The sequence below is a fragment of the Pseudomonas sp. L5B5 genome (assembly GCF_020520285.1).
Lineage (GTDB): Bacteria > Pseudomonadota > Gammaproteobacteria > Pseudomonadales > Pseudomonadaceae > Aquipseudomonas.
Genome location: NZ_CP084742.1, coordinates 2,936,445 through 3,163,079, shown reverse-complemented (window position 1 = coordinate 3,163,079; position 226,635 = coordinate 2,936,445). Strand labels below are relative to the sequence as shown.

Sequence of the window (226,635 nt, the reverse complement as noted above, 5' to 3'; positions counted from 1 at the left end):
TTCGAGTAATGGCTGGATCGTCTGGCTGACGTTCCTGGTGGGCATGCTGCTCAGCGTGTCGCCGATGCCTCAGTTCATGGAAATCCTGCGGCCCCTGTGGTTGGCCTTGCTGCTGGCATTCTGGAGCCTGGCCCTGCCGCACAAGGTGGGGATGGTCACCGCCTGGTGCCTGGGATTGGCCATGGATGTGCTGTACGGCACGTTGCTGGGGCAGAACGCCTTGATCCTGACGCTGATCACCTTCCTGGTGCTGTCCTTGCAGCAACGCCTGCGGATTTTTCCGATTTGGCAGCAGAGCCTGGTGATCCTGGTGATCCTCGGCCTGGCGCAGCTCATGCAGCTGTGGCTCAGCGCCCTGACCGGCAATCGCCAGCCGACCCTGGCAGTGGTCCTTCCTGCCCTGGTCAGCGCCTTGTTGTGGCCCTGGGTCAGCTTCGGCCTGCGCGGCTTGCGCCGACGGTTCAAGATCAATTAAGCCGGTCAGGCATTGGCCCGCACCTGGACAGGGAGATGTCTTGATGAATCCGCTCTACCTCGCTTCCGGTTCGCCGCGTCGGCGTGAGTTGCTCACGCAGATCGGCGTGCCGTTCACCGTCATTGCCGCGGACATCGACGAGACCCCCCTGGCGGGTGAATCCCCTGCTGCTTATGTCGAGCGCCTGGCCCGTGGCAAGGCCGCGGCCGGTCGTGCGACGCTGGGCGGGATCGCAGGCTGCGTGCTGGGCGCCGATACCGCGGTGGTGCTCGATGGCCGGATTCTTGGCAAACCGCAGGATCAGGCCGATGCCCTGGCGATGCTCATGGCCCTGTCCGGCCGCGAGCATGAGGTGCTGACGGCCGTGGCCCTGCTCGACGGCCAGCGCAGTCAGGCTCGGGTGGTGCGCAGCCTGGTGCGGTTCCGAGCGATCGCCGAACAGGAGGCGACACGCTACTGGGCCAGCGGCGAACCTCGGGACAAAGCGGGCAGTTATGCGATCCAGGGGCTTGCAGCGGTGTTTGTGGCAGGGCTCAATGGCAGTTATTCCGCCGTGGTCGGCTTGCCGGTGTGCGAAACCGCAGAGCTGCTCGGTGATTTCGGTATTTCCTGCTGGCAAGACATCCCAGCGCATTAAGGCATCCCATTCGACCCATGCGGCCCTCCATGAACACCTCCGAACGAGACACTGCCATGAGTGAAGAGATTCTGATCAACATCACGCCGATGGAATCACGGGTGGCTGTGGTCGAAAACGGAGTGCTGCAAGAGGTTCATGTCGAGCGCACCCAGCGTCGCGGCATCGTCGGCAATATCTACAAGGGCAAGGTTGTGCGCGTGCTGCCCGGCATGCAGGCGGCCTTCGTCGACATCGGCCTGGATCGTGCCGCCTTCATCCATGCCTCGGAGATTTCCGCTCGCGAAGGCTCGGCGGTGGAGAGCATCAGCGCATTGGTGCATGAAGGGCAGAGCCTGGTGGTGCAGGTCACCAAGGACCCCATCGGTACCAAGGGCGCACGCCTGACCACTCAGCTGTCGATCCCGTCGCGCTACCTGGTGTACATGCCGCGCACCGCCCACGTCGGTATCTCGCTGAAGATCGAGGACGAGGGCGAGCGCGAGCGCCTCAAGCAGGTGGTCAGCGACTGCGTGGCCCAGGAGGGGATCCAGGAGGCCGGTGGTTTCATCCTGCGCACGGCGGCCGAAGGCGCCGGGGCCGATGAGATCATGATGGACATCCGTTACCTGCGCAGGCTCTGGGACCAGATTGGCGCGCAGATCAAGACCATTGGCGCACCCAGTGTGATCTACGAGGACCTGGGGCTGGCCTTGCGTACCCTGCGAGACCTGGTGAGCCCGAAGATCGAGAAGATTCGCATCGACTCCCGGGAAACCTTCCAGAAGACCACTCAGTTCGTTGCTGAACTGATGCCGGAAATCGCCGATCGCCTCGAGCATTATCCAGGCGAGCGACCGATCTTCGACCTGTACGGGGTCGAGGACGAAGTCCAGAAGGCCCTGGAGCGCAAGGTGCCGTTGAAGTCCGGTGGTTACCTGGTGGTCGATCCGGCCGAGGCCATGACCACCATCGACGTCAACACCGGCGCCTTCGTCGGCCACCGCAATCTCGAAGAGACCATCTTCAAGACCAATCTGGAGGCGGCCACCGCCATTGCCCGGCAACTGCGCCTGCGCAACCTGGGCGGGATCATCATCATCGACTTCATCGACATGGAGGACGAAGAGCATCAGCGCCAGGTGCTGCGGACCCTGGAGAAGCAGCTGGAGCGTGATCACGCCAAGACCAACATCATCGGCATCACCGAGCTGGGGTTGGTGCAGATGACTCGCAAGCGCACCCGGGAAAGTCTGGAACAGGTGCTCTGCGAGCCCTGCAGCAGTTGCCAGGGGCGGGGTAAGTTGAAGACCCCGGAAACCGTCTGTTACGAGATATTCCGCGAAATCCTCCGTGAAGCCCGGGCTTACCAGGCAGAGGGGTATCGGGTACTGGCCAATCAGAAGGTCGTCGATCGTTTGCTGGATGAAGAGTCGGGCAACGTCGCGGAGCTGGAGGGTTTCATCGGTCGCACCATCAGGTTCCAGGTCGAAACCATGTATTCCCAGGAACAATACGACGTGGTGCTGCTCTGATTCCGCGTGTTCTACATGATTGGAAACGGCTGGCTTCAGCTTTTTGCATGACATTTGCCATGGGAGCCAACTGAAATGGAGCGGCTGATCCGCCTGTTCACCACACTGATCCGCTGGGGGCTGGGCCTCTGCACGCTGGCATTGGTGGTGACTGCCCTGTACGTCAGTCTGGGGCGCGAGCTGACCCCGCTGGTGGCCGAATACCAGGCCGAGGTCGAGGCCAAGGTCCAGGAGGCCGTCGGCCTGCCGGTGCATATCGGTAGCCTGGAGGGACGCTGGAGCGGCTTGTCGCCAATTCTGCTGGCCCATGACGTGAGCGTGGGCGAGGGGACCAATGCCCTGCGCCTGGACCGCGTGAGCGTGGCCCCGGACATGCTTGGCAGCTTGCTCGCCCGTGACTTGCGGATCGGCCACCTGGAACTCAGCGGCCTGAGCCTGAGCGTCAAGGAGGGCGCGGACGGTCAGTGGAAGTTGGAAGGACTGCCCGTGCAGCAGGACCAGCCCATGGACCCCGAGCAACTGTTGTCGCGCTTGCAACAGCTGGCGGAGCTGTCGGTACTGGACAGCCAGGTCACCTTGCTTCCCCGCGATCACCCGCCCATCGCCCTGGCCTATGTGGGCCTGAACTTGCGCACCGGGCCCAGCCGCCAGCGCCTTGACCTGCGCCTGAACCTGCCGGACGGCCAACCCCTGGCCCTGAACCTGCGGACTCGGATCCGTGCCGATGCCTGGCGCGACGCCCAGGCCGATCTGTACCTGAGCCTGCCGCAAAGCGACTGGTCGCGCTGGCTGCCGGCCCGCCTGACCCAGCAGTGGAAGCTCGCGGAACTCAAGGCCGGTGGCGAGCTGTGGCTCAACTGGGGCCAGCGAACCGTACAGAGCGCAGCGCTGCGCTTGAACGCCCCGCAATTGACCGGCGCCTATGCCGAGCGAACCCCGGTAACCCTGAAGAACCTGGCCCTCGATGCTTATCTTCAGCGCGATGCCCGGGGCCTGCGGGTACAGCTGGACTCCCTGGCACTGAACCTTGGCCAGACCCGCTGGGAGTCGCGCCTGCAAGTGCAGCAACGCAACGCCAGTGGCCAGGATGAGGAGCTCTGGCATCTGCAGGCCGATCGCCTGGACCTGACCCCCATTACCCCGATCCTCGATGCGCTGGCGCCATTGCCCGAAGGTGTGGCCACCGCCATCGATCACCTGAAGGTCACCGGTGGGCTGCGCAATGTGCTGCTGGATTATCGGCCCCAGGCCACCGGCGATGAGCGCCTGAGCTTTGCCGCCAATCTCGACCGGGTCGGTTTCGATGCCTATCACGGTGCTCCTGCTGCACGTAATGTCAGCGGCAGCATCAGTGGCAACCTGGGCAAGGGCGAGTTGCGCATGGACAGCAAGGACTTTTCCCTGCATCTGTATCCGATCTTCGCCAAGCCCTGGCAGTACATCCAGGCCAACGCCACCCTGACCTGGAAGCTCGACCAAGAGGGCTTCACCCTGATCGCCCCGTACCTGAAGGTGCTGGGCGAGGAAGGCAAGATCGCCGGCGATTTCCTGATCCGCCTGCACTTCGATCATACCCAGGAAGACTACATGGACCTGCGGGTCGGCCTGGTGGACGGCGATGGACGCTATACCGCCAAGTACCTGCCCCAGTTGCTCAATCCGGCAGTGGACGAATGGCTGCGTACGGCGATCCTCAAGGGCGCGGTAGACCAGGGTTTCTTCCAGTACCAGGGGTCGTTGAACCACGACGCGATCGAGGCGGCCCGCAACATCAGCCTGTTCTTCAAGGTGCACGACGCCGAACTGGCCTTCCAGCCGGGCTGGCCGCACCTGACCAAGGTCAATGGCGATGTATTCATCGAGGGCAGCCGGGTACGCATCGTCGCCAGCAAGGGCCAACTGCTCGACACCCGGCTGCGTGACGTCTTCGTCAATATCCCCCATGTACCCAGCGGCCAGAGCTCGCACATGTACATCGATGGCGCCTTTGCCGGCGGCCTGGGCGATGGCCTGAAGATTCTCCAGGAGGCGCCGATCGGCACCGGCTCGACCTTTACCGGCTGGCAGGGCGAGGGCGACCTGCAGGGCAAGGTGGACCTGGATATCCCCCTGGCCAAGGGCGATGAGCCCAAGATCGTGGTGGACTTCAAGACCGACAAGGCACGCCTCAAGCTCAGTGAGCCGGAACTGGAACTGACCCAGCTCAAGGGCGACTTCCGTTTTGACAGCACCAAGGGCCTGAGCGGCGACGGTATCAGCGCCCAGGCTTTCGATCGGCCAGTGACAGCGCAGATCTTTGCCGATGGCCGCCCCGGGAAACCCAACACCCGGGTCGTGGCCAAGGGGCAGGTGGCGGTCAAGAAACTCACCGACTGGCTGAAGGTCGGCCAGCCGCTGCCGGTCTCCGGTGAGCTGCCGTATCAGTTGCAGTTGAATCTCGATGGTGCCGACAGCCAGCTGATGGTCAGCTCCAGCCTCAAGGGCCTGGCGGTGGATCTGCCGGCGCCGTTCGGCCTGTCCGCCAATACCGGGCGCAACAGTGTGCTGCGCATGACCCTGCAAGGGGCCGAGCGCCGCTACTGGTTCAGCTATGGCGACCTGGCCGGCTTCACCTTCGCGGCCCCCGGCGGCAAATTCGCCGAAGGGCGGGGCGAGCTGTTCCTTGGTGGCGGCGAGGCCCAGCTGCCGACCATCAAGGGCTTGCGGGTGCGGGGCGTGTTGTCCGAGCTCGATGTCGAGCCCTGGAAGGCCCTGGCCGACCGCTATGCCGGGCAGGACCCGGGCGGGAGTGCCGAGCAACTGCTCAGCAGCGCGGACTTCAAGGTCGGCAAGCTCACTGCCTTCGGCACCACCCTGGACCAGGTCGACCTGCTGCTGACTCGCAAGCCCAGCGCCTGGGAACTGCAGATTGCCAGCCAGCAGGCCAAGGGCAGTGTCGGCATTCCCGATGCCAAGGCGGCGCCCATGGTCATCGACATGCAGTACGTGCGCCTGCCGGCTGTCGACCCGACGGTCCAGGCCGATGAAAACGCCCCTGATCCCCTGGCGTCGGTCGATCCGAAGAACGTGCCGGCGCTGGACATCTCCATCGTCCAGCTGTTCCAGGGCCCGGACCTGATCGGTCGGTGGGCGCTCAAGGTACGACCTACGCCCAAGGGCATGTCGTTCAATGGCCTGAACCTCGGGCTCAAGGGCATGCTGCTCGAGGGCGAGGGGGGCTGGGAGGGCCAGGCGGGTGCCAGCACCAGTTGGTACCGTGGCCGCATTGGCGGCAAGAACCTGGCTGACGTGCTCAAGGGCTGGGGTTTTGCGCCCACCGTGACCAGCGAGAACTTTCACCTGGACGTCGATGGCCGTTGGCCCGGGTCGCCGGCCTGGGTGGGGCTCAAGCGCTTCTCCGGCAGCCTGGACGCGACCTTGAACAAGGGCCAGTTCGTCGAGGTCGAGGGCGGTGCCCAGGCGCTGCGAGTGTTCGGCCTGCTCAACTTCAACTCCATCGGTCGGCGCCTGCGCCTGGACTTTTCCGACCTGTTCGGCAAGGGCTTGAGCTACGACCGAGTGCGCGGTGTGCTGGCGGCGAGCAATGGCATCTATGTGACCCGTGAACCCATCGCCCTCACCGGACCCTCGAGCAACCTGGAGCTCAACGGCACCCTGGACATGGTGGCCGATCGAGTGGACGCCAAGCTGCTGGTGACCCTGCCTGTGACCAACAACCTGCCGATCGCTGCGCTGATCGTCGGAGCGCCGGCGGTAGGCGGGGCGCTGTTCCTGATCGACAAGCTGATCGGTGACCGCGTGGCCCGTTTTGCCAGCGTCAAGTACAACGTCAAGGGCCCGTGGAAAGAACCGAAAATCACCTTCGACAAGCCGTTTTGAGCGTTCCCGGCCTGTGCCCATGGAGTAGCATGACGCTCTACCCGATTTGGAGTGCGCCATGTCTCTTGCGGTGATTCAAATGGTCAGCCAGAGCGATGTTTCAGCCAATCTGGCGCAGGCCCGCAGCCTGCTGGAACAAGCCGCCAGCGGCGGTGCGAAGCTTGCGGTACTGCCGGAAAACTTCGCCGCCATGGGCCGTCGGGACATGGCGGCCATCGGTCGTGCCGAAGCCCTGGGCGAAGGTCCGATCCTGCCCTGGTTGAAACAGGCCGCCCGCGACCTCAGGTTATGGATAGTCGCCGGCACATTGCCGCTGCCTCCCCAGGACCAGCCCGAGGCCAAATCCAATGCCTGCTCGCTTTTGGTCGATGACCAGGGGCATGTGGTGGCGCGCTACGACAAATTGCATCTGTTCGATGTCGATGTGGCGGACAATCGCGGGCGCTACCGGGAATCCGATGACTATGCTCATGGGAATCGGGTAGTGGTGGCGGATACGCCGATGGGGCGCCTGGGGCTGACAGTCTGCTACGACTTGCGTTTTCCCGAGCTCTATAGCGAGTTGCGCGCCGCCGGTGCCGAGTTGATCACCGCGCCCTCGGCCTTTACCGCCGTGACCGGGGCCGCCCACTGGGAGGTGCTGATTCGCGCCCGGGCCATCGAGACCCAGTGCTACTTGCTGGCGGCAGCCCAGGGCGGTGTCCATCCAGGCCCCCGCGAGACCTACGGGCATGCGGCGATCGTCGATCCCTGGGGGCGTGTGCTGGCCGAACGGGAACAGGGTGAAGGCGTGCTGCTGGCCGAGCGCGACAGCAGCGAACAGGCGTCCATCCGGGCGCGGATGCCGGTGTTCAGTCACCGGCGCATTTTCTCGCAAGGCGTTCAACGGCTTGCATAAGTACGACGAATTTAAGGCCAAAACATATGAGCGGGTTGTTGTCCTCAGTCAGTGAACATCTTCTAGCCCCTGGTGGCGTGACCATCGAAAGCCTGCAGGGCGTGCTGGGCGATCTGGCCGGTCCGGGCATCGATGCCGCCGACCTGTATTTCCAGGGGCAGATCTCCGAGTCCTGGTCCCTTGAGGACGGGATCGTCAAGGAAGGCAGCTTCAATCTCGACCAGGGGGTTGGAGTGCGTGCGCAGTCCGGTGAGAAGACCGGTTTCGCCTACAGCAACGCCATCACCCTGGAAGCCCTCGGGCAGGCGGCGCGTGCCGCTCGGTCGATTTCCCGTGCCGGACAGAATGGCAAGGTACAGGCCTTCAGCACTCAGGACGTTGCGCAGCTGTATGCCCCGGACAACCCGCTGGAGGTCATCAGCCGTGCCGAGAAGGTCGAGCTGCTCAAGCGTGTGGACGTTGCGACCCGGGCCCTGGACCCGCGCATCCAGCAGGTCAGCGTGAGCATGGCCGGTGTCTGGGAGCGGATCCTGGTGGCTTCCACCGATGGCGGCCTGGCGGCGGACGTACGGCCGCTGGTGCGCTTCAACGTCAGTGTCATCGTTGAACACAACGGGCGGCGCGAGCGTGGTGGCCATGGCGGTGGCGGACGCACCGACTACCGCTATTTCCTCAGTGAAGATCGTGCCATGGGCTACGCCCGTGAAGCCCTGCGCCAGGCATTGGTGAACCTGGAAGCGATTCCGGCGCCAGCGGGGACCTTGCCGGTGGTGCTGGGCTCGGGCTGGTCCGGGGTATTGCTGCACGAAGCCGTGGGCCATGGCCTGGAAGGCGACTTCAACCGCAAGGGCAGTTCGGCCTACAGCGGGCGGATGGGGGAAATGGTCGCCTCCAAGCTCTGTACCATCGTCGACGACGGCACCCTGGCCGGGCGTCGCGGGTCCTTGAGCGTGGACGACGAAGGCACCCCGACCGAATGCACCACGCTGATCGAGAACGGCGTGCTCAAGGGCTACATGCAGGACAAGCTCAATGCCCGCCTGATGGGCGTGGCGCGCACCGGCAACGGGCGCCGCGAATCCTATGCGCACCTGCCGATGCCGCGCATGACCAATACCTACATGCTCGGGGGCGAAAGTGATCCGGCGGAAATCATCGCTTCGGTGAAGAAGGGCATCTATTGCGCCAATCTCGGAGGTGGCCAGGTGGACATCACCAGTGGCAAGTTCGTGTTCTCCACCAGCGAGGCTTACCTGATCGAAGACGGCAAGATCACTGCACCCGTCAAGGGGGCAACCCTGATCGGCAATGGTCCCGAGGCCATGAGCCGGGTATCGATGGTGGGCAATGACCTGTCCCTGGACAGTGGCGTGGGCACCTGTGGCAAGGACGGTCAGTCCGTACCGGTGGGCGTCGGCCAGCCGACCCTGAAGATCGATGCGATCACGGTGGGTGGCACGGGGGCATGACAGGGGAGGGGCGTCGGATGGGCTGCGAAGGCAACCCATCCGGAGCAAGGTTCAGCGCAGTCCGCGTTGAGCCTCGTCGACGTCGCGGATGTACTTGAAGATCTTGCGGCTGGTGGCGGGTGGCTTGTTATGGGCCACTTCGTGCTGGGCCTGGCGAATCAGGGAGCGCAATTGCTGACGATCGGCCTCGGGGTATTCGCTGACAAACTTCTCCAGCACTCCATCGTCGCCGGCGATCAGGCGGTCGCGCCAACGTTCCAGGTTATGGAAACGTTCGTTGTATTGCCGGGTGGAAGCATCGAGTTGATCAAGCAGTTGCAGGATGGCGTCGGTGTCCTGGTCCCGCATCAACTTGCCAATGAATTGCAGGTGGCGTTTACGGGCGATATGGGCGACATGCTTCGGCGCCTCCGCCAGGGCCCGGCGCAAGCCGTCGGTCAAGGGCAGTTTGGCCTGCAAGTCGGGTTTGAGAGTGGTAAGGCGCTCACCGAGATCAACCAGAGCATGCAGCTCGCGTTTGACCTGGGTTTTGCTTTTCTCCCCATCGAGGGAGTCGTCGTAAGAATCAACCATGGTGGCAGTCCGCAAAGAAACGCCGCCATGATAACCAGTCGAGGGCCGCTTGTCCGGCCCGGTCGCTCGCCGGCCTTAATCGAAAGCAGAATTTAAGTGGAGAACACCATGAGTGCAGCACAAAGCGTCGGCCCACAAGCCTTGCCGGCCCTGCAGGAGCAGGTCGAGCAGATCATTGCCGAAGCGCGGCGCCAGGGGGCCAGTGCCTGCGAGGTGGCGGTGTCGCTGGAGCAGGGTCTGTCGACCTCGGTGCGCCAGCGGGAAGTGGAGACCGTGGAGTTCAATCGCGACCAGGGCTTTGGCATCACCCTTTATGTAGGTCAGCGCAAGGGTTCGGCCAGCACCTCGGCCAGCGGTCCGGACGCCATTCGCGAAACCGTGGCGGCGGCGCTGGCGATTGCCAAGCACACTTCCGAGGATGAAGCCTCGGGCCTGGCCGATGCGTCGCTGATGGCCCGTGAGTTGATGGACTTCGATTTGTTCCACGCCTGGGACATCACCCCCGAGCAGGCCATCGAACAGGCCCTGGCCTGTGAAGCGGCGGCCTTCGGCGCGGATGCGCGGATCAAGAATGCCGACGGTACTACCCTGAACACCCATCAGGGCTGCCGGGTATATGGCAACAGCCATGGTTTCATCGGCGGTTATGCCTCCACTCGTCATAGCCTGAGTTGCGTGATGATCGCTGAGGCCGACGGCCAGATGCAGCGTGACTACTGGTATGACGTCAATCGCCAGGGCCAGTTGCTGGCGGACCCGGTGAGCATTGGCCAACGTGCTGCCCAGCGTGCCGCCAGCCGCCTGGGGGCACGTCCAGTGCCCACCTGCGAAGTACCGGTGCTGTTTTCCGCCGAGCTGGCCGGTGGCCTGTTTGGCAGTTTCCTGGGCGCCATTTCCGGCGGCAACCTGTACCGGAAATCCTCGTTCCTGGAAGGCGCCCTCGGCCAACAGCTGTTTCCCCAGTGGCTGACCCTCGATGAGCGTCCGCACCTGTTGCGCGCCATGGGCAGCTCGGCCTTCGATGGCGACGGCCTGGCCACCTACGCCAAGCCTTTCGTCAAGGATGGCGAGTTGGTCTCCTACGTGCTGGGCACCTATTCGGGGCGCAAGCTGGGCATGCCGAGCACCGCCAACGCCGGGGGCGTGCACAACCTGTTCGTCACCCATGGTGATGAAGACCAGGCGGCCCTGCTGCGGCGCATGGGGCGGGGGCTGCTGGTGACCGAATTGATGGGCCATGGCTTGAACATGGTCACCGGCGATTATTCCCGGGGTGCTGCCGGCTTCTGGGTAGAGAATGGGGAAATCCAGTTCCCGGTGCAGGAGGTGACCATCGCCGGCAACCTGCGCGACATGTTCAAGCAGATTGTCGCGGTGGGTAATGACCTGGAACTGCGCAGCAACATCCGCACCGGCTCTGTGCTGATCGAACGCATGACCGTCGCTGGCAGCTGATCGCTGCTTGTGTCTGCAGAACGCGCCTCCCTTTGGGGGGCGCGTTTTTTATGTCTGGTGTTTCTATGGCGGTGCAGGTGCTGGACAAAACCTGCACGAGCCAGATTGATTTGATTCTCAATATCATTTAATAATGAAAATCATTATTCAATGAGCCCAGGTCATGAGTTCTGCCTTGCACGAGCAGCCTTACCTTGAAAGCTGGCGCTGGATGAGCCGCCAGATCCGTTGCGCACTGGACCCGGACGAACCCCGTCTGATCGAGCATTACCTTGCCGAAGGGCGATATCTGGCTTGCTGTACGGCCATATCGACCTGGACCGTTGCCGAAACCTCCTTCCGTTTGCTGATCGATACCGCGACCGATACCGCGCTGCCCTGGCACTGGCGCAGCCTGTGCCTGGACCAGGCCTGGCGACCGTTGCGCGACATGGAGCGGTTGTCGTTGTGCAAGTGCAGGCTCAAACGCTGGCAAAGCCATGCCTGGCGACTGGCGACCTGCTCGCTGTTGCCTTCCATTCCCCTGATTGAACTGGTGCAAGGATTTCCCGATGAGTAATACCCGTATCGAACGCGACAGCATGGGTGAGTTGCAGGTCCCGGAACAGGCGCTGTATGGCGCGCAGACCCAGCGCGCGGTGGATAACTTTCCCATCAGCGGGCAGCGGATGCCGCGGGCTTTCATTCGGGCGCTGATCCTGGCCAAGGCGGCCGCGGCCAGGGCCAACGTCGAACTCGGCCAGCTCAGCGAGTCCCAGGGCAAGGCTATCGTCGATGCCGCCCAGGGGTTGCTGGAGGGCGACTTCATGCAGCATTTCCCGGTGGATATCTTCCAGACCGGTTCCGGCACCAGCTCCAACATGAATGCCAACGAAGTGCTGGCGACCTTGTCCAGCCGGTTGCTGGGCGAGGCGATCAACCCCAATGACCATGTCAACTGTGGTCAGAGCAGCAACGACATCATCCCGACCACCATCCATGTCAGTGCCGCCCTGACCTTGCATGAGCAGCTATTGCCGGCGCTGGTGCACCTGGTGGAGGTCATCGAGCACAAGGCCCTGCAGGTGCATTCGTTCGTCAAGACGGGTCGTACCCACCTGATGGATGCCATGCCGGTACGCATGAGTCAGGTCCTGGAGGGATGGGCACAGCAGCTCAAGGCCAACATCGCGCATTTGCAGGACCTGCTGCCAAGCCTGCAATCCCTGGCACAGGGAGGGACAGCGGTGGGGACCGGGATCAACGCGCATCCGGAGTTCGCCGCGCGATTCAGCCAGCAACTGAGCGAGCTGACCCAGGTGCAGTTCACCCCGGGCAAGAACCTGTTTGCCCTGATCGGCTCCCAGGATACGGCAGTGAGCGTCTCCGGCCAGCTCAAGGCTACAGCGGTGTCGCTGATGAAGATCGCCAACGACCTGCGCTGGATGAACTCCGGGCCCCTGGCCGGGCTGGGAGAGATTGAGCTGGAGGGCTTGCAGCCAGGGTCTTCGATCATGCCCGGCAAGGTCAATCCGGTGATCCCGGAAGCTACGGCGATGGTAGCGGCCCAGGTGATCGGCAACGACAGCGCCATCACCGTGGCCGGACAGTCGGGCAACTTCGAGCTCAACGTGATGCTGCCGATCATCGCCCAGAACCTGTTGAGCAGTATTGAATTGCTGGCCAACTCCAGCCGTCTGCTGGCGGACAAGGCCATCGCCAGCTTCAAGGTCAATGAAACAAAGCTCAAGGAAGCGCTCGCACGCAACCCGATCCTGGTCACCGCCCTGAACCCGATCATCGGTTACCAGAAGGCCGCGGAAATCGCCAAGACCGCCTACAAGCAAGGACGCCCGGTGATCGACGTGGCCCTTGAGCACACCGACCTGTCGCGCAGCCAACTGGAGATCTTGCTGGATCCGGAGAAGCTCACCGCAGGTGGCGTGTAATCCCCGTTACCGCTTTGGAGGCTCACCATGGAGCATTGGAAACGCACGATCGAGAGGGCCAATCGCCTGTTCATGCAGGACGAACTGGTAGATGCCCGCGAGTTCTACCTGCAGGCGCTGGCACTGGCCCAGGTGTTGTTCGAGCGCTGGCCTGATGCCGACGAAGCGGTGGCGGCCTGTGTCATTTCCCATCACAACCTGGCAGACCTGCACCTGCGCCTGAATCAGCCTGAGGAGAGCGCGGAGTATCTCTGTGCCATTCATCAGCGGTTGCTGCAGACCATGCAGAACAGCCGGTTGCCCCTGGCGCTGCGTGAAGCCGCCCTGCGCCAGAGCAGTAAGACCTACGTCGAGCTGCTCAATTTCATCGGAGAGCACGGTGAATACCCCCGTTCTCGCCGTTTGCTGGACAACAACGTCACGCGCCTGTCCCCGGACGGTCCGCTACCCGGTAACCCTTCTTACGGAGTGCACTGATATGTCCTTTACCTTGCCTGCCCTGCCTTATGCCTACGATGCCCTGGAACCGCATATCGATGCGCAGACCATGGAAATCCATTACACCAAGCACCACCAGACCTACATCAATAACCTCAATGCTGCGGTAGAAGGCACCGAGTGGGCCGGATGGGAAGTGGAAAAGCTGGTGTCCAGTGTCCAGCAGCTGCCGGAAAAGCTGCGGGCAGCGGTGATCAACCAGGGAGGCGGTCACGCCAACCACTCGTTGTTCTGGGCAGTGATGACGCCTGCCGGTGGAGGAAACCCCGATGGAGCCCTGGCTCAGGCCATTGATCGAGACCTGGGTGGTTTCGATAGTTTCAAGGAGGCGTTCACCAAGGCGGCATTGACCCGGTTCGGCAGCGGCTGGGCCTGGCTCAGCGTGACACCGGAGAAGAAACTGGTGGTGGAAAGCAGCGGTAACCAGGACAGCCCGCTGATGAACGGCAATACGCCGATCCTCGGCCTGGACGTGTGGGAGCACGCCTATTACCTGCGCTACCAGAACCGCCGGCCGGAATACATCAACGCCTTCTACAACGTCATCAACTGGCCAGAAGTCGCCCAGCGTTACCAGGCCGCGATGGCTTGATACCTCCCCATCAAAACAAGATCTAAGGCCAACTATGGGCACTGAAACACTGGCGATCAGCAGCGGACGATTGTTTCGTTATGCCTTCGGTTCGCTGTTGCTGTTGGCGGGCACGGCGTTGCTGGTGGCTCAAGGGTTGAGCTGGCTGAACCTGGAGCCGCGCCTGCTGCGCGCCTTGCAGGGTGGCTCGATCTGCGCACTGGGCACGGCACTGGGGGCGGTCCCGGTGCTGGTGATCCGGAGGATGCCGGTGGCGGTGAGCGACACCCTGCTGGGCTTTGGTGCCGGAGTGATGCTGGCGGCGACTGCGTTTTCGCTGATCGTCCCAGGCATCGCCGCAGCCCAGGACCTCGGCTTGTCTGCCTGGGGCTCCAGCAGTCTGATCTGCGCCGGCATCATGCTTGGGGCCTTTGGCCTGTTCCTGGTGGACCTCAAGGTGTCGAGGGGCAGCCCGGAGGTGCTGGTGGGCACGCCAGAGCATCCGGTAATTGCCCCGCGTATCTGGCTGTTCGTTTTCGCCATCATTGCCCATAACATTCCTGAAGGGATGGCAGTTGGGGTGTCGGCCGGAGGTGGCATGCCGGATGCGGACAGCCTGGCCATGGGCATTGCCCTGCAGGATGTGCCGGAAGGTCTGGTGATTGCTCTGGTGCTGGCGGGGGCGGGGATGTCGCGGGTCAAGGCATTCTTGATTGGTGCGGCGTCAGGCCTGGTGGAGCCGGTCTTTGCCTTGCTCTGTGCCTGGCTGGTGAGCCTGGCGCAGGTGCTGCTGCCCTTGGGCCTGGCCCTGGCGGCGGGGGCGATGCTGCTGGTAGTCACTCATGAAGTGATTCCGGAGTCGCGTCGCAATGGCCATGACAAGCTTGCCAGCCTCGGCCTGTGTATCGGCTTCTGCCTGATGATGGTGATGGACACGGCGCTCTCCTGAGTGCCGTATGGGCCTGGCCCTGGTGGGTTTACTCGCCTTCGTCGAAGTAGTTGTTGATCAGCGCTGCCAGTGCGTCCAGCGCTTCCTGCTCCTGTTCGCCTTCAGTCTTGAGATGGATCTTGGTGCCCTTGCCGGCGGCGAGCATCATCATGGCCATGATGCTCTTGCCGTCGACCATGGACTCCGGGGTTCTGCCGGCGCGGATCTGGCAGGGAAACTTGCCGGCTACGCCGACGAACTTGGCCGAGGCACGGGCGTGCAGGCCCAGTTTGTTGATGATCTCGATTTCCAGAGCTGGCATCGCGGGGTAGATCCTTTCAGCTAAGGTCGCGGTGGCGAACCTGGACGTTCTTCAGGGATTTTTGCAGGACCTGGCCCAGGCGCTCGGTCAGGTATACGGAGCGATGATGCCCGCCAGTGCAGCCGATGGCGATGGTCACGTAGGCGCGATTGCTGGCGGCAAAGCGTGGCAACCACTTGAGCAGGTAGCTGGAGATGTCTTGGAACATCTCTTCCACATCCGGTTGCGCAGCCAGGTATTCGGCCACGGGGGCGTCCAGCCCGGATTGGGCACGCAGTTCGGGCTTCCAGTACGGGTTTGGCAGGCAGCGCACGTCGAACACCAGGTCGGCGTCTACCGGCATGCCACGCTTGAAACCGAAGGACTCGACCAGGAAGGCGGTGCCCGGCTCTGGCTGGTTCAGCAGCCGCAGCTTGATGGTGTCCCGCAACTGGTACAGGTTGAGATTGGTGGTGTTGACCTTGAGGTCGGCCAAGTCGACGATCGGTCCCAGCAGTTGGGTCTCGTCGTGGATGGCCTCGGCCAGTGAACGGTTGGCGCTGCTCAGTGGATGGCGCCGCCGGGTTTCAGAGAAGCGCTTGAGCAGGGTTTCTTCATCGGCGTCCAGATACAGCACGTCACACTGGATGTGCCGGCTGCGAACTTCTTCCAGCAGCTCCGGAAAGCGCGAGAGGTGGCTGGGCAGGTTACGAGCGTCGATGGAAACCGCCACCAGTGGCTGTGCCAGCTCGGTGTGGATCAACGCGCGTTCAGCCAGTTCGGGCAGCAGCCCTGCAGGCAGGTTGTCGATGCAGTAGTAGCCGTGATCCTCGAGAACATCGAGGGCAGTGCTTTTGCCTGAGCCGGAGCGGCCGCTGACGATGATCAAGCGCATGGTTACTGACCGTTCTGTTCGTCCAGCACGACCTGGTACAAGGCTTCGTTGCTGGTGGCGCTGCGCAGCCGGTCACGCACTTCCTTGCGATCGAGCATGCTGGCAATCTGCCGGAGCAGTTCCAGGTGCGCATCGGTGGCGGCTTCCGGGACCAGCAGGACAAACAGCAGGTCCACCGGAGCGCCGTCGATGGCGTCGAAATCGATCGGAGCGTCCAGATGCATCAGCGCGCTGATGGGGGACTCGCAGCCCTTGAGGCGGCAGTGGGGAATGGCGATACCGTTGCCGAAACCGGTGGAGCCGAGTTTCTCGCGGGCGATAAGGCTCTCGAAGACATCCTGCATCTCCAGATCAGGCACTTCACGGCTGATCAGGTTGGCAATTTGTTCGAGGGCGCGTTTTTTACTGCCGCCCGGCACGTTCACCAGGGAACGGCCGGGGGTCAGGATGCTTTCAAGTCGGATCATGGGAGGGGAGTATCAGCGACCCGTGCCTTGGAGAAGGTGGAGTTGCTTTTCCTTATGCTTTTTCAGTTGGCGGTCAAGCTTGTCCGTGAGCAGGTCGATTGCGGCATACATATCGTCATGTTCTGCATTGGCTACGACCTCCCCACCGTGGATGTGCAGGGTCGCCTCGATTTTCTGCTTCAGCTTCTCGACGGCCATGGTGACCTGCACATTGGTAATCTTGTCGAAATGGCGCTCCAACCGGTCGAGTTTTTCGCCGATGTAGACGCGCAGAGGTTCAGTCACTTCAAGTTGGTGTCCACTGATGTTGACTTGCATACAGCTTCTCCTTCGTTGCCAGTGCATAACGCGGCAGGCCGTTTTGCCTGCCACCTAGACTGTGCCTGAAACCTGCTGTACATCGATCCGGCTACCGTGCCGGATCATCGCTTGGCAGATTTCAAACACACTCCGAAACGCTTTGGCCTGCCCGGCGGCTACATCAACCGCTTGCGTTCGCTGGAAGGCGCGATCCCAAGGGATTCGCGGTACTTGGCGACGGTCCGGCGGGCTACCTGAATGCCTTGTGCCTCCAGTAAACCAGCGATCTTGCTGTCACTCAACGGCTTTTTCTGATTTTCCGCAGCCACCAGTTTTTTGATGATTGCGCGGATCGCCGTGGACGAGCATTCACCGCCTTCGGAGGTGCTGACGTGGCTCGAGAAAAAGTATTTCAGTTCATATATGCCCCGTGGGGTATGCATGAATTTTTGCGTGGTCACCCGGGAAATCGTCGATTCATGCATGCCTACTGCCTCGGCAATGTCATGCAGGACCAAGGGCTTCATCGCTTCGTCGCCGTACTCGAGGAAACCGCGTTGATGCTCGACGATCTGGGTGGCGACCTTCATCAGGGTTTCATTGCGGCTCTGCAGGCTCTTGATGAACCAGCGGGCCTCCTGCAACTGGTTTCGCATGAAGGTGTTGTCGGCGCTGGTATCGGCGCGACGCACGAACCCGGCGTACTGGGCGTTGACCCGCAGGCGTGGCACGGATTCCTGGTTCAGCTCCACCAGCCAGCGTTCATTGTCCTTGCGCACGATGACGTCCGGGACTACGTATTCGGCTTCGCTGGACTCGATCTGTGAGCCTGGGCGTGGGTTGAGGCTCTGCACCAGTTCGATGACCTGGCGCAGTTCATCTTCCTTGAGCTTCATGCGACGCATCAGCTGGCTGTAGTCGCGGCCGCCCAGCAGGTCGATGTAGTCGTTGACCAGGCGCTGGGCCTCTGCCAGCCATGGTGTGCTCGGCGGCAACTGGCGCAGTTGCAGCAGCAGGCACTCGCCCAGGTTGCGGGCGCCGATGCCGGCCGGCTCGAATTGCTGGATGCGGTGCAGCACGGCTTCGACTTCGTCCAGTTCAATGTCCAGATCGGGGTCGAAGGCTTCGAGAACCTCTTCCAGGGTCTCGTCCAGGTAACCCTGGTTGTTGATGCAGTCGATCAGGGTCACTGCGATCAGGCGGTCGGTATCCGACATGGGAGCCAGGTTCAGTTGCCAGAGCAGGTGGCTCTGCAGGCTCTCGCCAGCCGAGGTGCGAGTGGTGAAGTCCCACTCGTCGTCATCGCTGCTGGGCAGGCTACTGGCGCTGGTCTGGTAAACGTCTTCCCAGGCTGTATCCACCGGCAGTTCGTTGGGAATGCGTTCGCTCCACTCGCCTTCCTCGAGGTTATCCACCGTCGGGGCGGTTTCCTGGTAGGAGGGTTCCTGGATCTCGGTGTTGGGTTTGGACTCGGTGTTGTCGGCCAGGGGGTCGCTGTTGTCGAAGTCGTCGCCTTCTTCCTGGCGTTCGAGCATCGGATTGGACTCCAGAGCCTCCTGGATTTCCTGTTGCAGGTCCAGGGTCGACAGTTGGAGCAGGCGGATGGCCTGTTGCAGCTGAGGTGTCATCGTCAGCTGCTGGCCCATTCTCAGGACTAGCGATGGTTTCATGGCAGGGGCTTAACACCTTAATTGCCGGCGCACATGCGCCATCCACTACAGGGCGCCGAAGCGCCAAACATAAGCAAATTATATGCCTGAAACTGAAGTGTTTGCCTAGAGCGCTGTAACAATAAAATTTGTAGGGTTTAACGTTCCCGACGCCCTGGCAATGGGCCCAACACCTCAGCCCTTACAGGCGGAACTCATGGCCCAGGTAGACTTCCTTGACCAGTTCGTTGGCCAGGATGGTCGCGGAATCGCCTTCGGCGATCAGTTGTCCGTCGTTGACGATGTAAGCGGTCTCGCAGATGTCCAGGGTCTCGCGGACGTTGTGGTCGGTGATCAGGACGCCGATCCCCTTGGCCTTGAGGTGGTGGATGATCTGCTTGATGTCGCCGACCGAGATCGGGTCCACGCCGGCGAAAGGTTCATCCAGCAGGATGAACTTGGGGGCAGTGGCCAGGGCGCGGGCGATTTCCACGCGGCGGCGCTCGCCACCGGACAGGCTCATGCCGAGGTTGTCGCGGATGTGGTTGATGTGGAACTCCTGCAACAGGCTTTCCAGCTCCTGGCGACGGCCGGCCTTGTCGAGTTCCTTGCGGGTCTCGAGGATGGCCATGATGTTGTCGGCCACCGACAGCTTGCGGAAGATCGAGGCTTCCTGGGGCAGGTAGCCGATGCCGGCGCGAGCACGGCCGTGCATGGGCTGGTGGCTGACATCGAGGTCGTCGATCAGGACCCGGCCCTGGTCGGCCTGGACCAGGCCGACGATCATGTAGAAGCAGGTGGTCTTGCCGGCACCGTTGGGGCCGAGCAGGCCGACGATCTGGCCGCTGTCGATGGACAGGCTGACATCACGCACGACCTGGCGGCTCTTGTAGCTCTTGGCCAGGTGCTGGGCTTTGAGAGTTGCCATTACTGCGCCTTTTGCTCGTCGGTTTTCTTTTTCGGCTGGATGACCATGTCGATCCGCGGACGTGGCGCGGTTACCGCGCTGCCGTTGGCGCGGCCGGCGTTGGCCACTTGCTTGACGGTGTCGTAGACGATCTTCTCGCCTTCGGTGGTGTTGCCGTCGTTGATCACCTTGGCCTTGTCGATCAGCACGATGCGATTTTGCTGGGCATGGTACTGGATGGTCACGGCATAGGCCTGGACCGGCTTCGGATCGGTCTGCTTCTGCAGTTGTTCGAAGTAGGCCAGGTTGCCCACCGAGGTCACCACGTCGATTTCACCGGTCTTGGCCCGGGTGATCGTCACGGTGTTGCCAGTGATCTTCATCGAACCCTGGGTGATGATCACGTCGCCCTTGTAGGTGGCCACGCCGTTCTTGTCATCAAGCTGGGCGTCATCGGCCTGGATGCGGATCGGCTGTTGGCTATCGTTCGGCAGAGCCCAGGCGCTCACGCTTCCCAGTGCTGCGCCCAGACTGAGCAAAATAGGGAGGGTTTTAACGAGCCTCATACTGTCCTCTTACGTTCGATAGCAGGTTCATCCTGCCGTCTTTCAAATACGCTTTCATTCCCTTGGCCGTGGTCACGCCATTGGCGCCGTCGATTCTAACGGCTTGCTCGGTCTGCGCATATTGCTTCTGCGGGAATACTGTCATGCGGCTGGTGGTGACCAGCAGGTTGCGATTTCTTTCGTCGGTGCGGGAAACCCGTACCGAGTCGATCAGTTCGACTTCGGTGCCATCCGGGTTGACCTCGCCGCGCTCGCTCTGGACGTGCCAGGGATAGGTAGTGCCGCGGTACATCTGCAGGTCCGGCTTGGTCAGCAGGGTCACTTCGCTGGCCTTGACATGCTCGACCTTGTCCGAAGTCATCTCGTATTGCTGCTTGCCGTCGGGCAGGTATTGCACGCTGCGTGCGTTGATCACGAAATAGTCGATGGCGCTTTCGTCAACCTGCACGACAGGCTTGTCGAGAAAACGCTCGGGGCTGATGTTCCAGTAGCCGACCGCCGCGAACAGCAGGGCGATGGTCCCGAAGATCAGGATGTTGCGAATCTTTTTGCTCAACATTGGCGGGACCCTATAGATAAGCAGCGTTGGCTGCTTCGAGGCGGTCCTGGGCTTGCAGGATCAGTTCGCAGAACTCGCGGGCGGCGCCTTCACCACCTCGCGTCGTGGTAATGCCATGGGCATGCTCGCGGACGAAGGGGGCTGCGTTGGCGACCGCCATGCCCAGTCCGACACGGCGGATCACCGGCAAGTCGGGCAGGTCGTCGCCCAGATAGGCGACCTGTTCATAGCTTAGGCCCAGTTGGGCAAGAAGCTCGTCCAGCACCACTAGTTTGTCCTCGCGGCCCTGGTACAGGTGGGGTATCCCCAGGTTCTTGGCCCGGCGCTCTACCACGGGGGTCTTGCGTCCGCTGATGATCGCCGTCTGTACTCCGGCGGCCATGAGCATCTTGATGCCCTGGCCATCCAGGGTGTTGAAGGTCTTGAACTCGCTGCCGTCCTCGAGGAAATACAGGCGCCCATCGGTCAGTACGCCGTCGACGTCGAAGACCGCCAGCTTGATGTGCTTGCCGCGTTGCAACAGATCGTCGTTCATTTACATCACTCCCGCACGCAGCAGGTCGGACAGGTTGAAGGCGCCGACCGGGCGGTCCTCGTCGTCCACCACGACCAAGGCGTTGATCCGGCTGTCTTCCATGATCTTCAAGGCTTCGGCCGCCAGCATCTCGGCACGTGCGGTCTTGCCGCGAAGGGTCATGACGTCATCGATGGTGGTGTGATGGATGTCGATGCTGCGATCCAGGGTGCGGCGCAGGTCGCCGTCGGTGAAGACTCCGGCCAGGCGCCCGTCGGCCTCGACAATGACCGTCATGCCCAGGCCCTTGCGGCTCATCTCCACCAGGGCGTCCTTGAGCAGGGTGCCGCGCTGGACTTGCGGCAGCTGTTCGCCGGCGTGCATGACGTTCTCGACTTTCAGCAGCAGGCGACGACCCAGCGCTCCCCCGGGATGGGAAAAGGCAAAGTCTTCCGCCGTGAAACCGCGGGCTTCCAGCAGGGCCACAGCCAGGGCATCGCCCATGACCAGGGCGGCGGTGGTCGAGGAGGTCGGCGCCAGGTTCAGTGGGCAGGCCTCCTGCTCGACATGCACGTTGAGATTGACGTCGGCGGCCTTGGCCAGTGGCGAGTCGGGGTTGCCGGTAATGCTGATCAGTTGGATGCCCAGGCGCTTGATCAGTGGCAGCAGGGTCACGATTTCATTGGTAGAGCCGGAGTTGGAGAGCGCCACGATCACGTCGTCACGGGTGATCATGCCCATGTCGCCATGACTGGCCTCCGCCGGATGGACGAAGAATGCCGTGGTTCCGGTACTGGCCAGGGTGGCGGCAATCTTGTTGCCGATGTGTCCGGACTTGCCCATGCCGACCACGACCACTCGGCCTTTGCTGGCCAGAATCATCTCGCAAGCGCGTACGAAATCTGCATCGATATGGGGCAGCAAGCTCTCTACTGCCTGGAGTTCGAGGCGGATGGTGCGTTGTGCTGATTGAATCAGGTCGCTGGATTGGCTCATGTCTGAAATCGTATAGCCCGATGAAAAGTCGGCGATTATAGCGGTAATGATCAAATCCCTCACGCAAGTTCGTCAGCCTTTGTCTACTTGTACAAGGAATCCGCCGATTTTGCCTGTCCTGGACCTGAACGGTCATGGCTTCGGCCTTGGGGGCTCTGCATCAGCAGTGATATAGTTCGCCGCCAGTTCGGCCTGCCCAGGGGGCACGTGCTCTCGGGAGAGAGCCCAGCGTCCGAGTGTTAGGCTGCATCGCAAGGAGTTTAGATGAGTGCTGACAACGCTTACGCGGTCGAGCTGAAGGGCGTCTCCTTCAAGCGCGGTACGCGCAGCATATTCAATAACGTGGATATCCGTATTCCGCGGGGCAAGGTCACCGGCATCATGGGGCCTTCAGGTTGTGGCAAAACCACCCTGTTGCGCTTGATGGGCATGCAGTTGCGGCCCAGCAGCGGCGAGGTGTGGGTCAATGGCCAGAACCTGCCGACCCTCTCGCGCAGCGACCTGTTCGATGCTCGCAAGCAAATGGGCGTGCTGTTCCAGAGTGGTGCACTGTTCACCGACCTGGACGTCTTCGAGAACGTCGCTTTTCCGCTGCGGGTGCACACCCAGCTGCCTGACGAAATGATTCGTGACATTGTCTTGCTCAAGCTGCAGGCCGTGGGGTTGCGAGGCGCCGTCGACCTGATGCCAGACGAGCTGTCCGGCGGCATGAAGCGCCGGGTTGCCCTGGCCCGGGCGATCGCCCTGGATCCGCAGATCCTCATGTATGACGAGCCGTTCGTGGGCCAGGACCCCATCGCCATGGGTGTGCTGGTGCGCCTGATCCGCCTGCTCAACGATGCCCTGGGCATCACCAGCATCGTGGTGTCCCATGACCTGGCGGAAACCGCGAGCATCGCCGACTACCTCTATGTCGTAGGGGATGGTCAGGTACTGGGCCAGGGAACTCCTGCCGAGTTGATGGACTCCGATAATCCGCGTATCCGGCAATTCATGAAGGGCGATCCCGACGGCCCGGTACCGTTTCACTTTCCAGCGTCGGACTACCGCGCAGATCTTCTGGGGAAGCGCTGATGCGCAAGATATCGCTAATCGAGAGAGTTCGTCTCTTCGGTCGCTCAGGCATCGATGTCCTGGCGGTACTGGGGCGTTCCACCCTGTTCCTGTTTCATGCGTTGCTCGGTCGCAGCAGCATTGGCGGCGGTTTCGGCCTGCTGGTCAAGCAGTTGCACTCGGTAGGCGTGATGTCCCTGGTGATCATTGTCGTCTCCGGGATCTTCATCGGCATGGTCCTGGCGCTGCAGGGCTTCAACATTCTTTCCAGTTACGGTTCGGAGCAGGCGGTGGGCCAGATGGTCGCCCTGACCCTGCTGCGTGAACTGGGGCCGGTGGTCACTGCATTGTTGTTCGCCGGACGTGCCGGTTCGGCCCTGACCGCCGAGATCGGCAACATGAAATCCACCGAGCAACTCTCCAGCCTGGAGATGATCGGTGTGGACCCGCTCAAGTACATCATTGCCCCGCGCCTGTGGGCTGGCTTCATTTCCCTGCCACTGCTGGCGATAATCTTCTGCGTGGTGGGCATCTGGGGCGGTTCGTGGGTGGCCGTAGACTGGCTGGGGGTCTACGAAGGCTCCTACTGGTCGAACATGCAGAACAGCGTGACCTTCAGCAGCGACGTGCTCAATGGCGTGATCAAGAGCATCGTTTTTGCATTTGTAGTGACCTGGATCGCCGTATTCCAAGGCTACGACTGTGAGCCCACCTCAGAGGGGATCAGCCGTGCCACTACCAAGACCGTGGTGTACGCCTCGCTGGCTGTACTCGGCCTGGACTTTATTCTGACCGCCTTGATGTTTGGAGATTTCTGATGCAAAACCGCACCCTGGAAATCGGTGTCGGCCTTTTCCTGCTGGCCGGCATCCTGGCTTTGCTGTTGCTTGCCCTGCGAGTCAGTGGCTTGTCTCCGACCGCGAGCACCGATACCTATAAACTTTATGCCTATTTCGACAATATCGCCGGTTTGACGGTCAGAGCCAAGGTGACCATGGCTGGTGTAGCCATCGGCAAGGTCACGGCGATCGATCTGGACCGCGACAGCTTCACCGGCCGGGTGACGATGCAACTGGAAAAGCGCGTGGATAACCTGCCGACTGACTCCACTGCATCTATCCTGACAGCTGGCCTGTTGGGTGAGAAATACATCGGTATCAGCGTGGGTGGGGAAGAAGCCCTGCTCAAGGATGGCGGGACCATCCACGACACCCAGTCGTCGCTGGTGCTGGAAGACCTGATCGGTAAATTCCTGCTCAATACCGTTAGCAAAGACGCCAAATGAGGAGTTTTTCGATGATTTCTATCTTGCGACGTGGCCTGCTGGTGCTGCTCGCTGCCCTGCCGTTGCTGGCCAATGCGGCGAACCCGACCTCTGCCCATGACCTGGTGCAGGACACCACCAATCGGCTGCTGGCCGATCTGGCCGCCAACAAAGAGAAGTACAAGCAGAGCCCATCCGAGTTCTACAACGCCTTGAACGGCATTGTCGGCCCGGCTGTGGATGCCGATGGCATTTCCCGCAGCATCATGACCGTGAAGTATTCGCGCAAGGCCACGCCTCAGCAGATGGCGCGCTTTCAGGAAAACTTCAAGCGCAGCCTGATCCAGTTCTATGGCAACGCGCTGCTGGAGTACAACAACCAGGGCATCACCATTTCCCCGCCCAAGGATGAAAGCGGCACCCGTACCAGTGTCGACATGCAGGTCAAGGGCAACAACGGCGCTATCTATCCGGTCTCCTATACCCTGGAGAAGATCAGCGACGAGTGGAAGATCCGTAACGTGATCATCAACGGCATCAATATCGGCAAGCTGTTCCGTGACCAGTTCGCCGATGCGATGCAGCGTAACGGCAACAACCTGGACAAGACCATCGACGGCTGGGCCGGCGAAGTGGCCAAGGCCAAGGAAACCACGGACAGCGCTGCGCCAAAGGCCGAGCAATGAGCGAGGCTGGAGTGCGCCTTGGTGCAGCCGGGGATTTGCTGATCAGCGGCGTGCTGGACTATCGCAGCGGCCCGGGCCTGCGCAAGCAGGGCCAGGCATTGATCAAGTCCAGCCAGGCTTCGACGCTGGTGCTGGATTGCTCGGCTGTCGAACGTTCCAGCAGCGTCGGCCTGGCATTGCTGCTGGCCTTCATGCGTGACGCCCAGGGGCTGGGCAAGACGGTGAGCGTTCGCGCATTGCCCGACGGCATGAAGGAAATCGCCGAGGTGTCCGGGGTGACCGAGATCCTCGCGCAGCCGTAGTCATTCCAGGGTCAGGCAAAGCCCCCCGTCAGAGTCCTGCAATGCGGGGTTCGCAGGCGCGGGGCTTTTTTGTATGATGTCCGACCCGCGCGCACAGGGCGCCGATTGAGGTTGAGCATGCAGGCCAACGAAGTGAAGAGCTTTCTTGAGGGAAAGCTGCCCGGAGCTCAGGTAGAAGTTGAGGGCGAAGGCTGCAACTTTCAGCTGAACGTGATTAGCGACGAACTGTCGGCCTTGAGCCCGGTGAAGCGTCAGCAGAGCATCTATGCCCATTTGAATCCATGGATTGCCGATGGCAGCATCCACGCGATCACCATGAAATTTTTCAGCCGCGCGGCCTGGGCCGAGCGCACCTGAGCCCAAGGGCGTCGAGACTGTTATGGATAAATTGATTATTACCGGCGGCGCTCGCCTTGATGGCGAGATCCGCATTTCCGGGGCCAAGAACTCCGCGCTGCCTATTCTGGCTGCAACCCTGCTGTGCGATGGCCCGGTCACCGTGGCCAACCTCCCGCACCTGCACGACATCACCACCATGATCGAGCTGTTCGGTCGCATGGGTATCGAGCCTGTGATCGACGAGAAACTGAGCGTCGAAATCGATCCGCGCACCATCAAGACCCTGGTGGCGCCGTACGAGCTGGTGAAGACCATGCGCGCCTCGATCCTGGTTCTGGGGCCGATGGTTGCCCGTTTCGGCGAAGCCGAAGTGGCCCTGCCTGGTGGCTGCGCCATCGGTTCGCGTCCGGTGGACCTGCACATCCGCGGTCTGGAAGCCATGGGCGCGGAGATCGATGTCGAAGGCGGCTACATCAAGGCCAAGGCGCCTGAAGGCGGCCTGCGCGGTGCAAACTTCTTCTTCGATACCGTGAGCGTGACCGGTACCGAGAACATCATGATGGCTGCTGCTCTGGCCAAGGGCCGCAGCGTGCTGCAGAACGCCGCCCGCGAACCTGAAGTCGTGGACCTGGCGAACTTCCTGATCGCCATGGGTGCGAAGATCTCCGGCGCTGGCACCGACACCATCACCATTGATGGCGTCGAGCGCCTGCACTCGGCGATCTACAAGGTCATGCCCGATCGCATCGAGACCGGCACCTACCTGGTGGCCGCGGCCGTTACCGGTGGTCGGGTCAAGGTCAAGGACACCGATCCGACCATCCTTGAAGCCGTACTGGAAAAACTCAAGGAAGCGGGTGCCGAAGTCACCACCGGCAGCGACTGGATCGAGCTCAACATGCACGGCAAGCGCCCCAAGGCGGTCAACGTGCGTACCGCTCCTTACCCGGCGTTCCCGACCGACATGCAGGCGCAGTTCATCTCCCTCAACGCGATTGCCGAAGGCACTGGCGCGGTGATCGAGACCATCTTCGAAAACCGCTTCATGCACGTGTACGAATTGCACCGCATGGGTGCCAAGATCCAGGTCGAAGGCAACACCGCGATCGTTACCGGCGCTGAAATCCTCAAGGGCGCGCCAGTGATGGCCACCGACTTGCGGGCATCGGCCAGCCTGGTGATTTCGGCCCTGATGGCCGAAGGCGATACCCTGATCGACCGCATCTACCACATTGACCGTGGCTACGAGTGCATCGAAGAGAAGCTGCAGATGCTGGGCGCGAAGATCCGCCGCGTACCGGGCTAGTAGCCCTGGGGCACAAGGAGGTGCCCATAGCCGAATCTGTTTCACGTCGAGCCTGTCTTCAGGCTCGACGCATGTCTGGCGCCATTTGCGTCCGGGCATCAGTCGCCGCATAAGGACTTACGTTACTCATGTTGACCATCGCACTGTCCAAGGGCCGTATCCTCGACGACACGCTGCCGCTTCTGGCTGAAGCGGGCATCGTGCCAACCGAGAATCCGGACAAGAGCCGCAAACTGATCATCCCCACGACCCAGGACGATGTACGCCTGCTGATCGTGCGAGCCACCGACGTGCCTACCTATGTCGAGCATGGTGCCGCCGACCTCGGGGTAGCCGGCAAGGACGTCCTGATGGAATACGGCAGCCAGGGCCTGTACGAGCCACTGGACCTGCAGATCGCCAAGTGCAAGTTGATGACCGCCGGTGCCATCGGTGCCCAGGAGCCCAAGGGGCGCCTGCGGGTTGCCACCAAGTTCGTCAACGTGGCCAAGCGTTACTACGCTGAGCAGGGCCGCCAGGTGGACATCATCAAGCTCTACGGTTCGATGGAGCTGGCGCCGCTGATCGGCCTGGCGGACAAGATCATCGATGTGGTCGATACCGGCAATACCCTGCGGGCCAATGGCCTGGAACCTCAGGAGATGATCGCCACCATCAGCTCCCGCCTGGTGGTCAACAAGGCCTCCATGAAGATGCAGCACGCCCGTATCCAGATGCTGATCGATACCCTGCGCAAGGCAGTGGAATCGCGACACCGCGGCTGACTCACATGCGTGGCCCCCGAGCCGCGCCCATCTATCCGCGTCATAACCAGAATGCTCAGGTGCCCACGCGGATGGCCTGGTAGTCTTGCGGCGCCTGAGTCATGCAAAACCAAGCTTGTCCTTTTGTGCATTCGCCAATCAATGAGGCCTTCGCTATGACCGCTCCCACTGCAATTCGCCGACTCAACGCTGCCGATCCGGATTTCGCCCAGCATCTGGATCATTTGCTGAGCTGGGAGAGCGTTTCCGATGACTCGGTCAATCAGCGGGTGCTGGACATCATCAAGGCGGTACGCGAGCGTGGCGACGCGGCGCTGGTGGAGTTCACCCAGCGTTTCGACGGTATGCAAGTGGCGTCCATGGCGGACCTGATCCTGCCGCGCGAGCGCCTGGAGCTGGCTTTGACCCGCATCACCCCGCAACAGCGCGAAGCCCTGGAAAAGGCGGCCAACCGCGTGCGCAGCTACCACGAGCGGCAGAAGCAGGATTCCTGGCAGTACACCGAGGCCGATGGCACCGTGCTCGGCCAGAAGGTCACGCCGCTGGACCGTGCCGGCCTCTATGTGCCGGGCGGCAAGGCCTCGTACCCATCATCGGTGCTGATGAACGCGATTCCGGCCAAGGTGGCGGGCGTCACCGAGGTGGTGATGGTGGTGCCAACGCCTCGTGGCGAAGTCAATGAACTGGTGCTGGCCGCTGCCTGCATCGCCGGGGTCGACCGGGTGTTCACCATCGGCGGGGCGCAAGCCGTTGCTGCGCTGGCTTATGGCACCGAAAGCGTGCCCCAGGTGGACAAGGTCGTCGGCCCGGGCAACATCTATGTGGCCACCGCCAAGCGTCACGTGTTCGGCCAGGTCGGCATCGACATGATCGCCGGCCCGTCGGAGATCCTCGTGGTCTGCGACGGCCAGACCGATCCTGACTGGATCGCCATGGACCTGTTCTCCCAGGCTGAGCACGACGAAGACGCCCAGGCGATCCTGGTCAGCCCGGATGCCCAGTTCCTGGATGAAGTGGCGGCGAGCATCGCCAAGCTGCTGCCGACCATGGAGCGTGCGCAAATCATCAACACCTCGATCAATGGCCGTGGCGCCCTGATCAAGGTTCGCGACATGCAGCAGGCCATCGAAGTGGCCAACCGCATCGCCCCCGAACACTTGGAGTTGTCCGTGGCCGACCCGCAGGCCTGGTTGCCGCAGATCCGTCACGCGGGGGCGATCTTCATGGGCCGCCACACCAGCGAAGCGCTGGGGGACTATTGCGCCGGGCCGAACCACGTACTGCCGACTTCCGGCACTGCGCGTTTCTCGTCACCGCTGGGGGTGTATGACTTCCAGAAACGCTCGTCGATCATCTTCTGTTCCGAGCAGGGCGCGTCGGAGTTGGGCCGCACCGCCTCGGTGCTGGCTCGTGGCGAGTCGCTGACCGCCCACGCCCGCAGCGCCGAATACCGCATCGTCGACGACCAAGATCAGGGGCAATGAGCATGAGCAAATTCTGGAGTCCGTTGGTCAAGAACCTGGTGCCCTACGTGCCGGGTGAACAACCCAAGCTGACCAGGCTGGTCAAGCTCAACACCAATGAAAACCCCTACGGCCCTTCACCCAAGGCCCTGGCGGCGATGCAGGCCGAGCTCAATGACAACCTGCGCCTGTACCCCGATCCCAACAGCGACCTGCTCAAGCAGGCGGTGGCCAGCTATTACGGGGTAGAGACCAACCAGGTGTTCCTCGGCAACGGTTCCGACGAAGTCCTGGCGCACATCTTTCATGGCCTGCTGCAACAGGACCTGCCGCTGCTGTTCCCGGACATCAGCTACAGCTTCTACCCGGTCTACTGCGGCCTGTATGGCATCGACTTCGAGGCGGTGCCGCTGGACGAGCAGTTCCAGATCCGCGTGGCCGACTATGCCAGGCCCAACGGCGGGATCATCTTCCCCAACCCGAACGCGCCTACCGGCTGCCTGCTGGCCCTGGACGCGGTGGAGCAGATTCTCAAGGCCAGTCCGGATTCGGTGGTGGTCGTGGACGAGGCCTACATCGACTTCGGTGGCCAGACCGCCATCAGCCTGGTGGACCGTTACCCGAACCTGCTGGTGACCCAGACCCTGTCCAAGTCCCGGTCCCTGGCGGGCCTGCGGGTGGGCCTGGCGGTGGGTCATCCGGACCTGATCGAGGCCCTGGAACGGGTCAAGAACAGCTTCAACTCCTACCCTCTGGATCGCCTGGCGATTGTCGGTGCGGCCGCGGCCTTCGAGGACCGCGAGTACTTCCAGAAGACGTGCCAGCAGGTAATTGAAAGTCGCGAATGGCTGGTGGCGCAGTTGCAGGCCAAGGGCTTCGAAGTGCTGCCGTCGGCGGCCAACTTCATCTTCGCTCGCCACCCGCAACACGATGCCGCAGGCTTGGCGACCAAGCTGCGTGAGGAGGGCGTGATCGTGCGTCACTTCAAGCAGCAGCGGATTGCCCAGTTCCTGCGGATCAGCATCGGCACGCCGGAGCAGAACCAGGCCCTGATCGACGGATTGGGGCAGCTCTAGGCGGCAAGCTTCAAGCGGCAAGCTAGAAGTCCAGAGCATGTGCATGGAACTTCTCGCTTGCCGCTGAAAACTTGCCGCTTGCTACTGCCGCCTGCGGCTGGGCCTACTCGTGGTGCGGCTCGCCCAGGAAGGTCAGTGAAGTGAACAGGCCACGCGAAGCGGCGTCAGGGTTGTCCTTGAGCGGCACTTCGACTTGCGCGGCAATCACGTTCAGGCCTTCGTTGCGCACCACTACCTGGGCCCGGCCCTGGGCATCGGTTTCGGTGCTCAGGGTATTGGGGGCATTGCGGTAGTCGCCCACCAGCTTCACTCCCGGCGCTGGCTGGCCGTCGAGCAGGACTCGTACGGGCAGGCTCTTGCCCGGTCCTACCAACAGCGGGTCGGTCTCGGGCAGGATCACCAGCTTGAGCTGCTCCAGGCTGGGCAACTTCGCCCCGGGCTGGTAGATCGCCAGGCTGTACTTGAAGGCATGGGTCGAGGCAATGGCCCCGGGTACCTGGCTGTGGCCTTTGTTGATCCATTGCTTGTCGGCGGTTTGCGACCAGGGCCCGTTGTCCAGCGCTACCGCCAGTACAGCGGGGGGTTTGAGAGGTTGCAGCCGGGCGTGGTCGGCAAGGCGCTGCACCGTCACCGGGATCATCCGCCCATGGTTGTCGTAGGCCCAGGCGCCGCTGATCTTGTGTGGCTTGAAGGCATCGTCCTCGGCGCCATGGCCGTACACCACTTCGATATTGCCGCGTCGCTGTTCGGTCCACAGGCCATGAGCCGAGGCCTGGGTCGCGCCCAGGGTGCCGAGCAGGCCGAGCAGGGCAAGGGTTTGCTTAGGTTGCATGGCGGTTCTCTTCTACAGGTTGAGTGTCAGGCTGACGGTGAAGTTGCGCGGCTCGCCGGGATTGACCCAGTAATTGCTGTAGGAGCGCTCGTAGTACTTCTCGTCGAACAGGTTGTTCAGGTTCAGGCCCAGGGTCAGGTTGTCGCTGGCCTTGTAATGGGCCAGCAGATCCAGGGTGCGGTAGGCGGGGAGCTCGAAGCGGCCGCCGGCTTCGCCCGAGCGATCGCCGACGTAGGTCAGGGCCGCGCCGATATCCGAGCCCTTGAGGCGACCGTCCTGGAATTCATAGACCCCCAGCAGGCTGCCACTGTGCTTGGCCACGCCGAGAATGCGGCTGCCGGCGGGAATCGTCGGGTCACCCTTGGTGACTTCGGCATCGATCAGCGCATAGGCGCCGATCACCCGTACCGCGTCGCTCAGTTGGCCGCTGAACTGCAGGTCCAGGCCCTGGCTACGGGCCTTGCCCATGGCGCGGCTGGAATCGGTGCCGGGATCCAGGGCCAGGACGTTTTCCTTGTCGATGTGGAAGGCGGCAAGGGTGGCGCTCAGGCGTTCGTCGAACAGCTCGCTCTTGATCCCCACTTCATAACCGACACCTTCCTCGGGTTTGAAGGTCTTGCCGGCAGCATCCAGCCCATTGTTGGGCTTGAACGAGGTGGAAGCGTTGGCGAACAGGCCGACTTGTGGCGTCAGTTGGTAGAGCAGGCCGGCACGCTGGGTCAGGGCGTCGTGGTTCTGGCGGTTGCGCTTGCCGGTCGTGCGGTCGTCGATGCGTTGCTCGAAATGTTCGAAGCGCGCGCCAAGCATGCCCCGCAGGTGGTCATTGAAGACGATCTGGTCCTGCAGGTTCAGCGCCCGGCTTTCGACGTGCTCGAAAAAGTCAGTGCCGGAGCGCTTGCCGTCGGGCTTGGCCTGGCCATAGACCGGGTTGTAGATATCGATGGCATAGGGGCTGCCAGCAATGGCGGTGACCCGCTCGTTCTTGCGGTAGTTCTCGTATTCGCTGCCGATCAGCAGCTCGTGCTGCCAACTGCCGAGGTCGAACAGGCCGCGCAGTTCCAACTGGGTGATGCTGTCATGCCAGTTGTTGTCCCGTTCGCGGTAGCGTCGGTTGACCGTGTGCCCGTCGGCATTCAGCGGGCGGGTTTCCGAGGCGAAGCCCCACAGCTTGCCTTCCTTGTAGTGGCTGGCCAGGCGCAGCTTCCAGCTGTCATTGAGGTGATGCTCCAGGGAGGCCTGAAGCAGGTTGTTGTGGTTGTCGATGTTGCCGTCGCTGGGTTCGCCGAGAAAGGTCGAGCGGGATACGCCGCTCCAGCGATTGTTTGGGGCGACGATGCCCCGGTCGAAGGTCGAGCTGTGCCGCACGAACTCGCTTTCCACCAGCAGGCTGGTGTCCGGGTTCAACTGCCAACTGAAGGAGGGGGCGACGAACACCCGCCGACTGTCCACGTGGTCACGGAAGCTGTGGTTGTCCTCCACTGCCAGGTTGACCCGCGACAGCAGGTTGCCCTGGGCATCCAGCGGGGTGTTGAGGTCCAGGGCGGTGCGATAGCGATCCCAACTGCCGGCGCTGGTATGCAGGGTGGCGAAAGGTTCGGGCTGGGGTTTCTTGGTGACGATGTTCACCGTTCCCCCGGGATCGCCGCGGCCGTAGAGGCTGGCAGCCGGGCCCTTGAGTACTTCGATGCGCTCGATGCTGGCGGTGTCCGGGGTGCTGGGATAACCCCGATTGGCGCTGAAGCCGTCCTTGTAGAACTCCGATGTGGTGAAGCCGCGGACACTGTACTCATACAGGGTCAGGCCGCCGAAGTTGTTCTGTTTCGAAACCCCGCCGGCAAAGTCCAGGGCGCGTTCGACACTGCTGCTGCCCAGGTCCTGGAGCACGCTGGCAGGGATCACGCTGATGGACTGGGGGATGTCGCGAATCGCGGTGTCGGTCCTGGTGGCACTCGAGGAGCGGGTGGCCCGATAACCCCTGACCGGACCGGTAGCGGATTCGGACTCACCGCTGATGCGAATGGTCTCCAGCTCCACCGGGCGAGGTTCTGCGGCGAACAGGGGGTCGGCCAGCAAGCTCAAGGCCAGGCTTGCCAGGGGGAGGGTTTTGCGGGACGTCATGAGGCTGTTCCAATAGCGATATTGAAACAATATAACATGACCAATGAGAATGTATATTGTTAGCCCGGCATGGCCGGGCTTAACTCACTGTTCTTCTTTGACAGGCGCGGGCGGGGGGCGCAGGCCGATTTCCGCCGTCAGCTTGAGTTCCTTGCCATTGCGCATGACCTGGATCGAGACTTTGTCCGTCGGTTTGATCCGCGCCACCTGGTTCATCGAGCGGCGGCCGTCACCGGCGGGCTCGCCATCGATGCTGAGGATCACGTCGCCCAGTTGCATTCCGGCCTTCTGCGCCGGGCCGTCGCGGAAGATTCCCGCCACCACGATGCCCGGGCGCCCGGCCAAGCCGAACGATTCGGCCAGTTCCTGGGTCAAGGGCTGCACTTCGATCCCCAGCCAGCCACGAATCACCTGGCCATGCTCGATGATCGACTTCATCACCTCCATGGCGAGCTTGATCGGGATGGCGAAGCCGATGCCCTGGGAGCCACCGGACTTGGAGAAGATCGCCGTGTTGATGCCGGTCAGGTTGCCGTTGGCATCGACCAGCGCGCCGCCGGAGTTGCCCGGGTTGATCGCTGCGTCGGTCTGGATGAAGTCTTCGTAGTTGTTCAGGCCCAGCTGGTTGCGCCCGGTGGCGCTGATGATGCCCATGGTCACGGTCTGGCCCACCCCGAACGGGTTGCCAATGGCCAGCGCGACGTCGCCGACGCGGACGTTTTCCGACCGCCCCACGGTGATCGAGGGCAGTTTCTTCAGGTCGATCTTGAGCACTGCCAGGTCGGTTTCCGGGTCGCTGCCGATGACCCGGGCCAGGGTTTCCCGGCCATCCTTGAGGGCCACCACGATCTGCTCGGCGCCGGACGTCACGTGGTTGTTGGTCAGCAGATAGCCCTCGGGGCTCATGATCACCCCGGAACCCAGGCTCGACTCCATGCGCTGCTGCTTGGGCAGGTTGTCACCGAAGAAACGCCGGAACTGCGGATCCTCGAACAGGGGGTGGGCCGGCCGATTGATCACCTTGGTGGTATACAGGTTGACCACGGCAGGTGCGGCTATCACCACTGCATCGGCATAGGACACCGGGCCCTGCTGGGTGCTGGTGGTTTGCGGCGCTTGCTGCAGGTTGACGTCCAGGCTGGGCAGGCCGACCCATTGCGGATAACGCTGAATAATCAACAACGCGATAAGCACGCCGGCCAGTAATGGCCAGCCAAAAAAACGCAGAGCCTTGAGCATCGAGCACGTCCTGGGTGGTTACGAAGGGCTGCGCACGGCCCCATAATGTCGCGCATTATACGAGGCCGCACGCGCCTCTGAACGGGATATTTAGGAGTCTTTCATGGCCGTTGCCCTGAGCACACTGGTAGAAGAAGCGGATCGCTACCTGGGCAGTTCACGAATCGCCGACTACTGCCCCAATGGCCTGCAGGTCGAAGGGCGCCCGCAGGTAATGCGCATCGTCAGCGGCGTGACCGCCAGCCAGGCGCTGCTGGACGCAGCAGTGGAGGCCAAGGCCGATCTGGTGCTGGTGCATCATGGCTATTTCTGGAAGGGCGAGAACCCCTGCATCACTGGCATGAAGCAGCGTAGGCTGAAAACCCTGCTCAAGCACGACATCAGCCTGCTGGCCTACCACCTGCCCCTGGACCTGCATCCGGAGGTAGGCAACAACGTGCAGCTGGCCCGGCAACTGGAGATCACGGTGGAAGGTCCGCTGGACCCGGAAAACCCCAAGGTCGTCGGCCTGGTGGGTTCTCTCGCGGAGCCCATGACCCCACGGGACTTCGCCCGCCGAGTGCAGGAAGTGATGGGGCGTGAACCGCTGCTGATCGAAGGCAGCGAGATGATTCGCCGGGTCGGCTGGTGCACCGGGGGTGGCCAGGGCTACATCGACCAGGCGGTACAGGCCGGTGTCGACCTGTACCTGAGTGGCGAGGCGTCGGAGCAGACCTTCCACAGCGCCCGGGAAAACGACGTCAGCTTCATTGCCGCCGGCCACCACGCCACGGAGCGCTATGGGGTTCAGGCGCTGGGCGATTACCTGGCCCGGCGCTTCGCCCTGGAGCATCTGTTCATCGATTGCCCGAACCCGATCTGACCCGATTTTCTCGTCGTTGCACCAGGCCTTGAAGGCGTGTGCTCCTTGCGGCTGATCGCCGCCTGGAGCCGCGTTTACAGGGCCTGGGGGCAGCAAACGGGCGGGTATATTCATATATCGTTTCGTTCTAGTTGGCGCCCTGATTAGAAGCTGGTCGCTGTGCTAGCATGCCCCGCTCGAACACGGCCCGCAGGCCGTCCATAAGAAAGCTTTCGTGAGTAGCCATGGTCGACAAACTGACGCATCTGAAACAGCTGGAGGCGGAAAGCATCCACATCATCCGCGAGGTGGCCGCCGAGTTCGACAACCCGGTGATGCTGTACTCCATCGGTAAAGACTCCGCGGTGATGTTGCATCTGGCCCGCAAGGCGTTCTTCCCCGGCAAGCTGCCGTTCCCGGTGATGCACGTCGACACCCGGTGGAAGTTCCAGGAGATGTACAAGTTCCGCGATCGCATGGTCGAGGAAATGGGCCTGGACCTGATCACCCACGTCAACCCCGATGGCGTGGCCCAGGGCATCAACCCCTTCACCCACGGCAGTGCCAAGCACACCGATATCATGAAGACCGAGGGCCTCAAGCAGGCCCTGGACAAGTATGGCTTCGACGCCGCGTTCGGTGGCGCTCGCCGCGATGAAGAGAAGTCCCGCGCCAAGGAGCGTGTCTACTCGTTCCGCGACAGCAAGCACCGCTGGGACCCGAAGAACCAGCGCCCCGAGCTGTGGAACGTGTACAACGGCAAGGTCAACAAGGGCGAATCGATTCGCGTGTTCCCGCTGTCCAACTGGACCGAGCTGGACATCTGGCAATACATCTATCTGGAAGGCATCCCGATCGTCCCGTTGTACTTCGCCGCCGAGCGTGAAGTGATCGAGAAGAACGGCACCCTGATCATGATCGATGACGAGCGCATCCTCGAGCATCTGTCCGAGGAAGAGAAAGCCCGCATCGTCAAGAAGAAAGTGCGTTTCCGTACCCTTGGCTGCTACCCGTTGACGGGCGCGGTGGAGTCCGAGGCCGAAAGCCTGACGGACATCATCCAGGAAATGCTCCTGACGCGAACTTCCGAGCGCCAGGGCCGGGTCATCGACCACGATGGCGCAGGCTCGATGGAAGACAAAAAACGTCAAGGGTACTTTTAAGCTTCAAGTTACAAGCGGCAAGCGGCAAGTTAGCGGCGTGATGCGTAGCTTGCAGCTTGATGCTTGCAGCGGGTTGCTGTGAGCCTGTATCGAGTGACTCGTCATGGACTTCGAGAAACTGGTTGTTTGGCAGAGAAGCAAAGCTCTGGCGGTAGATATCTATAGAGAGTTTGCACGATGCGAGGACTTTGGTTTCAAGAGTCAAATCACTCGCTCGGCACTCTCGGTGCCCTCCAATATCGCGGAAGGTATGGAGCGACGTAGTCCCAGGGAGAAAGTCTGGTTTCTCTGGATTGCAAAAGCTTCCAACGGGGGAGCTGCGCACACAGATCATCATCGGCAGTGAGATTGCCTACATCGCAGAACCGCTGGCTGAAAGTTGGATTAAAGAAACTCGCGAGCTTTCCAAAATGCTCAGCGGCTTGATCAAAAAAATTTCTGACTAGCTGTACGCCGACAAGCTTGCCGCTTGAAGCTTACAGCTTGGAGCTTGAACGCTATGAGCCACCAATCCGATCTGATCAGCGAGGACATCCTCGCCTACCTGGGCCAGCACGAACGCAAGGAACTGCTGCGCTTCCTCACCTGCGGCAACGTCGACGACGGCAAGAGCACCCTGATCGGGCGTCTGCTGCACGACTCGAAGATGATCTACGAAGACCATCTGGAAGCCATCACCCGGGACTCGAAGAAGGTCGGCACCACCGGTGACGACATCGACCTGGCGTTGCTTGTCGATGGTCTCCAGGCCGAGCGCGAGCAGGGCATCACCATCGATGTCGCCTATCGCTATTTCTCCACCGCCAAGCGCAAGTTCATCATCGCCGACACCCCCGGCCATGAGCAGTACACCCGCAACATGGCCACCGGTGCGTCCACCTGCGACCTGGCGATCATCCTGGTGGACGCCCGCTACGGCGTGCAGACCCAGACCCGTCGCCACAGCTTCATCGCCTCCCTGCTGGGCATCAAGCACATCGTCGTGGCCATCAACAAGATGGACCTCAAGGGTTTCGATGAAGGCGTGTTCGAGTCGATCAAGGCCGACTACCTGAAGTTCGCCCAGGGCCTGAAGCTGCAGCCCACCAGCCTGCACTTCGTGCCGATGTCGGCGCTCAAGGGCGACAACGTGGTCAATCGCAGCGAGCGGTCGCCCTGGTACACCGGCCAGTCGCTGATGGAGATCCTCGAGACGGTGGAAGTCTCCGGCGATCGCAATTTCACCGACCTGCGGTTCCCGGTGCAGTACGTCAACCGCCCGAACCTGAACTTCCGCGGTTTTGCCGGCACCCTGGCCAGCGGCGTCGTGCACAAGGGCGACGAGATCGTCGTGCTGCCGTCGGGCAAGAGCAGCCGGGTCAAGTCCATCGTCACCTTCGAAGGTGAACTGGAGCAAGCCGGCCCGGGCCAGGCCGTGACCCTGACCATGGAAGATGAAATCGACATCTCCCGTGGCGACCTGCTGGTGCATGCCGACAACGTGCCACCGGTCACCGACAGCTTCGAAGCCATGCTGGTGTGGATGGCCGAAGAGCCGATGCTGCCCGGCAAGAAATACGACATCAAGCGCGCCACCAGCTATGTACCGGGTTCGATTGCCAGCATTGTCCACAAGGTCGATGTGAACACCCTGGAAGAGGGCGCGGCCAGTGCGCTGCAGTTGAACGAGATCGGCAAGGTCAAGATCAGCCTCGACGCGCCGATTGCCCTGGATGGCTACGAAAGCAACCGCACCACCGGTGCCTTTATCGTTATCGACCGCCTGACCAACGGCACTGTCGGCGCCGGCATGATCATCGCCCAGCCGGTGGCCCATGGCAGCGCCACTCATCATGGCAAGCTGGCCCATGTTGCCACCGAAGAACGTGCCCAGCGTTTCGGCCAGCAGCCGGCCACCGTGCTGTTCAGTGGCCTGTCGGGCGCGGGCAAGAGCACCCTGGCCTACGCGGTGGAGCGCAAGCTGTTCGACATGGGGCGTGCAGTGTTCGTGCTCGACGGCCAGAACCTGCGGCATGACCTGAACAAGGGGCTGCCTCAGGATCGTGCCGGGCGCACCGAGAACTGGCGGCGTGCGGCCCACGTGGCCCGTCAGTTCAACGAAGCCGGCCTGTTGACCCTGGCGGCGTTCGTCGCGCCGAGTGCCGAAGGGCGCGAGCAGGCCAAGGACCTGATCGGCAAGGAGCGTCTGCTGACGGTGTACGTCCAGGCATCGCCTGCGGTGTGCGCCGAGCGTGATCCCCAGGGCCTGTATGCGGCCGGTGGGGACAACATCCCGGGCGAATCCTTCCCCTATGACGTGCCGCTGAATGCCGATCTGGTGATCGACACCCAGTCGTTGTCACTGGAAGACAGTGTCAAGCAGGTGCTGGACCTGTTGCGCGGCCGCGGCGCGATCTAAGGTAAGGGCAACGGCGAGCCTCTAGCTTCAAGCTGCAAGAAAAAGCCCGCGGACAGGTGACTGTCTGCGGGCTTTTTTGTGTCGGTTCGAACGCGTTCGCGGGCAAGCCTAGCTCCTGCAGTTGCCTGCCTCACAGGAGCGAGGCTTGCCCGCGATGAGGCCCTTGCAGGCGCTTCATTACTTCCCCGGATACTCCCGGTGCATCTGTTCCAGCAGCGCATCCTTGTCCAGCCACTGCTGGTTGATCCAGCCCTGGAATTCCTGGCGATAGGCCGTGTCCTGCTCGTAGTTCTTGCCAATGAACTGTGCCGGGATCCGCACTTCTTCAAGACGCACCACCACATCCTTGACCCTGCCGCACAGCAGGTCCCAGAAACCCGGACGCCCGGCGGGGTAGTGGATGGTCACGTTGACGATCGATTGCAGTTGCTCGCCCATGGCATCCAGCACAAAGGCGATGCCACCGGCTTTGGGCTTGAGCAGGTACTTGAATGGCGATTGCTGCTGGGCGTGCTTGGCTTCGGTAAAGCGCGTGCCTTCGACGAAGTTGAAGATGCCCACGGGGTTGTTGCGAAACTTCGCGCAGGTTCTGCGGGTGGTTTCCAGGTCCTTGCCTTTCTTTTCCGGGTGCTTCTCCAGGTAGGCCTTGGAGTAACGTTTCATGAACGGGAAGCCCAGGGCCCACCAGGCCAGGCCGATCACCGGCACCCAGATCAGCTCCTGCTTGAGGAAGAACTTCAGGGGACGGATACGCCGGTTGAGCACGTACTGCAGGACCAGGATGTCCACCCAGCTCTGGTGATTGCTGGTAACCAGGTAGGAGTGCTGGTAGTCCAGGCTCTCTAGGCCCTGCACATGCCAGCGCGTGCGACACACCAGTTGCATCCAGGCCTTGTTGTTGCTGATCCAGGCCTCGTGGGTATGGTTCATCAGCCAGTGGCTGAAACGCTGCGTGAGGGCGAACGGCAGGGCCTTGACCAGCGCCACGCAGAACAGGAACGAGCACAGCAGGATAGTGTTGAGCGCCAGTAGCAGCGAGGCGATGGCCCCGCGCACGGCAGCAGGTAGAAATTCCAGCATTCAGGCATCCATGGGTCGGTTGGCGGCTTGGATCGCAGTCAGGGCGATGGTGTACACGATATCGTCCACCTGGGCCCCGCGCGGCAGGTCGTTCACGGGTTTGCGCAGGCCTTGCAGCATCGGGCCCAGGCTGACGCAATCAGCACTGCGCTGCACGGCCTTGTGAGTGGTGTTGCCGGTGTTCAGGTCCGGGAACACGAAGACCGTGGCCTTGCCCGCGACCTGGCTGTTGGGGGCCAGTTGCCGGGCGACGTTCTCGTTGGCGGCGGCATCGTATTGCAGTGGGCCATCGATCAGCAGTGAACGTTGGGCCTCGTGGGCCAGCAAGGTGGCCTCGCGGACTTTCTCCACTTCTTCGCCGCTGGCCGAGTCGCCACTGGAGTAGCTGATCATCGCCACCCGTGGCGAGATACCGAAGGCCGCCGCCGAGTCGGCGCTCTGCAGGGCGATTTCCGCCAGTTCGCTGGCGCTGGGGTGCGGGTTCATCACGCAGTCGCCGTAGACCAGCACCTGCTCGGGGAACAGCATGAAGAATACCGAGGAGACCAGGGTGCAGCCCGGCGCGGTCTTGATCAGTTGCAGGGCTGGGCGGATGGTGTTGGCGGTGGAGTGGACGAGCCCGGAAACCAGGCCGTCGACCTCATCCAGGGCCAGCATCACGGTACCGATCACCACCGGGTCTTCCAGTTGCTGCTCGGCCATCGGCGCGTTGAGGCTCTTGCTCTTGCGCAGGGCCACCATGGGCTCGACATAACGCTCACGGATCAGGTCCGGATCGAGGATCTCCAGGCCTTCGGGCAGCTCGATGCCCTGGGCCCGGGCCACGGCGTGGACATCGTCCGGCTTGGCCAGCAGCACGCAACGGGCGATGCCTCGGGCCTGGCAGATGGCGGCGGCCTGCACGGTCAGGGGCTCGCTGCCTTCGGGCAGGACGATACGCTTGTCGGCTTGCTGGGCACGCTGGATCAACTGGTAGCGGAATACGGCCGGCGACAGGCGCATCTCCCGTGGGGTGCCACAGCGCTGGTGCAGCCAGTCGGCGTCGAGGTGGCTGGCGACGAAGTCGGTGATGATTTCCGCGCGTTCGCGGTCATCGATGGGGATTTCCTTGTTCAAGCCATTGAGCTGGTTGGCGGTGTCATAGGAGCCGGTGCTCACCGACAGCACGGGCAGGCCGGCATTCAGGGCGCCGCGGCACAGGTCCATGATCTTCGGGTCGGGCAGGGTGCCGCTGGTCAGCAGCAGGCCGGCCAGGGGCACGCCGTTGATCGCCGCCAGGCTCACCGCGAGGATGATGTCGTCGCGGTCGCCCGGCGTCACCACCAGCACGCCGGGCTTGAGCAGCTCCACGGTGTTGCGCATGGTGCGGGCGCAAATGATGATCTTGGTCATGCGCCGGGTCTCGTAGTCCCCGGCGTTGAGTACCTGGGCGCCCATCAGCTCCGCCACGTCGCGGGTGCGTGGGGCATTGAGCTCCGGCTGGAAGGGAATGCAGCCCAGCAGGCGGAAGTCGCCGCTGCGCAACAGCGGCGAATGCTCCTTCAGGCGGGCGCTGAAGGCCTCGATGCTTTCGTCGGTACGGACCTTGTTGAGGATCACCCCCAGTACCTTGGGATCCCGCGGGCCGCCGAACAGCTGTGCCTGCAACTCGACTCGCCCGGAGAGTTCGGTGAGCACTTCGTTTTCCGGGGCCGATACCAGGATCACCTCGGCATCCAGGCTCTTGGCCAGGTGCAGGTTGACCCGCGCGGCATAGCTGGCGTTGCGGGTCGGCACCATGCCCTCGACAACCAGCACGTCCTTGCCGATGGCCGCCTGCTGGTAGAGGGTGATGATTTCTTCCAGCAGTTCATCCAGCTGGCCGTCGCCCAGCATCCGTTCCACATGGGCCAGGCCCAGTGGTTGTGGCGGTTTCAGGCCATGGGTGCGGGCCACCAGCTCGGTGGAGCGTTCAGGGCCGGTGTCGCCGGGATGTGGCTGGGCAATGGGCTTGAAGAAACCGACCTTGAGGCCGGCGCGTTCCAGGGTGCGTACCAGCCCCAGGCTGATGGAGGTCAGGCCCACACCAAAATCGGTGGGTGCGATAAAAAAAGTTTGCATGCGAATTCTCGAAGGGTGCATGGCAAGGGCGACGGTCTGTGGCCGTCTGCCAGGTGGTCAGCGGCTAAGGTTATCGTTTCCGGCGTCCTGCGCACACCAGCCACAGGCAAAGGGCTGGCCTATTTTTTCTGCCCGCCGTGCCGGGTCCAGCACCCAGGCGCGCGATTGCCACGGCGGCTGGTGGCGCAGGTGCTGGGTATGGCCGCAGGACAGTTCGGCGACCCAATGGTCATCTTCGTCCAGGTGGAAGCCGCAGATTGTCGGGGGTTGCCGCGCATTCCGTTTGTCCGGGTTCCGTTCGCTTTCGAGCGATTGCTTCGCTAAACTTGGACGTTCTTCATTCTTATGCAAAAGGTCCCGCCCCATGCTGATCGCCGCCAATAAGGCTGTCTCCATCGACTATACCCTCACCAACGACGCTGGTGAGGTCATCGACAGCTCCGCCGGCGGCGCCCCGCTGGTTTACCTGCACGGCGCAGGGAACATCATCCCGGGCCTGGAAAAGGCCCTGGAAGGCAAGCAGGTCGGTGACGAGCTGAACGTTGCCGTGGAACCCGAGGACGCCTACGGCGAATACGCTGCCGAACTGGTCAGCACCTTGAGCCGCAGCATGTTCGAAGGCGTCGACGAGCTGGAAGTGGGCATGCAGTTCCATGCTTCCGCTCCGGATGGCCAGATGCAGATCGTCACCATTCGTGACCTGGACGGCGACGACGTGACCGTCGACGGCAACCACCCACTGGCTGGCCAGCGCCTGAACTTCCAGGTCAAGATCGTTGCCATCCGTGACGCCAGCCAGGAAGAAGTCGCCCATGGTCACGTCCATGGCGAAGGTGGTCATCACCACTGAGTTTCTGCGCTAAGCTCAAGATTGCTGGAAAGGCGCCCGAGGGCGCCTTTTTAGTCTGCGGCGTTTGGTTGTACTGTCGAGAGACTGTCTTCTGCAAGAACACGGGAATTTGGAGTTCGTCATGAGTGCTTTTCACGACCTTAAACTGAAAGCCCTGGATGGTCAGGAACTGCCGCTCGCGCCCTTCAAGGGGCAAGTCGTGCTGGTGGTCAACGTCGCTTCCAAATGTGGCCTGACACCACAGTATGCGGCGCTGGAGAATCTCCACCAGCAATACAAGGGCCAGGGATTCACGGTGCTGGGCTTGCCCTGCAACCAGTTCGCCGGGCAGGAACCGGGAACCGAACAGCAGATCCAGGAGTTTTGCAGCCTCAACTATGGGGTGACCTTCCCCCTGAGCAGCAAGCTCGAGGTCAATGGCCCGGAGCGCCATCAGCTGTATCGCCTGCTGGCGGGCGAGGGCGCCGAGTTTCCCGGGGACATCTCCTGGAACTTCGAAAAATTCCTGCTGGGCAAGGACGGCCGCGTCCTGGCGCGCTTCTCGCCACGTACCGCCCCTGATGATCCCGCCGTGGTCCAGGCGATTGAAAAAGCCTTGAGCTGAAGCCCTGCACCGGGCGCTTGCCCGGCTGGCCATCGCCGCTAGTTCGACGTCGCCGCATGGCGGCGTTTTTGCTTCCCGATCACTCAAATCAATAGTGCTGTGCAGTGCCCAGGGGGATGAATATTATCTTCATCATAAGTGCGCCGGGAGCAATGCCCGGCGTTGCCTTGTGCGTCGATCCTCGACTCCAGTCCTTTTCTGTCGGAGTGCAGCATGCCTGTCCAAGCCTTGTTCAAACCCTTCCAGCTGGGCGCGCTGGAATTGCCGACCCGCGTCGTGATGGCCCCGATGACCCGGTCGTTCTCGCCGGGCGGCGTACCCAACGCCAAGGTCATCGAGTACTACCGTCGGCGGGCTGCGGCCGGTGTGGGCCTGATCATCACCGAAGGCACCACCATCGGGCACCGGGCATCCAACGGTTATCCCCATGTGCCGCAGTTTCACGGCGAGGCCGCGTTGGCCGGCTGGAAGAAGGTGGTGGACGCAGTCCACGCCGAGGGCGGCAAGATCGTCCCGCAGCTCTGGCATGTGGGTAATGTGCGGCGCCTGGGAACCGAGCCGGACGCCAGCGTGCCGGGTTATGGCCCGACCGAGAAGCTCAAGGACGGCAAGCTGGTGGTGCACGGCATGACCCACCAGGACATCCAGGAGGTGATCGCGGCATTCGCCCAGGCTGCCAGGGATGCCCGGGACATTGGCATGGACGGTGTAGAGATCCATGGTGCCCACGGCTATCTGGTGGATCAGTTCTTCTGGGAAGGCACCAACCAGCGTACCGATGAATACGGCGGTGACCTGGCCCAGCGCTCGCGCTTTGCCATCGAGCTGATCCAGGCCGTGCGCGCCGCCGTCGGCCCGGACTTCCCGATCATCCTGCGTTTCTCCCAGTGGAAGCAGCAGGACTACAACGCCCGCCTGGTGCAGACCCCGCAGGCCCTGGAGGCGTTCCTCAAGCCGCTGGCCGAAGCTGGGGTGGACATCTTCCACTGCTCCACCCGCCGCTTCTGGGAGCCGGAGTTCGAAGGCTCCGAGCTGAACCTGGCTGGCTGGACGCGCAAGCTCACCGGCAAGCCCACCATTACCGTGGGCAGCGTCGGCCTGGACGGTGAGTTCCTGCAGTTCATGGTCAACACCGACAAGGTGGCGCAACCGGCCAGCCTCGAGAACCTGCTGCAGCGCCTGGGCAATGAAGAGTTCGACCTGGTGGCCGTGGGCCGGGCGCTGCTGGTGGACCCGGACTGGGCGCAGAAGGTCCGCGAAGGCCGTGAGCAGGAGATCCTGCCGTTCAGCCGTGAGGCGCTGACCACCCTGGTCTAGCCACCGGTGCCGGGCGGCGAGGGGGGCAACCCCCTTGCCGTGCCGAGTGTCTCGATCCCGCCCTGGAGAGTGTTCGGCGCAACGACAACGCTTTTGTCGCTCGCTGCCGGTGCCTGCTGGCAGGCGCCACGCAATTGATCCTCGAACTGCTCGATGATCGCGGCCCAGCCCTGGCGGCTGGCGTGCTGCCGGGCGTTGAGGCGTACCCGGCGCAGGGTCTCGGCCTCCTCCAGCAACCAGCTGGCGGCATCGCAGAAGGCAATCTCGTCTCCCGGCATCGCCAGCACGCCGTTATAGCCATGGCGGATATGCTGGGCCGCCGCAGCCTGGTCGTAGGCCACGACCGCCAGCCCCGAAGCCAGGGCTTCCAGTACCACGTTGCCGAAGGTCTCGGTCAGGCTGGGAAACAGGAACACATCACCACAGGCATAGTGGGCCGCCAAGGCTTCGCCTCTCTGGCTGCCGCAGAACAGCGCTTCGGGCAGGCTCTTCTCCAGTGCCATCCGCTGCGGGCCGTCACCCACCACGATCAGTCTCATCCTGCGTTGCGGATAGGTCGCTTGCAGTTGCGCGAAGCAGCGCTTGAGCAAGCCCAGGTTCTTTTCCGGCGCCAGGCGCCCGACATGGATCACCGCCAGGTCGTCGGGCCCCAGGCCCCAGCTGGCGCGCAGTTCATTGACTCGCCTGGCCGGGTGGAACAACTGGCTGTCGACCCCCCGGGACAGCAGCGCCAGGCGTTCGAAGTGGCGGCGCTCCAGCTCCAGGCGCTGGCTGGCGCTGGGTACCAGGGTCAGCTTGGAGCGGTTGTGGAACCAGCGCAGGTAGTGGGTCAGCAAGCGAGTCAGCAGGCCCAGGCCATACTGGCTGGAGTACTGCTGGAAGTTGGTATGGAAGCCACTGACCACCGAGATTCCCAGGCGCTTGGCGGCCCGCAGCGCGGACAACCCCAAAGGCCCTTCGGTGGCGATGTACAGCACATCCGGGCGCTGGCGTTTCCAGCGGCGCAGCAGTTTGTGCATCGACGACTGGCCCCACTGCAATCCCGGATAGCCGGGCAACGGCCAGCCTCGGCACAGCAGCAAGGCTTCATCGCTGCCACGGCTCTGGTCGCAACCCTGGCGCGGGCGCACCAGTTCCACCTGGTGGCCACGGGCCCGCAGGCCATCGCACAGGCGGCCAAGCGTGTTGGCCACGCCGTTGATTTCCGGCGGGAAGGTCTCGGTGATGAGGGTGATGTGCAGGGCTGTCGTCATGACCCCAGTGTCGACCGGGGCCGTGTCGTCATTGTGACTTCGTGGTGATGGATTTATGACCGCTCAGCAAGGCGCTGCATGGGCGTTGCGATAGTGCTCGAGTGCCGCCTCGGTACTCTGGCGAAAAAAGTCGGCGTACAGCGCCTGGGTCTGGGCGGTGAGTTCGGGGCCGGCCAGCTCGGCGGTGCCGACATTGAACGGCGGTCGTGGGTGGTACTCGATGGTCAGCTCCATCAGCTTGGCGATCGGTTCACCGCGCAGCAGGGCCAGTACCTTCAGTGCTGCTTCGAATGAGCCGGTGGCGGGGCCGGCACTGTACAGCGGCCCGTCGATCACCACCTCGCCACCGCCGACCGCTTCGGCCCCGAACGCCTCCAGGGCGTCGATCAGATGGAGGTTGGTAGTGGCCCGGCGACCTTGCAGGAAACCGGCCGCCCCCAGCAGCAGGGCGCCAGCACAGATGGAAATGACGAAACGCGTACGAGGGCACTGCTTGCGCAGGAAGTCGATCAATTGCGGATCCTCGATGGCCGCCACGCCCACGGCGCCCACCACCAGCACATCGAGGTCGGGCGGGCATTCGTCGAATGGCGTGGTGGCACAGGTGATGAAGTCCGGCATGGCATGGATGGGCGCGCGGTCCTTCCAGAGCACATGCAGTTCGGTGTGGGGCGCCATGCCGAAGACCGAATGGGCGCCGGCGATGTCCATCAGGGCGAACCCCGGGGCAATGAGAATACCGACTTTCAATGGTGTATCTGGGTTGAGCAGCATCTGTGGGTCCTTGGATGGGGCCGGAATGGCAAGGGCGGCAAAAGGGCTGTCCTTGTGGGTCATCCTGACGATGGGCCGCGGCCTGGTGCCAGGGTGGGTCTACCTTAATCAGCCAGGATTTGGCGTTTTTGCCAAAAATGCGACAATTCCCGCCAACTACTCCCAGGTACTCCAGGCCATGGTGTCGCAAGCCAAGATCATCCAGTTCCTGATACTTCCCCAGGTGAACATGCTCGATCTCTCGGGCCCGTTGCGAGTGTTCGCCACCGGCAACGAATTGCTGGCCGCCACTGGCCAGGCTCCGGCCTATGAGGTCGGGGTGATCGCCGCCCAGGCGCCGCTGCAGTCCTCCGAGGGCCTGGCATTGCACCCCTTGCCACTGCCCGAGGTTCGCTCTCCCTGCGACACCTTGTTGGTGATTGGCGGCCATGGTGTGGAAAACGCGTGCCGCGAAGGTTCCCTGCCGCGCTGGATCGGGCAGAAGGCTGCGACCACTCGACGGATGGTATCGATCTGCAACGGGGCGTTCCTGCTGGCGGCTGCCGGATTGCTCGACGGGCGGCGGGCGGTGACCCACTGGAGTCGCTGCGAGGCCCTGGCCCGGTGCTTTCCCCAGGTGCGGGTGGAGCCCGATTCGATCTTCATCAATGACGGGTCGATCTGGACCTCGGCCGGAGTCACGGCCGGCATCGATCTCGCGCTGGCGCTGGTGGAAGAGGACCTGGGGCACGACCTGGCGTTGGAGATCGCCCGCTACCTGGTGGTATTTCTCAAGCGCCCCGGTGGCCAGGCCCAGTTCAGCGTGCCGTTGTTCCTGCAGCATCGCGCGGGTGGTTTTGCCCAGCTGCATGCCTGGATCACCGAAAATGTCGCCCAGGATCTGTCAGTGGCGGTGCTGGCGCAGCAGGTGGGAATGAGCGAGCGCAGTTTCCTGCGGCACTATCGGGACCAGACCGGCGTCACGCCGGCCAAGGCGGTGGAGCGGATCCGAGTGGAGGCGGCGCGGCAGTTGCTGGATGAAACACCGTGGCCGCTCAAACGGATCGCCCTGCGATGCGGCCTGGGCTGCGAGGCGACGTTTCGCCGCGCATTCCAGCGTGCCTTCGGGGTCACCGCCCAGGAATACCGCCAGCGCTTCAGCCCTCGCGCCGAGGCCCAAGCGTCCCCTCTGTGAGGTTGGGCAGGACGGCAGGTTCAGTCTTGCTGGGCCGGCAGCTTGTCCACGCCACGCTCACGCACCCAGAACAGCGTCGCCCCAGCCACGGCGGCGGGCATCATCAGAATGTTGACGAAGGGAATCATCAGCGCCAGGTAGACGATGCCGCCGAACCCCAGGCTCTGCCAGCGCTTCTCGCGCAGCCAGGCAAGCATGTCCTGCCAGCTCATCTTGTGGTTGTCCGCCGGGTAGTCGATGTACTGGATGGCCATCATCCAGATACCGAACAGCAGCCACAGCGGTGCGGCCACCAGGTTGACCACCGGGATCAGCGAGAGGATGAACAGGCCGATGGCCCGGGGCAGGAAATAGCCCAGCTTGCGCATCTCCCGGGCCAGGGTGCGGGGGATCATCGCCAACAGTTCGCCCCAGCTGAACGCCGGGAAGTCGTCGGTGCCCCGGACCACGGTCTCGACTTTTTCCGCCAGGAAACCGTTGAAGGGAGCAGCGATGATGTTGGCCAGCATGGTGAAGGTGAAGAACACCATCAGCCCCACCAGCACCACGAACAGTGGCCACAGGACATAGCTGAGAAAACTCAGCCAGTTCGGCAGGGTTGGCATCAGGGTGTCGACCCAGAGGCTGAACTGGTGGCCGGCCAGATAGATCAATCCGACGAACAGCACCAGGTTGACCAGCAGGGGCAGGAGGACGAACAGGCGCAGGCCGGGACTGAGGATCAGCTTCAGGCCTTCGCGCAGGTATTGCGGGCCGGACAGGACAGGGGCGGGCATGGAGAGCTCCGAGCAGATGGAAAACGCGCCGACCTTACCGGCTTTGTGCAAGGGGCGAAAGCGCGGGGCACAGGACGACATCAACGGTAACAAAGACCTTTTCAAATAGATGCACAGAGGATAGAGACCGCCTATGAGCTGGATTGTTAAACCGTATTTCCTTAATCTTCGCCCCCTCTATACGCTGCACCCATTATTTTTTGGACGGACGAGTTTTAGCCTTCCCCAAGGTTTCGCCGTCCTTTTTTATTCCAGCCGGCAATCCGGCGTTCCGCGCCAGGGCACCCGGGCCGGTCGATAGGAGTGAGTCATGTCTGATGTACGTCATTCGCGTGTGATTATTCTAGGTTCCGGCCCTGCCGGTTACAGCGCTGCGGTCTACGCTGCCCGCGCCAACCTGAAACCGCTGCTGATCACTGGCATGCAGGCCGGCGGCCAGCTGACCACCACCACCGAAGTCGACAACTGGCCAGGCGACGTGCACGGCCTGACCGGCCCGGTACTGATGGAGCGGATGCGCGAGCACGCCGAGCGTTTCGAGACCGAGATCGTCTTCGATCACATCAACGCCGTGGACTTCGCCGCCAAGCCCTACACCCTGACAGGTGACAGCGGCACCTACACCTGCGACGCCCTGATCATCGCCACCGGCGCCAGCGCTCGCTACCTGGGCCTGCCGTCGGAAGAAGCCTTCATGGGCAAGGGTGTCTCGGCCTGCGCCACCTGCGACGGCTTCTTCTACCGCAACAAGCCAGTGGCCGTGGTCGGTGGCGGCAACACCGCTGTCGAGGAAGCCCTGTACCTGGCCAACATCGCCAGCAAGGTTACCCTGATCCACCGCCGCGACACGTTCCGCGCCGAGAAGATCCTGATCGACAAGCTCCACGCCCGTGTGGCCGAAGGCAAGATCGAGCTCAAGCTGAACGCGACCCTAGATGAAGTGCTGGGCGACAACATGGGCGTGACCGGTGCTCGCCTGAAGAACAACGATGGCAGCTTCGACGAGCTGAAAGTCGACGGCGTGTTCATCGCCATCGGCCACACTCCGAACACCTCGCTGTTCGAAGGCCAGCTGGCGCTCAAGGACGGTTACCTGATCGTGCAGGGCGGTCGTGAAGGCAATGCCACCGCCACCAGCGTCGAGGGCATCTTCGCCGCCGGCGACGTGGCCGACCACGTCTACCGCCAGGCCATCACCTCGGCCGGCGCCGGTTGCATGGCGGCCCTGGACACCGAGCGTTACCTGGACGGTCTGCAGAACGCTTCGTTCTGATCGTTCTGAAATGAAAAAACCGGCGCAAGCCGGTTTTTTTATGGGCGATGATCTTGCCGCTGGGGATCAGCGGCGGGTCAGCGGCTGGGCGGCAAACTTGACGCCGGCCAGGCCGTGGGTGATCAGGGCGCGGATGTTGCCGTGATCGCTGCCCTCGGGGGTGGCCAGTACCGAACGGTAGTGTTCGCCGAAGGCCAGCAAGGCCTCCTGGTCGCTCAGGCCTTCGAGCAGGGCCAGGCCCAGGGTCTTGCACGAACCTTCGTTCTGCCCGGCGGCATTGTCCACGCCGCCGTTGTTGAAGGCCTGTGGCTGGTAGTCGTAACCGGTGGCGACAAAGGCCAGGGTGTCGGCAAACGCGTGTTCACCGCTGTTCAGGCTGGCGCGCAGGGTGTTGAGGTCAATCATTGGGTTTTCCTTTGGCGAACGCCGCTTGCTGCTCGGCGCTGGCTTCTTTCTGATAGAGATTTTTCCATTCGGCGTAGGGCATGCCGTACACCACTTCACGGGCGTCATCGAGGCTGACCTCGATCTGGCGTTCATCGGCCTCGGCCTTGTACCACTTGGACAGGCAATTGCGGCAGAACCCGGCAAGGTTCATCAGGTCGATGTTCTGCACGTCCTTGCGGTTGTCCAGATGGGCCACCAGGCGGCGAAAGGCCGCCGCTTCCAGTTCCAGGCGTTGTTGAGGGGACATAAGACTCACTGCACATAGAGGGATGGGAACAGCTGCCAGCGGCAGGTCAAAGCCGAAGCGCTTTTACTTGCCGCCGGCTGCTAGCGACTTGCCGCCAACGTGATCGACACCGACTCGGCAAAGCGCAGGGCATGGGGCTTGTCGACTTCGACCTCGGCGTACTGCACCGAGGCGTTATTCATCACCAGGTCCAGCAGTTCCTGGGTCAGGCGCTCCAGCAGGGCGAAGCGATTGCCTTCGACGTGGGCGATGATCGCCTTGGTGATGGTGCGGTAGTTCAGCGCGTGATCGATGTCGTTGTCGCGCACGGCATCCTGCGCGGGGTACAGGATGGTCAGGTTGATCAGCACATCCTGCTTGTTGAGGATTTCTTCCTCGTTGATTCCGATGTAGGTCCGCAGGAGCAGGTCCTTGACTCGGATGCGAGCCATTCCTGGCTGAAGTTGTGGCATTTACTTGCTCCGTCCAATCAATTGCAGGAATTCCTGGCGCGTGGTGCTCGAGTCGCGGAAGGCGCCGAGCATGACCGAGGTATGCATGGTGGAATTCTGTTTCTCGACACCGCGCATCATCATGCACATGTGCTTGGCTTCGACCACCACGGCAACGCCGGCGGCCTGGGTCACGCTCTGTACCGCGTCGGCAATCTGCCGGGTGAGATTTTCCTGGATCTGCAGGCGCCTGGCGAACATGTCGACGATTCGCGCGATCTTCGACAGCCCCAGTACCTTGCCGGTGGGAATATAAGCCACATGGGCCTTGCCGATGAAGGGCAACAGGTGATGTTCGCACAGGGAATACAGCTCGATGTCGGCGACGATCACCATCTCGTCGTTGTCGGAGGCGAACAGCGCGCCATTGACGATTTCCTCCAGCGACTGCTCGTAGCCATGACACAGGTACTGCATGGCCTTGGCGGCACGCTTGGGGGTGTCGAGCAGCCCTTCGCGTTCGGGGTCCTCGCCGAGACCCTTGAGGATCTCGCGGTAGTGCTGGGGCAGGGAAAGGCTCATGCAAGGTCCTCGCGGGGCCGGTCTACTTGACGTGCCGCCCGCCGTTGACGGTCAAGGTGGTGCCGGTGACATAAGGGTTGTCCAGCAGGTAACGCAGGCTCTGGTAGATCACTTGCGCGCCGGGCTCGATGCCCAGCGCGGACTTGGCCAGGGTCTTTGCGCGGTACGCCGCGTCGTCGTCGGGGTTGAACAATAGCAGGGCCGGTGCGATGCCGTTGACCTTGATTGCCGGGGCGTACTTGGCGGCGAAGGACAGGGTCAGGCTGTCCAGGCCGGCCTTGCTGGCGCAGTAGGCGATGTGCTTGCTGCTGCCCTTGCGGGTCACGTCGTCGCTGATGTGGATGATGTCCGCCGGGCTTGAGCGTTGCAGCAGCTGGGCGCAGTGCAGGTTGATCAGGTAGGGCGCCAGCATGTGCACGCCGAACATCCGGGCGAAGGCTTCGGTTTCCTGGCCCGGGCTTTCCTCGAGCCACTCCGAGGCGTTGTGGACGATTGCCCGCAGGCAGTCGGTATGGGCCCTGACCTGGGTGATCAGGGCCATGATCCCGGCCTCGCTCGAGAGATCGGCGAACAGCAGGGTCGCGCCCTTGTCGCGCAGAGTGTCGAGCCCCGGGCGCTGGCTGCGGTAGGTGACGATCAGCGGATGTCCATCTTCGAGCAGGCGCAAGGCGCAATGCAGGCCGACACGCTGGCTGGCGCCGGTGATCAGGATCGGTGCAGGGGAGGCGTTCATGGAAGGCTCGCATCGCGGGTAGAGCAGAACTATACCAGCGGGGGCGCCCGGGCGTGGGATGGATCGGCGGCAAGCCGGCCCGCACGCCAGGCGCGGTGGCCGGCCTGCGCGGCCCTCAGGGGTTCTGGGGCGAGGGGGCCGCGGGCAGCCGGCGAGACGGGGCAGCGTTGAGCCAGTTGGCCAGCAGCCGGGTGGACAGTGGAATGAAGAAATAGACCATCAGCGGCGTCAGGGCCAGGGTACTGACGAACACCCGGGCCAGCATGCCCAGGTCGTTGAGCAGTGGGCCGAGGACGAAGTTGAACAACAGCGAGACCGGGAAGAATGCCAGCCAGATGGCCACCGCCTGCTTCCAGCGCGGCGGGCGCTGCCCGGCAGTGCCGAACCAGCCATCGATGCCGCTGACCCGATGTTCCAGTGGATGGGCGAACAGGTCGCTGCCCCGGGCCAGCCAGGCGGTACGCGAGGCAGAGTGTTCCCAGGTGTGCAGGGTGTGCTCGTCGACGAAGCGGAAGATGATCTGGAATTCATCGTCGCCAGGCGGAGGGGCCAGGACACCGGAGCCCAGGTAGCCGGGAAAGTCGGTGGCCAGTTGTTCGCCTTCGCGCAGCCAGGCGATCAGGTCCTGGTAGCGGCCATCGGCAACGCGCCGGGCAACCATCAGGGTGACGGGTGAGGTAGACATCATGTATCTCCGTAAAACCAATGCACTGCCTGGGTAAGGCAGTCGCTGACGGGGCACCGGGGTGTCGGGCCGCACCTGGGACAAGCAAGGATTATTCCTGATTGGCACGGATGTACCAATGACAGCGGTCGGATATTCCCGCACTTGAAGCATCGGCACCGGGGGAGAGTAGAATGACCTCCACTTTTTCAACCGGTGTTTTCTCTCCAGATGCCCGCCACCACTGCACTTGATGCCGCCGCCCAGGCGCCTGGCACCCTCCGCCAGGACGAGTTGTTCCCGATCCGCGAGGTCGCACGCCTGACCGGCATCAATCCGGTGACCCTGCGGGCCTGGGAACGACGCTACGGTCTGATCCAGCCAACACGCACCGAAAGTGGGCATCGCCTGTATTCCATGCACGATGTTGAGGCAGTGCGCGAGATACTCGGCTGGATCGAGCGCGGCGTGGCCGTGAGCAAGGTCGGTCGGATCATGGCCAAGAACCGGGCGGTCCAGGCCCAGCTCAAGGCCCCGGTGGACGATGGCCTGCAAGGCGAGTACGGCCAGTGGCGCGATCAGCTGAAGCTGGCGGTGAGCGCTTTCGATGAGCCGCAGTTGGAACGCCTGTACGGCCAGGTGTTTTCCAGCTACGCCTTGCCGGTGGTGTTCCAGGACATCTTCCTGCCGTTCTGGAAGCAGTTGCTGCAGGAGCGCGATGCCTTTGGCCATACCAGCGAGTGGCTGTTCCTCGATGCTTTCCTGCGAGCCCGGATCACCCAGCGGTTGTTGTTGCAGCGCACCACCCAGGACCGGCAGCTATTGCTGACGGCGTTCAACCAGCAATGCCGGGAACTGGAGTTGCTGGTGGCGGCGCTGCTGCTGGGACATGACCAGCTGGGCGTGCGTGTGCTGGGGCCGGGAGTGCCGCTGGAAGAGTTGACCCTGGTCTGCGAAAAACTCAGGCCCCAGGCCCTGGTGGTGTTCTCCAACCATGCACCGACGGCGGAATTGCCCAAGCGTCTCAAGCGCCTGGCCGTGACCCTGGATTGTCCACTGATGCTGGCCGGAGATGCGGCGGACCTGGTCCAGGACGGTCTGGCGGATTCGTCGGTGGCCTGCCTGGGAAGCGAGGGCCGCCTGATGCAGCAACGCCTGCGGCAATTTCTCAGCGGGCGCCTGGATACCTGACGTTGGCTCGCACGCCTCAGGCGTGCACGGCAGGGTGGCTGTGGCGGTGCTGCTGGAGGATGAACTGGCGCAAGCGTTCGGTTTCCTCGGCATCGTCCTGGTCCAGGCGATAGGCATAGAAGCCGGCTTCGGTCTCGCGTTCGAACTGCCCGCGCAAGGCGATCCGTTCGTATCCCGATGGACTGAACCACTGGGCGAACTGCCGGGGTGGCCGAGTCTTGTTGCGAATTTCCAACAGTACCCCCTTGAATGACACCTCCCGCACCCACAGGCGGCCGGGGTGGCCCTTGGCGTTCTCCAGTGCCACCGGCTCCTGCAGCGCCAGGCGCCAGGGGCGGACCATGGGGCCATCCTCGAAGATGCTCGGTACGCCCAGGCGCAGGTGCAAGGCGTGGAATTCGTCCTCGACCAGGTGCAGGGGAAAGGTCATCTGCTGGTTGTCGAACTGCGCCTGGATAGTGACCTTCTCGTTGGCCGCCAGCCGCGTCAGCAAGTCACGCAGCTGCGAGCCGCCGTTGACCAGCAGGCTGGAGGTGGTATCGCGCACATTGAGGTGCGGGTTGTGCTGCAGGGTCCGGATGAAGTCCAGCTCATCCTGGGTGAGAAGGGCATCGCGCTGCATGATGTTGCTCGGAAGGTGAAAGACAGATCGGCGGGGAATACCCCTACAGACCACTAAACCTGCGACTTATTCGGGCCGTTGGTCGCCTTGAGGGCGTCCAGTTCGGCCTGGGCTGCGGCCAGTTGCTGCTCGAGCTGCAACAGGCGTTGCTGGGCCTTGACCTGCACGGTGACATCCTTTTGCACACCGATGAAATAGTTCAGCTGATCGCTGTCGTTGAACACCGGAGTGATCGACAACTCGTTCCAGAAGTGACTGCCGTCCTTGCGGTAGTTGCGCAGCACCTCGCGGCACGGCCGGCCCTCTTTCAGGGCCTGGCGGATCACCTGCAACCCCGGCTGGTCGCGATCGCCGGACTGCAGGAAGCGGCAGTCCTGGTACAGCACTTCGTCGGCGCTGTAGCCGGTCAGCCGTTCGAAGGCCGCGTTCACGTAGATCACGATGTTGTCCTCGCCTTCCTGTTCGGCGACCACAATTCCGTCGTTGGAGGCGTTGATCATCCGTTGCAGCAAGTGGGCGTTGATCATCCCGGGGTTCCGTCATCGATCGGCAAGGGCTGGATTCTAAGGCATGCTGGCACGCTGTCCACAGGTGCTTTTCAGTCCCGGGACGACCACTGGCGGGATTTTACCGCGCAGCTGTTAATATCCCAGCCTTTTAGTCAGCTTCAGGATCAGATTGATGAAAGTCGCCATCCTTTCCGGCACGGTGTACGGCACGGCTGAAGAAGTCGCCCGGCATGCAGCCAAGCTCCTCGACGCCGCAGGTTTCGAGGCCTGGCACAACCCCCGCGCGACCCTGGCGGATGTCCAGGCATTCGCTCCGCAGGCGTTCCTGGCAGTGACTTCGACCACGGGCATGGGCGAGTTGCCAGACAGCCTGCAGCCGCTCTATTCGAGCATTCGCGATCACTTGCCGGCCGCCTGGCGCGGTTTGCCCGGGGCGGTGATCGGCCTGGGGGACTCCAGCTACGGCGATACCTTCTGTGGCGGCGGTGAGCAGATGCGCGAGCTGTTTGCCGAAATGGGCGTGCGTGAGGTGTTGCCGATGCTACGCCTGGATGCCAGCGAAAGCGTAACCCCGGAAACCGACGCCGAGCCCTGGCTGGCAGAGCTGGTCAGCGCCCTGCGGGGCTGACCGGCTGTTCCCGGAGCAGCGCCAGCCAGGCCTGCGCGGCCCTGGACAGATACGCGCCCTCGCGCCAGATGAACGCAATGTCCCAGCGCAGGTACTGCGGTGCCGTCAGGGTCAGGCGCACCACGCCCGGGCGCACCAGGGCCCTGGCCACCACGCTCGGCAGCAGCACCACGCCCTGGCCGGCGGCCACCAGTGCCGCGAGAAAGTCCGCCTGGCCGCTACGCCCGCCTTCCCTGGGCGTGAAGCCCACCTGCTGGCAGGCCTGGAGCAGGCGATCGTTGAGCACGAAACTGCGCTGGTACAGGAGAAAGGGCGTATCGGCCAATTCTTCCAGGCGCACCCTGGCATTCATCGCCAGCGGGTGATCGGCGGGTAACAGGGCATCCAGCGGTTCATCGCAGAACGGCTGATAGGCGAAGGCGGGGTCCTTGGGGGTCAGGCTGCCGCCCAGTTCCAGCTCGCCACTGCGCACCGCCTGCTCGACATTCAGGCTGCCGCCCTCGAGCAAATGCACCTGGATATTCGGATAGCGCCGCCGGTACTCGGCGAAGCGGCTGGCGAACAGCGCATCGCTGCCGAGCATCGGCAGGCCCAGGCGCAGTTCGCCCCGGGCCAACTGGCTCAGGTCATCCAGTTCGCTGAGCAGTTCGTTGCGCAGGCGTAGCATGCCCTCGGCCCGTTGCAGTACCACGTTGCCGGCGGCGGTGAGGTGGATGTGCGAGCCCTGGCGCTCCAGCAGGGGCGTGCCCAGGCTCTGTTCCAGTTGGGCGATCTGCTTGCTCACCGCCGACTGGCTGATGTGCAGGGTCTTGGCGGCCTGGGTGAAGCCGCCCTGGTGGATCACCTCGACGAAGCTGCGCAGTTGCTTGAAATCCATGGTTTGAATTCCAGATTGGAATGGCTTCCAGTCTAACAATTCGCTTTGGTGATGGTGGCGCTTTTCATAAAATAGGTCCCCGAGAGGACCGAACCATCATGAACATGCCCACCTTCAAACGCCTCGGCCGCCTGCTTTGCGAGCTGGCGGTGCTGCTGGCCATCTACTTTCTCGGCTGCCAACTGGCGACCTGGCTGCCCTGGCCGATTCCCGGTGGGGTCATCGGCCTGGCGCTGCTGTTGCTGGCCTTCGCCCTGGGCTGGGTCAAGCCGGCTGCCCTGCAACTGGGGGCTGGCCTGCTGATGGCCGAGATGCTGCTGTTCTTCATCCCGGCGCTGATGAGCCTGCTGGACTACGGTGGCCTGCTGCGCCAGGACGGCTGGCGCATTCTGCTGGTGATCGGCGTCAGCACCCTGCTGGTGATGCTGGTCACGGCGCTGACCGTCGAGCTGGTGTGCCGCTGGAGGATGCGCCATGACGCTTGAGGCAATGCCGATGTTCTGGCTGTCGCTGACCCTGGGCGCCTACCTGTTCAGCCGCTGGATCTACCGGCGCACCGGGCGCTACCTGTTGTCGCCGCTGATCCTGGTGCCGGCGCTGTTGCTGGCGGTCGCGGTGCCGTTGCACACGGCTTATGCCGAATATGCCGCCAATACCCACTGGCTGATGCTGGTGCTGGGGCCGGTGACCGTGGCCTTCGCCATTCCCATCTGGCAGCAGCGACAACTGCTGGTTCGCCACTGGTCGGCGCTGTTGCTGGGCATGCTGGCCGGCAGTGCGGCTTCCATCGGCAGTTCCTTCGGCCTGGCCCGGCTCCTGGCCCTGGACAGTTCGGTGACCTTGTCGCTGGTGCCGCGTTCGATCACTACACCGTTCGCCATGCCCCTGGCCCATGACCTGGGCGGCGTGCCTGAACTGACCGCGGTGTTCGTGATGTTCACCGGGGTGTTCGGCGCCATGCTCGGCGGCGTGCTGCTGCGTTGGCTGCCGCTGCGCAGTGCCCTGGCCCGGGGCGCGCTGTTCGGGGTTGGCGCCCACGGCGCCGGGGTCAGCCGGGCCCACGAGGTGGGAGGCGAAGAAGGCTCGGTGGCGGGCCTGGTGATGGTGCTCACCGGCTTGTTGAACCTGTTTGCCGCCCCGTTGCTGGCGTCGGTGCTTTGAGATGAAACCCAGGTGCCGGAGCCCGGTTGCCAGCTGACCCGCTCGGTCATCAAGCTGGCTGCCAAGGCGACTCCGTGGCGCATGCGGGGTGTCTAGACTCTGAGGGTCCTCTTTCCAATAAGAACCCACATCGAGGTCCCCGCCATGAGCCTAGCCCCCGTTCCATCCACTACCAGTGTCAAGGACCAGGTCAGCCCCCTGGAGTGGCAAACCCGCCTGGACCTGGCCGCCTGCTATCGCCTGGTGGCGATGCATGGCTGGGACGACCTGATCTTCACCCACATCTCGGCCAAGGTGCCGGGGACCGACGAGTTCCTGATCAACCCGTTCGGCATGATGTTTCACGAGATCACCGCGTCGAGCCTGGTGAAGGTCGACCCGGCCGGCAACAAGCTGATGGACAGTCCCTACGAGATCAATCCGGCGGGCTACACCATCCACAGTGCCGTCCACGCGGTACGCCATGATGTGCTGTGCGTGCTGCACACCCATACCGCGGCTGGCGTGGCCGTGTCGGCTCAGAAGCAGGGCGTGCTGCCCCTCAGCCAGCAGTCGCTGTTCGTTCTCGCCAGCCTCGGCTATCACCCTTATGAGGGCGTGGCCCTCAACCCCGAGGAAAAGGTCCGGTTGCAGGCCGACCTGGGCGACAACAACTTCCTGATGCTGCACAACCACGGCTTGCTGACCTGTGGTGCGAGCATCGCCGACACCTTCCTGATGATGTTCATCTTCCAGCGGGCCTGCGAGATCCAGGTGCTGGCGCAGAACGGCGGCGCCGAACTGCTCGCCATTCCCGCGCCGATCCTGAACGGGGCCAAGGCGATGATCGCCGGGGTCACCCGCAGCGCCCAGGGCATGGGTGGCGTGCTGGCCTGGCCGGCCCTGTTGCGCAAGCTCGAGCAACTGGACCCGGGTTACAAATCCTGATGCCTATCGCCGAGATCCCCCTGAGTGTCTGGCGCACGCACGGACAGGACTTCGTGTTCCGTGGCCAGGTCATTCGCTACTGGGTGGCGGGTCAGGGAGAGCCGCTGTTGCTGATTCATGGTTTCCCCACCGCCAGCTGGGACTGGCACTACCTGTGGCAACCCCTGGCGCGGCGCTACCAGGTGATCGCGTGCGACATGCTCGGTTTCGGCGATTCGGCCAAGCCCCTGGAGCATGATTACAGCCTGCTGGAACAGGCGGACCTGCAGCAGGCCCTGCTGGCGCATCTGGGGATCGAGGCCCCGGTACACCTGCTGGCCCACGACTATGGCGACAGCGTCGCCCAGGAGTTGCTGGCCCGTCATGCTGAGCAGCGCGTGGAGATCGCCAGCTGCGTGTTTCTCAATGGCGGCCTGTTTCCGGAAACCCATCGCCCGGTCCTGATCCAGAAGTTGCTGCTCAGCCCGTTGGGCTGGATGCTCGGGCGAATGTTCAGCCGCCAGGGGCTGGCCAAGAGTTTCCGGCCGATATTCGGTCCCCAGAGCAGGCCCAGCGAATCGGTCCTGGATGATTTCTGGAGCCTGGTACAGCGCAACCACGGGCCGCGCATCCTGCACAAGCTGATCAGCTATATCCCGGAACGGCGGGTCCGGCGCGAGCGCTGGGTGGCGGCCATGCAGCGCGGCGAGGTGCCGCTGCGGGTGATCGATGGTGCCCATGACCCGATCTCCGGGGCGCACATGGTCGAGCGCTACCGCCAGCTGATCCCACGACCCGATACCGTGCTGCTACCGGGTATTGGTCATTACCCGCAGATCGAGGCGCCCCTGGCGGTGCTCAAGCACTACCTGGCCTTTCGTCACGATCTGCTGGCGCCGGCCAGGCGCGCCGTGGGTTCCTGAGCCCCGGGCCGTCGCCCCGGCTGCTATCCCGGGGCGACTATCCCGCTGCCTTATCGCGCACCATTCAGCTGTGGGCGGGTTCATTGTGAGCACGGCCTGGCTGCCCGACACTCGAACCCTTGTCCATTGGCCCTGCTGGAGTTCGGTATGAGTGAGTCTGTGCGCTTGGAAGACAAAGTGGTGATCATCACTGGCGCCGGCGGTGGCCTGGGGCGGGCCCATGCGTTGCTGTTCGCTCGTCATGGCGCCAGGGTGCTGGTCAATGACCTGGGCGGCTCGGCCCAGGGTGAAGGTGCCAGTGCCTCGGCGGCCGACCGGGTGGTGGCGCAGATCCGCGAGGCGGGTGGGATTGCCGAGGCCAACCACGACTCGGTGACCGACGGCGACAAGATCGTGCAGAACGCCCTGGATGTCTTCGGCCGGGTCGACGTGGTGGTCAACAACGCGGGGATCCTGCGAGACAAGACCTTCCACAAGATGGACGACACTGACTGGAACCTGGTGTACCAGGTGCATGTCGAGGGGGCCTACAAGGTCACCCGCGCCGCCTGGCCGCACCTGCGGGAACAGGGGTATGGGCGAGTGATCTTCACCGCGTCCACCTCGGGCATCTACGGCAATTTCGGCCAGTCCAACTACGGCATGGCCAAGCTGGGCCTGTACGGCCTGACCCGGACCCTGGCGCTGGAAGGGCGCAAGAGCAACATCCTGGTCAATGCCATTGCCCCGACCGGTGGCACGCGCATGACCGAGGGCCTGATTCCGCCCCAGGTGTTCGAGCAACTCAAGCCTGAACTGGTCAGCCCGCTGGTGGTGTACCTGGGCAGCGAGCAGTGCCAGGAAACCTCCGGCCTGTTCGAAGTGGGCGGCGGCTGGATCGGCAAGGTGCGCTGGGAGCGCAGCCTGGGTGCCGGCTTCGACCCGCGCCAGGGCTTTTCTCCGGATGACGTGGCGGCTCACTGGCAACAGATCTGCGACTTCGAGGGCGCGGCGCACCCCGGGGACAATATCGAGGCATTGAAGGAGATGATGCAGAATCTGCAAAAGTACGCCCTCTGAAACCTGCCTCGACCGGCGGCCCTTCGTCGCTGCCCGGGTGATTGCGACCGGTTCCCGGTGCCGGTTGCACCGCACTGTCCACGCTTGATTCATCCCCCGCCAGGCCTTCGGGCCTGGCGGTTTTACTCCCGCCGTGTTCGTCACTATGCTCGACGGTCCGCGAACGAACAGGGAGTGCCCTCGATGTATGAGTCCAAGGACCAGCCGGTATTGTCGCGGCTGCTGTTTATCCGTCGTTTATGTGTGCATGGGCTGGTGGTGCTGGCGCTGATCATCTTTTCGGTGCTGCTGGGCATCAGTGGCCTGCTGTATTTCGAGCAGGACATTTCCTTCCACGATGCCCTGTATGACGCGGCGATGATCCTCGGTGGCATCGGCCCCATCAACATGCCGCAAACCTCCGGCGGCAAACTGTTTTTTGCCACCTATGGGCTGTATACCAACCTGGTTTTTGCCGCCACCCTGGGCTTGATCCTGTCCCCGGTGGCGCACCGTCTGCTGCACAAGTTTCATTACGACGAGAGCGATGACGACGCGGCGTAGTGGCAACGCCCCACTTGAATACCAGGGATAAAAAAGGCCGCTGCAAGAGCAGCGGCCGAAGTAAGACGTTAGATCAAGGAGCTACAAAATCAACGTCAGTGAACCTGGAGTAGCGGCTTGAATCGCACAACTTCAAATCGCTGGAAATCATTCCCGGCAAAGGTGCATGCCCGGTACGTTCGGTGTCAGTGGCGACGGGGTGTCTGCCGTGACTGCGAGTGAAGAATAAGCCCTGGCCTGGCCCGGAAAAATAGCGATTCAGGACAAGGACTGTTACAGCTTGAGCAACAGTCGCTGCGCTGGCCCGCTCCCGCCATCACCCTGCATCGACGTCTCTGATGAGCCTGTATCCAGCCGCTGGATAGTGCCCTGAACCGCCCCCAGGGCAAGGGCAGTAATCCCTTTGAGTGACAGCCCGAATACCTCCTTGGTGCGCTTATCGATCCCGCCATCGCGGCAGTAGGGTGGGCTTCCTGTCACTCACCGGGGAAGACGCATGACAAGAACAACAATGCGCGCCATCTTCACACCGCAGGCCCTGGCCGTCGCGGTAGCACTGGGTTGCAGCGCCCAGGCGCAGGCGGTGTCATTCAACATCGGGGAAATCGAAGGCCAGTTCGACTCGTCGCTGTCCGTGGGCGCCAGTTGGGGCATGCGCGATGCCGATCGGGAGTTCGTCGGCACGGTCAACGGCGGTACTGCGCAATCGTCCACCGGTGACGATGGCCGGCTGAATTTCAAGAAGGGCCAGACCTTCTCGAAGATCTTCAAGGGCCTGCATGACCTGGAGCTCAAGTACCGCGACAGCGGGGTCTTCGTGCGTGGCAAATACTGGTACGACTTCGAGCTCAAGGACGAAGACCGCGAGTTCAAGCCCATCAGCGACCACAACCGCAAGGAAGGCGCCAAGTCCTCGGGCGCGCAGATCCTCGATGCCTTCGTCTATCACAACTACTCCATCGCCAACCTGCCGGGCACTGTGCGCGCCGGCAAGCAGGTGGTCAGCTGGGGCGAGAGCACCTTCATCGGCAACTCCATCAACAGCATCAACCCGGTGGACGTCTCGGCCTTTCGCCGGCCCGGCGCCGAGATCAAGGAAGGCCTGGTGCCGGTGAACATGCTGTTCGCCTCCCAGGGCTTGACCAACCAGCTGACGGTCGAGGGCTTCTACCAGCTGGAGTGGGACCAGACCGTGGTGGACAACTGCGGCACCTTTTTCGGCAACGACGTGGTAGCGGACGGCTGCACCACCGGCTACACCGTCGGCAGCCCGGCGATCGCGCCGTTGCAACCGGTGGCGGCGGCCTTTGGCCAGGGTTTCCAGGTGACCCGCGAGGGGGTGATCCTGCCACGCGGCGGTGATCGCGACGCCCGGGACTCCGGACAGTGGGGCGCAGCCCTGCGCTGGCTGGGCGATGACACCGAGTACGGCCTGTACTTCATGAACTACCACTCCCGCAGCCCGGTGGTGAGTACCACCACGGCCAATGTCAGCGCGGCGACCCTGGGCGCCATTGCCGGTGCCGCCAACGGCATCGCCCCCGGCTCCGGCAGCGGCCTGGTGCAAAGCGTGATGCTCGGTCGTGGTCAGTACTACCTCGAATACCCCGAGGACATCCGCCTGTACGGCGCCAGCTTCTCCACCACCCTGCCCACCGGCACTGCCTGGACCGGCGAGATCAGCTACCGGCCCAACGCGCCGGTGCAGGTCAACACCAACGACCTGACCCTGGCCCTGCTCAACCCCATCGCCGGGGGCACGGCGTCGCCGATCAGGACCGCCCCGGGGGCCGACAACACCGGTTACCGGCGCAAGGAAATCACCCAGATCCAGAGCACCATGACCCAGTTCTTCGACCAGGTGCTGGGGGCCGACCGCCTGACCCTGGTGGGCGAGGCGGCGATCGTCCACGTCGGTGGCCTGGAAGACAAGAGCAAGCTGCGCTATGGCCGGGACTCGGTGTACGGCCAGTACGGCTACGGTGGCGACACCGGCGGCTTCGTCACGGCCACCTCCTGGGGTTATCGCGCCCGGGCCATCCTCGACTACAGCAACGTGATCGCCGGGATCAACTTCAAGCCCAACCTGTCCTGGTCCCACGATGTCAATGGCTACGGCCCCAACGGCCTGTTCAACCAGGGCGCCAAGGCCCTGAGCGTCGGGGTCGATGCCGACTACCGCAACACCTACACCGCCAGCCTCAGCTACACCGACTTCTTTGGCGGGCGCTACAACACCCTGACCGACCGGGACTTCCTCGCGTTGAGCTTTGGCGTGAACTTCTGAACCGGCACAAGAAGGAGTACCTGAATGCGCAAGATGATCCTGCAATGCAGCGCCCTGGCGCTGGGGCTGTGGGCGGCCAGCCTGATGGCCGCGGTAAGCCCGGAAGAAGCCGCCAAGCTGGGCACCAGCCTGACCCCGGTGGGCGCGGAAAAAGCCGGTAATGCCGACGGCTCGATCCCGGCCTGGACCGGAGGCATTGCCAAGAATGCCGGGGCGGTGGACAGCAAGGGCTTTCTCGCCGACCCGTTCGCCAATGAAAAACCGCTGTTCATCATCACCGCAGCGACGGTGGACAAATACAAGGACAAGCTCTCGGACGGCCAGGTGGCGATGTTCAAGCGCTACCCGGACAGCTACCGGATCCCGGTCTATCCCACCCACCGCAGCGTCGGCCTGCCGCCCGAGATCTACGAGTCGGCCAAGCGCAGCGCGCTGAGCGTGACCACCACCAACGACGGCAACGGCCTGGCCAATTTCACCGGCAACCGCTACTACGCCTTCCCGATTCCGAAGAACGGTATCGAAGTGCTGTGGAACCACCTGACCCGCTATCACGGCGGCAACCAGAAGCGCATCGTCACCCAGGTCACCCCGCAGACCAACGGCAGCTATACCTCGATCCGTTTCGAGGAAGAAGTGGCGGCGCCGCAACTGATCCCTGACCTGGACCCGGCCAAGGCCGCCAACGTGCAAAATTTCTTCAAGCAGTCGGTGACGGCGCCGGCGCGCCTGGCGGGCAACGTGCTGCTGGTCCACGAGACCCTGGACCAGGTCAAGGAGCCGCGTTCGGCGTGGATCTACAACGCCGGCCAGCGCCGTGTGCGCCGTGCCCCGCAGGTGGCCTACGACGGCCCGGGTACCGCTGCCGACGGCCTGCGCACCTCGGACAACTTCGACATGTTCTCCGGTGCTCCCGACCGCTACGACTGGAAGCTGGTGGGCAAGAAGGAGATGTACATCCCTTACAACAGCTACAAGCTGGACTCCCCGAGCCTCAAGTACGACGACATCGTCAAGGCCGGGCACATCAACCAGGACCTGACCCGCTATGAGCTGCACCGGGTCTGGGAGGTGGTGGGCACGGTCAAGCCGAACCAGCGGCATATCTACGCCACCCGGCACATGTACATCGACGAAGACAGCTGGCAAGTGGCCCTGGTGGACCACTATGACGGTCGCGGCCAGCTGTGGCGGGTTGCCGAAGGCCATGCGCAGTACTACTACGACCATCAGGTGCCGGCCTACACCCTGGAGGCCCTGTATGACCTGAACGCCGGCCGCTACCTGGCCCTGGGGATGAAGAACGAGGAGAAGTACAGCCTGCAGTTCGGTTTCGCCGCCAAGGCGGCCGACTACACCCCGGCCGCCTTGCGCGCCAGCGGGGTGCGCTAGGCGCCCCTCGGGTTGCAGTGGAGCAATGTTCAAGCCGCACGCTCTTCAGGGGCGTGCGGCTTCTTTATGAAGGTCAGTTGTGGCGAGGGAGCTGGCTCCCGCTGGGAGGCGCAGCCGCCCCAGGCCGAGAGCACGCGGTTCACCCGCAAGGCCGCGGCGGCAGGCATGGCGGCTACTGCGTAGCCGAGCGGGAGCAAACTCCCTCGCTCCAGTCGCGGCAATACTGGGTGCTTCTTGACTGGCAGTTATCCGACTGCCCGGTCGGTTTTTTTATGGGAGCTGATCAGCCTGCTGAATACTTCTTCAACTGCTCGCAAGGTCGGGGCTAGGGTGAGGGCAAGCTGGCTACAACTATAAAAAAGGCACGCCGCAATGACCGCCATGACTCCTTGTCCAGAGCGTTCCGGGCTCATGCCCCGTCTGTCCGCCCATCATGTTTCCCGCCACCGCCTGAGCGCCCCGTTGCTGACCTGCGAGGCCAGGATCCGGCTGCTGTGTGCTCCGGCCGGCAGTGGCAAGAGCGCGCTGTTGGTCGAGTGCCTGTTGCAGGCACCTGCCACGTGCCGGGTGATCTGGCTGCCGCTGGGCGGTACAGCCCAGGGCCCCCGGCAATTGTGCCAAGTCCTGGCCAGGGCCCTGGGCCTGGCGGACGATGATGAAGAGGCGGTGCTGCACTGCCTGCTGCTCGTGGAGACGCCCCTGTGGGTGTTCATCGACGACTACTGCCGGGTTGCCGCTGTCGGCCTGGACTCGCTGCTCGACCGCCTGTTGGGCCTGGACAACCCACAGTTGAGCTGGTGGCTGGGCTGTCGCCGGCGGCCCCAGTGCAACTGGCCCCGGCTGTTGCTGGACGACCAGCTGTTCGAGCTGGATGGCCCGGCCCTGGCCTTCGCTCAGGGTGACATCGAACAACTGTTGCGGCAGTTGCCGCAGCCGCTGTGCAGCCAGGCCGCCGGGCGCATCCTGCAACGCAGCGGCGGCTGGTGTGCCGGAGTGCGCATCGCTCTGCTCGAGGGCAGCGAACTGGCCAGCCAGCCCTGCAAGCCGGGGCGTCCCAACACCCTGCTCGAGTACCTGGAGCACGAACTGTTCAGCGTGCTGCCCGCGGAGCTGGCGCAAACCTGGCAGGTATTGGCGCACTTGCCACGGTTCAATCCCTCCTTGTGCGAACACCTGTTTGGCGCCGGGGAGGGCGCCGCGTACTTGCGCACCTTGCAGGACCTGGGCTGTTTCATCGAACCCTGTGAAGGCCGTACCGGCTGGCTGCAGGTATTCGCGCCCCTGGCCCGGTTGATGCGTGACGAAGCCTGGCCCGGCGGACGTTCCTGGCATCGCCGGGCCTGCCAGTGGTTCATCGCCGAGGAGGACTGGCAATCAGCCTTCGAACACGCGTTGCTGGCCGAGGAGTTCGAGGTCGCAGTCAGCCTGCTGGAGCATCTGAGTTTCGAATTCCTGTTCCTGCAGCACAACGCACTGCTGCTATTGCAGCTGCATGAGCGCCAGGGAGACGAGCTGCTGCTGGGCAGCCCGCAGTCAGTGGGCCTGCTGGCGGGCGCGATGCTGTTCGCCGGGCGTTTCGAGCACGCTGCGCAGTGCATGACGCAGATGGCCCGGTTCGCCCCCCAGCCTGCGGCTGCCGAGCAGACCCAGTTGCTGGCCCGCTGGCAGGCCCAGCAAGGTTGGTTGCTGCACCTGGGCGGGCGGATGGAGGCGGCGCGCGGGCACTTCCTCGAAGCCTTGGCCGCACTGGCGGACAGTGCCTGGACGACGCGCTTGCTGTGTCTCTCGGGCCTGACCCAGCAGGCATTGCTGTGCGGTGAGCTGGACGTGGCCCAGGCGCTGAATCGCGAGGCCCTGTGCCTGGCCCGGGCCCATGATGCGCTGCTGTTCGAGGCCCTGCTGGAGCTGGACCACGCGCAACTGCTGGAACAGCGTGGGGCGCCCCATCGAGCCGAGGGCTTGTTGGCGCAGGTGGCCGAGCGCCTGTCTGCTCAAGCCCTGAGGGCCACTCCGTTGCTGGGCCGCATTGCCTTGCGTCGTGGTCGCCTGGCCCTGCGCCAGGGCCAGGAGCGGGAGGCCGCCTCCTACTTGCGCAGTGGGCTCGAGGACTGCCTGGGCAGCCATGACAAGCGGGCCTTGTACGGATTCATCGGCCTGGCGCAGCTGGCGGCCAACCACCGCGACTATGCCCAGGCCTTCGTGCACCTGCGCGACGCCGAACGGCTGATGCAGCAACGGCAGATTCCCGACACCGTCTACCGGGGTGTGCTGCTGCAGGTCAGCAGTCAGTTCTGGTTGCAGCAAGGACGCCCGGAGCTGGCCCGTGAGGCGCTGAGCCGGGTCGCCCGGCACATTCGCGGGCCCGGGGCCTTGCAAGCACCGCCGGCGTCCCTGGAGATGATCCCGGGCATCGAGTGCCTGCTGGTGCTGGCCGAGGTCCGCCTGGGGTGCGCCCGGGAACCGGTGCCCAGGTTGCAACGGCTGCTCGATTGCGCCCGGCGACAGGGCATGCAGGGGCTTGAAACCGATCTGTGGCTGGCCTTGGCCGAGGTGGCCCATGTGCAGGGCGATGCACTACTGGCAGGGGAGGCATTGCAGGCCGGGCAGGCCCTGGCGGCGCGTTGCAACCTGCCCCAGGCCGTGCGCGAACTGGGTTTGCGCCAGCCGGCGCTGGTGCCGTATCAACAGGTGCCCAGTGGTCCGTTGCAGGCGCAAGACGATCACGACAGCCTGTTGAGCCTGCGTGAATTACAGGTCCTGCAACTGATTGCCCAGGGCTGCTCGAACCAGCAGATTGCCGAGCGCCTGTTCATTTCCCTGCATACGGTCAAGACCCATGGTCGACGCATCCACAGCAAGCTGGGCGTGGAGCGGCGCACCCAGGCGGTGGCCAGGGCCCAGACCCTGGGACTGATGAGCTGAGCGGCGGTTACTCCAGGGGCTGATGCCCCATGCGCCAGCTCACCGCTCGACAGGCCGCCAGCAGGCTGTGTGCCGCCGGGCCGTTCTCGTCGGCATGGAACAGCGACGTCGGGCCGACCACGGTCAGCACCGCGGCGACCTTGCCGGTGGCGTCGAACACCGGCGCCGACAGGGCATCGACCCCGGGCATCAGCAACCCATGGATGTGGTGCAGGCCGCGCTGGCGGATTTGCTCGGCCAGGGCTTCGTGGGCCTGTGGATCGGCCAGGTCCTGGAGGCTGGCCTCGGCCAGCTCCTGCTGGCGCAGCTCGAGGGTTTCCCGTTGTGGCAGGTAGGCGTTGAACACCAGTCCGGTGGACGAGGTGAGCAGCGGCAGCACCGAACCCAGTTGGGTGACCACGGTCACCGCGCGCACCGCAGGCTCGATGTGCACCACGGTGGCGCCCTGGTTGCCCCACACCGCGAGGAAGCAGGTTTCGTTCAATTCGTCGCGCAGGTCTGCCAGGGGCAGGGCGGCGACTTTCAGCACATCCAGGCTGCCCAGCGCAGCCAGGCCCACCCGCAAGGCTTCGCGGCCCAGGCCGTAGTGATTGGTGGCACTGTTCTGTTCGGCGAAACCGCTGGCGATCAGGGCCTGCAGGTAGCGGTGGACCTTGCTCGCGGGCATCTGCACATGCTCTGCCAGGCGCGAGAGGGACGTGGACGGCGAGAGTTCGGCCAGGGCCTTGAGGATGTCGGTGCCGACTTCGGCCGAGCGGACTTTCTGCTTACCGTTGCTGTCGCTGGTGCTGCGCGGCTTTTCCATGGAGGTGTAGGGGTCCCGTGACAAGTGGCGGTCTTTATAGCTTGACGCTCCTGGGCAATCAAATTACGTTATGCGTAATTGGATTACGATAAAAATAACCCAGGCGTGCCGATAACTCTTGTGAAGGAGTAGTGGGCCCCTGCCTATTCCAACTTCCAGGAGGCTCCATGAACCTCGATTCTTCGGCGTCCGCCCTCAGCTACCAATCAGGCTTCGGTAACGAATTTTCCAGCGAAGCCCTGCCAGGCGCACTGCCCGTCGGCCAGAACTCCCCGCAAAAGGCCCCTTACGGCCTGTATGCCGAACTGTTCTCCGGCACCGCCTTCACCATGACCCGCAGCGAATCCCGGCGTACCTGGATGTACCGCATCCAGCCTTCGGCCAAGCATCCGTCCTTCACCCGTCTCGAGCGCCAGCTGGCGGGCGGCGACCTGGGTGAAGTGACGCCCAACCGCCTGCGCTGGAGCCCGCTGTCGATCCCCGCGGAGCCGACGGACTTCATCGATGGCCTGGTGGCCATGGTGGCCAACTCGCCAGCACAGAAACCGGCCGGCATCAGCGTCTATCACTACCGCGCCAACCGCTCGATGGAGCGGGTGTTCTTCAACGCCGACGGCGAGCTGCTGCTGGTGCCGGAACTGGGCCGCCTGCGCATCGTCACCGAATTGGGCGTGCTGGAGCTCGAACCGCTGGAGATCGCCGTGTTGCCGCGTGGCCTGAAGTTCCGCGTCGAACTGCTGGACCCGCAGGCCCGTGGCTACATCGCCGAAAACCATGGCGCGCCGCTGCGCCTGCCCGACCTGGGGCCGATCGGCAGCAACGGCCTGGCCAATCCCCGGGACTTCCTGGCTCCGGTGGCCCATTACGAAGACCTGCGCCAGCCCACCGCCCTGGTGCAGAAGTACCTGGGCGAGCTCTGGGGCTGTGAGCTCGACCACTCGCCGCTGGACGTGGTGGCCTGGCACGGCAACAACGTGCCGTACAAGTACGACCTGCGCCGTTTCAACACCATCGGCACCGTCAGCTTCGACCATCCGGACCCGTCGATCTTCACCGTCCTGACCTCGCCCACCAGTGTGCCGGGCATGGCCAACCTGGACTTCGTGATCTTCCCGCCGCGCTGGATGGTGGCCGAGAACACCTTCCGTCCACCGTGGTTCCACCGCAACCTGATGAACGAGTTCATGGGCCTGATCCAGGGCGCCTATGACGCCAAGGCCGAGGGCTTCCTGCCTGGTGGTGCTTCGCTGCACAGTTGCATGAGTGCCCACGGCCCGGATGGCGAGACCTGCACCAAGGCGATCAACGTCCAATTGCAGCCGGCCAAGATCGACAACACCATGGCCTTCATGTTCGAGACCAGCCAGGTGCTGCGCCCGAGCCGGTTCGCCCTGGAATGCGCCGAACTGCAGAAAGACTACGATGCTTGCTGGGCTTCGCTGCCCGTCACCTTCAACCCGAATCGGAGATAACCCATGACCTTGTCCACCATCACCCGCAGCTGGGTCGAGTCTGCCAACGGTCACCCCGACTTCCCGTTGCAGAATCTGCCCCTGGGCGTTTTCAGCACCCAGGGCTCGGCACCTCGCAGCGGCGTGGCCATCGGCGAGCAGATCCTGGACCTGGAGGCCGCACTGGATGCCGGCCTGTTCGAAGGCCCGGCCAAGGCCGCGGTGGAGGCTGCCCGTGGTGGCCAGCTCAATGCCTTCTTCCAGCTCGGTCGCCCGGCCCGCGTGGCCCTGCGTGAGCGCCTGCTGGAGTTGCTGGCCGAGGGCAGCAGCCTGCAAGGCAAGATCCAGGCCCTGGGAGCGAAGCTGCTGCCCCTGGCCGCCGATTGCCAGATGCACCTGCCGGCCAGGATCAGCGACTACACCGACTTCTACGTGGGCATCGAGCATGCGCAGAACGTCGGCAAGCTGTTCCGTCCCGACAACCCCCTGATGCCCAACTACAAATATGTGCCGATCGGCTACCACGGCCGTGCGTCCACCATCCGCGCCTCCGGGGCCGATGTGCGCCGGCCCAAGGGCCAGACCCTGCCGGCCGGTCAGAGCGAGCCGACCTTCGGCCCCTGCGCGCGGCTGGACTACGAGCTGGAGCTGGGCATCTGGATCGGCCAGGGCAACGAGCTGGGCGAGCCGATCGCCATTGGCGACGCCGCCGAGCACATTGCCGGTTTCTGCCTGCTCAACGACTGGTCGGCGCGGGATATCCAGGCCTGGGAATACCAGCCGTTGGGCCCGTTCCTGTCCAAGAGCTTCATCACCAGCATCTCGCCCTGGGTGGTGACTGCCGAGGCCCTGGAGCCGTTCCGCCAGGCCCAGCCGGCGCGCCCCGAAGGCGACCCGCAACCACTGCCGTACCTGTTGGACGCGCGCGACCAGGCCAACGGTGGCTTCGACATCGAGCTGGAAGTGCTGCTGCTGACCCAGGCCATGCGCGAGCAGGGCCTGCCGGCACATCGCCTGACCCTGAGCAACAGCCAGTACATGTACTGGACCGTGGCGCAGATGGTGGCGCACCACAGCGTCAACGGCTGCCAGCTGCAGGCCGGCGACCTGTTCGGTTCGGGCACCCTGTCCGGTCCGCAGGGCGGCCAGTTCGGCAGCCTGCTGGAGATCACCGAAGGCGGCAAGAAACTCATCGAGTTGGCGTCCGGCGAGGTGCGCAAGTTCCTCGAGGACGGCGACGAGATCATCCTGCGCGGGCGCTGCAGCCGCGAAGGTTTCGCCTCCATCGGCTTCGGCGAATGCCGGGGTATCGTCCAGCCAGCCCGCTAAGGGGAGTGCACCATGGAGCTCTATACCTACTACCGTTCCACCGCGTCGTACCGGGTGCGCATTGCCCTGGGCCTCAAGGGCCTGGACTACCAGGCCATCCCGGTCAACTTGCTGGTGCCCAAGGGCGGGGCCAACCGCCTGCCGGAATACCTGGAGATCAATCCCCAGGGCAGGGTTCCGGCGCTGCGCACCGATGAAGGCGACCTGCTGATCCAGTCGCTGGCCATCATCGAGTACCTGGAGGAACGTTATCCACAGGTACCCTTGTTGCCAGAGGACCTGGTCGGTCGTGCCCAGGCCAGGGCAGTGGCGGCCATCATCGGTTGCGATGTGCATCCGCTGCACAACTCCAGCACCCAGAACCTGCTGCGTGAATGGGGGCATGAGGAAGCGCAACTGCTGGTGTGGATCGATCACTGGATCAGCCAGGGCCTGGCGGCCCTGGAGCAACTGATCGGCGACCGCGGCTTCTGTTTCGGTGATGAGCCGGGGCTGGCCGATGTGTTCCTGATCCCGCAGCTGTACGCGGCCGAGCGCTTCAAGGTATCGCTGGAGGCCTACCCGCGGATTCTGCGCGTCGCGGCGCTGGCTGCCGCGCATCCGGCCTTCCAGGCGGCGCACCCGGCCAACCAGCCCGACACCCCGGCCTGAGCCTGCACGCTGCCTCGGTATCCGGGGCAGCGTTGCATCCGCGTCACCCGGGCCCCGCAACGGGGCTTGAGCGGTCACCGCCTGTGACCTGCGCAATACCGCTGCCCATAACCATAAAAAACCGAACAGGTACCTTGCGATGCAAAATCAGATTGCCAGCTTTCGTGCTGCGCTCGACGCCCGCCCGGTGTCCCGCTATCAGTGGTTGCTCCTGTTGCTTCTCGCCTTGCTGTTGGTCACCGATGGCTACGACGCCCAGGTCCTGGGTTACGTGGTACCGGCCCTGGCCCAGGACTGGGGGCTGGAGAAGGCCGCCTTCGGCCCGGTGTTCAGTGCCAACCTGCTGGGCCTGACCCTGGGCTCCCTGGTGGTGACGCCCCTGGCGGATCGTTTTGGCGTACGCCGCATCCTGCTCTGCTGTGTGCTGATCTACGCCAGCCTGACGGTGCTGATGGTGTTCGCCAACTCCCTTGAGAGCCTGATGGTGGCGCGCTTCATCTGTGGCATCGGCATGGGGGGAGCCATGCCCAGCGCCATGGCGCTGATGTCCGAATACTCGCCGCCCCGCCTGCGCACCCTGATGGTGACCCTGGCGGCCTGCGGTTTCTCCTTTGGCGGCGCGGCCGGTGGTTTTGTCGCCGCCGGGTTCATCGACCGCTTTGGCTGGGAAGCGGTGTTCCTGGCCGGTGGTATCACACCGCTGCTGCTGTTTCCTTTCCTGCTCTGGCGCCTGCCCGAATCGCTGCCGCGGCTGCTGCGCGATGCGCCGCCCTATGCGCGGCTGCGCAAAGTCACCGCACAGATGCTCCCGGACTGGCAGCCGCCGGCGGCTGCGCTGAATGCTGGCGAACAGCAGGCCGGCAGCAAGCTCACGGTGCTGGAGTTGTTCCGCCAGGGGTATGCACGGCCGACGCTGCTGATCTGGTCGACCTTTTTCGTCAGCCTGATCCTGTTGTATTTCATGATCAGTTGGTTGCCGACCCTGCTGCTGGAAAGCGGCCTGCCCCTGAAGCAGGCCAACCTGGTGACCTCGATGTTCCTGTTTGCCGGCACCCTGGGGGCGATCTGCATGGCCTGGGTCGCCGACCGCCTCAAGCGCAAGGTCCGGTTGCTGTCCACGGTGCTCGCCCTGGCGGCGCTGTGCACCGTGCTGCTGGGGTTGAACCACGACAACCCGCGCTACCTGGTGGTGTTCGTGTTTGCTGCGGGTTTCTGCATCATTGGCGGCCAGCTGACCCTGAACGCCTTCGCCAGCAACTTCTACCCGGCCCAGGTGCGCGCCACCGGTACGGGCTGGGCACTGGGAGTGGGGCGTTTCGGTTCGATCCTGGGGCCGCTGTTCGGCAGCATGCTGCTGGCCATGCATATTCCGGTGCAGCAGATTTTCTTCTTCTGTGCCGTGCCGGCCCTGCTTGCGGCGCTGCTGATCATCCAGGTCCGCGCGCCATCCGAGGCGGCGGGCGGCGGCAAGGACGTGGCTGAGCCGGTGCAGGCGCCGCTGGAGTCCTGAGGCGGACCCGGGTCAGCGTGCCAGGTGCTTGATCATTGGCACGCAGGCCAGGGTCAGGCCCCGGGGCGACTGGTACTGGGCAATGCGCTCGCCGACGAAACCACACTGGCGATAGAAGTCGGCGGCATTCAGGGTCGAGTCCAGGATCAGGTGCGACAGGCCGGCCTGCAGGGCCTGCTGTTCGAGGTAGTCCATCATCTGCCGGCCGATCCCGCGGCCCATGTAGGCTGGGTCGACGAACACCGCATCGACCTGGCCCGACTCGAGGTCGAGCATGCCGCTGGCGGTGACTTGTTCGTCGATCACTGCGACGTGCCCGGTCTTCTCCAGTACTTCGATGAAGTATTCCCCCAGGCTGCCTGCGGTCCAGACCTGCAGGTCGGCGGCCGGATAGTGACCAGTGCATTGGTGGTTGATGGCCTGGTTGCGAATGTCGAAGACCCGTTGTGCGTCGTCGCCATGGGCTTTTCTGATAAGCATGCTGTGTCCGTTCCCTGGTGTGAGCCGCCCATCCTGCCAGAGCCCGAGCGCCGCTGTCACCCGGCCCTGGCCTGGATCAGCAGCAGCCCCCAGCCGGTCGGCAGGGTGCCGTCGGCGCGGTGCAGGTGGCGGGTGGCGTCGTGCAGCTCCTGCTTCATCCGGGCGCGGTTGGCGGGCGTCAGGCGATCCAGGTCGTAGGTGTCCCCGAGGGAGTTCCACAGCTCTTCGAAGGTCGGCGTCCAGGGCAGGTCCAATGCTTCGAAGTCCAGCGCGGTGAAGTGTCGGCTCAACAGGTGTCGCCAGCCATCCTCCGACTGCGCCCGGGGATCCACCAGGGGCAGGAACGCCAGGTGATCGCGCCGAGCAGCGGCGCGGAACACTTGCAGGTAGTGCTGGCCCAGCTCCCCGAGGAGAAACTCCCGGCCCACCACCGCAGACAGTTGGCCGCCCGGGACGAGCACTCGGTGAACCTCTTGCAGCACCTGATCGAGATCGCCCATGAGCATCAGCGCCAGGTGGGAGAGCACCGCGTCGATGCTGGCACTGGCGAGGGAAAGGGACTGTGCCCGTTCTTCAAGCAGTCGCCCACGGCCCGCCAGGCGCACGTGGGCCGCCTGCAGTTCGGTGGCGCTCATGTCGACACCGATCAACTGCGCCGAGGGGTGGTGCCTGGCCAGCAGATCGAGCAGGAAGCCGTCGCCGCAACCCAGGTCCAGTACCCGGGGCTCGGCTCGCGACGGATTGAGCGTGGCTGCCAGCATGTCGTAGGAACAACCGCGTTGGCCCAGGCGCAGTCCGGCGAAGGCCGGTGGCGTGGTACCGGGGCGGCGCTGGTGGAAGTCCTGGAGAAAGCGTTCGGCGCTGTTCATGCTTTTTCATCCTTGCAGCAGACAGGTGGGCGGCGGGCATTGTTGCACTGGCGATGCGGCAGCCGGGGATTCAGTGCACCACGTGGTTGGGCGGCAGGTGCCCCAGGCGCTCGGTCAGGCGCAAGCGCTGGATCGGGTCGTCGCTGAGCAGCAGGGCATGCTCGAGGTCGAAGCGTTCGGCGTTGGGGCATTCCAGGCGCTGGTAGAGGCTGGCGCGGGCCAGGTAGTCGGCGGCGCTGCCGTCGCCCAGTTCCAGTACCCGCTCGGCATCGACCAGGGCGCCGAGGAAGTCGTCGTGGGACAGGTGCAACTGGCGCAAGTTGCGTGACAGGCGCTGGAACATCTGCCTCGGCTCGGCGGCGGCCAGGTGCTCGGCGTTGAGCTTGAGGTGGGCGCCGTACTGGCGTTGCAGCAACTCACGGCAATCATTGGGGTACAGGCGACGCCCGCCGCAGGGGTCGAGCAGGTGGTCGGCGCCGGGCACCCGCAGCAGGAAATGGCCGGGAAAATTCACCCCCACCAGGGGAATGTGCAGCCGCTGCGCCAGTTCCAGGGCTATCAAGGCCAGGGCCAGGGGCTGTCCGCGTCGCCGTTCGAGGACACTGTCCATCAACGCTGCCTGGGGCCGCAGGGGCAGGTACTCGTCCTGCTGGAATCCCAGGTCGTTCATCCGCCGCAACAGGGGTTGGCCCAGTTCGCTGGCAGGTAGCGAGGGCAGGCTGCCGGCTACCTGCTGCTGGACATGCTTGAACTCGTCCAGCAGCAGGCCTGGAACCAGTTGCGGATGGTGTTCGGCCGCGATCCACAGCGCAGCCTCCAGCAAGGCAGGCGGCGAGCGGTGCAGGCAGGCGAAAAAGGCTTGGCGCGGGTTCATGGCAACCTCCGACGAATGCCTCGTTTTAGCCCCGTCATGGCGCTTCGTCCAGTGCTGACACAGTCGCTGGCAGTTATTTCTCCTGGGTTGCAAAGCGCCGGTGCTTATTCCTGCGCGGCGCAGCAATTTTCGGGCGCAAGCCTATACTGGCGACTACAAGAAGTGATTCGGGAGCCCGTCGATGTTCGCTCTCATGCACAGCACCCGCCTTGAATCGCTGCACCTCAGCGTCGACCCTGCGACCGGGTTGAAGGCAGTGATCGCCATCCACAACAACCGCCTGGGGCCCGCCCTGGGCGGTTGCCGTTATCTGCCCTATCCCGACGACGCGAGTGCCGTGGCCGATGCCGCGCGGCTGGCCCAGGGCATGAGCTACAAGGCCGCCCTGGCCGGCCTGCCCCAGGGGGGCGGTACCGCAGTGATCATTCGTGCGGCCCATGTGGAAAATCGCGCCGCGCTGTTCGAGGCCTTCGGTCGCTGCATCGAGCAACTGGACGGACGCTACATCACCGCCATCGACAGCGGCACCTCGGTGGCCGACATGGACTGCATCGCCCAGCAGACTCGTTATGTCACCAGTACCAGCACCTCTGGCGATCCGGCCCCTCATGCGGCCATGGGGGTGTTCGCCGGCATTCGCAGCACCGCCATGGCCCGCCTGGGCAGTGACAATCTGGAGGGCCTGCGGGTGGCGATCCAGGGCCTGGGCAATGTCGGTTATGCCTTGGCCGAACAACTGCACGCCGCTGGCGCCGAGTTGCTGGTCAGCGACATCGATTCCGGCAAGGTCCAGCTGGCCATGGAACAGTTCGGCGCGCACCCGGTGGCCAACGATGCCTTGCTCAGCACGCCTTGCGACATCCTTGCGCCCTGTGGCCTGGGGGCTGTGCTCAACAGCCGGAGCGTGGCGCAGTTGCGCTGTTCGGCGGTGGCCGGTTCTGCCAACAACCAGCTGACCAACCTGCAGGTCGCCGACCAGTTGGAGCGGCGCGGCATTCTTTATGCCCCCGACTACGTGATCAACGCCGGGGGGCTGATCTATGTGTCGCTCAAGCACCACAATGAAGAACTGCCGATGATTACCGCCCACCTGTCGCAGATCAGCCTGCGCCTGACGGAGATCTTCGCCCACGCCCAGGCAGAAAAACGCTCTCCGGCACGGGTGGCCGATGAGCTGGCAGAGCGAGTGCTGTATCGCTAGGCGTCGGCATCCGGCTCGAGGCGGTTGGCGCTGTAGAGGACCGCATCCTGGAGGCCATGGACATCGCCTGTGGGTATTGTCCGGCAGGGTGCAGGGTGCAGGGTGCAGGGTGCAGGGTGCAGGGTGTGGGACGCTATTCCATGAGCGTGGTGAGTACGTAAAGGCGGTCGAGCGCAAGCTTCATCCCCAAGCATGAAAAAAGCCCTGTGCCGTGGGCACAGGGCTCATTCAATTCGGGTTAAGCCTACTTCGCGGCCTTGGCCGCTTTCGCCGGCTTGCTCGGCGCTTCGGCTTCAGCAGGTTGCTCCGCTTCAACAGCCTCCACCGCGGGAGCGGGAGCACTGAGCAACTCGGACAATGCATCCGGTTGGCTCTTGAACGCCTTGGCGAACACATCACGGTTTTTCGCCATGTAGATCCCGGCTTCTTCCACCTGCTGCTCGCTCAGCGACGGCACGGCTTTTTGCAACACTTCGGCCAGCAACTCAGCCAGTTCGAGCATTTTGTCATGACGGTCAGCTTCGGCTTTATCCATGAACAAGCGCTCCAGATCTCGGCTGCTGCGGTATACCACTTCGACGGCCATTCACCACCTCACATGCCTTCACGATAATGGGTCTGTACAAGTACTGTATCTATATACAGGTCGAGAGAATAGGCGAAACCCGTTCCCTTGGATAGTGGCTTTTTAATGTAGACGTTAATTTTTTCTGCGTGGCGGCAATGGCGCTGGAGCGACGTGCCTCCTGGCACCGGCTCGCCATCTCACAGACGGGCCCCTGGCCTTTTTTCTGCATGCAGAACAACCGTCACGTCCCATCCGCATCATCCGGTCGAAAGGACCTAAGGAAGAATCATCGTGAAAATCAATTGGGCCGAAAACCTGCGGCAGAACGTTCACCAACTGGTCGAGTCCCTGGGCAACTTGTTCGTCGAATCGTTCCACTACCTGGCGCTGTTCGCCATTGGCGCGGTGACTGCCTGGGCCGCGGTGATGGAGTTCCTGCAGATGATCGAGGCGGGCCACATCAAGATCGACGACATCCTGCTGCTGTTCATCTACCTGGAGTTGGGGGCGATGGTAGGCATCTACTTCAAGACCAACCACATGCCGGTGCGCTTCCTGATCTACGTGGCGATCACCGCGCTGACCCGGCTGCTGATCTCCAACGTTTCCCATCACAATCCGCCGGACCTGGGGATCATCTACCTGTGCGGCGGCATCCTGCTGCTGGCCTTTGCCATCCTGGTGGTGCGCTATGCGTCGTCGCAGTTTCCCTCGGTGAAGATCGAGCACCCGCAACGCAAGGTCGGCGCGGGTTCCAGCGAGCATCCGGAAGTGGAGAAGGGCGAGATCTAGTGGTGCAAGGCCTGCGTCTCGGTTTCCCGGGGCGTCGGCAGGGGTAGGCGGTCGCCGTTGGTCATGGCCTGGAGGATCGCCACGGCGCTGTGGCCCTGCTCGATGGCGATGCCGAACTGGATGCTCTGTACCAGGCGCTCGATGCGTTGCGGGTCATTGCGCTGGGCTGCACTGATGATGCGCTTGGCCACTACCTGGCCGGCCTGGGAGAGGGTCAGCATCATGCTGCCGTCCAGGCCCTGGATGCTCAGGTTGACCTGGTACTGGGGAGCGAAAGTGTCGCTAATCAGTTGCAATGGGTTGTCCATGATGCGTCACCGCCTGCTGGGATCGTGCAGTCATTGACTGGCCAGGTACGAGATTAGTTCGCAATTGCAGACCACTGGCCGGCCAATGAACCCTGGAATCCTGTAGGAGCGAAGCTTGCTCGCGATGGTCGTGAGTGGCCGCGCGTATTGGCTGGATAGACGCAGCGCTCTCAACTCCATCGCGGGCAAGCCTCGCTCCTACAATCTTCTTAACCGACTGGCATTGACCGCAAGGTCCGCTTTTGCGTTGCCGCTCCGTTTCAGGGCAGGAACGAGAAGATGATCGCCGAGAGGGCAATCAGGCCGATCAGCACCACGAACAGGTTCGACAGCTGGCCCGAGTACTGGCGCAGCGACGGCACACGCTGGATCGCGTACATCGGCATCAGGAACAGCAGGCAGGCGATCACCGGCCCGCCCAGGGTCTCGATCATGCCCAGGATGCTCGGGTTGAAAGTGGCCACGGCCCAGCAACTGAGGACCATGAACAGCGCAGTGACCTTTTCCAGGCGCCCGGACGACAGGGAACGACCGCGACCGCGCAAGCTCTTCACGATCAGCCCCTGGAAGCCTTCGCTGGCGCCGATGTAGTGGCCCAGGAACGACTTGGTGATCGCCACCAGCGCGATCAGTGGCGCGGCGTAGGCAATGACCGGGGTCTGGAAGTGGTTGGCCAGGTACGACAGGACCGAGATGTTCTGCGCCTTGGCCGCGGCCAGGTCCGCTGGCGACAGGGCCAGCACGCAACTGAAGCAGAAGAACATCACCGTCAGCACCATCATGCCGTGGGCCATGGCCAGGATGCCGCTGCTCTTGCGTTCGGCCTGGGCGCCGTAGTGACGTTTCTGGTCCAGGGCAAAGGCCGAGATGATCGGCGAGTGGTTGAACGAGAACACCATCACCGGAATTGCCAGCCACAGGGTCTTGAAGAACAGCGGCAGGGGCATGCCTTCACCCGCCGAGGCGAAGAACGCACCGTTCCAGTTGGGAATCAGGCTCAGGGCCAGCAACAGCAGGGCGGCGACGAAGGGGTAGACCAGCAGGCTCATGGCTCGCACGATCACGCCCTGGCCGCAGCGCACGATGGCCATCAGGCCCAGGATCAGCAGCAACGACAGCAGCGCCCGCGGTGGCGGGGTCATGTGCAACTGGTGCTCCATGAAGCTGCCCAGGGTGTTGGTCAGGGCCACGCTGTACACCAGCAGGATCGGGAAGATTGCGAAGAAGTAGAGCAGGGTGATCAGCTTGCCGGCGCCGACACCGAAGTGTTCCTCCACCACTTCGGTGATGTCCCCGGAGCGTCCGGAGAGAACGAAGCGGGTCAGGCCACGGTGGGCGAAGAAGGTCATCGGGAAGGCCAGCAGTGCCAGTACGATCATCGGCCAGAAGCCGCCTACCCCGGCGTTGATCGGCAGGAACAGGGTGCCGGCGCCGATGGCGGTGCCATACAGGCCGAGCATCCAGGTAGTGTCGTGCTTGCTCCAGCCCCGAGAGGCTGGCGCGGTATCGCTTGCTGCGGTAATGGCAGGGTTCTGGGCAGCAGGTGTCGGTACATCGGTCATCGGTATCGCCTCGTTATTATTCTTGCTCGGGCTCACGTGTCATGGACGGTCAGGGAGTGCTCCTCAGCACTCCACCCAGCTCACTGCCAGGCCGCCCCGTGAAGTCTCTTTGTATTTGTCGTGCATGTCGGCGCCGGTATCGCGCATGGTGCGGATCACCCGGTCCAGGGAAATGAAATGCTGGCCGTCGCCGCGCAAGGCCATCTGGGTCGCGTTGATTGCCTTGACTGCGGCGATCGCATTGCGCTCGATGCAGGGCACCTGCACCAGCCCGCCCACCGGGTCGCAGGTCAGGCCGAGGTTGTGCTCCAGGCCGATCTCGGCAGCGTTGCACAGCTGCTCGGGGGTGGCGCCGAGAATCTCCGCCAGGCCGGCTGCGGCCATGGCGCAGGCCGAGCCGACCTCGCCCTGGCAACCGACTTCGGCGCCGGAGATCGAGGCGTTCTTCTTGCACAGGATGCCCACGGCCGCAGCCCCGAGGAAAAAGTTCAGGATGTCGTCGTCACAGGCCTGAGGGTTGAACTTCATGTAGTAGTGCAACACCGCCGGGATGATCCCTGCCGCGCCATTGGTGGGCGCGGTGACCATGCGTCCGCCAGCGGCATTTTCCTCGTTCACGGCCAGGGCATAGAGGTTGACCCATTCCATGGCCGACAGGGTCGAGGTGATGACATTCGGCTTGCCGATTTCCAGCAGGCTGCGGTGCAGCTTGGCAGCGCGCCGGGGGACGTCGAGGCCGCCGGGCAGGATGCCTTCGTGACGCAGGCCCTGGTCCACGCATTCGCGCATGACCGACCAGATGTGCAGCAGGCCGCTACGAATCTCGGCGTCGCTGCGCCAGGCCCGTTCATTGGCCAGCATCAGTTCTCCGACCCGCAGCTTGTGGGTCTTGCACAGGGCCAGCAGTTCGGCGGCACTGTTGAAGTCGTAAGGCAGTTGGACGCCGGTCGTGGTTTCGGCGCCGGCCTCGACCTGGGCCGCCTCGATGATGAAGCCGCCACCCACCGAATAGTAGGTCTGCTCCAGCAATGTGCCCCGTTCACCGAAGGCGGTCAGGGACATGGCGTTGGGGTGGTAGGGCAGGCTTTCGTCCAGCAGGAGCAGGTCCTGTTGCCAGTCGAAGGCAATGTGGCTGCGCCCGCCGAGCAACAACTGGCCGCTTTCGCGCAGCAACTGGATGCGGGGGTTGATGCTGGTAGGGTCGATGCTGTCTGGCCATTCGCCCATCAGCCCCATGACGCTGGCACGGTCGGTGGCGTGGCCGACGCCGGTGGCGGACAGCGAGCCGTAGAGGCGGATCTGCACCCGCTGCACCTGGTGATGCAGGCCTTGTTCGAACAGCGCCTGGGCGAAGGTCGCGGCGGCGCGCATCGGGCCCACGGTGTGGGAGCTGGAGGGGCCGATACCGACTTTGAAAAGATCAAAAACACTGATAGCCATGCTAAAGCCTTACAAGCAATGGAAGGTAGATCGCTGCCATTTTTTGTAGGACAAGCGCAATGTCGGCGATACTGCCCGTCTCGGTCAGCACTGACCAACGAAACTTTCTAAGAGATCCTTTAGCAGGACTAAACGATGAGTCGACAATTTCATGCCCAGACCTATGTCTGGCTGCATGTGTTTTCCTGTGCGGCACGGCACCTGTCCTTCACCCGTTGCGCTGAAGAACTGCACATCACCCCCGGCGCGGTCAGCCAGCAGATCCGCCAGTTGGAAGAGCGCCTGGGCTTTCGTCTGTTCCACCGCCGGCCCCGAGGTGTGGAACTGAGCGCCGAAGGCCAGCGCCTGGCCCAGACGGTGAGCGAGGCCTACGGCAGCATCGACGCGGAATTGCGGCGCCTGGATGCGGGAATGATCGGGGGGACCTTGCGCTTGCGCTCGATCCCGTCGTTTCTCGGCAAGTGGCTGACCCCGCGCCTGCCACGCCTGCAGCAGCGTTATCCGGAGATCCAGTTGCGACTAGTGGCGGAGGACAGCAGCGTGGCCCTGCATGAGGGCGACTTCGACTTGGCCATCGACCTGAACGATGGCAGCTACCCGGGCCTGCAATCCACCGCCCTGCTGGACGAGCAGATCTTCCCGGTCTGTGCACCGAGCCTGTTGCGCGGTCGTCCACCCTTGCATGGTCCGGCGGACCTGGCGCATTTCCCGCTGTTGCATGACATCACCGCCTGGCGTGGCAGCTACGAATACGCCGAGTGGGAGTTCTACCTCAATGCCATAGGATTCGAAGGCGCCGATGTGCGCCGGGGCCACACCTTCAACCGCAACCACCTGACCATCGAGGCGGCGATCGCCGGCATGGGCGTGGCAATTGCCCGGCGCACCCTGCTCAACGACGAGCTGGAGCGTGGCACCCTGATCGTGCCGTTCGGCCTGGCGGTGCCCAATCACAAGCGCTACGTGCTGCTCTATGCCCCGGGCGCACTGAGCCATCCGGGCGTACGCGCGGTGCATGACTGGCTGGTGGAGGAGGCGGAGATCTTTCGCGGTTTGCACCCTCTGGGAGAGGGGCAATTGTGAGGTGTTCGAGCCCTGTCGAGAGCAGGGCGGACTCCCGACATTAACAGTGCCCCGAGGGTTTGTCCGGCTTTATTTGCGTATGAATATTTATATTTTTCCAGGGGTTGAAATGTTCTTCGTCGTGCCTAATTGTGTAACCAAGAGGTCACGAAATGCTGGTTGAAACCAGGTTCCCGGCCTCTTGCGAGCAAGCTGAAATAAGGGAAGAACTATGCAAATCCAAGTCCATAGCGATAACCATATTCAAAGCAGCCTTCGGATGGAGGAGTGGGTGCGCAGCACCGTTGAAAGCACGCTCGAACGCTACGAGGAGGACCTGACCCGAGTGGTGGTCCACCTGCGGGACGAGAACGGTGGCAAGTCGGGTCCCGATGACCTGCGCTGCCAGCTCGAGGCTCGGCCCAAAGGGCACCAGCCGATCTCCGTGACCCACAAGGCCGACACCCTGGAACAGGCCATCGATGGCGCCACGGTCAAGCTGGAAAGTGCCCTGGAACACATGTTCGGCAAACTGCGAGCCAAGCGTCCGGCGGCAGTGACCGGCGATGACGGCAGCGAGGCGGATGCCCTGCTCGAAGAAGAATTCCTGGAGAACCAGCAGGCTGCCCTCAATAGCTGATAGCTGGATGTTCCCTCAACCCGACGGGCCTGCATTGCAGGCCCGTTTTCTTTTATGGCGCCTCAGAAGGCAACCGAGGTCTGCACATACAAGGTGCGGGGCTCGCCCACGTACTTGCCCTTGTTGTTGTCGTCGAAGGAGCGGGTGAAGTACTGGCGGTTGAAGATGTTCTTCACCCCCACCGCCACGTTCAGGTCCGACAGTTGCGGGCCGAAGTCGTAGCCGGCACGGGTGCTGAACAGCATGTAGCCGGGGATGCGCCCGGTGCTGCCGTCGAGGCTTTCGCGGGAGGTGTTGGCGTTGTCGGCGAACTGGCTGCTCTGATAGCTGCTGTCGACATTGAGCTTCCAGGGGCCTTCGGTGTAGCTGACCCCAAGCGTGCCCTTGTGCTTGGAAGAGAACGGCACGCGATTGCCCTTGTTCGGTCCATCTTCGCGAATGGTGGCATCGACATAGGCGTAGGTGGCGTAGATATCGAACCCCGCCAGCGCCGGGTCCAGGCCATCGAGGGCGTAATTGATGCTGCTCTCGATTCCCTGATGCCGCGTTTGCCCGCGGGCGATCACGGTGTCGTTGGTCTGGTTGCTGTCGTACTGGTTGTCGAAGTTGATCAGGAACGCGCCCAGCTCTGCGCGCAAGGTGCCGTTGTCATAACGAGTGCCGACCTCCCAGGTGCGGGCCTTCTCCGGTTTCACCTCGCCGCTGGCCACTCGGTTGGGCATCTGGCTGTACTGCACGCTGCCGAACGAGCCTTCAGTGTTGGCGTAGAGATTCCAGCTGTCGTCGAGGTGGTACATCACGTTCAGCGCCGGCAACGCAGTGTTGTAGTTGCCCTTGTACTTGACGTTGCTGAGGTTGTTGCTCTGCTGCGACTCGATCATTTCATAGCGGATGCCCGGGGTCAGGGTCCACTTGCCGATATCGATGCGGTCATCGAGGAACAGGGCATGGGCTTGGGTGCCGCCACGGGTGTCGCGATCGTTGCGGCTGTTGCGGGTGGTCAACTGCTGGTTGGCGCTGATGGGCGTGCGGTAGCGCAGTTCGTGCCCGGCCTCGTTGATGTAGCGATAACCGACGCCCACTTCGTGGCTGCTGTCCCCCAGGTCGAAGCCTTGGGCCAGGCGGGTTTCCAGGCCGCGTACCCAGTACTCGCGGGGCGACAGGGACAGGAAGTTGAGCTGGTCCAGGTAACCGCTGCGCAGGGTCTTGGTGAAGAAACTGTTGACGGTGAACTCGCGACAATCCTCCTGGTAGCGATAGCCGAGGTTGAACATCGTCCGCCGCCCCCAGAACTTGTCGTAGGGTCGGGTCGACTGATACGGATCGGCCTTGTAGTCCGCCACGTTGAGGCCGCCGGGCATGTCCGCCTCGCCTTCGTAATACTGGGCCATGGCGTTGAAGCTGTTGGCTTCGTCGAGCTGGTACTTGCCCTTGAGGATCAGGTCGTCGATCCGCGTGTCGCTGTGTTCGCGCCAGTCGCCGCCACGGGTGCCGGAGTACAGCAGGGCGCCACCCAGGCCATTGTCGGCAGTGCCGCCGGCCAGCAGGTTGGCGCTGGTCTTGAAGCCGTCATGGCTGGAGGAGGGGCTGGTCTCGGTCTGGAAGCCGCCCTTGACTGTTGGCGCGTCGGGAATCGCCCGGGTCACGAAGTTGACGATGCCGCCGACGTTCTGCGGTCCATAGCGCACCGCGCCGCCACCGCGCACCACGTCCACGGCGTCCATGTTGCCCATGCTGATGGGGGCGAACGACAGCTGGGGCTGGCCGTAGGGCGCGAACGGCACCGGAATGCCGTCCATCAGCACCGTGGAGCGTGAGGCCAGGCGTGGGTTGAGGCCGCGAATGCCGAAGTTCAGCGCCATGTCATGGCTGCCGGTGCCGTTGTTGTCCGGAGCGTTGACCCCGGGAATCCGGTTGAGCACGTCCCGTGCCTGGGTCGCGCCTTGACGCTCGAACTCTTCACGGCGGATCACATCCCGCGCCCCGGCGTGTTCGAAGACGTCGCCCTGCCGGGCATCGCCCAGCCAGTCGCCGACCACGCTGGAAGCGCCCAGTTGCAAGGTGGCCGGTGTGTTCTCGGGGCTTGCCGGTTGCAGGCTGAAGGCATTGTCGCCTTCGGCTCGCGCTTGTAGGCCGCTGCCCTGCAGGAGAATTTGCAGCGCTTGCTCGGTGCTGTATTGCCCGTCCAGGCCATGGCTCTGGACGCCGCGGGTCAGTTGCGAACCGAAGGAGATCAGCACGCCGGCTTCACGGCCGAACTGGTTCAGCGCGTTTTCCAGCGGCATCGCCGCGATGTGATACGACTTGCTCGTGACCTCGGCGGCCTGGAGTGGGGTCAGGCTGGCCAGGCCCAGGCTGGCCCCCAGCAGCAGGTGACGCAGTGAGCGGGCCAGGGGCGTGAGGCGAGTGGAGTGCTGGGTCATCGAGGGAGATCCTGAAAAGGAAGAATCAAGGTGGCTTTCCTTCCCTGTCACTCGAACCTGGCAAAACGGCTCATGCCTCATCAAAAAAAATGTTCCAGTGGTGTACGGATGGCGTCTGCCTATCACTTCGTGTAGCCGCTGCCGCAGGCTGCGCTCGGTTCGGCACGAGACGCTGGATCTGGCGGCCGCTGCGCGCCCGTGCGCAGCCTCGCCGGGGCTCGACAGCGGCTACAGGGGTCAGGCGCGGGCCTCGACGTTGACCCAATAGCGGGTGAACCGTCGCACCCTGACCGGCAGGCTGACCTGTAGCAGGTCGAGAATCCGTTCGCTGTCGTCCAGGGGATAGCTGCCGGAGATCAGCAGGTCCGCCACTTGCGTGTCGCAGTTCAAGCGGCCACGGCGGTAGCGTCCCAGTTCGTCGAGAAAATCCGCCAGGCGCATGTGCGCCACCACCAGCATGCCCTCGCTCCAGGCCCCGCTGCCGGCATCCAGGGGGCGTGGGGCATCCCAGCCATTGCTGCGAAAATCCAGCTGTTGCCCGGCCTCTACCCTGGGTGGAGCCACGGTGTGGGTGGCGGATTCCACGCTGGCGCTGCCCGAGTACACCGCCAGTTGGCTATGGCCCTTGAACTGCCGCAGGTTCAGGTGTCCGCTGGCGGTGCGCACCTGCCCCTGGGCGCTGTGCACCAGCAGTGGCCGCGGGTCCTTGCCGGCGCTGAGCATGATCTCGCCCTCCAGCAGGCGGATCAGCCGCTGCTGGCTATCGAAGCGCACATCCACGGCGCTGCTGGTATTGAGTTGCAACAGGCTGCCATCGCTCAGTTGCAGCTTGCGTCGCTGGCCCAGCGCGCTGCTGTAGTCCGCCAGCAAGGGCGGCAGCGGGTTGTGCTCGCGCAGGCCCCAGGCGGCCGAGCCAGCGCCAAGCACCAGCAGCAACTTGAGAACCTGGCGTCGACCGCTGGCTGTCGGAGCGTTCAGCGCGGCGTGGGCCAATGGCGACGACAGGCTGCGCAAGCGCTGGTTGACCCGCTGGATATGCGCCCACGCCCGCTGGTGTTCGCCGTGGGCGTCGTGCCATTGCTGCCAGGCCTGCTGCTGGCGTGGACTCAACGGGCCGTCCTGCATCTCGATCAGCCAGTGCACGGCCTGCTCGGCGACCTGATTGCTGAAATCGGGCTGGGCATTGAGGTGCGGATTCATCGGTTGGCTCACAGGGCGAAGTAGCAGCGCATGGCTGCCTTGTTCAGGTGGCGCTTGACGGTGGCGATGGAGATGCCCAGTTCCCGGCCGATTTCGGCGTAGGTCAGGCCGTCCAGCTGGCACAGCAGGAACGCCTGCTTGACCTGGCGCGGCAGGCCGTCGAGCAGGCTGTCCAGTTCCATCAGGGTTTGCAGGATGATCGCCCGTTCCTCTTCCGAAGGTGCGGCGTGTTCGGGCATCTGCGCCAGGGTTTCCAGGTAGGCGCGCTCCAGGTCCTGGCGTCGGTAGTGATTGCTCAGCACCCGTTTGGCGATGGTGGTGAGAAACGCCCTTGGCTCTAGCAGCACCGGGGTTTCCCGTGCGCCCAGGACCCGGATGAAGGTGTCCTGGGCCAGGTCGGCGGCGCTGTCCGGGCAGCCGAGCCGGCGCCGCAACCAGGTGTTCAACCAGCGGTGATGGGCCAGGTAGAGGCCTTCGACGGTAGCGGAATGAGACAAGCCGGACGCTCCTGCACTGACAGGGTGCATAAGGTAACGAGAATTGTTCGCATTGTAGTGGGAGGATCTTCGCTTCGGCAATCGGCTCGGATCAGCGGGCACGGGCCGACGCTTCACACTTTTTGCGTATGAGAATATTTATCATTAGTATTGTCCGCCTGTTGCGCCCGGGCATTCGCGTCCCGGGCTTTCTTTTGCTTCAAGGTCCGAACATGAAAAGCAAGGCCGGCGGGATTCCCGCTTCCTATCGTCTGGCGGTCGCTTCGCGGGTGTGTGCCGCCGTCCTGGGTGGTTACCTGCTGGCGGCACTGTCCAGTGTCTGCCTGACCTTGCTGCTGCCGATGTCCAAGGCTGACGCCGTGCTCAGCGGGATGATGGCGTCGTTCCTGTTCTACCTGCTGGCGGTGATCGGGTGCTTCGCCTGTCGCAGTGCCTGGCAGGCCTGGTTCGGCGTGGCCGTGGCCTGCCTGGTGCTGGCGCTCATCGCCGGCAGCGCCTATTGGGCGTCCTTGCCATGAAAGAAGGTTTCCGCCAGTCCATGGCCTGGCTGCACACCTGGACCGGGCTGCTGTTCGGCTGGCTGCTGTTCGCCATTTTCTTCACCGGGACCCTGTCGTATTTCAAGTACGAGATCAGCCACTGGATGCAGCCCGAGGTCCCGGCCCGGGCCTTGAATGCCGAGGCCAGCCTGGGCCTGGCCCAGCGCTACCTGGAACAGCATGGGCAGGGCGCGCAACGCTGGTTCATCAGTTTGCCCGACAGCCGCGAACCGGCCTTGTCGGTGGCCTGGCAGGCGCCGGGCAAACCAGGGGAGCGGGGCGCCTTCACTGAAAAGCTGCTGGACCCGGCCACCGGCAGCGAGCTGCATGCGCGCGACACTCGCGGCGGCGAGTTCTTCTACCGGTTCCATTTCCAGTTGCAGATGCCTTATCCCTGGGGCCGCTGGCTGTCCACCCTGGCGGCCATGGTGATGTTCGTGGCGCTGGTCAGCGGCATCATCATCCACAAGAAGATCTTCAAGGACTTCTTCACCTTTCGCCCGCGCAAGGGCCAGCGTACCTGGCTCGACGGGCACAACGCCCTGGGCGTGCTGGTGCTGCCGTTCCACCTGATGATCACCTACAGCAGCCTGGTGATCTTCATGTCCATGGTCATGCCGGCGAGCGTCCTGGTCGCCTACAAGGGGGACAACACCGCCTTCTTCCAGGACCTGCAACCGGCGGCCCGCACCCTCCCGGCCGCCGGTGAGCCGGCGGCGCTGGCGCCCCTGGAACCCATGCTCAGGCAGGCGTTGGAGCACTGGCCGCAAGGACGGGTGCAGCGTGTGATGGTCAATAACCCGGGGGACCTCAATGCCACAGTGCAGGTCATGCGCCATGGCGCCGACCAGGTGGTACGCAACTTCGGCCGCGCGGTGTCGTTCAACGGCGTCACGGGCCAGCCGTTGCAGGAAAGCCCCGAGCAGTCCCTGCCCAAGGTCATTGGCGGCAGTTTCTATGGCCTGCACATGGGCCTGTTCGCCGGACCGGTGCTGCGCTGGCTGTACTTCATCTGTGGCCTGGCCAGCACCGCGATGATCGGTACCGGCCTGGTGATCTGGCTCGGCAAGCGCCAACTCAAGCATGCCAAGAGCCCGGTCATGCCCTTCGAGCTGCGCCTGGTCGAGGTGCTGAACATTGCCAGCATGTCCGGGCTGGTCCTGGCAGTGGCGGCCTTCTTCTGGGCCAATCGCCTGCTGTCGGCCGACTTTGCCGAGCGCGCCGACTGGGAGGTCAACAGCTTCTTCATCGCCTGGGGCCTGAGCCTCCTCCATGCGCTGGCACGCCGTGGCCGCCAGGCGTGGGTCGAGCAACTGGGCCTGGCCGCGCTGCTGCTGGCCAGCATCCCGCTGCTCGATGCCTTGACCGGGGCGAACCTGGCCGATGGGTTCCTCAGCCGAGGCGACTGGACCCGGGCCGGCTTCGACCTGGCGTGCCTGGCCAGTGGCCTGTTCCTGGCCTGGGCGGCACGCAAGATGCAGCGCGCCGCCCAGGCACCTGCCACAACCAAGCCCCGTGGCCGTGCACGGGTTGCTGATACCGAGGTGGACTGAATGCTCCTGGCCCTGTTGCTCTGTTATGCCGGTTTCACCGGATTGTGCCTGTCCCTGGACCGGCACCACGGCGAGTTGCTGGGCGGCAAGCCATCCCTGCTGCGCCGTCACGGCTTGCGCCTGGGCGGCTGGTTGCTGCTGGGCTTGTCCCTGGTGGCCGCCGTGCAGGCCACTGGCTGGAGCCTGGGATTGGTGCAGTGGTGCGCGGTGCTGATGTGCAGCGCCTTGCTGCTGGTACTGCTGCTGCCCTACCGTCCGCGGCTGGTGCTGTCGATGGCGGGGGCCAGCTTGCTGGCCAGCCCGCTCGCGGCCCTGGCCCAGTTCTGACGAGCGCGCCGATGGATGTCTTGCCCCCGCAATCCCGAGAACCGGATGGGCCCGATCCACGAGGCAGCCGCGCGCATTTTCTCCAGGTGTTTCTGTCCCAACGTACGCAGATGGAGGCCCTTGTCAGTCGCCGTGTCGGCTGTCGGGCCACCGCCGCTGATCTGGTGCAGGACCTGTTCCTGCGTTTCTGGCGTCGCCCCCTGATCCAGGTCGAGGAACTGAGCACTTACCTGTTGCGCTGCGCTGGCAACATCGCCATCGACCACTTGCGCAGCGAGGGCGCGCGAGTCCGGGTCAGCGAAGGCTGGATGCCCGAGCAACAGGATCAGCAGGGCCTCGAGCCACAGGCCGTGCTGGAAGCCGGCAATGACCTGCGCCATGTCGAGGCGGCCCTGCGCAGCCTGCCCCAGCGCACCCGGCAGATCTTCCTGCTCAACCGCATCCATGGGCGCAAGTACGCCGAGATCGCCAAGGCGATGGGCCTGTCCCAAAGCGCCGTGGAAAAACATATGATGCGCGCCCTCGAAGCCTGCAAGGCCAGCCTGCGGGACCCCTCGACCCCGCGCACGCCAAGGAATGCCCCGTGAACCAGCGCTCCATCGTCATCCCGACGCCCGCCCAGGAACAGGCTGCCCTGGCCTGGCTGAGCCTGCTCCACGACCGGCCCAGCAGCGGCGACCAGGCCACCTTCAGCCAGTGGCTGCAAGCCGATCCGGCCCATGTCGAGGCCTATGCCCAGGCCCAGGTGGTGTGGGAGTTGAGCGAACAGCCGGCGCGGACCCTGGCCGCGGAAGACGCCCAGGCCCTGCACGGCCTGCTGCATCGCATGGAGGCGGCTCGGGGCCGGGGCCGGCGCCGCACAGCGGTGGGGTTGGCGATGGCCGCCAGTGTGCTGCTGGCGGTGGCCCTGGGCGCCGGCTGGCAGCCGGGACGCTGGGTCGATGACCTGGGCGCCGACTACGTCTCGGCACCGGGCCAGGTACGCACCGTGACCCTGGCCGACCGCAGCGAAGTGACCCTGGACGCCGACAGCGCCATTGCCGTGGACTTCAGCCATGGCCAGCGGCAGGTGCAACTGCGCCGTGGCGCCGGTTTCTTCAGCGTCAGCCACACCGGCCAGCCGTTCGTGGTCACGGCGGAGCAGGGCGAGGCCCATGTCCTGGGCACCCAGTTCGAAGTTTGCCTGCAACCCCGGGGCGCGCAGGTCACGGTGTTGTCCGGGCGGGTCGGGGTCACGCCGTCCCGGGGGGCGGCGCAGCAAGTGCTTGGCGCCGGCCAGCAAGTGGCCTACGGCCAGGGGCAGGCCGCCCCGTTGCACACAACCGACAGCGAAGCCCAACTGGCCTGGCGCGAGGGCTGGTTGAACTACTACCACGCACCGCTGGCCGAGGTGGTCCAGGACCTGCAGCGCTACTTCCCGGGGCGCATCCTGCTGCTCAACGATGAGCTGGCGGCGCGGCGCATCAGTGGCAGTTTCTCCAGCAAGGACCCGCAAGCGGTCCTCGACTCCCTGCAGGCGGTGCTGGGTTTCAAACAGCACCAGATTTTCGGCAGGCTCGTCGTCCTGCGCTGAGAGCCTTGTTCCAGAGCTCCCGAACATTCATCGATATCACTCCGTTCTGTCACTAAACCGTTACACGAGGCGCGGATGATCTGCGCATTCCTGAGCACATGGTCAGGATCGGAGAGGGTTGTGATTCAGCTCTCGTAGGGGAGGGATGGCTGAAGCAGGAGCAAATCGATGCGCAGCTGGGATGTCGCTAAAAAGAAAAAGGCCCATATCGAAATCATCCCGATGATCGATGTGATGATGTTTCTCCTGGTGTTCTTCGTACTCATCAGTCTCAACGTGATCCCCGCCGTGGGGATCAAGACCCAATTGCCGGTCGCCAGTACCGCGCAGCAGTTGAAACCGCAAAACAAGGCCGTCATCACTTTGGGCCTGCAGGAGCGCCTGCAACTCGATGGCCAGGACCTGGACGAAAGTGCCCTGCTGGCACAGCTCAAGGTGCTCAATACCGGCAGTGAAAAGTTGGTGATCATTATCAACAGCGATCAGGGCGTCGAGGTCAAACGCCTGGTTTCGGTGATGGACTTGCTCAAGGGCAATGGCTTCTCTTCCGTCTCCATCGCCACGCGCAAGTCCTGACGCCATGTTCAGTCTCTATAGAACCCGCAAGCTGCTGGCGTGCCTGTTGCCGGCCGGCCTGTTGCTGCTGGTGATCTACAGCAGCCAGCTGCAGCGATTGCAGATCATGCCGGTGTACGACGAAAGCACGGTGGAGGTGGCCCTGGTCGATGCCAGCGAGCTGTTGGCGGTGGCTGAACCACCACCGCCTGCGCCCGAACCGTTGCCCGTCGAACCCGAACCGCCCGTGGTGGAGCCGGAAACCGAACCGCTGGTGATCGAGCCGCCCAAGCCCAAGCCTGTGGTCAAGCCCAAGCCCGTGGTGCCCAAGCCCATGGTCGCCAAGCCTTTGCCACCCAAGCCGGCCTCGGCCCCGGTGGCCCAGAGCGTCCCTGCAGCACCGCAGCCCGCGGTGGCCGCAGCGCCCAAACCGGTGGCGACACCGGCCCCTGCACCGGCCCCGGCTTCCGCACCCGCGGCGCCAGCCAGTGCCATCAAGGAAAGTCTGTACACCGCCGCTTTGCGCAAGGAACTGGAAAAGCACAAGCAATACCCCAGTGGCCGCGAGGCCTCGCTGCAACGTCCCCAGGGCGATGTGGTGATCTGGCTGGAAGTCGATCGGGCCGGCAACGTGCTCGACAGTGGCATCGAAAACAAGGCGCCGAACATGTTGCTCAACCGTGCCGCACAAACCAGTTTGCGCCGCGTGGAAAAGGTCTCGCCATTCCCGGCGGACGCCTTCTCGGGCAAGAACAAGCAACGGTTCACCGCGACCTTTAGCTACAACGTGGAATAACCCATCACCTATTAACGAAAGTTGTAAGCAAGGGATTGACCCGTGAAGATCAATAAACTTTATGCCCTGCTTCTGGCATCGGGCCTGGGCAGTTTTGCGCCATTGGTTCTGGCCGACGATACCGTGGATGTCGGCGCGGTGAACGTGACCGGTAAACAGACCCTGGGCAATGGCCACATGATCAAGGAGGAAAGCGCCAAGGGCCGCTCCACCGTGACCAAGGAAGCCATGGACCAGATGGCGCCCACCGCCAACGCCGTGGACAAGCTCAAGTACACCCCGGGGATCAACGTTTCCAGCACTGATGCCACCGGCCTGAGCGGCACCAGCTTCACCATGCGCGGGATGAACTCCGACCAGGTCGGGCTCTCTTCCGATGGCTTCCCGATCAACGACTCGGGGGACTACAGCATCTACCCGAACCTGATGGGCGACTCGGAGAACTTCAGCGAAGTCTTCGTCACCCAGGGTTCGTCCGAAGCCGACGGCCCGCACATCGGCTCCAGTGGCGGCAACATCGGCCTGGTGACCGCGCGCCCGACCAAGGACTTCGGGGTGTTCGTCAAGCAGTCGGTGGGTTCCAACAACCTGCGCAAATCCTTCGCCCGCCTGAACACCGGCGACCTGGGTGGCTTCAAGACCTGGGTCTCGGCCTCCCACACCGAAGGCGACAAGTGGAAGGGCAAGGGCACCCTGCGTGCCGACAAGATCGAATGGAACACCCTGTTCGAAGACGGCAACGGCAACTCCACCAATGCCATCCTCAAGTACAACAAGCAGGAAAACTACAACTACAACAGCGTCAGCAAGGGCCAGTTCCAGAGCCAGGGCCGGCGCGTGGACTACTCGGAAAGCACCGTGTTCAAGAACGGCAGCGTGTCCCAGTCCTACAAGCTCAACCGCAACCCCTTCGAGAGCGTGACCGCCTCGGTGACCCAGCGCTTCCAGCTGCGTGACGATTTGAGCCTGACCTTCAACCCGTACTACGTGTGGTCCAACGGCGGCAGCTTCAGTGGCCAGACCGCCACCACCCTGTCCAGCACCTCCAGCAGGGCTGGCAACTACGACCTGAGCGGATTGCCCAGCGGCACCTACTACCGGCCATCCTGGACCGAGACCTGGCGCCCCGGCATGACCACCAAGCTCAAGTGGGACCTCAACGAAGAACACAGCCTGGACGTCGGCTACTGGTACGAGCGCGCCCGCCAGCGCCAGACCCAGCCCTTCATCGGGATCAAGGCCAACGGGGCGCCGGAGAACGTCTGGGGCGACTACAACGGCTCCGACCAGTTGGTGGACCGCAATGGCACCACGGTCCAGGGCCGGCACCAGTACACCGTGACCCCGGCGCAGAAACTCTGGGTACAGGACACCTGGCAGGCGACCCCGGACCTGACCCTCACCGGGGCCCTGGCCTACCAGTACGTGGAACGTGACGGCAACAACCTCGGCAGCCTGACCGACAAGGCGGAAAAACGGAACGTGCGTTATCACCAGTTCCTGCCCAGCTTCAACGCCAAGTACCAGATCGACCCGAACAACCAGGCGTTCTACAACGTCACCCGCAACATGCGCACGCCGCCCAACTACGTGCTCTACAACAAGGGTGATTCGATCAGCCTGAAACCCGAGCTGAGCTGGAACCAGGAATTGGGCTGGCGCTACAGCGAAGAGAAGATGGCGCTGAGCGCGACCTTGTTCTACATCACCTTCAAGGACCGGCAGATCTCCACCACCGATCTCAATGGCGATTACGTCGTGGCCAACGTCGGCGAAGTGAAGAACCGCGGCCTGGAGCTGGAGTGGAGCGGCCTGTTACCGCACAACTTCAACTACTACGCCTCGTACACCTACACCAAGTCCGAGCAGATGGATGACCTGACCAACAAGAACGTGCTGCTGCCGACCTCCGGCAAGCAACTGGTCAACGTGCCGGAAAACATGTTCAACCTGAGCCTGGGCTACGACGACTCGCGCTACTACGGCAACGTCGTCGGCAAGTACGTCGGTGCCTTCTACGGCGACCTGACCAACGACGAGAAGATCTCCGGGCGCACCGTGTTCGACCTCAACGCCGGTATCCACCTGCCAGTGGACAAGAAGGTGCTGAAGTCCGCGACCCTGCGTTTCTCGATGCTCAACGTGTTCGACAAGGAATACCTGGCCTCGACCCGCACCGTGTCGTTCAACTCGGTGAAGACCAATGGCCTGGCACCGAGCACCGCCTACTACAACGTCGGCGAGGAGCGGACCGCGATGGTCTCCCTGGAAGCTGCGTTCTGATTTGTTTCAGGCACAAGAGGACATGACGATGGACATGAATCTGCTGCACGACATCACCTTCTACACCATGTATGGTGCGGCCGCGATTGCCGCCTTCATCGCGGTGGAGCGGGGCATCTACTTCAGCTTCAGCCTGCGCCAGGCGAAGAAACTGGAGACCGTGCTCAACCCCAAGATGCACAGCGTCGACGACTTGCCCGCCGAGCTGCGCGAGCGCAACAGCCTGCCCCTGGAAATGGTCGCCGAGCTGTTCGCCCACAAGCAGGGGCTGGCCAGCCACAAGGACCTGGAAGACCTCAGCGAATCGATCTACATCGCCACCCGCAGCAAGCTGATGCATGGCCTGTGGCTGCTGGAAACCGTGGTCACCGCAGCGCCGCTGCTGGGCCTGCTGGGCACCATCCTGGGGATCATCGACACCTTCAAGGCCCTGGCCGAGACCGGTGTCTCCGATCCGGGCGAAGTCTCCAAGGGCATTGGCACCGCGCTGTACGCCACGGCCCTGGGGATCGCCATTGCCCTGGGCAGCATGATCTTCCACAACCACTTCCAGGATCGGGTCGAGCGCATCACCGACCACCTGAAGATCCTCCTGCTGCGTGCCGGCATGGGCACCGCCCTGAAGGCCCCGCCAGCCCCGCAAGCGATCCACGGCAGCCTGCAACCTGCCTGATGGCCTAGCCTGTAGCCGCTGGCGCAGGCTGTGAGCGACGACCAGGCGGGTGGTGTTCCCCAGCCTCCTTGGTCGAGCGTTCACGGCTTTCGCCGGCGGCTTTTTTTTCGTCGACTTTCCAAGGATTTTTTCCATGTCCCGTCTTCGTCCCACGCCCCGGTTGCTGGGGGCACTGACCCTGGCCCTGGTCACCCTGGCCGGTTGCAGCTCGCTGTCTCAGCCACCGCAACCGGTGGCGGTGAACATCGTCGCCATCAACGATCTGCACGGTTACCTGCAAGCCAACCCCTTCAGCTACAAGGATCCCCAGGCCCCGGGCGGCGTGCGCAAACTGCAGGCCGGCGGCATCGCCACCCTGGGCGGCATGCTTACCCAACTGCGCCAGCAGGACCCGCAGCTGCTGTTCATCGGCGCCGGCGACCTGGTGGGCGGTAGCCCGCCGCTGTCGGCGATGTGGGCCGACGAGCCGACCCTGGACGCCCTGCGCCAGATGGGCATGAAGCTCAGTGCCATCGGCAACCACGAACTGGACAACGGCAAGGCCGAGTTCCTGCGCCAGCTCAATGGCGGCTGCCAGTCGCCCCGTCCGGACAAGGCCTGCCAGTTTCGCCCGAACTACCCGGGCAGCGGTTTCCCCTACCTGGCGGCCAACCTGATGGACAGCGACACCGGCAAGCCGTTGCTGCCGGCCTACCGCATCGAGGAGGTGCGCGGGGTCAAGGTGGCCTTTGTCGGCGCGGTGCTGCGGGACGTGGCCTCGGTGGTCAGCGCCAAGGGCATGCGCGGGTTGCAGGTGGCCGATGAAGCCGAATCCATCAACAGGCTGATCCCCGAGCTGCATGCCCAGGGGGCCAACGCCATCGTCGCCGTGGTGCACCAGGGCGGCGCGACCCCGGAACCTTTCGACAAGCAGGACTGCTCGCAGCTCGGTGGCGATATCGTCGACGTGGCCAAGCGCCTGGACCCCGCGGTGGACGTGCTGATCAGCGCCCACTCGCACCAGGGCTACCTGTGCAAGGTCGGGCCGCTGCTGGTGACCCAGGGCAATTCCTACGGCCACCTGCTGACCCACCTGACCCTGCAAGTGACCCCGGGCCAGCACCGGGTGGCGAGCATCCAGGCCCTCAACCTGGTAGCTGACCCGGCACGTTATCCACAGGACCCGACCCTGGCGCAGCTGCAACAGGAGGTCGAGGCGCGGAGCAATCAGGTACTGCTCAAACCGGTGGGGGCGATTGCCGCCTCGCCGATTGCCCGGCGCGCCGACGCGGCCGGGGAAATGCCCATCGGCGACCTGATCGCCGATGCCCACTTGGCCGGCGGCCGGGCCAATGGTGCGCAGGTCGCCTTCATGAACACCGGTGGCATTCGCAGCGACCTGGCCCTGGAGCCGGGGCAGACCCGGGTCAACTACGGGCAGCTGGCGACCCTGCAACCCTTCAACAACAACCTGATCGCCTTCGACCTCACCGGTCGGCAGATCGAGCAGGTGCTCAACCAGCAATGGAAGGGCGCGGACGATGCCAACATCCTGCAAGTTTCCCAGGGCTTCACCTATCGCTGGGACGCCAAGCGCCCGCTGGACAGCCGTGTCGTACCCGGCAGCGTGCGCCTCAACGGCAAGCCGCTGCAGGCCGAGGCCAGCTACCGGCTGGTGATGAATGGCTTCCTGGCCGATGGCGGTGATCGTTTCAGCCTGTTCAAGAGCGGCCTGAACCGTAGCGACCTCGGGGTCAGCGACCTGGACGCGATGCTGCTTTACCTCAAGGACATGGACCAGCAAGGCACACCGGTGGGCTCCAGCGCCAGTGCCGGACGGATCCAGCGCAGCAACTGACGCGCCTGGCCCCGCACCTGCTTCGTGCACCCGCTGTCGCAGGTTCTGGGTTGGCCGGTCGGACGTTGAAGGTCCTGCGGACCTTGTCGCAGCTTCGCAGGCTCAGCAGCGGCTACAGGTGCGCGGTTGTAGCCTGTTTCGTGTAGCCGCTGCCGCAGGTTCCGGCTGACCTGCCTGAAAATATTTTCAGAAAACCGATGAGGTCTTTGTCCTCGGCATCCGTGTACTGCTTGAAAGTGCGATCAATTCGCATTCACGGCGCTCCAACACACGAGTCTCAAGCATGAAGTCCAGGGCAAATTCGGCGGCAAACGGTTCGGTAAAACGATGGTTCGGTGCATCCGCGCTGGCGGTGTCGGGGTTGGCGCTGCTGCCCCTGGGGGTCGCCCTGGCGGCGCAAACCGGCAACGAACAGCACAGCGCGCTCTTGCGCTTTGACATCGCGGCCAAGCCACTGCCCCAGGCCCTGAGTGATTTCACCCGGGTCACCGGCATCAGCGTGGTCTACACCTCCGATGTGCCCTATGGCCTCAACGCCCCGGCGCTCAATGGCCAGTTCAGCGCCGAGCAGGCCATTGAGCGCTTGCTTGGCAACTCTGGCTTGAGCTACCGGCGCAGCGATGCCCGGACCCTGGTCCTGGAGCCCTTGCCCCAGGGGGCGGCCCTGAACCTGGGCGCCACCAGCGTCACGGCCCAGGGCCTGAATGACAGCACCAGCTACCAGCCGCCGGCCACCACCTCGGTGGCGCGCAGCCAGGCACTGAACCAGGAAATCCCGCAGATCATCAATGTGGTTCCGGCCCAGGTCCTGAAGGACCAGGCTCCGCGCAACCTGGACGACGCCCTGAGGAACGTCAGCGGCATCACCCAGACCAACACCTTGGCCGGCACCCAGGACGCTGTGCTGCTGCGCGGCTTTGGCGACAATCGCAACGGCTCGATCATGCGCGACAGCATGCCGGTGGTGCAGGGCCGGGCCCTGAATGCCACCGCCGAGCGGGTGGAAGTGCTCAAGGGGCCTTCATCGCTGTTGTACGGCATCCAGGACCCGGGCGGGGTGATCAACATCGTCAGCAAGAAACCCGAGCTGCAGCCATCCACTGCCCTGACGGTGCGCGGCTCGACCTACGGCTCGGGCAAGAACGGCAGCGGTGGCAGCCTCGACACCACCGGGCCGATCGGTGATTCCGGGTTGGCCTATCGCCTGATCGTCGATCACCAGGACGAGGATTACTGGCGCAACTTCGGCACTCGTCGCGAATCCCTGGTGGCGCCGTCCCTGGCCTGGTACGGCGAGCGCACCAAGGTCCTGCTGGCCTACGAGCATCGTGAGTTCCTGACCCCGTTCGACCGTGGCACGGCCATCGACCCCAAGACCAATCACCCGCTGGATATCCCCGCCACCCGACGCCTGGACGAGCCGTTCAACAACATGGAAGGGCGCTCGGACCTGTATCGCCTGGAGGTCGATCACGATCTCAACGACGACTGGAAGGCCCACTTTGGCTACAGCTGGAACCGCGAGACCTACGATGCCAGCCAGGTGCGCCTGAGCGCGGTGAACGCCAATGGCACCCTGACCCGCTCCATGGACGGCACCCAGGGGGCCCTGACCACTGATCGATATGCCACCGCCAGCCTCGAAGGCAAGGTGCAACTGGCAGGCATGCAGCACGACCTGGTGTTCGGCCTGGACGACGAATACCGCAAGGTTTATCGGGCCGACCTGATCCGGCAGAAAAGCCTGGGCACCTTCAACTACCAGAACCCGGTCTATGGCCGGGAAGTGGCCGGCACCACGGTCAGTGACAAGGACAGTGCCCAGACTGACCTGCTGCGCAGCGACTCGCTGTTCTTCCAGGACGCCATCCACCTTACCGACCAGTGGATCCTGGTGGGCGGCGGACGTTTCCAGGAGTACGACCAGTACGCCGGCAAGGGCCGGCCGTTCCGGGTCAATACCAACAGCAACGGGCAGAAGTTCGTGCCCCGTGCAGGGCTGGTGTATCGCTACACCGACCAGCTGTCGCTCTATGGCAGCTACACCGAATCGTTCAAGCCCAACTCCAGCATCGCCGACCTGGCCGGTGGCACCGCGGTACTGGACGGCTCCATCGAGCCTGAAGAAGCCAAGTCCTGGGAGCTGGGGGCCAAGCTCGACATCCCGGGGCGCATCACCGCCAGCGCGGCATTGTTCGACATCACCAAGCGCAACGTGCTGGTGTCCACAGCCACGGCGACCGAAACCATTACCAGCGTCGCTGGCGAGGTGCGCTCCAAGGGCCTGGAACTGGACCTGACCGGGCAGCTCACCGACCAGTGGAGCCTGATCGGCAGCTACGCCTACACCGACGCCGAGGTGACCAGGGACACCCAGTACAAAGGCAAGCGGTTGCAGAACGTGGCCAAGAACACCGGCTCGCTGTCGGCGGTCTACGACTTCGGCAGCCTGACCGGTGGCGATCGCCTGCGGGTCGGTGCCGGTGCCCGTTATGTCGGCGAGCGTGCCGGGGATGCGCCCAACAGCTTCGACCTGCCGGGCTACACCGTGGCCGATGCCTTCGCCACCTACGACACCAAGGTCGAAGGGCAGAAGGTCAAGTTCCAGCTCAACGTGAAGAACCTGTTCGATAAGACCTACTACACCTCGTCGGCGAGCAAGTTCTTCGTGTCCATGGGCGATGCGCGGCAGGTGTCGTTGTCCAGCACGCTGGAGTTCTGAGGTGGGGCAGGAGGGGCGCTGATCAGCCGGCGAAGGCCTGGCGATACGCCCCCGGGGTGCCGCCCAGGGCCTGGCGGAAGCGGTTGGTGAAGTGGCTGGCGCTGGCGAAGCCGCAAGCCAGGGCAATCTCCCCCAGGGGCTGGGTGCTGCTGCGCAGCAGCAGGCGTGCCCGGTCCAGGCGCCGGGCCAGCACGTACTGGTGCGGCGGCAGGCCGAAGCTTTGGCGAAACATGCGGGCGAAGTGGTATTCGGAGAGGGCGCACAGGCCGGCCAGTTGCCCCAGGCTCAGGGGGGTATCGAGCTGGCTGTCGATGTAGTCCATCAAGAGGCGCCGCTGGTGGGCAGCCAGGCCGCCCTTGAGGCGCAGACCCTGGCGCAGGCCCGCCTGGTTGAGCAGGGCATGGCCGAGCATCTCGTGGGCCAGGCTGCTGGTCAGCAGGCGCTCGCCGGGCTCGTCCCAGTTCAGCCTGATCAGCTGCCGGAAGCGCCAGGTCTGCTGTGGATCGTCGAGGAACACGCTTTCGCGCAGTTGCAGTTCCCGGGGCTCGCGATCCAGCAGGGTGACGCAGCCCAGGGCGAACTGCTGCGGGCTGAAATACACATGGGCCAGGCGGATGTCGCCGTTGATCACCCAGGCTGACTGGTGTTCGGCAGGCAGGATGCACAACTTGCCCGGCCCGCCCTTGCTCCCCGGCTGGTCGCGTCGAAAGGTGCCGGTGCCGCCGGCGATGTAGCAGGACAGGGTGTGATGGCTGGGCGCTGCGTATTCCTGGGCGTCGTGGTGATTGCTCCACAAGGCCGCCCACAGGCCGTCACCCAGTTCGGCGCTGTGCTCCAGGCGCGCGTTGGGCGAGCGGTTCAAGGCTTGGAAGACTTGCAGGCTATCCAGTGCGGACATGATGGTCGAATCGCGAGGTTCATTTGCCGGTGTTTCGCATCCTACCCCGTCGCGTGCGGGCTGCCAGCCCGGTGCCGATAAAAAGCGCAAGTTTGTGCAAGCGCCGGGTCCGGGACAGGCGCGAGACTGTGTTCCTTGTAGAAGGAGCCGTGCCATGAACCTGTCGCTGTACCTGTTGACCGTGCTGATCTGGGGCACCACCTGGATCGCCCTGAAACTGCAACTGGGGGTGGTGGCGATTCCGGTATCCATCGTCTATCGCTTCGCCCTGGCGGCCCTGGTGCTGTTCGTCATGCTCCTGCTCAGTCGCAAGCTGCAGGCGATGAACCGCCGTGGCCACCTGATCTGCCTGGCCCAGGGGTTGTGCCTGTTCTGCATCAACTTCATGTGCTTCCTGCATGCCAGCCAGTGGGTGCCCTCGGGGCTGGTGGCTGTGGTGTTCTCCACCGCCACCTTGTGGAACGCCCTCAATGCGCGGGTGTTCTTCGGCCAGAAAATTGCCCGCAACGTGCTGCTGGGGGGCGGGCTGGGGCTGCTGTTCTGGCCGGAGCTGGTGGGCCACAGCGCCAGCCCGCAGACCCTGCTGGGCCTGGGCCTGGCATTGCTCGGAACCCTGTGCTTCTCGGCGGGCAACATGCTGTCCAGCCTGCAGCAGAAGGCCGGGCTCAAGCCCATGACCACCAATGCCTGGGGCATGGCCTACGGCGCAACGATGCTGGCGGTGTATTGCCTGTTCCAGGGCATTGCCTTCGACGTGGAGTGGACCACGCGCTATATCGGCTCGTTGCTGTACCTGGTGATTCCGGGTTCGGTGATCGGCTTTACCGCCTACCTGACCCTGGTCGGGCGCATGGGGCCGGAACGGGCAGCCTATTGCACCGTGCTGTTCCCAGTGGTGGCACTGAATGTTTCGGCGGTGGTGGAGGGCTACCAGTGGACCGCCCCGGCGCTGGCCGGCCTGGTCCTGGTGATGCTGGGCAACGTCCTGGTCTTTCGCAAACCCGGCGCTGCCGCCAAACCCGCGAAACTGGGCGCAACGGCCTGACCTCGCAGGCCCTGTAGCCGCTGCTGAGCTGGCGAAGCTGCGCACGGCGGCGTAGCCGAGGCCAAGCCTGCTGGCGGGCACACCGCCCTGCGAGGGCTGGGCCCTCGTACGCAGCCTCGCAGGCTCGACAGCGGCTACAGGCTCAGGCTTTCCACACCTGGGGGTTGACCAGGTCCTGGGGGCGCTGGCCCAGCAGGGCGCTGCGCAGGTTGCTCATGGCGCGGTCGGCCATGGCGTCGCGGGTCTCGGTGGTGGCCGAGCCGACGTGCGGCAGGGTCAGGGCATTCTTCAACTGGAACAGGGGCGATTGGGCCAGGGGCTCCTTCTCGTACACATCCAGGCCGGCGCCGCGGATCCGGCCATTCTGCAAGGCTTCGATCAGCGCCGGCTCGTCCACCACCGGGCCTCGGGAAATGTTCACCAGGATGGCGCCGGGTTTCATCAGCGCCAGTTCGCGCTGGCTGATCAGGTGCCGGGTCTGCTCGCTCAACGGCACTACCAGGCAGACGAAATCGGCTTCGGCCAGCAACTGCTCGAGGCTGCGAAACTGCGCCCCCAGCTCCTGTTCCAGGGCGGTCTTGCGGCTGTTGCCGCTGTAGAGGATCGGCATGCCGAACCCCAGGCGCCCGCGACGGGCGATGGCCGCGCCGATATTGCCCATGCCGACGATTCCCAGGGTCTTGCCATGCACATCACAACCGAACAGCGCCGGGCCGACGCTGGCCTGCCATTGCCCGGCCTTGGTCCAGGCGTCCAGCTCGGCGACCCGGCGAGCACTGCCCATGAGCAGGGCGAAGGCCAGGTCGGCAGTGCTTTCGGTGAGCACATCGGGCGTGTTGGTGAGCATCAGCCCGCGTTCGTTGAAGTAGTCCAGGTCGTAATTGTCGTAGCCCACCGAGATGCTCGACACCACTTCCAGCTGCGTGGCGTGCTCCAGTTGCGCGCGTCCCAGCTTGCGGCCGACCCCGATCAGGCCGTGGGCCCGGGGAAGGGCTTCGTTGAATTGGGCCTTGATATCCCCCTGCTTGGGATTGGGCACTATGACCTCGAAGTCCTGTTGCAGGCGCTCGGTCATTTCGGGAGTGATGCGGCTGAAGGCTAGTACGGTCTTTTTCATCGCGGAATGGCTCGTCAGGCAGGAGAAAATGCCAAGCAAGCTAACATTAAACCGCCCGATCCATGGGCTTTTTCTGGCGTCGATCCCGGGGCCGGGCGCCGCTGTTCAGTGGCCGGAACGGGCGCCAGCCAGAGTGCCGCTGAGCTCATAGGAGGCCAGTTCCGCCTGGTTCGCGGCGAGGATCTCCGGCAGGGAGCCGCGCAGGTACTCGACCCAGGTCTTGATCTTGGCGTCCAGGTACTGGCGCGACGGGTAGATGGCGTACAGGTTCAGCTCCTGGGAGCGGTACTTGGGCATGACCCGCACCAGGGTGCCGTTGCGCAGGGCCTCGATGGCGGCGTACACCGGCAGCACGCCAATGCCCATGCCGCTGATGATCGCGGCCTTCATGGCGTCGGCCGAGTTCACCAGGAACGGCGAGCTGTTGATGGTGACCATTTCCTGGCCTTCGGGACCGTCGAAGGTCCACTTCTCCAGGGGAATTACCGGGCTCACCAGGCGCAGGCAGGCGTGATGCAGCAGGTCGCTGGGCTTCTGCGGGCAGCCGTGGGCCTTCACGTAGGCTGGCGAGGCGCAGACGATGCTGTAGGTGATGCCCAGGCGCTGGGACACGAAGCCCGAGTCGGGCAGTTCGCTGGCCAGGACGATGGACACGTCGTAGCCCTCGTCCAGCAGGTCCGGCACGCGGTTGGCCATGGTCAGGTCGAAGGTCACGTCCGGGTGCGACTTGCGATAGCGGGCGATGGCGTCGATCACGAAGTGCTGGCCGATGCCGGTCATGGTGTGCACTTTCAGCTGGCCGGCGGGGCGGGCGTGAGCGTCGCTGGCCTCGGCCTCGGCTTCTTCCACATAGGCCAGGATCTGTTCGCAGCGCAGCAGGTAGCGCTTGCCGGCCTCGGTCAGGGCGATACGCCGGGTGGTGCGGTTGAGCAAGCGGGTTTGCAGGTGCGCCTCGAGATTGGAGACGGCGCGCGAGACGTTGGCCGTGGTGGTGTCCAGTTGCACTGCCGCGGCGGTGAAACTGCCGGCTTCGGCGACACAACTGAAGGCGCGCATGTTTTGCAAGGTGTCCATGGGGTGCTCTCAAGGGAGATTGCAAATTGTGACACGAAGTTACGGGGGCTTGGATAGGCGACCAAGGGATTATCGCGTTTACGGTAACAAAGATTCACAGGAATCCCAGCTTATCGCCGACCGGAGCCCACCCTAGAATTGCGCCGATCTATAGGACCCGGCTTGCCGGTGAAGCGCCTCCAGGCCCATCGCGGTGCCTGGAACGCCGGCCAGCGGGTGCCTAAGAGAGATGTACTTCTCCCCCCGATCTCAGGAATTCGCAGCAGTGCCGCGTCGCATCAGCAGAGGGTTCAAGACCCTCAGTGTTTGGGCTTTATCGTTAGCAATCAGCGGCTGCATCGGAACCGGAGGCATTGCCCCACAGGGCAAGACACTTCCCGCTAATACACTGGCCACCGACGAGGCGATCCAGAGCGCCGCGCGAGATGCCCGCTGGCCCAGTGCCCAGTGGTGGCAGGCCTATGGCGACCCGCAGCTGAACCGCTGGATCGACCTGGCCGTGCAGGGCAGCCCGAGCCTGGCCATGGCTGCCGCCCGGGTGCGCCAGGCCAAGGCCCTGGCCGGCATTGCCGAATCGGCCGAGTCGCTGCAGGTCAAGGGCGACGCCACCCTCAAGCGCCACAACTGGCCTACCGATCAGTTCTATGGCCCCGGCGCGCTGTCCAACAGCACCACCTGGGACAACAACGCCGCCCTGGGCTTCAGTTACGCCCTGGACCTCTGGGGCCGGGAAAGCAACGCCACCGAGCGCGCCGTGGACCTGGCCCACATGAGCGTGGCCGAAGCCCGTCAAGCGCAACTGGAACTGGTGAACAACGTGGTGCGCAGCTATATCCAGCTGTCCCTGCACTTCGCTCGGCGCGACATCGTGGCCGCCACCCTCAAGCAGCAGCAACAGATCCTCGAACTGGCGCAACGGCGCCTGGACGGCGGCATCGGCACTCATTTCGAAGTCAGCCAGGCCGAAGCGCCGCTGCCGGAAACCCATCGCCAGCTGGACGCCCTGGACGAAGAAATTGCCCTGACCCGCAACCAATTGGCAGCCCTGGCCGGCAAGGGCCCGGGAGAGGGCGCGCAGTTGCAGCGCCCGAGCCTGGCCCTGGGCGCGGCGCTGAAACTGCCCTCGGCCCTGCCCGCCGAACTGCTGGGGCAGCGCCCGGACGTGGTCGCCAGCCGCTGGCAAGTGGCGGCCCAGGCTCGCGGCATCGATGTGGCCCACGCCGGTTTCTACCCCAACGTCGACCTGGTGGGCAGCATCGGCTTCATGGCCACCGGTGGCGGGGCGCTGGAGTTCCTCACCGGCAAGAAGCTCAACTACAACGTCGGCCCGGCCATCAGCCTGCCGATCTTCGATGGCGGGCGCCTGCGCTCGCAACTGGGTGAAGCCTCGGCCGGCTATGACATGGCCGTGGCCAGGTACAACCAGATCCTGGTGGACGCGCTGAAAAGCATCTCCGACCAGCTGATCCGCCGCGAGTCCATGGACAAGCAGCAAGCCTTCGCCGCCGAGTCGGTGGCCGCTGCGCAGAAGACCTACGACATCGCCACCGTGGCCTTCCAGCGTGGCCTGACCGACTACCTGAATGTGCTCAACGCCCAGAGCCTGCTGTTCCACCAGCAACAGGTGCAGCAGCAGGTGCAGGCCGCGCGCCTGACGGTCCAGGCGGACCTGGTGACGGCCCTGGGCGGCGGGCTTGAGGCCGGCCGCGACGTCCCCACGCAAGACCGCCTTGAGGCACCCAAGACTCCCGCGGCCCTGGCCGTGTTCGACCACTGAAGCAGGCTCCCATGACTTCCTTGCCCGCCCCTTTGCGCTGGCTGTACTCCCTTGAATGGCGCCGGGGTTTCTTCGACTGGGCACGCAGCGACGGCGTGACCTGGGTCTATATCTTCAAGGTCCTGGCCGCCGCGTTCCTCACCCTGTGGCTGGCCATGCGCCTGGAGTTGCCGCAACCGCGCACGGCGATGATCACCGTGTTCATCGTCATGCAGCCCCAGAGCGGCCAGGTGTTCGCCAAGAGCTTCTACCGTTTTCTCGGCACCCTGGCCGGCTCGGCAGTGATGGTGGCGCTGATCGCCCTGTTCGCCCAGAACACCGAGCTGTTCCTCGGCTCGCTGGCGATCTGGGTCGGCATCTGCTCGGCCGGTGCCGCGCGCTACCGCAACTTTCGCGCCTACGGTTTCGTCCTGGCCGGCTACACCGCGGCCATGGTCGGCCTGCCGGCCCTGGCCCACCCGGAAGGCGCCTTCATGGCGGCGGTATGGCGGGTGCTGGAGATTTCCCTGGGGATTCTCTGCTCGACCCTGGTCAGCGCCGCGATCCTGCCGCAGACCGCCAGCGCCGCCATGCGCAACGCCCTGTACCAGCGTTTCGGGGTGTTCGCGATGTTCGTCACCGATGGCTTGCGCGGCCGCAGCCAGCGCGACATTTTCGAAAGCAGCAACGTGCGTTTCATCGCCGAGGCCGTGGGCCTGGAAGGGCTGCGCAGCGTCACGGTGTTCGAAGACCCGCACATGCGTAGGCGCAACGGTCGCCTGAGTCGCTTGAACAGCGAGTTCATGGGCATTACCACGCGCTTCAACGCCTTGCACCAGTTGCTTGAACGCCTGCGCAGCAGCGGCACCGATCACGTGGTGGCGGCGATCAAGCCGGGGCTCTATGACCTGGCGGAATTGCTGGACGGTTTCTCTGGCCGGGCCCTGACCAGCCCCGATGCGGCTCGCCTGGTCACGGCGTTGGCGGCCTACAAGGGTGAACTGCCTGCCCAGGTGCGCAATCTGCGCGCGGCGTTCCAGGAGACCGGCCCGAGCGATGCCGAGCAGCTGGATTTCCACACCGCCTACGAGCTGCTGTACCGCTTCGTCGACGAGATGCACAGCTACGCCCAGACCCATGCGTCCCTGGCCGATCACAGCCATGAGCGCGAGCGCTGGGACGAGCCCTTCACGCCGCAGACCAACTGGCTGGCCTGCGCCGCGTCGGGTATTCGCGCCGCCTTCGTCCTGGTGGTGCTGGGCAGCTACTGGGTGGCCACGGCCTGGCCCAGCGGCGCCACCATGACCCTGATCGCCGCTGCCACCATCGGCCTCTCGGCGGCCACGCCGAACCCCAAGCGCATGGCCTTCCAGATGGCTTGCGGGACCTTCATCGGCGCCCTGGTGGGCTTCGTCGAGATGTTCTTCGTGTTCCCCTGGCTCGATGGCTTCCCGTTGCTGTGCCTGACCTTGGCACCGGTGATCGTGCTGGGCTCGTTCCTGGCCTCGCGCCCCAAGTACGCCGGGGTCGGCCTGGGCTTGCTGATCTTCTTCAGCACCGGCTCGGTGCCGGACAACCTGACCGTCTACAACCCCTACACCTTCATCAACGACTACATCGCCATGGTCATGGGCATGCTGGTCTGCGCCGCGGCCGGGGCGATCATCCTGCCGCCCAACAGCCGCTGGCTGTGGCGCCGCCTGGAGCAGGACCTGCGCGGCCAGGTGGTGTACGCCATCAGCGGCAAGCTCAAGGGCCTGGCCTCGAGCTTCGAGAGTCGCACCCGCGACCTGCTGCACCAGGCCTATGGCCTGGCGGTGGGCCAGCCCAAGGTGCAGAGCGAGCTGCTGCGCTGGATGTTCGTGGTGCTGGAAGTCGGCCACGCCATCATCGAGTTGCGCAAGGAACAGGCGATCCTCCCGGTGCACCCGGCGTATGCCGAATCCCAGCCCTGGCGCCAGGCGATCCGGGTCATGGGGCGTTCCCTGGTGCGGCTATTCCTGCAACCGAGCCAGAGCAACCTGGAGCGCGGGCTGATCGCCGTGGACCACGCCATCAGCCGGGTCCAGGCCACCGACGAACCCTTTGCCCCGCACTTCGACACCTCGGCCCTGCGCCGGGTCAAGAGTTACCTGCACTTCATTCGTACGTCACTGCTCGATCCGCAATCGCCGCTGGCGGCCTATGCCGTGGCCAAGCCGGTGGTGCCGGCACCCCAAGGACTTGAACATGCCTCGTGAAATCGCCTTCCACGGCGTTTACATGCCCACCATGACCCTGATGTTCTTCATCGCCGCGGCCCTGGCCTGGGCCCTGGACCGGTTCATTTCCGGCCATGACCTGTATCGCTTCTTCTGGCACCCGGCGCTGCTGCGCCTGAGCCTGTTCTGCTGTCTGTTCGGCGCCATGGCGCTCACTGTCTACCGTTGAGATTCGCCCAATGAAAAAGTTTTTCAGCCTGCTCGCCACCCTGCTCGTGCTGGCCCTGGCCCTGTGGATCGGCCGCACCTTGTGGGAGCACTACATGTACACCCCCTGGACCCGTGACGGCCGGGTGCGCGCGGACATCATCAACGTCGCTGCCGACGTCACCGGCGAAGTGGTGGACGTGCCGGTCAAGGACAACCAGCTGGTGCGCAAGGGCGATCTGCTGATGCAGATCGACCCCGAGCACTACCAGATCGCGGTCAAGCAGGCGCAGTCCCAGGTGGCGTCGAAGAAGGCCACCTGGGAGATGCGCAAGGTCAACGCCCGGCGCCGCGCCGACATGGACAACCTGGTGATCTCCAAGGAGAACCGCGACGACGCCGGCAACATCGCCGACTCGGCCCTGGCCGACTACCAGCACGCCCAGGCCCAGCTGGAAGCGGCGGAACTCAACCTCAAACGCACCCAGGTGCGGGCGGCGGTGGACGGCTACGTGACCAACCTCAACGTGCACCGTGGCGACTACGCGCGCATTGGCGAGGCGAAGATGGCGGTGGTCGACATGAACTCGTTCTGGGTCTACGGCTTCTTCGAGGAAACCAAGCTGCCCCACGTGCGCGTGGGGGACAAGGCCGACATGCAGCTGATGAGCGGGCAGGTGCTCAAGGGCCATGTGGAGAGCATTTCCCGGGGCATCTACGACCGCGACAACCCGGAAAGCCGCGAGCTGATCGCCGACGTCAACCCGACCTTCAACTGGGTGCGCCTGGCCCAGCGTGTGCCGGTGCGCATCCATATCGACGAAGTGCCGGACGGCGTGCTGTTGGCGGCGGGCATCACCTGCACCGTAGTGGTCAACCAGGAGCCGCAATAGGCTTAGACCTATGCAGGAGCTGGCTCCACAAGGTAATGCTGTTCACTTGAGCGGCTGAACGAAGCGTTTTTCCGGCGGGGGGGCTTGTTGTACTGACAAGGCCTGTCGTGGCGAGGCAGCTTGCTCCCGCTCGGCCGGCCGGCGCCCCGGCGCGAAGCGGTCGTAAAGCCTGGCGGCGTGGTTCATCAGGCTGACCGCTTAGACGCTAGTGGGGGCGCTGCGTACCCCAGCGGGAGCAAGCTCCCTCGCCACAGGGGAATGAGCTGCGCAGCCCAAAAAAAACGGCTCCTACTCAGCTTGAGCAGGCGCCGTTTTTTGTTAGGTGAACAGCATGAGCTCCTACAAGGGGGCGGTTACTTGTAGCTTTTCTGCATGATCGCCAGGGACTTCTTCGCCGCCGCTTCCAGGCCGTCGTTGACGTTGTTGATGGTGGCCACCAGCTTCGGGTTCTGCAGCACATCGACACCGGGGTAACGCTGCTGGGCCAGGCGCGAGACGATGATGTACTGGGTCACCGCGTAATGCAGCTTGAACTGGCCGCTGTCACGGGCCTTGGCAATGGCGGCTTTGACAAAGGCCTGGCGCTCGGCCGTGGTCATGCCCTTGAACAGGTCGGGGAGATCGAAGTGGATCTCGGCCGAGAAAATCGCCACTTCCTCATCCCGCGCCTCGTCGTACATCACCTGCTTGCTGGTCACGCGCTTCTTGAGGTCGGCAAAGCGCTGTTCGCCTTCGGCCAGTTGCCCAGGGTTCATCTTGCCTTTCAAGGCATCCAGCTGGCTGGTGTCCTCGGTGTTGTCGATTATCTTCAGCCAGGCATAGGCCTTCACCAGGTCGCCAGCCTCTTCGGCGGCGTCGGCCAGGCTCTGCTGCGGTTCCGGGTTGCCGTGCAGCGCCGAGCGCTCCAGCCAGCGCAGGGCCAGTTCGCGGTCCTTGGGAATGTCCTTGTCGCCGAACCAGTAGGTGGCGTACATGCCGTACTCGGCGCACCAGTCGTTCTGCGAGGCCGAGTAGGCGATGTAGTTGAAGGACTCGCGGTCGCGCTCGGCCTTGGGCTTGTCCGTTTCCTGGTCGGTGGTGGTGGACAGGTAGCAGAAGGCCCGGGTGTAGTGCGGCGCGGCCATGGCGAAGCAGCTCTTGGCGTTCTTGTAGTCCTCGATCTCGTTGAGCTTGTAACCGGCGCCGTACAGCACATCGGCGTCCATGGCCGGGTTGCAGTACTCGTTGGCGCTGACCTTGGGCAGGACACTGTCCAGCGTCAGCTTGGGCAAGGTGTCATTCAGTTCGGGGACTTTGGGTTCGGTGTTTTCCGGAGCGGTGGTGGCGCAAGCCGCCAGCAGGACAGCCAATGCCAGTGGCAGCGCGTTGAACAATTTCAATGGGTATTCCCTGATCGGCGAATGAAAGAAGTCGCGCATGAAATCAGCCAGGGACAGGAGAGGGGGGAGCCTGAGCAAGTCCGTGCTTGGGTGTCGACGCCAGCGATTCCATGCTGCATGAACCCTGGGGCTCAAGGGCGGGCATTCTACTGGGATTGAGAGGGCGTACAACCGAAACCGCAGCCCCTGTCGGGCCGCGGCTGAAAACCCGATAGCGCCAGCCACTCCGGTTATGGCTTGCGCTTGGCCAGGATGGTTTTGGCCTTGGCTACGGTGTCTTCCACGCTCAGGTCATCGTCCTCCAGCAAGGCATGCAGCGCCGGGTCCTGCCACAGGTCCACGGCCGGTCCGGTGCTTTGCACCAGGCGCGAGATCAAGGCGTAGGCGACCACTTGGCCGCGGGTGTGGAACTTCGGGTAGAGGTCCTGCATGTCCACCAACTGGGCCACGAACGCATGCCGTTGCGCAGGCGACATGCCCGCGAACACCTCCGGATAGCTGTAGTACAGATCCCCCGTGCCCAGGGCGATGAGGTCCTGGCGCAGGGCCTGCTCGATATCCTTTTTGGGGGTGAGCTGGCTGAGCAGCCGGGTGTAGTGCTGCTCGCCTTCGGCCATCTGCTGAGGGCTCATCTTGCGTTCCAGCGCTTCGAGCGTCTGGGCGTCATCGAGGGTTCGGGCCCAGGCATAGGCCAGCGGGAGGTTGTCCTGCTCGCTGCTGCGCAGCATCTCCTGTTGCGCGTCCTGGTCGCCGTGGCGGGCGGCGCGTTCCAGCCAGGCCATGGCCAATTCCTTGTTCGGCGGCTGGTCCAGCTTGCCGACGTTGTAGATGTCGTACAGGCCAGCTTCCGCGCAGGACTCATTGTGCCTGGCGGCATAAGCGATGTAGTTGAAGGCTTCGCTTTTGTCATAGTCCTTTTGCCTGGCACCGACAATCCCGCCCAGGATGCACAGGCTGCCGGTGGAGCGGGGGGCGGCCATGATCAGGCAACTGCGGGCCATTTGGATTGCCTTGCTCGCCAGCAGGGTACGGCTTGAGCTATGCAGCAGCTCGTCCTCATCGATCAGTCGCATCCCGAGGCCGAGCAGCAAGTCGCGGTCCATGTCCGGCGTGCAGTAGGGGTTGGCCTCGACCTTGGGCAGGATTTGTTCGAGGCTCAGGTCGGGCAGGGAGGCATTGAGTTTTTCGTCCGGTGACGAGGCATTGCAGCCCAGCAGCAGTGTGAAGATGGCCAAGGGCAGCAGGCTACGAGATTTCAATGGAGAGTCCCTGAGGTTCAAGCGTAATAGGGAGGGCGCCAAGAGGGCATGAGCAGGGCTGGGGCAGCCGTTCTGTGCTTGAGGTGCCGCTTTCTTGCGATTGCAGTGCGGGCATCGGCGCGGCAAGCAACGCCATCATGCGCGGGATGCCCGGCGTTGAATGTTCAGAGCTTGGCGCTCAGGCCAAAACGCTTCATCAGCCCTTTTTCCAGCAGACCCTTGGGCAGCAGATTGGCCATCAGCGGCAGGGCGCGGCTGCCATTGCCCAGGCGCACCAGGCGCGGTGGGTTGGGCTGTTGCACGGCCTTGAGCAAGCCGGCGGCGAATTCGCTGGCCGGTGTGGGCTTGTCCTGGGAGGCCTTGGCCCGGGAGCGGATGCCGTCGCGCAGCGGCCACCAGGGCGATTGCTCGTTGAGCAGTTGCTCGGCCTCATGCCCGGCGTTCTTGGCGAAGCTCGAAGCAATGGCCCCGGGCTGCACTTCCATGATCCGGATACCGAACGGCGCCAGCTCCATGCGCAGGGCATCGCTCAAGGCGTGCACCGCGGCTTTCGAGGCGCAATAGGCACCGGCAAAGGGCGTCACCAGCACCCCGGACACACTGCCGATATTCACCACCAGGCCACGGCTGCGGCGCAGCACCGGGAACATCGCCCGGGTCACTCCGACCACCGAGAACACATTGGTTTCGAACTGGCGTTGCATGGCTTCCACGCCGCCATCCAGCAGCGGGCCCATGGCGCCGTAGCCGGCATTGTTGATCAGCACATCGAGGCCGCCATGCTGTTGGTTGATGTCCTCGGCCAGGGCGGCCAGGGCCGCGCCGTCATTCACATCCAGCTGTACGGCCTTGAAACCGGCGGCTTGCAGAGTGGCGACGTCCTCGGCCTTGCGGGCGCTGGGCAGGACGGTGTAGCCGGCCTGTTTGAAGGCATCCGCCAGGGCGCGGCCGATGCCGCTGGAACAACCAGTGATCAACGCTACGGGCATGGCGCGGTCCTTGTGCTGGGCGATGGGAAAGGGAATCAGTGGGAGAAACTACCCTGTAAACGCTCGGCGCGAAACTCCAGGGTTTGCGGGCGATAGCCCGGGCGTAGCGGCGGCAGGGGCAGGCAGTCCTGCCAGCTGGCGCCGGCCTGCAATTCGCCGGGGCCGCGATAGCGTGGAGCGCTGTATTGGTTATCGGCGAGGTTGACCGTATCCCCCGGAGCGTAGGCGGCGACCCGCCAGCGCAGTTCGACCAGGGGCACCTTGTTGCCGTTGTTGAGCTTGACCTCTAGCGGGCGGTCGGCGGGGCAGTGGTCGGGGGCGTAGGTCAGGCGCAGCTCCAGGCGCGCCAGTTGCTGGGCTTCGCGGTTGTCCAGCCAGACCACCCAGCAGGCCACCAGGGCCAGGCCGAAAGCAGCGGCCAGGGACACGGGCAGGGCTTTGGCCGGGTAGCGCAGGAGCAGGATCAGCCAGGTGATGACCAGCAGGACGCCGATGAACATGACGCGAGCCTCGGGGAAAAGGAGGGGACATCCTACCTAAGCGTAGGTGGGGTTGGCGATGGAGGATGGTTGTTGTGACGTTATCCACAGACCTGGTTTTGATTGGCGCGTTAGGGACAACGGAAGGTCTGTTAAAGCGGATTTATGCCGATAGTGGATATCATGTGGTCTACTCTGGTGCCCGCCCGAGCAGGTGGCTGGCATGCTCAGTGTCGCATAGCCATTACTTCTGATGGGCACATGTTCAGTTGCGGTGCGCGTTCATCGACTTCTTACGGATCAATTCCGGGAAGCCAGGCAAGCGGCCAGTGTGTCGTTATTTGCAGCGGCAACGAAAGAGCGATGAATTGTGTCTCAATCCGCACGCGCCCCTGTGAGTCGGTGCGTTCCCCTAGAATTACCGGCAGCCTCCTGCAACGCGCGAGAGCATCAGCCACACTTATGTGCAGCAATTTAGCGATGACGCGCGCAGCATCTCGGATGCGATCAGCCGGGCACGTAACCAGCTGAAGATCGTATTCGGGAAAAAAGTCGCGTGAAATGCCTGGCAACGGCTGTTGATCCACGCACCGACCACTGTAGAACTCGCCCCGATCTAGAAAGGCGTCTCGCTCGGCGTAGTGTTCAAGCGCAGCGGCATAGTCCTCAAGTTGTGAGAGCGGCTGCTGACGCTTCTGTACGCTCAGTACATCTACAAAGTTGGCAGTTTCAAGGCAATACGAAAGGCCGTGCGCTACGGCAAAGGCCGGCATTTCCTCACCGTTCTCGCCGGGTACGCTATTCGATTCTTCCTCGGGCGAAGAAAGGTAAAAGCGAGCTTCGATCAGCGGTGCTCCGTCCTTGACATAGACCCATGAATAGCGGCTCCAGACATCGTTATTGCTATCACATGTCGCAAGGGCTTCGATAACGTCACGAAGACTTAAAAGTAAAAGCATGTTAAAAATTCCCTCCACCCAATGCACCATATTCTACAGAGCCAATTGAGGTGTGCCCCACAGCTCTCTGAAGGTTGTTCATGCCTTGACAATGCCATCAGGATGGGACGGCCAGACGCATACTTCCCAACTCCCTCAGCCTGAACATAAATTGCGACGTCTTTGTCGTTGTTCCGTGTCGAACCCGGACTAGCCTTTGAGCGTCGCTGCTCATTCAACGACCGGGCTTGGTAACCCAGGCGCAACGGCGCCCCATTTCACTGTGCAATGGCGGCTGTGCGTGAGAGGGCTCGTCCCTGCCGGGTTCCTGTATCTCCGGTTTACCAACCTGCGCGCAGCGGCCACCCATTCGCTTGGTAACGAACGTGGTAGCTCTCACTTGGATACGGGAGTTCAATCATGTGCGCTATCAAGACCCTCGGCTTCGTCACCTTCGGTAGCTGTGGTGATGCCGATCAGACCCTGTTTCGCGTCAATGCCGATGTGCCTCTGCACCAGGCCCTGGAGCACGCTTCCACGCTGTTGTACTACGCCAAGAAACTCGCGCTGGATGCGGCCATGGAGGAGCAGGGCGAGCGCTACGCCTGGGCCGCGCATTTCCTGGCGGAGATGGGCAAGGCGGTGATCGACGATATCGGTTTGGGGATAGAAGCGCTCCAGGCGTGATCGTGTAGCCGCTGCCGAAGGCTGCGCACGGGCGCGTAGCGGCCGCCTGGATCTTGGATGCGTTGAAGGTCCTGCGGCCCTTGGCGCAGCCTCGCCCAGGCTCGACAGCGGCTACAGAGGCAAAAAAATCCCCCTGTCCAACCGCCTGCGGATAGGGGACGCAGGCGACCGGAAGGGGGTGAAAGGACTCGCTGACAACGACTCCCTGCTTCTACTTGCAGCTTGCCGCTTGAAGCTTACGGCTGCGTCTCTTGCCGCTTGAAACTCGCCGCTGTTACTGAGCGATGGTCTTCACCGAGACGCCACGCTCCACCGGCGTCGAGCGCCCGTAGATATCCTCAAAGCGCTCGATGTCGTCTTCGCCCAAATAACTGCCCGATTGCACTTCGATGATCTCCAGCGGAATCTTCCCGGGGTTGCGCAGGCGGTGCACCGAGGCAATCGGGATGTAGGTGGACTGGTTCTCGGTGAGCAGGAACACGTTCTCGTCACAGGTGACTTCGGCGGTGCCGCTGACCACGATCCAGTGTTCGGCGCGGTGGTGGTGCATCTGCAGCGACAGGCAGGCCCCCGGCTTGACCGAGATGTGCTTGACCTGGAAGCGCCCGCCCATGTCCACCGAGTCGTAGGAGCCCCACGGACGGTAGACCTCGCAGTGGTTCTGGGTTTCGCTGCGGCCTTGTTCGTTGAGGGTGTTGACCATCTGCTTCACGCCTTGGACCTTGTCCTTGTGGGCGATCATCATGGCGTCCTTGGTTTCGACGACGACGATGTTTTCCAGGCCGATCACCGACACCAGCTTGCCGTTGCCGTGGATCATGCAGTTCTTGCTGTCCTGGATCACCACATCGCCCTTGCTGACGTTGCCGTTGGCGTCTTTTTCATGCACGTCCCACAGCGACGACCAGCATCCCACGTCGCTCCAGCCGGCGGTCAGCGGGACCACGCAGGCGCGCTGGGTCTTTTCCATCACCGCGTAGTCGATGGAGTTGTCCGGGCAGCAGGCGAAGGTGGCTTCGTCGATCATCACGTTGTCCGGGTCCTGCTGGCTGCGCTCCAGGGTCAGGAGGCAGGTGTCGTAGATGTCCGGGTCGTGTTTCTTCAGCTCCTCGAGGAAACGGCTGGCACGGAACAGGAACATGCCGCTGTTCCAGAAGTAGCCGCCGGCCTGGACGAACTCGGTGGCGCGTTTTTCGTCGGGCTTTTCGACGAAGTGCGAAACCCGGCTGACGCCCTCCGGGAGCAGGGCATCGTTGGTCGACTTGATGTAGCCGTAGCCGGTTTCCGGCTTGGTCGCCGGGACGCCGAACAGCACCATTTCGCCACGCTCGGCGGCCACGGTGGCCAGGGCCAGGGCCCGTTGCAGGGCTTTCTGGTCGTCCAGCACGTGGTCGGCCGGCAGCACCAGCATCAGCTCGTCGCGGCCTTCGTTGACCAGCATCATCGCGGTCAGGGCCACGGCGGGCGCGGTGTTGCGGCCGAAGGGTTCCATGAGGATGCGCTGGGATTCGAGGCTGCGATTGCTCAGCTGCTCGTTGACGATGAAGCGATGGTCCTTGTTGCAGACCACGATGGGGGTGTCCATGCCTTCGAACACCAGGCGCTCCAGGGTCTGCTGGAACAGCGTGTGTTCGCCGGTCAGGGCGAGGAACTGCTTGGGGAATTGCTTGCGCGAAAGCGGCCAAAGACGTGAGCCGCTACCACCTGACAAGATCACCGGAATCATGTTGTTACTCCTTCAAATATCGTATGGGTCAGAGCTACTGCGTTCTGTCGTTTCACTCTCTTGTTTTTGTCGCGCATCCGGATCGCCCCTCCATTCTTCGCAGGAGCCAGGCTTGCCGGCGATGGCGTTCTCAAGGGCCATATCGCCGGCAAGCCTGGCTCCTACAAGGGAGCGTCAAGCCGGAGCATTCATGTCAGCGAGTGGAGACTGGGCGCTTGACCCAGACCGGCGACAGGTTGCTGCCGTTGCCGGTGACGTAGAGCACCGCCGCTTCGCCGCGCTCCAGGGCCACGGGCTTGAGGTCGCTGACCTTTTTCTCGCCGTCGTACAGGGCGAAGCTGACCTTCACCGGGTTGATTTCGCGCTCGCCGCGGCCCTTGGCGGCCACGGCCTTGACCACGTCGGTCTTGCCGTCGGCGGTCTTGAGCGTCAGGGCCTGGTCGCTGAGGTTCTGCACCCGCACCAGGGATTTCTGCTTGTTCTTGAACGGCGGCTCTTCGATCAGTTGCGGCTGGCCGCTGGCGTTGTTGACCAGGGTGTAATAGTGGTCGGCGGCGAGTTTCACCGGCACGCTCTGGCTGCCCAGCTTGGCGGTGTAGTCGCCGCCGGGCATGAAGCTGAAGTCGCTGCTGGCCAGGGGCGCGACGTCGTTGACGTTGGTGCTGCCCACCGTGGCGCTGACTTCGCTGTTGCTGGCGTTGTAGATGCGCACGAAGGTCGAGCCCTTGGGCGCGGTGGGGCCGTACAGCGCGGCGTCGCCACCGGCGAATACCGGGGCTGAGAGCAGGCCCAGGCCGGCGGCCAATACGGCAGCCTTCAGGGACTTGGCAGCGAGACGGCGAGGAGTAGTAGTGAAAGTCATGAGTGTTACCTCTTTTCAGTTTTGCGCCCGATCGGGCGTCTCGGATTTGTTGAGTGCAACAGTCTGTTGGCGAGCACCGGCTTGCTTGAGTTCTGCGACCCACTGCGGGTCGGCGTCGCCGATTTCGTTGTTCACGGGCAGATAGCGTTCAGGGAATTCCCAGATCAGCACCTGGGGCGGGTTGTTCTTGAAGTCGTCGCTCTTCAGGTAGCTGAGCATCGGCAGGATCGGGCCGTGGCCGTCTTCGGCGTAGCTCAGCACGTCGCTGTGCAGGGCCTGTTTCAGGGCTCCGACAAAGTTCCAGTTCGGGTTGGCGCTGTAGCTGGTGCCCACCAGGGTCACCGGCACTTCGTGGTCGGCGAACAGGTTGTCTTCGGCACCGGTCTGTTCCCCGGCGGCGTGGGTGACGCGTTTTTGCAGCGGCTCTTCGGCCGGCATCAGGTTCTCGAACAGCGGGTCCAGGGGCAGGAAGCGCCGCAGGTCGCCCTGGTGCTTGACGGTCTCCTGGGTTTCGGTGACGAAGCGTTGCGGCTGGCCACTGAGCGGGGTCTTGGCGGCGATGGCCTGGGCCAGTTGGCGGGCGACGACTTCGGCGCCGGCGGGGGTCCAGTGGGTGTCGGTGCGCAGGAACACTGACTGGCCCTGTTGCTTGGCCTGTTGCAGGGGCCCCAGCAGGTCGGGGGCAAGGATCTTGTCGGCGGCGACCCGGGCGTGGAAGTCCTGGTAGAGGTTGGCGTGGATGCGCGCCGGGCGCACAGCGTCCATGTGTTCCGGGTACAGGCGCACCTTGGCCGGGACGATGGCCATCACCAGTTTCACCCCGTGCTCCTTCAAGGTCTGGCGCACGCCTTCCACCAGGGCGTAGTTGCCCTGCAGGTTGAGTTCCTCGTTGACCACCGGGTTGAACTCTTCATCGCTGTACAGCCACTGGTCGCGGCCCAGCACCACCCCCGGGCGGCCTTCGTTGAACAGCTTGAAGTCCAGTGCAGCCCACAGGTTGGTGCCCAGGCGCTTGATCGGGAACTGGTCGTCGTAGTGGGTTTCCACCGCCTTGGTCCAGCGCCCGTTGAGCACGGTGGCGTCGTTGTTGGTACTGAAACCGAAGAAGCTTCGCGCCGACCACAACCCGAGGACCGCCAGGGTCACCAGGAACAGCGCGATGTAGAACACACGTAATGAGCGGGTCATGGGCAGATCCCTCAGAACTGGAAGTAAAGGAACGGCGAGAAGCTTTGCGCCGAGAGTTTGAGAATCGAGGCAATGAACAGCAGCAGCACCAGGGCGCGCATGGCGTAGCGCGACCAGTCGACGGTCCAGTAGGCCGGCTGCACCTGGGCTTCGGTGCCGACGATGTAGCCTGGTTGGTGGATGCTGCCGGGGTTGTCCCCGGGCACCGCCTTGATCAGGCCGGGCTGGGCGCTGGCCGGGCCGTCGGCTTCGCTGTCGACTCCAGGCTTGGCCTTGACTGGCGCCGGGGTGCGGTACAGGTCACGCAGGCCGAAGAACGCCAGGGTGATGTAGGCCACGACCAGGGTCGCCACTTGCAGGCCAGTGAGGCTGGCGCGATTGAGTTCCGACAGCGACCAGTCGCCGAAGCTGAACATGGCGCCGTACATGCGGCCCGCCACGTGCAGGTTCTCGGCGCGGAAGATCACCCAGCCCATCACCACCAGCAGGAAGGTCAGGGCCCAGCGGATAGGGTTCAGGCTGCGCGGGGTGGTGTTGATGCCCAGGGCCTTTTCGATGGCCAGCCACATGCCGTGCCACGCGCCCCAGACGATGTAGGTGAAGTTGGCGCCGTGCCACAGGCCGCCCAGGAGCATGGTCAAGAACAAGTTGCGGTAGGTGATCAGGGTGCCTTTGCGGTTGCCCCCCAGGGTGATGTACAGGTAGTCGCGCAGCCAGGTGGAGAGGCTGATGTGCCAGCGCCGCCAGAACTCGGTGATCGACTGGCTGATGTAGGGCTGCTTGAAGTTTTCCATGAAGCGAAAGCCCATCATCAACCCCAGGCCGATGGCCATGTCGCTGTAGCCGGAGAAGTCGAAGTACAGCTGCGCGGTGTAGGCCAGGGCGCCGAGCCAGGCGTCGCCCGTGGTGGGGTTTTGCAAGGCGAAGCAATGGTCGGCGACCACCGCCAGGGTGTCGGCGATGAACACTTTCTTGATGAAGCCCTGCATGAAGCGGGTGCAGCCTTCGGAGAACTTGTCCAGGGTGTGGGTGCGATTGTTGAACTGGTCCGCCAGGTCGCGAAAGCGCAGCACGGGACCGGCGATCAGGTGCGGGAAGATCGCCACGAACGCCGCGAAGTCGATCAGGTTACGGGTGGCCGGGGTGTCGCCGCGGTAGACGTCGATGATGTAGCTGATGGACTCGAAGATGTAGAACGAGATGCCGATCGGCAACAGCACGTGGGTCAGGATGAACGGCTCAAGCCCCATGGAGGTCATGATGGCGTTGATGCTGTCGACGCCGAAGTTGGCGTACTTGAAGTAGCCGAGGATGCACAGGTCCACCGCTACCCCCAGCAGCAGCCAGCGCTGGGCGGGCTTGGTCCTGACGCCGGCAGCGCCGACCTTCAGGCCGATCCAGTAGTTCCACAAGGTGACCCCGGCGAACAGCGCTAGGAAGTCCACGCGCCACCAGGCATAGAACACGTAGCTGGCGATCAGCAGCAGCAAGTTGCGATAGCGTTGCCCGCTCAGGTAGTACAAGCCGAGAAAGATCGGCAGGAACAGGAACAGGAACACATTGGATGAGAAAACCATCCCGATCTCTCCTTGTTTAACCAATAGTCAGGGGCCGCAGCCCCCCCAAACCCCCCCGTGGAAAACCATGGGAGGCGTATTGCATTCACCGGCGCCGTCCGGCGTGCGCATCGACCCTCACAACGTCCCCTGTAGGAGCGAGGCTTGCCCGCGATGAACGATGACGCGGACCGGCGGTTGGACCGAGGTGCCTTGATCGCGGGCAAGCCTCGCTCCTACGGGTTATGAGCCCTTCTTACCCTTCTCGAAGGCCGGGTCGTAGACCTTGGTCAGGTCGCCACCCAGGCGGAAGGTCTTGAACGGCTGCATCTTGTGCTTGCGCTCCAGCACATCCGGGGCGCAGGTGTAGAGGCTGCAGTAGGGTTCCAGCCAGGCGAATTTCGAGTCGACCTTGAGGTCGGTCATGTCCTGCTGCTTGCCGTTCTTGCGCTCGAAGGTGTCCGGGTCCTTGACCCCGGCCAGCACCCGGTCGCCCAGGCGCTTGAGGGCGCCGTGGTTTTCCTGGCCCAGGTCCACACCGTTGACCTGGGCGAAGCTGGCGATCATCGCCAGCGGCGGCAGGGCGTAGTTGTGGTAGGCCAGGGCCCGTTGCTGGCGCTTGAGCTCGTTGGGCAAGAAGCCGTCGGCGTCGACCTGGTTGGCGCCGACCTTGTATTCCTTCACGGCCCAGTCGAACAGGTCGCGGCGGTTGGTGGCCACCGCGGTGGCCATTACCGACCAGGCGGCCCAGTAGGAGTGGTTGTTGATCTTGTCCAGGGGCAGGTTGTCCCAGTCGCTGACCACCTGGTCGGCCATCTTGCTGAACCAGGTCTCGATCTTCTGCGCCTGTTCCTGGTGGGTGGCCAGGGGGTGGGAATCGGAGAACTTCAGCCGCAGGTAGGCCGAGGCCATGCTGCCCAGGGCCCATTTGCGCATGGACTTGCCGGTGTGGTTGAAGTCCTTGGACATCAGCGCGTCGGCCTGGGCCCAGGCGCTGAGCCAGGCGAGGGTGCAGTCCAGCTGTTCCGGGCGGCCATCGCGCATGAACTGCATGACCCGCTTGCTGGTGCCACGCTCGATCTTGGTGATGTCGGCGGTGGTGTCGCGAAAGGCCTGTTCGGACTGCACGTTGAGCGTGGCCCGGGCCTTGTCCGAGCCTTCGTACTTGCTGCGAAACTGCAGGGCGCCGGTGTAGGGCGCCGGCATGGCGTCGCAGCCCTCGCTGCTGTCGCCGCTCTTGAACTTGTCCACCGGGGCGTAATAACCCTGGGGCGGGCGCAGCGGCGCGGCAGCCTGGGCGCTGCCGGTGACCATGGCCAGGCCCAGCAGGCTGGGGAACAACAACTGTTTCAAGCGTCTGGTTTGCATAGGTAACCTCATTGCCCGATCTGCGCGGTGCGTTGCCCGGCGCTCGGGAATACGTTGCGTTTGCAAATTTTCGCTTCGACCTTCTGCCCGGCCGTGCCCGTTTCCGGGCCCTGGATTTCCACTGCCAGCAGGTTCTGCGTGGCCCAGTCTTCATCGGTGCGCAGTTCGAAGGCGAAGCGTCCGTCGGTGTCGGAGGTTTCCGGCTTGTCGATCTTGATGTCCTCGTGGCGCCCGTTCATGTACCAGAGGGTGGCTTGCAGGGTTTTCACCGAGGTGTCGGCGAAGCGGATGTCGACCTGATGGCCGCTGTTGCGCAGGTCCATGTTCTTGCTGTTGACCAGCAGCTCGTTCTTGCCGGGCTTGAGGGTGGTGCTGGCGCTCATCTGCGCGTCCTTGCCCTCACAGCCGTTGTCCAGCAGGGCCATCATCTGCCGGTAGATGGTTTCCTGGTCCAGGCGGTACAGCGGCGAGAACTCCCAGATCAGGATCTTCGGCGGGCTCTTCTGGAACTCGTCGCTGCCCAGATACTGCAGCATCGAGCCTTCCAGGCCGCCGCCGGGGAAGGCGACGTTGAGGATGTCGGCACCGATGGCTTCTTCGAGGAAGCCGGCGAAGTTGTAGTTCTTGCCACTGTGGCTGGTGCCCACCAGGGTGATCTGCGGGTTGCCAGAATCGCCGAACAGGTCGCCGTCGCCGGCCTCGCCCTTGGGCTCGGTGGTGAACTGGTCCATGTACTGGATGGCGTAGCTGGTGCCGCACAGCTGGCCGGCCATGTTGTGCAAGGTGCCGGTCTTGCCCATGCGCCCGGATTTGCGGGTCTCGAATTCACGCCGTGGAATGTCGGCGAAGGCTGGCAGTTGCTTGACCTTGCCGGCGACGATCTGCGCCGTGCGCTGGGCGCCGTAGGGGGTCCAGTGCTGGTCGCCACGGAAATAGAAATCGTGGGCCGGCAGGGTGTCGGGCAGCTGTTCGTTGGTCAGCGGCGAGAGGTCCGGCACCACGTAGCCCATCTGTGCGAAGCGCCCGAGCATGGCCTTGTAGTTGGTCAGGGCCTTGTCGTAGTCGAAGCGGGCTTTTTCGGCCGGGTTGAGTTTGTTGCGATTCACCAGGCCGCGGGTTGGCTGATAGACCACCACCAACTCCACGCCCTTGCTCTTGAAGGCTTCGTGCAATTGCTTGAGGCGGCGGTAGCCTTCGGGTGTGGTGTTGAACTCGGTGCGCAAATCTTCCTGGGTACGGAACAGCCAGTCGCCCTGGGCCTGCACCAGGGTGGTGAAGTTCTGCTGATAACGGGTCACGTAGTTCTTCGCGTCGTGGGCGGCCGGGCAAAGGTTGCAGCACGGCTCGGCCTTGAAGCTTGGCGCGGCGTTCTGGCCGGCGGCCTGATCGGCGCGGGCGCCGGCGCTGGCGGCGAGAATGCCCGCGGTCAGGGCCGACAGGCCCAGGAGTTTGATCCAGTGTGGGTGCATGAAAGTCATCCTCAATCCCGCATTTCGGTCTGGCGTTCGACGGGGTCGATCAATACGGCTTTGCGCTGGCGTACCAGCAAGTCGAGAATTTCATCCTGGCGGTCGCCCAGGACCCCGGAAAAGCTGATGCCGCTGCTCTTGGTCGGCGCCAGCATGGAGACCCGGTACAGCTCCACGCTCAGGGGCGAGTCGATGGACATCGGTCCGCTGCCGTTGGCCGCCAGCTCGCCGCCGACCACGATCAGCGAGACCTGGGCGTCGAACGGGTCGAGCTTGATGTCGCGGTCGGTGTCGGACAGGTCCTTGATGTGGCCGTAGACCCCGGTCAGCCCGTTGGCCATGGCGATGTTTTCGTACAAGCGGATGTTCACGCTGTTGCGAATGCGGATGCCGTGGCGGCGGTTGCTCACCACCTTGTTGCCGTAGATCAGGTTGTCGGCACTCTCGTAGAGGGTGATGCCGTCGGTGTGGTTGCGGTAGATCTCGTTGTAGGCGATCAGGTTGTTGATGCTGTTGCGGTCGATCACCAGCCCCGAGAGGTGGTTGTCGTAGCTGCGGTTGTTGAAGATGAAGCTGTCGTTCACTTCCCGGGAAATGATGATGCCGTGCTTCTTCTTGGTGCCGTAGACGGTGTTGTCGGCAATGATCAGGCCGTGGGAACGGTCGTGGGGGTCGATGCCGTAGACGATGTTGTCCTTGTAGGTGTTGCCCTTGAGTACGAAACCTTCGGTCTCGTAGCAGTAGAAGCCGTACCACATGTCCGAGAAGGTCGAGCCGATGATCCAGCCGGTGGGTTCGGAGCGCTTGAGGACCTTGGCCATGTTCGGCGTGTACTGGGAAATGCTCACTCCGTAGGACTTGGAGTTGGCGTAGCCGAAGCTGGCCATCGTGCTGTTGGCGATGTAGGTCTGGGTGCCGCCCCATGCCAGCAGGAACGGACGAAACTCCTTGGCCGAGCGGAAGGTCGCCGGGCCGTTGTCCTTCTCGCGCCAGCCGGTGACTTTGGTGTCGCGCACGAACAGCTGGCCGTCGTTCACCAGGAACGAGCCGGCTTCCTGGGACAGGCGCAACTCCTTGGTCTGCCGGTCGATTTCCAGGATGCCGTGGCGGCCGACGACGATGGGCAGGCGCGCCAGGTAGACCCCGGGCGCGGTTTCGCTGAGGTACTGCTTGGGCAGCTTGCTCGCCAGCTCCTTGAGGTTGACGTAGCCGTCGTCGATGAAGATCGCCTGGGGAATGCCGTGCTGGCGTACCACCCATTCGGCCATCTTGTTGTCGCCGCCGATGAAGTCCTTCAGTGCGTCTTCCTGCATCATCCGGCGCACGCTGATCTTGCCCGGCTTGTTGCGCACGACTTTCGCCGCGACCGCTTCGGCGGTGTAGCCGGAAAGGTCGGGCAGGGTCGGCTTGGCCAGGGCCAGGGGCTCGGTGGGGGCGCTGCTGACGGTGTAGGTCTTGGCCTGTTGCAGTTCCTTGGCGACGATGGGCGCCTTGGTCGTTTCGACGCTGGCGAAGGCGCTGCTGCCGGCCAGCAGCAGGGCGCCGGCCAGCAGGCTCAGGGAGCCTTTGTAGCGCTGGCTGTTGTGGGGGTAGCCATTCATGTCGGGCACTCCTTGGGCGGCTTGCATCAGAAGCGCCAGATCACGTCGATGAAGGCGCGGTGCATGTAGGAGTCGACCTCTTTGCCGTAGGCGTCGCCGGGCTTGAACACGCCACCCCGAAAACGCACCAGGGCCGAAGGTTCATCGATCGACTGGCTCAGGGCCGCCGGCAACAGGCCTTGCTTGAAGTACTTGGTGACCACCAGGTCCATCTCCTGGCCGAGGTCCTTCTTGCCGTCCATGAGTGGCAGCGAGGTGCTGGACAACAGGGCGCCGGTGGCGTCGTCGTAGTTGTTGTCCACAGCGTTGATGCCGTTGCTGCCCACCGGCTTGTTGCCGTCCACACGCCAGAACTTGTGGTAGACCAGGCTGGCGTCGTAGTCCTCGCGCAGTTGCCAGGAGCCGAACAGGGTGGCGCTCTGGGTGTTGTTCATTTCGCCCCTGAAGGCTTCGCCGAAGCGATGCACCCGGGAGCGGGTGCCGGTGTAGTTGGAACGGTTGCTTTGCAGGCCGTTCTGTTCGTACTCGGCGCTGGCCCGGGCATAGGCCGCGCCTACTTGCCAGTTCGGGTCCAGGCGCAGGCGAACCCCCAGGTCGGTGGCCCAGCCGTTGAGGTTTTCACCGCGCTTGGCCTGGGTCGGACGACTGCCGTCGGCGTTCAGTGGGGTGACCGTATCGCGGTCGCCGCGCATGCCGGTGAGGCTGGCCCAGTAGTTGACCGTGTTGGTGTTGCGCCAGTTATAGGCGTCGCTGTTGGCTTCCAGGCCGAGCCAGGTCAGGTCGCCGTTCTGCTTCTTGTCCAGCGGGTCGCTGGCCTCACCGGGCTTGGCGTAGTCGAGCTTGCCGTCATCGTGGGTGTGGTGGGCGCGGATGCCGACCCATTGGCCGGGCGTCCACTGGTAGGCGACGTCGGCGTAGGCGTGCAGGCGATCCTTGTCCTTGGGCGCCAGCTCCTTGAGGTCGGTGCGGTATTCGCTGAAGCGCTCGGCCAGGCCCAGGTTGGCCCGCAGCAGGGTGGTGTCGAAGGTCCAGTTGAGGGCTTCGATGTTGGTGTCGCGCCATTGCCCGTCGTCATTGCGCAGGCGCTGGCGGCCGAACTTCAACTGCTCGCCGGGGTAGGCGGTGAAACCGCTGTAGCCGACCCAGAACTCGCGCATGGCCAGGTAGTTCTTCTTGGCCTTGCGATCGTCGTTGGCGGACTGCTGGCTGGCGTCGTCGCCGGATTGTTGCAGGGTGTCGGTTTCGATCACGTCGGTGGAGGTCACCGCCTGGCCCATGGCGTAGGCGCTCCAGTTGCCGCTTTCACCGTAGACCCAGGGCCGCAGGTCGAGGCCGATACCGTTGACGTCGCCACCGCCTTGGGTGCCCAGGTCGCGGTCATCCTCGGACTGGCCGGTGATCTTCACTTCCAGGCCGAAGTTCTTGGTGTCGCTCAGCGCGGCGAAGGACGGTGCCGACCAGGCGAGGGCGATGCCCAGGCCGATGGCCAGCTTCGACAGGCGCAAGGGGCGTGTGTCGACCTGATGGACGCGTTGCGCTGGTGCGCAGCCTGCGGCAGCGGCTACAGGGGCGGTGTTGAATGGGGTGGGCTTCATAGGGCTTCCTCGCCGTCTTCTTCCTGCAGGGCGTGCAGTTGCAGCGTGTTCTGGGTCAGGGCGCCACGTACCGCCTGCTCCTGTTGCAGCAGGCGCTGGGCTTCGGCGCGCTGGCCGGAGGGCAGTTGTTGATCCAGCTGCTGGGCCAGTTCGTTGGCCTGGGGTGTGTCCTGGGCCTTGGCCAGCTGGCTGAAGACGTAGGCGTTGACCGGGTTGGGCGCGGTGCCGCGGCCCTGGGAAAACAGCTGGGCAATGGCGAAGTCGGCGCTGTTCTGGCCGTTACGGGCGGCGGTCAGCAGGTGGTCCAGGGCTTTTTGCGGATAGACCTGGCCCAGGTAGCCACGGCGGTAGATCTGCCCCAGGTAGTAATCGGCGGCGACCTCGCGGCCCTGGGCTTGCTTGAAGTGTTCCTCGGCCACCTTGGCGTCCGCCGGGACCCACTTGCCTTCGTAGTAGAGCTTGCCCAGCAGCAGCTCGGCCCGGGGCTGGTCGGCGGCGCGGCCGTTGTCCAGGTACTCCATCATCTTGTCGACGTCACCCAGTTCGGGGAAGTCGTAGAGCAGTTGCGCCAGGCTGACCCAGGACGCCGGGTAGCCGGGGGCTACCTGTTCCAGCAGGGCCTGGGCGGTCTTTTCGTCCGGCTTGCCGAGGCTGGCATCGCCCAGTACCCGGGCCACGCTGTCGACTCGCTGGGCGCTGACGCTGCCCCGGCTGTAGCCGGCCTGCAGCTGCTTGATCAACTCGGCCTGCTGTTCCGGCTGGCCGCGCTTCTGGTAGACGGTGGCCAGCTCGACGTAGCAGATGTCGGTGCTGTTGAGGGCGGCCTTGCAGATGCTTTCCACTTGGTCCAGGTGCTGGTCGTAGGTGCCCTGGGTGCGGTACAGCAGGACCTGGGCCAGACCGGCCTCGGGGTAGCCGGCGGCGCGCCATTGGCTGATCTGCTGCTGGGCGTCGACGTTGGGGAAGCTGTGGGGATATTGCAGGTACAGCATCGCCAGGGGGATCAGGGTGTTGCCTTCGCCATTGGCAAAGGCTTTCTTGAGCAGGCCTTCGGCTTCGTGCTGCTCGGCTTCGCTGGAACCGGGCTTGGCCACCAGCAGGCGACCCAGCCGGGCCTGGGCCCGTGGCGAGGTGTCGGCTGCGGCGCGGTAGGTGGCCTCGGCCTGCTTGATCTGCGCCGGGTCGCGGCTTTCCACCTGGATGTCCGCCAGGCCCACTTGCGCTTCGCTGTAGCCCAGGTCCGCCAGTTGGCGGTAGTTCTGCTCGGCCAGGGCGGTGTCGCCACGCTTGAGGGCTTCGTTGGCCAGGCGTTGGTCCGGCAGGCCGGCGCAACCGGCCAGGGCCAGCGCTGCGACCAAAGGCAACACCGCGAGTTGGGTAGGCGTGTTCATGGTTACAGACCCGCAGCCATGGCTTTGTCGATCAGCCAGTTCATCGAGGGCCCGCGGTCACTGCTAACCTCCACCGGCCGGCCGGCGAATTCGCTGCCCAGCGGCGCGTCGGGCTTGATCTGTACGCGGATGTCGGAGGACAGGTCGTTGCTGTTGAGGCTGGTGCTGCTGACGATGGTGCCGGTGCGCACGTCATCCTCGCCGGCGATCTGCAAGTTGACCCGGCTGCCCGGACGCACGTCGCCGAACTGGCGGTAGGAGAAACGCGCCTCGACAGTGGCCTGGCTGCCGCGTGGCACCAGTTGGTAGATCACGTCGCCCTTGCTGGCGTATTGACCGTCGGCCACCAGTTGCTGGGCCACGGTGCAGTCGCAAGGGGAGGTCAGGGTGCCGGTCATCTGCTTGCCGAACAGCTCCTCGACCTTGGCCGGCTGCAGCTGGTTTTCGTCCAGGTGACCCTTGAGCACATCCAGCATGCTGGTGCTGAAGGTGGCCAGGGGAGCGCCCTTGGCCACGTTGCCGTTGGCAGGCACCAGGCTCTGCACCGTGCCGTCGCGCGGCATGGTGACGTTCATCCCGGGCACGTTCACCAGGCCGGCCTCGGCGTGGCTGACGAAGTACATGCCATACACCGACTTGAGGATGAAACCGAAAGCGGCGAGGCCGACGATGAAGATCCCGGCACTGAAGGTCACGGCCCGCAGGCGGCCCAGGGCGCTCATGCCGCTGCCGCTGTCCTTGTGCTTGCGGGCCTTGGTGAAGTTGTCGCGCTGCAGGGTGGCGAGCACGTCGCCCATGCTGACGATGTCGCCGGCCAGATGCGAGGTGATCAGGTGGCGCAGGGTGGCGATGTCCTGGGGCTCGAGGTTCTGGAACTGGCAGCCGACGCGGCCGCTCTGGCGGTCGAAGGAGCGGATCTGCAGCTCGACGTCCATGGCCAGGCCGAGGTTGTCGATGACGAATTGCAGGCGACCCTTGTGCACGGCGCCGACGGTCAGAGCCTGCTGCCCGGCATTGAAGCTCAGGCCGCCGGCGGAGAGGTCGTGGACCCGCACTTCCAGGGGCTTGGCGTCGCTCCCGAAGAAGCGCAGCTTGGCCGGGATCTTGACCCGTGCGTGCTGGCGTTGAGCTTCGGATTCATGCACTACGTTGACGTTGACGGCGGTGTTCATAGAGTCGAGTTCCTAGTTAATTCAGGCAAGGCGGTTCAGACCATCAGCAGCAGCACGGCGACGAACACGCTGCCGGCCGAGAAGGTCATGGTTCGGGACGACCAGGTGTTGAACCAACGTTGAAAACTGGCCAGGTCGCGGGTCAGCTTGGTGTCCTGGCGGGTCCAGGACTGCTGGTCGAGGCGGAAGAACACGTAGATCTTCACCAGCGCGCCGACGATCTGGTTGTAATAGAGAATCAAGGGGTAGGCCGGGCCGATGCGGTGCCCCGAGCAGGACAGCAGCACGGTCAGAATCAGGCGGGTGATGCCGATCCACAGCAGGTAGGCGAGGATGAACGCGGTGCCGTACTTGAAGCTGGCGATGAGGGCCACGGTCAGCCCCAGCAGCGAGGTCCACATCGATACGCGCTGGTCGAACAGCACGACGCTGGTGAACAGCCCCAGGCGCTTGATGCCCAGGCCCAGCGCCCGAGCGTTCTGCCGCAGGTTGTTGCCGTACCAGCGGAACATCAGCTTGCGGCTGGCCTTGATGAAGCTCTTCTCCGGCGGGTGTTCCACGGTGTTGATCGCCGCGTCAGGCACGTAGAAGGTGTCGTAGCCCAGGCGCATCAGGCTGAACCAGCTGGACTTGTCGTCGCCAGTGAGGAACTTGAAGCGACCCAGGCGCCAGTGCTGCAGGGAATCGCTTTCGACGTCGGCGATGAAGTCCGGGTCGGTGACCACGGTGGCGCGGAACACCGACATGCGCCCGGTCATGGTCAGCACGCGCTTGGACAGGGCCATGGAGCACATGTTGATGTGACGCTGGGCGAAGCGCAGCTTGTGCCATTCGCTCATGATGTAGCTGCCGCGCACTTCGCAGAACTCGTTGGTGGTCAGGCCGCCGACATTGCCGAACAGCTGGAACCAGGGCACGGTCTTGCGTACCACGCCTTCGCCGAGCACCGTGTCGCCGTCGATCACGGCCACCACGGCGCGGTTGTCCGGCAGGTGGCGGGAGATGGCGCGAAAGCCGAAGGCCAGGCCGTCGCGCTTGCCGGTGCCGGGGATGCGCACGAAGTCCAGCTTGACCCGCTCCGGCGGGTTCATCCGCGCCCACAGGCTTTTCACCAGCAGCTCGTCGGACATCTCCACGATCGAGCAGACCACGGTGGTGGGGAAACCGCAGTCGATGGCTTCGCGGATCACCGAGCCGTAGACCTGGGCGGTGGTCAGCGCGTCGATGCGAAAGCTGGTGACCATCAGGTACACGTGGGACGGGTCCGCCGCGCTGCCGAGCTTGCGCACCTTGCGCCGCAAGTGCGGGTAGACCACGTAGAGAAACAGCATGCCGCGGACAAAGTGCGTGGCACCCATGGAGTAGCGCCAGATACCCACGGCGCCAATCAGGAAAATGAAGTCCTTGGACTGCGAGTCGAAAGTCGAGGTGGGCAGCAGCAAGGCCATCCCCATCAACAGACTCAGGTAGAACAGCCAACCGGCGGCCTGGAGCAGGCCGTGCTTGAGCCTGTGCATAATCTGCATCCTAAAATCAGTTGCAAGCTCCAAGCCGCAAGCTCCAAGCTCCAAGCGTGGAGCTCTTGCTTACGGCTTGAAGCTTGAAGCTTGCCGCTGCTTTACCAGCAGATGCCTTCGGTACGGCCTTTGCTGCAGGTGGCCTTGGACATGAAGCCCACCAGGTCGATGACCTGCTTGCCGTGGGGCACGTCCTGGGCCAGGGCGCGGAACTTCTCGTCACGGTTGCCGAGGATGATCACGTCGGAGTTGTCGATCACCGCGTCGAAGTCCGAGTTGAGCAGGGACGAGACGTGGGGAATCTTCGATTCGATGTAGTCCTTGTTGGCGCCGTGAACCCGGGCATATTCGACGTTGCTGTCGTAGATACTCAGGTCGAAGCCCTTGCCGATGAGCATTTCCGCCAGCTCCACCAGCGGGCTCTCGCGCAGGTCGTCGGTGCCGGCCTTGAAGCTAAGGCCCAGCAGGGCGACCTTGCGCTTGTCGTGGCTGGAGACGATGTCGAAGGCGTTCTGCACCTGGGACTCGTTGCTGCGCATCAGCGAGTTGAGCAGCGGCGCCTGCACGTCCAGGGAGCCGGCACGGTAGGTCAGGGCACGCACGTCCTTGGGCAGGCACGAGCCGCCGAAGGCGAAGCCCGGGCGCATGTAGTACTGGGACAAGTTGAGGGTCTTGTCCTGGCAGACCACGTCCATCACATCGCGGCCATCGACGCCCACCGCCTTGGCGATGTTGCCGATCTCGTTGGCGAAAGTGACCTTGGTGGCGTGCCAGACGTTGCAGGTGTACTTGATCATCTCGGCCACTTCGATGTCCTTGCGGATGATCGGGGCGTCGAGTTCTTCGTAGAGTGCTTGCAGGACGTCGCCGGAGGCCGGGTCGAGCTGGCCGATCACGGTCATGGGCGGGAAGTCGTAGTCCTTGATGGCGGTGCTTTCACGCAGGAACTCGGGGTTCACCGCTACGCCGAAATCCACCCCGGCCTTCTTGCCCGAGCAGTCTTCGAGGATCGGGATCACCACGTTCTTCACCGTGCCCGGCAGGACGGTGCTGCGCACCACCACGGTGTGACGGGTGGCCTTGTCGCGCAGGACAAAACCGATTTCGCGGCATACCGATTCGATGTAGTCCAACTCCAGGTCGCCGTTCTTCTTGCTCGGGGTACCGACACAGATCATCGACAGGTCGGTATCGCGGATGGCCTCGGCGAAGTTGGTGGTACCGCGCAGGCGGGCAGTGCGGATGCCCTGTTCCAGAAGTTCACCCAGGCCCGGTTCGACGATCGGCGATTTGCCGGCGTTGATCAGGTCGATCTTGTCTTTGGAGATATCCACGCCAACCACTTCATGGCCCCGTGCAGACAGGCAACCGGCACAGACTGCGCCGACGTAACCCAAACCGAATATGCTGATGCGCATCGCATTTACCTCTGTGTTATTCACGCCATTAGATGGCCGGAGTTAATGTTTGCCAGCTGTTTTCGCGCACTCGGAAGTACAGCAAAGAACGCTGTAATGTCGTGTGCAGGCAGACTAAGTTCCGAGTGACTAAATAAATGCACTCAAGTTGTGCGCAACCAATCCTTGTTGTTCTGATGTGCCCTTGAATGGCGCCGGCGGCTCCTGCTGCAGGGCTCCCGAATGGCCATCGATGTTCCAGTTGATGGCTGGATGCCACGTAGTACGGGCTCTCCATGTGCTGCTGGGAGGCCTTGAAGGCCAGCTGTTCCTTGGCTTGCTAGGGGATAGTGGGTCGACTTATCTCCTGTGGTTTATTGACTGGTTAATGTGTCTGACTTGTTTGGTTAGTCAGCTCCGAAACTTCGTTAGTTGTTTTCAGTTCCGTGTAAGTCATCTCGTACAGCGTCGTTAAGAATCGTTACCGGTGGTATGAGCGGTCTCTGGAGGCATAGTTCCAACCCACTCATCCTGTTTTCTGAAATTTCTTGAAATACCGAAAAAGATGGCACTGCTCTCAAATTGATAGCACTAACGGTTTGAGCCTTTAGTTATGGGGAGATAAAGCGGTGGGATATTTTTGTGCCACTACCGAATAAAAAAAGTGGTGCCACTACTGAAAAAAATCACTCATGTCGAGTGAAAGAAAAGTCATGAAATTATATGAAGGTTTTATGGCGCCATAAAGTTGACGTTATTTGGCGGGAGAATGTGCAGATGATCACATTCTGGCGCGCTCGCCATGAAAACGAGCGCGGCAGGGGAACGCTTTATTCCGGTGCGTGGTCGCGCAGGAACACCAGGTTGTCGGCCTTGGATTGTTCGGCGCTGAAACGATAGCCCTGGACGTCGAATTGCCTGAGCTGGGCCGGGTCGTTGATGCGCTCCTGGAGCACGAAGCGGCTCATCATGCCCCGGGCCTTCTTGGCGTAGAAGCTGATGATCTTGTATTGGCCGTTCTTCAGGTCCTTGAACTCGGTATTGATGATCCGCGCCTTGAGGGCCGTGCGCTTGACCGCCGAGAAGTACTCGTTGGACGCCAGGTTCAGCAGCAGGTCGTCGCCTTGTTCGGCCAGGGCCTCGTTCAGCCACTCGCTGATGCGAGTGCCCCAGAAGGCGTATAGGTCCTTGCCCCGGGCATTGGCCAGCTTGGTGCCCATTTCCAGGCGATAGGGCTGCATCAAGTCCAGGGGGCGCAATAGGCCATAAAGGCCGGAGAGCATGCGCAGGTGCTGCTGGGCATAGTCGAAATCCGCTTCGCTGAGGGATTCGGCGTTGAGCCCGGTGTAGACGTCGCCCTTGAAGGCCAGCAGGGCCTGCTTGGCATTGGCCGGGCTGAAGGCCGGGGTCCAGCTGCCGAACCGCGCGGCATTGAGGCCACCGATCTTGTCGGAGACGTGCATCAGTTCACTGATCTGCGCCGGGGTCAGTTCCCGCAGTTGTTGGATCAGTTCCTGGGAGTGGTCGAGGTATTGCGGCTGGGTAAAGCGCTGGGTGACCGGCGGTGTTTCGTAATCGAGGGTCTTGGCGGGTGAAATCACCATCAGCATGGGGTCGTCTCCTTTTGGCGTCGGGGGATTCTAGGGGGTGGGGCGCCTGGACTCCACCTATCGAGGCAATAGCTGACGCATGGCGGCTTCTGGGTTGTGGCGAGGGTGGGAGGATGTGACGAACGAGCTTGCTCGCGCTGGGTCGCGAAGCGGCCCCGATACAGATGTATCAGCAATACCGCGAGGGCCTTGTTGGGAGTGCTGCGCACTCCAGCGGGAGCAAGCTCCCTCGCCACGGTTGCTCGGCGATGGATAGTGGATGTGGCGAGCGAGCTTGCTCGCGCTGGGTCGCGAAGCGGCCCCGATACAGATGCATCAGCAATACCGCGAGGGCCTTGTTGGGAGTGCTGCGCACTCCAGCGGGAGCAAGCTCCCTCGCCACGGTTGCTCGGCGATGGATAGTGGATGTGGCGAACGAGCTTGCTCGCGCTGGGTCGCGAAGCGGCCCCGATACAGATGTATCAGCAATACCGCGAGGACCTTGTTGGGGGTGCTGCGCACTCCAGCGGGAGCAAGCTCCCTCGCCACGGTTGCTCGGCGATGGATAGTGGATGTGGCGAGCGAGCTTGCCACGGGGATGCCTTGGGTGCCCGGCAGATCGGCTATAGTGCCGCGCGGGTTCTGTTCTGGAGGCATCCCTTTTGCGTATCGCGTTTCTCTTCTCGGCCTGGCTTTTGAGTTTCAGCGTGCTGGCGGCGCCCAATGATGTGGCGACCCTGGACCGCAGCACCTGGCCGGAAAAACTCGACAGCCCGACCCTGTTCGACGTCGCCTCGCGGGCCGAGATCCTGACCTTCGCTCGCGCCTTGCTGGTCAGTGAAGCCTGGGATGAGGCGTCCCTGAAGCAACGTCTTGGCCTGCGAATGATCAATGTGGCGGCGATCGACGAGTTGCGCGAGCACCTGTGGAAACGCCTGCTGGAGAACTACAACTTCGCCCAGCAGAGCTGCGACCAGGACGCTTCCTTCTGTTTCCTGGTGGAAAACATGCAGCAACTGCGCAAGCAGGCCGGCAAGTTCCAGCTGGGCGAGGACTCCTATTACGCCCGGTGGGGCGAGCCGAGCCGGACCTTCCATGAGCGCTACCTGGACGAACTGCTGCGCAAGGCTGCCCTGACCCCGCAGACCAGCAGCGAGGTGCTGCGCCTGGGCGAGCATGAGCGCAATGGCGAGGAGCTCAATGACCGGATGTTCCTGCTGAGCTTCGACAGCGCCGCCAACCTGGCCCCGGACAATACGGCCTGGCTCACCGAATACCTGCGCAAGTCCAACCTCAACGGTACTTTCTTCGTCCTGGGCAACGATATCCAGAACCGCCTCGACCAGGCTTCGGTGGCGAGCCTGCAGGCGCTGTATTCGCAGCAGTGTGTCGGGGTCCAGGGATGGGAGTTCCGTTCCCATAGCCATTGGCAGGATTGGCAGTACTCGATCCAGCGCAGTGCCGACCTGGTCAAGGGCAAGTTGCCGGAAAACTACGTGCCGCTGTTTCGTCCCCCCATGGGGCAGCGGCGGGCCGATGCCCAGGCGTTCTTCAATGCCCAGGGCATGCAGGTGGCGTTGTGGGACATCGATGCCCAGGACGGCGCCGGCAAGCTCAAGGCCGAGGACAGCGGCCAGCGGGTACTGACCCTGATGCTGTTGTGGCGGCGCGGGGTGATTGCCTTCAATGCCAAGCAGGATGGGGTCAAGGGCAGTTTGCCGTGGTTGCTGGCTCAGACCGCGCAAAGCGGAATCGGCTGGGAGGATTGTCAGCAGGCGTTTCGCTGAAAAAAACGCAAAATGCCCGCAAATACGGGAGTTGACGGGGGAAAACGGCGGGAACAGGGCGAATCTGGAGGGAATTTCGATGCAGGCGGACTTCCGACTTTAACGGCGTGCGCCCCGCGCGCCAAGGGCTATTCGTCACTCTGAAAAATAAACATCAAAAAAGCTTCAAAGTGCTTTTTCCTGTCACGCTTTTTGGAGTATTACGAAGTCAGACCGCCGAAACCTGCAACACAGGTGGCGTCTCCCAAGACTCCTTGTGTGCGGCTCACCTCCAACCCGGATGGATGGATTTCGGTGGTCCTTCGAGGCGCGATACCCGATGGTATTGCGTCGACTGGCTCCCACATAAGGTGACCGAGTATGGATGACCGCGGACGTAGCCCTTCCTCCAACCAGCCAATCCTTTACGTACTCGATACCAATGTATTGATTCACGATCCCAATGCCCTGCTGAACTTCGAAGAACACCATGTCGTGATCCCGATGACCGTCCTGGAGGAGCTGGACAAGCTCAAGAGTGGGCATCACAGCGTGGCTGCCGAGTGCCGCCAGGCCATCCGCCTGATCGACAAGACCCTTGGCGAGGCTTCTCCCGAGGATGTCGAGCTGGGGGTGCCGATCCAGCGTGGCAAGGGCGAACCCAAGGGGTTGCTGTCGATCCTGATGGGCAAGCGCAACGAGCCCAATAGCCTGCTGCCGGACAACCTCAACGACAACATCATCATCAACCAGTTGGTCGATCTGCACGCGCGCCACAAGGACTTGTCCGTGGTGCTGGTGACCAAGGACATCAACATGCGCCTCAAGGCGCGTGCCTGCGGGATCGCCGCCGAGGACTACAGCACCGACCAGCTGGTCGACGACGTGGAGCTGCTGCCCAACGGCTTCCACAACATGAGCGGCTCGTTCTGGGACCGGGTGAGCAAGGTCGAGACTCGCCAGGATCATGGTCGGACCTGGCACCAGGTGCAGTTGATCGACAACCTGCCGGCGGTGCACATCAATGAATTCATCATCGACGAACAGGGCTTTGTCGGCTGGATCAAGGAAATCCGTGCCGATGTGCTGCTGATCCTCGACCTGCATCAGGAGCCCCTGTTGCACCAGGAAGCCTGGGGCCTGAAACCGCGGGACATCTACCAGGGCCTGGCGCTTTATGCATTGCTCGACCCGGACATCCACCTGGTCAACCTGTCCGGGGCCGCCGGCTCGGGCAAGACCATCCTGGCCCTGGCAGCCGCCATCGAGCAGACCATGGTCAGCAAGCGCTACCGGCGCATCATCGCCACCCGCAGCGTGCAGGGGCTGGACCAGGAGATCGGCTTCCTGCCGGGCACCGAGGCGGAGAAGATGGAGCCCTGGCTCGGCGCGATCACCGACAACCTCGAGGCCTTGCACATGGATGACGAGAGCACCCATGGCAGCGTCGACTACATCCTCAGCAAGGTGCCGCTGCAGTTCAAATCCCTGAACTACATCCGTGGTCGCAGCTTCCAGCAGAGCCTGATCCTGATCGACGAATGCCAGAACCTCACCCCGCACCAGATGAAGACCATCATCACCCGTGCCGGCGCCGGTTCCAAAGTGGTGTGCCTGGGTAACCTGGCACAGATCGATACCCCCTACCTGTCGGCCACCAGCTCCGGGCTGACCTACCTCACCGAGCGCTTCAAGGACTTCCCCAACGGCGTGCACATCACCCTGCAAGGGGTGCCGCGCTCGATCCTGGCCGAATACGCCGAAAGCCATTTGTAACGCCATCGAGCACCTGCCACGGGCGGCCTTCGGGCCGCCCGTTTTGCATCCGCCCCCGGGCCATGGAGTATCCTGCGTTCCCGCCGTGAACCTGGAACGCCTGGATGGCCACCGTCTCCCTGCGCAATATCGACCTGAACCTGTTGGTGGTGCTCGATGCACTGCTGACGGAGAAGCACGTGACCCGCACCGGTGAACGCCTGCACCTGAGCCAGCCGGCCATCAGCCATTCCCTGGGCAAGTTGCGCTCGTTGCTGGATGACCCATTGTTGATCCGCCAAGGCAACGATGTGTTGCTCAGCCCGCTGGCCCGCAGCCTGCAAGCGCCGCTCAAGGAAATCCTCAGCCAGATCGAGACGCTGCTGGGCAAGTCCATCGACTTCGATCCGGCCGTTTCCCAGCGCATCTTCCACCTGGCGATGTCCGACTACGGCGCGGCGATCGTGCTGCCCCGGCTGTTGGTACGCCTGCGCCGTGAAGCTCCGCTGATGCGCCTGGTGGTGACCCAGGGCAGCCGCCACGAGATGTTCGAGCAAGTGGTACAGGGCAAGCTCGACCTGGCCCTGGGGGTGTTTCCCGACCTGTCGGAGGAGGTGGTCAAGGAGGTGCTGTTCGAGGAGACCTTCACCTGCCTGCTGGACCGCGCCACCCTGGGCCCCGCCGGGTCTCTGGACCTGGCGCAGTACCTGGCGCGGCCGCACCTGCAGGTGTCGATGGACGGCTGTTTCAACGGCGAAGTCGATCATCGCCTGCGCGACCAGGGCTTGCAGCGGCAGATCGTGGTCAGCGTGCCCCATTGGGGCACGGCGCCGGGGATGATCCGTGGCACCGACCTGATCCTCACGGTGGCCAGTCGCACCCTGGATGAGTTGTCGCTGGACGATGGGCTGGTGCGCCTGACGCCGCCGATGCAGGTACCGGCGTTCAATTTCGTCCAGGTCTGGCATGGGCGTTCCGCTGACGACCCGGCCCACACCTGGCTGCGCGAGCAGATTCGCCTGGCCAGCGTGGCCGGGTCGTGAGGGCGTTCAGCCGCGGACGGTGATCACGAAGCCGCCGATCACCACCAGTACGCCGAAGAGTTTCTGCAGGCTGATGTCTTTTTGCGGCAGGCCCACCAGGCCGAAGTAGTCGATGATCAGCGAGATCAGCAACTGGCCGATGATCACCGCCATGATGAAGTTGAGCGCTCCCAGGCGCGGCGCCATCAGCAGCGCCACGGTGATGTAGAGCACCCCGGCCAGCCCGCCCAGCCAGATCCACCAGGGGCCTTGGGCGGCGGCCAGCAGGTTGGGCCGGGGCACCTTGATGAACAGCAGCAACACGCCCAGGGCCAGCAGGCTCACCAGCAGCGAGATGCCAGTGGCCCACAACGGGTGCCCCAGCAGGCTGCCCAGCCGGGCGTTGGTTCCGGCCTGCAGGGGCACGGCGAAACCGGCGAGCAGGCTGAGCAGGATCGGGATGAACAAGGTCATGGCGTGATTTCCTCTGTGTCGTTGGCAGACCTTGTACGTGGGGGCCTGCGCCGACTCCAATTCGTTGTTCTGATGTGGGGCATTCGCCGGGTCGATCACCTGCCCGAGGCGGCCCTGCGGCGGCAGAATGTCCCGTGCGGAAAACTGACCTGCGGGTTTACAATCGCCCCACCTGATCAGGAGTAACGCCGTGCTGACTCATCTCGATTCCCAAGGGCGCGCCAATATGGTCGACGTCACCGACAAGGCCGTGACGTTTCGCGAAGCGACCGCCGAAGCCCGGGTGCGCATGCTCCCGCAAACCTTGCAGATGATCGTCAGCGGCGGTCATCCCAAGGGCGATGTGTTCGCCGTGGCGCGGATCGCCGGGATCCAGGCGGCGAAAAAGACCAGCGACCTGATTCCCCTGTGCCATCCGTTGATGCTCACCAGCGTCAAGGTCGAACTCAGCGCCGAAGGCGAGGACAGCGTGCACATCGTGGCGCGCTGCAAGCTCTCGGGGCAGACCGGGGTGGAAATGGAAGCGCTGACCGCCGCCAGCGTCGCCGCGCTGACCATCTACGACATGTGCAAGGCCGTGGACCGGGGCATGACCATCGAGGGCGTGCGGGTGCTGGAGAAACTCGGCGGCAAGAGCGGCCACTACCAGGCGGAGCCGGCATGAAGATCAAGGTGAAGTTCTTTGCCCGTTATCGCGAGGCCATCGGCCTGGACGAGACCCAGGTCGAAGGCGAGTTCCGTAGCATCGAGGATGTGCGCCAGCACCTGCTGCAGGGCGTGGGCGCCCCGGTGCTGGGCGAGCAGAACCTGATGTGCGCGCGCAACGAAGAGTTGTGCCCGCTGGACGAGCCCCTGGTCGATGGTGATGAAGTGGCGTTCTTTCCCGCCGTGACCGGAGGCTGACATGGGCATTCGGGTACAGGACGCGGCATTCGACCCCGGCGCCGAACTCAATGCCATGCACGCGGCCCATGTCGGCGTCGGGGCCGTGGTGAGCTTTGTCGGCTACGTGCGTGATTTCAACGACGGCCAGGAGGTGCACGGGATGTTCCTGGAGCACTACCCGGGCATGACCGAGAAGGCCCTGGGCAAGATCGCCGAGGAGGCCGGGCAGCGCTGGCCGCTGCTCAAGCTGGAGATCCTGCACCGCATCGGTGCCCTGGCCCCGGGCGAGCCGATTGTCTTCGTCGCCGCGGCCAGTGCCCATCGCCAGGCGGCCTTCGATGCTTGTGCCTTTGTCATGGACTATCTCAAGACCCGTGCACCGTTCTGGAAAAAAGAACAGACCGTCGATGGCCCGCGCTGGGTCGAGGGCCGGCACAGTGACCAGGCGGCGGCCGAGCGCTGGAAAGGCTGATCCGCCGACCCCTTCCCGGTGCACGCTCGCACCGCTGTCAGAGCCTGCAACGCATGACGTATGTTCCCGTCGACCGTCGGGGATGGGCGTCGTTGCACCCCGTTGACGATATGTACATTAAAGTCCAGTATGGATTCGTAAGTACATAATAGCGTCGTCCGTTCCACCTCTTCTTTCTGCCAGACCAACAACAATTCGCGAGAGAACGAACATGAAAAGACTTCCCCTCATCAGTGGCCTGGTCCTGGGCCTGTTGGCGTGCACCTCGCTGTCGGCCGCCGAGAAGACCCTGCGCCTGGGGATCGAGGCCGCGTATCCACCGTTCGCCTTCAAGACTGCCGAAGGCAAGATCGGTGGCTTCGACTACGACATCGGCAATGCCCTGTGCGCGCAAATGCAAGTCAAGTGCGAGTGGATCGAGGGAGAGTTCGACGGGCTGATCCCATCGTTGAAGGTGAAGAAGATCGATGCCGCGCTGTCGTCCATGACCATCACCGCCGAGCGCCGCAAGTCGGTGGATTTCACCCACAGGTACTACTTCACCTCCTCGCGCCTGGTGATGAAGAAAGGCGCGGTGGTGGATGACCAGTACCAGAGCCTCAAGGGCAAGGCCATCGGTGTGCAGCGTTCCACCACCACCGATCGCTACGCCACCGAGGTCCTGGAGCCCAAGGGCATCAAGGTGACGCGCTATAGCAACAACGAAGAGATCTACATGGACCTGGCAGCCGGGCGGCTGGACGCGATCTTCGCCGACACCATCCCGCTGGAGGATTTCCTGTCGATGCCGCGCGGTGCCGACTATGCCTTTGTCGGCCCGGAGCTCAAGGACCCGCAGTACGTCGGCGAGGGAGCCGGGATTGCCGTGCGCAAGGGCAACGAGCAACTGGTGGGCGCGCTGAACAAGGCCATCGAAGGCATCCGCGCCAATGGCGAGTACCAGAAGATCCAGGCCAAGTATTTCAAGTCGGACATCTACGGCGATTGATCCGGGGACGTTGGCGAGCGATCGCACCCTGGGGCGGTCGCTCGCCAAGGATCACTGCTCCTTGAGTTCCTTGAGGTGCTTGTACACCGTAGCGCGGCCCATGTTCAGCACGTTGGCCACATAGTTGGCGGCGCTCTTGCCCTTGAAGGCGCCTTCGGCGTGCAACGCCAGCACCAGTTCGCGCTTGTGGTCGCGGGTCAGCAGGTTCAGGCCCAGCTGGCGCTCGCGCAGCCAGTTGTGCAGGAAGGTGTTGATCCGCTCCTGCCAGTCATCGCGAAACAGTGAGTCGGGCTGGGGGATCAGCTTGCTTGGAGACAGGAACAGATCCAGCGCGGCCTTGGCATTCTCGAACAGCGAGATATTCAGGTTGATGCACAGCACCGCCAGTGGCTGGCCTTTGGCGTCGCGCAGCACGGTGCTCAGGCTGCGGATCTTCTGTCCGTCCCAGTTGAGTTTTTCGTAGGGGCCGATGTTCCGTTCATCGCTGTCGCCACTGAGCATGTCTTCCAGGGCCGCGTCGTCGCCCACTTCGCGTTTGGACAGGTTGTTGGCGATGTAGTCGATCTTCTGGGTGCGCAGGTCGTGGAGTACCACTTCGGCGTGGGGGAAGAACAGGGTGGCAATGGCGTCGGCGATCGCCCGGAAATTGTCCAGGGCAGGATCCTTTGCGGGTGTGGTCATGGGTGGTACTCCTGGCGGCTTCGGCGCCCGCCGCTGGCGGGCGCTGGGAGTGTGCCGCAATCGTCCGGGCGCGTCATCCCGGGGCATCAGCCCAGGCGAGCCGGAGAGAGCATGGCAGCGTCAAGGCCGAAGGCTGCCAGTTCCCGTGGCAGGCCGGCGCCACGGACCAGGGCGGCGCTGGCCTGGCCCATCGCCGGCGAGGTCTGGATACCGTAGCCGCCTTGGCCGGCGACCCAGAACAGCCCTGGCACTTGCGGATCGAACCCGGCCAGCAGGTCGCCATCGCTGACGAAGCTGCGCAGGCCGGCCCAGGTCCGGGTCGGGCGGCGGATGCTCAGGGTCGTGGCTTCCTCGATCCGGTGGATGCCCAGGGCGATGTCCAGTTCTTCGGGTTGCACATCGTGGGGCTGCACCGGGTCGGCGTTGGCCGGCGAGCCGAGGAACATGCCCGCGTCGGGTTTCAGGTAGAAGGATTCGTCCAGGCTGACCAGCATCGGCCAGTGTTGGCAGTCCTGGTCCTGTGGGCCGGCGAAGATGAATGCCGCCCGGCGCTTTGGCTGCAGCCCCAGCGGTCGGGCTCCGGCCAGGCTGCCGATCTGGTCGGCCCAGGCGCCGGCGGCGTTGATCACCACGGGTGCGCTGAAGCTCTGGCCGCTGGTGCGTATCAGCCAGGTGCCCTGGGCGTCACGTTCCAGCCCGATGACTTCACAGTCGGTGTGCAACTGGCCCTGGTTGCGACGAAGGCCGCGCAGGTAACCCTGGTGCAGGGCGTCGGTGTCGATATCGCTGGCGGTGGGGTCGTAGAGGGCACCGTGGACCTTGTCGCGACGCAGAATCGGCAGGCGGGCGCAGGCTTCGTCGGCATCGAGCAGTTGCATCTGCGGCACGCTGGCCTTGGCACTCAGGTACTGGCGCTGCAACTCGGCGGGGTCGTTGACGAAGTCGACGGTCATCTCGCCCCGTGGAGTCAGCAATGGATGCTCGCAGAAGCCCTCGGGCGGCTGGTCGAAGAACGCGCGGCTGGCCACGGTCAGGGCACGTACTTGCGGCGTGCCATAGGCGGCGGTGTAGAGGGCGGCGGAGCGGCCGGTGGAGTGATAACCCGGATGGGATTCGCGCTCCAGCACTACGACCCGGCCATGGCGCGACAGCCAGTAACCGGTGGAAGCCCCGGCGATACCGGCGCCAATGATGATGAAGTCTGTCTCGATCATTCGAAACTCCGGAAAAATACAGGTGACAGGTGCTTATTGCTGGCGGCGCAAGTGGTACAGGGCGTTAGCCAGGGCGATGTCTTCCAGGCCCAGGCCGATGGAGCGGAAGAACACGTGGCGCTCGCCGCTGGGCAGTTGGGCCTGGCCACTGAGCAGTTCCGGCAGGTCACCGACAATCGCCCCACTGTCCCAGCCGTGCTGCTGGCTGGCGATCAGCATGTCGCCGGCCGCGCCCGGAGTGGTGCGGCGATAGTCGCAGTACACCTGCATCTCCGGCAAGGCGGCGGGCGGCACTTCGTGGGCCCGTGGTGCATTGGTGCTGATGGAGGTGATCAGCGCGGGCCGCTCGAGCTTGCGCGGATCGATCACCGGCCCGGCGGACGAGGTGCAAAGCAGGATCACGTCCGCTTGCTCCAGGGCCGCCTCGCACTGGTCGACGAGCGCCAGGCGCGGGTCGAGGGCTTGCAGGCGCGCGCGCTCTGCAGCAGACCGCTGCGCCAGGCTGGGGGAGTGCAGGCGGATGTCCTGCCAGGGGCGTAGGTCCTTGATGTAGTGCAGGTGGGCCAGGGCCACCGGGCCGCTGCCGATAATCGTCAGGCGCCGGACGCTAGGGCCGGCCAGGGCATCGACGGCCACTGCGGTGGTGGCTGCGGTACGAGCGATGGTCAGTTCTGCGGCGTCGCACAGCAACAGGGGCTGGCCGCTATCCATGGACATCAGCAGGGTCCAGGCGGTGACTAGCGGGCCTTGGGTACGCACGATGTAGGGAGAGGTCTTGACCCCGTAGACCCGGTCTTCGGCCAGCACGCCCTGGAAGTTGATGAAGTCCCCGGCGCCCTGGGGGAATTCCACCAGCTGTTGCGGCGGTTGCACGGCCAGCCCGGCGGCCAGGTCACGGAACAGCTTGCGCAGGATCTGGGGCACGTCGAGTTGTTCGAGCAACTGGCGGGCCTGGGGCTGGGCAATCACGAAAGGCATGCTGGACATGCGAGGGCTCCGTTTTTATAAACTTATTTGTCCATTATGGACTTTTAGTTTAATCGAGCAATATCCAGGCGAAAAAAAACGCAGCCCCAGGGCTGCGTCTTTGCTTGGCCAGGTCCGCTTGGACTCAGGCTTGAGGGCGCTTGCGCTCCACGGCGCGCAGCAGCTCGGTGGGCGGCATTTCGCAACTGATCTTGCGGCCCAGCAGTTCTTCGATCGCCGGCAACTGGTAGGAGTCGTCTTCACCGGCGAAGCTGATGGACACGCCGTCGGCGCCGGCCCGGCCAGTGCGGCCGATACGGTGCACGTAGTCGTCCGGGACTTCCGGCAGGGTGAAGTTGATCACGTGGCTGATGCCGTCGATGTGGATGCCGCGGCCGGCCACGTCAGTGGCCACCAGGACCCGGATCTTGCCTTCGCGGAAGCCTTCCAGGGTCTTGATTCGCTTGTGCTGTGGCACATCGCCGGACAGCTGGGCGGCGTTGACGCCATCGCGCACCAGGCGTTCCTCGATGCGTCGGACTTCGTCCTTGCGGTTGGCGAAGACCATCACCCGCTCCCAGCCATTGTCGTTCACCAGGTTGTACAGCAGCTTGTACTTGTCGGCGCCGGCCACGGCATAGATGTGCTGCTCGACGTTGGCGTTGGCGACGTTCTCGGCCTCGATCTCGACGATCGCAGGGTCGGTGGTCCATTGCTTGGCCAGGTTCATCACATCTTCGGTGAAGGTTGCGGAGAACAGCAGGGTCTGGCGTTCGCTCTTGGGCGGGGTCTGGCGAATGATCTGCCGCACCTGGGGGATGAAGCCCATGTCGAGCATGCGGTCGGCTTCGTCCAGCACCATCACCTCGACCATGTCCAGGTGCACGTCACCGCGCTGGTTGAAGTCCAGCAGGCGACCGGGAGTGGCCACCAGAATGTCGCAATGGCGCGCTTCGAGCTGCTTGAGCTGCTTGTCGAAATCCATGCCGCCGACGAAGGTCATCACGTTCAGGCCGGTGTACTTGGTCAGTGCCGCGGCGTCCTTGGCGATCTGCACCACCAGCTCCCGGGTCGGGGCGATGATCAGGGCCCGCGGTTCGCCCATGTAGCGTTCCTTGGGCGGCGGGGTCTGCAGCAACTGGGTGATGATCGAGACCAGGAATGCCGCGGTCTTGCCGGTACCGGTCTGGGCGCGGCCGATGGCGTCCTTGCCCGCCAGGGTGAAGCCCAGCACCTGGGCCTGGATCGGCGTGCAATAAGGAAAGCCCAGGTCCTGGATGGCGTGCATCAGTTCCGGCGAGAGCTTGAAGTCATGGAAGCGGGTCTTGCCTTCCTGGGGCTCGACCACGAAGTCTTCGAGTTTCCAGGTGCTGACCGGCGGTTTCGGCGCGCGTGGGCGACGTGGTTGTTCAGGTTTGGCTTGCTCGGCCCTGGGCTTCTCCTGGCGTGGTGCTTTGGGAGCGGCGGGGGCGGCCGGTGTGTTCACCGGTTCTTTTTTAGCTGCGGTAGCGGGTGCATTCCGTGGTGCCTGACGGCCGTCGATGCGGCTGCTGGAACTGGGGGAGGGGGCACTGGGGCTTGGCGCGAGCGGCTCAGCCTCGCTTTTACCGAAGATTTTCTTGAGTGCTTTGAGCACGGTCATCTCATCAATTGGTTAAGGAATGTACGCCGGCCAGTGTAATGCAAGAATCGGGCGCGGCGTAGTCTGTTGCTCGCAGGGGGCGCGGCAGGTGGTTTTTCTAGCGCAAGCGCTCGCTCAGCCAGGTGCCGATGTCGCGTATTTCCTCGGGCAGCACCTCATGTTCCATCGGGTATTCCCGCCAGGTCACGTTGACGTCGCGTTGCTTGAGATGTTCATAAGCGGTGCGGCCCATGGCGTTCTGCACCACTTCGTCGTACTGGCCGTGCAGCGCCAGCACCGGGATCCGTTGCTGGCTGGCCGACAGCTGCAGCTCGTCGCTGAACGTCGGGGCATAGGTGGACAGTGCAAGCACGCCTCCCAATGGGCCTTGCCATTTGAGGAAGGCGGTATGCAGCACCACCGCGCCGCCCTGGGAGAATCCGGCGAGGAAGATGCGCGAGGCATCGATGCCGCTGGTTCGTTGTTCCTCGATCAGGCGGATGACCTCGTCGGCCGACTCTTCGAGCTGTTCGCGGCTGATGGCACGGGCCGGGTTCATGGCCAGGATGTCGTACCAGCTGGGCATGGCATAACCACCATTGATGGTCACTGCACGGGTTGGCGCCTGGGGCAGCACGAAGCGGGTACTCAGCAGGGTTTCCTGCAGCGCCTCGGCCACGGGCAGGAAGTCGTAGCGATCGGCTCCCAGGCCGTGAAGCCAGATCACACAGGCATCCGCGGGCTTGCTGGGCTGAAGAATCAGGGGCTGGGTCATGGTTGCTCCAATGGGGTGCGTGCGCGTCGCCGGAGGCATGATCCAGGGGCGCGGCAAGTTGATCGGTGAGGGTGGAGCCAGGCAAGGCGCGGGACATTGCTCGCTGCCGGGACATCGGGCTGGCCTCATCCTAGGCGGCCAGGGCCACCGGTTGCTGGGGTAACACTAACAGGCTGGGGCCGACCTGGGGACAGTTGGTTGCTGCCATGTCCGGTTTATTCGGACTCGGCGAGGAAAGCACCCGGCCCCACGACCTGGTGCTTCAATTGCCTGTCGCTTGCAGTGCTGCGGGCGATCCGACGTCCTGAGCTGGCGGGACCGCTTCGGGCTGGCTCAGTTCGCGTATCAGCTCCATCAACTGTGGCTGATGATCCAGCAGGCGCATCAGCAGGTACAGCGGTTGCGGCGGGCTGACCTCCGCGCGCTCGTAGCGGGAAAACGCATTGTGCCCGCCGCCGGAAAGCAGCTTGACCGCTTCTTTCTGCGACAAGTGCAGTTTGCGGCGAATGCGTTTCATCTGTTGCGCCACGATCTGTCGGTAGTCTGCGATCAATTGGTCACCGGCCTTGGCATGACGCTCTGCACTCTGTGCATCGAACTCGGCTTCACCGCATACCTGGCATTCCCAACCAGACAAGTCCTGGAGTTCGTGCACCATGTGCCGGAAGTCGATGGTCTCGCTGCGCTGGCTGAACGGGTGCATGCCGTTCGGGGCACCACAACTGGAGCATTGTCGTTTCATGTTTCCCTCTCCTTGAGGGTTTTTTGTCAAGGCGCTGATGAAGGCAAAAGTGCCAGTCCCAGACTTAAAGCGTTGAACTCCGAGAAAACCCTGAATACCATGTCGGATAATTCATCCAATGATTGGATGATATGAGTGAATGCCATGAGTGAAATGTCCCCTTTGATCAAGCGCTCCCTGGTCGACCAGGCCCTGGAGCAACTGCGCCTGCGAATCACCCAGGGCGCCTGGACGATCGGCCAGCGCCTGCCCACCGAGCCGGAACTGGCTGCCGAACTGGGGATCAGCCGCAACACCGTGCGCGAGGCGATGCGGGTCCTGGCCTTTTCCGGGTTGATCGAGATCCGTCAGGGCGACGGTAGCTACCTGCGGGCCGTCGCCGATCCCCTGGACATGCTCCAGGCCTTGGCGCAGTGCTCCCTGGAGCAGGCGCGGGAAACCCGGCAGATCCTCGAAGTGGAAGCGGTCGGCCTGGCGGCGCTGCGCCGCACCGAACAGGACCTGCAAGAGCTGAAGGTCGCCCTGCGTGACAGCGGCGGCCACTTCCATGGCGACCTGGAGTGCTACATCGCCTGCGACCTGGTGTTTCACCAACGTCTGGTGGATGCCGCGCACAATCCGACCCTCAGCCAGCTGTACCGCTATTTCTCCAGCGTGGTCGGGGCCCAGTTGCGCCAGACCCTGACCCTCAGCCCGGGCCGCCAGGACGTCTTCGACCTGCACCAGCATTTGCTCGATGCCATCGAGCAAGGCGACCCCGAGAGGGCCAAGCGCATTTCCCTCCAGCTGATCAACGAATCCTGAAGCCGAGATCGACCATGTCCAACCACCAGGCACCTGCCCACACCACACCGCCCCCGGAACTGCTGATCGACGCCGAGGCCGACGACGAAGAAGTGCAACAGGCGCCTCCTGCGTTGCATCGGCCCTGGCTGTTGCTGCTGGGGTTGATCCTGGTGGCCCTGAACCTGCGCCCTGCGTTGTCGAGCATGGCGCCACTGCTCAGTGACGTGTCGCAGCACTTGGGCTTGTCCGCAGCCAAGGCCGGCCTGCTGACCACCTTGCCGGTGTTGTGCCTGGGGTTGTTCGCACCACTGGCTCCCATACTGGCCCGGCGTTTCGGCGCCGAGCGGGTGGTGCTGGGGATCTTGCTGACCCTGGCCCTGGGCATTGTGCTGCGCAGTTCCTTCGGTGAGTCCGGGCTGTTTGCCGGGAGCATCCTGGCGGGGGCCAGCATCGGTGTGATCGGCGTGCTGCTGCCGGGTATCGTCAAGCGCGATTTCGCTCGCCACGCCGGGACCATGACCGGGGTCTACACCATGGCCCTGTGCCTGGGGGCCGCCATGGCGGCCGGGGCCAGCGTGCCCCTGAGCCATGCCCTCGGCGAGAGCTGGGCCATGGGCCTGGGTTTCTGGGTGGTGCCGGCGCTGGTAGCGGGGCTGTTCTGGCTGCCCCAGGTCGGGCAGAAGCACGGTGCCCATCATGTGGCCTTTCGCGTCCGTGGTTTGCTGCGTGATCGCCTGGCCTGGCAGGTGACCCTGTACATGGGCCTGCAGTCTTCCCTGGCCTATATCGTGTTCGGCTGGCTGCCGTCGATCCTGATCGGCCGCGGGCTGAGCCCGACCCAGGCGGGCCTGGTGCTGTCGGGCTCGGTGATCGTGCAACTGGTCAGTTCCCTGGCCGCCCCCTGGCTGGCGACTCGGGGCAGGGACCAGCGCCTGGCCATCGTGATCGTCATGCTGATGACCCTGGGTGGCCTGTTCGGTTGCCTGTACGCGCCGCTGGATGGCCTGTGGGGCTGGGCGATCCTGCTGGGCCTGGGGCAGGGTGGCACGTTCAGCCTGGCCCTGACCCTGATCGTGCTGCGCTCGCGCGATACCCACGTGGCGGCCAACCTGTCGAGTATGGCTCAGGGGATCGGTTACACCCTGGCATCCATGGGGCCGTTCGCGGTAGGCCTGGTGCACGACTGGACCGGTGGCTGGAACGCGGTGGGCTGGATCTTCGCGGTGCTGGGGGGCGGTGCGATCATCGCGGGCCTGGGCGCCGGTCGCGCGCTGTACGTGCAAGTACAGAGCGAAAGGATCTGAAGGGGCTCACTACCGGTATTTGCACGGTAAATGCCGGTAGTGTTCCAGCAGGTTGCGGATTATCGTGCTGGCACTGTCCACCCTTGCGGAGTCCTTTCATGAGTGATGCCCATCGCGCCCTGATCAGCGAGTTCTACCAGGCCTTCCAGCGCCTGGATGCCGAGGCCATGAGCGCCTGCTATACCGAGGACGTGGTGTTCAGCGATCCTGCGTTCGGCGAGTTGCGTGGGCGTGAGGCCGGTGACATGTGGCGCATGCTGGTCTCGCGGGCCAAGGACTTTTCCCTGACCTTCGACCAGGTGCGCGCCGACGAGCGCAGTGGCAGTGCGCGCTGGGTGGCCACCTACCTGTTCAGCCAGACCGGCAACACGGTGGTCAATGATATCCAGGCGCGTTTCGTGTTTCGCGACGGCAAGATCTGCGAACACCACGATCATTTCTCCATGTGGCGCTGGGCGCGCCAGGCCCTGGGGGCCAAGGGCCTGCTGCTGGGCTGGACGCCACTGGTGAAGAATGCCGTTCGCACCCAGGCACGCAAGGGCCTGAAGGCATTCCAGAACGGTCGCTGAAAGCCATCCTCTGCTAAGATCGCGGCTTGTCATCCACAAGCCCGATACCTTTCGTGACCAGTCCTGCCTTGTCCTCCAGCGCCGTGTCGGTGCCAGCCAGCAAACCCTGGTTCGTCTACCTGGTGCGAGCGGCCAATGGTGCCTTGTACTGCGGTATCAGCGACGACCCGCAACGACGTTTTGCCAAGCACCAGAGTGGCAAGGGTGCGCGGTTCTTTCTTTCCAGCCCGGCCGTCGCGCTGGTGTATACCGAGGCTTGCCGCGACAGGAGCGAGGCCTTGCGCCAGGAGCGCCTGATCAAGAAGCTCAAGAAGAGCGCCAAGGAGTGCCTGGTGGCGAGTGCAGTATCACTACCATCAGCCTGACTGATGGCGGGTCATCAGGCCGGGCCGGTAGGCTGCCTGCCGATTGCGCGCTAAGCTCAAGTCTCTTTTTCTCATGGCGGAGCCTGGTATGTCAGAGCTGATCCTTCATCACTACTCCACCTCACCCTTTGCGGAGAAAGCCCGCTTGCTGCTGGGCTTCAAGGGCCTGTCCTGGCGCTCGGTGAAGATCGCCCCGGTGATGCCCAAGCCCGACCTGACCGCATTGACAGGCGGCTATCGCAAGACCCCGGTCCTGCAGATCGGTGCCGATATCTATTGCGACACGGCAATGATTGCCCGACGCCTGGAGCAGGAAAAAGCCAGCCCCGCGCTGTTTCCCGAAGGCCAGGAGCTGACCAGCGCAACCTTCGCTGCCTGGGCCGATTCGACGGTGTTCCAGCATGCGGTGACCCTGGTGTTCCAGCCTGAATCGGCTGCGGTGCGCTTTGGCAAGCTGCCGCCGGAGGCGGTCAAGGCGTTCATGGCCGACCGTGCCGGGCTGTTCAGTGGCGGCAGTGCCCGCCGGGTGCCGCTGGAGCAGGCCAAGCACCAGTGGCCGACCTTCATGGCACGCCTGGAGCAGCAGTTGCAGCGCGAGCCGGGGGACTTCCTGTTTGGCCAGCCGTCGATCGCCGACATCGCCATGGCCCACCCCCTGTGGTTCCTCAAGGGCACCCCGGTGACTGCGCCGCTGGTGGACGACTACCCGGCTGTGGCCGCCTGGCTGGCTCGGGTACTGGGCTTTGGCCACGGTGCCTGCAGCGAGATGAGTGCAGAGGAGGCCCTGGAGGTTGCGCGCAGTGCAACTCCGGCACCGCTGCCCCAGGAGGCGTTCGTTGATCCCAACGGTTTCAAGGCAGGCCAGCTGGTGGTGATTGCCGCGACCGACTATGGGGTCGACCCGGTGGCCGGGGAGTTGCTGTTTGCCGGGAGCGAGGAGTTGATTCTGCGCCGCGAGGACCCACGTGCCGGCGTGGTGCATGTGCACTTTCCGCGCCTGGGATTCGGCCTCCAGGCCCAGTGACCTGCGCCGGTGGCCGCTACCTGGGCAGGGCGGCCATGATGGCTTCGGGATCGTAGGTGCGGATCAGGGTGCCGTTCACGTCCAGGATCGGAATCCCGGCACCGCCCAGGGCGGTATAGGCCTGGCGTGCCGCGGCGTCTTTCTCGATATCGAACTCCTGGAAGGGGATGCCCTTCTGGTCGAGAAATCGCCGGGTGGCCTTGCAGTAGCCGCACCAGTCGGTGGCGTACAGCACCACTCGGGCCTGGCTGCGGGTGGTCTCGGAAATCGCCGCAGCAGGATCGAACAGGCGCTCGATCTTGCCCCAGTGCTGGTAGATCACGACCACCAGCAGAATCAGCAGGAACTTCTTCAAGACCCCCTGGAGCATCAGTTGCGGCGCTTGAGCTGGTCAGTCAGTTGGGTAGGCAGGCCCTTGATGATCAGGGTCCCGGCCTCTTCGTCGTACTCGATCTTGGAGCCCAGCAGGTGGGCTTCGAAGCTGATGGACAGGCCTTCGGCGCGCCCGGTGAAGCGGCGGAACTGGTTGAGGGTGCGCTTGTCTGCCGGGATTTCCGGCGACAGGCCATAGTCCTTGTTGCGGATATGGTCGTAGAACGCCTTGGGACGGTCTTCGTCGATCAGTTCCGAGAGTTCTTCAAGGCCCATCGGCTCGCCGAGCTTGGCCTGGCTGCTGGCGTAGTCCACCAGGGTCTTGGTCTTCTCCCGGGCCGAGTCCTCCGGCAGGTCTTCGCTTTCGACGAAATCACTAAAGGCCTTGAGCAGGGTGCGGGTCTCGCCGGGGCCGTCGACGCCCTCCTGGCAGCCGATGAAATCGCGGAAGTACTCCGAGACCTTCTTGCCGTTCTTGCCCTTGATGAAGGAGATGTACTGCTTGGACTGCTTGTTGTTCTGCCATTCGGAGACGTTGATCCGCGCCGCCAGGTGCAGTTGGCCCAGGTCCAGGTGCCGGGAAGGGGTCACGTCCAGCTGGTCGGTCACCGCCACGCCTTCGCTGTGGTGCAGCAGGGCGATGGCCAGGTAGTCGGTCATGCCCTGTTGATAGTGGGCGAACAGCACGTGTCCACCCACCGACAGGTTGGACTCTTCCATCAGCTTCTGCAGGTGTTCCACCGCTACCCGGCTGAAAGCGGTGAAATCCTGGGCGCCATCCAGGTATTCCTTCAACCAGCCACTGAAGGGGAAGGCACCGGATTCGGGATGAAACAGGCCCCAGGCTTTGCCCTGTTTGGCGTTATAGCTTTCATTGAGGTCGGCGAGCATGTTTTCGATGGCCGCGGACTCTGCCAGCTCCGAGTCGCGGGCGTGCAGGACGGCGGGGCTGCCGTCGGGTTTCTTGTCGATCAGGTGGACGATGCAATGACGGATCGGCATGGGCTTCTCGGCTGATTGAAGGGGGAGGGCGGACTCCCCGAAAAAGTGCCCAGTGTACCGCACCCATTGGATTTGGCGCGGTTTGCCGGGCGATGAACGGCTTGTCCTGGAGGCTTATGCAGTTTTTTACCGATTTAGAGCAATAAAGCTGACCAAATGGCTAGGTAGAGGCGGATATTTCCCCGTCCGTGTGCTAGTTTTGCCCCGTCTTACGCGGTGTCTCTGCGTTAAGCGTGCAGTCAGCATTTGTCGGGTCGAACCAAACCCAGATTTCGGTATCTATAACCCCGATCCGTCGTGGTTGTATCCGGGGTGCCAGATCCACGAGATCTGGCTCGATGGCTGACACTGCACTCTGCAATCCAAATGAATTTGATAGGGAAGGAACACCATAATGGCTATTACTAAAGACCAACTGATCGCTGATATCGCTGAAGCTATCGACGCGCCGAAAACCACCGCGCGTAACGCCCTGGATCAACTGGCCCAGATCGTTGCTGATCAATTGGAAAATGGCGGCGAAATCACTCTGCCAGGTATCGGCAAACTGAAAGTGACCGAGCGTCCTGCCCGTACTGGCCGTAACCCATCGACTGGCGCTGCCATCGAAATCGCTGCCAAGAAAGTGATCAAGCTGGTTGTGGCCAAAGGCCTGACCGACGCTATCAACAAGTAATACTTGCAGTGAAACCGTGCTCAGAGTCTTCCGGGCACGGTTTGTGTGAAACCGGTTCACGCAAGGTGAATCGTCGCCGATCCCCCCGCTTCCTCAGTTCCTCCCTCCCCAGCGCTCCTGACCCCAGGCGTGTTGCTGCGCCTTGTCCTTGAAGGTCCAGGCGACGAAGCGACTCTGTTTCTGTCCCTGGGACATCTCGACCACCCGACTTTCCAGGACGCCGGCCTTTTGCAGCGCACTGTCGATCGCCGGCAGGTTCGATGCCTTGGATACCAGGGTGCTGAACCACAGCACTTGCTGGCCGACGCTGGCGCTTTCGCTGATCAACTGGCTGACGAAACGAATCTCTCCGCCCTCGCACCACAGTTCCCTGGCCTGGCCGCCGAAGTTCAGGACCGGCAGCTTGCGCTTGGGGTCGGCCTTGCCCAGGGCCCGCCATTTGCGCTGGCTGCCACGGGTGGCCTCTTCCAGTGAGGAATGGAAGGGCGGGTTGCACAGGGTCAGGTCGAAACGCTCGGCGCTGTCGAGCAGGCCGCTGAGGATCTGCTTCGGATTGCCCTGCTGGCGCAGGCTGATGGCCTTGTTCAAGCCATTGGCCTGGACGATGGCCCTGGCCGCCGCCAGGGCGGTGGTGTCGATGTCCGAGCCCAGAAAGTGCCAGCGATAGTCGCTGTAGCCGATCAGCGGGTAGATGCAGTTGGCGCCGACGCCGACGTCCAGCACCCGCACGGCTGCGCCACGGGGGATCTGGCCCTGGTTGTGGCTGGCCAGCAGGTCGGCGAGAAAGTGCACGTAGTCGGCGCGGCCCGGCACCGGTGGGCAGAGGAAGTCTGCCGGAATGTCCCAGTGGGCGATGCCGTAGAACGCCTTGAGCAGGGCGCGATTGAACACGCGCACGGCGGCCGGATCGGCGAAGTCGATGCTTTCCTTGCCGTAGGGGTTGAGGATCACGAACTGGCCCAGCTCCGGAGTGCCCTTGATCAGTTGCGGGAAGTCATAGCGCCCCTGGTGACGGTTGCGCGGGTGCAGGCTGGCCTTTTCCCGGGGCGCGGCGGCCTTGGCTGGGGTGGCAGGCTTGGGCTTCTTGCGCGGCGGCTTGGGGGTGTTGGGGGCGGTCATGGAAAAATGGCTACGGGGCTGGCTCAAATGGGTGGGCATTGTCACACAAGAGCAGCAGCAAGTTTCAAGCGGTGAGCGACAAGAGAGGGCCGGACAAGCGCCATAAAAAAGGGAGGCCCTGTGGGCCTCCCTGTTTGCCTTGCGCTGATCGCCGTTACAGGCTGGAGATTCGCGCGTGCTGCTCGGCCAGCTTGCCCAGGGCCTGTTCGGCCTCGGCCAGCTTGGCACGTTCCTTCTCGATCACTTCGGCAGGGGCCTTGTCGACGAAGGAGGCGTTGGACAGCTTGCCGCCCACGCGCTGCACTTCGCCTTGCAGGCGCTGGATTTCCTTGTCCAGGCGCGCCAGTTCGGCGCCCTTGTCGATCAGGCCGGCCATCGGCACCAGCACTTCCATCTCGCCGACCAGGGCGGTGGCCGACAGTGGGGCTTCATCGTCGGCACCCAGTACGGTGATGGACTCGAGCTTGGCCAGCTTCTTCAGCAGGGCTTCGTTCTCGGCCAGGCGGCGCTGGTCTTCGGTGCTGGCGTTCTTGAGGAACAGGGCCAGGGGTTTGCCCGGGCCGATGTTCATTTCCGCACGGATGTTACGGGTGCCGAGCATCAGGCCCTTGAGCCATTCGATGTCGTCTTCGGCGGCCTGGTCGATGCGTGCCTCGACGGCCACCGGCCATGGTTGCAGCATGATGGTCTTGCCCGTGCTGCCTGCCAGCGGCGCCAGGCGCTGCCAGATTTCCTCGGTGATGAACGGCATGAACGGATGGGCCAGGCGCAAGGCGACTTCCAGCACGCGCACCAGGGTGCGACGGGTGCCGCGCTGGCGTTCGACCGGCGAGTTCTCGTCCCACAGCACAGGCTTGGACAGCTCCAGGTACCAGTCGCAGTACTGGTTCCAGATGAACTCGTACAGGGCCTGGGCGGCCAGGTCGAAACGGAACTGATCGAGCTGGCGAGTGACCTCGGCTTCGGTGCGCTGCAGTTGCGAGATGATCCAGCGGTCCGCCAGGGAAAGCTCGTAGGCCTCGCCGTTCTGGCCGCAGTCCTCGCCCTTGTCCAGCACGTAGCGTGCGGCGTTCCAGATCTTGTTGCAGAAGTTGCGGTAACCCTCGACGCGCCCCATGTCGAACTTGATGTCGCGGCCGGTGGTGGCCAGGGAGCAGAAGGTGAAGCGCAGGGCATCGGTGCCGTAGCTGGCGATACCGTCGGCGAATTCGGCGCGAGTCTGCTTCTCGATGGCTTTCTGCAGTTTTGGCTGCATCAGGCCGGTGGTGCGTTTCTGCACCAGGGTCTCGAGGTCGATGCCGTCGATGATGTCCAGCGGGTCGAGGACGTTGCCCTTGGACTTGGACATCTTCTGGCCCTGGCCGTCGCGGACCAGGCCGTGCACGTAGACGGTCTTGAACGGAACCTGCGGCGTGCCATCCTCGTTCTTCACCAGGTGCATGGTGAGCATGATCATCCGGGCGACCCAGAAGAAAATGATATCGAAGCCGGTCACCAGCACGTCGGTGGGGTGGAAGGTCTTGAGGAAGTCGGTCTGCTCCGGCCAGCCCAGGGTGGAGAACGTCCACAGCCCCGAGCTGAACCAGGTGTCGAGCACGTCGTTGTCCTGCTGCAGGGCAACGTCCGGGCCGAGGTTGTGCTTGGCGCGTACTTCGGCTTCGTCGCGACCGACATAGACCTTGCCGGACTCGTCGTACCAGGCTGGAATACGATGGCCCCACCACAGCTGGCGGCTGATGCACCAGTCCTGGATGTCGCGCATCCAGGAGAAGTACATGTTTTCGTACTGCTTGGGCACGAAGGCAATGCGGCCGTCTTCCACGGCCGCGATGGCAGGTTCTGCCAGGGGCTTGGTGGAGACGTACCACTGGTCGGTCAGCCAAGGCTCGATGACGGTGCCGGAACGGTCGCCCTTGGGCACTTTCAGCGCGTGGTCGTCGACGCTCACCAGCAGGCCGGCGGCGTCGAACGCGGCCACGATCTGCTTGCGTGCTTCGAAGCGGTCCAGACCGACGTATTGGCTCGGGATCGTGCCGTCGACGCTGTCGTTCAGGCTGCCATCCAGGTTGAATACCTGGCAGGCCGGCAGTACGGCGGCGTTCTTGTCGAAGATGTTGAGCAGCGGCAGGTTGTGGCGCTTGCCGACTTCATAGTCGTTGAAGTCGTGGGCCGGGGTGATCTTCACGCAGCCGGTGCCGAATTCGGGGTCGCAGTAGTCGTCGGCGATGATCGGGATGCGGCGGCCCACCAGGGGCAGCTCGACGAACTGGCCGATCAGGGCCTTGTAGCGCTCGTCTTCGGGGTGCACCGCGACGGCGGAGTCGCCGAGCATGGTTTCCGGGCGGGTGGTGGCGACGATCAGGTAGTCGTTGCCTTCAGCGGTCTTGGCGCCGTCGGCCAGCGGGTACTTGAGGTTCCACAGGAAACCCTTCTCGTCGTGGTTTTCCACTTCGAGGTCGGAAATAGCCGTGTGCAGCTTGGTGTCCCAGTTGACCAGGCGCTTGCCGCGGTAGATCAGGCCGTCTTCGTGCAGGCGCACGAAGGCTTCCTTCACCGCTTCCGAGAGGCCGTCGTCCATGGTGAAGCGCTCGCGGCTCCAGTCCACGGAGGAGCCCAGGCGGCGGATCTGGCGGCTGATGTTGCCACCGGACTGATCCTTCCATTCCCAGACCTTCTCGAGGAATTTTTCCCGGCCCAGGTCGTGGCGATTCTGGCCCTGGGCTTCGATCTGGCGCTCCACCAGCATTTGCGTGGCGATGCCGGCGTGGTCGGTGCCAGGCTGCCACAAGGTGTTGCGGCCCTGCATGCGGCGGAAACGGATCAGGGCGTCCATGATCGCGTTGTTGAAGCCGTGGCCCATGTGCAGGCTGCCGGTGACGTTCGGCGGCGGGATCATGATGGTGTAGGAATCGCCCGCGCCTTGCGGGGCGAAGTAGTTCTCGGACTCCCAGGTCTGGTACCAGGAAGTTTCAATGGCGTGCGGCTGGTAGGTCTTATCCATGCGCGGCGGGACCCTATTGGCATTTATTCAGGAAAAGCCGGCAAGTATAGCGGAGGGGGGCTGCTGCAAGCCACAAGCGGCAAGAGGGCCATGCCCGGCTTTTGCTTGTGGCTTATGGTTTGCCGCTGGTCGCTGCCGCGAGCAGGCGCTCCAGGCGGGCGTCGAGTCGGCGCTTGATCTCGGTCTCGATGTGCGGGGCGAAGTCGTCGATCACGTCTTGCATGATCAATTGCGCCGCGGCGCGCAGTTCGCTGTCCAGGTGGAGCAGGGCGTCGGCCTGGTTGTCGGCGTCGGCTGGCTTGGCGCTGGCGACCGGTTTTTGAGGTGGCGCTGGCACAGGTTCGGGGCTTGCGGCCGGCACCTGGGGTCTGGCTGGCGCTGCGGGTTCTACTGGCGTGGCTGCGGACTGCTGGTTGCCCACCATGTCGAACAGCAGGGGAATCTGTCCTTCGCCGGTGACGGTTTCGGTCAGCAGCGGCGGTTGCAGGTTTTCATCGCCGAGCAGCTGGCGGATCGACTCGAGGTCGTCCAGCAGGTGCGCGGACTTTGGTCGTGGGTTGGGGGTGTCCATCGGGTGCTCAGAGTCTTTGTAAGCGGTGATCTTGCAGAGGATAGCCCTGTTCGCGATAGAAACGGAAACTCTCGCGGGCAGCCTGACGAATAGCGGGGTCTTCCACCACCACCTCGGCAATCCGGGCAAAACTCGAAGCAAAGGCGGGAACCTTCAGGTCCAGGTTCACCAGCAGGTCGTTGTGTTCGCCGCAGTCCTGGCCCAGTCCGAGGACGATCAAGCCTTCGGGTTCGTTTTCGACGGGACCGTGGGGGACGAAGGTTTCACCCTTGAAGCGCCACAGGCGGGCATCGAGCTCGTCCCGTTGGGCGGCATCGCTGCAATGCAGGTAGATGCGGTGGCCCATGCGCCAGGCCTTGTCCGTGAGTTTGCAGGCGAAGTCCAGGCGTGCTGCCGGGTCTGCGCTGGGGAGGATATAAAAGTCGACTTTGGTCATCGGGGTTCCTGAGCCGAGGAGGGCGCGACGGTCAAGCCGCGCCCTCCAGGGTCATGGTTTTCAGGCTTTGGCGCGGTCCAGCAGGTATTGGGTCAGCAGGGGCACGGGGCGGCCGGTGGCGCCCTTGTCCTTGCCGCCGCTGGTCCAGGCGGTGCCGGCGATGTCCAGGTGTGCCCAGTTCATGTTCTTGGTGAAGCGAGACAGGAAGCAGGCGGCGGTGATGGTGCCGGCCTTCGGCCCGCCGATGTTGGCGATGTCGGCGAACGGGCTGTCCAGTTGCTCCTGGTATTCATCGAACAGCGGCAGTTGCCAGGCGCGGTCGTCGGCTTGCTGGCCGGCGCTGAGCAGTTGGCCGATCAGTTCGTCGTTGTTGCCCAGCAGGCCCGAGGTGTGGGCGCCCAGGGCCACCACGCAAGCGCCGGTCAGGGTGGCGATGTCGATCACGGCCTGGGGCTTGAAGCGCTCGGCGTAGGTCAGTGCATCGCACAGCACCAGGCGGCCTTCGGCGTCGGTGTTGAGGATTTCCACGGTCTGGCCGCTCATGGTGGTGACGATGTCGCCAGGACGCGAGGCGCCGCCGCTGGGCATGTTCTCGGCGCAGGCCAGGATGCACACCAGGTTGATCGGCAGCTTGAGTTCCAGTACCGCGCGCAGGGTGCCGAAGACACTGGCGGCGCCGCCCATGTCGTATTTCATCTCATCCATGCCGGCACCGGGCTTGAGGCTGATGCCGCCGGTGTCGAAGGTGATGCCCTTGCCTACCAGGGCGAATGGCTTGTCGGACTTCTTGCCGCCGTTGTACTGCATGACGATCAGGCGTGGCGGCTGCTCGCTGCCCTGGCCTACGGCGTAGAACGAGCCCATGCCCAGTTCCTTGATCTTCTTCTCGTCGAAGACCTCGACCTTCAGTCCCTTGAACTCCTTGCCCAGGGCCTTGGCTTGTTCGCCGAGGAAGCTTGGGTGGCAGATGTTCGGTGGCAGGTTGCCCAGGTCCCGGGTGAAGGCCATGCCGTTGGCGATGGCCTGGGCGTGGGTCACGGCACGCTCCACTTCAGCCTGGGCGGCCTTGATGGTCAGCAGGGTGATCTTTTTCAGTGGGCGGGCTTCGGCTTTCTGGCTCTTGTAGCGATCGAAGACGTAGCCCCCATCCACCAGGGTTTCAGCCAGCAGGCGGGTCTTGCCGTAGCTGTCGCGGCCCTTCACCGCGACCTCGTCCAGAGCCAGCACGGCGTCGCTGCCGCCCAGGCCCTTGAGGGTACCCAGTACGCCACTGATGATCTTGCGAAACGGGCGGTCGCCCAATTCGTCGTCCTTGCCCACGCCCACCAGCAGCAGGCGCTCGGCCTTGAGCTTGGCCACGCCATGCAGCAGCAGGCTCTGGCCGATCTTGCCGGCCAGGTCGCCGCGCTTGAGGACGGCGCTGATGGCGCCATCGCTGAGTTCGTCGAGTTGCTTGGCGACGTTGCCGAGTTTGCGGCCTTCGCCGACGGCGACCACCAGGGTGGCGGTCTTCAACGTTTCCGGGCTAACGCTTTTTACAACCAGTTCCATGTCCGGGTCCCTGAATGAATGGTCAAAGCGCGCAGGAAAGACTCCAGCGCGGGGCTTATCTATATAGATGAAGGCGTCGCGTGCTGCCGACGACAAAGCCGCCAGTTTGAACCTCGGTGCTTGCGGCTGACAACCCTCGTCTGGCTTCAGTTTGCCGCTTTGCACTGCCGGGTGAGCATCCTCCGTGACAGGCGCATGCATTCACAGGATAATGCGCCATCCTTTTTCGGCGGCCCTGTGTCCCGGGGCCGGCCCGATCGTTTGTTTGTTCGGCCGCCTTAGCCTGACAACCCTGGAGTGTCTGGTTTGATCGTCTTTCGTTATCTTTCCCGCGAAGTCCTGCTGACCCTGAGCGCCGTGAGTGCGGTGCTGCTGGTCATCATCATGAGTGGGCGCTTCGTCAAGTTCCTCGCGCAGGCCGCATCCGGTGCCCTGGACCCGGGGTCGCTGTTCCTGATCATGGGTTTTCGCCTGCCCGGTTTCCTGCAGCTGATCCTGCCCCTGGGTTTGTTCCTGGGCATCCTCCTGGCCTATGGCCGGCTCTATCTCGAAAGCGAGATGACCGTGCTGTCGGCCACTGGCATGAGCCAGCAGCGCCTGCTGGGCATCACCATGGTCCCGGCTACCCTGGTGGCATTGCTGGTGGCCTGGTTGAGCCTGAGCCTTGCGCCCCAAGGCGCGAACCAGTTCCAGTTGCTGTTGAACAAGCAGGATGCCCTGACCGAGTTCGATACCCTGGTGGCCGGGCGCTTCCAGGCGCTCAACGATGGCAGTCGGGTGACCTATACCGAGCGACTGTCCGATGATCGCACCCAGCTGGGTGGCGTGTTCATCTCCGAGAAGCGCTTGAACCAGGAGAAGAAGGACCAGGGGATTTCCGTGCTGGTGGCCGAGAAGGGGCACCAGGACATTCGTCCCGACGGCAATCGCTACCTGATCCTGGAAAACGGCTATCGCTACGACGGCAACCCCGGCGAGGCCAACTACCGGGTGATCAAGTACGACACCTATGGCGTATTGCTGGAACGTCCGGACATCAGCGAAGAGGTCACTGATCGTGACGCCATGCCTACCGCCGACCTGATCGGCAAGGACGACCTGCGGGCCCGCGCCGAGCTGCAGTGGCGCCTGTCCCTGCCGTTGCTGGTGTTCATCGTGACCCTGATGGCAGTACCGCTGTCACGGGTCAATCCGCGCCAGGGGCGCTTCCTCAAGCTGATCCCGGCGATCCTCTTGTACATGGCCTACCTGACCATCCTGATCTCCGTGCGTGGAGCCATGGAGAAGGGCAAGATTTCGCCTGCCCTGGGCCTCTGGTGGGTCCATGCCCTGTTCCTGGTCATCGGCCTGGGACTGATGTACTGGGAACCGTTGCGTTTGAAAATGGCGAGTCGTCGCAGCATGAAGGAGATGGCTCGTGGCTAAGCTCGATCGCTACATTGGTAGCAGTGTGTTGATGGCCATTCTCGCGGTCCTGGGGATCATCCTCGGGCTGGCCTCGCTGTTCGCCTTCATCGACGAGATGGGCAGCGTCAGCGATACCTATACCGTGATGGACGTGATGAGCTATGTAGTTCTCACCGCCCCGCGCCGGGTCTACGAAATGCTGCCGATGGCCGCGCTGATCGGTTGCCTGATCGGTCTCGGGTCCCTGGCCAGCAACAGTGAACTGACCATCATGCGTGCTGCGGGTGTCTCCGTCGGTCGCATCGTCTGGGCGGTGATGAAACCCATGCTGGTGCTGATGCTGGCGGGCCTGCTGGTGGGTGAATACGTGGCGCCTGCCACCGAGACCCAAGCCCAGGCCAGTCGGGCCCTGGCCCAGGGCTCCGGCGACGCCCAGAGCTCCAAGCACGGCCTGTGGCATCGCCAGGGCGACGAATTCATCCATATCAACGCCGTGCAGCCCAGCGGCCTGCTGTACGGGGTGACCCGCTACCACTTCGATGGCCAGCGTCATCTGCTGTCGTCGAGTTTTGCCCGGCAGGCGCGTTTTCATGAGGAATACTGGCAACTGACGGACGTCACCACCACCTATTTCCGTGAGGGTCATACCGAAGTCATCACCGCGCCCGAGGAGCGCTGGGACGTAGCGCTCAGCCCGCAACTGCTGAGCACTGTGGTGATGGCGCCCGAGTCCCTGTCCATCAGTGGCCTGTGGGGCTACATCCATTACCTGGCCGACCAGGGGCTGAACAATGGCCGTTACTGGTTGGCTTTCTGGGTCAAGATCCTCCAGCCGCTGGTGACCGCGGCCCTGGTGCTGATGGCGATTTCCTTCATCTTTGGTCCGTTGCGCTCGGTGACTCTGGGGCAACGGGTATTTACCGGGGTACTGGTGGGTTTCACCTTCCGTATCGCCCAGGACCTGCTGGGGCCTTCGAGCCTGGTGTTCGGTTTCTCCCCGCTGTTCGCCGTGCTGGTTCCCGCCGGCATCTGCGCGGTCGCCGGGTTCTGGTTGCTACGCCGGGCGGGTTGAGTCGACGCGTTTGCCTCGTTTTGGTGCAGCGCCCCGGCCGGCAGGTCGGGGCGTTTTTGCATTCGACGGACGCTGACCGGCGCACGTGACGCTTGTGCCGAGTATCAGGTACAATTCCCGGCTATTTTTCGGCGGGCCATGCCTGCAGCCTTTTTGAGTGTTCATCCGTGAGTGATTTGAGTCATATCCGCAATTTCTCCATCATCGCCCACATTGACCATGGCAAGTCGACCCTGGCCGACCGCTTCATCCAGATGTGCGGCGGCCTGGCCGATCGCGAAATGGAAGCCCAGGTCCTGGACTCCATGGACCTCGAGCGTGAGCGCGGGATCACCATCAAGGCCCACAGCGTCACCCTCTACTACAAGGCACGCGATGGCGTGACCTATCAGCTGAACTTCATCGATACCCCCGGGCACGTCGATTTCACCTATGAAGTCAGCCGCTCCCTGGCGGCTTGCGAAGGCGCGCTGCTGGTGGTGGATGCCGGTCAGGGCGTCGAGGCCCAGTCGGTTGCCAACTGCTATACCGCCATCGAGCAAGGCCTCGAGGTCATGCCGGTACTGAACAAGATCGACCTGCCACAGGCCGATCCGGAGCGGGTCAAGGAAGAGATCGAGAAGATCATCGGCATCGACGCCACTGATGCCGTGACCTGCAGTGCCAAGACTGGCCTGGGCGTGGACGAAGTGCTCGAGCGCCTGGTGACCACCATCCCGGCCCCTACCGGCAATATCGAAGACCCGCTGCAGGCGCTGATCATCGACTCCTGGTTCGACAACTACCTGGGCGTCGTGTCCCTGGTGCGTGTACGCCATGGTCGGGTGAAGAAAGGCGACAAGATCCTGGTCAAGTCCACCGGCAAGATCCATCTGGTGGACAGCGTCGGTGTGTTCAACCCCAAGCACACCGCCACCGCCGACCTCAAGGCCGGTGAAGTGGGCTTCATCATCGCCGGCATCAAGGACATCCACGGTGCACCGGTGGGCGATACCCTGACCCTGAGCTCGACGCCCGACGTGGAAGTGCTGCCAGGCTTCAAGCGTATTCAGCCGCAGGTCTATGCCGGCCTGTTCCCGGTCAGCTCCGATGACTTCGAGGACTTCCGCGAAGCCCTGCAGAAGCTCACCCTGAACGATTCCTCGCTGCAGTACACCCCGGAAAGCTCCGACGCCCTGGGCTTCGGCTTCCGTTGCGGGTTCCTCGGCATGCTGCACATGGAGATCATCCAGGAGCGCCTGGAGCGCGAATACGACCTGGACCTGATCACCACGGCGCCAACCGTTATCTTCGAGCTGCTGCTCAAGAGCGGTGAAACCATCTACGTCGACAACCCGTCGAAGCTGCCGGACCTGTCGTCGATCGAGGACATGCGCGAACCGATCGTGCGGGCCAACATCCTTGTGCCCCAGGAGCACCTGGGCAACGTCATAACCCTGTGCATCGAGAAGCGCGGCGTGCAGCACGACATGCTGTTCCTCGGTTCTCAGGTTCAGGTCACCTACGACCTGCCGATGAACGAGGTGGTGCTGGACTTCTTCGATCGCCTGAAGTCCACCAGTCGTGGCTATGCTTCGCTGGACTACCACTTCGACCGTTACCAGTCGGCTAATCTGGTGAAGCTGGATGTGTTGATCAACGGTGAGAAAGTCGACGCCCTGGCGCTGATCGTGCACCGTGACAACGCCCACTACAAAGGGCGTGCGTTGACCGAGAAGATGAAAGAACTGATTCCTCGGCAGATGTTTGACGTGGCAATCCAGGCCGCCATCGGCGGGCAGATTGTCGCTCGGACAACCGTCAAGGCCCTCAGAAAGAACGTACTGGCCAAATGCTACGGTGGTGACGTCAGCCGTAAGCGCAAGCTGTTGGAAAAGCAGAAGGCCGGTAAGAAACGCATGAAGCAAGTGGGCAACGTGGAGATTCCACAAGAAGCCTTCCTTGCCGTGCTCAGGTTGGATAGTTAGGTCCTATGTCACTAAATTTCCCGCTGTTGCTGGTCATCGCTGTCTTCGTATGCGGCTTCCTGGCGTTGCTCGACCTGGTGTTACTGGCCCCGCGTCGCCGCTCGGCCATCGCCAACTATCAGGGCAGCGTCAGCCAGCCAGACGGGCTGGTGGTCGAGAAGCTGAACAAGGAGCCGTTGCTGGTTGAATACGGCAAGTCGTTCTTCCCGGTGCTGTTCATCGTCCTGGTGCTGCGTTCGTTCCTGGTGGAGCCGTTCCAGATTCCATCTGGCTCGATGAAACCGACCCTGGATGTGGGCGACTTCATCCTGGTGAACAAGTTTTCCTATGGGATCCGCTTACCGGTGATCGACAAGAAGGTCATCGAGGTGGGTGATCCGCAGCGCGGCGATGTGATGGTGTTCCGCTACCCGAGCGACCCGAACGTCAACTACATCAAGCGTGTGGTCGGCCTGCCGGGCGACGAGGTGCGCTACACCAGCGACAAGCACCTGTTCGTCAACGGCCAGCCGGTGGCGGAGCAGCTGGTGGGGGCCGAACCCGGCACGCTGGGCAGCGCTGAGCTGTACAAGGAAAAACTCGGCGCCGCCGAGCACCTGATCCGCAAGGAAATGAGCCGCTACCGGGCCACCCCGGACGGTCGTTGGGTCGTTCCCGCCGGTCACTACTTCATGATGGGCGACAACCGCGACAACTCCAATGACAGTCGATACTGGGACGATCCGAGCATTCCCAAGGACCTGCTAGGCATGGTTCCCGACAAGAATATCGTCGGCAAGGCCTTTGCAGTCTGGATGAGCTGGCCCGAACCGAAACTCAGCCACCTGCCGAATTTCTCGCGGGTTGGCCTGATCAAGTAATCACACGCGGCGCTGTTGAACACAGCGCCGAATGCTTTTCTGGCTCTTGTATAAAACCACCCGGCCTTCAGGTGGTTGGCAGCCGGGGGCATGCAATCAATGATATTCAGGATGTGGATTTGAACACAGCGTTAATAGCCACCCGCACCTTGTGCGCGGCCCCTGGGATGGCGAGTTTCGGCGACGAAACCAGTGTGGGTAAACCGTGAGCGTTTCTTTGAGTCGTCTCGAGCGTCAGCTCGGTTATTCCTTCAAGGATCAGGAGTTGATGCTCCTGGCCCTCACTCACCGCAGTTTCGCCGGGCGCAACAACGAGCGCCTGGAGTTCCTGGGGGATGCGATCCTCAACTTCGTGGCCGGCGAGGCGCTGTTCGAGCGTTTTCCCCAGGCTCGCGAAGGCCAGTTGTCGCGTTTGCGAGCGCGCCTGGTGAAAGGTGAAACACTGGCGGTACTGGCCCGTGGTTTTGACCTGGGCGAATACCTGCGGCTGGGTTCCGGCGAATTGAAGAGCGGCGGCTTCCGTCGCGAGTCGATCCTCGCCGACGCCCTCGAGGCACTGATCGGTGCGATCTACCTGGATGCCGGGATGGAGACTGCCCGCGACCGCGTGCTGTCCTGGCTGGCCTCGGAGTTCGAGAGCCTGACCCTGGTGGATACCAACAAGGATCCCAAGACGCGGCTGCAGGAGTTCCTCCAGTCCCGGGCCTGCGAACTGCCACGCTATGAAGTGGTGGATATCCAGGGCGAGCCGCATTGCCGGACATTCTTCGTGGAATGTGAAGTCACCTTATTGAATGAAAAAAGCCGGGGTCAGGGTGTGAGCCGTCGCATTGCCGAACAGGTAGCGGCCGCCGCAGCACTGATTGCCCTGGGTGTGGAGAATGGCCATGACTGATTCAACCGCAACACGCTGTGGCTATGTCGCCATCGTCGGCCGCCCCAACGTGGGCAAGTCGACGCTGCTCAACCACATCCTTGGCCAGAAGCTGGCGATCACCTCGCGCAAGCCGCAGACCACTCGTCACAACATGCTCGGGATCAAGACCGAGGGCGCCGTGCAGGCCATCTACGTCGACACCCCCGGCATGCACAAGAGCAACGAGAAGGCGCTGAACCGCTACATGAACAAGACTGCCTCTGCAGCGTTGAAAGACGTCGACGTGGTGATCTTCGTGGTCGATCGCACCAAGTGGACCGACGAAGACCAACTGGTCCTGGAGCGCGTCCAGTATGTGCAGGGGCCGGTGATCCTGGCGATCAACAAGACCGATCGCATCGAGGACAAGGCCGAGCTGATGCCGCACCTGACCTGGTTGCAGGAGCAGTTGCCGAACGCCGAGATCGTCCCGGTGTCCGCCCAGCAGGGACATAACCTGGATGCCCTGGAAGGCCTGATCGCCAAGCACCTGCCGGAGAACGACCACTTCTTTCCGGAAGACCAGATCACCGATCGCAGCAGTCGTTTCCTCGCTGCTGAACTGGTGCGCGAAAAGATCATGCGCCAGCTGGGAGCCGAGCTGCCGTACCAGATCACGGTGGAGATCGAAGAGTTCAAGCAACAGGGCAAGATCCTGCATATCCACGCCCTGATTCTTGTCGAGCGCGACGGCCAGAAGAAAATCATCATTGGCGACAAGGGTGAGCGCATCAAGCGCATTGGCATGGAAGCGCGCAAGGACATGGAGCTGCTGTTCGACTCCAAGGTCATGCTCAACCTCTGGGTCAAGGTCAAGGGCGGCTGGTCCGACGATGAGCGCGCCTTGCGTTCCCTGGGCTACGGCGACCTCTGAGACCCCATGCTGACGAGTCGGCTCCTGCCTGGTGCCGACTCGCCAACGAATAGCCTCGATATTCCTGTCGGACCCGGTTCCCTCTCTTTCGCCGAGATCCCTCGCAACCATGTCCAGCAACGCCCCAGTCGGCCAACTCGCCTACGTCCTGCATAGCCGCGCCTACCGCGAGAGCAGCGCCCTGGTGGATTTCCTCACCCCTCAAGGTCGTTTGCGCGCCGTGCTGCGCAATGCCCGAGGCAAGGCCGGTACGCTGGCGCGACCCTTCGTGCCCCTGGAGGTCGAGTTTCGTGGCCGCGGTGAGCTGAAGAATGTCGGTCGCATGGAGAGCGCCGGTATTGCTGCCTGGCTCAATGGCGAGGCGCTGTTCAGTGGCCTCTATCTGAATGAACTGCTGATTCGCCTGCTGCCGGCGGAAGATCCCCATCCGGCGGTGTTCGACCACTATGCCGCCACCCTGCTGGCCTTGGCCGAAGGGCGCCCCCTGGAGCCCCTGTTGCGGGCCTTTGAGTGGCGCCTGCTGGACGACCTGGGTTACGGCTTTGCCCTGGACAGTGACCTCCATGGTGCGCCCATCGCGGCTGACGGCCTGTACCGTTTGCAGGTGGATGCCGGGTTGGAGCAGGTGTTCCTGTTGCAGCCGGGGCTGTTCAATGGCACCGAGCTGCTGGCCATGGCCGAGGCCGACTGGAGCGCCCCCGGCGCGCTGTCGGCGGCCAAGCGCCTGATGCGCCAGGCCCTGGCAGTGCACCTGGGCGGTCGCCCCCTGGTCAGTCGCGAGTTGTTTCGCAAGCCTTAGTCTCCCCGTATGCTGTGCGCCGAATCTTCATTTATTCAGGAGCGCTTCCGTGACCACCAGCAATCGCATTCTTCTTGGCGTGAACATCGACCACGTTGCCACTCTGCGCCAGGCCCGGGGCACTCGTTACCCTGATCCGGTCAAGGCCGCGCTGGATGCGGAAGAGGCGGGCGCCGACGGTATCACCGTGCACCTGCGCGAAGACCGCCGGCATATCCAGGAGCGCGATGTGTTGCTGCTCAAGGACGTGCTGCAGACCCGCATGAATTTCGAGATGGGCGTCACCGAGGAAATGATGGCCTTTGCCGAGCGTATCCGTCCGGCGCACATCTGCCTGGTGCCGGAAACCCGTCAGGAACTCACCACCGAGGGCGGCCTGGACGTGGCGGGGCAGGAAGCACGGATCAAGGCTGCGGTTGAGCGCCTGTCGAAGATCGGCGCGGAAGTGTCGCTGTTCATCGACGCCGACGAGCGCCAGATCGAAGCCTCCAAGCGGGTCGGCGCGCCAGCTGTCGAGCTGCACACGGGGCGTTATGCCGATGCCCAGACGCCGACTGAAGTGGCCGAGGAGCTGCAGCGCATCGTCGACGGTGTTGCCGTGGGGTTGGCCCAGGGGTTGATCGTCAATGCCGGTCATGGCCTGCATTACCACAACGTCGAGGCAGTGGCGGCGATCAAGGGCATCAACGAGTTGAACATCGGCCACGCCCTGGTGGGCCACGCGCTGTTTGTCGGTTTCAAGGGCGCGGTAGCGGAAATGAAGGCCCTGATCCTGGCAGCTGCCGCCAAGGCCTGACCGCGGCACCTGTAGCTGCTGCCGCAGGCTGCGACAAGGCCCGGAGGCCCTTCAGCGATCTGGCTATCTAGTGATCGCCGCAGCCTTGGCGCCTAGAGCGGTGGATTCTCTTCCGGCGGCTTGGCCTTGTTGACACCCGGCACGTGCAGGTTGCCTTCGGCAACCTGGTCACCCTCCAGCTGTGGCTGGGTCACCCAGGTGAGAATGTCGTAGTAGCGGCGGATGTTGGCAACGAAGTGCACCGGCTCGCCGCCCCGGGCATAGCCGTAGCGGGTCTTGCTGTACCACTGCTTCTGCGACAGGCGCGGCAGCATCTTCTTCACGTCCAGCCACTTGTTCGGGTTCAGGCCTTCGCGCTTGGCCAGGGTGCGCGCGTCTTCCAGGTGCCCGGTGCCGACGTTGTAGGCGGCGAGGGCGAACCACGTGCGGTCCGGTTCCTCGATCTTGTCGTCCAGCTGGTTGCTGATGTAGGCCAGGTATTTTGCCCCGCCGCTGATGCTCTGCCTGGGGTCCAGGCGGTTGGAGACGCCCATGGCCTGGGCGGTGTTCTGGGTGAGCATCATCAGGCCGCGCACGCCAGTCTTGGAGGTCACTTCGGCCTGCCACATGGATTCCTGGTAGCCGACGGCTGCCAGCAGGCGCCAGTCGAGCTTTTCCTGCTTGGCGGAAGCCTTGAAGTGTTTTTCGTACTTGGGCAGGCGCTGCTGCAGGTGCTGGGCGAAGGTGTAGGCGCCGACATAACCGAGCACGTCGACATGGCCGTAGTAACGGTCCTTCAGGCGTTGCAGGGTGCCATTCTTCTGCACCTTGTCGAGGAATCCGTTGATCTCGTTGAGCAGGCTGTTGTCGTCGCCGGCGGCCACTGCCCAACTCTGGCTGCGAGCATCGCCGAGGTCGAAGGCCACCCGTACATTGGGGAAATACACCTGGTTCATCGCCAGTTCGTTGGAGTCCACCAGGGTCAGGTCGATCTGTCCTTCGTCCACCATGCGCAGCAGGTCGACCACTTCCACGGCGTCCGACTCTTCGTATTCGATGCCGGGGTACTTGAGCTTGAGCTCAGCCAGTTGCTCGGCATGGCTGCTGCCCTTGAGCACCATGATGTGCTTGCCCACCAAGTCCTTGGCAGTGGTGGGCCGGGACTGGCCGTTGCGATAGATGATCTGCGGGGTGACGTCCAGGTAGGGGTGGGAGAACCGCACCTGTTGCTTGCGCTGGTCGCTGCCCACCAGGCCCGCGGCTGCCAGTACCGGGCCCTTGGGTTGGCCCAGTTGGGCGAACAGGTCATCGAGGTTGTCGGCGGTCTCGATCTTCAGCTCGACCCCCAGATCATCGGCAAAGCGTTTCACCAGCTCGTATTCGAAGCCGGTTTCACCATTGCGATCCTGAAAGTAGGTGGCAGGACTGTTCCGGGTGATGACCCGCAGTACACCATCCTCCTTTATGCGCTCCAGGGTGCTGGGTTTTTCAACGCAGGCGCCGAGCATCAGGAAGAGTCCGGTAACGATGAGCCACTTGGCGCAGCGCGGACGTAAAGCCATAGGGGAAAACATTGGCGCAGTATACGCAAAGCACAACGGGCGCCATATCTCGACAGCGAGGGGCTTGTCTGCTAGCGATTGGCAGTTCGGGCTGCAGCCCTTGGGAATGGGGCCTCGCAGGCCAGTGTGACGATTCAAATAACCCTTGGCGATAACCTCGATAAGCCTTTGTTATAGGCAGGCATGCCCGGGCCGACGCCCGGAGGCGCTGGTGCATAGCGTTTCGAGTGCCGATGCCGACGGTTTACGTTAGAATGCACGGCCTCAAAGCACACCCCCTTCCCGAGGCTGTCCCGAAGATGTTGATCCTGCGCGGCGCTCCTGCCCTTTCTGCCTTTCGCCACAGCAAACTCCTTGAGCAACTGAGCCAGAAAGTCCCGGCTGTCAGTGGCTTGTATGCTGAATTCGCTCACTTCGCCGAGGTTACCGGCGACCTGACCGGCGACGAACAGCAGGTGCTTGCGCGCCTTCTGAAGTACGGCCCAAGCGTTCCGGTACAAGAACCTGCCGGTCGCCTGTTCCTGGTCCTGCCGCGTTTCGGCACCATCTCGCCATGGTCGAGCAAGGCCAGCGATATCGCTCGCAACTGCGGCCTGGCGAAGGTCCAGCGTCTGGAACGGGGTATTGCCTTCTATGTGGCGGGCGAGCTCAGCGACGCCGAGGCCCAGCTGGTCAGCGACGCCCTGCACGACCGCATGACCCAGATCGTGGTGGCCAACCTCGAGCAGGCCGCCGGCCTGTTCAGCCATGCCGAACCCAGGCCGCTGACCGCCATCGACATTCTCGGTGGTGGCCGTGCCGCCCTGGAACGGGCCAACAGCGAGCTGGGCCTGGCCCTGGCCGAAGACGAAATCGACTACCTGATGACGGCCTTCCAGGGCCTGGCCCGCAATCCCCACGACATCGAACTGATGATGTTCGCCCAGGCCAACTCCGAGCACTGCCGCCACAAGATCTTCAACGCCAGTTGGGACATCGACGGCCAGAGCCAGGAAAAAAGCCTGTTCGGCATGATCAAGAACACCTACCAGATGCACAGCGAAGGTGTGCTCTCGGCCTACAAAGACAACGCCGCGGTGATCGTCGGCTCCGTCGCCGGACGTTTCTACCCGAATCCCGAGACCCGCCAGTACGGCGCGGTGCAGGAGCCGGTGCATATCCTGATGAAGGTCGAGACCCACAACCATCCGACCGCCATCGCGCCGTTCCCGGGGGCCTCCACCGGCTCCGGCGGCGAGATCCGCGACGAAGGCGCCACGGGTCGTGGTGCCAAGCCCAAGGCCGGGCTGACCGGCTTTACCGTATCCAACCTGCAGATTCCCGGCTTCGAACAGCCATGGGAAGTACCGTACGGCAAACCCGAGCGCATCGTCGATGCCCTGGACATCATGATCGAAGGCCCGCTGGGCGGCGCGGCGTTCAACAACGAATTCGGCCGTCCGGCCCTGACCGGCTACTTCCGTACCTTCGAGCAATCCATCACCACGCCTCGTGGTGAAGAAGTTCGTGGCTACCACAAGCCGATCATGCTGGCGGGCGGCATGGGCAACATCCGCGACGAGCACGTGCAGAAGGGCGAGATCACCGTCGGTTCCAAGCTGATCGTCCTCGGCGGCCCGGCGATGCTCATCGGCCTGGGTGGCGGTGCTGCGTCCTCCATGGCCACCGGTACCAGCTCGGCGGACCTGGACTTCGCCTCGGTGCAGCGCGAGAACCCGGAAATGGAGCGTCGTTGCCAGGAAGTCATCGACCGTTGCTGGCAACTGGGTGACAACAACCCCATCAGCTTCATCCACGACGTGGGTGCCGGTGGCCTGTCCAACGCCTTCCCCGAGCTGGTCAACGACGGCGGCCGTGGCGGCCGCTTCGAGCTGCGCAACATTCCCAATGACGAGCCGGGCATGGCCCCGCACGAAATCTGGTCCAACGAATCCCAGGAGCGTTATGTCCTGGCGGTAGGCGCGGCGGACTTCGAACGCTTCAAGGCCATCTGCGAGCGCGAGCGCTGCCCGTTCGCGGTGGTGGGCGAAGCCACCGCCGAACCGCAGTTGACCGTGACCGACAGCCATTACGGCAACAGCCCGGTGGACATGCCCCTGGAAGTGCTGCTGGGCAAGGCCCCGCGCATGCACCGTTCGGCCGTGCGTGAAACCGAACTGGGTGATGATTTCGACCCGAGCATCCTGGATATCGCCGAGAGCATCGAACGCGTCCTGCACCACCCGGCCGTGGCCAGCAAGAGCTTCCTGATCACCATCGGCGACCGTACCATCACCGGCCTCGTGGCCCGCGACCAGATGGTCGGCCCATGGCAGGTGCCGGTAGCCGACGTGGCCGTCACCGCCACCAGCTTCGACGTCTACTCCGGCGAAGCCATGGCCATGGGCGAGCGCACTCCGCTGGCCCTGCTGGATGCCCCGGCGTCCGGCCGCATGGCGATCGGCGAGACCCTGACCAACATCGCGGCCTCGCGCATCGGCAAGATCAGCGACATCAAGCTTTCCGCCAACTGGATGTCCGCTGCCGGCCATCCGGGCGAGGACGCGCGCCTGTACGACACCGTCAAGGCCGTCGGCATGGAGCTGTGCCCGGAACTGGGCATCACCATCCCGGTGGGCAAGGACTCCATGTCCATGGCCACCCGCTGGAACGAAGAAGGCGTGGACAAGAGCGTCACCTCGCCGCTGTCGCTGATCGTCACCGGCTTCGCCCCGGTCACCGACATTCGCAAGACCCTGACCCCGCAACTGCGCATGGACAAGGGCACCACCGACCTGATCCTGATCGACCTGGGTCGCGGCCAGAACCGCATGGGTGCCTCGATCCTGGCCCAGGTGCACGGCAAGCTTGGCAAGCAGGCCCCGGACGTCGACGACGCCGAAGACCTGAAGGCCTTCTTTGCGGTGATCCAGGGCCTCAATGCCGATGATCACTTGCTGGCCTACCATGACCGTTCCGACGGCGGCCTGCTGACCAGCGCGGTGGAAATGGCCTTTGCCGGCCACTGCGGCCTGAACCTGAACCTGGATGCACTGGCTGCCAGCACCGCGGATATCGCCGCGATCCTGTTCAACGAAGAGCTGGGTGCCGTGATCCAGGTCCGCCAGGATGCCACCCCGAGCGTGCTGGCGCAGTTCAGCGCTGCGGGCCTGGGCGACTGCGTGGCCGTGATCGGCCAGCCGGTCAACAATGGCCATATCAACATCACCTTCAACGGCGAGAACGTGTTCGCCGGCGAGCGCCGCGTCATGCAGCGCCAGTGGGCCGAGACCAGCTACCAGATCCAGCGTCTGCGCGACAACGCCGACTGCGCCGAGCAGGAGTTCGACGTGGTGCTGGAAGAAGACAACCCGGGCCTGAGCGCCAAGCTGAGCTTCGACGTCAACCAGGACATCGCCGCCCCCTACATCAAGAAGGGCGTGCGTCCACAAGTGGCCGTGCTGCGTGAGCAGGGTGTCAACGGCCAGGTGGAGATGGCCGCGGCATTCGATCGTGCCGGCTTCAATGCGATCGACGTGCACATGAGCGACATTCTTGCCGGTCGCGTCGACCTCAACGAGTTCAAGGGCATGGTCGCCTGCGGCGGTTTCTCCTACGGTGACGTGCTGGGTGCCGGCGAGGGCTGGGCCAAGTCGGCCCTGTTCAACAGCCGTGCCCGTGATGCCTTCCAGGGGTTCTTCGAGCGCAATGACACCTTCACCCTCGGCGTGTGCAACGGTTGCCAGATGATGTCCAACCTGCATGAGCTGATCCCCGGCAGCGAGTTCTGGCCACACTTCGTGCGCAACCGTTCCGAGCAGTTCGAGGCCCGGGTGGCCATGGTCCAGGTGCAGGAGTCGAATTCGATCTTCCTGCAGGGCATGGCTGGTTCGCGGATGCCGATCGCCATCGCCCACGGCGAAGGTCATGCGGAGTTCGAAAGCGAAGAGGCGTTGCTGGAAGCCGACCTGTCCGGATGTGTAGCCCTGCGTTTCGTCGACAACCACGGCAAGGTCACCGAACGCTACCCGGCCAACCCCAACGGTTCGCCACGCGGGATTACCGGTCTCACCAGTCGCGACGGTCGCGTCACCATCATGATGCCGCACCCTGAGCGGGTGTTCCGCGCCGTGCAGAACTCCTGGCGTCCTGATGAGTGGAGCGAGGATGCGGCCTGGATGCGCATGTTCCGCAACGCTCGTGTCTGGGTGAACTGAAACTGATGTACAAGCTCAGCTTCTTCGTGCCCCCAAGCCATGTGGATCTGGTCAAGAGTGCCGTGTTTGCCGCGGGAGGCGGACGCATCGGGACTTATGACCAATGCGCATGGCAGGTGCTTGGCCAGGGTCAGTTCCGCCCGCTGGACGGCAGCCAGCCGTTCCTCGGGCAGACTGGCCAGGTGGAGCAGGTGGAGGAATGGAAAGTCGAGCTGGTGGTGGCCGATGAACTGATCCGCGACGTGGTGCAGGCCCTCAAGCAGAGCCATCCCTACGAGACCCCGGCCTACGAGGTCTGGCGCCTGGAACAGTTCTAGGGTTATCCACAGGCAAAAAGCCCGCTGGACCGGAAACGGCCAGCGGGCTTTTTCATGGGCGCAAGGTATCTGGCGAGCAGGCCGCTCAGGCCCCTGCGCTGACCTCGCGATGCATCAGGGGTTGCAGGGCGGCTTGCAGGCCGGCGGCTTTTTCGCCGATCAGCACGTGCCAGACATCTCCTTCCAGGCGCCGGGTACCCTGGCAGCCCAGGCCCTTGAGTGCGGCCTCCGACAGACTCCGGCTGTCACCGAGCTGTACCCGCAGGCGGGTCAGGGCCACGCAGTCCAGTTGCAGCAGGTTGTCGCGACCGCCCAGGGCGCTGAGCCACTGTTGGGCTTCATGGGCGGGAACCTGGATCGATGGCAGGGCCGGCTCGCTCGCCAGGGGCACGGGGACGGCGGGGGAGGAGGGCAGGGCCTGGCGGATTTCATCGGCGATGCTGTCGGCCATCGGCCCGACCACCACCTGCAGGCTGCCACCCTTGCCGGGGCGCACCACCGCCATGGCGCCGAGGGCCTTGAGGTCGGCGTCATGGGCCTGGTCGCGGTTCGCCAGTTCCAGGCGCAGGCGGGTGGTGCAGGCGCCCACGGTGAGCAGGTTGGCGGCGCCCCCCAGGGCCTTGATATAGGCCGTTGCGCGTTGATCGCCGGCCAGCTCTGACCTCTCACTGGTCGGGCTGTCCTCGCGGCCTGGCGTCTTGAGATTGAAGCGGCGGATGCAGAAGTCGAACACCAGGTAGTAGACCACGGCATACAGCAGGCCCACTGGCAGCACCTTCCAGCCATTGGTGGAGCGACCCCAGCCCAGGGCCATGTCGATGGCACCGCCGGAGAACGTGAAGCCCAGGTGGATGTCCAGCAAGTTGGTCAGGGCCATGGAGAGCCCCGTGAGCAGCGCGTGCAGCAGGTACAGCAGCGGCGCCAGGAACATGAAGGCGAACTCGATGGGCTCGGTGACCCCGGTGAGGAAGGACGTCAGGGCCATGGACAGGAAGATCCCGCCCATCACCTTGCGCCGTTCCGGCAGGGCATTGCGGTACATCGCCAGGCAGGCGGCAGGCAGGCCGAACAGCATCACCGGGAACATCCCGGTCATGAACTGGCCGCCATTGGGGTCGCCGGCGAAGTAGCGGGTCAGGTCGCCGGTGACCACCGCGCCGGTGCTCGGGTCGGTGAAGCTGCCAAAGATGAACCAGGCCATGTTGTTGAGGATGTGGTGCAGGCCGGTGATGATCAGCAGGCGGTTGAACACGCCGAAGACGAATGCGCCGACGCTGCCGCTCTCCAGCAGCAGTTGGCCGAAGCTGTTGATGGCGTGCTGGACCGGCGGCCAGATCAGGCCGAACACCACCCCCAGGCCCACGGCCGTGAAGCCGGTGACGATGGGCACGAAGCGCCGGCCACCGAAGAACGCCAGGTACTCCGGCAGCTTGATGTCCTTGAAACGGTTGTACAGCGCGCCGGCCATCAGCCCGCTGATGATCCCGGCGAGCATGCCCATGTTGATGCTGGCGTCCAGCACCTTGAGGGTCGAGATCATGACCAGGTAGCCGATGGCCCCCGCCAGCCCGGCGGTACCGTTGTTGTCCTTGGCGAACCCCACGGCGATGCCGATGGCGAATATCAGCGCCAGGTTGCCGAAGATCGACTGGCCGGCATCGTGGATGATCGCGATGTCCAGCAGGTCGGTATCGCCCAGGCGCAGCAGCAAGCCGGCGATGGGCAGGATGGCGATGGGCAGCATCAGCGCCCGGCCGAGGCGTTGCAGGCCCTCGATGAAATACTGGTACATGGCGTCTCTCCTGTTCTTATGGTTGTAGAGGCCAATGCTGCGCGCAGGCCTGGCGGACTGCGGCGGCGCCGGGCAGGTCGAGCAGCGCCTGGCTGAGCTGGCGACACTGGCGCGCATCGAGCTGGCGGACCCGGTCCTTGATCTCCCCGACCTGGGGAGGACTGACCGACAGTTCGCTGACACCCAGGCCAATCAGCACCGGCGTCGCTAGGGGATCGGAGGCCAGGGCGCCGCAGACTCCGACCCAGCGCCCGTGGCGTGCGGCGCCGGTGCAGGTCTGGGCGATCAGTCGCAGCAGCGCCGGATGCAAGGCATCGACCCGTGAGGCCAGCCCGGCGTGGTCGCGGTCCATGGCCAGGGTGTACTGGGACAAGTCGTTGGTGCCGATGGACAGGAAATCGGCGTGTTCGGCCAGGTGCTCGGCCATCAGCGCCGCTGCCGGGACTTCGATCATCACCCCCAGTTCCGGCCGCTGGCTCACTCCCAGCTCGCTGGCCAGGGCGTCCAGGCGCTGGCGGATCTGCAGCAGCTCGGCCACTTCGGTGACCATTGGCAGCATCACCCGGCAGCGCTCCGTGGGCGTGACTTGCAGCAGCGCTCGCAATTGCTGGTCCAGCAACTCTGGCCGCGCCTGGGCCAGGCGAATGCCGCGCAAGCCGAGCACCGGGTTGGCTTCGGCCGGCAGGGGCAGGTAGTCCAGCTGCTTGTCGCCGCCCACGTCGATGGTGCGGATGATCACCGGCTTGTCGCCCATGGCATCCAGCACGGCCTGGTAGGCCTGGCGCTGTTCCGCCTCGTCCGGGGCATGCTGGCGGTCGACGAACAGGAACTCGGTGCGCAGCAAACCGATGCCGTCGGCGCCACCCAGGTGCGCCTCCCGGGCTTCATCACTGCACGCCACGTTGGCCGCCACCTCGATCGACAGTCCATCCTGGGTCAGGGCCGGCTCACGGGCTTGCTGTTGCTGCACGGCGCGGCGTTGCTGGCGGGCCTCGTGGGCGTGCATGACCTGCTGGAGCCGCTGCGGCGAGGGGGCCAGTTCCAGGCGTCCGCCGTCGGCATCCAGTACCACCTGCCGGCCGCTGTCCACATGCAGGATTTCCTGACCCAGGGCCACCAGGCAGGGCAAGCCCTTGCCCCGGGCCAGGATCGCGACGTGGGAGGTCGCACCGCCAGCGACCATGCACAGGCCGGCCACGCCCTGGGCACTCAGTTGCAGCAGGTCCGATGGCGTCAGCTCCTCGGCAGCGACCAGCGCTCCGGGCGGCAGGTCGTAGTGCCAGGTTTCTCCCAGCAGCGCCCGCAACACGCGCTGTTGCAGATCCCGCAGATCATTGGCGCGTTCTGCCAGTAGCGGACTGTCCAGTTGCTGCAGCACCTGGCACTGCTCGGTGATGGCCGCACTCCAGGCGTGGGTGGCGGCCCGGCCCTGGGCGATGGTGGCGTGGGCCGCATCCAGCAGGGTTGGGTCCTCCAACAAAGCCAGGTGGGCGTTGAAAATGTCCTGTTCTTCCTGGTCCCGGCGTTGTCGGGCCTGCTCCAGGGTCTGGCGGATATCGCTGCGCACCTGCTCCAGGGCAGCGCCCAGGGCCTGGCGCTGTTCCTCGGGCTGATGCTGGCCGTGGTCTGGCGGCAATTGCAGGGCATCGAGCCGCAGCAGCGGGCCGGCGATCAGCCCCGGGGCGGCGCAGACGCCATGCAGTACGCCATCTTCGGCGGGACGCTGGATGACCGGGGCGGTGACGGGTGCTGGATGGGCGTGCGTGTCCAGTGCCGTGCCCAGGGTCTTGAGCAGTGCCTGCAAGGCCGCCTGGCAATCGGCTCCCTGACAACTGACCTGTACTTCATCCTGTTCGCCGATACCCAGGCCCATCAGGGCCACCAGGCTCGTGCAGGGGGCGCTCTTGTCCTTGAAGGTCAGGTGCGACTGGCTGGCGAAGCCGGCGGCGCACTGGCGGACCAGGGCGGCGGGACGGGCATGCAGGCCGCCGCGGTGGGCGACCTTGACCCGGGCGCTGGCCTGTTCGCCCAAGGCCTCCGTGACGGGCGGCCGAGCCGGGTCCAGGACGCGCCGGGTGAGGTGCAGCAGCGGCTCGCCGACCTTGACCGGGCTCAGGCTCAGCGGGCGCAGGTCGAATGCGTCGCCATTGGTCAGGATCAGCAGGCTGATCAGGCTCCGGCAGTGCTGCGCGACATAGTCCAGGTCGAACCGCAGCAGGGGCTGGCCGGCGCTGACGCGCTGCCCTTCCTGGACCAGCACGTGGAAGCCTTCACCTTTCAACTCGACTGTATCCAGGCCCAGGTGCAGCAGCACCTCGGCGCCGTTGTCGGCCCGCAGGGTCACGGCGTGGCCGGTGCGTGCGACCTGGAGCACCTGGCCGGCGCAAGGGGCATGCAGGGTATCGTTGAGCGGGTCGATGGCAATCCCGTCGCCCATGGCCCCGGTGGCGAACACCGGGTCGGGAACGCTGCGCAGTGGCAGTACGGGCCCGGCTAGCGGGGCACTGAGCGTCAGATCGTTATTGTTGTTGTGCATGGCGCAGTACTCATCAATCAGGGGGCTTAGTGAGTGCGGGTCACTTTGCTCAGGTGGCGTGGCTGGTCGGGGTCCATGCGGCGGGCTCCGGCCAACCCGGCGGCCATGACGTAGAAACTCTGGATCGCCAGGACCGGGTCCAGCGCCGGGTGTTCGGCCTGGAGCAAGGGCAGGTCCCGTTCCTGGATGTCGTCCGGTGCCGCCAGCAGCACCTTGGCGCCGCGCTGGCGCATGTCGGCGGCCAGGCTCAGCAGGCCACCTTGTTCCACGCCACGAGGGGCGAACACCAGCAAGGGGTAGTCGTGCTCGATCAAGGCCATCGGGCCATGGCGGACTTCGGCGCTGCTGAAGGCTTCGGCCTGGATCGCCGAGGTTTCCTTGAGCTTGAGCGCGGCCTCCTGGGCGATTGCAAAACCCGCGCCGCGGCCGATCACCATCAGCCGCTGGCAACCGCGCAGGGCTTCGACGGCCGGGCTCCAGTCCTGGCTCGCGGCGCGCTCCAGGCCCTCGGGCAGGGCCAGGCCGGCTTCGAGCAGGTGCGCGTCCTCGTTCCAGTGGCCGATCAGCCGGGCGCTGGCGCTGAGGGTGGCGATGAAGCTCTTGGTAGCGGCAACGCTCTGTTCGGTTCCGGCGTACAGCGGCAGGGAAAACTCGCTGGCAGCTTCCAGTGGGCTGTTCGGGGCATTGACCATGCCGACGGTGAGAGCGCCACGCTTGCGCAACAAGCGCACGCTGTTCACCAGGTCGGGGCTCTGGCCCGACTGCGAGAAGGCGAAGACCGCCTGGCCACTGACCCGCAATGGCGCCTGCTGCATGGTGACCACCGACATCGGCAGGGACGCCACCGGAATGCCCACCTGTTGCATGGTCAGGTAGGCGAAGTAGCTGGCGGCGTGGTCGGAGCTGCCCCGGGCCACGGTCATCGCCACTTGTGGCGGCTGGCGCCGCAGGCGCCCGGCCACTTCCACCAGCGATGGATCCAGGTGCTGCAGCTGGTTGCTCACGGCGGTGTGCGAGGACAGCGCCTCTTCAAGCATCTTGGAAGTCAAGTTCTTCTCCTTCGACCATGACGGCGGTCAGTTTGAGTGCGCGATCCAGGCGCACGCTGTCGGCCCAACTGCCTGGTTGCAGGCGGCCGCGTTCGGGGAGGCCGAGGTAGTCGGCGGGAAATTGCGACAGGCGTTGCGAGGCCTCGGCCAGCGGCAGGCCGATCTTCACCAGGTTGCGCAGGGCCTGGTCCATGGTCAGGGTGCTCCCGGCCAGGGTGCCGTCCGGCAGGCGTACGCCGCCCAGGCATTTGGTCACGGTGTGGCTGCCCAGCCGGTACTCGCCATCGGGCATGCCGGCGGCGGCGGTGGAATCGGTAACGCAGTACAGGCAAGGAATCGAGCGCAGGGCCACGCGCATCGCCCCGGGGTGCACGTGCAGCAGGTCGGGAATCAGCTCGGCGTACTGCGCATGGGCCAGGGCGGCGCCAACGATGCCCGGCTCGCGGTGGTGCAGCGGGCTCATGGCGTTGTACAGGTGGGTGAAGCTGGTGGCGCCGGCGGCGAGAGCGGCCACGCCTTCTTCATAGCTGCCCAGGGTGTGGCCGATCTGCATGCGCAACCCGCGCTCGCTCAGGGTGCGGATCAAGTCGTTGTGGCCGGCGATCTCCGGGGCGATGGTGATCACCCGGATCGGCGCCAGCTCCAGGTACTGCTCGATTTCCGCCAGCAGCGCTGTATGAGCGAAGTTGGGCTGGGCGCCAAGCTTGCCGGGGTTGATGAAGGGGCCTTCCAGGTGCACCCCCAGGACTCGGGCGGAGCCGACAGGTCGCTGCCGGGCGTACTGGCCCAGTTGCTCCAGCACCTGGCGGATTTCCGCGCTGGGTGCGGTCATGGTGGTGGCCAGCAGCGACGTGGTGCCAAAGCGCACATGGGTGCGGGCGATGGTCTCGAAGGCGTCCTTGCCCTGCATGATGTCCTTGCCGCCACCGCCGTGCACATGCAGGTCGATGAAACCGGGCAGCAGATAGGGCAGGTCGTTGTCCACCGGATCACAGGGGCTGCCATGGATGGCCGTCACCTTGCCTTGATGATGCTCCAGGTGGCCGCGGATCCAGCCTTGTGGGGTGAGTATGTTGGCTTCGGACATGGGGGTTTCTCGGCCTCCTGAAATCGGGCTCAGCGTCGCAATTCAGCGACGAAGTCGTAGTAGTCGTTGCGGCAGTAGGTGTCGGTGACCTCGATCGGCGTGTTGTCTTCCAGGTAACCGACGCGGGTCATCAGCAGCATCGCGGTGCCGGGGGCGATACCCACCAGGGCGGCGAACTCGTCCGAGGCATTGATTGCCTGGATATGCTGCAGCGCCCGCACCACAGGGCGGCCGATGCCATCGAGGTATTCATAGAGGGAGTCGCCTACCGCCTCGGGGCGGGCAATGATGCGTGCGGGCAGGGTGCTCATCTCGATCGCCATCACCACGTCGTCGGCTTTGCGCAGGCGCTTGAGGCGCGCCACCTTGTCGTTGGGCGACAGGCCCAGGCGGATCAGTTCTTCGTGGGTGGGCGGGGTGAGGGTGCGTTCCAGCCATTGGGAGCCGGGAACGAAGCCCTTGAGGCGCAGCATCTCGCTGAAGCCGGAAAGCCGGGACAGCGGTTGTTCCAGGCGCGGGGTGATGAAGGTGCCGGAACCCTGGCTGCGGCGGATCAGGCCTTGCTCGAAGAGCACTTCCAAGGCCTTGCGCGCAGTCACCCGGGAGATGCCCAGCAGTTCGCTCAGGTTGCGCTCCGAGGGCAGTGCCTGCTCGGCTTTCCATTGGCCGGCGTGGATCGCCGCTTCCAGGTTGCGAGCCAGTTGCAGGTACAGCGGGGTGGGCTGGGTGTCGTCCGGGCGCAGGTTCAGAAGGTGATTCATGGTCAGGTTTTCCGATGCGGTTATAGGTTGTTTTCGCCCGGTAGTGCCGGAAAATTAATACCACTTAAATACCATGTCAACGCCACTGTTTCGTCGTTGGCGAGGCTTTACGGGCACTGTCGGGGTGTCGGTGAGGATAAAGGATTGAAGTGGTATTAGGCAGGTCTGGCAGCGAGGGCCATGGGGCAGGGCGCGACCCGGAGCGGATCGCCAAGTGGTATGGGCGTGCGGGGCGCACGCCGGAAGGAAAATATTTTTTGCAGGCGAGGGGTTATGGGCGGATTTCGATCATGGTGCCGTCCTTGACCAGCCCCCAGATCTCGCGCATGTCGACGTTGCGCATGGCGATGCAGCCGTCGGTCCAGTCCAGGGTATGGAAGTACTGCTCGGGGAACTCCTCGGTGTCTGGAGTGCCATGGATCATGATCATGCTGCCGGGGGGCACGCCTTCGCGACGTGAGCGCGCGGCGTCGCTGATGTTCGGGTAGGAAATGTGCATGGCCAGGTAGTAGCGGTCGCTGGTCTTGCGCCAGTCGAGCCAGTAGAGGCCCTCGGGGGTGCGCTTGTCACCTTCCATGAGCTTGGGCCCCTTGGGTTTCTTGCCCAGGGAAATGCGGTAGGTCTTCAGGGGTTTGCCGTCATTGATCAACTGCAGTTGATGGGCAGACTTGAGTACCAGGACCTTTTCGACGGTCTTGCCGCCCAGGGTTTCTAAGGTGGAGGCCTGGGAAACAGCGACGAATGAACAGCACAGCAGGGCAAGCAACCAGCGCATTGACACGATATCCCCAGGCGCGCACGGGGCCCCGTGCACGATTATTGTTTAACTGATGGCGGGCTGAGCGAGTGGCGGGATGGATTCGGTACGGACTTGAAAAGCCCCTGCCCGCCGGTCAGCGAAGAAGCATTCTAAGGTACGGCCGACGGTGCGAAAAGCCAGCTCGGACCAAGGGATATCCGCCTCGGCGAACAGGCGCACTTCAAGGCTTTCGGGGCCGGGGGCGAAATCCAGGTCGGCCAGTTCCGCGCGAAAGAACACATGCACCTGGCTGATGTGCGGGACGTCGATCAGGGTATAGAAGCTGAGGTCGCGCACCCGGGCGCAGGCCTCCTCGAAGGTTTCGCGGATGGCCCCCTGTTCCACGGTCTCGCCGTTCTCCATGAAACCGGCGGGCAGGGTCCAGTAGCCCAGGCGTGGCTCGATGGCCCGGCGGCACAGCAGGACCTGGCCTTCCCAGGTGGCCAGGCAGCCGGCGACGATGTTGGGGTTCTGGTAGTGGATGGTCTGGCAGTGATCGCAGACGAAGCGCAGGCGCGAATCGCCTTCGGGAATGCGCTGGGTCACCGGGTTGCCGCACTGGCTGCAAAATTTCATGGGGGTTGTCCGAAAAGGCTGCGGCTATCTTGGCGCGGGTCGCCTGTTGTCGGCAAGTTGTCCTTAAGCGACATGCCCGGGGAGCAGGGGTTGGGCGGCTGATGGGATTGGTGCATGATGCACGGTAGCCAACAGATCGAGACGCCTCATGCTGGACGAGCTACTTCATCGGGTAAGCCATTACACACCGCGTACAGTGGAGACCGACCGACGTTTTCCCGAGGCCGCGGTGCTGGTGCCCATCACCCGCAGCGAAGAGCCTGAACTGGTACTGACCCTTCGCGCCAGCGGGCTTTCCACCCATGGTGGCGAAGTGGCATTTCCCGGTGGGCGACGCGATCCGGAAGACCCGGACCTGGTCTTCACCGCGCTGCGCGAAGCCGAGGAGGAAATCGGCCTGCCGCCAGGCCTGGTGGAAGTCGTCGGCCCCTTGAGCCAGTTGATCTCCAAGCACGGAATCAAGGTCACGCCGTATGTCGGGGTGATTCCCGACTTCGTCGAGTATCGCGCCAACGACGCCGAGATCGCCGCGGTCTTCAGCGTGCCCCTGGAGTTTTTCCGCCACGACCCCAGGGAACATACCCATCGCATCGACTACCAGGGGCGCAGCTGGTACGTTCCCAGCTATCGTTTCGGCGAGTTCAAGATCTGGGGGCTGACCGCGATCATGATCGTCGAGCTGGTCAACCTGCTGTATGACGCCGGGATCAGCCTGCGCCACCCACCGAAGAATTCCGTCACCCTCTGAAGCCATCGCACGTATGGCACCTACCCGCGGCTGCCTGAGCCATGAGGACAACAAGATGAAATACCGCCTGGGCGATGCCCGCGTCGAAACCCATCCACAGAGCTGGGTAGCCCCGAATGCCACGCTGGTGGGCAAGGTCAAGCTGGAAGAGGGCGCCAGTGTCTGGTTCAACGCCGTGCTGCGGGGCGACAACGAGTTGATCCTGATCGGCAGGCACAGCAACGTCCAGGACGGCACCGTGATGCACACCGACATGGGGTATCCGCTGACCATCGGCACCGGGGTGACCATTGGCCACAATGCCATGCTGCATGGTTGCACCGTGGGCGACTACAGCCTGATCGGCATCAATGCGGTGATCCTCAACGGCGCGAAGATCGGCAAGAACTGCATCATTGGCGCCAACTCGCTGATCGGCGAAGGCAAGGAAATTCCCGACGGCTCGCTGGTCATGGGTTCACCGGGCAAGGTAGTGCGCGAACTTACCGAACCGCAGAAAAAGATGCTCGAGGCCAGTGCCGCCCACTACGTGCACAACGCCCAGCGTTACGCGCGGGACCTGGTCGAGCAGGAGGCATGAGCAGCGCGGAAAAACCCGTGGCCTCGCCTTGCGTGAGCATCTGCGCCCTGGATGAACAGGATGTCTGCACCGGTTGCCAGCGCACGGTGGCGGAGATCACTCGCTGGGGGCGCATGGACAATGCTGAGCGGCGCGCGGTGCTGGCCTTGTGTCATGAGCGGGCCAGGGACAGTGGATTGCTGTGGGCGGTGGGCTCCGGCACCGACGGCTGATCGCTGCCCAGCCGCGCACTCCAGGTCGTTCTTGGCCCAACCCGCGTGCCTGAAGTAACCTGTGCACCTTCCTGACAGGTACCCTTCGCACCCATGCTCTTCCTGATCGCCTATATCGGCAGTGTCGTGCTGATCAACTATGCCTTTTCCACCGCTCCGCACCTGGACATCATCTGGTCGGCCTGGGGCGGGCTGGTGTTCGTCCTGCGTGACATGGTGCAGACGCGCTTTGGTCATGGCGCCCTCGTTGCCATGCTGGCGGCCCTGGTGTTGTCCTACGTGACCTCCGACCCGGCCATCGCCCTGGCCAGCGCCACTGCGTTCGCTGTCTCGGAGTGCATCGACTGGCTGGTCTTCAGCATCACCAAACGCCCCTTGCACGACCGCCTGTGGATCAGCTCGGCGCTGAGCATTCCCCTGGATACCTTCATCTTCTTCGGCCTGATCGATGCCCTGACCCCGGGCGTGATCCTCACTGCCCTGGGCTCCAAGTTCGCCGGGGTTACCGTGGTCTGGCTGGCCATGGCCTGGCGTTTGCGCAAGGCCGCGTGCGCCAGCTGAGCCAAAGGTCGCGGTTCATGTAAAATGCCGCGCTTTCCCGGGTCGCCAGCCTGGCGCTCGGCCTTCGATGATCCGCTTCCTTGAGGACCTCCAGATGACTCGTATCGGAACTCCATTGTCGCCAACCGCGACCCGCGTCTTGCTTTGTGGCTGTGGTGAGTTGGGCAAGGAGGTGGTGATCGAGCTGCAACGCCTGGGCGTGGAAGTGATTGCCGTGGACCGCTATGCCAATGCCCCGGCGATGCAGGTGGCCCACCGCAGCCACGTGGTCAACATGCTTGACGGCGCGGCGCTGCGGGCGGTGATCGAGGCGGAAAAACCGCATTTCATCGTGCCGGAAATCGAAGCCATCGCCACCGCGACCCTGGTGGAGCTGGAGGCCGAGGGTTTCACCGTGATCCCCACTGCCCGGGCCACCCAGCTGACCATGAACCGCGAAGGCATCCGTCGCCTGGCCGCCGAGGAGCTGGACCTGCCGACCTCGCCGTACCACTTCGCCGACACGTTCGAGGACTACAGCAAGGCCGTTCAGGACCTGGGCTTCCCTTGCGTGGTCAAGCCGGTGATGAGCTCCTCGGGCAAGGGCCAGAGCCTGCTGCGCAGTGTCGATGACGTGCAGGGAGCCTGGGATTACGCCCAGGAAGGCGGCCGGGCCGGCAAGGGCCGGGTGATCATCGAGGGTTTCATCGACTTCGACTACGAAATCACCCTGCTGACCGTGCGTCACGCCGGCGGCACGACGTTCTGCGCGCCGGTTGGCCACCGTCAGGAGAAGGGTGATTATCAGGAGTCCTGGCAGCCCCAGGCCATGACTGCGAAGGCCTTGGCCGAGTCCGAGCGGGTCGCCAAGGCGGTGACCGAGGCCCTGGGTGGTCGTGGCCTGTTCGGCGTGGAGCTGTTCATCAAGGGCGACCAGGTGTGGTTCAGCGAAGTCTCGCCGCGTCCCCATGACACGGGTCTGGTGACCCTGATTTCCCAGGACCTGTCCCAGTTTGCCCTGCATGCGCGGGCGATTCTCGGCTTGCCGATCCCGCTGATTCGCCAGTTCGGGCCATCGGCATCGGCGGTGATCCTGGTGGAAGGCCAGTCGACCCAGACGGCATTCGCCAACCTGGGTGTTGCCCTGAGCGAACCGGATACCGCGCTGCGCCTGTTCGGCAAGCCGGAAGTCAACGGTCAGCGCCGCATGGGCGTGGCCCTGGCTCGCGACGAGTCCATCGAGGCGGCGCGGGCCAAGGCGACCCGAGCCTCCCAGGCCGTCGTTGTAGAGCTGTAAAAAACATCGCGGGCAAGCCTTGCTCCTACCAGGTCGCGCCGACCTGTAGGAGCGAGCTTGCTCGCGAAGCGGCCGCTCAGGCGACCCGGTTCAGATCGTTATTGCGCGTTTCCTTCAGGCACAACACGGCGATCAGGCTCAGGATCGCTGCCCCCGAGACATATCCCCCCACCCAGCTCAAGCCGCCCATCGTCACCAGTTTCTGGGCGAAGAACGGGGCCGCCGAGGCTCCGACGATACCCCCCAGGTTATAGGCCGCCGAAGCACCGGTGTAGCGCACGTGGGTCGGAAACAGCTCCGGCAGCAGGGCGCCCATCGGGGCGAAGGTCACGCCCATCAGAAACAGCTCGATGCACAGGAACAGCGCCACCCCCGCGGTGGAGCCCTGGGTCAGCAGCGGTTCCATGGTGAAGCCGGAAAGAATGGCCAGCACGCCCCCGACGATCAGCACCGGCTTGCGCCCGAAGCGGTCACTGGCCCAGGCCGCCAGCGGCGTGGCCGCGGCCATGAACAAGACGGCAAAGCACAAAAGGCCGAGGAAGGTTTCACGGCTGTAGCCCAGGGTCGACACCCCATAGCTGAGGGAGAACACGGTGGAGATGTAGAACAGCGCATAACACACCACCATGGCGGCCGCTCCCAGCAGCACTGGCAGCCAGTATTGGCTGAAGAGCTCGATCAGCGGCATCTTCACTCGTTCATGGCGAGCCACCGCGTTGGCGAAGATCGGGGTTTCGTGGAGTTTCAGGCGCACATAGAGCCCGACCAGCACCAGCGCTGCGCTGAGCAGGAAGGGAATGCGCCAGCCCCAGGAGCGGAACTGCTGGTCGTCCAGGCCCATGGCCAGGCCCAGGAACAGGCCGTTGGCGGCAAGAAAGCCGATGGAGGGGCCCAGTTGCGGGAACATGCCGAACCAGGCGCGCTTGCCGGGCGGCGCATTCTCGGTGGCCAGCAACGCTGCGCCGCCCCATTCACCCCCCAGCCCCAGGCCCTGGCCGAAGCGCAGCAGGCACAGCAGGATCGGCGCCCACGCGCCGATGCTGTCGTAACCTGGCAGCACGCCGATCAGCGTGGTACAGACGCCCATCAACAGCAGCGAGGCGACCAGGGTCGATTTGCGGCCGATACGGTCGCCGAAGTGGCCAAACAGCGCCGAACCCAGGGGGCGGGCGAGGAACGCGATGCCAAAGGTCAGGAAGGCCGAGAGCATCTGGGCAGTGCCGGAGCTCTGGGGAAAGAACACGGGGCCGATCACCAGTGCCGCAGCGGTGGCGTAGACGTAGAAGTCGTAGAACTCGATGGCGGTGCCGATGAAGCTGGCGGTGGCCACCCGGCTGGCGGAGTTGGTGGGCTGGGCAGGCGCCGAGGCGCTGTAGGTCGTGCTGGTCGTCATGCGGTTATCCCTGACAGTCATTGCTCCAGTGGAGCGAATTATTATGGTCGAGCACCCAGGGATGTGGGTTTGGTGCGGTCGTGCTCGGGATGGGAGCGACGTCGAACGGATGCGTGTGGTACGTGCAGGACCTCGCTGGGTGCGGGTAGCAGGCGGGCTGCAAGGCTTGGGTAAGCCGCTCGATTATAGAAAGGCTGCTAACGATCCAACAAGGGCTTGTTGGGGGCTTTGCGGTGGGTGCGGCCTGCCCGGGGAGTAGATCGGCGGGGCCCGGATGAAGCCCCCGCACCTGCGGGGTTTCAGTGGATATTCGGGGCGCTGCTGGTGTGCCAGATCAGTACCCGGCTGACGCGGTTCTCCTCGGTTTCGAGGATCTCCAGGCGATAGCGACCGATCTTCAGGCACACGGCGCTGTCGGGAATGGTTTCCAGGGCTTCGGTGACCAGGCCGTTGAGGGTCTTGGGGCCGTCGCTGGGCAGGTGCCAGCCCAGGCTTTTGTTCAGTTCACGGATCGAGGCGGCGCCCTCCACCACGTAGCGACCGTCGGCCTGGGGATGAATGTGGGGGTTGTCGAGGCTGTGCTCGCTTTCGAATTCGCCGACGATTTCTTCCAGGATGTCTTCCAGGGTGACGATGCCCTGCACTTCGCCGTATTCGTCCACCACCATGCCCAGGCGCCGCTGTTGCTTGTGGAAGTTGAGCAACTGCAATTGCAGCGGGGTGCTCTCAGGAACGAAGTAGGGCTCATGGCAGGCCGCCAGCAGCGTGTCTTTGGTCAGGCTGGCGTCGGGCAGCAGATGGCGGATCTGGCGGGTATTGAGCACCGCTTCAACCTGGTTGATATCGCTGTGGAAGACCGGCAGGCGCGTACGACGGTTGAGGCGCAACTGGGCAATGATCAGCTCGATCGGCTCGTCCAGGTTGATGCCGTCGACTTCGCTGCGCGGGACCAGGATGTCGTTGACGGTGATGTTGTCCAGGGCATGGATGCCGGGTAGCGAATGCTGTTCCTGCGGGGTGGGTTCATCGTCGAGCAGGGCGGGGTCGTCATCGCTCTGCTTGACTGCGCTGGCCTTGCTGGCGAATGGCCGCAGCAGTGTCTGGCCGATGGCATTGAGCAGCCAGGCCAGGGGGTAGACGATCTTCATGGGAATGGCCAGCAGGCTGTTGCCGACGTTCAGGGTGCCTTCGGGATAGCGTAAGGCCAGGGTCCGTGGCAGGTACTCGGCCAGGACCAGCAGGCCGCAGGTGCTGGCCAGGCAGGCCAGCCATGGGCCGTTCTCTGCCCAGTAGAACAGGGCCAGCAAGGTGCTGATGATGACCGCCAGTACCCGGCACAGGGTGTTGCAGAGGATCAGGCTTTCCTTGGGGAAAGCCAGGCGTGCCAGGGGTTTGTCTCCGGAGCGCGAGCTGCTGCGCAGGGTCAGCAGGTGCAACTGGGCGGCATCGATGGCAGTGAACAGCCCCGACCAGACGATCAGCAGGGCGATTACCGCGAGCATGGGCCCGGTGGGCAGGGAGTCGGTCATGGCCGGTCGTCAGATGTGCAGGATGTATTCGCGGACCAGCTTGCTGCCGAAGTACGCCAGCATCAGCAGGCAGAAACCTGCCAGGGTCCAGCGGATCGCCTTGTGTCCGCGCCAGCCCAGGCGGTTGCGTCCCCAAAGCAGCACGCTGAACACCACCCAGGCCAGGCAGGCCAGCAGGGTCTTGTGCACCAGGTGCTGGGCGAACAGGTTCTCGACGAACAGCCAGCCCGAGATCAGCGACAGCGACAGCAGGGTCCAGCCGGCCCAGAGGAAACCGAACAGCAGGCTTTCCATGGTCTGCAGGGGCGGGAAGTTCTTGATCAGTCCGGAGGGATGCTTGTTCTTCAGTTGATGGTCCTGGACCAGCAGCAGCAAGGCCTGGAACACGGCGATGGTGAACATGCCGTAGGCGAGGATCGACAGCAGGATGTGGGCCAGTATCCCTGGTTCCTCATCGATCACCGGCACAGTGCCGGTGGGAGCGAACTGTGCCAGGAGCGTGGTCAGGGCGCCCAGTGGAAACAGCAGTACCAGCAGGTTTTCCACGGGGATACGCCAGCAGGCCAGCAGGGTCAGGGCGATGACCGCTGCTGCGATAAGGCTGGCGGCGCTGAAGAAGTCCAGGCCCAGGCCGACCGGCGTCAGCAGGTGGGTCATCAGGCTGGCGCCATGGGCCAGCAGCGCCAGGATGCCGAGCGTAGCCAGCAGGCGCTTGTTCGCCTTGGCGCCTTTGGCCAGGCTGGAACCTTGGTAGAGGGTCGCAGCGGCATAAAGAACGGCGGCGGCGAGGGTGGGTAGCAAGCTGGGTGACAAGGGGAGCATAAATCCTGTTAGGCAAGCCCGAAAGCAGCTGAGTTTGGCATAGAACCCACAGCCCTGAAAGACCAGGCAAGCAGACGGCAAGGTGTGCGCCACGCACAGTCTTCGCTATAATCCGCGACCTGCCCACGCCGCGGGCTCATCGAGCACTTGTTTGTCATGCTCTGGGCCGCCATTACCCCGGTCTACCCTGGGCCTGAAAGGATCGAGCATGTTTGAAAACCTAACCGAACGTCTCTCGCAGACGCTGCGCCATGTCACCGGCAAGGCCAAGCTGACCGAGGACAACATCAAAGACACCCTGCGCGAAGTGCGCATGGCGTTGCTCGAAGCCGACGTTGCCCTGCCGGTGGTCAAGGACTTCGTCAACTCGGTGAAGGAGCGTGCGGTCGGCACCGAAGTGTCGCGCAGCCTGACCCCGGGCCAGGCCTTCGTGAAGATCGTCCAGGCCGAGCTGGAAAGCCTGATGGGTGCGGCCAACGAAGACCTGAACCTCAGCGCGGTCCCGCCGGCGGTGGTCCTGATGGCCGGTCTGCAGGGGGCGGGCAAGACCACCACTGCCGGCAAGCTGGCGCGCTTCCTCAAGGAGCGCAAGAAAAAGAGCGTGATGGTGGTGTCCGCGGACGTCTACCGCCCGGCGGCGATCAAGCAGCTGGAAACCCTGGCCAACGACGTCGGTGTGACCTTCTTCCCGTCGGACCTGAGCCAGAAGCCGGTGGCCATCGCCGAGGCTGCTATAAAGGAAGCCAAACTCAAGTTCATCGACGTGGTGATTGTCGACACCGCCGGTCGTCTGCATATCGACGGCGAGATGATGGACGAGATCCAGGCCCTGCATGCGGCCATCAAGCCGGTGGAAACCCTGTTCGTGGTCGACGCCATGACCGGCCAGGACGCGGCCAATACCGCCAAGGCCTTCGGTGATGCGCTGCCACTGACCGGCGTGATCCTGACCAAGGTCGATGGTGACGCACGTGGTGGTGCCGCGCTGTCGGTGCGTGCCATTACCGGCAAGCCGATCAAGTTCATCGGTATGGGCGAGAAGACCGAGGCCCTGGATCCTTTCCATCCCGAGCGGATCGCCTCGCGCATCCTCGGCATGGGCGACGTGCTCAGCCTGATCGAGCAGGCCGAACAGACCCTCGACAAGGACAAGGCCGACAAACTGGCCAAGAAGCTGAAGAAGGGCAAGGGCTTCGATCTTGAAGACTTCCGCGATCAGTTGCAGCAGATGAAGAACATGGGCGGCCTTGGCGGCCTGATGGACAAGCTGCCGAACATCGGTGGGGTCAACCTCGCCCAGATGGGCAATGCCCAGGGCGCTGCGGAAAAGCAGTTCAAGCAGATGGAAGCCATCATCAATTCCATGACGCCGGCCGAACGCCGTGATCCGGAGATGATCAGCGGCTCGCGCAAGCGCCGGATCGCCCTGGGCTCCGGCACCCAGGTGCAGGACATCGGTCGCTTGATCAAGCAGCACAAGCAGATGCAGAAGATGATGAAGAAGTTTTCCGCCAAGGGCGGAATGGCCAAGATGATGCGCGGCATGGGCGGTATGTTGCCCGGCGGCGGAATGCCGAAAATCTGAGAATCCGCGTCGGCAGTCATGCCGGCGCTTCTTTCCACGGGGACGTGGAAGTCGGGACAGGCCTCCGATCGGGGCCTTCCCTCCCGCTGCCGCTCATGGCAGCTCCATGGCAAATCTGGATGGCAGCCGACGGGCGCCGGAAAAAGTCATTTGCAAAAGTCCGGATATTCCTTAGAATATGCGGCCTTTCGGGCACCCATGCCCGCTGTGCATTTAGATTTGCAGCACCGACTACAGGAACGATGTTCACATGCTAACAATCCGTCTTGCCCTTGGCGGCTCCAAAAAGCGCCCGTTTTACCACCTGACCGTGACCGACAGCCGTAACCCACGTGACGGTTCGCACAAAGAACAAATCGGCTTCTTCAACCCGATCGCTCGTGGTCAAGAAGTTCGTCTGTCCGTGAACCAAGAGCGCGTAGCCTACTGGCTGAGCGTGGGTGCACAGCCATCTGAGCGCGTTGCTCAGCTGCTGAAGGAATCGGCCAAGGCCGCAGCCTGAACCCTATGAACGCGACGCCAGCTCCTGCTGATGATTTGATCGTCGTTGGCAAAATCTACTCTGTTCATGGCGTGCGTGGCGAAGTGAAGGTCTTTTCCTTTACGGATCCGATTAAAAACCTGTTGCAGTACAACGTCTGGACGCTCAAGCGCGAAGGCAGTGTCAAACAGGTTGAGCTGGTCAGTGGACGTGGGAACGACAAGTTCCTGGTCGCAAAGCTCAAGGGTCTTGATGATCGCGAGGAAGCTCGTCTTCTGGCCGGTTACGAGATCTGCGTGCCACGCAAACAGTTCCCTGAACTGACCGACGGCGAGTACTACTGGTACCAGCTGCAAGGTCTCAAGGTCATCGACACTCTCGGGCAGTTGCTCGGGCAGATCGATCACCTGCTGGAGACCGGCTCGAACGATGTAATGGTGGTCAAGCCTTGCGCTGGCAGCCTGGATGATCGCGAACGCTTGTTGCCCTATACCGAGCAATGCGTGTTGGCTGTCAACCTGGTCGCAGGCGAGATGAAGGTGGATTGGGACGCGGATTTCTAAGCGTGGCTAACTTGCGCGTAGAAGTGATCAGTCTGTTTCCCGAGATGTTTTCTGCCATCAGCGAATACGGCATAACCAGCCGCGCGGTGAAACAGGGGCTGTTGCAGCTTACCTGTTGGAATCCGCGAGACTACACCACGGATCGACATCACACTGTGGACGATCGCCCGTTTGGCGGTGGTCCGGGCATGGTGATGAAGATCAAGCCCCTGGAGGATGCGCTGGTTCAGGCCAGAAATGCAGCCGGGGAGGGTGCGAAGGTGATCTACCTGTCGCCCCAGGGCCGTCAACTGAATCAGTCGGCGGTGCGCGAGTTGGCGAATGAGGATGCATTGATCCTGATTGCTGGTCGTTATGAAGGCATCGACGAGCGTTTCATTGAAGCGCATGTCGATGAAGAGTGGTCGATTGGCGACTATGTACTGTCTGGTGGCGAGCTGCCGGCGATGGTCCTGATCGATGCGGTTACACGGCTGCTGCCCGGAGCTTTAGGGCATGTAGACTCCGCGGAGGAAGACTCCTTCACGGACGGTCTGCTGGATTGCCCGCACTACACCCGACCGGAGGTGTATGCGGATCAGCGTGTTCCCGACGTATTGCTAAGTGGCAATCACGCACATATCCGGCGTTGGCGTTTGCAGCAGTCCCTTGGTAGGACCTATGAACGACGCGCTGATCTTCTGGAAAGACGCTCGCTTTCTGGAGAAGAGAAGAAGCTGCTCGAGGAATATCTCCGCGAGCGGGACGATAGTTAACAACGTATCGATGGTAGATCTGACGATTTACCTTAGGAGCACAGCATGACCAACAAAATCATCCTTGCACTCGAAGCAGAGCAGATGACCAAAGAAATCCCGGCCTTTGCCCCGGGCGACACCATTGTCGTTCAGGTGAAAGTGAAGGAAGGCGATCGTTCCCGTCTGCAGGCGTTCGAAGGCGTAGTTATCGCCAAGCGTAACCGCGGTGTGAACAGCGCGTTCACCGTACGTAAAATCTCCAACGGCGTTGGCGTAGAGCGTACCTTCCAGACCTACAGCCCGCAGATCGACAGCATGGCTGTCAAGCGTCGCGGTGACGTGCGTAAAGCCAAGCTGTACTACCTGCGCGACCTGTCGGGTAAAGCAGCTCGCATCAAGGAAAAACTGGCCTGAGTCCAGCTTCCGATGCAGAAAAAAGCAGCCTACGGGCTGCTTTTTTGTTGCCCGTCATTTATCCCTTCTCAGTGTTACAGGCAGTCGATCGATGTCCCCCCGCGAGCAAGAAATCCAGCGCCGCACCGAACTCTCGGTGACCCGCGTGACCAAGGCGGTATTCCCGTCCACCACCAACCACCACAACACGCTATTCGGCGGTACTGCCCTGGCCTGGATGGACGAGGTTTCGTTCATTGCAGCCACCCGCTTCTGCCGGTTGCCGCTGGTGACAGTGTCTACTGACCGTATCGACTTCAATCACCCGATCGCTGCAGGCTCCATCGTCGAATTGGTCGGGCGGGTGGTGAAGGTGGGCAATACCAGCCTCAAGGTCGAGGTCGAAGTGTTCGTCGAGAGCATGAGCTGTGATGGGCGCGAGAAGGCCATCCATGGCCTGTTCAGCTTTGTCGCCATCGACGATGACAAGCGCCCGGTGCCTGTACTGCCGGGCTTCGCTGCGTAGGCCTTTACGGCGTTTGCGGCTGGATCAGCGCCAGCAGGGTCCAGCCTGGCGCCGGCTTGAGGCTGCTCTGCGGTGTCAAGACGTGGACCCAGCCAGCGGTGTCACGGGCGAACAGCAAGGTGGCGCGTTCCTTGTGCAGCGCCTGGTAATCGTCCCAGCCAAAGGCGTCGGTCAGGTGGGTGCTGTACAGCTCCGCGCCTTGGCCCAGCAGGCTGGCGAGCTTGGTGTAGCTCAGGGCCTCGCTGCCCAGCAGCTGTCCTCGGTGTTCGTGGCTTGCGCGGTGCTTGTCGGTGCGCCGGTTTTCCTGGCTGTTGGCCAGGGCGTACAGGCGCTGGTGGCCGAAATCATGGCGAAAGCGCATGGCTGCCAGGGTGTTCAGTTCGCCCGAGGGAGACAGCGCGAGCAAGTGGCCCAGGCCCACCAGGTCCAGGTGGGCATCGGCATGCTGCGAAGCCGGGTTGCCGAAATAGGTAGGCAGGCCTTCCATGCGTGCCGCGCGGATGTTCTCCCAGCTGGAGTCGGTCAGCAGGACCCGGCTGCCCAGTTGTTGCAGGGCCTTGGCAATGATGCGTGCCGGGCCGTTGGCACCCACGATCAAAAAGCCGCTGGGTGCCGGTTCGGCCACGTTCAAGAGGCGAGCCAGGGGGCGGGCGGTGGCGCTTTGCAGGACCACGGTGCCGATGATCACGGCAAAAGTCAGTGGTACCAGCAGCAAGGCGCCCTCATGGCCGGCCTGGTCCAGTCGGATGGCGAAGATCGCCGAGACTGCCGCCGCAACGATGCCCCGTGGGGCGATCCAGGCCAGCAGGGCCCGTTCACGCCAGTTCAGGCTCGAGCCTGCCGTGGACAGCAGCACGTTGAGCGGTCGGGCGACGAGCTGGATCACCAGCAGCAGTATCAGCACCAGCGGGCCCAGGGCGATCAGCGCATTGAGGTCCAGGCGCGCCGCCAGGAGGATGAACAGCCCGGAAATCAGCAGCACGCTGAGGTTTTCCTTGAAGTGCAGGATGTGTCGCACATCTACGCCCTTCATGTTGGCCATCCACATGCCCATCAGGGTCACGGCCAGCAGCCCGGATTCGTGCATCATCTGGTTCGAAGCAATGAAGATGCCCAGCACCCCCGCCAGGGTCGCCAGGTTGTGCAGGTATTCCGGCAGCCACTGGCGACGCATGATGGTGCCCAGTATCCAGCCACCGGCAATGCCGAACAGGCTGCCGCACAGGATGACTCCGCCGAAGGTCAGCAGGCTGTGGCTCAGGCCCTCTCCTTCGGCGCTGGCAATGATGAAGCTGTAGACCACCACCGCCAGCAGGGCGCCGATGGGGTCGATGACGATGCCCTCCCAGCGCAGGATGTTGGCGATCGAGGCCTTGGGCCGTACGACCCGCAGCATGGGCACGATCACCGTCGGGCCGGTGACCAGGGTCAGGGTGCCGAACAGCAGGGCCAGCATCCAGTCGAAGCCCAGCAGCCAGTGAGTGGCCAGGGTGATCACCGCCCAGGTGGACAGGGCGCCGAGGGTCACGAGGCGGTGCACCACGCTGCCGATTTCGCGCCACTCCGAAAGGTGCAGGGTCAGGCTGCCCTCGAACAGGATCAATGCCACCGCCAGCGAAACCAGGGGCATCAGCAAGGGGCCGAACATCTCCTGGGGATCGAGCCAGCCCAGCACCGGGCCGGCGAGAATGCCGCTGAGCAACAGGAACAGGATGGCCGGCAATTTCAGTCGCCAGGCCAGCCACTGGCAGCCTAGCGCCGCCGCCCCGATGCCGCCGAAGGCCAGCAGAATCTGTTGTTCGCTCATGGGTATACCCTGTTCCTTGAAATGGCTGGCTATGAAAGACTAGCGACCCACTGCGCAGTTCACTATTTTTTTGCGCGGCCTTCCTGGCTGCGCTGTTCGAGTTCTTATGCCCGCCATCGACCACCCCCTGATCGACCGCTTTCTCGATGCCCTGTGGCTGGAGAAAGGTCTCTCCGACAATACCCGGGGCGCCTATCGCAGCGACCTGGCGCTGTTCAACGGCTGGTTGCAGGAACAAGGGGTGGAGCTGCCGCGGGCTGGCCGTGAGCTGATCCTCGATCACCTCGCCTGGCGCGTGGAGCAAGCCTACAAGCCACGCTCCACCGCGCGCTTTCTTTCCGGCGTGCGGGGGTTCTACCGTTACCTGTTGCGCGAGAAGCTGATCGAGGTCGACCCGACATTGCAGGTGGACATGCCCCAGCTCGGGCGGCCGCTGCCCAAGTCGCTGTCGGAGGCGGACGTCGAGGCGCTGCTGGCCGCGCCGGACCTGGGCGAGCCCATCGGCCAGCGTGACCGCGCCATGCTGGAAGTGCTCTACGCCTGCGGCCTGCGGGTGACCGAACTGATCAGCCTGACCCTGGAACAGGTCAACCTGCGCCAGGGCGTGCTGCGGGTGATGGGCAAGGGCAGCAAGGAGCGCCTGGTGCCCATGGGCGAGGAGGCGATCGTCTGGGTCGAGCGTTACCTGCGTGATGCCCGTGCCGAGCTACTGGGCGGGCGTCCCAGCGACGTGCTGTTTCCCAGCCTGCGGGGCGAGCAGATGACCCGGCAGACCTTCTGGCATCGGATCAAGCACCAGGCCAGGGTCGCCGGGATCGGCAAGAGCCTGTCGCCACACACCTTGCGCCACGCCTTCGCCACTCACTTGCTCAACCACGGCGCCGACCTGCGGGTGGTGCAGATGCTGCTGGGCCACAGCGACCTTTCTACGACCCAGATCTATACCCATGTGGCTCGGGCTCGCCTGCAGGATCTGCATGCCAAGCACCACCCGCGAGGTTGATCGGGCTGTTGGCGCTTTGCGTCGCCCGTAGTCGGTGCGAACAAGCAGATGTGTTAGGCTTTGCCGGTTCGCAAAACGGCTGTTGCGAGCCGTTGCCGGCGCAACCGCTCCCAGTGGCCCATTTGCCCGCCTTCAGGAGTTCCCATGCGCTTGACCCAGATTATTGCCGCCGCTTCCCTGGCGCTGCTCAGCACGTTCGTCATGGCCGATGAAAATGCCGAGAAAGCTATTCGCAAAAGCCTCGAGACCCTGCAGCTCGAGGTTCCGGTAGAAAGCATCACCGCCAGCCCGCTGTCCGGCCTGTACGAGGTCAAGCTCAAGGGCAGCCGGGTGCTGTATGCCAGCGCCGACGGTCAGTTCGTGGTCCAGGGTTACCTGTTTCAGCTCAAGGACGGCAAGCCGGTCAACCTGACGGAAAAAACCGAGCGCCTGGGGATTTCCAAGTTGATCAATGGCATCCCGGTCGCGGAAACTGTGGTCTATCCGGCCATTGGCGAGACCAAGACCCATATCACCGTCTTCACCGACACCACCTGCCCGTACTGCCACAAGCTGCACGCCGAAATCCCTGCGCTGAACAAGGCAGGCGTCGAAGTGCGTTATGTCGCGTTCCCGCGCCAGGGCCTCGGCTCGCCGGGTGATGAACAGCTTCAGGCGGTCTGGTGTTCTGCGGACAAGAAAGCGGCCATGGACAAGATGGTCGATGGCAAGGAAATCAAGGCCGCCAAGTGCGCCAACCCGGTTTCCAAGCAGTTCGCCCTGGGCCAGTCGATCGGCGTCAACGGCACGCCAGCCATCGTCCTGGCTGACGGCCAAGTGATTCCGGGCTATCAGCCTGCACCGCAGATCGCCAAGCTGGCACTGGGTGCGAAATAATCCTGCATCGTCACGCTAGCCTTTGACGATCATGTCCCGTCGGTTGCAGCCGGCGGGGCATTAATAGAGAGCCGCGCTGTTTGCGGCTGATTTCCACGGCCGGCCTAGCGTCGGCCGTTTTATGGGGAGTTCAGAGTGAATCCGGTCAAAGTAGGCATCTGTGGGCTGGGTACTGTCGGTGGCGGTACCCTAAACGTACTTCAGCGCAACGCCGAGGAGATTGCCCGGCGTGCCGGGCGTGGAATCGAAGTAGCGCAGATTGCTACCCGTACGCCAAAGCCTCAGTTCCAGACGACCGGTATTGCGATTACCAACGATGTGTTCGCCGTGGCGACCAACCCCGAGATCGATATTGTCATCGAGCTGGTGGGCGGCTACACCGTGGCTCGCGAGCTGGTGCTCAAGGCCATCGACAACGGCAAGCACGTGGTCACCGCGAACAAGGCGCTGATCGCCGTGCACGGCAACGAAATCTTCGCCAAGGCCCAGGAGAAGGGTGTGATCGTGGCCTTCGAAGCCGCGGTGGCCGGTGGCATCCCGGTGATCAAGGCGATCCGCGAGGGCCTGTCGGCCAACCGCATCAACTGGCTGGCGGGGATCATCAACGGCACCGGCAATTTCATCCTGTCGGAAATGCGCGAGAAGGGCCGCACCTTCGAAGACGTGCTGGCCGAAGCCCAGGCCCTGGGTTACGCCGAGGCCGACCCGACCTTCGACGTCGAAGGCATCGACGCTGCGCACAAGCTGACCATCCTCGCGTCCATCGCCTTTGGCATCCCGCTGCAGTTCGACAAGGCCTACACCGAAGGCATCACCAAGCTGACCACCGCTGACGTGAACTATGCCGAGGCCCTGGGCTACCGCATCAAGCACCTGGGCGTGGCCCGGCGCACCGAGGCGGGCATCGAGCTGCGGGTCCACCCGACGCTGATTCCGGCTGATCGCCTGATCGCCAATGTCAACGGCGTGATGAATGCGGTCATGGTCAACGGCGATGCCGCCGGCTCGACCCTGTTCTACGGCGCTGGCGCAGGCATGGAGCCGACCGCTTCCTCCGTGGTGGCCGACCTGGTGGACGTGGTCCGCGCCATGACCAGCGATCCCGAGAACCGCGTGCCGCACCTGGCCTTCCAGCCGGATTCGCTGTCCGACCATCCGATCCTGCCGATCGAGGCCTGCGAGAGCGCCTATTACCTGCGGATCCAGGCCAAGGACCATCCTGGCGTGCTGGCCCAGGTGGCGAGCATCCTTTCCGAGCGCGGGATCAACATCGAGTCGATCATGCAGAAGGAAGTGGAGGAGCAGGATGGCCTGGTGCCGATGATCCTCCTGACCCATCGGGTCCTGGAGCAGCACATCAATGATGCGATCACCGCGCTGGAGGCCCTGCAGGGCGTCGTCGGCCCAGTGATGCGCATCCGCGTCGAACATCTCAATTGAAGCAGCGGCAAGCTTCCAGCAACAAGCTGCAAGTCAGGAGCCGAGCGGCCCTGGCTTGCAGCTTGTAGCTGGTGGCTTGCAGCTCAAACCGAAGGTTTGCTCTTATGCGCTATATCAGCACCCGCGGCCAGGCACCGGCCCTGAATTTCGAAGATGTACTGCTCGCTGGCCTGGCCACTGACGGCGGCCTCTACGTGCCGGAGAACCTGCCGCGGTTCACCCAGGAAGAAATTGCCTCCTGGGCCGGCCTGCCGTATCACGAGCTGGCATTCCGGGTCATGCGCCCGTTCGTCAGCGGCAGCATCGCCGACGCCGACTTCAAGAAGATCCTCGAGGAAACCTACGGAGTCTTCGCCCATAGCGCCGTGGCGCCGCTGCGCCAGCTCAACGGCAACGAGTGGGTGATGGAGCTGTTCCACGGCCCGACCCTGGCGTTCAAGGACTTTGCCCTGCAACTGCTGGGCCGCCTGCTGGACCATGTCCTGGAGAAACGCGGCGAGCGCGTGGTGATCGTCGGCGCCACCTCCGGCGATACCGGCTCGGCGGCCATCGAAGGCTGCAAGCGTTGCGACAACGTCGACATCTTCATCCTGCACCCGCATAACCGCGTCTCGGACGTGCAGCGCCGGCAGATGACCACCATCCTGGGCGAGAACATCCACAACATCGCCATCGAAGGCAACTTCGACGACTGCCAGGAAATGGTCAAGGCCAGCTTCGCTGACCAGGGCTTCCTCAAGGGCACCCGCCTGGTGGCCGTGAACTCGATCAACTGGGCGCGGATCATGGCCCAGATCGTCTACTACTTCCACGCGGCCCTGCAGCTGGGCGGCCCGGCGCGTTCCGTGGCGTTCTCGGTGCCCACCGGCAACTTCGGCGACATCTTCGCCGGCTACCTGGCGCGCAACATGGGCCTGCCGATCAGCCAACTGATCGTCGCCACCAACCGCAACGACATCCTGCACCGCTTCATGAGCGGCAATCAGTACGTCAAGGAAACCCTGCACGCGACCCTGTCGCCGTCCATGGACATCATGGTCTCGTCGAACTTCGAGCGACTGCTGTTCGACCTGCACGGCCGCAATGGTGCGGCCATCGCCGGCCTGATGGACAACTTCAAGCAGGGCGGTGGTTTCAGCGTCGAGCAAGAGCGCTGGGCTGAAGCCCGCAAGCTGTTCGATTCCCTGGCGGTCACTGACGAGCAGACCTGCGAGACCATCGCCGACGTCTTCGCCCAGACCGGCGAAGTGCTGGACCCGCATACCGCGATCGGCGTCCGAGCTGCCCGCGAGTGCCGGCGCAGCCTCGACACGCCGATGGTTATCCTGGGCACCGCGCACCCGGTCAAGTTCCCGGATGCGGTGCAGAAGGCCGGTGTCGGCAAGGCCTTGGAGCTGCCGGCGCATCTGTCCGACCTGTTCCAGCGTGAAGAGCGCTGCACGGTCCTGGCCAACGACCTCAAAGCAGTGCAGGCTTTCGTCAGCCAGCACGGCAATCGTGGCAAGCCGCTCTGATTTTCCTGGCCTTGCCGATCACGAAGCCCGTCTCCTGACGGGCTTTGTTTTTTCGTGAACCAGTTGCCCGCCAAAGGCACGGAGGCCCGGTTGATGTCTCGTCGAACTTCTCGCCGTTCCCTTGCGCTGTCCCGGTTGCTCGCGGGCCTGCTGGCCTGGGGTGTGCTGCTGTGCGCCCTGCCGGCCAGTGCGGCGAAGAACCTGCCTTTCAAGCTGGTGCCGGCCTTCGTCGACCTCGAGCCTCTGGTGCTGGCGCCTGCCGAGCGCCAGTGGCTGGCGGCGCACCCGACCCTGCGGGTAGGCATCGCGATCGACGACTACCAACCCATCGATATCACCCGCGATCGCAACCGCTACCAGGGAATCAGCGCCGACTACCTGGGGCTGGTGGGCGAGCGATTGGGCGTGAGCATGGAGGTGCTGGGTTTTTCCGAGCGCGAACAGGCCGTCGAGGCGCTGCGCAATGGCACCATCGATGTCCTCACCAGCGCCAACGGCTATGAGCGAGGGGTGCCGGGCTTGCGCTTCACCAGCGACTACATGCCGGACAAGGCGGTGGTGGTCGTGCGTGGCGACGAACCGGAGCTCAGTGATGACCTGGCCGGCAAGCGGCTGGTGCTGCTCGATGGCTATGCCAATTCCGCGCAGGTCCATGCGGCCTATCCAGACAGCCAGATCATGCTCTCGCCCAATCTCTACAGTGGCCTGGAGGCCCTGAATCAGGGCGATACCGATGCCTTCATCGGCAACGAGATCATCGTCCGCGCCTACAAGGCCCTGAGGCCCTACCTGGCGGTGCAGATCCATGAGCAGAGCCGCTTGCCGCCTACCGGCTTCGCTTTTGCCACCGTCGACAGCAATCCGCAGCTGGCGCAGTTGCTGGAGCGGGCGCTGCAGAGCATCGACGAATCCCTGCGCCGGGAAATCCAGGCGCGCTGGACCACCGGCCTGGGGACGACTTCTGGCGAGCACATCGAGTTGAGCGCCGAGGAGCAGGCCTGGATTCTCCAGCACCCCCATGTCCTGGTGGCGTCCCAGCCTTACCCGCCCCATGTGTTCAAGGACAAGGAAGGACGCTGGGTCGGGCTGAACATCGACCTGCTCAACCGCATCGCCCGCATGACCGGGCTGCATTTCGTCCACAAGCAGAGCGCGTCCACGGCCCAGACCCTGCAACTGCTGGAAAGCGGACAAGCGCAGATGAATACCACCCTGACCGACAGCGAGGACCGGCGGCTGTTCCTCAACTTCTCCCATGCCTTTGGCGGCGCCGCCTGGGTGTTCGTCGTCCGCCCCGAGGACCGGCGCCTGGGCAGCCTCAAGCAGATGTCGGGGGAAGTGCTGGCGCTACCGGCCCGGCATACCCTGGAAAGCTACATCCGGCGCAACTATCCCGATATTCGTGTGCGCAGCGTTGCCAACTACGAGGAGGCCCGGGCACTGGTCAAGCGTGGCGAAGCCCTGGCGACCATCCAGAACGAAATCCAGGTGCAGGCGCTGGACCTGGCCTATGAAGGTTTGCGGGCAGGGCGCAGCGTCGAGGGGACCTGGTCCGCCGACGAGTTTGCCGTGCGCAAGGACCAGCCCGAACTGCTGAGCATCCTGAACAAGGCGCTGGAGGCATTGCCGGTGGCGGAGCTCAGTGCCATTCGGCTGAAGTGGCTAGGTTCGACCCCGGTGCCGATGCCTGTCTGGCAGCGAGTGCCGGCCTGGGTCTACTGGGCCATTTGCACGGCGTTGCTGTTCGGCTTGCTGTCGCTGGCCTGGAGCAGCCGGCTCAAGCGCCAGATCCAGCAGAGACTGCAGGCCGAGCAACTGCTGAACGACCAGCTGGCCTTCAAGCGAGCGCTGTTCGATGGCATGCCCAATCCGGTTTTCGTCCGCGATCTGGAAGGGCGCCTGATCACCTGCAACAAGAGTTACGAGCAGCAACTGGGTACGCGTCTGGAGCAGATCCAGGGGCGCAAGCTGATCGAACTGGACCTGCTGCCTGCGGCCACCGCCCGCCAGTTGCACAACGAGATCATGCAACTGCTGGCTGGTGAGCAGTCGGTGTTTGCCGATCGGCAGGTGGAAACCCGTAACGGCTCGATCCATGCCTACCAGTGGACGGTGCCGTTCTACAGCGCACAGGGGCAGTTGCAGGGGCTGCTGGGTGGCTGGATCGATATCAGCGAGCGCAAGCGCCTGGAGAACCAGTTGGTACAGGCCCGCCAGGCCGCCGATCAGGCCAATGCGGCCAAGAGCGCGTTCCTGTCCACCATGAGCCATGAGATCCGCACCCCGATGACGGCGATCATCGGCCTGCTGGAACTGGAGAAGGAACAGGCCAGGGTTCGCGGCGCGCCGTTTTCCGAGGCCCTGCGGGTGGCCTACCAGTCCGCCCAGGAGCTGGTCAGCCTGATGGGCGACAGCCTCGACCTGGCCAAGATCGAGGCCGGTTACATGCAACTGGCGCCACAGGCCACGGCTCTCAAACCGTTTTTCGAGAGTATCCGGCAGTTGTTCGAAGCCAGCGCGCGCAGCCGTGGCGTGCAGTTGCAGCTGGTGTTCAGCGAAGAGGCCGGGGGCCGCTACCTGTTCGATCCGTTACGCCTGCGCCAGGTCATGCACAACCTGTTGAGCAATGCGCTCAAGTTCACCAGCGAAGGCCGGGTACGCATCACTGTCGAGCGGCAAGACGCGCCGACCGGCCTGCGCATCAGCGTCGCGGATACGGGAGCGGGGATCAGCCCCGAGCAACAGGAAAAGCTCTTCACGCCCTTTGTCCAGGCCAACAGGACCATCTCCCAGGCCTATGGCGGGACCGGCCTGGGGTTGAGCATCTGCCGGCAGTTGATCGAGCTGATGGGCGGACGAATTCACTTGCACAGCGCCCTGGGTGCCGGGACCGTGGTGACTCTCGAACTCGATCCGGAGCGGCTCGACGAAGATCTCGCGCACTCAGGCGCGGCCGCACCCGAACGGCCGCCAAGTCGCAGCATCGACGTGCTGGTGGTAGACGACCTGAGCGCCAATCGCATGGTCCTCAGCCAGCAGCTGATGTTCCTCGGGCATCGGGTCGTGGCCTGCGACAACGCCAGGGAAGCGCTGGAGTGCTGGCGCAATGGTGCGTTCGACCTGGTGATAACGGACTGCCAGATGCCCGGCATGAGTGGTTATGCACTGACCGAGGCGATCCGCCGGGTCGAGGCCGAGCAGGGGCGCAGCCCTTGCCCTGTGATCGGCTGCACGGCCAATGCCTTCGAGGATGAGCGCGAGCGTTGCGAGCGGGCGGGCATGAACCAGCTGCTGGTCAAGCCGATGACCCTGGACCAGCTGGCGCAGACGCTGGCGCGTTTCCTGCCGCCGCCGTCTTTCGATATCCAGACGCTGCGGACGATGACCCAGGCCGACGAACAGGTGCTCGAACGCATGCTGCAGGAGTTGCTGCGCAACCTTGCCCAGGAGCGGCAAGCGCTGGAGACGGCCCTGCAGGAGCAGGATCCCGGGCGACTGGGAGCCACTCTGCATCGGCTCAAGGGCGTGTGCTGCCTGATCGATGCCTTGCCCCTGGCCAGGGCCTGCATCGAGCTGGAAGCACAGGTCAAGGCGGGCCAGCTTTCCCAGGCCCCGTGGCCGGTGCTGCTGGAGGCGATCGACAATTTGCGTGGGGATATCCAGGCGGCCTTGGGCGTTTAGGACTTGTCCTATGTGTGATTAAGAACTGTCTGGTTACCGTGTCGGCCCTTAGTGGACTGTTCCCGCTTGTGTCGTACCGGAGGTTGCCCCATGCATTCGCTCAATGTGCTGATTCTCGAAGACAACTCGTTCCAGTTGATGGCCCTGCACCAGATGCTCAACGCCAATGGCGTGTTCAACGTGCTGGCCGCCGAGAGCGTGGAGTCCGCACGGCGTTCGCTGGCGAGCAAGGGGCCGGTGGACATCGCCATCTGCGACCTGTACCTGGAACAGGCCGATGGCCTGGAGCTGATCCGCGAGCTGGCTCGGGAGCGCCAGGCCCAGGCCCTGATCATTCTCAGCGACGCCGAGCCGGATGTGCTCGAAGGTACGGCGGGCATGGCCCGGGAGCTGGGTTTGAAGATCCTCGCCTGCCTGCCCAAGCCGGCATCGGTCGCGGTGATTGGCGAACTGCTCAGCACCTATCAGGAGTTTTCCCGGCAGGGGCCGGCGCTTAACCAGGCCTTGTTGCGAGACTTGCTGGCGCTGGATCTTTTCGCTCCGGGCGACGTGTCCCCGGAAGAGGGCCTGGCGGCGATCCTCGGGCATGGAGTGGCGTATTTCCAGCCGGTCATCCACCGTGGGGGCGGGCTGCATGGTGTCGAGGTGCTGGCCCGCTGGGACCACCCGGAGCGCGGGTTGCTGATGCCGGCCGAGTTCCTGCCACTGATCGAATTCGCCGGCCTGCAGGAGGTGTTCACCTGGCACATGCTGGAACAGGCCCTGGAGCTGGCGGCGGGGGTCAAGCTGGTGATGGGGCACCCGTTGCCGGTGGCGGTGAACATTCCGGTGGGCATCCTCGAGCGGCCGCTGTTTCCCCGGCAGTTAGAAGCCTTGCTGCGGCGCTTCGAAATTCCCGCTCGCCAGCTGACGCTGGAGATTGTCGATACCACCCGGTTGCAGACCGATACCGCTCATGTCGAAGCCTTGCTGCGCCTGCGCATGATCGGCTGCAAGCTGTCCATCGGTGATTTCGGTGTCGGTGGCACCAGCCTGCAACGCTTGCTGGAGCTGCCCTTCACCGAGTTGAAGATTCCCCCGGCGTTTGTCGCGGGCATGGTCGAGGACGAGCGCAAGCAGGCACTGGTCGGCGGAGCGGTGGGCATGGCCCGGCGCATCGCCCTGGGGGTCGTGGTGGCGGGGATCGAAACCGAATCCGAGTACCAGGCGGCCAAGTCCATGGGGGCTGCCCATCTGCAGGGCTGCTTCTTGGCGCCACCGATGAGTGCCGCCGGGATGCGCCAGTGGCTGGCCTGCACCCTGGGCCGCGAATCGGCAGAGTCGGCCGTACGGGCTGCGGGGCTGTGCGCCTAGGCCAGGCCATGTTCCTGGACGTAGATGTACAGCGCAGCCTCGCCGGAAAGGCCGAGCTTGCGCATGGCGCTGACCTTCTGTGCGCTGACGGTCTGCTTGCTGCGGTTGAGCTGGGTGGCGATCTCGCCCACCGTATGGCCTGCGGCCAGCAGGCGGATCACTTCCAGCTCGCGAGGTGACAGCTGATCCTTGGACACCAGGCGGTCAGGTCCCACTTCGCCAGCCAGGCTCAGCGCCCGCTGGATGGCCTGGGCCACGTAGGGCTTGTGCTGGCGTGCATGTTCGATGGCGCTGGGCAGCTCCTCGGCCAGGCTGGCCTTGCTCAGCAGGCCCATCACTCCCAGGTCGAGGATCGAGCGGAACAGCCCGGCATGGTTGAGCATGGTCACCACCACGATGGGCAATTCAGGGTGATGCCGGCGTAGCTGTTCGAGCAGGCGCAGCCCGTCGTTCTGCTGGTCCTCGGGCATCATGAAGTCGGTCACCAGCACATCGCAGGGGGTGTCCTGCACCTGCTGGGAGAGGGCGGAGGGCGAGCTGGCCTCGCCGACGACGACCAGGCTCTCGTCCTGCTCCAGCACCGCCCGCAGGCCGATCAGGAAGATCGGGTGATCGTCGGCAAGGATGATGCGCAATCTGTTGTTCGGCGTAGCGCTCAAGGCGGGACTCCAATGCAAGGGACGGTGTGGCGGGCGCCTGGTCGGCCGTTTTCTGCTTGTCATATTACCCGTGCATGCTCGAATGACTCAGATCGGCAGCAGTAGGTGTGGCGAACTTTCCTCTCTGGGCAACGGTCACTTGAATGTCAGAAAGCTACCGGCATTTTTGTTTTCGAACCTTAATTCGAGCTATTGAGTGGTGATCTAGATGGAAAGTATCAGTCTTTTGTTGAGCGAGGCACTGAGTCCGTACCAGGTGGTCCTGACCCCCTCGGGAGCCCATGGCGAGTGCCTGGTGAGCTTGAGCACTACGGCAGGGACCCTGGTCGTGGAGCGCGAGGTCAACCAGGCCCAGCTCACCGACAAGCGCCTGCTGACCGATGTGGTCGACGGCCTGCATCGCGATGTACTGATTGCCGAGGGGCGCCTGGAGCCCTGCGTGTTCGCGGCGTTGCGTCATGCCGGCGAAGGCAAGTCATTCGAGCGCCGTACATGAATTGATTTTTACGGAACCTTCTGGCGATCCCGCCAGTCAGACCCATTACCAGCAGGAACAGGCATTTTGCTCCGATGCTTGCAGCCTGCGGGTACGGGTCGTGAAGACCACGTTTAACCCCGAGTCGTCTCCCCACTTCTCGGGGTTTCTTTTTGCCTGGCGTTTGTCAGTGGTCCGGATGGGCCATGAAGTAGGCGCGGGCGTCGGCGCGGTAGGTATCGCGCATGTCGGGCTCCAGCCAGGCGGCGTACAGCTCCATCAGGCGGTTTTCCCGCAGCTTGAGCAGCGCCTGGTTGATCCGGGCGATGGCCTGGCGTCCCTGGGGGGTATCGGAACAGCCGACATGAATGTCCTGGTACTGCTCGGTGCCCTGGATCGAATAGAAGGCCAGGTCTTGCGGGTCGATCCCTTGTTGTACCGCCTGGTAGCGGATTTCCGGCCAATAGCCCAGCAGTACGTGCAGGCGCCCCAGGCGCTGCATCTGTAGCAGGCTGCCCAGGGCATCATTGCCGTAGTGGGCACTGAGGGCTTGGGTTGGGGCCTGATGCAGCAGGCTGTCGAGTTGCTGGCCATAGCTGCGCTCGGCCACCACCCCCAGCCGTTGCGTGCCGCTGGCCAGCAGCGCCTGCAAGTCGACCTTGCCGTCGTGGATGAACTGCGCCAGCTGCTCGCGTTCGGCGCGGCGTATCGCCAGGCCGTTGCTCAGGACACGCAAGCTGGTGATGGAGTAGGCCACCCATTGCGCCCGCTCCTTGCTCCAGATCAGCGACGGGTCGCAGGTGAAGCTGGGTTCGCGGAGCATCTGCATGCCACGAGCGCGATTGACCCGCACCAATTCGTGCTGGTACTGCGGCAGTTCGGCGATCAGCTGTGGCATGAGCAGGTCGATCACCCCGCGTCCCTTGCTAGCGCCTTCGAAGATGCTCAGGGGTGGCAGGTCGCGCAGCAGCCAGGTCAGCATCTCCCCTGCCTGGCTCGGCAGGCTGGGCAGCCAGAGCAGCAGGGCCGCCAGCGACATCGCCAGCCGCCGGCGGTAACGGGGGCGCTGGCGGTTCAGTTCAGATTGCTCCGCTGCTGCGCAGGTCGCGGATCTGCTCGTCGCTGTAGCCCAGGTTCGCCAGCACCTCGGCAGAGTGTTCGCCCAGTTGCGGCCCGACCCACTCGGCGCTCCCAGGCGTGTGCGAGAGCTTGGGCACGATGCCCGGCATCTTGAAGGGTTTGCCGTCCGGCAATTTGGCCTGGAGGAACATTTCCCGGGCGAGGAATTGCGGGTCCTGGAACATGTCTTCGGCGCTGAAGATGCGACTGGCCGGGACTTCGCCCTGGTTCAATTGTTCCAGCACCTGGTCCAGGGGCAGGGAGGCCACCCAGCGGTCGATCACCCCGTAAAGCTCGTCGCGGCGGTTATCGCGTCCGTCGTTGCTGGCCAGGGACGGGTCGTTGGCCAGGTCGTCGCGGCCGATCAGTTGCATGAAGCGCTTGAAGATCGCATCGCCGTTGGCGCCGATCTGCACATGCTTGCCGTCGGCGCTGGTGTGGATGGAGGAGGGCGTGATGCCGGGCATGATGTTGCCGGTGCGCTCGCGGATGAAACCGAACACGTCGAACTCGGGGACCATGCTCTCCATCATCGCGAAGATCGCTTCGTACAGTGCCACATCCACCACCTGCCCCAGGCCGCCGTTGACTTCCCGGTGACGCAGGGCCATCAGTGCACCGATCACGCCCCACAAGGCCGCAATGGAGTCGCCGATGGAAATTCCGGTGCGTACCGGTGGTCGGTCGTCGAAGCCGGTGATGTAGCGCAAGCCGCCCATGGATTCGCCCACGGCCCCGAAGCCCGGTTGCTCCTTCATCGGCCCGGTCTGGCCGAAGCCCGACAGGCGCACCATCACCAGCTTCGGGTTCAATGCATGCAGCACATCCCAACCCAGGCCGAGTTTCTCCAGCACGCCGGGGCGAAAGTTCTCGATCAGGATGTCAGCCTCGCCCAGCAACTGCTTGAGTACCGCCAGGCCATCGGGATGCTTGAGGTTGAGGGTCAGGGATTTCTTGTTGCGAGCCTGGACGAACCACCACAGCGAGGTGCCCTCATACAGCTTGCGCCACTTGCGCAGCGGATCGCCGCCGTCCGGAGATTCCACCTTGATCACCTCGGCGCCGAATTCGGCGCAGATGCGTGAAGCGAAGGGGCCGGCGATCAGGGTGCCGAGTTCGATCACTTTCAATCCGGCGAGGGGCTTGCTGAGACTGTTCATGAGGCATCCGCAGGGCAGGAAAATCCGCCTAGCCTAGACCATTGATCGGCATTAAGGCAGCGCCAGGGCGCCATCGGCAGGTATTTTTGCTGGCCTCGCGCTCGAACGATTACGCTTCTCATTCGGTCGCCTGCCAGGTCTAATAACGCACTTTTGCCAAACGAGCCTCTGCACGGCGCCGATTTTGGCGTCTGTAAATGTGGCGATTATTTTGAATAATCTTGTTACAAACCCCGGTCAAATAAATTACATGTGATGGATTGTGGATATTACATGTGATGATTTAAGCTCTGCGCCATGGAAAACAAATCCTCAGCCCATTACCAACGTTTATTCCGCCAGCGCCTGCGTGATCAGGGGTTGGTGAAAAAGGAAGTCTGGATACTGCCGGAGAACGCCAAGGCGTTGCTGGCGGTTGAACGCAAACTGCGCCAGCCCTGCGAAGGGCTGGATTGTGTGGAAAAGGATGGAGAAATGAGCATGCCGCAGATCTGGAATGCCCGCTCGCTGTGCCAGGCCCTGGCGGCCACCGAGTTGTTCACTGGTGCCGAAGCCAGCGTTGAACTGCTCGAAGGCGCCGAACCCAGCTTGCACGTGACCATGCGCGAGTACGGCGACCTGCCGTTGTTCGTCGCGCTGTCCGGCGAGCAGATCCTGGTGGAGGCGCTGCTCTGGCCGCAAAGCGAAGTCACGGACGTGGCCGCGTTCAACGAAGAAGTACTGCTCAGCCGGCAGCTGTTCCCGCTGTCGAGCATCGGCTTGGAGACCGGCCTGGACGGTGAGCGCTACTACATGATGTTCGGTGCCCTGAGCGCCACTTCGATCCTTTCCAACGTGCTCTACGAGATCGAAACCCTGGCCGGCAACGTGATCAGGGCCACCGAAGCCTATGAAGGCTACCTGAAGGCTCAGGCCTGACCTGGAGGAGTGCACATGAACGTATGGAGCAAACTGCTCACCGCCCTGCGCGGTGGCGCCAACGAGGCGGGCGAGGCCCTGGTGGACAGCCAGGCACTGAGGATCCTCGATCAGGAGATCCGCGACGCCGACCAGGAATTGCGCAAATCCAAGGAGGCCCTGGCCGAGATCATGGCCCGGCAGAAGCTCGCCGCCGAGCGTGTCGACGGCACGGCCGCCAAGGTCGCCGAATATGAAAGTTATGCGCTGAAGGCCCTGGAAGCCGGCAATGACAACCTGGCCCAGGAAGTGGCGCAGAAGATCGCCAACCTGGAAAACGACCTGGTGCTGGAGCGCGAGCAGGCCGATGGTTTCGCCTCCAGCGTCGCCCAGTTGCGCAAGGCCGTGTCCCAGGCCGAAGGCAACATCAAACATTTGAAACAACAGGTCGATACCGTCAAGGCCACCGAAAGCGTGCAGAAGGCCCAGCAGGCCGTGGCCCAGCGCTACGGTGGCTCGCAGAGCAAGCTGCACACGGCGGTGGAGTCCCTGGAACGCATCAAGCAGAAACAGGCCGAGCGCGCGGCGAAGATGGATGCCGCGGCCGAACTGGCCAGCACCAGTAATCCGGACGATGCCCTGGATGCCAAGTTGCGCGAAGCCGGGATCGTTGCTGGCAGCACCAGCGCCGACAACGTGCTGGCGCGTTTGAAGGACCGTAGCAAGTCCTGATTCACCGTCGTGTGTCAGGGGCAGGGCCGAGGGGCCTTGCCCGGCTTTTTCAGGGATAGGAAAGCAATGGAAATCTTCCTGCAGACAGTCTTGTCGTTCCCCACTGTGCTGTTCAGCTTCATGCTCTGCCTGGCCGTGATCTATTGGGTCGTGGTCGCCATGGGTTTGCTCGAGGTCGAGCTCCTGGATTTCGAGGCCGATTCGCTGCTCGACGGCGCCCACACAACCGAAGGCCTGGCCGGGCTGCTGATCAAGTTCAAGCTCAACGGCGTACCGGTCACCCTGGTGCTGACCCTGCTGATGTTCTTCAGCTGGTTCCTGACTTATTTCACCGAACTCTACGTTTTCAGCCAGCTGCCCCTGGGCTGGCTGCGCTATCCCCTGGGACTGTTGCTGGCGGTGCTTGCACTGTTCCTGGCGGCCCCTCTGAGCGCGGCAATCTGCAGTCCGCTGCGCCCGCTGTTTCTCAAGATGGAAGCCACCAGCAGCAAGTCGGTGCTGGGGCAGACTGCCGTGGTACGCAGCGGCCGGGTCACCCTGGAGCATGGCGAAGCCGTGCTCGAAGACGGTGGCGCGGGGCTGATCCTGCGGGTGCGTGCCGATGAGGCGCGAGCATTCAAACGCGGCGACCGAGTCGTGTTGCTGGAGTATCTGGAGGCGCAACACGCCTATCGGGTCATTACCGAGGACGAGTTTCGCGGCCTCTGAGCCCGGACTCCCTCAGAATCAAAGGAGATTGATTGCATGAATTTACCGTCGCTGCTGCCCATCCTGCTGGGCCTCGGCCTTGTCGTCCTGGTGGTCTTCGGCCTGCTGGCCCTGTTCAAGGCCTTCTACATCAAGGTCCCCCAAGGTACGGCGCTGATCGTCAACGACATGTCCTCTACCCCCAAGGTGCATTTCACTGGCGCCCTGGTGTACCCGGTGATCCACCTCAAGGAGTTCATGCGGATCTCGCTGATCACCCTGGAAGTCGACCGCCGCGCCAAGGACGGGTTGATCTGCCGTGACAACATGCGTGCAGACATCACCGTGGCCTTCTACCTGCGGGTCAACGAGACCCAGGAAGACGTGCTCAAGGTGGCCAAGGCCATCGGTGTCGACCGCGCATCCGACCGTTCGGCGGTCAATGAGCTGTTCAACGCCAAGTTCTCCGAAGCCCTGAAGACCGTCGGCAAACAGTTCGACTTCGTCCAGCTGTTCGAGAATCGCCAGGATTTCCGCGACCGGATCATCGAGACCATCGGCAACGACCTCAACGGTTATGTGCTCGAAGACGTGGCGATCGACTACCTGGAGCAGACGGCCAAGCATTCCCTGGACCCGAGCAACATTCTCGACGCCGAAGGTATCCGCAAGATCACCGAGCTGACTGCGGCGCAGAACGTCATCACCAACGAACTGGAGCGCAACCAGGAACTGGCGATCCAGAAGAAGAACGTCGAGACCCGCGAAGCCTCGCTGTCCCTCGAGCGCCAGCAGGCCGATGCCGAAGCCCGGCAGAAGCGCGAGATCGAGACCATCCGCGCCCGTGAGGAAGCCGAGACCGCCAAGGTCAAGGAAGAGGAGCGCCTGAAGGCCGAGCAAGCGCGCATTCAGTCCCAGCAGGAAATCGACGTGCGCACCGAGAACCATCAGCGCGAAGTCGAAGTGGCCCAGCAGAACCGCCAGCGCGCCGTGGTCATCGAGGTGGAGAAAGTCACCCGTGCCAAGGATCTGGAAGTGGTGGCCCGCGAGCGTGAAGTGGAGCTGCAGCGCATCGAGAAGGAAAAGGCCCTGGAAGAGCAGCGCAAGAACATCGCCACGGTGATCCGCGAGCGGGTAGCGGTAGAGAAGACCGTCGCCCAGGAAGAAGAGCGGATCAAGGAAGTGCGCGAAGTGTCCGAAGCCGAGCGCGCCAAGCAAGTGGTGGTGATCCAGGCCCAGGCCGAAGCCGAGCAGGACCTGGTGCGCCAGGTCAAGCAGGCCGAAGCCGACGAAACCCGTTCCAAGCACAAGGCCGTGGAAATCAACAACCTGGCCCAAGCCGAACTGGAAGCTGCGGCCAAGCAGGCCGAGGCCAAGAAACGCTTGGCCGAAGGCGTGGAAGCCGAGCGTGCGGCACCTGGCCTGGCAGATGCCCGGGTCCTGGAGATCACCGCAGCGGCCCAGGAGAAGGAAGGCCTGGCCCAGGCTCGCGTACGCACCGAGCAGTTGATTGCCGAAGCCCGTGGCGAGCAGGAGAAAGGCCTGGCCGACGCACGCATCATGGAAGCCCAGGCGGCTGCCAAAGAGAAGGACGGCCTGGCTGAAGCCAAGGTCATGGAAGAGAAGCTCGGTGCCCAGGCCCGTGGCGAAGAACAACTGGGTGCGGCCAAGGCCAAGGCCACCAAGGACCTGGGTTCGGCCGAAGCCGAAGTGCTGCTGCAGCGCCTGAACGCCGAGGCCGAAGGCCTGGGCAAGAAGTTTGGCGCCCTGGATGCCCTCAGCGACAGCGCTCGCCAGCACGAAGAGTTCCGCATGCAGCTGGAGAAGAACTTCGAGGAAGCGATGGCCGCCATCGCCGCCAACAAGGAAATCGCCAAGGAGCAGGCCGAAGTGCTGTCCGCAGCCCTCAGCAAGGCCAAGATCGAAATCGTCGGCGGTGAAGGCGACTTCTTCAACTCCTTCGCCAAGTCACTGTCGGTCGGCAAGGCCATCGAAGGCGTGGTGGGCAAGAGCCCGGTGGTCCAGGACGTCCTGGCGCGCCTGCTCAACGGCAAGGGCGTCCCGGCGGTAGCCGCCGAGCTGGCAGCCGCTGCCGTTACGCGCAAGGCCGACGCTCCGTCTGCCGAAGCCTGAAATGCCTGACCACGGCTGATTCGCCAGGCCGCACCTGATTCCGTAGCCGTGGTTTTCATCCACGGCTACGGGGCGGGTGTCGGGCTGCTGGTTCCAGCCTGCTGGTTTCAGGTGCTGGGCTCCAGGTTTGAGGAGCCCGCTTTTTTTGCACACCGCCGTAGATCCAGGAAGGCCACGATGTCGGACGCTCAAGTCGCAACTCCCCCACAGGACGTATTGGACAAGGCTGTCGCCGAAGGCGGCGCCTATGAGGTGCTGCAAAAGCGCCTGCAGGACCAGGGCCTGCGCCTGCGCGCCACTACCGACGATCTCAACCAGCAGCGTCTCGACGAGTTCGGCAACAGCCGCATGGAAGTGGTCGGGCGGGTGCGTATCCGTACCGAGAACAACTGCATTGCCCGGGACATCGTCCAGGTCGGTGATTGCCTGTTGTTCGGCTACAACGTGTTTATCGGCCTGAAGAAGGAAACCAGCGTCGCCGACGTGTTTTCCCTCTACCGGCTGGTGGAAGAGGGCGAAGGCTACGAAGCCGAGCTCGTGCCCCTGGAAGGCAGCTTCCTGGCGGCCCAGGGCTTCCTCAACGATTTCAACGAGCTCTACACCTATTACAAGAACACCCGCCTGCTGCAACTGGCGATCCGTGACGGCAAGCTGCTGGCCAGCTTCCAGATCGGCGAGCGAGTCACCGATGTGCGGGTGTTCCGCTGGTCGATCTCGGCGGACGGCCGGGACGTGCGTTACATCGACAACCGTGGCGAGCGAGATATCGCCTTGCCGGCACCCTTCGATTTCGAATGGAAAAAAGCCACCCGCGAAATGGTGGTCGAAGGCCGCTTTCCGCACCTGAATATCCTCGACACGGTGTTCGTCGAGACCATCGGTGGCGACCTGACCATCAAGGTCGAGAACAATACCGAGTCGGGCCTGGGCATCTACCGCGAAGAGGTGCTCGACAAGACCCAGTCGCTGGACGATTCGCAGATCGAATTCGCCCGCCTGGGCAGCCTGATCCTGCTCAAGGTGCTGCCCTACCGCGAAGAGCAATGGCGTTACCTGGTATTCAACAGCCTGACCCGCCAGGTGGAGCGCATCGATGCCATCGGCCTGGCCTGCGTGCAGCTGCCGGAAGACCACGGGATCATCTTCCCCGGTGGCTACTACCTGCAAAGCGGCGAGTACAAGACCTTCGAGCAATCCATGGAAGGCATGCGCTTCAAGCGTTCGGTGCGCTCGCCCAACGGAGAGGATGTGCAGTACATCTTCTACCACCCGGAGCAGGGTCGTTCGGTGCTGCTGACCTACAACATGATCAGCCGCCAACTGCAGAACCCGCTGTTTGGCCATGGTTATGCGCGCCTGGAAGACGGGCGCATGGTGATCTTCGCCGCCGAGGGCGACGAGCCGACCCGGGTCCACCCGATGCAAGTCTGGCAGACACCGTTCTTCACCGAGGAATACGCCGCGCGGCAACCGGCCCGCAGCGGTTTCCTCGGCCGTATCGGCAATGCCGAGCTGGTGCGCAGTGTTTCCGATCTCTATGACCTGTGTCGCGAGATCGACACCCCGGCCGTCTCGGCCCAGCGCTACTCGCTGCTGTGCCAGAACACCCGCCGGCTGTTCGACGTGTACCACTGGCTGGGCAGTGCCGAGCTTGATGGCCTGACGCCGCTGCTGCGCGAAGTGGCCGCCACCTCGGAACTGGTGCTGGACGAATACGAGAAGGTCGAGAGCATCCGGCTCCAGTCTGGGCAGGCCATGGTGGCCGCCGAGACCAAGCAGAAAACCCTGCTCGACGGCCTGATGATCGATAGCTGGGATCAGGTGCAGAGCTTCGTCGACGCCCTGAACGGCATCACCGCCCAGCGCGGCCTGCTGCTGACCATTCGCGATTATCGCTACATCGACGTGGCCCGCATCGACGCCATGGAGGCGGAGCTGCTCAAGGCCCAGGAGCGTACTGCCGCCGGCACCGCGACCTTCCTGGCCAGCGAGCAGGCCCTGCAGCCATTGGTCACCCAACTGGAAAGCCTCGATGCCCAGGCCCAGAAGGCCGAGACCGTGGCCCAGCTCAGCGAGCCCCTCGCGGCCCTGCAAGCCATGGCTGGCGACCTGGACATGCTGTCCAGCCTGATGGCCTCGTTGCAGATCGACGACGCCACCCAGCGCACCCGGATCATTGAATCCATTTCGCAGATCTATGCCCGCCTGAACCAGGCCAAGGCCCGTGCCGAGCAACAGCGCAAGGGCCTGGGGTCGACCGAGACGGTGGCGCAGTTCGGCGCCCAGTTCAAACTCTTCAGCCAGGGCATCACCAATGCCTTGGCCCAGGCCCAGGACCCCGAGCGCTGCGACGAACAACTGTCGCGGTTGCTGGTGCAGCTGGAGGAACTGGAAAGCCGCTTTGGCGATCACGAACAATTCCTCGGCGACATCCTCGGCAAGCGCGAGGAGTTGCTGGAAACCTTCGAGGCCCACAAGCAGTCGCTGCTCGACGAGCGCCAGCGCAAGGCCCAGGGCCTGCTGGACGCAGCGCGGCGGATTCTCGACAGCCTTGGCCGGCGCACCGCCAAGTTCACCCAGGCCGAGGAGCTCAATGCCTTCTTCGCCGCCGACCCGCTGATCCTCAAGCTGCGGGAGCTGGCCGAGCGCCTGCGCGACCTCAAGGACAGCGTCAAGGCCGACGATGTCGAGTCGCGCCTCAAGGGTGCACGGGACCAGGCCGTGCGTGCCCTGCGGGACAAGACCGAACTGTTCGAAGAGGGTGGCAATGTCATCAAGCTGGGGCCGCGCCACCGCTTCAGCGTCAACACCCAGGAGCTGGACCTGACCCTGATGCCCCGGGGCGACCAGTTGCACCTGCACCTCACCGGCACGGATTTCCTCGAGCCGCTGCAAGACGCCGAACTGGAAGCCCTGCGGGACTTCTGGCAAGTCGCCCTGGAGTCGGAATCACCGCAGCTGTATCGCGCCGAATACCTGGCAGGGCAGGTGCTGGACGCCGCCGATCAGGGGCTGGAAGGCCTGAGCCTGGACAGCCTCAAGCCACTGCTGGCCCATCCCGAGGAGTTGGCCCGGGCCATTCGTGACTTTGCCGCGCCGCGTTACAAGGAAGGTTACGAGAAAGGCATTCACGACCACGATGCGGCGGCGATCCTCCTGCAATTGCTACCTCTGCGCGAGAGTGCCGGGCTGCTGCGCTATGGCGCCGCTGCCCGGGCCTTCGCCGCGTTCTACTGGGACCGCCAGCAAGAGCAGCCGCAATCCCGGCAATGGGTGGAACGCGCGCGGACCAGCCAGCATATCCAGCAACTGTTCGGCCGCCGCGAGGGGCTGGTGCAGTTGCAGGCGGAAATCCTCGAGGCTCTCGAGCACTGGCACCAGCAACAGGCGTTCGGCCTGGCCAGGGAACTGTTGCCGGAGGCGGCCGAGTACCTGGTGCAGGAGTTGGCGGCACAGCGGCTGGAGTTCACGTTCAGCAAGTACGCCAAGCAGTTGCAGGAAGCCCTGACCCTGCGCCTGCAAGGTGCACGGATGTGGGACGACTACCAGCACGCGCTGGCGCAGTTGGCAGAGCGCCCCGGCGCTCAGTGGACGCTGGCCGGCAACTGGCTTGCGGCTTTGTGCGCCGAAGGCGAGTTCGCACCGCTGGCCGGCTACGTGCCCGAAGCGGTGGTGCTGTCGCTGTTGCGCGAGGACTTCGCCAGGCGCCTCACCGAGGTTGACCTGCGGTTCACTGTGGACAATCTGATGGGCGAGCATGTGCGCATCCAGGAGCGCAGCCTGGTGCTGACGGTGGATGGTTTCTTTGCCCGCCTGCGTACCCATCGCGAACAGTTCCTGCCTGGCCTGCAGCGCTACCAGGCGCTGCGCCAGGGCATCATCGGCCGTGAGCGCTCGGCCCTGCGCCTGAGCGAATTCAAGCCGCGGCCGCTGAGCTCGTTCGTGCGCAACAAGCTGATCAACGATGTGTACCTGGGTTTTATCGGCGACAACCTGGCCAAGCAGATGGGCACCGTGGGCGAGAACAAGCGCACCGACCTGATGGGCCTGCTGATGCTGATTTCGCCACCCGGCTACGGCAAGACCACCCTGATGGAATACGTGGCGCACCGCCTGGGCCTGATCTTCATGAAGATCAATGGCCCGGCGCTGGGCCACCAGGTCCGCTCCCTGGACCCCGACCAGGCGCCGGACGCCACGTCGCGCCAGGAGCTGGAGAAGCTCAACCTGGCCCTGGAGATGGGCAATAACGTGATGCTGTATGTCGACGACATCCAGCACACCCATCCCGAGTTCCTGCAGAAGTTCATCTCGCTGTGCGACGGTACCCGGCGCATCGAAGGCGTGTGGAAGGGCGGCACCAAGACGTACGACATGCGCGGCAAGAAGTTCTGCGTGGTGATGTCGGGCAACCCGTACACCGAATCCGGCGAGGTGTTCAAGATCCCCGACATGCTGGCCAACCGAGCAGACATCTACAACCTGGGCGACACCCTGGGCGGCATGCAGGAAGCCTTCTCCCTGAGCTACATCGAGAACGGCCTGACCTCCAACCCGGTGCTGGCGCCGCTGGCCACTCGCGACATGGCCGACGTCTACCGCTTTGTGGCCAAGGCCGAAGGCAAGGCGTTCTCCAGCAACGAGCTGAGCCACAGCTACAGCGGAGCCGAGATCAACGAGATCACCACCACCCTGCAACGCCTGATGCAGGTGCGCGATGTGGTCCTGCGGGTCAACCAGCAGTACATCGCCAGTGCCGCCCAGGCCGACCAGTACCGCAGCGAGCCGCCGTTCAAGCTCCAGGGCAGCTATCGCAACATGAACAAGATGGCGGAGAAGATCTCGGCGGTGATGAACGACGGCGAGCTTCTGCAGCTGATCGCCGACCACTACCAGGGCGAATCCCAGTTGCTGACTACCGGCGCCGAGGAAAACCTGCTCAAGCTCGCCGAGCTGCGCGGTAACCAGTCACCCGAGCAGGGCCAGCGCTGGGCGCAGATCAAGCGCGACTTTGTGCGCAACCGCTCCATGGGCGGTAGCGACAGCGATGTCGGCACCCGGGTGGTGGCCCAGCTCAACGATCTGGTGGAAGGGGTTCGTGGCCTGGCTTGGCCAGCAGAACCGCAGGGCGTGCGCGAGGTGCTGGAAAGTCTGTCCGAGCAATTGGAGAACAGCTTCCTGCCACTGATCCAGGTGATGCACAAGAAGATCGATGTCGACCTGCACAGCCACCAGCGCATCGGCGATATCGCCAAGCGCCTCGATGAACTGAGCCAGATGCTCAGTAACGGTGAAGTGCCGACTCTCAAGGACTCTCAATCGTAGGCGCCGGCTTGCCGGCGAACACTCAAGGATCACGACATGGATTTTGCCAACCTGGACCGGCAACTGCGCGACAGCCTGCTGGACCTGAAACTGAGCAATGATGAACGCGACGAGCTGCGCCAGCTGGGCAGCGAACTCAGCGCCGACCAGGTGCGCTATCTGCGCAACCGGGCCTTTGACCTGGTGCGCGAATTGAGCCTGGCCGACAGCAGCAATGTGCTGCCGGCGTTGAAGTGGCTGGAGCAGGTGGTCAAGACCCTGGACACCTGCGCCGCGCCGGTGCGGGACATGGCCAGTGCCCACTTCAGCCCCGGAGAGGATTGCCGGCGCAAGATCCGCGACCTGTGTCGCCAGGCCCGCAGTTCGGTGGATATCTGCGTGTTCACCATTTCCGATGATCAGCTGAGCGACGAAATCCGCGCCTGCCATCAGCGGGGGGTGGCGGTGCGGGTGATCAGCGACAGTGAAAAGCAGTACGACGTCGGCAGCGATATCGCCGCGCTGCGCGATGCAGGCGTGCCGGTGCGGATCGACGACACGCCGTTCCACATGCACCACAAGTTCGCCGTGTTCGATGGACGGACCCTGCTCAACGGCAGTTTCAACTGGACCCGCAGCGCCACCACCGGCAATGAAGAAAACCTGCTGGTGATCGACCACCCGCAACTGGTGGCCAGCTATCTCAAGGAGTTCAACGAGCTCTGGAGCCGCTACGCGCCGGGTCAAGGCGTGTAGCGGCGGGACTGCGCGGGGCTTCAGGCAGCGCTCGGATACCCCCAGGCGCTTTCTGCGGCCAGGCTGTCGATCAGCTTCTGGCGCAATCCCTGGGCTTTTTCCGGGGCACTCTGGCTCAGGGTTTCCAGGGCCAGGTGCAGCTGCTGCACCGGGTTTTCGCCGATGAACAGGTTGCGCAGCTCCAGGCCGGCAATCGCCTCTTCGAAACGCTGCTGGCGGATATGGTTCAGCACCATGGCCTGGCTCAACTGGCTGGCATGGGCCGCCTGCTGCTCCAGGCGGTTCTTGAGTTCGCAGGCTTTCGCCTGGTCGTCGATGTAGACGTAGCTCAGCGCCAGCTGTTCCAGGAAGAAGGACTTTTCCACAGGCTCCAGCGTCGCATTCTGACTGGCATCGTCGAGCGCTTGCACGGCCTGGTCCAGCAGTTCGCCGGCTTGGCGGGTCTGTTCCAGGTCGTGTAGCAGCTTGGCCTGCAAGGCCAGTTTCATCGGGCGATCGGTGTATTCGAGCTGCGAGTTGAGGTGCGCGATTTCCTCCAGGTGGTTGCGGATCAGCCAGCTGTCACGGCGCAGGCGCGGCAGGTCGGCTTGTACTCGCAGTTGGGTTTCCAGGATCAGCAGGCGCAACCATGGCCATTGCTCATCGTCCCGCAAGGTTTCCAGAGCCTGCAAGGCCTGCTCCAGCAGGTGGGCGCACCACTGCGGGTGTTCCTCGACGTAGGTGCCCCACAGGCAGACCAGGCACCAGAGGCGCTGCGGGGACGAGACCGCGCAGGCCTGCAAGGCCGCCTCCGCTTCGGCCATCTCATTGCGCGCAACATGCCAATTCAACAGGCTCAACAGCAGATCGCTGGCGTGGTTTTCCGGCACCAGGGCGATCAGTCGTCGAGCCAGGTCCGGGCGGTTGGCGTCCAGTATCAGTCCGAGCAACGGTGGGTGGCTGAAGTAGTCGTCGGGCTCTGGGTTCTGCGCCAGGAGTTCGAACCCCGTCTCGAATTCCCCGGTTTGCATCAGCAGGTTCACGACGATGAGGTGCGCCGACGGGGGCAATTGCGCGGCCATGGCCGGGAACTGCGCATCCTGCCCCTGGGCACGGTACTCGCGCAGGGTCTGTTCCACTTCATGCAGGTCCAGTTCGTTGGCTGGCTGCTTGAGCAGCAGTTGCCAGGCCAGGCCGATGCTGATGGCGGCTTGGTCGGCCAGGCCCAGGCTGCGTTGCAGGGTAGCCAACTGTCGGTGCTCGCCGGGGGAGTCCTGGCTCAACTGGCCGACGCCGAAGGTCACCAGCAGGGCGCGGGCCTGCTCGTGTTCACCACTGGCCACCAGCAGCGGGATGCGCAGCATCGGCGCTGATGGCAGGGGTTGATGCAGGCGCTCCAGCAGGCTCAGCACAGCCTGCGGACCGTCCTGGTCGAGCAAGGTTTCGAACAGTTGGTTCAATGCCATGGGCTGGTAGGTTTCATCGAGCTCGGCCAGGACTTCCAGGGCCTGTTCCTGGTCGCCTTGGCGGTACAGCGCCGCGGGCATCTGCATCAGCCCCAGTTGCCGGGCCTTGCCTGTCAGGCGCTGGGCCAGTTGCAAGCCCACTTGCGGTTCGATGGCGCTCAGGTGCGCGGCGCGATTGATCTGCGCGGCCTCGTCCAGGGTAATGCCCAGGTCATTGCCGGTGCTGCTCTTGTGGGCATAGACCACCAGCAGCGAGATCACGCCGGTAATGATCAGCAGGATGATAAGCACTTCCATGATTCGGTTTCCTAGGGGGCGGGTCAGGTGCCGTTGCGCGCCCCGTCAAGGGCGCGCAACCGGCTGGTCAGTTGCTCTGGGAGGTGCGCCAGAGCTGTCCGTTGGCGAGCCGCTCCATCAGTTGCTGTTTCAGTTCGCCGGCACGCTCGGGGGCACGCTGCTGCATGTCCTCCAGGGCGTGATAGAGCAGCGACAGAGGCTTCTTGTCACTGAGCAGGAGGCCCAGGTTCAGGGCTTCTATGGCCTGGGTGTAACGCTGGTGTTGGATGTGGTTGAGCACCAGTTCTTCTTCCAGGGTGCAACAGCCCGCCTCTTCGGCGTTGAGTCGATCCTGCAGGGCCTGGGCCTGTTGCACCTCGTCGATGCTCAGGTAGGCGCTGGCGATGTCTTCCAGGTAGAACCGGGCGTCCATCTCGTCCACATCCTCCAGCGGCTCGCCATCGAGTAGCTTCACGGCCTGCTCCAGCAGGGTCCTGGCCTGGGCGGTCTGGTCCAGGGCATGCAGCAGCTTGGCCTGCTCGCACAGGTGCAGCAATTGCTCGTCCCCCGGCATCTGCTGGCGCAGGCTGTGCATTTCCTCGATGCTGCTGCGCACCAGCCAGCTGTCCCGGCGATGGGCCGGCAAGTGGCTTTGCATCAGCAGCTGGGTTTGCAGGGCCTGCATGCGCAAGCTGTTCCAGAACTCGTGGTCATTCTTGTAGCCGTCGATCAGTTGCAGGGCCTGGGCCAGCAGGGCTGTGGTCCATTGCGGCTGCGCCTGGTGCAACTCATCGCAGAGGTTGAGCATCAGCCCCGGACGCTGCGACTCGTGGCTGGCTCGCGCCTGCAGCAGGGCCTCGGCTTCGGCGGTCTGGCCTTGGGCTGCCATGTGGGTCAACAGCTGCAGCAGCAGGCTGTGCTGGTGCATCTCGGGGGTCAGGTCCAGCAGGCGCAGGGCGGTTTCGGTTGGCTGGCGTTTCAGGGCCGAGTCCATCAGGTCGCTGTAGGTCGAGGAGTAGAGGGTGCCGTTGTCGGCGAGCAAGGTGAAGGCCGGCTCCACCAGGCCGGCATCGAACAGGGCGATCAGCGCCTGGACCTGCTCCTCGGCCGGCAGTTCGGCCGTCCGCGCCAGAATCAGCTCGGCATGCCCCTGGGCCGCAAACCCGTCGAACAGCTTGCGCAGTACCGTTTTATAGCGCTCCTGTCCGGGTTGCTGGAAGCTGGCCCAGGCCTGTTCGAGGCTGATCAGCGCCGCCTCTCTAAGGCCAGCCTGAAATTGCAGGCGCGACAGCGTGAGGATATTGCCGATGCTCTGGCGTTCGTGGGCCACCGGATTTCGTGCGTCGCCCAGCTCGCCGAGCAAGGCCAGTGCCCGCTCCTGATCACCGCGCGCCTGGAGGATGGGCACCTGCAGCAGCGGCCAGCTGGGCAGGGATTCGCCCCAGCTGTCCAGAAGCTCCAGGCAGGCCTGGGTATCGTTGGTGTCGAGCAGCGTTTCGATCAGGGTGTTGAGCACGTATTCCCGGGCGTGAGGCGGCAATTGCTGGTAGATGGCTGCTGCCTGGGCCTTGTGCCCGGCCACGTAGAGTTCGCTGGAGACCATTTGCAGGGCCAGTTGCTGGGCTTCACCCTCCGGCAGTTGCTGTGCCAGGTGCAGGGCCAGCAGCGGCTCGGCCTTGCTCAGCAGCAGGGTCTGGTTGATCTGGGCGGTGAGGTTGCCGGTCAGTTCCAGGTACTCGTTCTGATCAGTGGTTTTCTGACGCAAGTACAGAATCAGTGCGATGAACAGCAGCACGATGACAAGCAGAGTGACAAAGAGGGTCATGGACGTCCTTTTCTATTGCACTACGGCTCTGGTGCGGTGCGCGCCGGCCGGTTTGCGCGGGGGTTATAAAGCCATGGCTACAGGCTGGCAACCGACTTTACCCAGGCAATGCGTTTCAGCCGATGTCATCCAGGGGAGTGCCGGCCCGGTCAGCGGTCGGGCAGGGCGGCGGGTTTCGGGTTAGACTTGCCGCCTTTTCGCACACTCAAGAAGCCCGCACATGGCCCAGCCGTCCACCACCTACAAATTCGAACTGAACCTGACCGACCTCGATCGCGGGGTCTACGAAAGCGTCAAGCAGACCATCGCCCGCCACCCTTCGGAAACCGAAGAGCGCATGACCGTGCGGCTGCTGGCCTACGCCTTCTGGTACAACGAGCACCTGTCGTTCGGTCGGGGTCTGTCGGATGTGGATGAACCGGCCCTGTGGGAAAAGAGCCTGGATGATCGCGTGCTGCACTGGATCGAAGTCGGCCAGCCGGATGCCGATCGCCTGACCTGGTGCTCGCGTCGTACCGAGCGCACCAGCCTGTTGGCCTACGGCAGCCTGCGTGTGTGGCAGACCCGGGTGGTGGACGCGGTCAAGAACCTGAAGAATCTCAACATCGCCGGTGTGCCCCAGGACGTGCTCGAGATCCTGGCCAAGGACATGCCGCGCGTCATCAAGTGGGACGTGATGATCAGCGAAGGCACGATCTTCGTCACCGACGATCGCGGCCAGCACGAAGTCCAGCTCGAATGGCTGCTGGGCGAGCGCGGCTGACCGCGCGCTCCCCGATCGATCCACCGTCCTCCAAGAGAAGTTGCTGTTAGCCCATGCGTATCGAACCCCGTGAGTTGCCCGCCGTCCTGCCCTTTCTCGGCGACCTGCCGCCGCTGTTGACCCGCCTCTATGCCGCTCGTGGCGTGCAAACGGTGGAGGAACTGGACAAGAGCCTGGCGCGGCTGATTCCGTTCCAGCAGCTCAAGGGCATCGATGCTGCGGTCGACCTGCTGGTAACCGCCCTGGACCAGCGCCAGCGCATCCTCATCGTCGGTGACTTCGATGCCGACGGCGCCACTGCCAGCACCGTCGGGCTGCTGGGCCTGCGCCTGCTGGGGGCGGCCCATGTCGATTACCTGGTGCCCAACCGCTTCGAGTACGGCTATGGTCTGACCCCGGAAATTGTCGCGGTGGCCTTGCAGCGCGAGCCACAGTTGCTGATTACCGTGGACAACGGCATTTCCAGTGTCGACGGCGTGGCGGCGGCCAAGGCCGCCGGGCTCAAGGTGCTGGTCACCGACCACCACTTGCCAGGCCACGAGTTGCCGGCGGCGGACGCCATCGTCAACCCCAACCAGCCGGGTTGCGAGTTCCCCAGCAAGGCCCTGGCCGGGGTCGGGGTGATCTTCTATGTGCTCATGGCCTTGCGCGCACGCCTGCGCAGCCTGGGACGCTACGAGAGCCGGCCGCAACCCAATATCGGCGAGCTGCTGGACCTCGTGGCCCTGGGCAGCGTGGCGGACGTGGTGCCACTGGATGCCAACAACCGCATCCTGGTGTACCAGGGCCTGGAGCGGATTCGTGCCGGCCGGGCGCGGCCGGGGCTCAAGGCGATTCTCGAAGTGGCCAAGCGCGACCACTCGCGCATCACCTCCACCGACCTGGGGTTCATTCTTGGCCCACGCCTGAACGCCGCCGGACGCCTGGATGACATGAGCCTGGGCATCGAGTGCCTGCTCAGCGACGACACCGGCGCGGCCCGGGCCATGGCCGCCCAGCTCGATGAGCTGAATCAGGATCGCAAGTCCATCGAGCAGGGCATGCAGCGCGAGGCCTTGGCCCAGCTCAAGGAACTGCCGGTGGAGTCGATGCCGTTCGGCCTGTGCCTGTTCGATGCCGACTGGCACCAGGGGGTGATCGGGATCCTCGCCTCGCGCCTGAAAGAGCGTTACCACCGGCCTACCATCGCCTTTGCCGATGCGGGCGACGGCATGCTCAAGGGCTCGGCGCGTTCAGTACCGGGCTTTCATATCCGCGATGCGCTGGATGCGGTAGCCGCCCGGCATCCGCAACTGATCAGCAAGTTCGGCGGTCACGCCATGGCGGCCGGCCTGTCTCTGCCGGAGCAGAATTTCCCGGCTTTCGCCGAAGCCTTCGACGACGAAGTGCGGCGCCAGCTCAACGAGGAAGACCTGACCGGGCGCCTGTTGTCGGACGGCACCCTCGCGGTGGAAGAATTCCACCTGGAGCTGGCTCGTGCCCTGCGCAATGCCGGCCCCTGGGGCCAGCACTTCCCCGAGCCGATGTTCCACGGCGTGTTCGAACTGGTGGAGCAGCGCATCGTTGGCGAGCGTCACCTCAAGGTGGTGCTGCGCAGCGAATGCGGGTCGCTGAAGGTGGACGGCATCGCCTTCGGCATTGACCGCGAAGTCTGGCCCAACCCGACCATTCGCTGGGTGGAACTGGCCTACAAGCTCGATCTCAACGAGTTCCGCGGCCAGGAAACCGTGCAATTGATGATCGCCCACATCGAGCCCCGCTGACGCACCCTGTAGCCGCTGCCGAGCCTGCGAGACTGCGACCGGTCGCGCAGCGGCCGCA

Annotated in this window: 206 protein-coding genes and 2 pseudogenes (1 of these 208 cut by a window edge); 116 read left to right on the top strand and 92 right to left on the bottom strand. The window is 63.6% G+C overall.

The window, feature by feature from the left end:
• From mreD to tldD, 6 genes are all read left to right on the top strand, one after another.
• Positions 1-475 carry the 3' portion of a rod shape-determining protein MreD gene (gene mreD / locus LGQ10_RS14560; RefSeq protein ID WP_058434360.1) on the top strand. It extends 17 nt beyond the left edge of the window, so only the last 475 of its 492 coding nucleotides appear in the window; its start codon lies beyond the left edge, outside the window; it ends in the stop codon at positions 473-475.
• Between the two features lie 43 nt (positions 476-518).
• Complete coding sequence (locus LGQ10_RS14555) at positions 519-1,112, top strand: Maf family protein (protein ID WP_226525951.1); 594 nt, start codon at positions 519-521, stop codon at positions 1,110-1,112.
• A gap of 56 nt (positions 1,113-1,168) precedes the next feature.
• On the top strand, positions 1,169-2,626 hold the full coding sequence (gene rng / locus LGQ10_RS14550) for a ribonuclease G (protein ID WP_058434363.1): 1,458 nt from the start codon (positions 1,169-1,171) through the stop codon (positions 2,624-2,626).
• Positions 2,627-2,701: 75 nt separating this feature from the next.
• Entirely contained in the window at positions 2,702-6,505 is a 3,804-nt protein-coding gene (locus tag LGQ10_RS14545; RefSeq protein WP_226525950.1) for a YhdP family protein, read from the top strand.
• Between the two features lie 58 nt (positions 6,506-6,563).
• The gene (locus LGQ10_RS14540) at positions 6,564-7,403 is read left to right on the top strand and encodes a carbon-nitrogen hydrolase family protein (RefSeq protein WP_058435981.1); all 840 of its coding nucleotides are present in this window, start codon (positions 6,564-6,566) and stop codon (positions 7,401-7,403) included.
• 26 nt (positions 7,404-7,429) lie between these two features.
• The gene (tldD, locus tag LGQ10_RS14535) at positions 7,430-8,872 is read left to right on the top strand and encodes a metalloprotease TldD (protein ID WP_226525949.1); all 1,443 of its coding nucleotides are present in this window, start codon (positions 7,430-7,432) and stop codon (positions 8,870-8,872) included.
• A gap of 51 nt (positions 8,873-8,923) precedes the next feature.
• On the opposite strand, the gene yjgA is transcribed toward tldD, so the two are convergent.
• Positions 8,924-9,445, bottom strand: a complete 522-nt coding sequence (gene yjgA, locus LGQ10_RS14530) for a ribosome biogenesis factor YjgA (protein WP_058438680.1) — start codon at positions 9,443-9,445, stop codon at positions 8,924-8,926.
• 108 nt (positions 9,446-9,553) lie between these two features.
• Here yjgA and pmbA point away from each other — a divergent pair, with 108 nt between their 5' ends.
• The 6 genes from pmbA (at position 9,554) to LGQ10_RS14500 (ending at position 14,846) form a co-directional block, all read left to right on the top strand.
• A complete protein-coding gene (gene pmbA, locus LGQ10_RS14525) occupies positions 9,554-10,900 on the top strand; it encodes a metalloprotease PmbA (protein ID WP_058438678.1) in 1,347 nt (448 codons plus the stop codon).
• Between the two features lie 163 nt (positions 10,901-11,063).
• Positions 11,064-11,459, top strand: a complete 396-nt coding sequence (locus LGQ10_RS14520) for a FagA protein (RefSeq protein ID WP_226525948.1) — start codon at positions 11,064-11,066, stop codon at positions 11,457-11,459.
• The gene (locus tag LGQ10_RS14515) at positions 11,452-12,828 is read left to right on the top strand and encodes a class II fumarate hydratase (RefSeq protein ID WP_226525947.1); all 1,377 of its coding nucleotides are present in this window, start codon (positions 11,452-11,454) and stop codon (positions 12,826-12,828) included. Before LGQ10_RS14520 ends, LGQ10_RS14515 begins: the two co-directional genes overlap by 8 nt.
• 27 nt (positions 12,829-12,855) lie before the next feature.
• The gene (locus LGQ10_RS14510; RefSeq protein WP_226525946.1) at positions 12,856-13,305 is read left to right on the top strand and encodes a hypothetical protein; all 450 of its coding nucleotides are present in this window, start codon (positions 12,856-12,858) and stop codon (positions 13,303-13,305) included.
• A gap of 1 nt (position 13,306) precedes the next feature.
• Positions 13,307-13,918 (top strand): superoxide dismutase, encoded by a 612-nt coding sequence (locus LGQ10_RS14505; protein WP_058436893.1) that lies wholly within the window; start codon positions 13,307-13,309, stop codon positions 13,916-13,918.
• Positions 13,919-13,952: 34 nt separating this feature from the next.
• Entirely contained in the window at positions 13,953-14,846 is an 894-nt protein-coding gene (locus LGQ10_RS14500; protein WP_226525945.1) for a ZIP family metal transporter, read from the top strand.
• 28 nt (positions 14,847-14,874) lie between these two features.
• Here the strand turns inward: LGQ10_RS14500 and LGQ10_RS14495 are convergent, their stop codons facing one another.
• The 10 genes from LGQ10_RS14495 to LGQ10_RS14450 form a co-directional block, all read right to left on the bottom strand.
• A complete protein-coding gene (locus tag LGQ10_RS14495; RefSeq protein WP_058436895.1) occupies positions 14,875-15,147 on the bottom strand; it encodes an HPr family phosphocarrier protein in 273 nt (90 codons plus the stop codon).
• 16 nt (positions 15,148-15,163) lie between these two features.
• A complete protein-coding gene (gene rapZ, locus LGQ10_RS14490; RefSeq protein WP_011059266.1) occupies positions 15,164-16,021 on the bottom strand; it encodes an RNase adapter RapZ in 858 nt (285 codons plus the stop codon).
• Between the two features lie 2 nt (positions 16,022-16,023).
• The gene (gene ptsN / locus LGQ10_RS14485) at positions 16,024-16,488 is read right to left on the bottom strand and encodes a PTS IIA-like nitrogen regulatory protein PtsN (RefSeq protein ID WP_011059267.1); all 465 of its coding nucleotides are present in this window, start codon (positions 16,486-16,488) and stop codon (positions 16,024-16,026) included.
• 12 nt (positions 16,489-16,500) lie between these two features.
• The gene (gene hpf / locus LGQ10_RS14480; protein WP_011059268.1) at positions 16,501-16,806 is read right to left on the bottom strand and encodes a ribosome hibernation-promoting factor, HPF/YfiA family; all 306 of its coding nucleotides are present in this window, start codon (positions 16,804-16,806) and stop codon (positions 16,501-16,503) included.
• Positions 16,807-16,964: 158 nt separating this feature from the next.
• A complete protein-coding gene (locus LGQ10_RS14475) occupies positions 16,965-18,458 on the bottom strand; it encodes an RNA polymerase factor sigma-54 (protein ID WP_226525944.1) in 1,494 nt (497 codons plus the stop codon).
• Positions 18,459-18,639: 181 nt separating this feature from the next.
• Positions 18,640-19,365, bottom strand: a complete 726-nt coding sequence (gene lptB, locus LGQ10_RS14470) for an LPS export ABC transporter ATP-binding protein (RefSeq protein WP_058436531.1) — start codon at positions 19,363-19,365, stop codon at positions 18,640-18,642.
• Positions 19,365-19,910 (bottom strand): lipopolysaccharide transport periplasmic protein LptA, encoded by a 546-nt coding sequence (gene lptA, locus LGQ10_RS14465; RefSeq protein ID WP_058436530.1) that lies wholly within the window; start codon positions 19,908-19,910, stop codon positions 19,365-19,367. Before lptA ends, lptB begins: the two co-directional genes overlap by 1 nt.
• Positions 19,897-20,469, bottom strand: a complete 573-nt coding sequence (gene lptC, locus LGQ10_RS14460; RefSeq protein WP_226525943.1) for an LPS export ABC transporter periplasmic protein LptC — start codon at positions 20,467-20,469, stop codon at positions 19,897-19,899. The genes lptA and lptC overlap by 14 nt, the downstream gene beginning before the upstream one ends.
• A gap of 10 nt (positions 20,470-20,479) precedes the next feature.
• Positions 20,480-21,004: a KdsC family phosphatase gene (locus LGQ10_RS14455; protein ID WP_058436528.1), complete on the bottom strand. Its 525-nt coding sequence runs from the start codon at positions 21,002-21,004 to the stop codon at positions 20,480-20,482.
• Positions 21,005-21,979, bottom strand: coding sequence for a KpsF/GutQ family sugar-phosphate isomerase (locus LGQ10_RS14450; protein ID WP_058436527.1), 975 nt, complete (start codon positions 21,977-21,979; stop codon positions 21,005-21,007). It abuts the gene before it with no gap.
• Positions 21,980-22,243: 264 nt separating this feature from the next.
• Between LGQ10_RS14450 and LGQ10_RS14445 the strand changes: the two genes are divergently transcribed.
• From LGQ10_RS14445 to hisC, 10 genes are all read left to right on the top strand, one after another.
• Positions 22,244-23,053, top strand: a complete 810-nt coding sequence (locus LGQ10_RS14445; RefSeq protein ID WP_058436526.1) for an ATP-binding cassette domain-containing protein — start codon at positions 22,244-22,246, stop codon at positions 23,051-23,053.
• Positions 23,053-23,850: a lipid asymmetry maintenance ABC transporter permease subunit MlaE gene (gene mlaE / locus LGQ10_RS14440; RefSeq protein WP_058436525.1), complete on the top strand. Its 798-nt coding sequence runs from the start codon at positions 23,053-23,055 to the stop codon at positions 23,848-23,850. Before LGQ10_RS14445 ends, mlaE begins: the two co-directional genes overlap by 1 nt.
• Positions 23,850-24,317 (top strand): outer membrane lipid asymmetry maintenance protein MlaD, encoded by a 468-nt coding sequence (mlaD, locus tag LGQ10_RS14435; protein ID WP_058436524.1) that lies wholly within the window; start codon positions 23,850-23,852, stop codon positions 24,315-24,317. The genes mlaE and mlaD overlap by 1 nt, the downstream gene beginning before the upstream one ends.
• An 11-nt stretch (positions 24,318-24,328) precedes the next feature.
• Positions 24,329-24,982, top strand: a complete 654-nt coding sequence (locus tag LGQ10_RS14430) for a phospholipid-binding protein MlaC (protein ID WP_058436523.1) — start codon at positions 24,329-24,331, stop codon at positions 24,980-24,982.
• Positions 24,979-25,284, top strand: coding sequence for a lipid asymmetry maintenance protein MlaB (locus LGQ10_RS14425; protein ID WP_226525942.1), 306 nt, complete (start codon positions 24,979-24,981; stop codon positions 25,282-25,284). Before LGQ10_RS14430 ends, LGQ10_RS14425 begins: the two co-directional genes overlap by 4 nt.
• 117 nt (positions 25,285-25,401) lie before the next feature.
• Positions 25,402-25,641, top strand: a complete 240-nt coding sequence (locus tag LGQ10_RS14420) for a BolA family protein (RefSeq protein WP_011059280.1) — start codon at positions 25,402-25,404, stop codon at positions 25,639-25,641.
• A gap of 22 nt (positions 25,642-25,663) precedes the next feature.
• Positions 25,664-26,929 carry a UDP-N-acetylglucosamine 1-carboxyvinyltransferase gene (gene murA / locus LGQ10_RS14415; protein WP_058436521.1) on the top strand — a complete coding sequence of 422 codons (1,266 nt, stop codon included), beginning with the start codon at positions 25,664-25,666 and terminating at the stop codon, positions 26,927-26,929.
• A 128-nt stretch (positions 26,930-27,057) separates the two neighbouring features.
• Entirely contained in the window at positions 27,058-27,693 is a 636-nt protein-coding gene (hisG, locus tag LGQ10_RS14410) for an ATP phosphoribosyltransferase (RefSeq protein ID WP_058436520.1), read from the top strand.
• A gap of 155 nt (positions 27,694-27,848) precedes the next feature.
• A complete protein-coding gene (hisD, locus tag LGQ10_RS14405; RefSeq protein ID WP_226525941.1) occupies positions 27,849-29,177 on the top strand; it encodes a histidinol dehydrogenase in 1,329 nt (442 codons plus the stop codon).
• A 2-nt stretch (positions 29,178-29,179) separates the two neighbouring features.
• A complete protein-coding gene (gene hisC / locus LGQ10_RS14400) occupies positions 29,180-30,232 on the top strand; it encodes a histidinol-phosphate transaminase (RefSeq protein WP_226525940.1) in 1,053 nt (350 codons plus the stop codon).
• A gap of 103 nt (positions 30,233-30,335) precedes the next feature.
• On the opposite strand, the gene LGQ10_RS14395 is transcribed toward hisC, so the two are convergent.
• From LGQ10_RS14395 to algW, 3 genes are all read right to left on the bottom strand, one after another.
• Complete coding sequence (locus LGQ10_RS14395) at positions 30,336-31,064, bottom strand: DUF4198 domain-containing protein (protein WP_226525939.1); 729 nt, start codon at positions 31,062-31,064, stop codon at positions 30,336-30,338.
• 12 nt (positions 31,065-31,076) lie between these two features.
• Entirely contained in the window at positions 31,077-33,182 is a 2,106-nt protein-coding gene (locus LGQ10_RS14390; RefSeq protein ID WP_226525938.1) for a TonB-dependent siderophore receptor, read from the bottom strand.
• Positions 33,183-33,266: 84 nt separating this feature from the next.
• Positions 33,267-34,421 (bottom strand): Do family serine endopeptidase AlgW, encoded by a 1,155-nt coding sequence (gene algW / locus LGQ10_RS14385; RefSeq protein ID WP_058435433.1) that lies wholly within the window; start codon positions 34,419-34,421, stop codon positions 33,267-33,269.
• Between the two features lie 103 nt (positions 34,422-34,524).
• On the opposite strand from algW, the gene LGQ10_RS14380 reads away from it, so the two are divergent.
• From LGQ10_RS14380 to cysN, 4 genes and pseudogenes are all read left to right on the top strand, one after another.
• Positions 34,525-35,283, top strand: a complete 759-nt coding sequence (locus tag LGQ10_RS14380) for a Nif3-like dinuclear metal center hexameric protein (RefSeq protein ID WP_226525937.1) — start codon at positions 34,525-34,527, stop codon at positions 35,281-35,283.
• A 224-nt stretch (positions 35,284-35,507) separates the two neighbouring features.
• A complete protein-coding gene (cysD, locus tag LGQ10_RS14375) occupies positions 35,508-36,425 on the top strand; it encodes a sulfate adenylyltransferase subunit CysD (RefSeq protein WP_041020852.1) in 918 nt (305 codons plus the stop codon).
• Positions 36,426-36,528: 103 nt separating this feature from the next.
• Positions 36,529-36,871 (top strand): annotated as a pseudogene (locus tag LGQ10_RS14370) (four helix bundle protein).
• Between the two features lie 53 nt (positions 36,872-36,924).
• Positions 36,925-38,823: a sulfate adenylyltransferase subunit CysN gene (gene cysN / locus LGQ10_RS14365; RefSeq protein ID WP_058437583.1), complete on the top strand. Its 1,899-nt coding sequence runs from the start codon at positions 36,925-36,927 to the stop codon at positions 38,821-38,823.
• 177 nt (positions 38,824-39,000) lie between these two features.
• Here the strand turns inward: cysN and LGQ10_RS14360 are convergent, their stop codons facing one another.
• From LGQ10_RS14360 to LGQ10_RS14350, 3 genes are read right to left on the bottom strand one after another with little or no spacing between them, the layout of a single operon-like run.
• On the bottom strand, positions 39,001-39,903 hold the full coding sequence (locus LGQ10_RS14360) for an acyltransferase (protein ID WP_226525936.1): 903 nt from the start codon (positions 39,901-39,903) through the stop codon (positions 39,001-39,003).
• Positions 39,904-42,003, bottom strand: a complete 2,100-nt coding sequence (gene pta / locus LGQ10_RS14355) for a phosphate acetyltransferase (protein WP_058437047.1) — start codon at positions 42,001-42,003, stop codon at positions 39,904-39,906.
• A 57-nt stretch (positions 42,004-42,060) separates the two neighbouring features.
• Complete coding sequence (locus tag LGQ10_RS14350; protein ID WP_226525935.1) at positions 42,061-42,399, bottom strand: DUF3565 domain-containing protein; 339 nt, start codon at positions 42,397-42,399, stop codon at positions 42,061-42,063.
• On the opposite strand from LGQ10_RS14350, the gene LGQ10_RS14345 reads away from it, so the two are divergent.
• From LGQ10_RS14345 to LGQ10_RS14335, 3 genes are all read left to right on the top strand, one after another.
• Positions 42,368-42,853, top strand: a complete 486-nt coding sequence (locus LGQ10_RS14345; protein WP_058437046.1) for an FKBP-type peptidyl-prolyl cis-trans isomerase — start codon at positions 42,368-42,370, stop codon at positions 42,851-42,853. The two genes, LGQ10_RS14350 and LGQ10_RS14345, sit on opposite strands and share 32 nt — an antisense overlap.
• A gap of 121 nt (positions 42,854-42,974) precedes the next feature.
• Positions 42,975-43,457: a glutathione peroxidase gene (locus LGQ10_RS14340; protein ID WP_058437045.1), complete on the top strand. Its 483-nt coding sequence runs from the start codon at positions 42,975-42,977 to the stop codon at positions 43,455-43,457.
• 213 nt (positions 43,458-43,670) lie between these two features.
• Positions 43,671-44,774, top strand: a complete 1,104-nt coding sequence (locus LGQ10_RS14335; protein ID WP_058437044.1) for an NADH:flavin oxidoreductase — start codon at positions 43,671-43,673, stop codon at positions 44,772-44,774.
• Here LGQ10_RS14335 and LGQ10_RS14330 read toward each other — a convergent pair.
• Together LGQ10_RS14330 and LGQ10_RS14325 are read right to left on the bottom strand one after the other, a co-directional pair.
• Positions 44,771-46,027, bottom strand: coding sequence for a glycosyltransferase family 4 protein (locus LGQ10_RS14330; protein ID WP_058437043.1), 1,257 nt, complete (start codon positions 46,025-46,027; stop codon positions 44,771-44,773). The genes LGQ10_RS14335 and LGQ10_RS14330 overlap by 4 nt on opposite strands.
• Before the next feature lie 63 nt (positions 46,028-46,090).
• Positions 46,091-46,801: a DJ-1/PfpI family protein gene (locus LGQ10_RS14325; protein ID WP_226525934.1), complete on the bottom strand. Its 711-nt coding sequence runs from the start codon at positions 46,799-46,801 to the stop codon at positions 46,091-46,093.
• Between the two features lie 178 nt (positions 46,802-46,979).
• Between LGQ10_RS14325 and LGQ10_RS14320 the strand changes: the two genes are divergently transcribed.
• Positions 46,980-47,975, top strand: a complete 996-nt coding sequence (locus LGQ10_RS14320; RefSeq protein ID WP_226525933.1) for a GlxA family transcriptional regulator — start codon at positions 46,980-46,982, stop codon at positions 47,973-47,975.
• Between the two features lie 20 nt (positions 47,976-47,995).
• Here LGQ10_RS14320 and cysZ read toward each other — a convergent pair whose 3' ends face one another.
• Positions 47,996-48,751: a sulfate transporter CysZ gene (gene cysZ, locus LGQ10_RS14315; RefSeq protein WP_226525932.1), complete on the bottom strand. Its 756-nt coding sequence runs from the start codon at positions 48,749-48,751 to the stop codon at positions 47,996-47,998.
• A gap of 310 nt (positions 48,752-49,061) precedes the next feature.
• Between cysZ and trxB the strand changes: the two genes are divergently transcribed.
• Positions 49,062-50,024 carry a thioredoxin-disulfide reductase gene (trxB, locus tag LGQ10_RS14310; protein ID WP_226525931.1) on the top strand — a complete coding sequence of 321 codons (963 nt, stop codon included), beginning with the start codon at positions 49,062-49,064 and terminating at the stop codon, positions 50,022-50,024.
• A gap of 66 nt (positions 50,025-50,090) precedes the next feature.
• Here the strand turns inward: trxB and LGQ10_RS14305 are convergent, their stop codons facing one another.
• From LGQ10_RS14305 to LGQ10_RS14280, 6 genes are all read right to left on the bottom strand, one after another.
• Positions 50,091-50,429 (bottom strand): HopJ type III effector protein, encoded by a 339-nt coding sequence (locus tag LGQ10_RS14305; RefSeq protein WP_058437048.1) that lies wholly within the window; start codon positions 50,427-50,429, stop codon positions 50,091-50,093.
• Positions 50,422-50,718, bottom strand: a complete 297-nt coding sequence (locus LGQ10_RS14300) for a DUF1244 domain-containing protein (protein WP_226525930.1) — start codon at positions 50,716-50,718, stop codon at positions 50,422-50,424. Before LGQ10_RS14300 ends, LGQ10_RS14305 begins: the two co-directional genes overlap by 8 nt.
• 80 nt (positions 50,719-50,798) lie before the next feature.
• On the bottom strand, positions 50,799-51,170 hold the full coding sequence (gene folX / locus LGQ10_RS14295; protein ID WP_058437041.1) for a dihydroneopterin triphosphate 2'-epimerase: 372 nt from the start codon (positions 51,168-51,170) through the stop codon (positions 50,799-50,801).
• Positions 51,171-51,731 (bottom strand): GTP cyclohydrolase I FolE, encoded by a 561-nt coding sequence (gene folE / locus LGQ10_RS14290; protein WP_058437040.1) that lies wholly within the window; start codon positions 51,729-51,731, stop codon positions 51,171-51,173.
• A 22-nt stretch (positions 51,732-51,753) separates the two neighbouring features.
• Positions 51,754-52,464 (bottom strand): dihydromonapterin reductase, encoded by a 711-nt coding sequence (gene folM, locus LGQ10_RS14285; RefSeq protein ID WP_226525929.1) that lies wholly within the window; start codon positions 52,462-52,464, stop codon positions 51,754-51,756.
• 115 nt (positions 52,465-52,579) lie between these two features.
• Positions 52,580-53,149: a hypothetical protein gene (locus tag LGQ10_RS14280; protein ID WP_058437038.1), complete on the bottom strand. Its 570-nt coding sequence runs from the start codon at positions 53,147-53,149 to the stop codon at positions 52,580-52,582.
• Between the two features lie 210 nt (positions 53,150-53,359).
• Here LGQ10_RS14280 and LGQ10_RS14275 point away from each other — a divergent pair, with 210 nt between their 5' ends.
• Complete coding sequence (locus LGQ10_RS14275) at positions 53,360-54,319, top strand: MerR family transcriptional regulator (protein WP_226525928.1); 960 nt, start codon at positions 53,360-53,362, stop codon at positions 54,317-54,319.
• A gap of 16 nt (positions 54,320-54,335) precedes the next feature.
• Here the strand turns inward: LGQ10_RS14275 and LGQ10_RS14270 are convergent, their stop codons facing one another.
• Positions 54,336-54,941 carry a hypothetical protein gene (locus LGQ10_RS14270; RefSeq protein ID WP_226525927.1) on the bottom strand — a complete coding sequence of 202 codons (606 nt, stop codon included), beginning with the start codon at positions 54,939-54,941 and terminating at the stop codon, positions 54,336-54,338.
• A 53-nt stretch (positions 54,942-54,994) separates the two neighbouring features.
• On the bottom strand, positions 54,995-55,468 hold the full coding sequence (locus LGQ10_RS14265; RefSeq protein WP_058436911.1) for a PAS domain-containing protein: 474 nt from the start codon (positions 55,466-55,468) through the stop codon (positions 54,995-54,997).
• A 154-nt stretch (positions 55,469-55,622) separates the two neighbouring features.
• Here LGQ10_RS14265 and LGQ10_RS14260 point away from each other — a divergent pair, with 154 nt between their 5' ends.
• Entirely contained in the window at positions 55,623-56,078 is a 456-nt protein-coding gene (locus LGQ10_RS14260) for a flavodoxin (protein WP_058436912.1), read from the top strand.
• Here LGQ10_RS14260 and LGQ10_RS14255 read toward each other — a convergent pair.
• The gene (locus LGQ10_RS14255) at positions 56,059-56,955 is read right to left on the bottom strand and encodes a LysR family transcriptional regulator (RefSeq protein WP_058436913.1); all 897 of its coding nucleotides are present in this window, start codon (positions 56,953-56,955) and stop codon (positions 56,059-56,061) included. The genes LGQ10_RS14260 and LGQ10_RS14255 overlap by 20 nt on opposite strands.
• A 98-nt stretch (positions 56,956-57,053) precedes the next feature.
• Between LGQ10_RS14255 and LGQ10_RS14250 the strand changes: the two genes are divergently transcribed.
• The 9 genes from LGQ10_RS14250 to LGQ10_RS14210 all read left to right on the top strand — a co-directional run bounded on the left by LGQ10_RS14250 (position 57,054) and on the right by LGQ10_RS14210 (position 68,148).
• Positions 57,054-57,440 (top strand): CidA/LrgA family protein, encoded by a 387-nt coding sequence (locus tag LGQ10_RS14250; protein WP_058436914.1) that lies wholly within the window; start codon positions 57,054-57,056, stop codon positions 57,438-57,440.
• Positions 57,430-58,116 (top strand): LrgB family protein, encoded by a 687-nt coding sequence (locus tag LGQ10_RS14245; RefSeq protein ID WP_226525926.1) that lies wholly within the window; start codon positions 57,430-57,432, stop codon positions 58,114-58,116. Before LGQ10_RS14250 ends, LGQ10_RS14245 begins: the two co-directional genes overlap by 11 nt.
• Positions 58,117-58,260: 144 nt before the next feature.
• Positions 58,261-59,043 carry a class II aldolase/adducin family protein gene (locus tag LGQ10_RS14240; protein ID WP_058437511.1) on the top strand — a complete coding sequence of 261 codons (783 nt, stop codon included), beginning with the start codon at positions 58,261-58,263 and terminating at the stop codon, positions 59,041-59,043.
• Positions 59,043-59,945 carry an alpha/beta fold hydrolase gene (locus LGQ10_RS14235; protein WP_226525925.1) on the top strand — a complete coding sequence of 301 codons (903 nt, stop codon included), beginning with the start codon at positions 59,043-59,045 and terminating at the stop codon, positions 59,943-59,945. The genes LGQ10_RS14240 and LGQ10_RS14235 overlap by 1 nt, the downstream gene beginning before the upstream one ends.
• A gap of 147 nt (positions 59,946-60,092) precedes the next feature.
• On the top strand, positions 60,093-61,004 hold the full coding sequence (locus tag LGQ10_RS14230) for an SDR family oxidoreductase (protein WP_058437509.1): 912 nt from the start codon (positions 60,093-60,095) through the stop codon (positions 61,002-61,004).
• A gap of 183 nt (positions 61,005-61,187) precedes the next feature.
• Complete coding sequence (locus tag LGQ10_RS14225; protein WP_226525924.1) at positions 61,188-61,547, top strand: hypothetical protein; 360 nt, start codon at positions 61,188-61,190, stop codon at positions 61,545-61,547.
• A 496-nt stretch (positions 61,548-62,043) separates the two neighbouring features.
• Positions 62,044-63,834 (top strand): DUF1302 domain-containing protein, encoded by a 1,791-nt coding sequence (locus tag LGQ10_RS14220; RefSeq protein ID WP_226525923.1) that lies wholly within the window; start codon positions 62,044-62,046, stop codon positions 63,832-63,834.
• A 24-nt stretch (positions 63,835-63,858) separates the two neighbouring features.
• Positions 63,859-65,226 carry a DUF1329 domain-containing protein gene (locus tag LGQ10_RS14215; protein ID WP_226525922.1) on the top strand — a complete coding sequence of 456 codons (1,368 nt, stop codon included), beginning with the start codon at positions 63,859-63,861 and terminating at the stop codon, positions 65,224-65,226.
• A gap of 372 nt (positions 65,227-65,598) precedes the next feature.
• On the top strand, positions 65,599-68,148 hold the full coding sequence (locus LGQ10_RS14210; RefSeq protein ID WP_226525921.1) for a helix-turn-helix transcriptional regulator: 2,550 nt from the start codon (positions 65,599-65,601) through the stop codon (positions 68,146-68,148).
• A gap of 7 nt (positions 68,149-68,155) precedes the next feature.
• Here the strand turns inward: LGQ10_RS14210 and LGQ10_RS14205 are convergent, their stop codons facing one another.
• Positions 68,156-68,953 (bottom strand): IclR family transcriptional regulator, encoded by a 798-nt coding sequence (locus tag LGQ10_RS14205; RefSeq protein WP_226526141.1) that lies wholly within the window; start codon positions 68,951-68,953, stop codon positions 68,156-68,158.
• A 167-nt stretch (positions 68,954-69,120) separates the two neighbouring features.
• On the opposite strand from LGQ10_RS14205, the gene hmgA reads away from it, so the two are divergent.
• The 4 genes from hmgA to LGQ10_RS14185 all read left to right on the top strand — a co-directional run bounded on the left by hmgA (position 69,121) and on the right by LGQ10_RS14185 (position 73,894).
• Entirely contained in the window at positions 69,121-70,425 is a 1,305-nt protein-coding gene (gene hmgA, locus LGQ10_RS14200; RefSeq protein ID WP_058435325.1) for a homogentisate 1,2-dioxygenase, read from the top strand.
• Positions 70,426-70,428: 3 nt separating this feature from the next.
• Entirely contained in the window at positions 70,429-71,733 is a 1,305-nt protein-coding gene (gene fahA, locus LGQ10_RS14195; RefSeq protein ID WP_226525920.1) for a fumarylacetoacetase, read from the top strand.
• A 12-nt stretch (positions 71,734-71,745) separates the two neighbouring features.
• Positions 71,746-72,384, top strand: a complete 639-nt coding sequence (maiA, locus tag LGQ10_RS14190; RefSeq protein WP_226525919.1) for a maleylacetoacetate isomerase — start codon at positions 71,746-71,748, stop codon at positions 72,382-72,384.
• A 139-nt stretch (positions 72,385-72,523) separates the two neighbouring features.
• Positions 72,524-73,894 carry an MFS transporter gene (locus tag LGQ10_RS14185; RefSeq protein WP_226525918.1) on the top strand — a complete coding sequence of 457 codons (1,371 nt, stop codon included), beginning with the start codon at positions 72,524-72,526 and terminating at the stop codon, positions 73,892-73,894.
• A gap of 12 nt (positions 73,895-73,906) precedes the next feature.
• Here the strand turns inward: LGQ10_RS14185 and LGQ10_RS14180 are convergent, their stop codons facing one another.
• The 3 genes from LGQ10_RS14180 to LGQ10_RS14170 form a co-directional block, all read right to left on the bottom strand.
• Complete coding sequence (locus LGQ10_RS14180) at positions 73,907-74,374, bottom strand: GNAT family N-acetyltransferase (RefSeq protein ID WP_058434385.1); 468 nt, start codon at positions 74,372-74,374, stop codon at positions 73,907-73,909.
• Between the two features lie 56 nt (positions 74,375-74,430).
• On the bottom strand, positions 74,431-75,243 hold the full coding sequence (locus tag LGQ10_RS14175) for a class I SAM-dependent methyltransferase (protein ID WP_226525917.1): 813 nt from the start codon (positions 75,241-75,243) through the stop codon (positions 74,431-74,433).
• A 70-nt stretch (positions 75,244-75,313) separates the two neighbouring features.
• Positions 75,314-76,117, bottom strand: a complete 804-nt coding sequence (locus tag LGQ10_RS14170; RefSeq protein WP_058434387.1) for a SirB1 family protein — start codon at positions 76,115-76,117, stop codon at positions 75,314-75,316.
• A gap of 181 nt (positions 76,118-76,298) precedes the next feature.
• On the opposite strand from LGQ10_RS14170, the gene LGQ10_RS14165 reads away from it, so the two are divergent.
• Positions 76,299-77,318, top strand: a complete 1,020-nt coding sequence (locus LGQ10_RS14165) for a Glu/Leu/Phe/Val dehydrogenase family protein (protein WP_058434388.1) — start codon at positions 76,299-76,301, stop codon at positions 77,316-77,318.
• Between the two features lie 331 nt (positions 77,319-77,649).
• On the opposite strand, the pseudogene LGQ10_RS14160 reads toward LGQ10_RS14165, so the two are convergent.
• A pseudogene (locus LGQ10_RS14160) lies at positions 77,650-77,904 on the bottom strand (YebG family protein); the annotation flags it as partial.
• 273 nt (positions 77,905-78,177) lie between these two features.
• Between LGQ10_RS14160 and LGQ10_RS14155 the strand changes: the two are divergent.
• Complete coding sequence (locus LGQ10_RS14155; RefSeq protein WP_226525916.1) at positions 78,178-78,678, top strand: phosphate-starvation-inducible protein PsiE; 501 nt, start codon at positions 78,178-78,180, stop codon at positions 78,676-78,678.
• On the opposite strand, the gene LGQ10_RS14150 is transcribed toward LGQ10_RS14155, so the two are convergent.
• The 3 genes from LGQ10_RS14150 to LGQ10_RS14140 form a co-directional block, all read right to left on the bottom strand.
• Positions 78,675-78,986 carry a DUF3509 domain-containing protein gene (locus LGQ10_RS14150; RefSeq protein ID WP_058434390.1) on the bottom strand — a complete coding sequence of 104 codons (312 nt, stop codon included), beginning with the start codon at positions 78,984-78,986 and terminating at the stop codon, positions 78,675-78,677. The genes LGQ10_RS14155 and LGQ10_RS14150 overlap by 4 nt on opposite strands.
• 260 nt (positions 78,987-79,246) lie before the next feature.
• Positions 79,247-80,548, bottom strand: a complete 1,302-nt coding sequence (locus tag LGQ10_RS14145) for a serine/threonine transporter (RefSeq protein ID WP_226525915.1) — start codon at positions 80,546-80,548, stop codon at positions 79,247-79,249.
• A gap of 63 nt (positions 80,549-80,611) precedes the next feature.
• Positions 80,612-81,988 carry an L-serine ammonia-lyase gene (locus LGQ10_RS14140; RefSeq protein WP_226525914.1) on the bottom strand — a complete coding sequence of 459 codons (1,377 nt, stop codon included), beginning with the start codon at positions 81,986-81,988 and terminating at the stop codon, positions 80,612-80,614.
• A 135-nt stretch (positions 81,989-82,123) separates the two neighbouring features.
• Between LGQ10_RS14140 and LGQ10_RS14135 the strand changes: the two genes are divergently transcribed.
• Both LGQ10_RS14135 and LGQ10_RS14130 read left to right on the top strand, forming a co-directional pair.
• Positions 82,124-83,071, top strand: coding sequence for a LysR substrate-binding domain-containing protein (locus tag LGQ10_RS14135; RefSeq protein WP_226525913.1), 948 nt, complete (start codon positions 82,124-82,126; stop codon positions 83,069-83,071).
• A 211-nt stretch (positions 83,072-83,282) separates the two neighbouring features.
• Positions 83,283-83,690: an HPF/RaiA family ribosome-associated protein gene (locus LGQ10_RS14130; RefSeq protein WP_226525912.1), complete on the top strand. Its 408-nt coding sequence runs from the start codon at positions 83,283-83,285 to the stop codon at positions 83,688-83,690.
• Positions 83,691-83,752: 62 nt separating this feature from the next.
• Here LGQ10_RS14130 and fecA read toward each other — a convergent pair whose 3' ends face one another.
• From fecA to LGQ10_RS14115, 3 genes are all read right to left on the bottom strand, one after another.
• Positions 83,753-86,113 carry a TonB-dependent Fe(3+) dicitrate receptor FecA gene (gene fecA, locus LGQ10_RS14125; RefSeq protein ID WP_226525911.1) on the bottom strand — a complete coding sequence of 787 codons (2,361 nt, stop codon included), beginning with the start codon at positions 86,111-86,113 and terminating at the stop codon, positions 83,753-83,755.
• A gap of 237 nt (positions 86,114-86,350) precedes the next feature.
• On the bottom strand, positions 86,351-87,313 hold the full coding sequence (locus tag LGQ10_RS14120) for a FecR domain-containing protein (RefSeq protein ID WP_226525910.1): 963 nt from the start codon (positions 87,311-87,313) through the stop codon (positions 86,351-86,353).
• Between the two features lie 8 nt (positions 87,314-87,321).
• Entirely contained in the window at positions 87,322-87,810 is a 489-nt protein-coding gene (locus tag LGQ10_RS14115) for a sigma-70 family RNA polymerase sigma factor (RefSeq protein WP_226525909.1), read from the bottom strand.
• 212 nt (positions 87,811-88,022) lie between these two features.
• Here LGQ10_RS14115 and LGQ10_RS14110 point away from each other — a divergent pair, with 212 nt between their 5' ends.
• The 11 genes from LGQ10_RS14110 (at position 88,023) to LGQ10_RS14060 (ending at position 100,668) form a co-directional block, all read left to right on the top strand.
• Complete coding sequence (locus LGQ10_RS14110) at positions 88,023-88,328, top strand: DUF3649 domain-containing protein (RefSeq protein WP_058434005.1); 306 nt, start codon at positions 88,023-88,025, stop codon at positions 88,326-88,328.
• Complete coding sequence (locus LGQ10_RS14105) at positions 88,325-89,902, top strand: PepSY-associated TM helix domain-containing protein (protein ID WP_226525908.1); 1,578 nt, start codon at positions 88,325-88,327, stop codon at positions 89,900-89,902. Before LGQ10_RS14110 ends, LGQ10_RS14105 begins: the two co-directional genes overlap by 4 nt.
• Positions 89,903-90,229 (top strand): DUF3325 domain-containing protein, encoded by a 327-nt coding sequence (locus LGQ10_RS14100; protein WP_058434003.1) that lies wholly within the window; start codon positions 89,903-89,905, stop codon positions 90,227-90,229.
• 11 nt (positions 90,230-90,240) lie between these two features.
• Complete coding sequence (locus LGQ10_RS14095) at positions 90,241-90,816, top strand: RNA polymerase sigma factor (RefSeq protein WP_226525907.1); 576 nt, start codon at positions 90,241-90,243, stop codon at positions 90,814-90,816.
• Positions 90,813-91,802, top strand: coding sequence for a FecR family protein (locus LGQ10_RS14090; protein WP_226525906.1), 990 nt, complete (start codon positions 90,813-90,815; stop codon positions 91,800-91,802). The genes LGQ10_RS14095 and LGQ10_RS14090 overlap by 4 nt, the downstream gene beginning before the upstream one ends.
• A gap of 168 nt (positions 91,803-91,970) precedes the next feature.
• Positions 91,971-92,378 (top strand): ExbD/TolR family protein, encoded by a 408-nt coding sequence (locus LGQ10_RS14085; RefSeq protein WP_058434000.1) that lies wholly within the window; start codon positions 91,971-91,973, stop codon positions 92,376-92,378.
• 4 nt (positions 92,379-92,382) lie between these two features.
• On the top strand, positions 92,383-93,153 hold the full coding sequence (locus LGQ10_RS14080; protein ID WP_226525905.1) for an energy transducer TonB: 771 nt from the start codon (positions 92,383-92,385) through the stop codon (positions 93,151-93,153).
• Positions 93,154-93,195: 42 nt separating this feature from the next.
• A complete protein-coding gene (locus tag LGQ10_RS14075; RefSeq protein ID WP_226525904.1) occupies positions 93,196-95,436 on the top strand; it encodes a TonB-dependent receptor family protein in 2,241 nt (746 codons plus the stop codon).
• Positions 95,437-95,464: 28 nt separating this feature from the next.
• Positions 95,465-96,109 carry a MotA/TolQ/ExbB proton channel family protein gene (locus LGQ10_RS14070; RefSeq protein WP_058436821.1) on the top strand — a complete coding sequence of 215 codons (645 nt, stop codon included), beginning with the start codon at positions 95,465-95,467 and terminating at the stop codon, positions 96,107-96,109.
• A 133-nt stretch (positions 96,110-96,242) separates the two neighbouring features.
• Positions 96,243-97,946 (top strand): bifunctional metallophosphatase/5'-nucleotidase, encoded by a 1,704-nt coding sequence (locus tag LGQ10_RS14065; RefSeq protein ID WP_226525903.1) that lies wholly within the window; start codon positions 96,243-96,245, stop codon positions 97,944-97,946.
• A 283-nt stretch (positions 97,947-98,229) separates the two neighbouring features.
• The gene (locus tag LGQ10_RS14060; protein WP_226525902.1) at positions 98,230-100,668 is read left to right on the top strand and encodes a TonB-dependent siderophore receptor; all 2,439 of its coding nucleotides are present in this window, start codon (positions 98,230-98,232) and stop codon (positions 100,666-100,668) included.
• 22 nt (positions 100,669-100,690) lie between these two features.
• Here LGQ10_RS14060 and LGQ10_RS14055 read toward each other — a convergent pair whose 3' ends face one another.
• The gene (locus tag LGQ10_RS14055) at positions 100,691-101,566 is read right to left on the bottom strand and encodes a helix-turn-helix domain-containing protein (RefSeq protein WP_058434687.1); all 876 of its coding nucleotides are present in this window, start codon (positions 101,564-101,566) and stop codon (positions 100,691-100,693) included.
• Positions 101,567-101,720: 154 nt separating this feature from the next.
• Here LGQ10_RS14055 and LGQ10_RS14050 point away from each other — a divergent pair, with 154 nt between their 5' ends.
• A complete protein-coding gene (locus LGQ10_RS14050) occupies positions 101,721-102,611 on the top strand; it encodes a DMT family transporter (RefSeq protein ID WP_226525901.1) in 891 nt (296 codons plus the stop codon).
• Between the two features lie 142 nt (positions 102,612-102,753).
• Here the strand turns inward: LGQ10_RS14050 and LGQ10_RS14045 are convergent, their stop codons facing one another.
• Positions 102,754-103,728, bottom strand: a complete 975-nt coding sequence (locus LGQ10_RS14045; RefSeq protein WP_226525900.1) for a 2-hydroxyacid dehydrogenase — start codon at positions 103,726-103,728, stop codon at positions 102,754-102,756.
• Positions 103,729-103,833: 105 nt separating this feature from the next.
• The gene (locus LGQ10_RS14040; protein WP_226525899.1) at positions 103,834-104,802 is read right to left on the bottom strand and encodes a LysR family transcriptional regulator; all 969 of its coding nucleotides are present in this window, start codon (positions 104,800-104,802) and stop codon (positions 103,834-103,836) included.
• Between the two features lie 265 nt (positions 104,803-105,067).
• Between LGQ10_RS14040 and LGQ10_RS14035 the strand changes: the two genes are divergently transcribed.
• The 4 genes from LGQ10_RS14035 to LGQ10_RS14020 are packed head-to-tail and all read left to right on the top strand — an operon-like array spanning position 105,068 to position 109,859.
• Positions 105,068-106,579 (top strand): efflux transporter outer membrane subunit, encoded by a 1,512-nt coding sequence (locus LGQ10_RS14035; RefSeq protein WP_226525898.1) that lies wholly within the window; start codon positions 105,068-105,070, stop codon positions 106,577-106,579.
• Positions 106,580-106,590: 11 nt separating this feature from the next.
• Positions 106,591-108,798 carry an FUSC family protein gene (locus tag LGQ10_RS14030; protein ID WP_226525897.1) on the top strand — a complete coding sequence of 736 codons (2,208 nt, stop codon included), beginning with the start codon at positions 106,591-106,593 and terminating at the stop codon, positions 108,796-108,798.
• Positions 108,788-108,988 carry a DUF1656 domain-containing protein gene (locus LGQ10_RS14025; protein WP_058438165.1) on the top strand — a complete coding sequence of 67 codons (201 nt, stop codon included), beginning with the start codon at positions 108,788-108,790 and terminating at the stop codon, positions 108,986-108,988. Before LGQ10_RS14030 ends, LGQ10_RS14025 begins: the two co-directional genes overlap by 11 nt.
• Before the next feature lie 10 nt (positions 108,989-108,998).
• Positions 108,999-109,859, top strand: coding sequence for an HlyD family secretion protein (locus tag LGQ10_RS14020; protein WP_226525896.1), 861 nt, complete (start codon positions 108,999-109,001; stop codon positions 109,857-109,859).
• A gap of 353 nt (positions 109,860-110,212) precedes the next feature.
• On the opposite strand, the gene LGQ10_RS14015 is transcribed toward LGQ10_RS14020, so the two are convergent.
• From LGQ10_RS14015 to LGQ10_RS13995, 5 genes are all read right to left on the bottom strand, one after another.
• A complete protein-coding gene (locus LGQ10_RS14015; RefSeq protein WP_226525895.1) occupies positions 110,213-111,238 on the bottom strand; it encodes a sel1 repeat family protein in 1,026 nt (341 codons plus the stop codon).
• 230 nt (positions 111,239-111,468) lie between these two features.
• Positions 111,469-112,497 (bottom strand): sel1 repeat family protein, encoded by a 1,029-nt coding sequence (locus LGQ10_RS14010; RefSeq protein WP_226525894.1) that lies wholly within the window; start codon positions 112,495-112,497, stop codon positions 111,469-111,471.
• 164 nt (positions 112,498-112,661) lie between these two features.
• Positions 112,662-113,486: an SDR family oxidoreductase gene (locus LGQ10_RS14005; protein ID WP_226525893.1), complete on the bottom strand. Its 825-nt coding sequence runs from the start codon at positions 113,484-113,486 to the stop codon at positions 112,662-112,664.
• Positions 113,487-113,521: 35 nt separating this feature from the next.
• Entirely contained in the window at positions 113,522-113,986 is a 465-nt protein-coding gene (locus tag LGQ10_RS14000) for a hypothetical protein (protein WP_058436884.1), read from the bottom strand.
• 272 nt (positions 113,987-114,258) lie between these two features.
• Positions 114,259-114,924 carry a hypothetical protein gene (locus LGQ10_RS13995; RefSeq protein WP_226525892.1) on the bottom strand — a complete coding sequence of 222 codons (666 nt, stop codon included), beginning with the start codon at positions 114,922-114,924 and terminating at the stop codon, positions 114,259-114,261.
• Positions 114,925-115,323: 399 nt separating this feature from the next.
• Here LGQ10_RS13995 and LGQ10_RS13990 point away from each other — a divergent pair, with 399 nt between their 5' ends.
• On the top strand, positions 115,324-115,590 hold the full coding sequence (locus tag LGQ10_RS13990) for a DUF3077 domain-containing protein (RefSeq protein ID WP_226525891.1): 267 nt from the start codon (positions 115,324-115,326) through the stop codon (positions 115,588-115,590).
• A gap of 274 nt (positions 115,591-115,864) precedes the next feature.
• On the opposite strand, the gene LGQ10_RS13985 is transcribed toward LGQ10_RS13990, so the two are convergent.
• The 13 genes from LGQ10_RS13985 to yaaA form a co-directional block, all read right to left on the bottom strand.
• The gene (locus tag LGQ10_RS13985; protein WP_226525890.1) at positions 115,865-117,316 is read right to left on the bottom strand and encodes a mannose-1-phosphate guanylyltransferase/mannose-6-phosphate isomerase; all 1,452 of its coding nucleotides are present in this window, start codon (positions 117,314-117,316) and stop codon (positions 115,865-115,867) included.
• Between the two features lie 193 nt (positions 117,317-117,509).
• Complete coding sequence (locus LGQ10_RS13980) at positions 117,510-118,178, bottom strand: alginate O-acetyltransferase AlgF (RefSeq protein ID WP_226525889.1); 669 nt, start codon at positions 118,176-118,178, stop codon at positions 117,510-117,512.
• A 15-nt stretch (positions 118,179-118,193) separates the two neighbouring features.
• Positions 118,194-119,366 carry an alginate O-acetyltransferase gene (locus LGQ10_RS13975; RefSeq protein ID WP_226525888.1) on the bottom strand — a complete coding sequence of 391 codons (1,173 nt, stop codon included), beginning with the start codon at positions 119,364-119,366 and terminating at the stop codon, positions 118,194-118,196.
• An 11-nt stretch (positions 119,367-119,377) separates the two neighbouring features.
• A complete protein-coding gene (locus tag LGQ10_RS13970; protein ID WP_226525887.1) occupies positions 119,378-120,943 on the bottom strand; it encodes an MBOAT family O-acyltransferase in 1,566 nt (521 codons plus the stop codon).
• 222 nt (positions 120,944-121,165) lie between these two features.
• On the bottom strand, positions 121,166-122,290 hold the full coding sequence (locus LGQ10_RS13965) for a mannuronate-specific alginate lyase (protein WP_226525886.1): 1,125 nt from the start codon (positions 122,288-122,290) through the stop codon (positions 121,166-121,168).
• 8 nt (positions 122,291-122,298) lie between these two features.
• Complete coding sequence (locus tag LGQ10_RS13960; RefSeq protein ID WP_226525885.1) at positions 122,299-123,759, bottom strand: alginate O-acetyltransferase; 1,461 nt, start codon at positions 123,757-123,759, stop codon at positions 122,299-122,301.
• An 11-nt stretch (positions 123,760-123,770) separates the two neighbouring features.
• Positions 123,771-125,360: a mannuronan 5-epimerase AlgG gene (gene algG, locus LGQ10_RS13955; RefSeq protein ID WP_226525884.1), complete on the bottom strand. Its 1,590-nt coding sequence runs from the start codon at positions 125,358-125,360 to the stop codon at positions 123,771-123,773.
• Positions 125,361-125,386: 26 nt separating this feature from the next.
• Positions 125,387-126,955: an alginate export family protein gene (locus LGQ10_RS13950; RefSeq protein WP_413247598.1), complete on the bottom strand. Its 1,569-nt coding sequence runs from the start codon at positions 126,953-126,955 to the stop codon at positions 125,387-125,389.
• Positions 126,952-128,346 (bottom strand): alginate biosynthesis TPR repeat lipoprotein AlgK, encoded by a 1,395-nt coding sequence (algK, locus tag LGQ10_RS13945; RefSeq protein ID WP_226525883.1) that lies wholly within the window; start codon positions 128,344-128,346, stop codon positions 126,952-126,954. Before algK ends, LGQ10_RS13950 begins: the two co-directional genes overlap by 4 nt.
• A gap of 2 nt (positions 128,347-128,348) precedes the next feature.
• On the bottom strand, positions 128,349-129,518 hold the full coding sequence (locus LGQ10_RS13940; RefSeq protein WP_226525882.1) for an alginate biosynthesis protein Alg44: 1,170 nt from the start codon (positions 129,516-129,518) through the stop codon (positions 128,349-128,351).
• Positions 129,519-129,553: 35 nt separating this feature from the next.
• Positions 129,554-131,035: a mannuronan synthase gene (alg8, locus tag LGQ10_RS13935; protein ID WP_413247597.1), complete on the bottom strand. Its 1,482-nt coding sequence runs from the start codon at positions 131,033-131,035 to the stop codon at positions 129,554-129,556.
• A 101-nt stretch (positions 131,036-131,136) separates the two neighbouring features.
• Positions 131,137-132,453 carry a nucleotide sugar dehydrogenase gene (locus tag LGQ10_RS13930; protein WP_058437988.1) on the bottom strand — a complete coding sequence of 439 codons (1,317 nt, stop codon included), beginning with the start codon at positions 132,451-132,453 and terminating at the stop codon, positions 131,137-131,139.
• Between the two features lie 809 nt (positions 132,454-133,262).
• Complete coding sequence (gene yaaA, locus LGQ10_RS13925; RefSeq protein ID WP_226525881.1) at positions 133,263-134,042, bottom strand: peroxide stress protein YaaA; 780 nt, start codon at positions 134,040-134,042, stop codon at positions 133,263-133,265.
• A 641-nt stretch (positions 134,043-134,683) separates the two neighbouring features.
• Here yaaA and LGQ10_RS13920 point away from each other — a divergent pair.
• The 3 genes from LGQ10_RS13920 to LGQ10_RS13910 all read left to right on the top strand — a co-directional run bounded on the left by LGQ10_RS13920 (position 134,684) and on the right by LGQ10_RS13910 (position 138,585).
• On the top strand, positions 134,684-135,808 hold the full coding sequence (locus LGQ10_RS13920; protein ID WP_226525880.1) for a polysaccharide deacetylase family protein: 1,125 nt from the start codon (positions 134,684-134,686) through the stop codon (positions 135,806-135,808).
• Positions 135,809-136,168: 360 nt separating this feature from the next.
• Positions 136,169-137,563, top strand: a complete 1,395-nt coding sequence (locus tag LGQ10_RS13915) for a PhoH family protein (RefSeq protein ID WP_058435324.1) — start codon at positions 136,169-136,171, stop codon at positions 137,561-137,563.
• A 104-nt stretch (positions 137,564-137,667) separates the two neighbouring features.
• Positions 137,668-138,585 (top strand): LysR substrate-binding domain-containing protein, encoded by a 918-nt coding sequence (locus LGQ10_RS13910; protein WP_058435323.1) that lies wholly within the window; start codon positions 137,668-137,670, stop codon positions 138,583-138,585.
• A 6-nt stretch (positions 138,586-138,591) separates the two neighbouring features.
• On the opposite strand, the gene LGQ10_RS13905 is transcribed toward LGQ10_RS13910, so the two are convergent.
• Entirely contained in the window at positions 138,592-139,038 is a 447-nt protein-coding gene (locus LGQ10_RS13905; RefSeq protein WP_226525879.1) for a DMT family transporter, read from the bottom strand.
• Between the two features lie 190 nt (positions 139,039-139,228).
• Here LGQ10_RS13905 and moaC point away from each other — a divergent pair, with 190 nt between their 5' ends.
• The 4 genes from moaC (at position 139,229) to LGQ10_RS13885 (ending at position 141,383) form a co-directional block, all read left to right on the top strand.
• Positions 139,229-139,702, top strand: coding sequence for a cyclic pyranopterin monophosphate synthase MoaC (gene moaC / locus LGQ10_RS13900; protein ID WP_226525878.1), 474 nt, complete (start codon positions 139,229-139,231; stop codon positions 139,700-139,702).
• A complete protein-coding gene (locus LGQ10_RS13895; RefSeq protein ID WP_226525877.1) occupies positions 139,699-139,941 on the top strand; it encodes a MoaD/ThiS family protein in 243 nt (80 codons plus the stop codon). Before moaC ends, LGQ10_RS13895 begins: the two co-directional genes overlap by 4 nt.
• A gap of 1 nt (position 139,942) precedes the next feature.
• A complete protein-coding gene (moaE, locus tag LGQ10_RS13890) occupies positions 139,943-140,395 on the top strand; it encodes a molybdopterin synthase catalytic subunit MoaE (RefSeq protein WP_226525876.1) in 453 nt (150 codons plus the stop codon).
• A 211-nt stretch (positions 140,396-140,606) separates the two neighbouring features.
• Positions 140,607-141,383, top strand: a complete 777-nt coding sequence (locus LGQ10_RS13885; RefSeq protein ID WP_226525875.1) for an ABC transporter substrate-binding protein — start codon at positions 140,607-140,609, stop codon at positions 141,381-141,383.
• A 51-nt stretch (positions 141,384-141,434) separates the two neighbouring features.
• Here LGQ10_RS13885 and LGQ10_RS13880 read toward each other — a convergent pair whose 3' ends face one another.
• The 6 genes from LGQ10_RS13880 to LGQ10_RS13855 form a co-directional block, all read right to left on the bottom strand.
• Positions 141,435-142,064, bottom strand: a complete 630-nt coding sequence (locus LGQ10_RS13880) for a transcriptional regulator (protein ID WP_226525874.1) — start codon at positions 142,062-142,064, stop codon at positions 141,435-141,437.
• 86 nt (positions 142,065-142,150) lie between these two features.
• A complete protein-coding gene (locus tag LGQ10_RS13875; protein WP_226525873.1) occupies positions 142,151-143,278 on the bottom strand; it encodes an NAD(P)/FAD-dependent oxidoreductase in 1,128 nt (375 codons plus the stop codon).
• A gap of 33 nt (positions 143,279-143,311) precedes the next feature.
• Positions 143,312-144,265, bottom strand: coding sequence for an ornithine cyclodeaminase family protein (locus tag LGQ10_RS13870; protein ID WP_226525872.1), 954 nt, complete (start codon positions 144,263-144,265; stop codon positions 143,312-143,314).
• Between the two features lie 124 nt (positions 144,266-144,389).
• Positions 144,390-145,886, bottom strand: coding sequence for an ATP-dependent RNA helicase RhlB (gene rhlB / locus LGQ10_RS13865; protein WP_058436477.1), 1,497 nt, complete (start codon positions 145,884-145,886; stop codon positions 144,390-144,392).
• A 97-nt stretch (positions 145,887-145,983) separates the two neighbouring features.
• Positions 145,984-146,640 carry an alpha/beta hydrolase gene (locus LGQ10_RS13860; protein ID WP_058436476.1) on the bottom strand — a complete coding sequence of 219 codons (657 nt, stop codon included), beginning with the start codon at positions 146,638-146,640 and terminating at the stop codon, positions 145,984-145,986.
• A gap of 262 nt (positions 146,641-146,902) precedes the next feature.
• Positions 146,903-147,382 carry a type II toxin-antitoxin system MqsA family antitoxin gene (locus LGQ10_RS13855; RefSeq protein WP_226525871.1) on the bottom strand — a complete coding sequence of 160 codons (480 nt, stop codon included), beginning with the start codon at positions 147,380-147,382 and terminating at the stop codon, positions 146,903-146,905.
• A gap of 144 nt (positions 147,383-147,526) precedes the next feature.
• Between LGQ10_RS13855 and LGQ10_RS13850 the strand changes: the two genes are divergently transcribed.
• The 5 genes from LGQ10_RS13850 to LGQ10_RS13830 all read left to right on the top strand — a co-directional run bounded on the left by LGQ10_RS13850 (position 147,527) and on the right by LGQ10_RS13830 (position 151,430).
• Positions 147,527-148,186, top strand: a complete 660-nt coding sequence (locus tag LGQ10_RS13850) for a FadR/GntR family transcriptional regulator (protein ID WP_226525870.1) — start codon at positions 147,527-147,529, stop codon at positions 148,184-148,186.
• Between the two features lie 14 nt (positions 148,187-148,200).
• Positions 148,201-149,472: a CynX/NimT family MFS transporter gene (locus tag LGQ10_RS13845; protein WP_226525869.1), complete on the top strand. Its 1,272-nt coding sequence runs from the start codon at positions 148,201-148,203 to the stop codon at positions 149,470-149,472.
• A gap of 98 nt (positions 149,473-149,570) precedes the next feature.
• On the top strand, positions 149,571-150,041 hold the full coding sequence (locus LGQ10_RS13840) for a nuclear transport factor 2 family protein (RefSeq protein WP_226525868.1): 471 nt from the start codon (positions 149,571-149,573) through the stop codon (positions 150,039-150,041).
• 53 nt (positions 150,042-150,094) lie between these two features.
• Positions 150,095-150,406, top strand: coding sequence for a GIY-YIG nuclease family protein (locus LGQ10_RS13835; RefSeq protein ID WP_058436471.1), 312 nt, complete (start codon positions 150,095-150,097; stop codon positions 150,404-150,406).
• 88 nt (positions 150,407-150,494) lie between these two features.
• A complete protein-coding gene (locus tag LGQ10_RS13830) occupies positions 150,495-151,430 on the top strand; it encodes a glutathione S-transferase family protein (RefSeq protein ID WP_226525867.1) in 936 nt (311 codons plus the stop codon).
• 16 nt (positions 151,431-151,446) lie between these two features.
• On the opposite strand, the gene LGQ10_RS13825 is transcribed toward LGQ10_RS13830, so the two are convergent.
• Positions 151,447-151,800, bottom strand: a complete 354-nt coding sequence (locus tag LGQ10_RS13825; protein WP_058436469.1) for a glutaredoxin family protein — start codon at positions 151,798-151,800, stop codon at positions 151,447-151,449.
• Positions 151,800-152,804: a nucleoid-associated protein YejK gene (gene yejK / locus LGQ10_RS13820; protein WP_226525866.1), complete on the bottom strand. Its 1,005-nt coding sequence runs from the start codon at positions 152,802-152,804 to the stop codon at positions 151,800-151,802. The genes LGQ10_RS13825 and yejK overlap by 1 nt, the downstream gene beginning before the upstream one ends.
• 394 nt (positions 152,805-153,198) lie before the next feature.
• On the opposite strand from yejK, the gene LGQ10_RS13815 reads away from it, so the two are divergent.
• The gene (locus LGQ10_RS13815; protein WP_022642462.1) at positions 153,199-153,480 is read left to right on the top strand and encodes an HU family DNA-binding protein; all 282 of its coding nucleotides are present in this window, start codon (positions 153,199-153,201) and stop codon (positions 153,478-153,480) included.
• 93 nt (positions 153,481-153,573) lie between these two features.
• Here the strand turns inward: LGQ10_RS13815 and rlmF are convergent, their stop codons facing one another.
• From rlmF to LGQ10_RS13790, 5 genes are all read right to left on the bottom strand, one after another.
• Positions 153,574-154,599, bottom strand: coding sequence for a 23S rRNA (adenine(1618)-N(6))-methyltransferase RlmF (gene rlmF, locus LGQ10_RS13810; protein WP_226525865.1), 1,026 nt, complete (start codon positions 154,597-154,599; stop codon positions 153,574-153,576).
• A 154-nt stretch (positions 154,600-154,753) separates the two neighbouring features.
• Positions 154,754-157,600 (bottom strand): valine--tRNA ligase, encoded by a 2,847-nt coding sequence (locus LGQ10_RS13805; protein WP_226525864.1) that lies wholly within the window; start codon positions 157,598-157,600, stop codon positions 154,754-154,756.
• Positions 157,601-157,712: 112 nt separating this feature from the next.
• Entirely contained in the window at positions 157,713-158,171 is a 459-nt protein-coding gene (locus tag LGQ10_RS13800) for a hypothetical protein (RefSeq protein ID WP_058436467.1), read from the bottom strand.
• A 7-nt stretch (positions 158,172-158,178) separates the two neighbouring features.
• Complete coding sequence (locus tag LGQ10_RS13795) at positions 158,179-158,607, bottom strand: DNA polymerase III subunit chi (RefSeq protein ID WP_058436466.1); 429 nt, start codon at positions 158,605-158,607, stop codon at positions 158,179-158,181.
• Between the two features lie 60 nt (positions 158,608-158,667).
• On the bottom strand, positions 158,668-160,158 hold the full coding sequence (locus LGQ10_RS13790) for a leucyl aminopeptidase (protein ID WP_058436465.1): 1,491 nt from the start codon (positions 160,156-160,158) through the stop codon (positions 158,668-158,670).
• 306 nt (positions 160,159-160,464) lie between these two features.
• Between LGQ10_RS13790 and lptF the strand changes: the two genes are divergently transcribed.
• The 8 genes from lptF (at position 160,465) to pdxJ (ending at position 168,849) form a co-directional block, all read left to right on the top strand.
• A complete protein-coding gene (gene lptF, locus LGQ10_RS13785; RefSeq protein WP_058436464.1) occupies positions 160,465-161,583 on the top strand; it encodes an LPS export ABC transporter permease LptF in 1,119 nt (372 codons plus the stop codon).
• Positions 161,576-162,637: an LPS export ABC transporter permease LptG gene (gene lptG, locus LGQ10_RS13780; protein ID WP_058436463.1), complete on the top strand. Its 1,062-nt coding sequence runs from the start codon at positions 161,576-161,578 to the stop codon at positions 162,635-162,637. The genes lptF and lptG overlap by 8 nt, the downstream gene beginning before the upstream one ends.
• A 167-nt stretch (positions 162,638-162,804) precedes the next feature.
• The gene (lepA, locus tag LGQ10_RS13775; protein WP_058436462.1) at positions 162,805-164,604 is read left to right on the top strand and encodes a translation elongation factor 4; all 1,800 of its coding nucleotides are present in this window, start codon (positions 162,805-162,807) and stop codon (positions 164,602-164,604) included.
• A gap of 5 nt (positions 164,605-164,609) precedes the next feature.
• A complete protein-coding gene (gene lepB / locus LGQ10_RS13770; RefSeq protein WP_058436461.1) occupies positions 164,610-165,464 on the top strand; it encodes a signal peptidase I in 855 nt (284 codons plus the stop codon).
• Positions 165,465-165,669: 205 nt separating this feature from the next.
• On the top strand, positions 165,670-166,359 hold the full coding sequence (gene rnc / locus LGQ10_RS13765) for a ribonuclease III (protein WP_011059421.1): 690 nt from the start codon (positions 165,670-165,672) through the stop codon (positions 166,357-166,359).
• The gene (gene era / locus LGQ10_RS13760) at positions 166,352-167,254 is read left to right on the top strand and encodes a GTPase Era (protein WP_058436459.1); all 903 of its coding nucleotides are present in this window, start codon (positions 166,352-166,354) and stop codon (positions 167,252-167,254) included. Before rnc ends, era begins: the two co-directional genes overlap by 8 nt.
• 109 nt (positions 167,255-167,363) lie before the next feature.
• Positions 167,364-168,053 (top strand): DNA repair protein RecO, encoded by a 690-nt coding sequence (gene recO / locus LGQ10_RS13755; protein ID WP_058436458.1) that lies wholly within the window; start codon positions 167,364-167,366, stop codon positions 168,051-168,053.
• 49 nt (positions 168,054-168,102) lie between these two features.
• Entirely contained in the window at positions 168,103-168,849 is a 747-nt protein-coding gene (pdxJ, locus tag LGQ10_RS13750; RefSeq protein ID WP_226525863.1) for a pyridoxine 5'-phosphate synthase, read from the top strand.
• 92 nt (positions 168,850-168,941) lie between these two features.
• On the opposite strand, the gene mltF is transcribed toward pdxJ, so the two are convergent.
• Entirely contained in the window at positions 168,942-170,402 is a 1,461-nt protein-coding gene (gene mltF, locus LGQ10_RS13745; protein ID WP_058436456.1) for a membrane-bound lytic murein transglycosylase MltF, read from the bottom strand.
• Positions 170,403-170,689: 287 nt separating this feature from the next.
• Between mltF and purL the strand changes: the two genes are divergently transcribed.
• Both purL and cutA read left to right on the top strand, forming a co-directional pair.
• The gene (gene purL, locus LGQ10_RS13740) at positions 170,690-174,586 is read left to right on the top strand and encodes a phosphoribosylformylglycinamidine synthase (protein WP_226525862.1); all 3,897 of its coding nucleotides are present in this window, start codon (positions 170,690-170,692) and stop codon (positions 174,584-174,586) included.
• A 5-nt stretch (positions 174,587-174,591) separates the two neighbouring features.
• Positions 174,592-174,903 carry a YqfO family protein gene (cutA, locus tag LGQ10_RS13735; RefSeq protein WP_058437484.1) on the top strand — a complete coding sequence of 104 codons (312 nt, stop codon included), beginning with the start codon at positions 174,592-174,594 and terminating at the stop codon, positions 174,901-174,903.
• An 85-nt stretch (positions 174,904-174,988) separates the two neighbouring features.
• Here cutA and nagE read toward each other — a convergent pair whose 3' ends face one another.
• The 7 genes from nagE to LGQ10_RS13700 all read right to left on the bottom strand — a co-directional run bounded on the left by nagE (position 174,989) and on the right by LGQ10_RS13700 (position 183,503).
• Entirely contained in the window at positions 174,989-176,695 is a 1,707-nt protein-coding gene (nagE, locus tag LGQ10_RS13730) for an N-acetylglucosamine-specific PTS transporter subunit IIBC (protein ID WP_226525861.1), read from the bottom strand.
• 16 nt (positions 176,696-176,711) lie between these two features.
• Positions 176,712-179,231 (bottom strand): phosphoenolpyruvate--protein phosphotransferase, encoded by a 2,520-nt coding sequence (gene ptsP, locus LGQ10_RS13725; protein WP_226525860.1) that lies wholly within the window; start codon positions 179,229-179,231, stop codon positions 176,712-176,714.
• Positions 179,232-179,257: 26 nt separating this feature from the next.
• On the bottom strand, positions 179,258-180,280 hold the full coding sequence (locus tag LGQ10_RS13720) for an SIS domain-containing protein (protein ID WP_226525859.1): 1,023 nt from the start codon (positions 180,278-180,280) through the stop codon (positions 179,258-179,260).
• Positions 180,261-181,367, bottom strand: coding sequence for an N-acetylglucosamine-6-phosphate deacetylase (gene nagA, locus LGQ10_RS13715; protein WP_226525858.1), 1,107 nt, complete (start codon positions 181,365-181,367; stop codon positions 180,261-180,263). The genes LGQ10_RS13720 and nagA overlap by 20 nt, the downstream gene beginning before the upstream one ends.
• Before the next feature lie 29 nt (positions 181,368-181,396).
• A complete protein-coding gene (locus LGQ10_RS13710; RefSeq protein ID WP_058434676.1) occupies positions 181,397-182,128 on the bottom strand; it encodes a GntR family transcriptional regulator in 732 nt (243 codons plus the stop codon).
• A gap of 271 nt (positions 182,129-182,399) precedes the next feature.
• Entirely contained in the window at positions 182,400-182,903 is a 504-nt protein-coding gene (locus LGQ10_RS13705; RefSeq protein WP_058434675.1) for a L,D-transpeptidase family protein, read from the bottom strand.
• A 48-nt stretch (positions 182,904-182,951) separates the two neighbouring features.
• The gene (locus tag LGQ10_RS13700) at positions 182,952-183,503 is read right to left on the bottom strand and encodes an NUDIX hydrolase (RefSeq protein WP_058434674.1); all 552 of its coding nucleotides are present in this window, start codon (positions 183,501-183,503) and stop codon (positions 182,952-182,954) included.
• 148 nt (positions 183,504-183,651) lie between these two features.
• On the opposite strand from LGQ10_RS13700, the gene LGQ10_RS13695 reads away from it, so the two are divergent.
• The 5 genes from LGQ10_RS13695 to purT all read left to right on the top strand — a co-directional run bounded on the left by LGQ10_RS13695 (position 183,652) and on the right by purT (position 186,880).
• Positions 183,652-184,251, top strand: coding sequence for a CoA pyrophosphatase (locus LGQ10_RS13695; RefSeq protein WP_226525857.1), 600 nt, complete (start codon positions 183,652-183,654; stop codon positions 184,249-184,251).
• A 55-nt stretch (positions 184,252-184,306) separates the two neighbouring features.
• Positions 184,307-184,831 carry a gamma carbonic anhydrase family protein gene (locus tag LGQ10_RS13690; protein WP_058434678.1) on the top strand — a complete coding sequence of 175 codons (525 nt, stop codon included), beginning with the start codon at positions 184,307-184,309 and terminating at the stop codon, positions 184,829-184,831.
• Positions 184,828-185,043 (top strand): DUF1289 domain-containing protein, encoded by a 216-nt coding sequence (locus LGQ10_RS13685; protein WP_226525856.1) that lies wholly within the window; start codon positions 184,828-184,830, stop codon positions 185,041-185,043. The genes LGQ10_RS13690 and LGQ10_RS13685 overlap by 4 nt, the downstream gene beginning before the upstream one ends.
• Before the next feature lie 93 nt (positions 185,044-185,136).
• Entirely contained in the window at positions 185,137-185,604 is a 468-nt protein-coding gene (locus tag LGQ10_RS13680) for a VUT family protein (protein WP_058434671.1), read from the top strand.
• A 94-nt stretch (positions 185,605-185,698) separates the two neighbouring features.
• Complete coding sequence (gene purT, locus LGQ10_RS13675) at positions 185,699-186,880, top strand: formate-dependent phosphoribosylglycinamide formyltransferase (RefSeq protein WP_058434677.1); 1,182 nt, start codon at positions 185,699-185,701, stop codon at positions 186,878-186,880.
• A 76-nt stretch (positions 186,881-186,956) separates the two neighbouring features.
• Here purT and LGQ10_RS13670 read toward each other — a convergent pair whose 3' ends face one another.
• From LGQ10_RS13670 to LGQ10_RS13660, 3 genes are all read right to left on the bottom strand, one after another.
• Complete coding sequence (locus LGQ10_RS13670) at positions 186,957-188,273, bottom strand: MFS transporter (RefSeq protein WP_058434670.1); 1,317 nt, start codon at positions 188,271-188,273, stop codon at positions 186,957-186,959.
• Between the two features lie 299 nt (positions 188,274-188,572).
• The gene (locus tag LGQ10_RS13665; protein WP_226525855.1) at positions 188,573-189,802 is read right to left on the bottom strand and encodes a transporter associated domain-containing protein; all 1,230 of its coding nucleotides are present in this window, start codon (positions 189,800-189,802) and stop codon (positions 188,573-188,575) included.
• Positions 189,803-189,811: 9 nt separating this feature from the next.
• Positions 189,812-190,624, bottom strand: coding sequence for an inner membrane protein YpjD (locus LGQ10_RS13660; protein ID WP_058436579.1), 813 nt, complete (start codon positions 190,622-190,624; stop codon positions 189,812-189,814).
• 208 nt (positions 190,625-190,832) lie between these two features.
• Between LGQ10_RS13660 and ffh the strand changes: the two genes are divergently transcribed.
• The 6 genes from ffh (at position 190,833) to LGQ10_RS13630 (ending at position 194,909) form a co-directional block, all read left to right on the top strand.
• Entirely contained in the window at positions 190,833-192,209 is a 1,377-nt protein-coding gene (gene ffh, locus LGQ10_RS13655) for a signal recognition particle protein (RefSeq protein ID WP_058436578.1), read from the top strand.
• Between the two features lie 250 nt (positions 192,210-192,459).
• Positions 192,460-192,711, top strand: coding sequence for a 30S ribosomal protein S16 (gene rpsP, locus LGQ10_RS13650; protein WP_058436577.1), 252 nt, complete (start codon positions 192,460-192,462; stop codon positions 192,709-192,711).
• A gap of 5 nt (positions 192,712-192,716) precedes the next feature.
• The gene (gene rimM, locus LGQ10_RS13645; RefSeq protein ID WP_226525853.1) at positions 192,717-193,253 is read left to right on the top strand and encodes a ribosome maturation factor RimM; all 537 of its coding nucleotides are present in this window, start codon (positions 192,717-192,719) and stop codon (positions 193,251-193,253) included.
• Positions 193,254-193,255: 2 nt separating this feature from the next.
• Positions 193,256-194,008 carry a tRNA (guanosine(37)-N1)-methyltransferase TrmD gene (trmD, locus tag LGQ10_RS13640; protein WP_058438271.1) on the top strand — a complete coding sequence of 251 codons (753 nt, stop codon included), beginning with the start codon at positions 193,256-193,258 and terminating at the stop codon, positions 194,006-194,008.
• A gap of 45 nt (positions 194,009-194,053) precedes the next feature.
• Positions 194,054-194,404, top strand: coding sequence for a 50S ribosomal protein L19 (rplS, locus tag LGQ10_RS13635; protein WP_009047143.1), 351 nt, complete (start codon positions 194,054-194,056; stop codon positions 194,402-194,404).
• Between the two features lie 91 nt (positions 194,405-194,495).
• Entirely contained in the window at positions 194,496-194,909 is a 414-nt protein-coding gene (locus tag LGQ10_RS13630) for an acyl-CoA thioesterase (protein WP_022642499.1), read from the top strand.
• Between the two features lie 4 nt (positions 194,910-194,913).
• Here LGQ10_RS13630 and LGQ10_RS13625 read toward each other — a convergent pair whose 3' ends face one another.
• A complete protein-coding gene (locus tag LGQ10_RS13625; RefSeq protein ID WP_226525852.1) occupies positions 194,914-196,716 on the bottom strand; it encodes a cation:proton antiporter in 1,803 nt (600 codons plus the stop codon).
• Positions 196,717-196,822: 106 nt separating this feature from the next.
• On the opposite strand from LGQ10_RS13625, the gene xerD reads away from it, so the two are divergent.
• The 6 genes from xerD (at position 196,823) to LGQ10_RS13595 (ending at position 206,583) form a co-directional block, all read left to right on the top strand.
• Positions 196,823-197,719 carry a site-specific tyrosine recombinase XerD gene (xerD, locus tag LGQ10_RS13620; protein ID WP_058438492.1) on the top strand — a complete coding sequence of 299 codons (897 nt, stop codon included), beginning with the start codon at positions 196,823-196,825 and terminating at the stop codon, positions 197,717-197,719.
• Positions 197,720-197,863: 144 nt separating this feature from the next.
• Positions 197,864-198,595: a DsbC family protein gene (locus tag LGQ10_RS13615; protein WP_226525851.1), complete on the top strand. Its 732-nt coding sequence runs from the start codon at positions 197,864-197,866 to the stop codon at positions 198,593-198,595.
• 135 nt (positions 198,596-198,730) lie between these two features.
• The gene (locus LGQ10_RS13610; protein WP_226525850.1) at positions 198,731-200,035 is read left to right on the top strand and encodes a homoserine dehydrogenase; all 1,305 of its coding nucleotides are present in this window, start codon (positions 198,731-198,733) and stop codon (positions 200,033-200,035) included.
• 104 nt (positions 200,036-200,139) lie between these two features.
• Positions 200,140-201,549 carry a threonine synthase gene (thrC, locus tag LGQ10_RS13605; protein WP_226525849.1) on the top strand — a complete coding sequence of 470 codons (1,410 nt, stop codon included), beginning with the start codon at positions 200,140-200,142 and terminating at the stop codon, positions 201,547-201,549.
• Between the two features lie 93 nt (positions 201,550-201,642).
• Positions 201,643-205,230: an ATP-binding protein gene (locus LGQ10_RS13600; protein WP_226525848.1), complete on the top strand. Its 3,588-nt coding sequence runs from the start codon at positions 201,643-201,645 to the stop codon at positions 205,228-205,230.
• A 90-nt stretch (positions 205,231-205,320) separates the two neighbouring features.
• On the top strand, positions 205,321-206,583 hold the full coding sequence (locus tag LGQ10_RS13595; RefSeq protein ID WP_226525847.1) for an EAL domain-containing protein: 1,263 nt from the start codon (positions 205,321-205,323) through the stop codon (positions 206,581-206,583).
• On the opposite strand, the gene LGQ10_RS13590 is transcribed toward LGQ10_RS13595, so the two are convergent.
• Positions 206,580-207,242 carry a response regulator transcription factor gene (locus tag LGQ10_RS13590; RefSeq protein WP_058438900.1) on the bottom strand — a complete coding sequence of 221 codons (663 nt, stop codon included), beginning with the start codon at positions 207,240-207,242 and terminating at the stop codon, positions 206,580-206,582. The two genes, LGQ10_RS13595 and LGQ10_RS13590, sit on opposite strands and share 4 nt — an antisense overlap.
• Positions 207,243-207,450: 208 nt before the next feature.
• Here LGQ10_RS13590 and LGQ10_RS13585 point away from each other — a divergent pair, with 208 nt between their 5' ends.
• Complete coding sequence (locus LGQ10_RS13585) at positions 207,451-207,738, top strand: DUF3509 domain-containing protein (RefSeq protein ID WP_058438902.1); 288 nt, start codon at positions 207,451-207,453, stop codon at positions 207,736-207,738.
• A gap of 166 nt (positions 207,739-207,904) precedes the next feature.
• On the opposite strand, the gene LGQ10_RS13580 is transcribed toward LGQ10_RS13585, so the two are convergent.
• Together LGQ10_RS13580 and LGQ10_RS13575 are read right to left on the bottom strand one after the other, a co-directional pair.
• The gene (locus tag LGQ10_RS13580) at positions 207,905-208,756 is read right to left on the bottom strand and encodes a TIGR02285 family protein (protein ID WP_226525846.1); all 852 of its coding nucleotides are present in this window, start codon (positions 208,754-208,756) and stop codon (positions 207,905-207,907) included.
• A gap of 40 nt (positions 208,757-208,796) precedes the next feature.
• Entirely contained in the window at positions 208,797-209,996 is a 1,200-nt protein-coding gene (locus LGQ10_RS13575; protein WP_226525845.1) for a CaiB/BaiF CoA transferase family protein, read from the bottom strand.
• A gap of 297 nt (positions 209,997-210,293) precedes the next feature.
• Here LGQ10_RS13575 and LGQ10_RS13570 point away from each other — a divergent pair, with 297 nt between their 5' ends.
• The 6 genes from LGQ10_RS13570 (at position 210,294) to LGQ10_RS13545 (ending at position 220,505) form a co-directional block, all read left to right on the top strand.
• Positions 210,294-210,914 (top strand): YjfI family protein, encoded by a 621-nt coding sequence (locus LGQ10_RS13570; protein ID WP_058435011.1) that lies wholly within the window; start codon positions 210,294-210,296, stop codon positions 210,912-210,914.
• Positions 210,915-210,929: 15 nt separating this feature from the next.
• The gene (locus tag LGQ10_RS13565) at positions 210,930-211,625 is read left to right on the top strand and encodes a PspA/IM30 family protein (RefSeq protein ID WP_058435010.1); all 696 of its coding nucleotides are present in this window, start codon (positions 210,930-210,932) and stop codon (positions 211,623-211,625) included.
• Between the two features lie 66 nt (positions 211,626-211,691).
• The gene (locus LGQ10_RS13560; protein WP_058435009.1) at positions 211,692-212,333 is read left to right on the top strand and encodes an OB-fold-containig protein; all 642 of its coding nucleotides are present in this window, start codon (positions 211,692-211,694) and stop codon (positions 212,331-212,333) included.
• 36 nt (positions 212,334-212,369) lie between these two features.
• On the top strand, positions 212,370-214,445 hold the full coding sequence (locus LGQ10_RS13555; protein ID WP_226525844.1) for a flotillin family protein: 2,076 nt from the start codon (positions 212,370-212,372) through the stop codon (positions 214,443-214,445).
• A gap of 177 nt (positions 214,446-214,622) precedes the next feature.
• Positions 214,623-219,770 carry a DNA repair ATPase gene (locus tag LGQ10_RS13550; protein WP_226525843.1) on the top strand — a complete coding sequence of 1,716 codons (5,148 nt, stop codon included), beginning with the start codon at positions 214,623-214,625 and terminating at the stop codon, positions 219,768-219,770.
• A 36-nt stretch (positions 219,771-219,806) separates the two neighbouring features.
• On the top strand, positions 219,807-220,505 hold the full coding sequence (locus tag LGQ10_RS13545; protein WP_226525842.1) for a phospholipase D-like domain-containing protein: 699 nt from the start codon (positions 219,807-219,809) through the stop codon (positions 220,503-220,505).
• A 20-nt stretch (positions 220,506-220,525) separates the two neighbouring features.
• Here LGQ10_RS13545 and LGQ10_RS13540 read toward each other — a convergent pair whose 3' ends face one another.
• Positions 220,526-222,247: a hypothetical protein gene (locus LGQ10_RS13540; RefSeq protein WP_226525841.1), complete on the bottom strand. Its 1,722-nt coding sequence runs from the start codon at positions 222,245-222,247 to the stop codon at positions 220,526-220,528.
• 67 nt (positions 222,248-222,314) lie between these two features.
• Positions 222,315-224,051, bottom strand: coding sequence for a hypothetical protein (locus LGQ10_RS13535; RefSeq protein WP_226525840.1), 1,737 nt, complete (start codon positions 224,049-224,051; stop codon positions 222,315-222,317).
• Between the two features lie 220 nt (positions 224,052-224,271).
• Here LGQ10_RS13535 and LGQ10_RS13530 point away from each other — a divergent pair, with 220 nt between their 5' ends.
• Complete coding sequence (locus tag LGQ10_RS13530) at positions 224,272-224,814, top strand: YaeQ family protein (RefSeq protein WP_226525839.1); 543 nt, start codon at positions 224,272-224,274, stop codon at positions 224,812-224,814.
• A gap of 53 nt (positions 224,815-224,867) precedes the next feature.
• Entirely contained in the window at positions 224,868-226,577 is a 1,710-nt protein-coding gene (recJ, locus tag LGQ10_RS13525; protein WP_226525838.1) for a single-stranded-DNA-specific exonuclease RecJ, read from the top strand.
• The last annotated feature ends 58 nt before the right edge of the window (positions 226,578-226,635 follow it).

Excerpts from the sequence above, each read along its gene's own strand:
- LGQ10_RS13975 (WP_226525888.1), bottom strand. The coding sequence starts at position 119,366 with ATGACCCGCTCATTACGTGTGTTCTACATCGCGCTGTTCCTGGTGACC.
- LGQ10_RS13690 (WP_058434678.1), top strand. The coding sequence starts at position 184,307 with ATGAAATACCGCCTGGGCGATGCCCGCGTCGAAACCCATCCACAGAGC.
- LGQ10_RS13550 (WP_226525843.1), top strand. The coding sequence starts at position 214,623 with ATGTCGGACGCTCAAGTCGCAACTCCCCCACAGGACGTATTGGACAAG.
- LGQ10_RS13800 (WP_058436467.1), bottom strand. The coding sequence starts at position 158,171 with ATGGACACCCCCAACCCACGACCAAAGTCCGCGCACCTGCTGGACGAC.
- LGQ10_RS13855 (WP_226525871.1), bottom strand. The coding sequence starts at position 147,382 with ATGAAACGACAATGCTCCAGTTGTGGTGCCCCGAACGGCATGCACCCG.
- LGQ10_RS14325 (WP_226525934.1), bottom strand. The coding sequence starts at position 46,801 with ATGCTGCTCAACCCAGATACACCATTGAAAGTCGGTATTCTCATTGCC.
- LGQ10_RS14425 (WP_226525942.1), top strand. The coding sequence starts at position 24,979 with ATGAGCGAGGCTGGAGTGCGCCTTGGTGCAGCCGGGGATTTGCTGATC.
- LGQ10_RS14130 (WP_226525912.1), top strand. The coding sequence starts at position 83,283 with ATGCAAATCCAAGTCCATAGCGATAACCATATTCAAAGCAGCCTTCGG.
- LGQ10_RS14070 (WP_058436821.1), top strand. The coding sequence starts at position 95,465 with ATGGACATGAATCTGCTGCACGACATCACCTTCTACACCATGTATGGT.
- hmgA (WP_058435325.1), top strand. The coding sequence starts at position 69,121 with ATGAACCTCGATTCTTCGGCGTCCGCCCTCAGCTACCAATCAGGCTTC.
- LGQ10_RS14445 (WP_058436526.1), top strand. The coding sequence starts at position 22,244 with ATGAGTGCTGACAACGCTTACGCGGTCGAGCTGAAGGGCGTCTCCTTC.
- mlaD (WP_058436524.1), top strand. The coding sequence starts at position 23,850 with ATGCAAAACCGCACCCTGGAAATCGGTGTCGGCCTTTTCCTGCTGGCC.
- LGQ10_RS14360 (WP_226525936.1), bottom strand. The coding sequence starts at position 39,903 with ATGCTGGAATTTCTACCTGCTGCCGTGCGCGGGGCCATCGCCTCGCTG.
- LGQ10_RS13665 (WP_226525855.1), bottom strand. The coding sequence starts at position 189,802 with ATGACCGACTCCCTGCCCACCGGGCCCATGCTCGCGGTAATCGCCCTG.
- LGQ10_RS14245 (WP_226525926.1), top strand. The coding sequence starts at position 57,430 with ATGACGCTTGAGGCAATGCCGATGTTCTGGCTGTCGCTGACCCTGGGC.
- LGQ10_RS13625 (WP_226525852.1), bottom strand. The coding sequence starts at position 196,716 with ATGAGCGAACAACAGATTCTGCTGGCCTTCGGCGGCATCGGGGCGGCG.
- LGQ10_RS13670 (WP_058434670.1), bottom strand. The coding sequence starts at position 188,273 with ATGACGACCAGCACGACCTACAGCGCCTCGGCGCCTGCCCAGCCCACC.
- LGQ10_RS13585 (WP_058438902.1), top strand. The coding sequence starts at position 207,451 with ATGGAAAGTATCAGTCTTTTGTTGAGCGAGGCACTGAGTCCGTACCAG.
- LGQ10_RS14080 (WP_226525905.1), top strand. The coding sequence starts at position 92,383 with ATGTTCAGTCTCTATAGAACCCGCAAGCTGCTGGCGTGCCTGTTGCCG.
- pmbA (WP_058438678.1), top strand. The coding sequence starts at position 9,554 with ATGAGTGCAGCACAAAGCGTCGGCCCACAAGCCTTGCCGGCCCTGCAG.
- fecA (WP_226525911.1), bottom strand. The coding sequence starts at position 86,113 with ATGACCCAGCACTCCACTCGCCTCACGCCCCTGGCCCGCTCACTGCGT.
- LGQ10_RS14225 (WP_226525924.1), top strand. The coding sequence starts at position 61,188 with ATGTATGAGTCCAAGGACCAGCCGGTATTGTCGCGGCTGCTGTTTATC.
- algK (WP_226525883.1), bottom strand. The coding sequence starts at position 128,346 with ATGAACACGCCTACCCAACTCGCGGTGTTGCCTTTGGTCGCAGCGCTG.
- LGQ10_RS14170 (WP_058434387.1), bottom strand. The coding sequence starts at position 76,117 with ATGAACCCGCGCCAAGCCTTTTTCGCCTGCCTGCACCGCTCGCCGCCT.
- LGQ10_RS13985 (WP_226525890.1), bottom strand. The coding sequence starts at position 117,316 with ATGATTCCGGTGATCTTGTCAGGTGGTAGCGGCTCACGTCTTTGGCCG.
- LGQ10_RS14175 (WP_226525917.1), bottom strand. The coding sequence starts at position 75,243 with ATGAACAGCGCCGAACGCTTTCTCCAGGACTTCCACCAGCGCCGCCCC.
- LGQ10_RS13805 (WP_226525864.1), bottom strand. The coding sequence starts at position 157,600 with ATGGATAAGACCTACCAGCCGCACGCCATTGAAACTTCCTGGTACCAG.
- LGQ10_RS13995 (WP_226525892.1), bottom strand. The coding sequence starts at position 114,924 with ATGCTTTTACTTTTAAGTCTTCGTGACGTTATCGAAGCCCTTGCGACA.
- LGQ10_RS14050 (WP_226525901.1), top strand. The coding sequence starts at position 101,721 with ATGAACCTGTCGCTGTACCTGTTGACCGTGCTGATCTGGGGCACCACC.
- LGQ10_RS14185 (WP_226525918.1), top strand. The coding sequence starts at position 72,524 with ATGCAAAATCAGATTGCCAGCTTTCGTGCTGCGCTCGACGCCCGCCCG.
- ptsN (WP_011059267.1), bottom strand. The coding sequence starts at position 16,488 with ATGATCCGACTTGAAAGCATCCTGACCCCCGGCCGTTCCCTGGTGAAC.
- rng (WP_058434363.1), top strand. The coding sequence starts at position 1,169 with ATGAGTGAAGAGATTCTGATCAACATCACGCCGATGGAATCACGGGTG.
- LGQ10_RS13850 (WP_226525870.1), top strand. The coding sequence starts at position 147,527 with ATGAGTGAAATGTCCCCTTTGATCAAGCGCTCCCTGGTCGACCAGGCC.
- lptC (WP_226525943.1), bottom strand. The coding sequence starts at position 20,469 with ATGTTGAGCAAAAAGATTCGCAACATCCTGATCTTCGGGACCATCGCC.
- LGQ10_RS13710 (WP_058434676.1), bottom strand. The coding sequence starts at position 182,128 with ATGAATCACCTTCTGAACCTGCGCCCGGACGACACCCAGCCCACCCCG.
- LGQ10_RS13790 (WP_058436465.1), bottom strand. The coding sequence starts at position 160,158 with ATGGAACTGGTTGTAAAAAGCGTTAGCCCGGAAACGTTGAAGACCGCC.
- trxB (WP_226525931.1), top strand. The coding sequence starts at position 49,062 with ATGTCTGATGTACGTCATTCGCGTGTGATTATTCTAGGTTCCGGCCCT.
- yaaA (WP_226525881.1), bottom strand. The coding sequence starts at position 134,042 with ATGCTGATGGTGATTTCACCCGCCAAGACCCTCGATTACGAAACACCG.
- LGQ10_RS14320 (WP_226525933.1), top strand. The coding sequence starts at position 46,980 with ATGGTGTCGCAAGCCAAGATCATCCAGTTCCTGATACTTCCCCAGGTG.
- maiA (WP_226525919.1), top strand. The coding sequence starts at position 71,746 with ATGGAGCTCTATACCTACTACCGTTCCACCGCGTCGTACCGGGTGCGC.
- LGQ10_RS14025 (WP_058438165.1), top strand. The coding sequence starts at position 108,788 with ATGCCTCGTGAAATCGCCTTCCACGGCGTTTACATGCCCACCATGACC.
- LGQ10_RS14270 (WP_226525927.1), bottom strand. The coding sequence starts at position 54,941 with ATGCAGCGCGATGCCCTTCTCACCCAGGATGAGCTGGACTTCATCCGG.
- LGQ10_RS13530 (WP_226525839.1), top strand. The coding sequence starts at position 224,272 with ATGGCCCAGCCGTCCACCACCTACAAATTCGAACTGAACCTGACCGAC.
- recJ (WP_226525838.1), top strand. The coding sequence starts at position 224,868 with ATGCGTATCGAACCCCGTGAGTTGCCCGCCGTCCTGCCCTTTCTCGGC.
- LGQ10_RS14505 (WP_058436893.1), top strand. The coding sequence starts at position 13,307 with ATGTCCTTTACCTTGCCTGCCCTGCCTTATGCCTACGATGCCCTGGAA.
- LGQ10_RS13815 (WP_022642462.1), top strand. The coding sequence starts at position 153,199 with ATGGCTATTACTAAAGACCAACTGATCGCTGATATCGCTGAAGCTATC.
- LGQ10_RS14100 (WP_058434003.1), top strand. The coding sequence starts at position 89,903 with ATGCTCCTGGCCCTGTTGCTCTGTTATGCCGGTTTCACCGGATTGTGC.
- LGQ10_RS13600 (WP_226525848.1), top strand. The coding sequence starts at position 201,643 with ATGTCTCGTCGAACTTCTCGCCGTTCCCTTGCGCTGTCCCGGTTGCTC.
- LGQ10_RS13870 (WP_226525872.1), bottom strand. The coding sequence starts at position 144,265 with ATGTCCAGCATGCCTTTCGTGATTGCCCAGCCCCAGGCCCGCCAGTTG.
- folE (WP_058437040.1), bottom strand. The coding sequence starts at position 51,731 with ATGAGCCTTTCCCTGCCCCAGCACTACCGCGAGATCCTCAAGGGTCTC.
- LGQ10_RS14240 (WP_058437511.1), top strand. The coding sequence starts at position 58,261 with ATGAGCCTAGCCCCCGTTCCATCCACTACCAGTGTCAAGGACCAGGTC.
- LGQ10_RS13535 (WP_226525840.1), bottom strand. The coding sequence starts at position 224,051 with ATGACCCTCTTTGTCACTCTGCTTGTCATCGTGCTGCTGTTCATCGCA.
- LGQ10_RS14390 (WP_226525938.1), bottom strand. The coding sequence starts at position 33,182 with ATGACGTCCCGCAAAACCCTCCCCCTGGCAAGCCTGGCCTTGAGCTTG.
- rhlB (WP_058436477.1), bottom strand. The coding sequence starts at position 145,886 with ATGACCGTGCTCAAAGCACTCAAGAAAATCTTCGGTAAAAGCGAGGCT.
- LGQ10_RS13840 (WP_226525868.1), top strand. The coding sequence starts at position 149,571 with ATGAGTGATGCCCATCGCGCCCTGATCAGCGAGTTCTACCAGGCCTTC.
- LGQ10_RS14395 (WP_226525939.1), bottom strand. The coding sequence starts at position 31,064 with ATGCAACCTAAGCAAACCCTTGCCCTGCTCGGCCTGCTCGGCACCCTG.
- LGQ10_RS14450 (WP_058436527.1), bottom strand. The coding sequence starts at position 21,979 with ATGAGCCAATCCAGCGACCTGATTCAATCAGCACAACGCACCATCCGC.
- recO (WP_058436458.1), top strand. The coding sequence starts at position 167,364 with ATGTCCAGCAACGCCCCAGTCGGCCAACTCGCCTACGTCCTGCATAGC.
- LGQ10_RS13965 (WP_226525886.1), bottom strand. The coding sequence starts at position 122,290 with ATGCAAACCAGACGCTTGAAACAGTTGTTGTTCCCCAGCCTGCTGGGC.
- LGQ10_RS13660 (WP_058436579.1), bottom strand. The coding sequence starts at position 190,624 with ATGCTCCCCTTGTCACCCAGCTTGCTACCCACCCTCGCCGCCGCCGTT.
- LGQ10_RS14300 (WP_226525930.1), bottom strand. The coding sequence starts at position 50,718 with ATGTCCCCTCAACAACGCCTGGAACTGGAAGCGGCGGCCTTTCGCCGC.
- LGQ10_RS14215 (WP_226525922.1), top strand. The coding sequence starts at position 63,859 with ATGCGCAAGATGATCCTGCAATGCAGCGCCCTGGCGCTGGGGCTGTGG.
- lepB (WP_058436461.1), top strand. The coding sequence starts at position 164,610 with ATGTCACTAAATTTCCCGCTGTTGCTGGTCATCGCTGTCTTCGTATGC.
- LGQ10_RS13540 (WP_226525841.1), bottom strand. The coding sequence starts at position 222,247 with ATGGAAGTGCTTATCATCCTGCTGATCATTACCGGCGTGATCTCGCTG.
- algW (WP_058435433.1), bottom strand. The coding sequence starts at position 34,421 with ATGCTCAAGGCTCTGCGTTTTTTTGGCTGGCCATTACTGGCCGGCGTG.
- LGQ10_RS13560 (WP_058435009.1), top strand. The coding sequence starts at position 211,692 with ATGGAAATCTTCCTGCAGACAGTCTTGTCGTTCCCCACTGTGCTGTTC.
- LGQ10_RS14335 (WP_058437044.1), top strand. The coding sequence starts at position 43,671 with ATGCCTGTCCAAGCCTTGTTCAAACCCTTCCAGCTGGGCGCGCTGGAA.
- LGQ10_RS14180 (WP_058434385.1), bottom strand. The coding sequence starts at position 74,374 with ATGCTTATCAGAAAAGCCCATGGCGACGACGCACAACGGGTCTTCGAC.
- LGQ10_RS14420 (WP_011059280.1), top strand. The coding sequence starts at position 25,402 with ATGCAGGCCAACGAAGTGAAGAGCTTTCTTGAGGGAAAGCTGCCCGGA.
- LGQ10_RS13905 (WP_226525879.1), bottom strand. The coding sequence starts at position 139,038 with ATGACCTTGTTCATCCCGATCCTGCTCAGCCTGCTCGCCGGTTTCGCC.
- hisD (WP_226525941.1), top strand. The coding sequence starts at position 27,849 with ATGACCGCTCCCACTGCAATTCGCCGACTCAACGCTGCCGATCCGGAT.
- LGQ10_RS14260 (WP_058436912.1), top strand. The coding sequence starts at position 55,623 with ATGAAAGTCGCCATCCTTTCCGGCACGGTGTACGGCACGGCTGAAGAA.
- purL (WP_226525862.1), top strand. The coding sequence starts at position 170,690 with ATGTTGATCCTGCGCGGCGCTCCTGCCCTTTCTGCCTTTCGCCACAGC.
- LGQ10_RS13980 (WP_226525889.1), bottom strand. The coding sequence starts at position 118,178 with ATGACTTTCACTACTACTCCTCGCCGTCTCGCTGCCAAGTCCCTGAAG.
- LGQ10_RS14065 (WP_226525903.1), top strand. The coding sequence starts at position 96,243 with ATGTCCCGTCTTCGTCCCACGCCCCGGTTGCTGGGGGCACTGACCCTG.
- LGQ10_RS14230 (WP_058437509.1), top strand. The coding sequence starts at position 60,093 with ATGAGTGAGTCTGTGCGCTTGGAAGACAAAGTGGTGATCATCACTGGC.
- LGQ10_RS13695 (WP_226525857.1), top strand. The coding sequence starts at position 183,652 with ATGCTGGACGAGCTACTTCATCGGGTAAGCCATTACACACCGCGTACA.
- LGQ10_RS14345 (WP_058437046.1), top strand. The coding sequence starts at position 42,368 with ATGCTGATCGCCGCCAATAAGGCTGTCTCCATCGACTATACCCTCACC.
- LGQ10_RS14280 (WP_058437038.1), bottom strand. The coding sequence starts at position 53,149 with ATGTCTACCTCACCCGTCACCCTGATGGTTGCCCGGCGCGTTGCCGAT.
- lptB (WP_058436531.1), bottom strand. The coding sequence starts at position 19,365 with ATGGCAACTCTCAAAGCCCAGCACCTGGCCAAGAGCTACAAGAGCCGC.
- ffh (WP_058436578.1), top strand. The coding sequence starts at position 190,833 with ATGTTTGAAAACCTAACCGAACGTCTCTCGCAGACGCTGCGCCATGTC.
- LGQ10_RS13895 (WP_226525877.1), top strand. The coding sequence starts at position 139,699 with ATGAAGATCAAGGTGAAGTTCTTTGCCCGTTATCGCGAGGCCATCGGC.
- LGQ10_RS13595 (WP_226525847.1), top strand. The coding sequence starts at position 205,321 with ATGCATTCGCTCAATGTGCTGATTCTCGAAGACAACTCGTTCCAGTTG.
- mltF (WP_058436456.1), bottom strand. The coding sequence starts at position 170,402 with ATGTTTTCCCCTATGGCTTTACGTCCGCGCTGCGCCAAGTGGCTCATC.
- hisC (WP_226525940.1), top strand. The coding sequence starts at position 29,180 with ATGAGCAAATTCTGGAGTCCGTTGGTCAAGAACCTGGTGCCCTACGTG.
- rplS (WP_009047143.1), top strand. The coding sequence starts at position 194,054 with ATGACCAACAAAATCATCCTTGCACTCGAAGCAGAGCAGATGACCAAA.
- folM (WP_226525929.1), bottom strand. The coding sequence starts at position 52,464 with ATGAACGCCTCCCCTGCACCGATCCTGATCACCGGCGCCAGCCAGCGT.
- LGQ10_RS14095 (WP_226525907.1), top strand. The coding sequence starts at position 90,241 with ATGGATGTCTTGCCCCCGCAATCCCGAGAACCGGATGGGCCCGATCCA.
- LGQ10_RS14495 (WP_058436895.1), bottom strand. The coding sequence starts at position 15,147 with ATGCCAGCTCTGGAAATCGAGATCATCAACAAACTGGGCCTGCACGCC.
- LGQ10_RS14210 (WP_226525921.1), top strand. The coding sequence starts at position 65,599 with ATGACCGCCATGACTCCTTGTCCAGAGCGTTCCGGGCTCATGCCCCGT.
- LGQ10_RS14055 (WP_058434687.1), bottom strand. The coding sequence starts at position 101,566 with ATGTCCGCACTGGATAGCCTGCAAGTCTTCCAAGCCTTGAACCGCTCG.
- LGQ10_RS13875 (WP_226525873.1), bottom strand. The coding sequence starts at position 143,278 with ATGATCGAGACAGACTTCATCATCATTGGCGCCGGTATCGCCGGGGCT.
- LGQ10_RS13615 (WP_226525851.1), top strand. The coding sequence starts at position 197,864 with ATGCGCTTGACCCAGATTATTGCCGCCGCTTCCCTGGCGCTGCTCAGC.
- LGQ10_RS14120 (WP_226525910.1), bottom strand. The coding sequence starts at position 87,313 with ATGAATCCGCACCTCAATGCCCAGCCCGATTTCAGCAATCAGGTCGCC.
- hpf (WP_011059268.1), bottom strand. The coding sequence starts at position 16,806 with ATGCAAGTCAACATCAGTGGACACCAACTTGAAGTGACTGAACCTCTG.
- LGQ10_RS14540 (WP_058435981.1), top strand. The coding sequence starts at position 6,564 with ATGTCTCTTGCGGTGATTCAAATGGTCAGCCAGAGCGATGTTTCAGCC.
- LGQ10_RS14040 (WP_226525899.1), bottom strand. The coding sequence starts at position 104,802 with ATGGACACCTTGCAAAACATGCGCGCCTTCAGTTGTGTCGCCGAAGCC.
- LGQ10_RS14045 (WP_226525900.1), bottom strand. The coding sequence starts at position 103,728 with ATGAAAAAGACCGTACTAGCCTTCAGCCGCATCACTCCCGAAATGACC.
- yjgA (WP_058438680.1), bottom strand. The coding sequence starts at position 9,445 with ATGGTTGATTCTTACGACGACTCCCTCGATGGGGAGAAAAGCAAAACC.
- LGQ10_RS13940 (WP_226525882.1), bottom strand. The coding sequence starts at position 129,518 with ATGAACACCGCCGTCAACGTCAACGTAGTGCATGAATCCGAAGCTCAA.
- nagE (WP_226525861.1), bottom strand. The coding sequence starts at position 176,695 with ATGTACCAGTATTTCATCGAGGGCCTGCAACGCCTCGGCCGGGCGCTG.
- LGQ10_RS14105 (WP_226525908.1), top strand. The coding sequence starts at position 88,325 with ATGAAAGAAGGTTTCCGCCAGTCCATGGCCTGGCTGCACACCTGGACC.
- xerD (WP_058438492.1), top strand. The coding sequence starts at position 196,823 with ATGCCCGCCATCGACCACCCCCTGATCGACCGCTTTCTCGATGCCCTG.
- era (WP_058436459.1), top strand. The coding sequence starts at position 166,352 with ATGACTGATTCAACCGCAACACGCTGTGGCTATGTCGCCATCGTCGGC.
- LGQ10_RS13685 (WP_226525856.1), top strand. The coding sequence starts at position 184,828 with ATGAGCAGCGCGGAAAAACCCGTGGCCTCGCCTTGCGTGAGCATCTGC.
- yejK (WP_226525866.1), bottom strand. The coding sequence starts at position 152,804 with ATGCCGATCCGTCATTGCATCGTCCACCTGATCGACAAGAAACCCGAC.
- mlaE (WP_058436525.1), top strand. The coding sequence starts at position 23,053 with ATGCGCAAGATATCGCTAATCGAGAGAGTTCGTCTCTTCGGTCGCTCA.
- LGQ10_RS14500 (WP_226525945.1), top strand. The coding sequence starts at position 13,953 with ATGGGCACTGAAACACTGGCGATCAGCAGCGGACGATTGTTTCGTTAT.
- cysZ (WP_226525932.1), bottom strand. The coding sequence starts at position 48,751 with ATGCCCGCCCCTGTCCTGTCCGGCCCGCAATACCTGCGCGAAGGCCTG.
- LGQ10_RS14150 (WP_058434390.1), bottom strand. The coding sequence starts at position 78,986 with ATGGACAACCCATTGCAACTGATTAGCGACACTTTCGCTCCCCAGTAC.
- LGQ10_RS14545 (WP_226525950.1), top strand. The coding sequence starts at position 2,702 with ATGGAGCGGCTGATCCGCCTGTTCACCACACTGATCCGCTGGGGGCTG.
- LGQ10_RS14250 (WP_058436914.1), top strand. The coding sequence starts at position 57,054 with ATGAACATGCCCACCTTCAAACGCCTCGGCCGCCTGCTTTGCGAGCTG.
- alg8 (WP_413247597.1), bottom strand. The coding sequence starts at position 131,035 with ATGCACAGGCTCAAGCACGGCCTGCTCCAGGCCGCCGGTTGGCTGTTC.
- ptsP (WP_226525860.1), bottom strand. The coding sequence starts at position 179,231 with ATGCACAACAACAATAACGATCTGACGCTCAGTGCCCCGCTAGCCGGG.
- LGQ10_RS13915 (WP_058435324.1), top strand. The coding sequence starts at position 136,169 with ATGGATGACCGCGGACGTAGCCCTTCCTCCAACCAGCCAATCCTTTAC.
- nagA (WP_226525858.1), bottom strand. The coding sequence starts at position 181,367 with ATGTCCGAAGCCAACATACTCACCCCACAAGGCTGGATCCGCGGCCAC.
- moaE (WP_226525876.1), top strand. The coding sequence starts at position 139,943 with ATGGGCATTCGGGTACAGGACGCGGCATTCGACCCCGGCGCCGAACTC.
- LGQ10_RS13570 (WP_058435011.1), top strand. The coding sequence starts at position 210,294 with ATGGAAAACAAATCCTCAGCCCATTACCAACGTTTATTCCGCCAGCGC.
- LGQ10_RS14140 (WP_226525914.1), bottom strand. The coding sequence starts at position 81,988 with ATGGCTATCAGTGTTTTTGATCTTTTCAAAGTCGGTATCGGCCCCTCC.
- LGQ10_RS13910 (WP_058435323.1), top strand. The coding sequence starts at position 137,668 with ATGGCCACCGTCTCCCTGCGCAATATCGACCTGAACCTGTTGGTGGTG.
- LGQ10_RS13555 (WP_226525844.1), top strand. The coding sequence starts at position 212,370 with ATGAATTTACCGTCGCTGCTGCCCATCCTGCTGGGCCTCGGCCTTGTC.
- folX (WP_058437041.1), bottom strand. The coding sequence starts at position 51,170 with ATGCCACAACTTCAGCCAGGAATGGCTCGCATCCGAGTCAAGGACCTG.
- LGQ10_RS13795 (WP_058436466.1), bottom strand. The coding sequence starts at position 158,607 with ATGACCAAAGTCGACTTTTATATCCTCCCCAGCGCAGACCCGGCAGCA.
- LGQ10_RS14305 (WP_058437048.1), bottom strand. The coding sequence starts at position 50,429 with ATGATTGACCTCAACACCCTGCGCGCCAGCCTGAACAGCGGTGAACAC.
- LGQ10_RS14165 (WP_058434388.1), top strand. The coding sequence starts at position 76,299 with ATGTTCGCTCTCATGCACAGCACCCGCCTTGAATCGCTGCACCTCAGC.
- LGQ10_RS14135 (WP_226525913.1), top strand. The coding sequence starts at position 82,124 with ATGAGTCGACAATTTCATGCCCAGACCTATGTCTGGCTGCATGTGTTT.
- LGQ10_RS14520 (WP_226525948.1), top strand. The coding sequence starts at position 11,064 with ATGAGTTCTGCCTTGCACGAGCAGCCTTACCTTGAAAGCTGGCGCTGG.
- LGQ10_RS13700 (WP_058434674.1), bottom strand. The coding sequence starts at position 183,503 with ATGAAATTTTGCAGCCAGTGCGGCAACCCGGTGACCCAGCGCATTCCC.
- pta (WP_058437047.1), bottom strand. The coding sequence starts at position 42,003 with ATGCAAACTTTTTTTATCGCACCCACCGATTTTGGTGTGGGCCTGACC.
- LGQ10_RS13545 (WP_226525842.1), top strand. The coding sequence starts at position 219,807 with ATGGATTTTGCCAACCTGGACCGGCAACTGCGCGACAGCCTGCTGGAC.
- LGQ10_RS13830 (WP_226525867.1), top strand. The coding sequence starts at position 150,495 with ATGTCAGAGCTGATCCTTCATCACTACTCCACCTCACCCTTTGCGGAG.
- LGQ10_RS14220 (WP_226525923.1), top strand. The coding sequence starts at position 62,044 with ATGACAAGAACAACAATGCGCGCCATCTTCACACCGCAGGCCCTGGCC.
- LGQ10_RS13970 (WP_226525887.1), bottom strand. The coding sequence starts at position 120,943 with ATGGTTTTCTCATCCAATGTGTTCCTGTTCCTGTTCCTGCCGATCTTT.
- LGQ10_RS13990 (WP_226525891.1), top strand. The coding sequence starts at position 115,324 with ATGTGCGCTATCAAGACCCTCGGCTTCGTCACCTTCGGTAGCTGTGGT.
- cysD (WP_041020852.1), top strand. The coding sequence starts at position 35,508 with ATGGTCGACAAACTGACGCATCTGAAACAGCTGGAGGCGGAAAGCATC.
- LGQ10_RS14000 (WP_058436884.1), bottom strand. The coding sequence starts at position 113,986 with ATGTTCATCGGCGTCCTGCTGGTCATCACCTGGCTGATCCTGCTCCTG.
- LGQ10_RS14005 (WP_226525893.1), bottom strand. The coding sequence starts at position 113,486 with ATGCCCGTAGCGTTGATCACTGGTTGTTCCAGCGGCATCGGCCGCGCC.
- LGQ10_RS14510 (WP_226525946.1), top strand. The coding sequence starts at position 12,856 with ATGGAGCATTGGAAACGCACGATCGAGAGGGCCAATCGCCTGTTCATG.
- LGQ10_RS13960 (WP_226525885.1), bottom strand. The coding sequence starts at position 123,759 with ATGCACCCACACTGGATCAAACTCCTGGGCCTGTCGGCCCTGACCGCG.
- LGQ10_RS14350 (WP_226525935.1), bottom strand. The coding sequence starts at position 42,399 with ATGGAGACAGCCTTATTGGCGGCGATCAGCATGGGGCGGGACCTTTTG.
- purT (WP_058434677.1), top strand. The coding sequence starts at position 185,699 with ATGACTCGTATCGGAACTCCATTGTCGCCAACCGCGACCCGCGTCTTG.
- LGQ10_RS14085 (WP_058434000.1), top strand. The coding sequence starts at position 91,971 with ATGCGCAGCTGGGATGTCGCTAAAAAGAAAAAGGCCCATATCGAAATC.
- LGQ10_RS14275 (WP_226525928.1), top strand. The coding sequence starts at position 53,360 with ATGCCCGCCACCACTGCACTTGATGCCGCCGCCCAGGCGCCTGGCACC.
- hisG (WP_058436520.1), top strand. The coding sequence starts at position 27,058 with ATGTTGACCATCGCACTGTCCAAGGGCCGTATCCTCGACGACACGCTG.
- LGQ10_RS14060 (WP_226525902.1), top strand. The coding sequence starts at position 98,230 with ATGAAGTCCAGGGCAAATTCGGCGGCAAACGGTTCGGTAAAACGATGG.
- LGQ10_RS13885 (WP_226525875.1), top strand. The coding sequence starts at position 140,607 with ATGAAAAGACTTCCCCTCATCAGTGGCCTGGTCCTGGGCCTGTTGGCG.
- LGQ10_RS14030 (WP_226525897.1), top strand. The coding sequence starts at position 106,591 with ATGACTTCCTTGCCCGCCCCTTTGCGCTGGCTGTACTCCCTTGAATGG.
- rlmF (WP_226525865.1), bottom strand. The coding sequence starts at position 154,599 with ATGACCGCCCCCAACACCCCCAAGCCGCCGCGCAAGAAGCCCAAGCCT.
- LGQ10_RS13950 (WP_413247598.1), bottom strand. The coding sequence starts at position 126,955 with ATGAAGCCCACCCCATTCAACACCGCCCCTGTAGCCGCTGCCGCAGGC.
- lptA (WP_058436530.1), bottom strand. The coding sequence starts at position 19,910 with ATGAGGCTCGTTAAAACCCTCCCTATTTTGCTCAGTCTGGGCGCAGCA.
- LGQ10_RS13565 (WP_058435010.1), top strand. The coding sequence starts at position 210,930 with ATGAACGTATGGAGCAAACTGCTCACCGCCCTGCGCGGTGGCGCCAAC.
- LGQ10_RS13680 (WP_058434671.1), top strand. The coding sequence starts at position 185,137 with ATGCTCTTCCTGATCGCCTATATCGGCAGTGTCGTGCTGATCAACTAT.
- LGQ10_RS14205 (WP_226526141.1), bottom strand. The coding sequence starts at position 68,953 with ATGGAAAAGCCGCGCAGCACCAGCGACAGCAACGGTAAGCAGAAAGTC.
- LGQ10_RS14255 (WP_058436913.1), bottom strand. The coding sequence starts at position 56,955 with ATGGATTTCAAGCAACTGCGCAGCTTCGTCGAGGTGATCCACCAGGGC.
- LGQ10_RS14430 (WP_058436523.1), top strand. The coding sequence starts at position 24,329 with ATGATTTCTATCTTGCGACGTGGCCTGCTGGTGCTGCTCGCTGCCCTG.
- cutA (WP_058437484.1), top strand. The coding sequence starts at position 174,592 with ATGTACAAGCTCAGCTTCTTCGTGCCCCCAAGCCATGTGGATCTGGTC.
- LGQ10_RS14235 (WP_226525925.1), top strand. The coding sequence starts at position 59,043 with ATGCCTATCGCCGAGATCCCCCTGAGTGTCTGGCGCACGCACGGACAG.
- algG (WP_226525884.1), bottom strand. The coding sequence starts at position 125,360 with ATGAATGGCTACCCCCACAACAGCCAGCGCTACAAAGGCTCCCTGAGC.
- thrC (WP_226525849.1), top strand. The coding sequence starts at position 200,140 with ATGCGCTATATCAGCACCCGCGGCCAGGCACCGGCCCTGAATTTCGAA.
- LGQ10_RS14380 (WP_226525937.1), top strand. The coding sequence starts at position 34,525 with ATGGCCGTTGCCCTGAGCACACTGGTAGAAGAAGCGGATCGCTACCTG.
- LGQ10_RS13580 (WP_226525846.1), bottom strand. The coding sequence starts at position 208,756 with ATGTCGCTGGCGGCCCTGCTGCTCTGGCTGCCCAGCCTGCCGAGCCAG.
- LGQ10_RS14455 (WP_058436528.1), bottom strand. The coding sequence starts at position 21,004 with ATGAACGACGATCTGTTGCAACGCGGCAAGCACATCAAGCTGGCGGTC.
- LGQ10_RS13825 (WP_058436469.1), bottom strand. The coding sequence starts at position 151,800 with ATGCTCCAGGGGGTCTTGAAGAAGTTCCTGCTGATTCTGCTGGTGGTC.
- fahA (WP_226525920.1), top strand. The coding sequence starts at position 70,429 with ATGACCTTGTCCACCATCACCCGCAGCTGGGTCGAGTCTGCCAACGGT.
- murA (WP_058436521.1), top strand. The coding sequence starts at position 25,664 with ATGGATAAATTGATTATTACCGGCGGCGCTCGCCTTGATGGCGAGATC.
- LGQ10_RS13705 (WP_058434675.1), bottom strand. The coding sequence starts at position 182,903 with ATGCGCTGGTTGCTTGCCCTGCTGTGCTGTTCATTCGTCGCTGTTTCC.
- LGQ10_RS14265 (WP_058436911.1), bottom strand. The coding sequence starts at position 55,468 with ATGATCAACGCCCACTTGCTGCAACGGATGATCAACGCCTCCAACGAC.
- LGQ10_RS14330 (WP_058437043.1), bottom strand. The coding sequence starts at position 46,027 with ATGACGACAGCCCTGCACATCACCCTCATCACCGAGACCTTCCCGCCG.
- LGQ10_RS14145 (WP_226525915.1), bottom strand. The coding sequence starts at position 80,548 with ATGACCGATGTACCGACACCTGCTGCCCAGAACCCTGCCATTACCGCA.
- rimM (WP_226525853.1), top strand. The coding sequence starts at position 192,717 with ATGAACGCGACGCCAGCTCCTGCTGATGATTTGATCGTCGTTGGCAAA.
- LGQ10_RS14110 (WP_058434005.1), top strand. The coding sequence starts at position 88,023 with ATGAAAAGCAAGGCCGGCGGGATTCCCGCTTCCTATCGTCTGGCGGTC.
- tldD (WP_226525949.1), top strand. The coding sequence starts at position 7,430 with ATGAGCGGGTTGTTGTCCTCAGTCAGTGAACATCTTCTAGCCCCTGGT.
- LGQ10_RS14555 (WP_226525951.1), top strand. The coding sequence starts at position 519 with ATGAATCCGCTCTACCTCGCTTCCGGTTCGCCGCGTCGGCGTGAGTTG.
- LGQ10_RS13880 (WP_226525874.1), bottom strand. The coding sequence starts at position 142,064 with ATGACCACACCCGCAAAGGATCCTGCCCTGGACAATTTCCGGGCGATC.
- LGQ10_RS14475 (WP_226525944.1), bottom strand. The coding sequence starts at position 18,458 with ATGAAACCATCGCTAGTCCTGAGAATGGGCCAGCAGCTGACGATGACA.
- cysN (WP_058437583.1), top strand. The coding sequence starts at position 36,925 with ATGAGCCACCAATCCGATCTGATCAGCGAGGACATCCTCGCCTACCTG.
- LGQ10_RS13860 (WP_058436476.1), bottom strand. The coding sequence starts at position 146,640 with ATGACCCAGCCCCTGATTCTTCAGCCCAGCAAGCCCGCGGATGCCTGT.
- LGQ10_RS13845 (WP_226525869.1), top strand. The coding sequence starts at position 148,201 with ATGTCCAACCACCAGGCACCTGCCCACACCACACCGCCCCCGGAACTG.
- rapZ (WP_011059266.1), bottom strand. The coding sequence starts at position 16,021 with ATGCGCTTGATCATCGTCAGCGGCCGCTCCGGCTCAGGCAAAAGCACT.
- LGQ10_RS13930 (WP_058437988.1), bottom strand. The coding sequence starts at position 132,453 with ATGCGCATCAGCATATTCGGTTTGGGTTACGTCGGCGCAGTCTGTGCC.
- LGQ10_RS13630 (WP_022642499.1), top strand. The coding sequence starts at position 194,496 with ATGTCCCCCCGCGAGCAAGAAATCCAGCGCCGCACCGAACTCTCGGTG.
- LGQ10_RS14020 (WP_226525896.1), top strand. The coding sequence starts at position 108,999 with ATGAAAAAGTTTTTCAGCCTGCTCGCCACCCTGCTCGTGCTGGCCCTG.
- LGQ10_RS13575 (WP_226525845.1), bottom strand. The coding sequence starts at position 209,996 with ATGAACAGTCTCAGCAAGCCCCTCGCCGGATTGAAAGTGATCGAACTC.
- LGQ10_RS14515 (WP_226525947.1), top strand. The coding sequence starts at position 11,452 with ATGAGTAATACCCGTATCGAACGCGACAGCATGGGTGAGTTGCAGGTC.
- rpsP (WP_058436577.1), top strand. The coding sequence starts at position 192,460 with ATGCTAACAATCCGTCTTGCCCTTGGCGGCTCCAAAAAGCGCCCGTTT.
- LGQ10_RS14340 (WP_058437045.1), top strand. The coding sequence starts at position 42,975 with ATGAGTGCTTTTCACGACCTTAAACTGAAAGCCCTGGATGGTCAGGAA.